At 73.3% G+C, this 230,686-nt stretch carries 176 protein-coding genes (1 of these 176 running past the window's edge); 110 read left to right on the top strand and 66 right to left on the bottom strand.

All coding sequences use genetic code 11. The features are described 5' to 3' along the window. From ACWEVP_RS01835 to ACWEVP_RS01795, 9 genes are all read left to right on the top strand, one after another. Nucleotides 1-9,516, top strand: partial view of a non-ribosomal peptide synthase/polyketide synthase gene (locus ACWEVP_RS01835; protein WP_452060728.1) — the end only. The gene continues 10,530 nt to the left of window position 1, outside the view; only the last 9,516 of its 20,046 coding nucleotides appear in the window; its start codon lies off the left edge, out of view; the stop codon is at nucleotides 9,514-9,516. Next, nucleotides 9,513-13,496, top strand: a complete 3,984-nt coding sequence (locus ACWEVP_RS01830) for a non-ribosomal peptide synthetase (RefSeq protein ID WP_452060727.1) — start codon at nucleotides 9,513-9,515, stop codon at nucleotides 13,494-13,496. Before ACWEVP_RS01835 ends, ACWEVP_RS01830 begins: the two co-directional genes overlap by 4 nt. An 11-nt stretch (nucleotides 13,497-13,507) precedes the next feature. Continuing rightward, the gene (locus tag ACWEVP_RS01825) at nucleotides 13,508-14,431 is read left to right on the top strand and encodes a GHMP family kinase ATP-binding protein (RefSeq protein WP_452060726.1); all 924 of its coding nucleotides are present in this window, start codon (nucleotides 13,508-13,510) and stop codon (nucleotides 14,429-14,431) included. A 5-nt stretch (nucleotides 14,432-14,436) separates the two neighbouring features. After that, on the top strand, nucleotides 14,437-15,459 hold the full coding sequence (locus tag ACWEVP_RS01820) for a pyridoxal-phosphate dependent enzyme (RefSeq protein ID WP_452060725.1): 1,023 nt from the start codon (nucleotides 14,437-14,439) through the stop codon (nucleotides 15,457-15,459). Then, nucleotides 15,456-16,646: an ATP-grasp domain-containing protein gene (locus ACWEVP_RS01815; protein ID WP_452060724.1), complete on the top strand. Its 1,191-nt coding sequence runs from the start codon at nucleotides 15,456-15,458 to the stop codon at nucleotides 16,644-16,646. Before ACWEVP_RS01820 ends, ACWEVP_RS01815 begins: the two co-directional genes overlap by 4 nt. A 106-nt stretch (nucleotides 16,647-16,752) precedes the next feature. Further along, nucleotides 16,753-18,219, top strand: a complete 1,467-nt coding sequence (locus ACWEVP_RS01810; RefSeq protein WP_452060723.1) for an argininosuccinate lyase — start codon at nucleotides 16,753-16,755, stop codon at nucleotides 18,217-18,219. Nucleotides 18,220-18,236: 17 nt separating this feature from the next. Then, a complete protein-coding gene (locus tag ACWEVP_RS01805; protein ID WP_452060722.1) occupies nucleotides 18,237-19,352 on the top strand; it encodes a GntG family PLP-dependent aldolase in 1,116 nt (371 codons plus the stop codon). 53 nt (nucleotides 19,353-19,405) lie between these two features. After that, nucleotides 19,406-19,840 carry a VOC family protein gene (locus tag ACWEVP_RS01800; protein ID WP_452060721.1) on the top strand — a complete coding sequence of 145 codons (435 nt, stop codon included), beginning with the start codon at nucleotides 19,406-19,408 and terminating at the stop codon, nucleotides 19,838-19,840. A gap of 134 nt (nucleotides 19,841-19,974) precedes the next feature. Beyond that, a complete protein-coding gene (locus ACWEVP_RS01795) occupies nucleotides 19,975-21,015 on the top strand; it encodes a glycoside hydrolase family 43 protein (RefSeq protein ID WP_452060720.1) in 1,041 nt (346 codons plus the stop codon). Nucleotides 21,016-21,055: 40 nt separating this feature from the next. Here ACWEVP_RS01795 and ACWEVP_RS01790 read toward each other — a convergent pair whose 3' ends face one another. Genes ACWEVP_RS01790 through ACWEVP_RS01780 form a run of 3 tightly spaced genes read right to left on the bottom strand, consistent with a single transcriptional unit; the run spans nucleotide 21,056 to nucleotide 24,359 of the window. Then, nucleotides 21,056-21,811, bottom strand: coding sequence for an SDR family NAD(P)-dependent oxidoreductase (locus ACWEVP_RS01790; RefSeq protein ID WP_452060719.1), 756 nt, complete (start codon nucleotides 21,809-21,811; stop codon nucleotides 21,056-21,058). A gap of 11 nt (nucleotides 21,812-21,822) precedes the next feature. After that, nucleotides 21,823-22,815, bottom strand: coding sequence for an LLM class flavin-dependent oxidoreductase (locus tag ACWEVP_RS01785; protein ID WP_452060718.1), 993 nt, complete (start codon nucleotides 22,813-22,815; stop codon nucleotides 21,823-21,825). After that, nucleotides 22,812-24,359 (bottom strand): acyl-CoA synthetase, encoded by a 1,548-nt coding sequence (locus tag ACWEVP_RS01780; RefSeq protein ID WP_452060717.1) that lies wholly within the window; start codon nucleotides 24,357-24,359, stop codon nucleotides 22,812-22,814. Before ACWEVP_RS01780 ends, ACWEVP_RS01785 begins: the two co-directional genes overlap by 4 nt. Before the next feature lie 116 nt (nucleotides 24,360-24,475). On the opposite strand from ACWEVP_RS01780, the gene ACWEVP_RS01775 reads away from it, so the two are divergent. Then, nucleotides 24,476-25,084, top strand: a complete 609-nt coding sequence (locus ACWEVP_RS01775) for a TetR/AcrR family transcriptional regulator (RefSeq protein WP_452060716.1) — start codon at nucleotides 24,476-24,478, stop codon at nucleotides 25,082-25,084. A gap of 354 nt (nucleotides 25,085-25,438) precedes the next feature. Here ACWEVP_RS01775 and ACWEVP_RS01770 read toward each other — a convergent pair whose 3' ends face one another. From ACWEVP_RS01770 to ACWEVP_RS01750, 5 genes are all read right to left on the bottom strand, one after another. Beyond that, nucleotides 25,439-27,511: a hypothetical protein gene (locus ACWEVP_RS01770; protein ID WP_452060715.1), complete on the bottom strand. Its 2,073-nt coding sequence runs from the start codon at nucleotides 27,509-27,511 to the stop codon at nucleotides 25,439-25,441. A gap of 310 nt (nucleotides 27,512-27,821) precedes the next feature. Then, on the bottom strand, nucleotides 27,822-28,991 hold the full coding sequence (locus tag ACWEVP_RS01765; RefSeq protein WP_452060714.1) for an NADH:flavin oxidoreductase: 1,170 nt from the start codon (nucleotides 28,989-28,991) through the stop codon (nucleotides 27,822-27,824). Next, on the bottom strand, nucleotides 28,988-29,575 hold the full coding sequence (locus tag ACWEVP_RS01760; protein ID WP_452060713.1) for a TetR/AcrR family transcriptional regulator: 588 nt from the start codon (nucleotides 29,573-29,575) through the stop codon (nucleotides 28,988-28,990). The genes ACWEVP_RS01765 and ACWEVP_RS01760 overlap by 4 nt, the downstream gene beginning before the upstream one ends. Before the next feature lie 47 nt (nucleotides 29,576-29,622). Then, entirely contained in the window at nucleotides 29,623-30,252 is a 630-nt protein-coding gene (locus ACWEVP_RS01755; protein ID WP_452060712.1) for a 3-oxoacid CoA-transferase subunit B, read from the bottom strand. A 1-nt stretch (nucleotide 30,253) separates the two neighbouring features. Then, nucleotides 30,254-31,024, bottom strand: coding sequence for a CoA transferase subunit A (locus ACWEVP_RS01750; protein ID WP_452060711.1), 771 nt, complete (start codon nucleotides 31,022-31,024; stop codon nucleotides 30,254-30,256). 105 nt (nucleotides 31,025-31,129) lie between these two features. On the opposite strand from ACWEVP_RS01750, the gene ACWEVP_RS01745 reads away from it, so the two are divergent. The 6 genes from ACWEVP_RS01745 to ACWEVP_RS01720 all read left to right on the top strand — a co-directional run bounded on the left by ACWEVP_RS01745 (nucleotide 31,130) and on the right by ACWEVP_RS01720 (nucleotide 39,218). Continuing rightward, nucleotides 31,130-31,897, top strand: coding sequence for an IclR family transcriptional regulator (locus ACWEVP_RS01745; protein ID WP_452060710.1), 768 nt, complete (start codon nucleotides 31,130-31,132; stop codon nucleotides 31,895-31,897). Nucleotides 31,898-32,151: 254 nt separating this feature from the next. Next, nucleotides 32,152-32,673: a MarR family winged helix-turn-helix transcriptional regulator gene (locus ACWEVP_RS01740; RefSeq protein ID WP_452060709.1), complete on the top strand. Its 522-nt coding sequence runs from the start codon at nucleotides 32,152-32,154 to the stop codon at nucleotides 32,671-32,673. Between the two features lie 70 nt (nucleotides 32,674-32,743). Next, nucleotides 32,744-33,943, top strand: a complete 1,200-nt coding sequence (locus tag ACWEVP_RS01735) for a cupin domain-containing protein (RefSeq protein WP_452060708.1) — start codon at nucleotides 32,744-32,746, stop codon at nucleotides 33,941-33,943. Continuing rightward, entirely contained in the window at nucleotides 33,910-34,740 is an 831-nt protein-coding gene (locus ACWEVP_RS01730) for a hypothetical protein (RefSeq protein ID WP_452060707.1), read from the top strand. The genes ACWEVP_RS01735 and ACWEVP_RS01730 overlap by 34 nt, the downstream gene beginning before the upstream one ends. Then, nucleotides 34,737-35,903, top strand: coding sequence for a fumarylacetoacetase (gene fahA, locus ACWEVP_RS01725; RefSeq protein WP_452060706.1), 1,167 nt, complete (start codon nucleotides 34,737-34,739; stop codon nucleotides 35,901-35,903). Before ACWEVP_RS01730 ends, fahA begins: the two co-directional genes overlap by 4 nt. Nucleotides 35,904-36,425: 522 nt before the next feature. Further along, entirely contained in the window at nucleotides 36,426-39,218 is a 2,793-nt protein-coding gene (locus ACWEVP_RS01720; RefSeq protein ID WP_452060705.1) for an AAA family ATPase, read from the top strand. Here the strand turns inward: ACWEVP_RS01720 and ACWEVP_RS01715 are convergent. Next, nucleotides 39,191-40,441, bottom strand: a complete 1,251-nt coding sequence (locus ACWEVP_RS01715; RefSeq protein ID WP_452060704.1) for a cation:proton antiporter — start codon at nucleotides 40,439-40,441, stop codon at nucleotides 39,191-39,193. The genes ACWEVP_RS01720 and ACWEVP_RS01715 overlap by 28 nt on opposite strands. 298 nt (nucleotides 40,442-40,739) lie before the next feature. Between ACWEVP_RS01715 and ACWEVP_RS01710 the strand changes: the two genes are divergently transcribed. The 6 genes from ACWEVP_RS01710 (at nucleotide 40,740) to ACWEVP_RS01685 (ending at nucleotide 72,203) form a co-directional block, all read left to right on the top strand. Next, nucleotides 40,740-41,981: an NAD(P)/FAD-dependent oxidoreductase gene (locus tag ACWEVP_RS01710; RefSeq protein ID WP_452060703.1), complete on the top strand. Its 1,242-nt coding sequence runs from the start codon at nucleotides 40,740-40,742 to the stop codon at nucleotides 41,979-41,981. A 4-nt stretch (nucleotides 41,982-41,985) separates the two neighbouring features. After that, on the top strand, nucleotides 41,986-52,377 hold the full coding sequence (locus tag ACWEVP_RS01705; RefSeq protein ID WP_452061306.1) for an SDR family NAD(P)-dependent oxidoreductase: 10,392 nt from the start codon (nucleotides 41,986-41,988) through the stop codon (nucleotides 52,375-52,377). A gap of 12 nt (nucleotides 52,378-52,389) precedes the next feature. After that, nucleotides 52,390-62,469 (top strand): SDR family NAD(P)-dependent oxidoreductase, encoded by a 10,080-nt coding sequence (locus ACWEVP_RS01700; RefSeq protein WP_452060702.1) that lies wholly within the window; start codon nucleotides 52,390-52,392, stop codon nucleotides 62,467-62,469. Next, a complete protein-coding gene (locus ACWEVP_RS01695) occupies nucleotides 62,462-69,874 on the top strand; it encodes a type I polyketide synthase (RefSeq protein WP_452060701.1) in 7,413 nt (2,470 codons plus the stop codon). The genes ACWEVP_RS01700 and ACWEVP_RS01695 overlap by 8 nt, the downstream gene beginning before the upstream one ends. Continuing rightward, the gene (locus tag ACWEVP_RS01690) at nucleotides 69,864-70,640 is read left to right on the top strand and encodes a thioesterase II family protein (protein ID WP_452060700.1); all 777 of its coding nucleotides are present in this window, start codon (nucleotides 69,864-69,866) and stop codon (nucleotides 70,638-70,640) included. The genes ACWEVP_RS01695 and ACWEVP_RS01690 overlap by 11 nt, the downstream gene beginning before the upstream one ends. Before the next feature lie 78 nt (nucleotides 70,641-70,718). After that, nucleotides 70,719-72,203, top strand: a complete 1,485-nt coding sequence (locus ACWEVP_RS01685) for an MFS transporter (protein WP_452060699.1) — start codon at nucleotides 70,719-70,721, stop codon at nucleotides 72,201-72,203. An 83-nt stretch (nucleotides 72,204-72,286) separates the two neighbouring features. Here ACWEVP_RS01685 and ACWEVP_RS01680 read toward each other — a convergent pair whose 3' ends face one another. From ACWEVP_RS01680 to ACWEVP_RS01670, 3 genes are all read right to left on the bottom strand, one after another. Next, the gene (locus tag ACWEVP_RS01680; protein ID WP_452060698.1) at nucleotides 72,287-72,868 is read right to left on the bottom strand and encodes a TetR/AcrR family transcriptional regulator; all 582 of its coding nucleotides are present in this window, start codon (nucleotides 72,866-72,868) and stop codon (nucleotides 72,287-72,289) included. A gap of 91 nt (nucleotides 72,869-72,959) precedes the next feature. Continuing rightward, nucleotides 72,960-73,793, bottom strand: coding sequence for an LLM class flavin-dependent oxidoreductase (locus tag ACWEVP_RS01675; protein ID WP_452060697.1), 834 nt, complete (start codon nucleotides 73,791-73,793; stop codon nucleotides 72,960-72,962). A gap of 65 nt (nucleotides 73,794-73,858) precedes the next feature. Beyond that, the gene (locus ACWEVP_RS01670) at nucleotides 73,859-75,418 is read right to left on the bottom strand and encodes an FAD-dependent oxidoreductase (RefSeq protein WP_452060696.1); all 1,560 of its coding nucleotides are present in this window, start codon (nucleotides 75,416-75,418) and stop codon (nucleotides 73,859-73,861) included. A 264-nt stretch (nucleotides 75,419-75,682) separates the two neighbouring features. On the opposite strand from ACWEVP_RS01670, the gene ACWEVP_RS01665 reads away from it, so the two are divergent. The 21 genes from ACWEVP_RS01665 (at nucleotide 75,683) to ACWEVP_RS01565 (ending at nucleotide 108,185) form a co-directional block, all read left to right on the top strand. Next, nucleotides 75,683-77,329, top strand: a complete 1,647-nt coding sequence (locus ACWEVP_RS01665) for a beta-ketoacyl reductase (RefSeq protein ID WP_452060695.1) — start codon at nucleotides 75,683-75,685, stop codon at nucleotides 77,327-77,329. A 30-nt stretch (nucleotides 77,330-77,359) separates the two neighbouring features. Next, nucleotides 77,360-78,166 carry an SDR family NAD(P)-dependent oxidoreductase gene (locus ACWEVP_RS01660; RefSeq protein WP_452060694.1) on the top strand — a complete coding sequence of 269 codons (807 nt, stop codon included), beginning with the start codon at nucleotides 77,360-77,362 and terminating at the stop codon, nucleotides 78,164-78,166. 70 nt (nucleotides 78,167-78,236) lie between these two features. Further along, the gene (locus ACWEVP_RS01655; protein WP_452060693.1) at nucleotides 78,237-85,937 is read left to right on the top strand and encodes a type I polyketide synthase; all 7,701 of its coding nucleotides are present in this window, start codon (nucleotides 78,237-78,239) and stop codon (nucleotides 85,935-85,937) included. Between the two features lie 148 nt (nucleotides 85,938-86,085). Beyond that, on the top strand, nucleotides 86,086-86,223 hold the full coding sequence (locus tag ACWEVP_RS01650; RefSeq protein ID WP_452061316.1) for a hypothetical protein: 138 nt from the start codon (nucleotides 86,086-86,088) through the stop codon (nucleotides 86,221-86,223). Then, nucleotides 86,220-88,430 carry an ABC transporter permease subunit gene (locus ACWEVP_RS01645; RefSeq protein WP_452061305.1) on the top strand — a complete coding sequence of 737 codons (2,211 nt, stop codon included), beginning with the start codon at nucleotides 86,220-86,222 and terminating at the stop codon, nucleotides 88,428-88,430. Before ACWEVP_RS01650 ends, ACWEVP_RS01645 begins: the two co-directional genes overlap by 4 nt. A 19-nt stretch (nucleotides 88,431-88,449) precedes the next feature. Beyond that, on the top strand, nucleotides 88,450-89,409 hold the full coding sequence (locus ACWEVP_RS01640) for a glycine betaine ABC transporter substrate-binding protein (protein WP_452060692.1): 960 nt from the start codon (nucleotides 88,450-88,452) through the stop codon (nucleotides 89,407-89,409). An 84-nt stretch (nucleotides 89,410-89,493) separates the two neighbouring features. After that, the gene (locus ACWEVP_RS01635) at nucleotides 89,494-89,979 is read left to right on the top strand and encodes a YbaB/EbfC family nucleoid-associated protein (protein WP_452060691.1); all 486 of its coding nucleotides are present in this window, start codon (nucleotides 89,494-89,496) and stop codon (nucleotides 89,977-89,979) included. Nucleotides 89,980-90,002: 23 nt separating this feature from the next. Then, on the top strand, nucleotides 90,003-90,341 hold the full coding sequence (locus tag ACWEVP_RS01630; protein ID WP_364455377.1) for a hypothetical protein: 339 nt from the start codon (nucleotides 90,003-90,005) through the stop codon (nucleotides 90,339-90,341). Then, nucleotides 90,338-91,477 carry a hypothetical protein gene (locus ACWEVP_RS01625; RefSeq protein WP_452060690.1) on the top strand — a complete coding sequence of 380 codons (1,140 nt, stop codon included), beginning with the start codon at nucleotides 90,338-90,340 and terminating at the stop codon, nucleotides 91,475-91,477. Before ACWEVP_RS01630 ends, ACWEVP_RS01625 begins: the two co-directional genes overlap by 4 nt. Before the next feature lie 29 nt (nucleotides 91,478-91,506). After that, nucleotides 91,507-92,112 carry a hypothetical protein gene (locus ACWEVP_RS01620; protein WP_452060689.1) on the top strand — a complete coding sequence of 202 codons (606 nt, stop codon included), beginning with the start codon at nucleotides 91,507-91,509 and terminating at the stop codon, nucleotides 92,110-92,112. Nucleotides 92,113-92,178: 66 nt separating this feature from the next. Then, nucleotides 92,179-93,351, top strand: a complete 1,173-nt coding sequence (locus ACWEVP_RS01615; protein ID WP_452061304.1) for an ROK family transcriptional regulator — start codon at nucleotides 92,179-92,181, stop codon at nucleotides 93,349-93,351. A 221-nt stretch (nucleotides 93,352-93,572) separates the two neighbouring features. Next, nucleotides 93,573-94,730 (top strand): ROK family protein, encoded by a 1,158-nt coding sequence (locus ACWEVP_RS01610; protein ID WP_452060688.1) that lies wholly within the window; start codon nucleotides 93,573-93,575, stop codon nucleotides 94,728-94,730. Further along, entirely contained in the window at nucleotides 94,727-96,226 is a 1,500-nt protein-coding gene (locus ACWEVP_RS01605) for a sugar ABC transporter ATP-binding protein (RefSeq protein WP_452060687.1), read from the top strand. Before ACWEVP_RS01610 ends, ACWEVP_RS01605 begins: the two co-directional genes overlap by 4 nt. Further along, nucleotides 96,223-97,227 (top strand): ABC transporter permease, encoded by a 1,005-nt coding sequence (locus ACWEVP_RS01600; protein WP_452060686.1) that lies wholly within the window; start codon nucleotides 96,223-96,225, stop codon nucleotides 97,225-97,227. Before ACWEVP_RS01605 ends, ACWEVP_RS01600 begins: the two co-directional genes overlap by 4 nt. Nucleotides 97,228-97,245: 18 nt before the next feature. Next, nucleotides 97,246-98,301 (top strand): substrate-binding domain-containing protein, encoded by a 1,056-nt coding sequence (locus tag ACWEVP_RS01595; RefSeq protein WP_452060685.1) that lies wholly within the window; start codon nucleotides 97,246-97,248, stop codon nucleotides 98,299-98,301. A 28-nt stretch (nucleotides 98,302-98,329) separates the two neighbouring features. Continuing rightward, nucleotides 98,330-99,478, top strand: a complete 1,149-nt coding sequence (locus ACWEVP_RS01590) for a Gfo/Idh/MocA family protein (RefSeq protein ID WP_452060684.1) — start codon at nucleotides 98,330-98,332, stop codon at nucleotides 99,476-99,478. Further along, complete coding sequence (locus ACWEVP_RS01585) at nucleotides 99,475-100,479, top strand: sugar phosphate isomerase/epimerase family protein (protein WP_125315981.1); 1,005 nt, start codon at nucleotides 99,475-99,477, stop codon at nucleotides 100,477-100,479. Before ACWEVP_RS01590 ends, ACWEVP_RS01585 begins: the two co-directional genes overlap by 4 nt. Before the next feature lie 9 nt (nucleotides 100,480-100,488). Continuing rightward, the gene (locus ACWEVP_RS01580) at nucleotides 100,489-101,343 is read left to right on the top strand and encodes a TIM barrel protein (protein WP_452060683.1); all 855 of its coding nucleotides are present in this window, start codon (nucleotides 100,489-100,491) and stop codon (nucleotides 101,341-101,343) included. Between the two features lie 18 nt (nucleotides 101,344-101,361). Next, on the top strand, nucleotides 101,362-102,339 hold the full coding sequence (locus ACWEVP_RS01575) for a multicopper oxidase domain-containing protein (RefSeq protein WP_452060682.1): 978 nt from the start codon (nucleotides 101,362-101,364) through the stop codon (nucleotides 102,337-102,339). Nucleotides 102,340-102,350: 11 nt separating this feature from the next. After that, complete coding sequence (locus ACWEVP_RS01570; RefSeq protein ID WP_452060681.1) at nucleotides 102,351-106,298, top strand: ThuA domain-containing protein; 3,948 nt, start codon at nucleotides 102,351-102,353, stop codon at nucleotides 106,296-106,298. A 57-nt stretch (nucleotides 106,299-106,355) separates the two neighbouring features. Next, the gene (locus tag ACWEVP_RS01565; protein ID WP_452060680.1) at nucleotides 106,356-108,185 is read left to right on the top strand and encodes an OmpL47-type beta-barrel domain-containing protein; all 1,830 of its coding nucleotides are present in this window, start codon (nucleotides 106,356-106,358) and stop codon (nucleotides 108,183-108,185) included. Here ACWEVP_RS01565 and ACWEVP_RS01560 read toward each other — a convergent pair. Then, nucleotides 108,169-108,738 (bottom strand): TetR/AcrR family transcriptional regulator, encoded by a 570-nt coding sequence (locus tag ACWEVP_RS01560; protein ID WP_452060679.1) that lies wholly within the window; start codon nucleotides 108,736-108,738, stop codon nucleotides 108,169-108,171. The genes ACWEVP_RS01565 and ACWEVP_RS01560 overlap by 17 nt on opposite strands. A gap of 77 nt (nucleotides 108,739-108,815) precedes the next feature. On the opposite strand from ACWEVP_RS01560, the gene ACWEVP_RS01555 reads away from it, so the two are divergent. After that, the gene (locus ACWEVP_RS01555; protein ID WP_452060678.1) at nucleotides 108,816-109,727 is read left to right on the top strand and encodes an NADP-dependent oxidoreductase; all 912 of its coding nucleotides are present in this window, start codon (nucleotides 108,816-108,818) and stop codon (nucleotides 109,725-109,727) included. 3 nt (nucleotides 109,728-109,730) lie between these two features. On the opposite strand, the gene ACWEVP_RS01550 is transcribed toward ACWEVP_RS01555, so the two are convergent. Next, a complete protein-coding gene (locus tag ACWEVP_RS01550; protein WP_452060677.1) occupies nucleotides 109,731-111,272 on the bottom strand; it encodes a hypothetical protein in 1,542 nt (513 codons plus the stop codon). A gap of 2 nt (nucleotides 111,273-111,274) precedes the next feature. Then, entirely contained in the window at nucleotides 111,275-113,248 is a 1,974-nt protein-coding gene (locus ACWEVP_RS01545; RefSeq protein WP_452060676.1) for a hypothetical protein, read from the bottom strand. 311 nt (nucleotides 113,249-113,559) lie between these two features. On the opposite strand from ACWEVP_RS01545, the gene ACWEVP_RS01540 reads away from it, so the two are divergent. After that, entirely contained in the window at nucleotides 113,560-114,420 is an 861-nt protein-coding gene (locus ACWEVP_RS01540) for a helix-turn-helix transcriptional regulator (protein WP_452060675.1), read from the top strand. Between the two features lie 7 nt (nucleotides 114,421-114,427). On the opposite strand, the gene ACWEVP_RS01535 is transcribed toward ACWEVP_RS01540, so the two are convergent. The 12 genes from ACWEVP_RS01535 to ACWEVP_RS01480 form a co-directional block, all read right to left on the bottom strand. Then, nucleotides 114,428-115,198 carry a prepilin peptidase gene (locus tag ACWEVP_RS01535; RefSeq protein WP_452060674.1) on the bottom strand — a complete coding sequence of 257 codons (771 nt, stop codon included), beginning with the start codon at nucleotides 115,196-115,198 and terminating at the stop codon, nucleotides 114,428-114,430. Continuing rightward, nucleotides 115,195-117,201: a hypothetical protein gene (locus ACWEVP_RS01530; RefSeq protein WP_452060673.1), complete on the bottom strand. Its 2,007-nt coding sequence runs from the start codon at nucleotides 117,199-117,201 to the stop codon at nucleotides 115,195-115,197. Before ACWEVP_RS01530 ends, ACWEVP_RS01535 begins: the two co-directional genes overlap by 4 nt. Then, complete coding sequence (locus tag ACWEVP_RS01525; protein WP_452060672.1) at nucleotides 117,198-117,821, bottom strand: prepilin-type N-terminal cleavage/methylation domain-containing protein; 624 nt, start codon at nucleotides 117,819-117,821, stop codon at nucleotides 117,198-117,200. Before ACWEVP_RS01525 ends, ACWEVP_RS01530 begins: the two co-directional genes overlap by 4 nt. Beyond that, the gene (locus tag ACWEVP_RS01520) at nucleotides 117,815-118,255 is read right to left on the bottom strand and encodes a type IV pilus modification PilV family protein (RefSeq protein ID WP_452060671.1); all 441 of its coding nucleotides are present in this window, start codon (nucleotides 118,253-118,255) and stop codon (nucleotides 117,815-117,817) included. Before ACWEVP_RS01520 ends, ACWEVP_RS01525 begins: the two co-directional genes overlap by 7 nt. Beyond that, a complete protein-coding gene (locus ACWEVP_RS01515) occupies nucleotides 118,255-119,460 on the bottom strand; it encodes a type II secretion system F family protein (protein ID WP_452060670.1) in 1,206 nt (401 codons plus the stop codon). Before ACWEVP_RS01515 ends, ACWEVP_RS01520 begins: the two co-directional genes overlap by 1 nt. Further along, nucleotides 119,457-120,986, bottom strand: a complete 1,530-nt coding sequence (locus ACWEVP_RS01510; protein WP_452060669.1) for a GspE/PulE family protein — start codon at nucleotides 120,984-120,986, stop codon at nucleotides 119,457-119,459. The genes ACWEVP_RS01515 and ACWEVP_RS01510 overlap by 4 nt, the downstream gene beginning before the upstream one ends. Beyond that, the gene (locus tag ACWEVP_RS01505; protein ID WP_452060668.1) at nucleotides 120,983-122,071 is read right to left on the bottom strand and encodes a type IV pilus twitching motility protein PilT; all 1,089 of its coding nucleotides are present in this window, start codon (nucleotides 122,069-122,071) and stop codon (nucleotides 120,983-120,985) included. The genes ACWEVP_RS01510 and ACWEVP_RS01505 overlap by 4 nt, the downstream gene beginning before the upstream one ends. A gap of 54 nt (nucleotides 122,072-122,125) precedes the next feature. Beyond that, nucleotides 122,126-122,464 (bottom strand): competence type IV pilus major pilin ComGC, encoded by a 339-nt coding sequence (locus tag ACWEVP_RS01500; RefSeq protein WP_452060667.1) that lies wholly within the window; start codon nucleotides 122,462-122,464, stop codon nucleotides 122,126-122,128. Between the two features lie 97 nt (nucleotides 122,465-122,561). After that, nucleotides 122,562-122,978: a hypothetical protein gene (locus ACWEVP_RS01495; RefSeq protein WP_452060666.1), complete on the bottom strand. Its 417-nt coding sequence runs from the start codon at nucleotides 122,976-122,978 to the stop codon at nucleotides 122,562-122,564. Further along, a complete protein-coding gene (locus ACWEVP_RS01490) occupies nucleotides 122,975-123,457 on the bottom strand; it encodes a hypothetical protein (RefSeq protein ID WP_452060665.1) in 483 nt (160 codons plus the stop codon). The genes ACWEVP_RS01495 and ACWEVP_RS01490 overlap by 4 nt, the downstream gene beginning before the upstream one ends. Then, on the bottom strand, nucleotides 123,454-123,897 hold the full coding sequence (locus ACWEVP_RS01485; RefSeq protein WP_452060664.1) for a hypothetical protein: 444 nt from the start codon (nucleotides 123,895-123,897) through the stop codon (nucleotides 123,454-123,456). The genes ACWEVP_RS01490 and ACWEVP_RS01485 overlap by 4 nt, the downstream gene beginning before the upstream one ends. 9 nt (nucleotides 123,898-123,906) lie before the next feature. Then, complete coding sequence (locus ACWEVP_RS01480) at nucleotides 123,907-124,356, bottom strand: hypothetical protein (RefSeq protein ID WP_452060663.1); 450 nt, start codon at nucleotides 124,354-124,356, stop codon at nucleotides 123,907-123,909. Nucleotides 124,357-124,703: 347 nt separating this feature from the next. Between ACWEVP_RS01480 and ACWEVP_RS01475 the strand changes: the two genes are divergently transcribed. After that, on the top strand, nucleotides 124,704-125,285 hold the full coding sequence (locus tag ACWEVP_RS01475; RefSeq protein ID WP_452060662.1) for an RNA polymerase sigma factor: 582 nt from the start codon (nucleotides 124,704-124,706) through the stop codon (nucleotides 125,283-125,285). A gap of 34 nt (nucleotides 125,286-125,319) precedes the next feature. Next, entirely contained in the window at nucleotides 125,320-126,048 is a 729-nt protein-coding gene (locus tag ACWEVP_RS01470; protein WP_452060661.1) for a hypothetical protein, read from the top strand. A 513-nt stretch (nucleotides 126,049-126,561) separates the two neighbouring features. Here ACWEVP_RS01470 and ACWEVP_RS01465 read toward each other — a convergent pair. After that, nucleotides 126,562-127,305 carry an ATP-binding protein gene (locus ACWEVP_RS01465; protein ID WP_452060660.1) on the bottom strand — a complete coding sequence of 248 codons (744 nt, stop codon included), beginning with the start codon at nucleotides 127,303-127,305 and terminating at the stop codon, nucleotides 126,562-126,564. A gap of 255 nt (nucleotides 127,306-127,560) precedes the next feature. Between ACWEVP_RS01465 and ACWEVP_RS01460 the strand changes: the two genes are divergently transcribed. The 3 genes from ACWEVP_RS01460 (at nucleotide 127,561) to ACWEVP_RS01450 (ending at nucleotide 130,389) form a co-directional block, all read left to right on the top strand. Continuing rightward, nucleotides 127,561-128,538: an Acg family FMN-binding oxidoreductase gene (locus ACWEVP_RS01460; RefSeq protein WP_452060659.1), complete on the top strand. Its 978-nt coding sequence runs from the start codon at nucleotides 127,561-127,563 to the stop codon at nucleotides 128,536-128,538. Between the two features lie 123 nt (nucleotides 128,539-128,661). After that, nucleotides 128,662-129,147, top strand: a complete 486-nt coding sequence (locus ACWEVP_RS01455; protein ID WP_452060658.1) for a DUF6292 family protein — start codon at nucleotides 128,662-128,664, stop codon at nucleotides 129,145-129,147. A gap of 285 nt (nucleotides 129,148-129,432) precedes the next feature. Next, nucleotides 129,433-130,389 carry an anti-sigma factor RsbA family regulatory protein gene (locus ACWEVP_RS01450; protein ID WP_452060657.1) on the top strand — a complete coding sequence of 319 codons (957 nt, stop codon included), beginning with the start codon at nucleotides 129,433-129,435 and terminating at the stop codon, nucleotides 130,387-130,389. 16 nt (nucleotides 130,390-130,405) lie between these two features. Here the strand turns inward: ACWEVP_RS01450 and ACWEVP_RS01445 are convergent, their stop codons facing one another. After that, nucleotides 130,406-130,918, bottom strand: coding sequence for a helix-turn-helix domain-containing protein (locus ACWEVP_RS01445; RefSeq protein WP_452060656.1), 513 nt, complete (start codon nucleotides 130,916-130,918; stop codon nucleotides 130,406-130,408). A 165-nt stretch (nucleotides 130,919-131,083) separates the two neighbouring features. Here ACWEVP_RS01445 and ACWEVP_RS01440 point away from each other — a divergent pair, with 165 nt between their 5' ends. From ACWEVP_RS01440 to ACWEVP_RS01315, 26 genes are all read left to right on the top strand, one after another. After that, entirely contained in the window at nucleotides 131,084-132,103 is a 1,020-nt protein-coding gene (locus tag ACWEVP_RS01440; RefSeq protein ID WP_452060655.1) for an NADH-quinone oxidoreductase subunit B family protein, read from the top strand. Next, nucleotides 132,100-132,540: a NifU family protein gene (locus ACWEVP_RS01435; RefSeq protein WP_452060654.1), complete on the top strand. Its 441-nt coding sequence runs from the start codon at nucleotides 132,100-132,102 to the stop codon at nucleotides 132,538-132,540. The genes ACWEVP_RS01440 and ACWEVP_RS01435 overlap by 4 nt, the downstream gene beginning before the upstream one ends. Beyond that, nucleotides 132,537-133,145 (top strand): DUF5947 family protein, encoded by a 609-nt coding sequence (locus tag ACWEVP_RS01430; RefSeq protein ID WP_452060653.1) that lies wholly within the window; start codon nucleotides 132,537-132,539, stop codon nucleotides 133,143-133,145. Before ACWEVP_RS01435 ends, ACWEVP_RS01430 begins: the two co-directional genes overlap by 4 nt. Before the next feature lie 157 nt (nucleotides 133,146-133,302). Then, nucleotides 133,303-136,116, top strand: coding sequence for an AAA family ATPase (locus ACWEVP_RS01425; protein WP_452060652.1), 2,814 nt, complete (start codon nucleotides 133,303-133,305; stop codon nucleotides 136,114-136,116). 27 nt (nucleotides 136,117-136,143) lie between these two features. After that, on the top strand, nucleotides 136,144-136,896 hold the full coding sequence (locus tag ACWEVP_RS01420) for a hypothetical protein (RefSeq protein ID WP_452060651.1): 753 nt from the start codon (nucleotides 136,144-136,146) through the stop codon (nucleotides 136,894-136,896). A gap of 59 nt (nucleotides 136,897-136,955) precedes the next feature. Then, nucleotides 136,956-138,152 (top strand): hypothetical protein, encoded by a 1,197-nt coding sequence (locus ACWEVP_RS01415; RefSeq protein WP_452060650.1) that lies wholly within the window; start codon nucleotides 136,956-136,958, stop codon nucleotides 138,150-138,152. 8 nt (nucleotides 138,153-138,160) lie between these two features. Then, nucleotides 138,161-138,622: a hypothetical protein gene (locus ACWEVP_RS01410; RefSeq protein WP_452060649.1), complete on the top strand. Its 462-nt coding sequence runs from the start codon at nucleotides 138,161-138,163 to the stop codon at nucleotides 138,620-138,622. Nucleotides 138,623-138,634: 12 nt separating this feature from the next. Next, nucleotides 138,635-138,847, top strand: coding sequence for a hypothetical protein (locus ACWEVP_RS01405; protein ID WP_452060648.1), 213 nt, complete (start codon nucleotides 138,635-138,637; stop codon nucleotides 138,845-138,847). Beyond that, nucleotides 138,844-141,489 carry a hypothetical protein gene (locus ACWEVP_RS01400; RefSeq protein WP_452060647.1) on the top strand — a complete coding sequence of 882 codons (2,646 nt, stop codon included), beginning with the start codon at nucleotides 138,844-138,846 and terminating at the stop codon, nucleotides 141,487-141,489. Before ACWEVP_RS01405 ends, ACWEVP_RS01400 begins: the two co-directional genes overlap by 4 nt. After that, nucleotides 141,486-143,219: a hypothetical protein gene (locus tag ACWEVP_RS01395; RefSeq protein ID WP_452060646.1), complete on the top strand. Its 1,734-nt coding sequence runs from the start codon at nucleotides 141,486-141,488 to the stop codon at nucleotides 143,217-143,219. Before ACWEVP_RS01400 ends, ACWEVP_RS01395 begins: the two co-directional genes overlap by 4 nt. Continuing rightward, the gene (locus ACWEVP_RS01390) at nucleotides 143,216-143,707 is read left to right on the top strand and encodes a hypothetical protein (protein ID WP_452060645.1); all 492 of its coding nucleotides are present in this window, start codon (nucleotides 143,216-143,218) and stop codon (nucleotides 143,705-143,707) included. The genes ACWEVP_RS01395 and ACWEVP_RS01390 overlap by 4 nt, the downstream gene beginning before the upstream one ends. 11 nt (nucleotides 143,708-143,718) lie before the next feature. Beyond that, nucleotides 143,719-144,267, top strand: coding sequence for a hypothetical protein (locus ACWEVP_RS01385; protein WP_452060644.1), 549 nt, complete (start codon nucleotides 143,719-143,721; stop codon nucleotides 144,265-144,267). A gap of 45 nt (nucleotides 144,268-144,312) precedes the next feature. Continuing rightward, a complete protein-coding gene (locus ACWEVP_RS01380; protein WP_452060643.1) occupies nucleotides 144,313-146,352 on the top strand; it encodes a hypothetical protein in 2,040 nt (679 codons plus the stop codon). Continuing rightward, nucleotides 146,352-146,717 (top strand): hypothetical protein, encoded by a 366-nt coding sequence (locus ACWEVP_RS01375; protein WP_452060642.1) that lies wholly within the window; start codon nucleotides 146,352-146,354, stop codon nucleotides 146,715-146,717. The genes ACWEVP_RS01380 and ACWEVP_RS01375 overlap by 1 nt, the downstream gene beginning before the upstream one ends. A 10-nt stretch (nucleotides 146,718-146,727) precedes the next feature. After that, entirely contained in the window at nucleotides 146,728-147,270 is a 543-nt protein-coding gene (locus ACWEVP_RS01370) for a hypothetical protein (RefSeq protein ID WP_452060641.1), read from the top strand. Continuing rightward, a complete protein-coding gene (locus tag ACWEVP_RS01365; protein ID WP_452060640.1) occupies nucleotides 147,267-148,736 on the top strand; it encodes a hypothetical protein in 1,470 nt (489 codons plus the stop codon). Before ACWEVP_RS01370 ends, ACWEVP_RS01365 begins: the two co-directional genes overlap by 4 nt. A 3-nt stretch (nucleotides 148,737-148,739) precedes the next feature. Further along, nucleotides 148,740-151,004, top strand: coding sequence for a hypothetical protein (locus ACWEVP_RS01360; protein WP_452060639.1), 2,265 nt, complete (start codon nucleotides 148,740-148,742; stop codon nucleotides 151,002-151,004). Beyond that, the gene (locus tag ACWEVP_RS01355) at nucleotides 151,001-151,756 is read left to right on the top strand and encodes a hypothetical protein (protein ID WP_452060638.1); all 756 of its coding nucleotides are present in this window, start codon (nucleotides 151,001-151,003) and stop codon (nucleotides 151,754-151,756) included. Before ACWEVP_RS01360 ends, ACWEVP_RS01355 begins: the two co-directional genes overlap by 4 nt. Before the next feature lies 1 nt (nucleotide 151,757). Beyond that, on the top strand, nucleotides 151,758-152,477 hold the full coding sequence (locus ACWEVP_RS01350; RefSeq protein WP_452060637.1) for a hypothetical protein: 720 nt from the start codon (nucleotides 151,758-151,760) through the stop codon (nucleotides 152,475-152,477). Beyond that, a complete protein-coding gene (locus ACWEVP_RS01345) occupies nucleotides 152,474-153,412 on the top strand; it encodes an ATP-grasp domain-containing protein (RefSeq protein ID WP_452060636.1) in 939 nt (312 codons plus the stop codon). Before ACWEVP_RS01350 ends, ACWEVP_RS01345 begins: the two co-directional genes overlap by 4 nt. Beyond that, entirely contained in the window at nucleotides 153,409-154,122 is a 714-nt protein-coding gene (locus tag ACWEVP_RS01340; protein WP_452060635.1) for a hypothetical protein, read from the top strand. The genes ACWEVP_RS01345 and ACWEVP_RS01340 overlap by 4 nt, the downstream gene beginning before the upstream one ends. A gap of 15 nt (nucleotides 154,123-154,137) precedes the next feature. Continuing rightward, nucleotides 154,138-155,658: a right-handed parallel beta-helix repeat-containing protein gene (locus ACWEVP_RS01335; RefSeq protein ID WP_452060634.1), complete on the top strand. Its 1,521-nt coding sequence runs from the start codon at nucleotides 154,138-154,140 to the stop codon at nucleotides 155,656-155,658. Nucleotides 155,659-155,688: 30 nt separating this feature from the next. Continuing rightward, a complete protein-coding gene (locus tag ACWEVP_RS01330) occupies nucleotides 155,689-156,630 on the top strand; it encodes a glycoside hydrolase family 25 protein (RefSeq protein ID WP_452060633.1) in 942 nt (313 codons plus the stop codon). A 26-nt stretch (nucleotides 156,631-156,656) separates the two neighbouring features. Beyond that, the gene (locus ACWEVP_RS01325; RefSeq protein ID WP_452060632.1) at nucleotides 156,657-157,001 is read left to right on the top strand and encodes a DUF3253 domain-containing protein; all 345 of its coding nucleotides are present in this window, start codon (nucleotides 156,657-156,659) and stop codon (nucleotides 156,999-157,001) included. Between the two features lie 9 nt (nucleotides 157,002-157,010). After that, a complete protein-coding gene (locus ACWEVP_RS01320; protein ID WP_452060631.1) occupies nucleotides 157,011-157,991 on the top strand; it encodes an ArsR family transcriptional regulator in 981 nt (326 codons plus the stop codon). Between the two features lie 188 nt (nucleotides 157,992-158,179). Beyond that, nucleotides 158,180-158,686, top strand: coding sequence for a hypothetical protein (locus tag ACWEVP_RS01315; protein ID WP_452060630.1), 507 nt, complete (start codon nucleotides 158,180-158,182; stop codon nucleotides 158,684-158,686). 7 nt (nucleotides 158,687-158,693) lie between these two features. Here ACWEVP_RS01315 and ACWEVP_RS01310 read toward each other — a convergent pair whose 3' ends face one another. Further along, nucleotides 158,694-159,875 carry an FAD-dependent monooxygenase gene (locus tag ACWEVP_RS01310; RefSeq protein ID WP_452060629.1) on the bottom strand — a complete coding sequence of 394 codons (1,182 nt, stop codon included), beginning with the start codon at nucleotides 159,873-159,875 and terminating at the stop codon, nucleotides 158,694-158,696. 111 nt (nucleotides 159,876-159,986) lie between these two features. Between ACWEVP_RS01310 and ACWEVP_RS01305 the strand changes: the two genes are divergently transcribed. From ACWEVP_RS01305 to ACWEVP_RS01290, 4 genes are all read left to right on the top strand, one after another. Then, nucleotides 159,987-160,475 (top strand): MarR family winged helix-turn-helix transcriptional regulator, encoded by a 489-nt coding sequence (locus tag ACWEVP_RS01305; RefSeq protein ID WP_452060628.1) that lies wholly within the window; start codon nucleotides 159,987-159,989, stop codon nucleotides 160,473-160,475. A gap of 252 nt (nucleotides 160,476-160,727) precedes the next feature. Next, nucleotides 160,728-160,973 carry an ATP F0F1 synthase subunit C gene (locus tag ACWEVP_RS01300; RefSeq protein ID WP_452060627.1) on the top strand — a complete coding sequence of 82 codons (246 nt, stop codon included), beginning with the start codon at nucleotides 160,728-160,730 and terminating at the stop codon, nucleotides 160,971-160,973. A gap of 158 nt (nucleotides 160,974-161,131) precedes the next feature. Further along, on the top strand, nucleotides 161,132-161,770 hold the full coding sequence (locus tag ACWEVP_RS01295) for an HD domain-containing protein (protein WP_452060626.1): 639 nt from the start codon (nucleotides 161,132-161,134) through the stop codon (nucleotides 161,768-161,770). Nucleotide 161,771: 1 nt separating this feature from the next. Further along, nucleotides 161,772-162,683, top strand: a complete 912-nt coding sequence (locus ACWEVP_RS01290; protein WP_452060625.1) for an NADP-dependent oxidoreductase — start codon at nucleotides 161,772-161,774, stop codon at nucleotides 162,681-162,683. 54 nt (nucleotides 162,684-162,737) lie between these two features. Here ACWEVP_RS01290 and ACWEVP_RS01285 read toward each other — a convergent pair whose 3' ends face one another. Genes ACWEVP_RS01285 through ACWEVP_RS01275 form a run of 3 tightly spaced genes read right to left on the bottom strand, consistent with a single transcriptional unit; the run spans nucleotide 162,738 to nucleotide 165,821 of the window. Then, nucleotides 162,738-164,174 (bottom strand): alpha/beta hydrolase, encoded by a 1,437-nt coding sequence (locus ACWEVP_RS01285; protein WP_452060624.1) that lies wholly within the window; start codon nucleotides 164,172-164,174, stop codon nucleotides 162,738-162,740. Between the two features lie 27 nt (nucleotides 164,175-164,201). Next, complete coding sequence (locus tag ACWEVP_RS01280; protein WP_452060623.1) at nucleotides 164,202-164,921, bottom strand: ABC transporter permease; 720 nt, start codon at nucleotides 164,919-164,921, stop codon at nucleotides 164,202-164,204. A 15-nt stretch (nucleotides 164,922-164,936) separates the two neighbouring features. Beyond that, a complete protein-coding gene (locus tag ACWEVP_RS01275) occupies nucleotides 164,937-165,821 on the bottom strand; it encodes an ABC transporter ATP-binding protein (protein WP_452060622.1) in 885 nt (294 codons plus the stop codon). Nucleotides 165,822-165,929: 108 nt separating this feature from the next. On the opposite strand from ACWEVP_RS01275, the gene ACWEVP_RS01270 reads away from it, so the two are divergent. After that, nucleotides 165,930-167,075, top strand: coding sequence for a sensor histidine kinase (locus ACWEVP_RS01270; protein ID WP_452060621.1), 1,146 nt, complete (start codon nucleotides 165,930-165,932; stop codon nucleotides 167,073-167,075). Further along, nucleotides 167,072-167,674 carry a response regulator gene (locus ACWEVP_RS01265; protein ID WP_452060620.1) on the top strand — a complete coding sequence of 201 codons (603 nt, stop codon included), beginning with the start codon at nucleotides 167,072-167,074 and terminating at the stop codon, nucleotides 167,672-167,674. The genes ACWEVP_RS01270 and ACWEVP_RS01265 overlap by 4 nt, the downstream gene beginning before the upstream one ends. Here the strand turns inward: ACWEVP_RS01265 and ACWEVP_RS01260 are convergent. Continuing rightward, on the bottom strand, nucleotides 167,671-168,579 hold the full coding sequence (locus ACWEVP_RS01260) for an SDR family NAD(P)-dependent oxidoreductase (protein ID WP_452060619.1): 909 nt from the start codon (nucleotides 168,577-168,579) through the stop codon (nucleotides 167,671-167,673). The two genes, ACWEVP_RS01265 and ACWEVP_RS01260, sit on opposite strands and share 4 nt — an antisense overlap. Nucleotides 168,580-168,708: 129 nt before the next feature. Between ACWEVP_RS01260 and ACWEVP_RS01255 the strand changes: the two genes are divergently transcribed. From ACWEVP_RS01255 to ACWEVP_RS01235, 5 genes are all read left to right on the top strand, one after another. After that, nucleotides 168,709-169,374: a TetR family transcriptional regulator gene (locus ACWEVP_RS01255; RefSeq protein ID WP_452060618.1), complete on the top strand. Its 666-nt coding sequence runs from the start codon at nucleotides 168,709-168,711 to the stop codon at nucleotides 169,372-169,374. 85 nt (nucleotides 169,375-169,459) lie between these two features. Further along, entirely contained in the window at nucleotides 169,460-169,621 is a 162-nt protein-coding gene (locus ACWEVP_RS01250; RefSeq protein ID WP_452060617.1) for a CopG family transcriptional regulator, read from the top strand. Beyond that, complete coding sequence (locus ACWEVP_RS01245; protein ID WP_452060616.1) at nucleotides 169,618-169,962, top strand: VOC family protein; 345 nt, start codon at nucleotides 169,618-169,620, stop codon at nucleotides 169,960-169,962. Before ACWEVP_RS01250 ends, ACWEVP_RS01245 begins: the two co-directional genes overlap by 4 nt. Further along, nucleotides 169,959-171,182, top strand: coding sequence for an MFS transporter (locus ACWEVP_RS01240; RefSeq protein ID WP_452060615.1), 1,224 nt, complete (start codon nucleotides 169,959-169,961; stop codon nucleotides 171,180-171,182). Before ACWEVP_RS01245 ends, ACWEVP_RS01240 begins: the two co-directional genes overlap by 4 nt. 61 nt (nucleotides 171,183-171,243) lie before the next feature. Then, nucleotides 171,244-172,032 carry a hypothetical protein gene (locus ACWEVP_RS01235; protein ID WP_452060614.1) on the top strand — a complete coding sequence of 263 codons (789 nt, stop codon included), beginning with the start codon at nucleotides 171,244-171,246 and terminating at the stop codon, nucleotides 172,030-172,032. A gap of 12 nt (nucleotides 172,033-172,044) precedes the next feature. Here the strand turns inward: ACWEVP_RS01235 and ACWEVP_RS01230 are convergent, their stop codons facing one another. Next, the gene (locus tag ACWEVP_RS01230) at nucleotides 172,045-172,950 is read right to left on the bottom strand and encodes a LysR family transcriptional regulator (protein WP_452060613.1); all 906 of its coding nucleotides are present in this window, start codon (nucleotides 172,948-172,950) and stop codon (nucleotides 172,045-172,047) included. A 42-nt stretch (nucleotides 172,951-172,992) separates the two neighbouring features. Here ACWEVP_RS01230 and ACWEVP_RS01225 point away from each other — a divergent pair, with 42 nt between their 5' ends. Together ACWEVP_RS01225 and ACWEVP_RS01220 are read left to right on the top strand one after the other, a co-directional pair. Further along, the gene (locus tag ACWEVP_RS01225; RefSeq protein ID WP_452060612.1) at nucleotides 172,993-173,115 is read left to right on the top strand and encodes a hypothetical protein; all 123 of its coding nucleotides are present in this window, start codon (nucleotides 172,993-172,995) and stop codon (nucleotides 173,113-173,115) included. Further along, on the top strand, nucleotides 173,112-173,942 hold the full coding sequence (locus ACWEVP_RS01220; protein WP_452060611.1) for an SDR family NAD(P)-dependent oxidoreductase: 831 nt from the start codon (nucleotides 173,112-173,114) through the stop codon (nucleotides 173,940-173,942). Before ACWEVP_RS01225 ends, ACWEVP_RS01220 begins: the two co-directional genes overlap by 4 nt. A 4-nt stretch (nucleotides 173,943-173,946) precedes the next feature. Here the strand turns inward: ACWEVP_RS01220 and ACWEVP_RS01215 are convergent, their stop codons facing one another. Continuing rightward, nucleotides 173,947-174,843 carry an aldo/keto reductase gene (locus ACWEVP_RS01215; RefSeq protein ID WP_452060610.1) on the bottom strand — a complete coding sequence of 299 codons (897 nt, stop codon included), beginning with the start codon at nucleotides 174,841-174,843 and terminating at the stop codon, nucleotides 173,947-173,949. An 84-nt stretch (nucleotides 174,844-174,927) separates the two neighbouring features. On the opposite strand from ACWEVP_RS01215, the gene ACWEVP_RS01210 reads away from it, so the two are divergent. From ACWEVP_RS01210 to ACWEVP_RS01190, 5 genes are all read left to right on the top strand, one after another. Continuing rightward, complete coding sequence (locus ACWEVP_RS01210) at nucleotides 174,928-175,494, top strand: TetR/AcrR family transcriptional regulator (RefSeq protein ID WP_452060609.1); 567 nt, start codon at nucleotides 174,928-174,930, stop codon at nucleotides 175,492-175,494. Nucleotides 175,495-175,514: 20 nt separating this feature from the next. Then, entirely contained in the window at nucleotides 175,515-176,054 is a 540-nt protein-coding gene (locus ACWEVP_RS01205) for a Chromate resistance protein ChrB (protein WP_452060608.1), read from the top strand. A 6-nt stretch (nucleotides 176,055-176,060) separates the two neighbouring features. Beyond that, a complete protein-coding gene (locus ACWEVP_RS01200; protein WP_452060607.1) occupies nucleotides 176,061-177,197 on the top strand; it encodes an MFS transporter in 1,137 nt (378 codons plus the stop codon). A 177-nt stretch (nucleotides 177,198-177,374) separates the two neighbouring features. Continuing rightward, complete coding sequence (locus tag ACWEVP_RS01195; RefSeq protein ID WP_452060606.1) at nucleotides 177,375-177,551, top strand: hypothetical protein; 177 nt, start codon at nucleotides 177,375-177,377, stop codon at nucleotides 177,549-177,551. Between the two features lie 26 nt (nucleotides 177,552-177,577). After that, nucleotides 177,578-179,413 carry an HEXXH motif domain-containing protein gene (locus ACWEVP_RS01190; RefSeq protein WP_452060605.1) on the top strand — a complete coding sequence of 612 codons (1,836 nt, stop codon included), beginning with the start codon at nucleotides 177,578-177,580 and terminating at the stop codon, nucleotides 179,411-179,413. A 9-nt stretch (nucleotides 179,414-179,422) separates the two neighbouring features. Here ACWEVP_RS01190 and fxsT read toward each other — a convergent pair whose 3' ends face one another. From fxsT to ACWEVP_RS01170, 4 genes are all read right to left on the bottom strand, one after another. After that, nucleotides 179,423-183,613, bottom strand: coding sequence for an FxSxx-COOH system tetratricopeptide repeat protein (gene fxsT, locus ACWEVP_RS01185; RefSeq protein ID WP_452060604.1), 4,191 nt, complete (start codon nucleotides 183,611-183,613; stop codon nucleotides 179,423-179,425). 4 nt (nucleotides 183,614-183,617) lie between these two features. Then, nucleotides 183,618-184,634, bottom strand: a complete 1,017-nt coding sequence (locus tag ACWEVP_RS01180) for an AAA family ATPase (RefSeq protein WP_452060603.1) — start codon at nucleotides 184,632-184,634, stop codon at nucleotides 183,618-183,620. Next, on the bottom strand, nucleotides 184,631-186,112 hold the full coding sequence (locus ACWEVP_RS01175; protein ID WP_452060602.1) for a VMAP-C domain-containing protein: 1,482 nt from the start codon (nucleotides 186,110-186,112) through the stop codon (nucleotides 184,631-184,633). The genes ACWEVP_RS01180 and ACWEVP_RS01175 overlap by 4 nt, the downstream gene beginning before the upstream one ends. A gap of 165 nt (nucleotides 186,113-186,277) precedes the next feature. Beyond that, the gene (locus ACWEVP_RS01170; RefSeq protein ID WP_452060601.1) at nucleotides 186,278-187,159 is read right to left on the bottom strand and encodes a TIR domain-containing protein; all 882 of its coding nucleotides are present in this window, start codon (nucleotides 187,157-187,159) and stop codon (nucleotides 186,278-186,280) included. Nucleotides 187,160-187,378: 219 nt separating this feature from the next. Here ACWEVP_RS01170 and ACWEVP_RS01165 point away from each other — a divergent pair, with 219 nt between their 5' ends. Further along, nucleotides 187,379-189,385 (top strand): TIR domain-containing protein, encoded by a 2,007-nt coding sequence (locus tag ACWEVP_RS01165; protein ID WP_452060600.1) that lies wholly within the window; start codon nucleotides 187,379-187,381, stop codon nucleotides 189,383-189,385. Nucleotides 189,386-189,413: 28 nt separating this feature from the next. On the opposite strand, the gene ACWEVP_RS01160 is transcribed toward ACWEVP_RS01165, so the two are convergent. The 5 genes from ACWEVP_RS01160 to ACWEVP_RS01140 form a co-directional block, all read right to left on the bottom strand. Beyond that, on the bottom strand, nucleotides 189,414-189,713 hold the full coding sequence (locus ACWEVP_RS01160; RefSeq protein WP_452060599.1) for a hypothetical protein: 300 nt from the start codon (nucleotides 189,711-189,713) through the stop codon (nucleotides 189,414-189,416). Nucleotides 189,714-189,951: 238 nt separating this feature from the next. Next, a complete protein-coding gene (locus ACWEVP_RS01155) occupies nucleotides 189,952-190,224 on the bottom strand; it encodes a toll/interleukin-1 receptor domain-containing protein (protein ID WP_452060598.1) in 273 nt (90 codons plus the stop codon). 68 nt (nucleotides 190,225-190,292) lie between these two features. Then, complete coding sequence (locus tag ACWEVP_RS01150) at nucleotides 190,293-192,764, bottom strand: tetratricopeptide repeat protein (protein ID WP_452060597.1); 2,472 nt, start codon at nucleotides 192,762-192,764, stop codon at nucleotides 190,293-190,295. A 109-nt stretch (nucleotides 192,765-192,873) separates the two neighbouring features. Continuing rightward, the gene (gene katG / locus ACWEVP_RS01145) at nucleotides 192,874-195,132 is read right to left on the bottom strand and encodes a catalase/peroxidase HPI (RefSeq protein WP_452060596.1); all 2,259 of its coding nucleotides are present in this window, start codon (nucleotides 195,130-195,132) and stop codon (nucleotides 192,874-192,876) included. Between the two features lie 23 nt (nucleotides 195,133-195,155). Continuing rightward, nucleotides 195,156-195,581, bottom strand: coding sequence for a Fur family transcriptional regulator (locus ACWEVP_RS01140; protein WP_364521905.1), 426 nt, complete (start codon nucleotides 195,579-195,581; stop codon nucleotides 195,156-195,158). Between the two features lie 277 nt (nucleotides 195,582-195,858). Here ACWEVP_RS01140 and ACWEVP_RS01135 point away from each other — a divergent pair, with 277 nt between their 5' ends. The 3 genes from ACWEVP_RS01135 to ACWEVP_RS01125 all read left to right on the top strand — a co-directional run bounded on the left by ACWEVP_RS01135 (nucleotide 195,859) and on the right by ACWEVP_RS01125 (nucleotide 198,074). After that, nucleotides 195,859-196,329 (top strand): hypothetical protein, encoded by a 471-nt coding sequence (locus tag ACWEVP_RS01135; RefSeq protein WP_452060595.1) that lies wholly within the window; start codon nucleotides 195,859-195,861, stop codon nucleotides 196,327-196,329. 14 nt (nucleotides 196,330-196,343) lie between these two features. Next, a complete protein-coding gene (locus tag ACWEVP_RS01130; RefSeq protein WP_452060594.1) occupies nucleotides 196,344-196,961 on the top strand; it encodes a hypothetical protein in 618 nt (205 codons plus the stop codon). 90 nt (nucleotides 196,962-197,051) lie between these two features. Beyond that, nucleotides 197,052-198,074 (top strand): LLM class flavin-dependent oxidoreductase, encoded by a 1,023-nt coding sequence (locus ACWEVP_RS01125; protein ID WP_452060593.1) that lies wholly within the window; start codon nucleotides 197,052-197,054, stop codon nucleotides 198,072-198,074. A gap of 43 nt (nucleotides 198,075-198,117) precedes the next feature. Here ACWEVP_RS01125 and ACWEVP_RS01120 read toward each other — a convergent pair whose 3' ends face one another. Then, the gene (locus ACWEVP_RS01120; protein WP_452060592.1) at nucleotides 198,118-198,879 is read right to left on the bottom strand and encodes a polysaccharide lyase family 7 protein; all 762 of its coding nucleotides are present in this window, start codon (nucleotides 198,877-198,879) and stop codon (nucleotides 198,118-198,120) included. 251 nt (nucleotides 198,880-199,130) lie between these two features. Between ACWEVP_RS01120 and ACWEVP_RS01115 the strand changes: the two genes are divergently transcribed. Beyond that, complete coding sequence (locus ACWEVP_RS01115) at nucleotides 199,131-199,922, top strand: S1 family peptidase (protein ID WP_452060591.1); 792 nt, start codon at nucleotides 199,131-199,133, stop codon at nucleotides 199,920-199,922. A gap of 21 nt (nucleotides 199,923-199,943) precedes the next feature. On the opposite strand, the gene ACWEVP_RS01110 is transcribed toward ACWEVP_RS01115, so the two are convergent. Further along, nucleotides 199,944-201,347: an alpha/beta hydrolase gene (locus ACWEVP_RS01110; protein ID WP_452060590.1), complete on the bottom strand. Its 1,404-nt coding sequence runs from the start codon at nucleotides 201,345-201,347 to the stop codon at nucleotides 199,944-199,946. 149 nt (nucleotides 201,348-201,496) lie between these two features. Between ACWEVP_RS01110 and ACWEVP_RS01105 the strand changes: the two genes are divergently transcribed. Beyond that, nucleotides 201,497-203,761: a glycoside hydrolase family 3 N-terminal domain-containing protein gene (locus ACWEVP_RS01105; RefSeq protein ID WP_452060589.1), complete on the top strand. Its 2,265-nt coding sequence runs from the start codon at nucleotides 201,497-201,499 to the stop codon at nucleotides 203,759-203,761. On the opposite strand, the gene ACWEVP_RS01100 is transcribed toward ACWEVP_RS01105, so the two are convergent. Then, the gene (locus ACWEVP_RS01100) at nucleotides 203,748-204,713 is read right to left on the bottom strand and encodes an Lrp/AsnC family transcriptional regulator (RefSeq protein WP_452060588.1); all 966 of its coding nucleotides are present in this window, start codon (nucleotides 204,711-204,713) and stop codon (nucleotides 203,748-203,750) included. The two genes, ACWEVP_RS01105 and ACWEVP_RS01100, sit on opposite strands and share 14 nt — an antisense overlap. Nucleotides 204,714-204,793: 80 nt before the next feature. Between ACWEVP_RS01100 and ACWEVP_RS01095 the strand changes: the two genes are divergently transcribed. Beyond that, entirely contained in the window at nucleotides 204,794-206,041 is a 1,248-nt protein-coding gene (locus tag ACWEVP_RS01095; protein WP_452060587.1) for an amidohydrolase family protein, read from the top strand. Here the strand turns inward: ACWEVP_RS01095 and ACWEVP_RS01090 are convergent. Beyond that, nucleotides 206,028-206,645 carry a class I SAM-dependent methyltransferase gene (locus tag ACWEVP_RS01090; protein ID WP_452060586.1) on the bottom strand — a complete coding sequence of 206 codons (618 nt, stop codon included), beginning with the start codon at nucleotides 206,643-206,645 and terminating at the stop codon, nucleotides 206,028-206,030. The two genes, ACWEVP_RS01095 and ACWEVP_RS01090, sit on opposite strands and share 14 nt — an antisense overlap. Before the next feature lie 37 nt (nucleotides 206,646-206,682). On the opposite strand from ACWEVP_RS01090, the gene ACWEVP_RS01085 reads away from it, so the two are divergent. After that, entirely contained in the window at nucleotides 206,683-207,111 is a 429-nt protein-coding gene (locus ACWEVP_RS01085) for a MerR family transcriptional regulator (protein ID WP_452060585.1), read from the top strand. A gap of 131 nt (nucleotides 207,112-207,242) precedes the next feature. Here the strand turns inward: ACWEVP_RS01085 and mftD are convergent, their stop codons facing one another. Genes mftD through mftA form a run of 7 tightly spaced genes read right to left on the bottom strand, consistent with a single transcriptional unit; the run spans nucleotide 207,243 to nucleotide 212,842 of the window. After that, nucleotides 207,243-208,433, bottom strand: coding sequence for a pre-mycofactocin synthase MftD (gene mftD, locus ACWEVP_RS01080; RefSeq protein WP_452060584.1), 1,191 nt, complete (start codon nucleotides 208,431-208,433; stop codon nucleotides 207,243-207,245). Further along, nucleotides 208,430-209,851, bottom strand: coding sequence for a mycofactocin biosynthesis glycosyltransferase MftF (gene mftF / locus ACWEVP_RS01075; protein WP_452060583.1), 1,422 nt, complete (start codon nucleotides 209,849-209,851; stop codon nucleotides 208,430-208,432). The genes mftD and mftF overlap by 4 nt, the downstream gene beginning before the upstream one ends. Next, nucleotides 209,848-210,621, bottom strand: coding sequence for a mycofactocin-coupled SDR family oxidoreductase (locus ACWEVP_RS01070; protein WP_452060582.1), 774 nt, complete (start codon nucleotides 210,619-210,621; stop codon nucleotides 209,848-209,850). Before ACWEVP_RS01070 ends, mftF begins: the two co-directional genes overlap by 4 nt. Continuing rightward, entirely contained in the window at nucleotides 210,618-211,328 is a 711-nt protein-coding gene (gene mftE, locus ACWEVP_RS01065; RefSeq protein ID WP_452060581.1) for a mycofactocin biosynthesis peptidyl-dipeptidase MftE, read from the bottom strand. Before mftE ends, ACWEVP_RS01070 begins: the two co-directional genes overlap by 4 nt. Next, nucleotides 211,292-212,461, bottom strand: coding sequence for a mycofactocin radical SAM maturase (mftC, locus tag ACWEVP_RS01060; RefSeq protein ID WP_452060580.1), 1,170 nt, complete (start codon nucleotides 212,459-212,461; stop codon nucleotides 211,292-211,294). Before mftC ends, mftE begins: the two co-directional genes overlap by 37 nt. After that, a complete protein-coding gene (gene mftB / locus ACWEVP_RS01055) occupies nucleotides 212,461-212,754 on the bottom strand; it encodes a mycofactocin biosynthesis chaperone MftB (protein WP_452060579.1) in 294 nt (97 codons plus the stop codon). Before mftB ends, mftC begins: the two co-directional genes overlap by 1 nt. Further along, a complete protein-coding gene (mftA, locus tag ACWEVP_RS01050) occupies nucleotides 212,744-212,842 on the bottom strand; it encodes a mycofactocin precursor MftA (protein ID WP_452060578.1) in 99 nt (32 codons plus the stop codon). Before mftA ends, mftB begins: the two co-directional genes overlap by 11 nt. A 106-nt stretch (nucleotides 212,843-212,948) precedes the next feature. On the opposite strand from mftA, the gene mftR reads away from it, so the two are divergent. The 3 genes from mftR to ACWEVP_RS01035 all read left to right on the top strand — a co-directional run bounded on the left by mftR (nucleotide 212,949) and on the right by ACWEVP_RS01035 (nucleotide 214,912). After that, the gene (gene mftR / locus ACWEVP_RS01045) at nucleotides 212,949-213,590 is read left to right on the top strand and encodes a mycofactocin system transcriptional regulator (RefSeq protein WP_452060577.1); all 642 of its coding nucleotides are present in this window, start codon (nucleotides 212,949-212,951) and stop codon (nucleotides 213,588-213,590) included. Nucleotides 213,591-213,665: 75 nt separating this feature from the next. Further along, entirely contained in the window at nucleotides 213,666-214,013 is a 348-nt protein-coding gene (locus ACWEVP_RS01040; RefSeq protein WP_452060576.1) for a GntR family transcriptional regulator, read from the top strand. Then, nucleotides 214,010-214,912 (top strand): DUF1648 domain-containing protein, encoded by a 903-nt coding sequence (locus ACWEVP_RS01035; RefSeq protein WP_452060575.1) that lies wholly within the window; start codon nucleotides 214,010-214,012, stop codon nucleotides 214,910-214,912. The genes ACWEVP_RS01040 and ACWEVP_RS01035 overlap by 4 nt, the downstream gene beginning before the upstream one ends. A 3-nt stretch (nucleotides 214,913-214,915) precedes the next feature. Here the strand turns inward: ACWEVP_RS01035 and ACWEVP_RS01030 are convergent, their stop codons facing one another. Further along, on the bottom strand, nucleotides 214,916-215,353 hold the full coding sequence (locus tag ACWEVP_RS01030; protein ID WP_452060574.1) for an SRPBCC family protein: 438 nt from the start codon (nucleotides 215,351-215,353) through the stop codon (nucleotides 214,916-214,918). 58 nt (nucleotides 215,354-215,411) lie between these two features. On the opposite strand from ACWEVP_RS01030, the gene ACWEVP_RS01025 reads away from it, so the two are divergent. After that, nucleotides 215,412-216,014, top strand: coding sequence for a TetR/AcrR family transcriptional regulator (locus ACWEVP_RS01025; protein ID WP_452060573.1), 603 nt, complete (start codon nucleotides 215,412-215,414; stop codon nucleotides 216,012-216,014). A 22-nt stretch (nucleotides 216,015-216,036) separates the two neighbouring features. Here the strand turns inward: ACWEVP_RS01025 and ACWEVP_RS01020 are convergent, their stop codons facing one another. Then, nucleotides 216,037-216,696, bottom strand: a complete 660-nt coding sequence (locus tag ACWEVP_RS01020; RefSeq protein ID WP_452060572.1) for a DUF4190 domain-containing protein — start codon at nucleotides 216,694-216,696, stop codon at nucleotides 216,037-216,039. A gap of 188 nt (nucleotides 216,697-216,884) precedes the next feature. Here ACWEVP_RS01020 and ACWEVP_RS01015 point away from each other — a divergent pair, with 188 nt between their 5' ends. Both ACWEVP_RS01015 and ACWEVP_RS01010 read left to right on the top strand, forming a co-directional pair. Continuing rightward, the gene (locus tag ACWEVP_RS01015) at nucleotides 216,885-218,513 is read left to right on the top strand and encodes a GMC family oxidoreductase (protein ID WP_452060571.1); all 1,629 of its coding nucleotides are present in this window, start codon (nucleotides 216,885-216,887) and stop codon (nucleotides 218,511-218,513) included. After that, nucleotides 218,510-220,084 (top strand): succinic semialdehyde dehydrogenase, encoded by a 1,575-nt coding sequence (locus ACWEVP_RS01010; RefSeq protein WP_452060570.1) that lies wholly within the window; start codon nucleotides 218,510-218,512, stop codon nucleotides 220,082-220,084. The genes ACWEVP_RS01015 and ACWEVP_RS01010 overlap by 4 nt, the downstream gene beginning before the upstream one ends. A 1-nt stretch (nucleotide 220,085) precedes the next feature. Here ACWEVP_RS01010 and ACWEVP_RS01005 read toward each other — a convergent pair whose 3' ends face one another. The 5 genes from ACWEVP_RS01005 to ACWEVP_RS00985 are packed head-to-tail and all read right to left on the bottom strand — an operon-like array spanning nucleotide 220,086 to nucleotide 225,723. Beyond that, nucleotides 220,086-220,856, bottom strand: coding sequence for an isocitrate lyase/PEP mutase family protein (locus tag ACWEVP_RS01005; RefSeq protein WP_452060569.1), 771 nt, complete (start codon nucleotides 220,854-220,856; stop codon nucleotides 220,086-220,088). Between the two features lie 35 nt (nucleotides 220,857-220,891). Next, nucleotides 220,892-222,340, bottom strand: a complete 1,449-nt coding sequence (locus ACWEVP_RS01000; RefSeq protein WP_452060568.1) for a phospholipase D-like domain-containing protein — start codon at nucleotides 222,338-222,340, stop codon at nucleotides 220,892-220,894. 37 nt (nucleotides 222,341-222,377) lie between these two features. Further along, the gene (eno, locus tag ACWEVP_RS00995; RefSeq protein WP_452060567.1) at nucleotides 222,378-223,661 is read right to left on the bottom strand and encodes a phosphopyruvate hydratase; all 1,284 of its coding nucleotides are present in this window, start codon (nucleotides 223,659-223,661) and stop codon (nucleotides 222,378-222,380) included. After that, nucleotides 223,658-225,205, bottom strand: a complete 1,548-nt coding sequence (locus ACWEVP_RS00990; RefSeq protein WP_452060566.1) for an MFS transporter — start codon at nucleotides 225,203-225,205, stop codon at nucleotides 223,658-223,660. The genes eno and ACWEVP_RS00990 overlap by 4 nt, the downstream gene beginning before the upstream one ends. Continuing rightward, nucleotides 225,202-225,723 carry a class I SAM-dependent methyltransferase gene (locus ACWEVP_RS00985; RefSeq protein ID WP_452060565.1) on the bottom strand — a complete coding sequence of 174 codons (522 nt, stop codon included), beginning with the start codon at nucleotides 225,721-225,723 and terminating at the stop codon, nucleotides 225,202-225,204. The genes ACWEVP_RS00990 and ACWEVP_RS00985 overlap by 4 nt, the downstream gene beginning before the upstream one ends. 65 nt (nucleotides 225,724-225,788) lie before the next feature. Here ACWEVP_RS00985 and ACWEVP_RS00980 point away from each other — a divergent pair, with 65 nt between their 5' ends. Next, nucleotides 225,789-226,373 carry a helix-turn-helix domain-containing protein gene (locus ACWEVP_RS00980; protein ID WP_452060564.1) on the top strand — a complete coding sequence of 195 codons (585 nt, stop codon included), beginning with the start codon at nucleotides 225,789-225,791 and terminating at the stop codon, nucleotides 226,371-226,373. A 34-nt stretch (nucleotides 226,374-226,407) separates the two neighbouring features. Next, entirely contained in the window at nucleotides 226,408-227,544 is a 1,137-nt protein-coding gene (locus ACWEVP_RS00975; protein ID WP_452060563.1) for an alpha/beta hydrolase family protein, read from the top strand. Between the two features lie 66 nt (nucleotides 227,545-227,610). On the opposite strand, the gene ACWEVP_RS00970 is transcribed toward ACWEVP_RS00975, so the two are convergent. Genes ACWEVP_RS00970 through ACWEVP_RS00960 form a run of 3 tightly spaced genes read right to left on the bottom strand, consistent with a single transcriptional unit; the run spans nucleotide 227,611 to nucleotide 230,634 of the window. Beyond that, on the bottom strand, nucleotides 227,611-228,075 hold the full coding sequence (locus ACWEVP_RS00970; RefSeq protein WP_452060562.1) for a MarR family winged helix-turn-helix transcriptional regulator: 465 nt from the start codon (nucleotides 228,073-228,075) through the stop codon (nucleotides 227,611-227,613). 31 nt (nucleotides 228,076-228,106) lie between these two features. After that, nucleotides 228,107-229,672, bottom strand: coding sequence for an amidase (locus tag ACWEVP_RS00965; protein ID WP_452060561.1), 1,566 nt, complete (start codon nucleotides 229,670-229,672; stop codon nucleotides 228,107-228,109). Nucleotides 229,673-229,695: 23 nt separating this feature from the next. After that, a complete protein-coding gene (locus ACWEVP_RS00960; protein WP_452060560.1) occupies nucleotides 229,696-230,634 on the bottom strand; it encodes a LysR family transcriptional regulator in 939 nt (312 codons plus the stop codon). Nucleotides 230,635-230,686 lie beyond the last annotated feature (52 nt).

Here is a 230,686-nt window from a genome sequence, read left to right as displayed (position 1 = left end):
ACCGCGAACGGCAAGCTCGACCGCCGCGCGCTGCCCGCGCCCGACTTCGCGGCGGGCTCGCGGCGCCGGCCGAGGACGGTCACCGAAAACGTCCTCTGTGGACTGTTCGCCGAGGTGCTCGGGCTGCCCGAGGTCGGACTGGACGACGGCTTCTTCGACCTGGGCGGGCATTCGCTGCTGGCCGCCCGGCTGATCGGCCGCGTGCGGGCGGTGCTCGGCGTCGAGCTGGGCATCCGGGACCTCTTCCGCACGCCGGCCGTCGCCGGGCTCGCGGAGGTGCTCGGCGACGCGGCCCCGGCGCGGCCGCCGGTGACCCGCCGGGAGCGGCCGGACCGGCTGCCGCTGTCGTTCGCCCAGCAGCGGCTGTGGTTCGTCGACCAGGCCGAAGAGGCCAACGCGGGCTACGACGTCCCGCGGGCCCTGCGCCTGCGTGGCCCGCTCGACGTGCCCGCGTTGCAAGCGGCGCTGGCCGACGTCGTCGAGCGGCACGAGCCGCTGCGGACGGTGTTCCCGTCCCACGACGGCGAGCCGTGGCAGGAGATCCTGACCACCTCCGAGGTACCGTGGACGGTGGTGGAGTCCACTGAGGACGCACTGCCGGACGTCCTCGCGGAGGCCGCCGCGCACCTGTTCGACCTGCGCACCGAACTGCCGATCCGGGCGCACCTGGTCCGGGTCGCCGCCGAAGACCACGTGCTGCTGCTGGTGCTGCACCACATCGCGTCCGACGGCTGGTCCGCTGCACCGCTGTGGCGCGACCTGACCACCGCCTACACGGCCCGCCTCGACGGGCACGCACCGGACTGGGCACCGCTGCCGGTGCAGTACGCGGACTACACGCTGTGGCAACGCGAAGTCCTCGACGAGCCGGAGCTCGCCGTCCAGCTGGCGTTCTGGCGCGACACCCTCGCCGGCGCACCGGAGGAACTCGTCCTGCCCGCCGACCGGGTCCGCCCGGCCGTCGCGAGCCACCGCGGCGGTTCCGTGGAGTTCGCGCTCGGCGCGGACGTCCACGCGGCGCTGGCCGGCCTGGCCCGGGGCAGCGGCGCGACGCTGTTCATGGCGCTGCAGGCCGGGTTCGCGGCCCTGCTGTCCCGCCTCGGTGCCGGCGACGACGTGCCGCTCGGTACCGCGGTCGCGGGCCGCGGGGACACCGCGTTGGACGACCTCGCCGGATTCTTCGTCAACACCCTGGTCCTGCGCACGGACGTGTCCGGGCAGCCGACGTTCCGGCAGCTCCTGGCCCGCGTCCGGAACGCGGGGCTGGCCGCGCTGGCGCACGCCGACGTCCCGTTCGAGCGGGTCGTCGAAGAGCTGAACCCGGCGCGGTCGGCCGCCCGGCACCCGCTGTTCCAGGTGATGCTGGTGCTGCAGAACAACGCGACCGCGCAGGCCGGCCTGCCCGGGCTGGTCACCGAGGGGATCACGGTCCGCCGGGACGTCGCCAAGTTCGACCTCACCGCGGGCATCGAAGAGAACCACGCTCCCGACGGCACCCCGGCCGGCCTGACCGGGCAGCTGGAGTACGCGACCGACCTGTTCGACGCGGCCACGGCCGCGGCCATCGCGGAGCGGTTCGCCCGGTTCCTCACCGCGGCCGTCGCCACGCCGGACGTGTCCGTCGCGGACCTCGACGTGCTCGGTGCCGGCGAACGGGCCGAACTGCTGGCGTTCGGCTCGACCCCGGTCACCGCGCCGGCGATGCGGCTGCACGAGCTGGTCGAACGGCAGGCGGCCTGGGCGCCGGACGCGACCGCGCTGATCTTCGAAGGCGCGTCGCTCACCTATGCCCAGCTCGACACCGAGGCCAACCGGCTGGCGCGGCACCTGGTGGCCGAGGGCGTCCGGCCCGGCGACCTGGTCGGTGTCCACATCGGACGCTCGCCGCGGCTGGCCGTCGCGCTGCTCGCCGTCCTCAAGGCCGGGGCGGCCTACACCGTGCTGGACACGGACTTCCCGGCCGAGCGCCTGGTGTCCGCGCTGCGGCGGACGTCGGCCGCGGTCGTCCTGACCGACGGGGGCGAGCTGCCCTGGCCGCGGATCGACGTCGTGGCCGACGCGGCCGCGATCGCGGTCCGCGACGGCGGTGCCCTCGGCGTGCCCGGCGGCCCGGACGACCTCGCCGTCGTCATGTTCACCTCCGGCTCGACCGGCGTCCCGAAGGCGGTCGCGGCCCCGCACCGCGCGGTCGTCGGCACGCTGACCGGTCAGGACTACGCCGGGTTCGGCCCGGACGACGTCTGGCTGCAGTGCGCGCCGGTGTCGTGGGACGCGTTCGGCACGCAGCTGCTCGGCCCGCTGCTTTCGGGCGGCACGGTCGTGCTCCAGCCCGGTCAGCGGCCCGAGCCGGCGCTGATCGAGGACCTGGTCGTGGCGCACGGCGTCACGGTCCTGGACGTCTCGGCGAGCCTGTTCAACTTCCTGGTGGACGAGCACCCGGCGGTGTTCGCGACGGTCCGCCGCGCGATGACCGGCGGCGAGGCGGCCTCGCCCGCGCACCTGGCGAAGGTGCTGCGGGAGTACCCGCACGTCGCGGTGGTCAACGGCTACGGCCCGGCCGAGACGATGGGCTTCAGCACGGTCCACGAGGTCACGGCGGTGGACGGGCCGGTGCCGATCGGACGGCCGCTCGCCGGCAAGCAGGCGTACGTCCTCGACGCGCGGCTGCGGCCGGTGCCGGCCGGGGTCGTCGGCGAGCTGTACCTGTCCGGGGTCGGCACGGCGCTGGGGTACCTGGGGGCACCGGGGACCACGGCCGAGCGGTTCGTCGCCTCGCCGTTCGCGGCGGGGGAGCGCATGTACCGCACGGGCGACCTCGCGCGGTGGACCGCCTCCGGTCTCCTGGAGTACGCCGGCCGGGCGGACGACCAGGTCAAGATCCGCGGGTTCCGCGTCGAGCCGGGCGAGGTCCAGGCCGTGCTGGCCGGGCACGACGGCGTCACACAGGCCGCGGTGGTGGTCCGGGACGGGCTGCTGGTGGCCTACGTCGTGGGGACGGCCGATCCCGCGGTGCTGGCGGAGTACGCCGCGGCGCGGTTGCCGGAGTACCTGGTGCCGTCGGCGATCGTGCCCTTGGCGGAGCTGCCGCGGACCGCGAACGGCAAGCTGGACCGGGCGGCGCTGCCCGCGCCGCGGCGGGGGGTGGCCGGGCACGTGGCCCCGCGCACGCCGGTCGAGGTCGCGCTCGCCGGGATCTGGGCGGACGTGCTCGGGATCCCGGCGCCCGGGGTGGAGGACAACTTCTTCGCTCTCGGCGGGCATTCGCTGCTGGCGGCGAAGGTGACCGGCCGGATGCGCACGGAGTTCGGCGTGCGGCTGGGAGTGCGGGCGCTGTTCGAGGCCCCGACGATCGCCGCGCTGGCCCGGCTCGTGCCGGAAGCATCCACAGTGGACTTCGAGCCGATCCCGGTCCGCTCGCGCGGAACGCGGACGCCGCTTTCGCCGGTGCAGCGGGGATTGTGGTTCGCCGAGCGGCTCACGCCGGGTTCGGCGGAGTACGTGGTACCGCTGGCGCTGCGCATCGGGGGAGACCTCGAGGTGGCGGCTCTGGCGGGTGCGTTGTCGGCGGTGGTGGCGCGGCACGAGGTGCTGCGCAGCCGGTTCGTCGAGGTGGACGGGGAGCCGGTCCAGGTGGTGGACCCGGTGCGGCCGGTGCCGCTGCCGGTCACCGACGTGTCCGATGCCGAGGCGTTCGTCCGCGCCCAGCTGGACATCCCGCTCGACCTCGAACACGGCCCCGTCCTCCGCGCCGCACTGGCCCGCGTGTCGGAGCGTGACCACGTGCTGGTGCTGGTCATGCACCACATCGTCGCCGATGGATGGTCCATGGGGGTCCTGGCGCGGGAGCTTCGCGACCACTACGCCGGGGTGAAGCCCGCCACCCTGCCGGTGCAGTTCGGCGACGTCGCCGCCTGGCAAGCCGCCGCCGACGACCAGGCCGGGCTCGACTTCTGGCGCCGGGCCCTCGACGGCATGCCCCACGTCGCCGAGCTGCCCGCCGACCGGCCGCGGCCGCTCACCCGGGACATCGCCGGCGCCAAGACGCCGGTGCACGTGCCCGCGGAAGTCGTCGAACGCCTGCAGCGGCTGGGTGCCGAGCACGGCGCGAGCCTCTTCATGACCGTCCTCGCCGGCTTCGAAGTCCTGATCGGCCGCTACACCGCGATGCGGGACTTCGCGATCGGCACCCCCGTGTCCGGCCGCGGCCACCCGCAGACCGAGCCGCTGATCGGCCACTTCGTCAACACCCTGCCGCTGCGCGCGGATCTCACCGGCGACCCGGCGTTCACGGAACTGCTCACCAGGGTCCGCGCCGGCACCCTGGCCGCGTTCGACCACGACGACGTCCCCTTCGACCGGATCGTCGAGCTGCTGCGCCCGCAGCGCGACCTCACCCGCACGCCGCTGGTGCAGATCGTCTTCGCCCTGCAGAACAACGAGGAGGCCGGCTGGGCGCTGCCGGACCTGACCGTCGAGAAGCTCGCCGTCGACACCCGGGTCAGCAAGTTCGACCTCGAACTCGCCCTCGCCCAGGACCCCGACGGCGCCCTGACCGGCATCTTCGAGTACCCGACCGCCCTGTTCGACGCCACCACCATCGAGCGGCTCGCCGCCCACTTCACGACCCTGCTCGAACGGATCGCCGACGCGCCGGACACCCCGGTCGGCGAGCTGGACCTGCTCACCGACACCGAGCGGGACCACCTCGTGCACGGCGTCAACGACACGAAGGTCGCCTACGACGAGGACGTCTGCCTCCACCACCTCATCACCGAGCAAGCGAAGAAGACCCCCGACGCGATCGCGGTCGAGTACCTCGACGACCACATCGACTACGCCGAGCTGGAACGCCGGGCCGGTGTCCTCGCCGCTCGCCTGGCCGAGCACGGCGTCGGCCCGGACGTCCCGGTCGGCCTGCGGATGGACCGCTCGATCGACCTGATCGTCGGCCTGGTCGCCATCCTCAAGGCCGGCGGCGCGTTCGTCCCGATCGAGACCGACGCGCCCGAACCACGGCTGCTCGGCATCCTCGGCGACGCCTGCGCGCCGGTCTGCCTGGTCAACGAAGGGGCGCCGACCCCGCACAGCGGCGAGGTCACCTTCCTCCCGGTGTCCGGTTCGGACGGCCCGGCGCCGGAGTGGACGGACACGACCCACCCCGACAACCTCGTCTCGATCTACTACACCTCCGGCTCCACCGGCAAACCGAAGGGCGTCGCGAGCACCCACCGCGGGTGGGTCAACCGGCTGCGCTGGCACCAGGACACCTACCGGCTCCAGCCGGGCGAGGGCGTCCTGCAGAAGACGACCCTCGTCTTCGACGACGCGGCCGTGGAATGCCTGTGGCCGCTGATCGTCGGCGGCCGCGTCGCGCTGATCCCGCCGGGCCTGCACCGCGACCCGGCCGCGATCCTCGAAGGCGCGATCAAGCACCGCGTGGTCAACCTGCAGTTCGTGCCGAGCATGCTGACGCTGTTCCTGGAGCAGCTGACCCCGGCCGACCGGGCGGCGCTCGAGCCGCTGCGCAACGTCATCACGAGTGGCGAGGCGCTCCAGCCGGAACTGCTGAAGCTGTTCTTCGACCGCCTGGGCGAGCACGCGACCCTGCACAACCAGTGGGGCGCCACCGAGGTCTCGATCGACTCGACCATGCGCGAATGCCTCCGGTCCGATCTGGACGGTGCCGGCTCGGTGAGCGTCGGCTCGCCGATCGCCAACAACCGGATCCACGTTCTCGACGAGCACCTGCGGCCGGTCCCGGTCGGCGTCCCCGGCGACCTGTTCATCGGCGGCGTCGGCCTCGCCCGCGGCTACCTCGGCGACCCGGCCAAGACGGCCGCGGCGTTCCTGCCGAGCCCGTTCGACCCGGGGGAGCGGCTCTACCGCACCGGCGACCGCGGCCTGCGCACCCCCGACGGCGCGCTGACCTTCCTCGGCCGCCAGGACTCGCAGGTCAAGATCCGCGGCATCCGCGTCGAACCCGGCGAGGTCGAGCAGGTCCTCCTGGAACTGCCCGGCGTCCGGGAAGCCGCGGTCACGGTGTGGCAGCCGGTTCCGGGGGACAAGCGGCTCGCCGGGTACGTCACCCCGCAGGCCGGCGTCACGCTCACCGACGGCGAGATCCGTGCGCAGTTGCGCGAGCGGCTGCCCGTCTACCTCGTGCCGACGGCGCTGAGCGTGCTGCCCGAGTTCCCGACCACCACCAGCGGCAAGATCGACCGCAGGGCGCTGCCGGCGCCCACCGCGGCCGGGGCCGAGTACCGCGCGCCGGAAGGCCGGGTCGCGGAACTGGTCGCCGAAGTGCTGCAGCACGTCCTCGGCGTCGAACGGGTCGGCGCCGACGACAACTTCTTCGACCTGGGCGGGCACTCCCTGCTCGGTGTGCGGGTGGTCGCCGAGCTGCGCAAGCGGCTGTCGGCGGACATCCCGATCCGGCTGATCTTCGACTCGCCCACGGTCGCGGAACTCGCCGAGGCCGTGGCCCGCGCCACCAGGCGCGAGTTCGAGGCCATCCCGAAGCGGCCGGACGGTCCCGCGCCGCTGGCCGGGGTCCAGGTCGGCATGTGGCTGGCCGACCGGATGGCGCCGGCCGGCGCGGAGTACCTGGTGCCGAACGCGGTCCGCCTCCGCGGGCCTCTCGACGTCGACGCCCTCGCCGCCGCCCTGACGAAGCTGGTCGAGCGGCACGAGATCCTGCGCACCCGGTTCGTCGAGATCGACGGTGAGCCGAAGCAGGTCGTCGACCCGGCCGGCCCGGTGCCGCTGCCGGTCACCGAGATCGGCGAGATCGAGCCGTTCCTGGCGTTGCGGGGCATCGACCTCGCCACCGGGCCGGTCTTCGCCGCCGCGCTCGGCAAGCTCGCCGAGGACGACCACGTCCTCGTCCTCTCGGCGCACCACATCGTCCTGGACGGCTGGTCCGAGGGCATTCTCGCCGAGGAGCTGCGCGATCTGTACGCCGGTGCCGACCTGCCGTCTCCGCCGGTGCAGTACGCCGACGTCGCGGCCTGGTCCCAGCCGAGCGAAGCGGACGTCGAGTTCTGGCGGACGCAGCTGGCCGGCGTCCCGCAGGTGGTCCAGCTGCCCACCGACCGGCCGCGGCCGCCGGTGCGTGACCCGCGGGGCGCGCGGTATGAGTTCAGCGTGCCCGCGGACTTGGCGGCCCGGCTGGGCGAGGTGGGTGCGCAAGCACGGGCGAGCCTGTTCATGACCCTGCTCGCCGGGTTCCAGGTGCTCGTCGCCCGGCACACCGGGCTGCGGGAGTTCGCGATCGGCAGCCCGGTCGCCGGCCGCGACCACCCGGACACCGAGCGGCTGATCGGCCAGTTCGTCAACACCCTGGCCCTGCGCGCGGACCTGACCGGCTCGCCGGGCTTCACCGAGCTCCTGGAGCGGGTCCGCGAGACGGCGCTGAACTCCTTCAGCCACCAGGAAGTCCCGTTCGACCGGGTCGTCGCCGAGCTGCGGCCCGACCGCGACCCGAGCCGGAACCCCCTGGTGCAGCTCATGTTCGCGCTGCAGACGGTGGCGCAAGGCGGCTGGGAGTTCGCCGGCCTGGACTGCGAACCGGTCGGGGTCGAGACCGGCGCGGCGAAGTTCGACCTCGCCATGGTGCTGCGCGAGCAGGCCGACGGCACGGTCGGCGGCGTGCTGGAGTACCCGGTCGCGCTGTTCGACGAGGACACGATCGCCGCGTTCGCCGAGCGCTACCTCCGGCTGCTCGACGGCTTCGCGGCCGACCCGCGGCGGCCGGTCGACCGCGTCCCGATGCTCGACGCGGCCGAGCTCGCGCCCCTGGACGGGGGCGCCCCGGGCGGCACGTTCGCGGGGCTGATCGAAGCCCAGGCGCGGCGGACCCCGGACGCGCCGGCCGTCGTGGCCGGGCCGGATTCGCTCACCTACGCCGAACTGGACGCGGCGGCCAACCGCGTGGCCCGGCACCTGCGACTGCGGGGTGCGGGCCCGGAGAAGGTGGTCGCGCTGCTGCTGCCGCGCTCGGCCGACCTGGTCGTGGCGCAGCTCGCGGTGGTCAAGACCGGCGCCGCGTTCCTGCCGATCGACCCGGGCTACCCCGAGGAACGCATCCGGTACATGCTCGACGACGCCGACCCGGTGCTCGCCCTGCGGGAACTGCCGCTGTCCACAATGGACGACAGTCCGCTGGTCGTCGGGGTACGGCCCGAGAACGCGGCGTACGTCATCTACACGTCGGGCTCGACGGGCCGGCCGAAGGGCGTCGTGGTCAGCCACGCCGGTCTCGCCACCCTGGTGGAGAACACCGTCGCGGCCTACCGGGTCGGCCCGGGCGACCGGGTGCTGCAGTACGTGTCGCCGAGTTTCGACGCGTCGATCCTCGAGCTGTGCGCAGCGCTGATGACCGGCGCCGCGCTGGTCGTCACCCCGCCCGGCCCGCTGCTGGGCGACCAGCTGCGGGACGTGCTCGCCGAGGGCCGGGTGACGCACGCGCTGATCCCGCCGGCGGCCCTGGCCACGGTCGAGGACCCGGACCTGCCGGACTTCCGGACGGTCGTCGTCGGCGGCGACGTCTGCCCGCCGGAGCTGGTCGCGAAGTGGGCGCCGGGCCGCCGGATGCTCAACATGTACGGCCCGACCGAGGCCACGGTCGTCTCGACGGTGTCCGAGCCCCTCGAAGTGGGCGGAAGGGTGACCATCGGCCAGGCGCTGCGGCACACGCGGGCCTACGTCCTGGACGACCGGCTCCAGCCGGTGCCGCCGGGCGTCGCGGGCGAGCTGTACGTGGCGAGCCCGGGCTTGGCCCGTGGGTACCTCGGCCGGCCGGGGCTCACCGCGAGCCGGTTCGTGGCGAACCCGGCCGGCGGGCGGATGTACCGCACCGGCGACCTCGTCCGCCGCACCCGGGCGGGGGACCTGGAGTTCCTCGGCCGGACCGACGACCAGGTCAAGATCCGCGGCTTCCGCATCGAACTCGGCGAAGTCGAGGCCGCGCTGCGGGCGCACCCGGCGCTCACCGCGGCGGTCGTGCTGGCCAAGCCCGACCCGGCCGGGCAGAAGCGCCTGGTCGCCTACGTCGCCGGCGACGTCACGGCGGCCGGGTTGCGGACGTTCCTCGGGCAACGCCTGCCGGAACACCTGGTGCCGAGCGCGTTCGTCGTGCTCGACGCGCTGCCGGTCAACGCCAGCGGCAAGCTCGACCGGGCCGCGCTGCCCGAACCGGCCGAGGAGACCGCGGACTACATCGCCCCGGGCAGCCCGGAAGAGCAGCTGATCGCCGACATCTGGGCCGAGGTCCTGGACGTGCCCCGCGTCGGGCTCGGCGACGACTTCTTCGCCCTCGGCGGGCATTCCGTGCTCGCCGCCAAGGTTCGCATGCGGCTGCAGGCCGCGTTCGGGGTGGACCTGTCCCTGCCCGTGCTGTTCCAGACCACCACGGTCGCCGCGCTCGCCGCCGTGGTCCACACCGAGATCGAGGCCGAGCTCGCCGGCATGTCCGAGCAGGAGCTCCTCGACTCCCTTTCCGAGGAGGCCAGCGCATGACCACGTTCGACATCCGCCCCGCCGGCGACACAGCCGACGCCGAGCGCGCCGCGCGGCTGCGGGCCGCGGTGCTCGCGAAGCGGTTGCGCGGCCGGGCCGCCACACCGGCCCGGGCGTTCGGCCGGGCCGGCCGCGGCGGCCCGCTGCCGCTGTCGGCCGGGCAGCAGCGCCTGTGGTTCCTCGACCGGCTCGACCCGGACAGCGCCGAGTACGCCGTCCCGCTCCTGCTGCGGCTCGAGGGCACGCTCGACGTCGACGCGCTCCGGCGGTCGCTCGACGCCCTGGTGGCGCGGCACGAGATCCTGCGCACGACCTACACCGCGGCGGACAACCGGCCACGCCAGGTGATCGGGGCCCCGGCCCCGGTCGACCTGCCGGTGGTCGAGGGCGACCCGGAAGCGGTGCTCGCGGAGTACGTCGGGCGCCCCTTCGACCTCGCCACCGGCCCGGTCTTCCGCGCGCTGCTGGTCCGCGAGGCACCGGAGCGGCACGTCCTGGCGCTGAACGTCCACCACATCGCCTGCGACGGCTGGTCCCTGCCGATCCTGATGGACGACCTCCGCAAGCTCTACACCGGCACCGAGCTGCCCCCGATCGAACTGTCCTATGCGGACTTCGCCGTCTGGGAGCAGTCCCGGGTGGACGCCCACACGGACGATCTCGCGTACTGGAAGGAGCGGCTCGCCGGGCTGGAAACCCTGGAGCTGCCCGCCGACCGGCCGCGCCCGGCCCAGCGCGACCACCACGGCGCTTCCGTCCGCTTCACCATCCCCGGCGATGCCGCCTCCGCCGTGATCGAGCAGGGCAAGGCCGTCGGCGCGACGCCGTTCATGACGCTGCTGGCCGCCGCGTACGTCGTGCTCGGGCGGCACACCGGCCGCACGGACATCGCCGTCGGCACCCCGGTCGCCGGTCGCGGCCGGGCCGAGCTGGAGCACATGGTCGGGTTCTTCGTGAACACCGTCGTCGCCCGCGGCGACCTCTCCGGCGACCCGGACTTCGCCACCCTCGCCGACCGCGTCCGCGCGGCCCGGCTGGCCGACCAGGCCCACGAGGACCTGCCCTTCGAACGCCTGGTCAAGGAGCTGGCGCCGGAGCGCGACCTCGCGCACACCCCGGTCGTCCAGGTCATGTTCGCCGTCTACGACTCCTCGTCCGGCTCACCGGACCTGGGAGACTTGCGCGTGTCGCCGGTCGACCTGCCCTCGACGACGGCGAAGTTCGACCTGATGATCTCCTTCGTCCGCCAGGCCGACGGGTCCGTCGAGGGCGTGCTGGAGTACGCGACCGCGTTGTTCGACGAGGTCCGGATGGCGCGGATGGGCGAGCACTTCGTCCGGCTGTGCACCGAGCTGGCCGCCAGGCCCGGCGTCCGGCTGTCCGAAGTGGACGTTCTCGGCGCGGACGAGCGGAAGCTGCTGCTGGAGACCTGGAACGCCACCGCGGAGCCCTACCTGCGTGGCACGCTGCACGGCCGGATCGCCGCGCAGGCGATGTCGACCCCGGACGCGATCGCCGTCCGGTGTGGACGGACCGAGCTGACCTACGCCGAGCTCGAGGACCGCGCCACCCGGCTGGCCCAGCGGCTGCGCGCGCACGGCGTCGGCGTCGAAACCCCGGTCGGCGTGCTCTGCGAACGCGGCCCGCTGCTGCTGCCGGTGCTGCTGGCCGTCCTCAAGACCGGCGGCCACTACATCCCCCTGGATCCCGCGTACCCGCAGGACCGCAAGGAGTACATGCTCCGCCAGGCCGGCGCCCGCGTCCTCGTCACGACCCGCCGCTACGCCGGCGAAAACCTCGGCGACGTCGTGGTCCTCGCCGACGAGCCGGTCGCGGTCGACCCGGTGCCGTGGCGCGACCCGGTCGTCGACCCGGAGAACCTCGCCTACATCATCTACACCTCCGGCTCCACCGGCCGTCCCAAGGGCGTGATGATCAGCCACCGCGGCGTGCTGCACTACCTGGACTGGTGCCGCCAGGCCTACCGCGCCGACGAGGGCGACGGCGCCCCGGTGCACTCCTCGCTCGCCTTCGACCTCACCGTCACCGGGCTGTTCCTGCCGCTGTTGTGCGGCACGACGGTGACGCTGGTGCCGGAGGACGAGCACCCGGTCGCCGGGCTCGCCGACGTCCTGTCGAGCGGACGGCGGTTCAGCTTCGTCAAGCTGACCCCGGCTCACCTCGAACCGCTGCGCCGGTGCCTGGCACCGGAAGCGGCGGCCGCGGCCGCGCACCTGGTCGTCGGCGGTGAGCAGCTGACGGCCGAAGCGCTGGAATTCTGGCGGGAGCACGCCCCGGACGTGGTGGTGGCCAACGAATACGGTCACACCGAGACGTCCGTGGCCAACGTGATCAACCTGCTGCCCGCCGCCGACTGCGTCACCACGCCGATCCCGGTCGGCCGGCCGATCTGGAACACCGAGGTCTACCTCCTCGACGAGCACCTGCGGCCGGTTCCCGCCGGCGTCACCGGCGAGCTGTACGCGGGCGGCGCCGGAGTCGCGCGCGGCTTCGCCGGCAACCCCGGCCTGACCGCGGCGAAGTACGTGCCGAACCCGTTCGGGCCCGGCCGGCTCTACCGCAGCGGCGACCTGGCCCGCTACCTGCCGGACGGGCGCCTGGAGTTCGTCGGCCGCACCGACCACCAGGTCAAGGTCCGCGGCTACCGCATCGAACTGGGCGAGATCGAGGCCGCGCTCGTCGGCGGTCCCGGCGTCACCGAGGCGGTCGCCGTGGTCCGCGACGGCGCGCTCGCCGGGTACGTTGCGCCGTCCACTGTGGACGCCGAAGCGCTGCGGGCGCACCTGTCCGAGCGCCTGCCGGAGTACATGGTCCCGGGCACACTGACCACTTTGGACACGCTGCCGCTCACCTCGAACGGCAAGGTCGACCGCGTCGCGCTGCCCGTGCCGGACGCGGCTCCGGTGCCCACGCCCGGTGTCCTGCCGCGTGACGAGCTGGAACTGGCGCTGGCCAAGCTGTGGGAGGACCTGCTCGGCCGCCGCGTCGGCGTCACGGACGGCTTCTTCGACGTCGGCGGCCACTCGCTGCTGGCCGTCGTGCTGGTCGACCGGATCAAGGCCGAGCTGGGCGCGACCGTCGGGCTGGCCGAGGTGTTCCGCGCGCCGACCATCCGGGCGCTGGCCGACCTCGTCCGCGCCGGGGACCACGGCGGGGGACTGGTCGTGCCGCTGTCACCGGGCCGCGCGGGCGTCGCGCCGCTGTTCCTGCTGCCGCCGACCGCCGGGAGCCCGTTCCCGTACCTGCGGCTGGTGGCCGAGCTGGACCCGGCGCTGCCGGTGTTCGGCCTGCAGGCGCCCGGGTTCGCGCCCGGCGAGGAGCCGGTCCACACGATCGAGGAGCTGGCCGCGGCGTTCGTCGCCGACCTGCTGCCGGTGGCGGGGGATCGCCCGATCCGCCTCGCGGGCTGGTCGCAGGGCGGCTCGGTGGCCTTCGAAATGGCCGCGCAGCTGGAAAAAGCCGGCCGGGCCGTCGAGCACCTGTGCATCATCGACGCGACCGTCCTCGGCGTCGACGACTACGGCAACCCGCTGCCCGAAGTCGACACCAGCGACCCCCTGGCCTGGTTCGGCGAGGCCGTGCTGAAACTGGCGCCGGGGGCCGCCGACACCCTCGACGAGATGCTCGCCGAAGCCCGGGACCGCGGGATGGTCTCCGAAGTCGCGGGCAACGCCGTCGTCGAGCAGATGGCGCGGGTCTACCTGGCGGGCAAGGACGCCGTCGAGGCCTACCGCTGCCGGGCGGTCGTCGACACCGGCATCCACCTCATCACCTCCACCGGCACCCACCCGGTGAAGGGCCGCCCGGAGGTGCGGCCGGAGAGCTGGCGCGCCCGCACGCGCGGCGAGCTCACGGTGACGCCGGTGCCGGGCCACCACTGGGACATGGTCGAACCGCCGCACGTGGCGGAGCTGGCCCGGGCCGTGCTGGCCGGGCTCGCCGTGACCGCCGACGAGTGAAGGAGAACGCCATGACCGAAGACCTCGCGGTCGCCGCACCGGCGCCGGCCACCGTCACCGACCCGCGCGCGGGGAGCTTCCGCGTCGACGCCCACCACGGCGAGATCCTGCAAGGGGTCTTCGTCGCCGACGGGCGCCTGCGCCGCGGCCTGGTCACGTTGCCGTGCCCGCTCTACAGCACCCGCGCCACCTTCCTGCCCACCGAGGAAACCGGCACGACCGTGCGGCCCGCGTGGCGCGGCAAAGCCCGCCGCGCCGCCGACCTCACCCTGGCCCGGCTCGGTCACCCGGTGCCGGGCGGGCTGCTCGACCTCACCAGCGACATCCCGCTGTGCCGGGGCTTCGGCTCGTCGACGGCGGACGTGACGTCGGCGATCGGCGCGGTGCTCGCCGCGACCGGCCGCGACCTCCCGGCGGCCGAGGTCGGCGCGCTGGCCGTCGAGGCCGAAACCGCGTCCGACTCGCTGATGTACGGCGGCCGCGCGGTGGTCTTCGCCCACCGCGAAGGCGAGCCGATCGAGGACCTGGGCGAGCTGATGCCGTTGTCCGTGCTGGGGTTCGGCACCAGCCCGGGTGGGCGCGGCGTCGACACCCTGGAGCTGACGCCCGCGCGCTACACGTCGTGGGAGATCGAGGCGTTCCGCCCGCTGCGCGGCCTGCTGCGCCGCGCCGTGGCCGACGGCGACGCGGGCCTGCTCGGCCGCGTAGCCACCGCCAGCACCCTGCTCAACCAGCGCCACCTGCCCGTGCCGGGGCTGGACGGCATCCTCGCCGTCGCCCGGGCCGCCGGGGCCGCCGGCGTGCAGGTCGCCCACAGCGGCGACGTCGCCGGCCTGCTCTTCGACGCGACCGACCCCGAAACCCCGGCGCGGCTGGACTTCGCCGCGGCCCGGCTCGACGTGACCGAGACCTGGCAGTTCGAAACCGAGAGGTGAGCCCGATGACCCTTGCCGCACCCGTCAGCCGGTCCGTCGTGGAGGCGACCGAGCTGCCCCGGATCATCCGCATCCGGCCCAACTTCCACGTCGCCGCCTTCGGCCTGATGAAGCTGCTGCCCGCCCGGTTCATGCTCGACCGCGCCGAGGAACGCGGGGAAGTCGGCCCGGGCACGACCGTGCTCGAGACGTCGTCGGGCACGTTCGGCCTCGGCCTCGCGATGGTCTGCCGGCTGCGCGGCTACCCGCTCACGATCGTCGGCGACCCGGCGATCGACGCGCCGCTGAAACGACGGCTCGAGCACCTCGGCGCCCGCGTCGAGATCTGCCCGAAGCCCAGCCCGGTCGGCGGGTACCAGCGCGCGCGGCTGGACCGGCTCGACCAGCTGCGCGCCGAGTACCCGAACCACTGGGTACCGGGCCAGTACAGCAATCCGGACAACCCGCGGTCGTACGCGCTGGTGGCCGAGCAGCTCGCCGAAACCATCGGCGTCCCGGACTGCCTGGTCGGCGCGGTCGGCTCCGGTGGGTCGACGTCCGGCACCAGTTCGTTCCTGCGCATGCTCGTCCCGGAGATGACGCTGATCGGCGTCGACACCCAGCGCAGCGCCATCTTCGGCCAGCCGGACGGCCCGCGCGTGCTGCGCGGGCTCGGCAACAGCCTGGTGCCGCCGAACGTCGAGCACTCGAGCTACGACCAGGTGCACTGGATCGGCGCGGCCGAGGCCTTCGCCGCGACCCGCGACCTCTACGCGCGGCACTGCCTGTTCATGGGCCCGACCAGTGGCGCGTCGTTCAAGGTCGCCGACTGGTTCTCCCGCCGCCACCCGGACGCCACGGTCGTCGCGCTGCTGCCGGACGAGGGCTACCGCTACCAGGACACGGTCTACTCCGACGAGTGGCTGCGCGCGCAGGGGCTGGCGCACGCGGGGGCGGCCGAGCCGTACGAAGTCGTCGCGCCGGCCGAGCCCGGCGGGTCGTGGACGTGGCTGAACTGGGGCCGCCGTTCGCTGGCCGACGCGTCATGACGCGCACGCTGCTGCTCGTCGAGAGCAACACGACCGGCACCGGGCGGCTGTTCGCGCGCCAGGCCCGTTCGCTGGGGTACGAGCCGGTGCTGGCCGCGGCCGATCCTTCGCGCTACCCGTATGCGGCCGAGGACGGCGTGCGCGTGGTCCGGTGTGACACGGCGGACGCGTGCGCGGTCCTGGCCGAAGACCTCGGCGAGCCCGCCGGGGTCACCTCCAGCTCCGAGTACTTCATCCCGGTGGCGGCGCGGATCGCGGCGAAGCTGGGCCTGCCCGGACCCGATCCGGTCGCCGTCGCGGACTGCCGGAGCAAGGCGCACCAGCGTTCGGTGCTCGGGGCGCCCTGCACCGTGGCCACGTCGGTGTCGGAGGCCGTCGCGGCGGCGGTGGAGTTTCCGGTGGTGCTGAAGCCGGCCGAGGGGTCGGGCAGCGTCGGCGTGCTGCGGTGCGAGACGCCCGAAGCGGTGGCCACCCAGGCGGCGGCGCTGCTTTCGGTGACGCACAACGAACGCGGGCTGCCGGTGCCGGCGCAGGTGCTGGTGGAGCCGTACGCGAGCGGGCCGGAGTACTCGGTCGAGCTGTTCGGCGACGTCGTGGTCGCGGTGGTGCGCAAGCACCTGGGCCCGGCGCCGTACTTCGTCGAAGTGGGCCACGACGTGCCGGCCGCGCTGCCCGCTCCCGACGAGACGGCGCTGATCGACACGGCCCGTTCGGCGGTGACCGCGCTGGGGCTGGGCTTCGGCGCGGCGCACGTCGAGATCCGGCTGACGCCGTCCGGGCCGCGGTTGATGGAGGTCAACCCGCGCCCGGCCGGCGGGATGATCCCCGAGCTGGTCCGCGCGGCGACCGGCGTGGACCTGGTCACGGCGCAGGTTTCCGCGGTGCTGGGGCTTTCCCCGGACCTGCGCGCCTCCCGGCGGGCCTGTGCGTCGCTGCGCTTCCTCACCGCCACCGCCACGTCGGTGCTTTCGGCCGGGGACGCGGTGGCGAAGGCGTCGGCGGTGCCGGGAGTGGCCGAGGCACGGCTGTCCCGCCCGGACGGCACGCTCGTCCGGCCCGCCCGGGACTACCGCGACCGGGCGGGGTACGTCCTCGCCGTTTCGGACCGCCCCCGCGGCGCCCGCGCGGCCGCGGCGGCGGGGCTCGACCGGCTGCGCGCCGCCCTGATCCCGGAAGGAGCCCGATGAGCCTGCGGTTCCTCGTCACCACGGTGGCCCAGACCGAGCGCGCTCGCGAACACCGCGAAGAAGAACGTCCCGAACCCCACCCGGAGACCCCGGAAGGAGCACCCCGATGACCATCGCCCCAGGCGGAACCGGCCGGCTCACCAGCCCCATCTCCGCCGCGGCCCGAGAAATCCTCTTCGACCGCGACACCGCACCCGCACCCGATCCCGTCGCCGCCGAGCTCGGGCTGATCAGCCAGGTCGACCGCGCCCACGTCGTCATGCTCGCCGAACGCGGCATCGTCGAGCCGGGTCCCGCGGCCGGACTCCTGCGCGGCATCGAAAGCCTGCGCGCCCAGCGGTTCGCGCCGCTGCACGACCTTCCCGCACCGCGCGGCCGGTACCTCGCCTACGAGTCCCACCTCATCGACACCCTCGGATCCGAGGTCGGTGGCATCCTCCACAGTGGACGCTCGCGCAACGACCTCAACGCGACCGTCGTCCGGCTGCGGCTGCGCGAACCGCACGAACGCCTGCTCGCCGAATCCGGCGCCCTCGGCCGCGCCCTGCTCGACCGGGCCCGGCGCTGGGCCGGCGTCACCATGCCGGCCTACACCCACCACCAGCCCGCCGTGCCGATCACCTACGGCCACTACCTGGCCGGGGTGGCGAGCGCGCTCGTCCGGGACGTCGAAAGCCTCTGGCAGGCCGGCGCCGAGATCGACCAGAACCCGCTCGGCGCGGGCGCGGTCGGTGGCACCTCGCTGCCGGTCGACCAGCACCGCACCACCGCGCTGCTCGGCTTCGCCACGCCGATCCCGAACTCGCTGCACGCCGTCGCGTCGCGGGATCTCGTGCTGCGCCAGCTTTCCGCGGCGACCGTGCTCGGCGTCCTGCTCTGCCGCGTCGCCCACGACTTCCAGGCGTGGACGAGCGCCGAGGCCGGGCTGCTGCGGCTGGCCGACGACGTCGTCGGGTCGAGCTCCATGATGCCGCAGAAGCGCAACCCGTTCCTCCTGGAACACGTCCAGGGCCGGGCGCTCGCCCCGCTCGGCGCGTTCACCGCGTCGGTGAGCGCGATGGCCACCGCGCGGTTCACCAACGCCATCGCTGTCGGCACCGAAGCCGTCGCCCCGGCGTGGTCGGCCCTCGAAGCGGCGACCGACGCCGTCGTCCTGCTGCGGCTGGTGGTCGAGGGTGCCGAGCCGGTGCCGGAGCGGATGTACGAACGCGCGGTCGACGGGCAGACCGCGGCCACCCACCTCGCCGAACGGCTCGTCGACGCCGGCGTCCCGTTCCGGCAGGCCCACCACGACGTCGGCGCCATCGCGAAGGAGGCACTGGCCGAGGGGCTCCCGCTGCACGAAGTCGCCCGGGCCCGCCTCGGCGGGCAGCTCGAGCACGCGCTCGACCCGGCCGACGTCGCCCAGCACGCGGCGCACGGCGGCGGCCCGGCGCGGGCGTCCGTGCTCGCCGCCGTCACCGAAGCCGAGACGGCGTTCGCCCGGATCCGCGCCGCGGCCGAGGACCGGCGCTGGCGCTGGAGCCAGGCCGAGGTCGGCCTCGACGACGCCGTCCAAACCCTCATCCGCTGACCGCCAAGGAGCCTCCGATGACCACCTTCGCCGACGACCTCGCCACCCTCCGCCCGGAAACCGCGTCCACCCAGGACACTTACGTCGAGCTGCGCAGCGACACGTTCACCCTGCCCACGCCGACCATGCTGGAAGCCGCCGCGCGCGCCCCGCTCGGCGACGACGTCTACGGCGAGGACCCCACCGTGGACCGCCTGGAGCAGCTGGCCGCCGAGCTGCTCGGCAAGCAGGCCGGCTGCCTGATGCCGAGTGGCACCATGGCCAACCTGACCGCGCTGCTCGCGCACTGCCCGCGCGGCGGCAAGGCGATCGTCGGGCACGAGTCCGACGTGTACGTCTACGAGGCGGGCGGCGCGTCGCTGTGCGGCGGCATCGTCTACGACCCGCTGCCGAACCTGACCGACGGCACGATCGACCCGGCGGCGATCGCCGAGGCGTGCGCGGTGGACCGCAGCGACCCGCAGATCGCGCCGCCGGCGGTGCTCAGCCTGGAGACGCCGCAGAACCGGTGCGGCGGGCTGCCGCTGCAGCTGGACTACCTCAGCGAGGTGTCGCGGCTGATCCGCTCGCACGGCATCGCCCTGCACCTCGACGGCGCCCGGCTGTTCAACGCGGCCGTCGCGCTCGGCGTCAGCGCGGCCGAGGTGGCCAAGCACGCGGACACCGTGCAGATCTGCCTGTCGAAGGGCCTGTGCGCGCCGATCGGCTCGGTGCTGGTGGGCGACCGCGTGACGATCGCGGCGGCCCGGCGGATGCGCAAGATGCTCGGCGGCGGCATGCGCCAGGCGGGCATGATCGCGGCGTGCGGCATCGTGGCGCTGACCGACATGACCGAGCGCCTGGCCGACGACCACGCCCGCGCGGCGCGGCTGGCGCGCGGCCTGTCGCGCATTCCGGGCGTCCGGCTGGACCCGGGGCCGCCGTTGACGAACATGGTGTTCTTCAAGGTCCGCGACGACCGCTACACGACCCGCACCCTGATCGAGGCGGCGCGCCGCCGCGGGATCCGGGTGGAGGAGCTCGGCACCGACCGCATCCGCGCGGTGACGCACGCGGGCATCGACGACGACGCGGTCGACCGCGCGATCTCGGTGTTCGGCGACCTCCTGGGCCACGACGCGATGGTCCGCTGAGGGGCCCGGCGGCCCGGGACCGCGGCGGGACCCGGGCCGTCTAGGGTGAACGGATGGGGACGATCAGGCAGGTCCAGATCACGTTCGACTGCGCGGAGCCCGAGCGGGTGGCCCGGTTCTGGTGCGAGGTGCTGGGATACGAGGTCCCGCCGGCGCCGTCGGGGTTCGCGTCCTGGGCGGAGTTCGACGCGTCGCTGCCCGCCGATCGCCAGGGGGCGGCGTTCGCCTGCGCCGACCCGTCCGGGGTGGGGCCGCGCTTGTTCTTCCAGCGGGTGCCGGAGGGCAAGGTCGTGAAGAACCGGGTCCACCTGGACGTCCGGGTCGGCACGGGGTTGCGGGGCCAGGAGCGGCTGTCGGCGCTGGAGGCCGAGCGCGACCGGTTGATCGCGCTCGGGGCGAGCCACTTCCAGACGCTGTACGCCGACGAGTTCAACGAGTCGTGCATCGTGATGCAGGACGTCGAGGGCAACGAGTTCTGCCTCGACTGATCACCGGTTCAGACCAATTTCGGCCGGACTGGATCGAGCAAGTACCGGCGGCCCTACCCATTCCTCTCGATCACCGGTGATCCTGCCCGAGGGTTCCCGCTCTCCGGGACCGCACTCGACCGAGGGGTGGGGTCATGAAACTCGCCGCCGCGTTCCTGCTCTTCCTGACGATGATCCTCGCCGGTCCGCCGTCCGCGGAAGCCGGCCAGACCTCGCTCCGAGCCGCCGATCCCAGCGTGCTCCGGGTCGGCTCCACCTACGTCTCCGTGCAGTCGACCGGCGGCGGGATCGCCGTGCGGCAAGCCTCCTCGCCCGACGGTCTCGCCGGCGCCGGCGCGCGGCAGATCTGGTCGGACACCCGGGGGCGCGGGGAGGTCTGGGCGCCGGAGATCGTCACCGACGGCGGCCGCTTCTACGTGTACTTCACCGCCGGTACCGGGGCCGCGCACCGGATGTACGTCATCAGCTCGGCCGTCGCCGACAGCGGGTACACCGCCGAGACCCAGCTCGCGCTGCCCGACGGCAAGTGGGCCATCGACGGCACCCTGTTCACGTTCAACGGCCAGCGCTGGTTCGTCTGGTCCGGCTGGGCCGGGGACACCAACGTCGAGCAGAACCTCTACATCGCCCGGATGAGCAGCCCCACCACCCCGACCGGCGCGCGGTACATCATCTCGCAGCCGCGGGAAAGCTGGGAGCGGGTCGTCGGCAATCCCTACATCAACGAGGCACCCGAGGCGATCAAGGACCCCAACGGCCAGCTGCACATCGTCTACTCCGCCAACGGCAGCTGGAGCGACCAGTACTGCATCGCCGAACTCCGGCTGCGCGCCGGCGGCGACCCGACGTACGTGTGGGACTGGTACAAGTCCAACGGCTGCCTCTTCGGCTCGAACCGCGCCACGATGATGGCCGGCTGGGACCCGACGCTGTACGTCGACGGCCCCGGCCACAACACCTTCGTCCTGCTGAACGGCGACATCGCCACCAGCCCGCCCGCCGGACCGCGGTTCCCGCTGATGTTCCACGCCGTCCCGAAGGGGACGCCGTACTCGTGGGCGAACCGGTACTGGTACACCGGCTCGTTCTGCTGGTGGGGATCGACGACCTACAGCCGGGCCAACGTGCCGGGCGCGAACACCGACACCGGGTTCGGCATCAAGTTCTTCGAATGAGGGAGCCGGCGGGCCGGGGCATGGCCCGCCGGCCGGTTCCTCACACCAGCGACGCCGTCAGGCCGCCGTCGAGGACGTAGTGGCTGCCGGTGACCCAGCTCGCGCGGTCGGACGCCAGGAACGCCGCCACCTCCGCGATGTCCTGCGGGGTGCCCAGCCGGCCCTGCTTCGCCGCCACGAGGTCGCCGAACGGGACCTGCGTCGCCGCCTCGAAGTCGGGGACCAGGCGCTCGACCATGGCCGTGTCGGCGAAGCCCGGGCACACCGCGTTGACGCGGATCCCGGCCGGGCGCATCTCGACCGCCGCGACGCGGGTCAGCTGGATGACCGCGGCCTTGGTCGCGCAGTACGACCCGAGCAGCGGGCTGCCGCCGATGCCCGCGATCGACGCGATGTTGACGATGTTGCCCTTCGACTCCACCAGGTGCGGGGTCGCCGCCTTCATCGCCACGAACGTGCCGCGCACGTTGACCGCGAAGATCTTGTCGAAGCTCTCGGTCGACTGCTGCAGCAGCGGCGACGACACCTCGATGCCGGCGTTGTTGACCAGGACGTCGAGCCCGCCGAGGAGGTCGACCGCCTGCTGGATGGCCGCCTGGACCTGGCCTTCGTCGGTGACGTCGCAGTTGGCGACCCCGGCGGCGCCGATCTCGTCGGCCGCCTGCTTGGCCGCGTCGGCGTTCATATCGCTGACCACGACCCGGGCGCCGCGTTCGGTGAACAGCGCCGCGATCGCCTTGCCGATGCCCGCGCCGGAGCCGGTGACGAAGACGCGCTTTCCCTCGAGTTCGGACATGCTGGTTCCTCTCACATCGCTTCGATCTTGGGCAGGATCTCTTCCTTGAGACGCTTCATGTCGTCGAGCGTCTTGGCAACCGGGACGTCCTGGAACGGCGGCCACAGGAACGGCATCGTCAGCCCGGCTTCGCGGTACCGCTTGAGCTGGTCGGTGATCTGCCCTTCCGACCCGACCAGCAGGTTCGTGCCCTTGCCCATCGGCGACTGGTCCATGTCCTGGTCGGTGATGACGAACCAGATCATGCTGGAGATCTCCAGGTCGTCGACCGAGCGCGGGGTGTCGAGGGCCTCCAGCTCGCGCTGGATCTCGGTGCGCCACCGCTTGATGTCGTCGGGGGAGTCCTGGATGCCGATCCAGCCGGACAGGCCGTACTTCGCGATGCGCGCGGCCGAGCGCTTGGCGTCCTTGAGACCGCTGAAGAAGATCGGCGGGTGCGGCTTCTGCACCGGCTTCGCGCCGAACCCGCTGCGCTGGAAGTCGGCGAACTCGCCGTGGTACTCGAACAGGTCGTTGGTCCAGATGCCCTGCATGATCTCCAGGGTTTCGCGGACGTGCTTGTGCCGCTTGGGGAAGATGTGCGACGCGCTCGCGGCGGCGAACTCCTCGGGCATCCAGCCGGAGCCGACCGCGACGTTCAGCCGGCCACCCGACAGGTGGTCGATGGTGGCCAGCTCCGCGGCGAGCACGCCGGGGGAGCGGTAGGGCGTGTCGATGATGCTCATCCCGATCCGCACCTTCGACGTCTTGGCCGCGAGCCACGGGATGAGCGGCATGCCCTGCAGGAACTCGCCCCGCGAGCTGACCGGCAGACCCTTGGGGAAGCCCTCGATCATGCCGAAGGCGTACTGCATCTCCTCGGTGTCCGACGTCTCCGGCACGATGATCCGGTCGAGCGTCCAAACGGAGTCGAAGTCGAGGTCCTCGGCCAGGGCAGTCAGGTCCTCGAGTTCGCGCACGGTCACCTTGTCGCGGAAGTTCGGCAGGTACAGGGCGAGTTTCATCGTGTTCCTTCCAGCTGGGTGGTGAGGGTCGTGCGGATGTCGGCCTTCAGGACCTTGCCGACGGTGCTGCGCGGGAGCTCGGGCCAGACTTCGATCTGCTTGGGCGCCTTGACGCTGCCGATGCGGTCCTTGACGAACGCGATCAGCTCGCCGGTGTCCAGCTCGGCGCCGGGTCTCAGCTGGACGACCGCGGTGACGCGTTCGCCCCACTTGTCGTCGGGCAGGCCGATCACGGCGCAGTCGCGGACGGCGTCGTGGGCCAGCACGGCCTGTTCGACCTCGGCGGAGTAGACGTTGAACCCGCCGGTGATGACCATGTCCTTGGCGCGGTCGACGATGTGGAGGAAGCCTTCGCCGTCGAGGAACCCGATGTCGCCGGTGTGGTGCCAGCCGTGCGCGGACGCCTCCGCCGTGGCCTCGGGGTCGCGGTAGTAGCCCGCCATCACCAGCGAGCCGCGCACGCAGATCTCGCCGCGTTCCCCTTGCGGCAAGAGGTTTCCGTCGTCGTCGAGGATCGCCACCGTGACCAGCGGCGACGGGCGGCCGGCCGAGGCCAGCCGTCCCGTGTGGACGGTGCCGTCGGCGTGCCGGTGCTCGGCGGGCGACATCGTCGAGATCATCATCGGGGCCTCGGACTGGCCGAACAGCTGCGCCATCGGCCCGATGCGGTCGAGGGCTTCGGTGAGCCGGGTGACCGACATCGGCGCCGCGCCGTACCAGAAGCACTGCAGCGACGAGAGGTCCGTGGTGTCCAGGGCGTCGTGGCCGAGCACCAGGTAGATGAGCGTCGGTGGCAGGAACGTGTGGGTGACGCGGTGGCGTTCGATGAGCTCCAGGAACCGGCCGACGTCGGGCTTGGGCATGATCACGACCTCGCCGCCGCGGGCGAGGACCGGGAAGCACAGGACGCCGGCGGCGTGGGTCAGCGGGGCGAGCGCCAGGTACACCGGGCGCCCCTCGAAGGGGTAGCTCATCAGCGTGATCGCCGACATGACCTCGAGGTTGCGGTCGGTGAGCATGACGCCCTTGGGGCGCCCGGTCGTGCCGCCGGTGCCGACGAGGGCGACGACGTCGCCGGGCTGGGCGGCCGCGGCGGGCGGATCGTCGCGCGCGGCGCCGAGCCAGTCGTCGAAGCCCGGGGCGAAGTCGTCGCCCGCGCCGAGGCGGACGAGCGTCGTCAGCTTCGGCAGCCGCGGGGCGATCTTGCGCACCAGGTCTTCGAAGGCGGGCTGGAAGACCAGCGTGGTGCAGTCGAAGAGGTCCAGCAGCTCGGCGTTCTCGCCGGCGGCGTTGCGCGGGTTGATCGGGCACCACACCGCGCCCGCCCGGGAGATGCCGAAGACGCAGGTGAACGCCGTCGCGTCGTTGGCCGAGAGGATGCCGACCTTGTCCCCGGGGGCGACCCCCGACCGGCGCAAAGCACGGGCGACGGCTTCGGCGAGCTCGACCACCTCGCCGTAGGAGCGGGAGACCCCGTCGAGGGTGAGGCAGGGCGCCCCGGGGTCCAGGGAGGCGCCTTTTTCCAGGTAGAAGAACAGAGACATCGTCGTCCCCTCCGAACTCCGCCGGCGGCTGGTGACGACCTTGGCCGCCGTTTGGACGAATGTCAAGATTTTCTTGGACGATTGGTCAGAGAAGTGCTCGATGGTATGTTCGGCCGGTGTCCAGCGCACCCGCCGTGAGGCGAGCCGACAAGTTCGAGGACCGCCGCCGGGAACTGGCCGACGCGGCGTTGCTCGCACTGGCCGACCTCGGCTACGCCCGCACGAGCCTGCGCACGATCGCCGAGCACACGAAGTTTTCGCACGGCCTGCTGCACTACTACTTCGCCGACAAGGTCGAGCTGATCACCTACTGCGTGCGCCGCTACAAGGAGGCGTGCGTGCAGCGGTACGAGGGCGGCGTCGGGTCCGCCGACACGCCGGCGGCCCTCGCCGCGGCGTGCGCCGACGGGCTGGCGGCGGCACTCGAAGAAGCCCCGCTGATGCACCGCCTCTGGTACGACCTGCGCACGCAGTCGATGTTCGAGGAGGCGTTCCGCGCCGACGTGGCGGAGATCGACGAAGGCCTGCAGGACATGATCTGGCGCAATGTCTCGGCATACGCCGAACTGGCCGGTGCCGAGCCGAACTGCTCGCCTTCGGAGGCGTACGCGCTGTTCGACGGCTTGTTCCAGCAAGCCCTGCTGCGCCACCTTTCGGCGACGGCCGGGGCACTGGACGACTTCCGCGCGGGTATCCGCGAGCTGTTCCCGCGGCTGGTCGGCTGAGCCGGAGGCCGGCAGACCGACCGCGTGGCGGGATTCCTGCCGGTGGCGGTGACGGGCGGATGCCGGATGGCCCGCGCACCGGCTGGGGCGGTAGCGGAGGTCGAGTCAACTGCGCGCTCGGCCGCCTCCGTTCCCTGACGCTCGCCGTCGGCGCGATCACCGCCATGCTCTGGATTTCGGTAACGCGGCCAGCTTCAGCGCCTGGGCCAGGGCCAGGCAGACCTTCACGTGACAGCTGTGACTGACCTGCACTGCAGCTCCCCGAAGATGAGCGTGTGCACACGGATGGGCGGGTGTAGGTTCCTGCGCCATTGCCGTCGTGCGTCTCGGCGACGTGGATCGAGCCGGCCGAGGTCACGGTTGTTCCCCAGTCGAAGTGGACGGCGACGTCGAGCCGGTGAATCGGTCGCGCAGACCCTGCAGACCACCGAAGACGGCACCGCCGACAGGATGCAGGCCCAGTCCCCACAGGACCGCGATCAGGAGTTGTCCCGGCGTGCCCCAGGCTGGTTCGGGCAGGTAGAGGATTTGCAGGCCCAGGAGCACCGCGACGACCGTGAGCATCAAAGTGACGACCGCGCCCATGGCTCTCTGACGGCGCCGGATCTTCTTGGCGGGCCACGCGGGTCCGAGAACCGCGGGAACCGGGGGCGGCACCGTCGGCGGTGCGGCAGGGGCGAGGGCAACCACGGCCGTCCTCCCGCTGTCCGGCTGGACGCCGCGCCCGTCGACAGCGGCGGAGTAGGCGGTTCTTGCTTGGTCGTAGTGCTCGGTCGCCTTCGCGATGTTGTCGCTCGCAAGAGCGGTTTGAGCTTCGGCGAGCGAAGAGACGACCGGTTCGAAAGCCGCCGCCAGCGTCGGGTTTGTTTGGAGGGCGGAGAGCTTGCCGCTGACTTCTTTACTCAGACCGGCCGTTACCAGCAGTAGATAGTCACGCGTCGCGCCGCGCAGCCCGTCGTCTTCGAGTGCACTCATCGTCCGCATCTGGAGCGCCCGCCAGTCGGCCTCGTTGATCCCGACTGGCGGGTTGGCCTCGACCAGGTGCTTCAGCTTGTCGCTGGCGACGACGCGATGAGCGGCCTCGAGTTCATCCTGCGCGCGGACGAAGTTGCCTCTCTCGGCTGCTTTCCGGGCGGCTTGGGTGTGCGTCTCAGCTGCGGCGGGAGTGGCACCGGGTTCGAGTTTGATCGCTTCGATCCGGGCTGCCACGAATTTTCTGGAACCCTCATCGAGGGCGGCCTTGGCGTCGTTGCACAAGGAAGCGAGCTTGGAGTCGTCGAGCGACGCGCGTAGGTAGGTTTCCACCGTATCCAGTTCGGCTGGATGTGTTCCGGCATCTTCCGATTTTCGATGAGCGGAAAGGTATCGCGGCAGGATCCTGATCTTCGCCGCCGCTCCGTCGAGCTGTTCGTTCTTCGGGAGTATCCCCACGGCCATCTTCCGCGACAGATCTCCGACTTGAGAACGGACGACGCCGACGACGCCCTTCTCGGAGTCGCGCAGTGGTTCGAACTGGTCCAGAAGTGCGTCGGGGTCTTCGCTCAGTAGCTGTAACTGCAATCGCTGACCGAGTGCCTGTTTGCTGGTCATGAAGTAGCGCACGAACCCGGAAAGCGCCACGCCGATGGCGATCAGTGCTGCTGCGAGCCACCATGGGCGGGCGACCGTGAACGAGATCGGTACGACGGCGTCGTCGCCCGCCGTGGTGACGACGCCGAGCTGAGCGCTGTACTTTGCCGGTGAAGCTACCTCGGTCACTCGGACGATGACTTCCTGCCGCTGTCCACCCTGGATGACGAGGTCTTCGGGGTTCCCGAGCACTTCGAGAGACGAGTACTGCGTCTGCGCCCCGTCCGTGTCGTTCACCAGGGAAAGCAGGGCCGGATGGCTGAGGGTGACCGGATAGCCACTGGTTTCGTGCAGTTGGAGGTGCAGGTCGACGGTGGCGGGGCGGAATCCCCACGGCATCGTCGCCGCGGCTGGGGAGATTCGCTCGATAACGAGACTGGGTGTCGCGGGCTTGGTGATCTTGATTTCGGCCAAACCTATCGCTGTCCCGCCTGACGAGAACAGCAGAGTTCCGGCTCGCTCACCCGGGAGGACGACGTTTTCGACGGAGATCCGGAGCGGAACCGCCTTGCCTCCACCGGGCATTGTGACCACCTGATCGGTGACCGGGTTGGTGATTCTCGTGTCGGCGGTGGACACGGTCGTGGTCATGGTCAACGGACCTGGATCCGCAGAAGCGAGGAAAACGGTCCGGCTCGCCTCGGTGCCACCCCGCGGGATCTCGATCAGGACGGTCGAAGTCGGCTTTCCGTCCGGGGTGTCGCGGATCTCCACGCCCGATGCCGCGTGCGCGGGTATCGGCGCCAGGAGGAGCGCGACCCAGCCGATAACAGGAGGAAGAAGAAATACTCTTCTCATGGGTGGCCTCCTTGGCAGTGGTCACTGCCGGAGTCGTCCCGCAGTCAAAATCGACTACAAAGAAGAGGAACCAGTGTCGATACCGCCATCGGAACGTTACCTGGGGGAGTCTTTGCCAGATCGAATTGCGGGCAGCCGATCTCTCCTTGTCCGCTGGTGTTCCTGGTCGTCGGGAGTGGGGCGGTCTTTGCTCACACTCACCTCGGATCTCGATCTGGTGGTGGGTTCTCCGACGACCTCGTCGTAATCGCCTTCGACGCACGTTGGGCAACGTTTGTCGTGCTGCTCGCGGCGATGCGTCCCCGAGCCCTCACGGTTCGGTGAGCACGCACCGCGTCCCGTGGTAGATGGTCGGCATGCAGCGGTTGCAGTGGATGCACAGGCCCCGGGCGTCCGCGTCCGCCTGCATGCGGTGCACCAGGTCGGGTTCGCGCAGCAACGCCCGGGCCATGGCGACGAACGCGAACCCCTCCGCCATCGCCAGGTTCATCGTCTCGACCGTCGTGATCCCGCCGAGCAGGATCAGGGGCAGGTCCAGCGCGGCGCGGAACCGGCGGGCCCGGTCGAGCAGGTACGCCTCGCGGAACGGGTACTCGCGCAGGAAGAACCGGCCGCCGAGGCGCAGGCCCAGCCGGGCAGGCTGGGGGAACGCCGCCGCGAAGTCGCGGACCGGGGCGTCGCCGGTGAACAGGTACATCGGGTTGAGCAGTGAACTCCCCGCGGTCAGCTCCAGCGCGTCGACCGTGCCGTCGGCCTCCAGCCACCGGGCCACCTCGATGCTTTCGGCCGGCCGGAAGCCGCCGCGGACACCGTCGTCCATGTTCAGCTTGGCGGTGATCGCCAGGCGGTCGCCGACCGCGGCCCGCACCGCCCGGGCGATCGCCAGTGCCAGGCGTGCGCGGTTGGCGAGGCTGCCGCCGTAGGAGTCGGTGCGGTGGTTGAGGCGTGGGCTGAGGAACGCGCTCACGAGGTAGTTGTGTCCGAAGTGGATTTCCACCGCGTCGAAGCCGGACTCGAGGGCGGTGCGGGCCGCGGTCGCGTGGGCTTCGACGACGCGGTCGAGGTCCGCGGGGGTGGGCGCGCGCGTCGGGCGCATCCCGAGCGGGCTGAACCGGCGGGTCGGCGACAGCGCGGGCAGCCGGTTCGACGCCGCGTTCGCCACCGGCCCCGCGTGCCCGATCTGAGCGCAGGCCGCCGCCCCTTCGGCGTGGATCGCGTCGGTGAAGCGGCGCAGCCCGGGCACGGCTTCGGGCCGCATCCAGATCTGGTGGCGGTCCGTGCGGCCGTCCGGCGACACCGCGCAGTAGGCCAGCGTGGTCATCCCGACGCCGCCGCGGGCCGGCCGGAGGTGGTACTCGATCAGCTCGTCGGTGACGAGCGCGTCCGGCGTGCGGCCTTCGAAGGTGGCGGCCTTGATGACGCGGTTGCGCAGCTCGACCGGGCCCAGCCGGGCCGGGGCGAACACGTCGGGCGCGCTCACGGCGCGTCCAGCCCGGCGACGACGAACGACCGCACCGCGGCGAGCGGGAGCCCCGGCGGCCGGGGGGCCTTCGCGGCGGGTGTCCCGAAGACCTGCAGCAGCAGCTGGAACGCGAGGGTCCACCGGGCGGCCGCCTGCTCGGCGGTCAGGTCCGGCCGGGCCGCGCGCAGCAGCTCCACCCACGGGTCGAGGCCGAACCAGGGTGACCGCCAGTGCATGCGTTGCCCGGAAAGGAGAACCCGGGCGAGCAGGTGCAGCCGGAGGTGGCCGACCGGGTCGGCCGCGAGCCCGGCCAGCGGCTCCAGCACGGCGTCGGCCAGGTCCGCCGCGGCGGGTACCCAGCCCTCCCGCCGACGGCGCTCGACGTCGCCGAGCACGTCCCGCCAGACGGGCGCCAGCCGGTCCTCCAGCATCGCCGCGACCAGCGCGTCCTTCGAGCCGAAGTGATAGTGGACGGCGGCCGGGTTGAGCCCGGCCGCCGTGCAGATCGACCGGACGGACACCCGGTCGTAGCCGGCGTCCAGCAGCAGCCGTTCGGCCGTGGCCAGCAGCCGGTCCCGCGTCGAGTCGAGCGTTTCCGCCATCCGCCGAGTACACCACTGTGCGGGCCGGCGTTCAAGCAGTGATTCAATCAGTGATTGAGCGGCGCCCCGGTCTTCGCCCGGACCTCGTCGAACTCGACGTCGGGAGCGAGCTCGACCAGCTGGAGCCCGGCCGGCGTGACGTCGAGGACGCACAGGTCCGTGATGATCCGCTGGACGACGCGGCGGCCGGTGTAGGGCAGCGTGCACTCGCCGAGGATCTTGGGCGAGCCGTCGCGGGCGACGTGCTCCATCAGGACGATGACCTTCTTCGCGCCGTGGACCAGGTCCATCGCGCCGCCCATGCCCTTGACCATCTTGCCGGGGATCATCCAGTTCGCGAGGTCGCCGGCGGCGGAGACCTGCATCGCGCCGAGGACGGCGGCGTCGATCTTGCCGCCGCGGATCATCCCGAACGAGGTCGCCGAGTCGAAGAACGACGCGCCCCTGCGGACGGTGACGGTCTCCTTGCCCGCGTTGATCAGGTCGGCGTCGACCTCGTCCTCGGCCGGGTAGGGGCCGACGCCGAGGATGCCGTTCTCCGACTGCAGGACGAGCTCGACGTCGTCGGGGACGTAGTTGGGCACCAGGGTCGGCAGGCCGATCCCGAGGTTGACGTAGTCGCCGTCGCGCAGCTCCGCGGCGGCGCGGGCGGCCATCCGGTGGCGGGTCCAGGCCATCTCAGACGCCCTCCTCGGCGATGCGCACGGTGCGCTTTTCGATCGGCTTGTCCGCGGCCTGCGCGGGGGTCAGCGCCACCACGCGGTGGACGAACGCGCCGGGCAGGTGGACGTCGTTCGGGTTCAGCTCGCCGGGCTCGACCAGTTCCTCCACCTCGGCGACGGTGACCCGGCCGGCCATCGCGGCCAGCGGGTTGAAGTTGCGGGCGGCGTCCTTGAAGACGAGGTTGCCGTGCCGGTCGCCGCGCCAGGCGCGGACCAGGCCGAAGTCGGCGACGATCGCCCGCTCGAGGACGTACTCGTGGTCGTCGAACGTCTGCTTCTGCTTCGCCGGGCTCGCCTTGGCGACGGTGCCGTCGGCGGCGTACCGCCACGGCAGGCCGCCGTCGGCGACCTGGGTGCCGACGCCGGTGGCGGTGAAGAACGCGGGGATGCCGGAGCCGCCGGCCCGCAGCCGCTCGGCGAGCGTGCCCTGCGGCGTCAGCTCGACCTCCAGCTCGCCGGCCAGGTACTGGCGCGCGAACTCCTTGTTCTCCCCGACGTAGGAGGCGACCACGCGCCGGAGGCGGCCCGCGCCGAGCAGGATCCCGAGGCCCCAGCCGTCGACACCGGCGTTGTTCGACACGACCTCGAGGTCCGTGGTCCCGGCCTCGAAGAGCGCTTGGACGAGCACGGCGGGGACCCCGCACATCCCGAACCCGCCGACGGCGAGGGTGGCGCCGTCGGGGATGTCGGCGACGGCTTCCCCGGCGGAAGCGAACACTTTGTCCATGCCGGCCATCAGACGACGGTGGCTCGGTCGCGGTCAATCAGTGAACGCGTTGCACCTGCGGATTGTTCGTCTGGTGGTCTGCTTCGATAAGGTAGTGTTCACTGAGTGGACGCACCTGCGGATCTGGTCGGGCGGACCCACCGGGCGCTGCGCGCCGTCGCGGCGCACGAGCCCGGTGGCGCGACGACGACCGCCGTCGCGCGGGACGCCGGGCTGCCGCGGCCGACCGTGCACCGGTTGCTGACGTCGCTGCAGGGCGTGGGGATGGTCGAGCGGTCGCCCGGCACCGATCGGTGGGTGCTGGGGCCCGAGCTGTACTTCCTCGGGGTGGCCGCGGCCCGGCGGTACGACGTCACCGAGGCCGCGCTGCCGGTCGTTCGGCGGTTGGCGGTGGCCACCGGCGAGAGCGCGTTCTTTTCCGCTCGGCGCGGGGAAGAGACGATCTGCCTGATTCGTGAGGACGGCGCGTTCCCGATTCGCAGCCATGTCCTTTTCGAGGGGGCCCGGTTTCCGCTGGGGGTTGTTTCGGCCGGGATGGTCGTGCTGGCTCATCTGCCGGACCGGGAGATCGACGAGTACCTGGCCCGGGTCGATCCGGCGGCGGAGTACGGGCCGCAGCACGAGGCCGGGGAGATCCGCCGGCACATCGCCTTGACCCGCCGGCGGGGGTACTCGGTGAATCCGGGGCTCGTCGTGGAAGGGAGCTGGGGGCTGGCTGCCGCGGTCTTCGATCAGGCCGGTTCGCCCCGGTGGGCGTTGACCTTGACCGGCGTGGAGCACCGATTCGGGGCGGACCGGGTTCCGCAGCTGGGTGCCTTGTTGTTGCGGGAGGCTCATGCTCTTTCGGAGACTTTGGCTCGTAGCCGGTCGTGAGTGGTTTGTGCTCCGCAACCCCGAAGCTGTCATTGTGACTACGGCCGGCAGCGCCGGGTCAAGGCGGGAAAGCGTGCCTTGACCCGGCGCGGCCGGCCGTGTTCTGGCTTCGGATCGGGGTTGCGGGGGGCCTGGGCTCCTCTGGGTGCGGGGTTTCGAGGGCCCTCGCGGTTCAGCTGGGTGGCGTTCGGCGGTTTCCGTGCCGCGCTCGTGAAACTAGTTTCGAGTTTTACTAGTTGCTAGGCTGCGGGGCTATGGATGTGGAGCTGGACTTCTGGTCGTTCGTCGAGCTGGCCAACCGCCGGCTCGCTACGGAGTACGGCTTCCGGCACCAGCTGGCCACCGAGGTGCTGCTGACCCTGAACCGGGCGTCGGACCTCGTCACCTATGACCTCGAGGCCGCCGTGCACCGGCCGCGGGGGCGGTCGTGGTCGGGGTTCCGGCTGCTGTTCGTGGTCTGGCTGGCCGGGCCGCTGGACCCGTCGGCCGCCGCCCGGTTGACCGGGATGAGCCGGGCCGCCGTGTCGAACCTGGTCAAGACGCTGGTCGGGGACGGCCTGCTCGATCGCGCCCCCGACGAGCGCGACGGCCGGTCGGTCCGGCTTTCGCTGACCGACGCCGGCCACCGCGAGATGGTCTCGGTGTTCCGCGAGCACAACGAGCGCGAGTTCGGCTGGACGGACGCCCTCACCGAGGAAGAACAGCGGATCCTGGTGATGCTGCTGGGCAAGCTGATCACCAGCCGTACCGCGGCCGACACCCGCAGCCGGCGCTGAGCGGCCCTGCGGCGGCGTTGAAGGTAGTAAAAGTCTGAACTATATTGAGCGGAACGGTCAGGAGGCGACCATGGCGTACTACCGCCGAGCGGGGACCATCCCGCCGAAGCGGCACACCCAGCACCGCACGCCCGAAGGCGGGCTCTACCACGAGGAGCTGATGGGCGAGGAGGGCTTCTCGTCGGACTCCTCGCTGCTCTACCACCGCGGCGTGCCCTCGGCGATCGTCGACGCGACCCCGTGGGAGCTGCCGGACCAGTCGCTCACCGAAAACCGCCCGCTGGTCCCGCGCCACCTGAAGCTGCACGAACTGTTCCCGGGCAACGACTACAAGAGCGCCGACGTCGTCACCGGGCGGCGGCTCGTCCTCGGCAACGGGGACGTCCGGATCTCCTACGTCGTCGCGGGCGAGGCCTCTCCGCTCTACCGCAACGCCGTCGGCGACGAATGCGTCTACGTCGAGGCCGGCGAGGCACGCGTCGAGACCGTGTTCGGCCTGCTGGAAGCCCGGCAAGGCGACTACGTCATCCTGCCGCGCGCGACGACCCACCGCTGGGTTCCCACCGGCGACGAGCCCCTGCGCGCCTACGTTGTCGAGGCGAACTCGCACATCACCCCGCCGAAGCGGTACCTGTCCCGCTTCGGGCAGCTGCTGGAGCACGCGCCCTACTGCGAGCGCGACCTGCACGGGCCCGAGGAGCCGCTGCTCGCCGAGGGCGAGGACGTCGAAGTACTGGTCAAGCACCGCGGCTCGCGCGGCATCACCGGCACCCGGTACGTCTACCCGGCGCACCCGTTCGACGTCGTCGGCTGGGACGGGTTCCTCTACCCCTACACGTTCAACATCGCCGACTTCGAACCCATCACCGGGCGCGTGCACCAGCCGCCGCCCGTGCACCAGGTGTTCGAGGGCCACAACTTCGTCATCTGCAACTTCGTGCCGCGCAAGGTCGACTACCACCCCCTGGCCGTGCCGGTGCCGTACTACCACTCCAATGTGGACTCCGACGAGGTCATGTTCTACTGCGGCGGGAACTACGAGGCCCGCAAGGGATCCGGGATCGGCCAGGGCTCGATCAGCCTGCACCCCGGCGGGCACAGCCACGGCCCGCAGCCCGGCGCCGTCGAGCGGTCGCTCGGCGCGGAGTTCTTCGACGAGCTGGCCGTCATGGTCGACACGTTCCGCCCGCTCGAACTCGGCGAGGGCGGTCTGGCGAGCGAAGACCCCGGCTACGCGTGGACCTGGTCCGGACGGGGGCCGGTCGCGTGATCCCCGAGCTCTTCGCCGGGCTGTGCGATGACGCCGCGGTGTTCCCGCCCGGCCTGGCGCCCCTGCCGGACGCGGTCGCCGCGCACGACGAGTACACGAACGCCTGGTACGCCGGCCTCGTCGGCCCGCTGGTGCTCGCCGCTCCGGCGCTCGACGCGCTGGGCGACCTGCTCCGGCCGCGCTCGGCCCCGCTGCCGGTCGCGGTGACGCTGCCCGGTGGTCCCGCCCAGCTGGCCGGGGTGCTCGCCGCCGTGCCGGACCTGCCGGTGGACCTGCGGGCGCTGGAAGTCGCGGTGCCGGACGGGATGGGACCGGACGAGGTCCTCGACGCCGTCGCGGGCGCGACCGCCCCGGTGTACGTCGAGATCCCGCGCGACGACCGGCGCGTCCCGCTGCTGCAGGCCCTCGCCGGGACCGGGCACCGGGCCAAGTTCCGGACCGGGGGCGTCCGCGCCGACCTGTACCCGTCCGAGGCCGAGCTGGCCGCCGCGATCTGCGCCGCCGTCGACGCCGGCGTCCCGTTCAAGGCGACCGCGGGGTTGCACCACGCGCTGCGCAACACCGATCCCGCAACCGGGTTCGAGCAGCACGGCTTCCTCAACCTGCTGCTCGCGGCCGGCGACCCCGACCACGCCGAGGCGCACCTGGCCGAGCGGGACGGCGCCGTCGTCGCGGGGCTGGTCCGGGACCTCGACGACGGCGTCCGGACGCGGTTCACGTCGTTCGGCACCTGCAGCATCAGCGACCCCCTGACCGAGCTGGCCGGCCTCGGCCTGCTGCCCCGAGGAGAGGCATGACCACGATCGACATCCCCGCCGGTTCCCCGTTCGGCACCGCGAACCTGCCCTACGGCGTGTTCTCGGTCGGCGGCGACGCCCCGCGCGTGGGCGTCCGCGTCGGGGACTCGGTGCTCGACCTGGCCCGCGCCCTGGGCGACGACGTCTTCGCCGCGCCGGCGCTGAACCCGTTCATGGCGCAGGGCTACGACCGCTGGGTGGCCGTCCGCGAGCGGATCACCGCGCTCGTCGCGGGCGAGGTCCCGGACGACGCCGTGCACGCGGTCGCCGACGTCACCCTGCACCTGCCGATCGAGGTCGCGGACTACGTCGACTTCTACGCGTCCGAGCACCACGCGTCGAACGTCGGGCGGCTGTTCCGGCCGGACGCGGAACCGTTGCTGCCCAACTGGAAGCACCTGCCGGTCGGCTACCACGGGCGGTCCGGCACCGTGCTGGTCTCGGGCACGGACATCGTCCGCCCGAGCGGCCAGCGCAAGGGCGACCCGGCGCCGGTGTTCGGCCCGAGCACCCGCCTGGACATCGAGGCGGAACTGGGGTTCGTCGTCGGCACGGGCACACCGTTGAACACCCCGATCGCCCCGGACGACTTCCCGCGGCACGTGTTCGGGGCGGTGCTGCTCAACGACTGGTCCGCCCGCGACATCCAGGCGTGGGAGTACGTGCCGCTGGGCCCGAACCTGGGCAAGAGCTTCGCGACGTCGATCTCGGCGTGGGTGGTCCCGGTCCTCGCGCTGGAGGCCGCGCGGACCCCGCTGCCCGGCCAGGACCCGGAACCGCTGCCGTACCTTCGGGAAAGCCGCCCGTGGGGGTTGGACATCGAGCTGTCGGTCGAGTGGAACGGCCAGGAGGTCAGCCGGCCGCCGTACCGCGAGATGTACTGGTCGCCCGCCCAGATGCTGGCCCACCTGACGGTCAACGGCGCGTCCGCCCGCACCGGCGACCTCTACGGCTCGGGCACGATTTCGGGCCCGGAGAAGCACCAGCGCGGCGCGTTCCTGGAGCTGAGCTGGGGCGGCCGGGAGCCGGTGACGGTCAACGGCGAGCAGCGCAGCTTCCTGGAGGACGGCGACGAGGTGGTGATCACGGCGACGGCCCCGGGCGCGAACGGCGAGCGCATCGCGTTCGGCGAGGTCCGCGGCCGCGTCCTCCCCGCGGGCTGAGCGGTGCCGGTGCCCGGTCCGGCAAACGCCGTTCCGGGCACCGGCAATTCGGCGTCGCCGCCGTTCCCGGCTATTTCCCGGTGAATTCGGCGCCGTTCTTCGACATTAACCCGGAACAAGGTTGACCAACTTCGCCGGTGTCCGGTCAGTTGATCACGGTCCGCGAGGTGGTGGGACCGGCACACGGTGCCGCCGTTTTGCGTTAAGATCGGTCTCGAGGGGATCCGACGCAGGGAGTGTCCTTGCGAGTACAGGGGGTGGAGCCACTCGACGCCGGGCGCGGGACCGTGCCCGGGGGCATTCCGGTCGGCGCCGGGCCCGCGACGGGCGACCGGCGTCCGAACGGGAATTGCGCGCGAAAGCGGATTCATACCGATGTTTGACGCAGGTCAACGGCTTTGACCGGGCCTTCGAGCCCGTGCTACGGTGAAATCTTGTCCGTCAGCGTCGACGCGCACATTCCGAATTCTTCTGGATTCTCCGATCATCCGGGGATCATTGTGCGAGCCGGGGGGACATCGCATGCGGAACACTGTGGAGGACGGCGTCCTCGGCCAGTTGGGGGAATTGTTCGACCAGGCCCGCCGGGGCCGGGGCTCCGTGGCCGTGGTGTCCGGGCACGCGGGGCTCGGCCGCAGCGCCGTCCTCGCGGCGCACGCCGAGCAGGTCACCCGCCGGGGCGGCCTGGTACTGCGGGCGACGGCGAGCGTGGCCGAGCGGCCGCTGCGCCTGGGTGTGGTGGGACAGTTGCTGCAAAGCTGTCCCGCGGGCCAGGCCGGGCTGGAGCGGCTCTTCCACGCCCTCGACGAAGGCGTGGAGACGGCACCGGGACTCGACCGCGGTCGCGGCGCGCAGGGCGACTCGGTCTGGGCCGAGGCGATGCGCGGCATGTGGACCGCACTGCTGGCGCTGTCGGAATCGAGCCCGGTCACGATCCTGGTCGACGACCTCGGCTACGCCGACGACGCGTCGACGGACTGCCTGCTGCACTTCGCCCGGCGGCTGCCGGGGAACCGCGTTTCCCTGGTGCTGAGCGAACTCGAGCACCCGCACGCCGGCCGCGGCGCCGTGCACGCCGAACTGGCGCGCCTGCCGCACTTCCACGCGCTGCGCCTGGCGCCGCTGTCGCTCGCCGACACCGAACGGCTGCTGGCCCGGCGCGACGACGCGGCCACGGCGCGGGCCTGGGCCGCCGATCACCACGAGGCGACCGGCGGGAACCCGAAGCTCCTCATGAGCCTGCTCCGCGACCGCGGCGAGGCCGACCGGCCCGGCTCGCCGCCGACGGCGGGGGCGGCGTTCGAGGCCGCCGTCACGGGCTTGATCGACTCCTACGGCCGGGAAGCGCGCGGGGTCGCCCGCGGGTTCGCGCTGCTGGGGGACTGCGCGTCGCCGCGGCTGCTCGGGCAGCTGCTCGGCATCGACACCGCGTCGGTCGCCCAGCTGGTCGCCGTCCTCACCGAAACGGGGCTGCTGAGCGGAAACCGCTTCCGCCACCCGGCCGCCGCGGCGGCCGTCCGGCACGGCATGTCGCCGGGCGACCGGTCGGCGCTGCACCGGTCCGCGGCCGAGCTGCTCCACGGCGACGGCGTACCGGCGACGACGGTGGCGGGTCACCTGCTCGCGGCGCCGCCGGTGCGGGAGCCGTGGGTGGTCCCGGTGCTCGAGGAAGCCGCGGACGAGGCACTCGCCGACGACCGGCTGCCGATCGCGACCGAAGCGCTCAAGCTCGCCCTGCGCCTCTGCGAAGACGAAGACCGGCGTGCGGTGATCACCATGAAGCTGGCGCTGGCCAAGTGGCGCGCCGACCCGGTGCTGGCCGCGCGGTACTACCCGGCGCTGGTGGACGCGCTGCGCCGCGGCACGCTGCGGGGCCGCCACGCCGCGGCGCTGATCCGCTCCCTGCTGTGGTACGGCCGCTTCGACGACGCCGTGGCCGCGCTCGACCAGCTCGCCGCCGACCGGAACGACGCCGAGACGTCCGCCGAACTGCGGCTGACGCACCTGCGCCTGAGCCACACCTACCCGGCGCTGACCGGGCACACCCGGCAGCTCGCGGAGGAGAACACCGAGCACTCGCCGTCGACCACGGTGGTGAAGACCAACGCCAACACCCTGCTCGCGGCGGTGCTGCGGCAGGAGGCGCCGGACGACGACGGCCGCCGCGCCGAGCAGCTGCTGGCCGGCACGGCGATGAGCGACGCGAACCTCGACACCCTCCAGGCGGCGCTGCTGGCCCTGATCTACGGGGATCACACCGAGGCGGCGGCGTCGTGGTGCGAGCGGCTGCTCGCCGACGCCGGGGCCCGCCAGGTCCCGAGCTGGCGCGCGGTCTTCGCCGCGATCCGGGCCGAGGTCGACCTGCGCCGCGGCGACCTGCCGGGCGCGGAGTACCACGCGCGGGCGGCGCTGACGTTCATCCGGCCGCGCGGCTGGGGCGCCGCCGTCGGGGCCCCCGTGGGCGCGCTGCTGCGGGCCCTCACCGCGTCCGGCCGGTACGAAGAGGGCGCGAAACTGCTGGAGCAGGACATCCTGACCGCCACGTTCCAGACCCGGTACGGCCTGCACCTGCTCGCCGCGCGCGGCCACCTCTCGCTCGCCACCGGGCACACCGCGGCGGCACTGGCGGACTTCCGCCACTGCGGCGAGCTGATGCGGGAGTGGGGGATCGACCTGGCGAGCGTCGTGCCGTGGCGCACGGACGCGGCGGAAGCCCACCTGCGCCGGGGCGAACCCGGCGCGGCGCGCGAGCTCGCTACCGAACAGCTGCACCGGCACACCGTCGACGGCTCACGGGCCCGCGGGCTCGCCCTCCGCATCCTCGCCGAGACCGAGCCCGACGCCGGCGTCCGGCGGTGCTTGCTCACCGACGCCGTCGAGCTGTTCGACGCGTGCGGCGACCGCTACGAGCTCGCGCGGGCGCTGGTCGCCTCCGGCCGCGAGTTCCTCGCGGCCGGTGACCGCGACGAGGCCGGGGCCGCGGCCGTCCGCGCGCACGACCTGGCTTGCGAGATCAAGGCCGAGCCCGTGCTCGCCGAGCTCGGCGCGGCGGGCCTGGATGCCTTGCTGCCGCCGGAATCCGGCAGCAAGGGCGGCCCGCGCGTCGCGGAGAGCATCAGCGCGCTGAGCGACGCCGAGCGCAAGGTCGCCAGCCTGGCCGCCCGGGGGCGGACGAACCGGGACATCGCCGCCGAGCTGTTCATCACGGTCAGCACCGTCGAGCAGCACCTCACCCGCGCCTACCGGAAACTGCGGGTGAACCGGCGGATGGACCTGCCGGCGGACCTTCAGTTCGACGTCGTCGGCAGTGAGTGACGCGGTTCCACGACGGGGTCGTGGTCCTCGCGGCCGGCCAGCAGGCGCAGCAGCGGCCCGGACATCGCGGTGGTGACGACCGCCATCACGACCATCAGCGAGTAGAGGTCGCGGTCGAGCACGCCGATCTGGAGGCCGACGCCGAGCGCGATCAGCTCGGTCAGCCCGCGGGTGTTCATCAGCGTGGCGAGGACCGCCGAACGGCGCGTCGACAGGCCCTGGGTCCTGGCGCCGGTGAAGGTGCCGGCGAACTTGCCGGTGACGGCGACCGCGATGATCGCGGCGAGTTCGAGCCACCCGCCGGCGCCGACGTGCGAGAGGTCGACGTTCAGCCCGGCGACGATGAAGTAGACCGGCAGCAGCAGCGCGGTGGTGGCCTGGGCGCGGTGCAGGAGGTCTTCGCGGACCTTCGCCGTGCCGCGCCGGGGCATCGCCAGCCCGAACAGGAACGCGCCGAAGACGTAGTGGAGCCCGGCGAGCTGGGTCATCGCGGCGGAGACCAGCAGGCCGGCCAGGACGATCGCGTAGTGGCCGTAGTTCGGGTGCGCGCCGGCCCGCCGGGTCAGCAGCCGGCGCAGCGCGGGGCGGACGCCGAAGAACAGCAAGCCGCCGAACGGGAGCACCAGCAGCACCAGCCAGTGGGGCGCGCCCGTGCCACCGGCGAGCGCCTGCACGGCGGCCAGCATCGTCCAGGCCGCCAGGTCGCACACCGCCGCGGCCGACAGCGCGATCGTGCCGAGCAGCGTCCGGTTCATCCCCCGGTCGGTCAGGATCCGCGCCAGCACGGGAAAAGCGGTGATCGACAGGGCCACGCCGATGAACAGGACGAAGCCCAGCCGGTCACCGGGGTGGTGGCGGCCGGCGAGCACGAGCGCGAGGCCGCACCCGAGCACCAGTGGCAGGAGCAGGGCGCCGAGCGCGGTCGCGACGGCGACCCGGCCCGACCCCCGCAACCGCTCGTGGTCGAACTCGAGGCCGACCGCGAACATGAACAGCACCAGCCCGACGGAGGCGAGCCCGGTCAGGTGCGGGCGGATGCCCACCGGGAAGAGCGTGTTCGCGACCGCGCCGTGGAACAGGCTGGGCCCGGCCAGGATCCCGGCGACGATCTCGCCGATGACCGCGGGCTGCCCCAGCACCCGCGCCAGCCGGCCGGCGAGCCGCGCGAGCACGACGATCAGCGCGAGGTCGCAGAGCAGGATCGCCACCTGTGCTTCGGTCATCGCACCGTCCCCCGTGTCCCGTGGACCCCGCCGACAGCCAACCGCCGTCCGCGCGCGGCGGGCACCCCTAAGGCGGTCCGGCCGGACCCTTAACCCGGGCGCTACGGGTTGCCGCGGCGGCGGGTAAGGGTTGTCACCCCGGGCGCGGATCGCAAAACTCGGTGACGCGCCGGCCGCCGGGAGAACTCCTCCGCCACCTCGCGCCGACCGGTTCGCCCGTTCCGCACTTTCACCGCTTTCCTGCCGGAAAACCGTGTGCGCACGCCGTTCCTCGCCACCGTCGAAGGGATTTCACGCAATGCAGAACGACTACGACGTCATCGTGATCGGCGGTGGGCCCGCCGGATCCACCGCGGCCGGTCTGCTGGCGAAATGGGGCCGGCGGGTCCTGGTGCTGGAGAAGGAGAAGTTCCCGCGCTACCACATCGGGGAGTCGCTGGTGCCGGGGTGCGTCCCGGTGCTGGCCGAGCTCGGCGCGATCGACCTGATCGAAGCCGCCGGCGCCACCAAGAAGTTCGGGCTTTCCCTGCTGTGGGGCGACGACCCCCAGCCGTGGTCGGTCGACTTCGACGAAATCTGCCCGCACCCCTACGCCTACGAGGTCAAGCGCGCCGAGTTCGACAACCTGCTGCTGAGCAACACCCGCCGCCTCGGGGCGACGGTCGTGGAAGAGGCGTCGGTCCGCGAGCTGGTGTTCGAGGACGAGCGGTGCGTGGGCGCCCGGTACAGCGTCGGCCGCGCGGACGAGACCACCGAGGTCCGCGCCTCGTTCGTGATCGACGCCTCCGGTCAGACGAAGCTGCTGGCCCGCCACCTCGACGCGGTCGACTGGCACGACGACCTCAAGAACCTGGCCACCTGGACGTACTTCCAGGGCGGCACGCGCTACGAAGGCAGGCAGGCCGGCAACATCCTGGTGGAGAACCGCCCGCCGGGCTGGCTCTGGATGATCCCCTTCAGCGACGGCACCTGCAGCGTGGGCTTCGTCGCGCCGACCGAGGAGTACGCGGCCACCGGCCTCACCCCGCCGGAGGTGCTGCGGCAGCGGATCGCCGAGTCCGCGGAGGTCAAGCGCCTGCTGGCGGGCGCGGTCGAGGTCGCCGCCCCGCGCACGACCAAGGACTGGTCCTACACGGCGGCCCGGATGAGCGCGCCCGGCGTGCTGACCGCCGGCGACGCGGCGGCGTTCATCGACCCGTTGTTCTCGACCGGCGTGATGCTGGCGATGAAGGGCGCCTCGACGGCCGCCCGCACGGTCCACGCGGTGCTCGGCGCGCCGGAGCGCGAAGAGGAGCTGCGGGGCGCCTACGAGAAGTCGTACAAGGACTTCCTCGAGGTCGTGCTCTCGTTCGTCCGGTTCTTCTACGACCCGAGCAAGAAGGTCGTGGAGTACTTCGAGCGGGCCCGCGCGCTCGTCGACCCGGCCGAGGCGCTGGCCGCCCGCGAGGACTTCATCGTGCTCATCTCGGGGCTCTACGGCATGGCGCCGGTGATGGAGTCCGAAGTGGACGAACCGCAGCCGGTGCCGGCGCCGGCCTGACCGGCTGCCCTCCCGCTACCCGCACGGCGACGACCGGGGACTTTCGATGGCGAACGAAGAAAAACTGCGTGAATACCTCAAGCGCGTCACCGCCGACCTGCGGCAGGCCCGCGGACGGCTCGCGGAGATCGAGGGCGCCGCGGAGGACCCGGTCGTCGTCGTGGGGATGTCGTGCCGGTACCCGGGCGGGGTCTCTTCGCCGGGGGAGCTGTGGGATCTGGTCGCCGCCGGCCGGGACGCGATCTCCGCGTTCCCGGCCGACCGCGGCTGGGACCTCGACGGGCTCTACGACAGCGATCCCGAGCGGACGGGGAAGTGCTATGTGCGTTCGGGTGGCTTTCTCGACGGGGTCGCCGACTTCGACGCCGAGTTCTTCGGCATCTCCCCGCGGGAAGCGCTGGCGATGGATCCGCAGCAGCGCCTCGCCCTGGAAACCACGTGGGAAGCGCTCGAAGACGCCGGGATCGACCCCGGCCTGATCCGGGGCAGCCGGACCGGGGTGTTCCTGGGCCGCAGCTACGAGAACTACGCGACCCGGCTGGCGGAGCCGCCCGCGGACCTCGAGGGCTACCTGCTGACCGGGAACACCGCGAGCGTCCTGTCCGGGCGCGTCTCCTACACCTTCGGCTTCGAAGGGCCCGCGGTCACGGTCGACACGGCGTGCTCGTCGTCGCTGGTGGCGTTGCACCTGGCCGTGCAGTCGCTGCGCCGGCGCGAATGCGACCTGGCGGTGGCCGGCGGCGTGGTGGTGATGTCGGACCCGGCGATGTTCGTCGAGTTCTCCCGGCAGCGGGGCCTGGCGGCGGACGGCCGCTGCAAGGCCTTCGCCGCGGCGGCCGACGGGTTCGGTGCCGCCGAGGGCGCCGGGCTGGTGCTCGTCGAGCGGTTGTCCGACGCCGAGCGCAACGGGCACCCCGTACTGGCCGTCGTGCGCGGCTCGGCGGTGAATTCCGACGGCGCGTCGAACGGTTTGACCGCGCCGAACGGTCCCTCGCAGCAACGGGTGATCCAGGCGGCACTGGCCGACGCGCGCCTGCTGCCGTCCGATGTGGACGTCCTGGAGGCGCACGGGACGGGGACCGCGCTGGGCGACCCGATCGAGGCGCGGGCGGCGATCGCGGCCTACGGCGAGGGTCGCGAACACCCGCTCCTGCTCGGTTCGGTGAAGTCGAACATCGGGCACACGCAGGCCGCCGCGGGCATCGCCGGCGTGCTCAAGATGATCCTGGCGATGCGGCACGGGGTGCTGCCGCGGACCCTGCACGTCGACGAGCCGACGCCGCACGTCGACTGGGCGTCGGGCGCCCTCTCGCTGCTGACCGAGCCGGTGGCCTGGCCCGGGCACGGACGGCCGCGCCGCGCGGCGGTGTCGTCGTTCGGGATCAGCGGGACCAACGCCCACGTCGTGCTGGAACAGCCGCCCGCGACCGCCGATGTCCCGGCCGGCCCGGCGGTGGTGCCGCCGGTGGTGCCGTGGGTCGTGTCCGCGGCGAGCGAAAGCGCCTTGCGCGCCCAGGCCGCCCGGCTGGCGCGGGTCGCGGACGCGCACCCCGTCGAAGACGTCGGCTACTCGCTCGCGACCACGCGTGCCGCGTTGCCGTTCCGCGCGGTCGCGCTGGGCGGCGACCCCGCCGCCGCGCTGGCCGCCTTCGCCGCCGGCGCGCCGTCGGGAGTGCGCACCGGCCGGGCCCGGCCGGGCCGCCGCACCGCGGTGCTGTTCAGCGGCCAGGGCAGCCAGCGGCCGGGCATGGGCCGCGAGCTGTACGCGGCCTACCCGGTGTTCGCGAGCGCCCTCGACGAGGTCTGCGCCGCGTTCGGGGACCGGCTGCCGCGTCCGCTGCGGGAGGTCATGTTCGGCGAGGACGCCGAACTGCTGCGGCAGACGGTGTTCACCCAGGCCGCGCTCTTCGCCTTCGAAGTCGCGGTGTACCGGCTGCTCACGACCTTCGGGGTGACACCCGAGCTGCTCGCCGGGCACTCGGTCGGCGAGATCGCCGCGGCCCACGTCGCCGGCGTCCTGTCGCTGGAAGACGCGTGCACGCTCGTGGCCGCCCGCGGGAACCTCATGCAGGCGCTGCCGCCGGGCGGGTCGATGGCCGCGGTCGAGGCCACCGAAGAGGTCGTGCGGGAGGCGCTTTCCCCGGGGATCGAGATCGCCGCCGTCAACGGGCCGGCGGCGGTCGTCGTCGCCGGCCGCCAGTCCATTGTGGACGCTTTCGTCGAGGACTTCCGCGCCCGCGGCGCCCGCGCGCAGCGGCTGCGCGTCGGCCACGCGTTCCACTCGGCGCTGGTGGAGCCGGTGCTCGACGCCTTCCGGGCCGTCGTCTCCGGCTTGGCGCTGCACGAACCCGAGCTGCCCGTGGTCTCCACCGTGACCGGTGTCCCGGCCGCGGCCGGGGAGCTGACGGACCCGGAGTACTGGGTGCGGCAGGTGCGCGAGCCGGTGCGGTTCGCCGACGCGGTGCGGAGCCTGGACTCGGCCGGGGCGAACGTCTTCGTCGAAGCCGGTCCCGACGCGACCTTGACGGCGATGGCGGCCGAGTGCCTCGACGCGCCGGTGCTCGCGGCCACCTCGCGCAAGGGCAAGCCCGAAGCCGAAACCTTCACGGCCGCGCTCGCGGTGCTGCACGGCGCCGGCGTAAACATCGCCTGGGCCGCCGCGTTCGCCGGGTCCGCGGCGCGCCGGATCGCCCTGCCCACCTACGCGTTCCAGCGGACCCGGTACTGGCTCGAGGCCGGCCACCGGACCGGTGACGTCGCGTTCGCGGGCCTCGGTGCGGCCGGCCACCCGCTGCTCGGCGCGGTCGTGGCCGTGGCGGGCTCCGGCGGGGTCGTGCTCAGCGGCAGGCTGGCCACCACCGGCCGGCCGTGGCTGGCCCAGCACGCCGTGGCCGGCACGGTGATCCTGCCCGGCACGGCCTTCGTCGAGCTGGCGGTGCGGGCGGGGGAGGAGGTCGGCTGCGGCCGCGTCGAAGAGCTGACGCTCGCCGCCCCGCTGGTCGTCCCGGACCGCGACGGCGTGGCCGTCCAGGTGGTCGTCGACCCGCCGTCGGCCGACGGCCGCCGCGCGCTGAGCGTGCACTCCCGCGACGGCGACACCTGGGTCCGGCACGCGACCGGGTTCCTCGCCGAGGACGCCGCCGCGGAGCCGGAAGACCTGGTCGCCTGGCCACCTCCCGGCGCGGTCGCCGAGGACGTCTCCGACGCCTACGAACGGCTTTCGGCGCGCGGCTACGACTACGGCCCGGTGTTCCGCGGCCTGCGGGCGCTCTGGCGCCGGGACGACCGGATCTTCGCCGAGGTCGCGCTCCCGGAGGACGCGGACGCCGGTGCCTACGGCCTGCACCCCGCGCTGCTCGACGCCGCCCTGCACCCCTTGGTCCTCGACGAGGGCCACGAGGTACTCCTGCCCTTCGCGTGGCACGACGTCACCCTGCACGCGGTCGGGGCGACGGCGCTGCGCGTGGTGCTGACGAAGACCGCCGGCGACGCGGTTGCGGTGTCGGTCGCCGATCCGGCGGGCCGCCCGGTCGCGTCCGTGCGCTCCCTGCGGCTGCGCCCGCTCACGCCCGGCACGCCGGCCGCCGGCAACGATCTCTTCGCCGTGGACTGGCGACCGGTCCCGGACCCCGCCCCGCTCGACACGGCGACGCTCGGCGCCGGCGGCCCGACCGCGCTCGCCGGCCCCGTGCCGGAAGTCGTCTTCGCCCCCGTGGAGACGTCCGGTGACGACCGCCCGGCCGCGGCGCACACCGCGGTGCGGCGGGTGCTCGGGCTCGTGCGGGAGTGGCTCGCCGACGCGCGGTTCGAGCGCTCCCGGCTCGTCGTCGTCACGTCCGGGGCGACCGGGCCCGGCGACGGCGCCGTCGATCCCGCCGCCGCCGCGGTGTGGGGGCTGGTGCGCTCGGCGCGGTCGGAGCACCCCGGCCGGTTCGGGCTGCTCGACACCGACGGCAGCCTCCCGCCGTGGGCGTCGCTGCCGGCGGGGGAACCCGAGGCCGCCGTCCGCGACGGCCGGTGCCACGTGCCGCGGCTCGTGCCCTTCGGCGCCGACCGCACCTTCGCGTGGGACCCCGCCGGAACCGTGCTGCTCACCGGCGGCACGGGCGGGCTCGGCGCGGTCGTCGCGCGGCACCTGGTGACCGCGCACGGCGTGCGCCGGCTGGTCCTGGCGAGCCGCCGCGGCGCCGCGGGCGACGACGGCCTCGCCGGTGAGCTGACCGCGCTGGGCGCGGAGGTGTCGGTCGAGGCCTGCGACGTCACCGACCGCGCCGCGCTCGAGGCGCTCGTCGGCCGCGTCACGGCCGCCGGCCGCCTGAGCGCCGTGGTGCACCTGGCGGCCGTGCTCGACGACGCCACCGTCGGCTCGCTCACGCCGGAGGCGCTGGAGCGCGTGCTGGCGCCGAAGGTGGACGCCGCCTGGCACCTGCACGAGCTGACCCGCGACCTCGGCCTGGCGGCGTTCGTCCTGTTCTCCTCCGCGGCCGGCGTGCTCGGCGCGCCGGGCCAGGGCGCCTACGCCGCGGCCAACTCCTTCCTCGACGCCCTCGCCCGCCTCCGGCGTGCCGAGGGGTTGCCGGCGCACGCGCTGGCCTGGGGCCTCTGGCCGGCCGAGGGCCTGGCGGGCGGGCTGCGTGACGAAGACGTCGAACGGCTGGCCCGTGCGGGCATCGCACCGCTCGCGCCCGGGCGCGGTCCCGCGCTCCTCGACGCCGCGCTCGGCGCCGCCCGTGCGGACCTCGTCCCCGCCCGGTTCGCCCAGGACCGGCTGCGCGCCGACGTCCCCGCGCTGTTCCGCGCGCTGGTGCGGCCGCGGCCCCCGCGGGCCGCGGCCGGGGCGGCCGGCCCGGCGCTCCCGCTCGCCGACCGTCTCGCCGGGGTGTCCGCCGAGGACCGGCTCGCCGTCGTCACCGAGCTGGTCCGGACCGAGGTCGCCACCGTGCTCGGCCACCCGAGCGCGGCCGCGATCGCGCCGGACGCCGTCTTCAGCGGGCTCGGCTTCGATTCGCTGACCGCCGTCGAACTGCGCAACCGGCTCGCCGCCGGCACCGGTCTGCGGCTGCCCAGCACGCTCGTCTTCGACCACCCCACGCCCGCGGCGGTGGCCCGGTACCTGGCCGGCGAGCTCGCCGGCGAGCGCGTCCCGGTGGCGCCGGCCCGGGTGGCCGGCCCGGCCGAGGACGACCCGGTCGTGGTCGTCGGCATGGCTTGCCGGTACCCCGGCGGGGTCCGCACGCCGGACGAGCTCTGGGACCTGGTGGCCGGCGGCCGCGACGCGATCGGGGAGTTCCCGGCCGACCGCGGCTGGCCGCTCGCCGAACTGCACGACCCCGACCCCGCCCACCCGGGCACCAGCTACGTCCGGGAGGGCGGGTTCCTCCTCGACGCCGCCGAATTCGACGCGGAGTTCTTCGGGATGAGCCCGCGCGAGGCGCTCACCACCGACCCGCAGCAGCGGCTGCTGCTGGAGGTCGCCTGGGAGGCGTTCGAGCAGGCCGGCATCGACCCGGCGGCCCTGCGCGGCAGCGACACCGGCGTGTTCGCCGGGATCATGTACCAGGACTACGGCGCCCGGCTGCACCAGGCGCGCGGCGTGCCCGGCGAGTACGAGGGCTACCTGGTCAACGGCAGCGCGGGCAGCATCGCCTCCGGCCGGATCGCCTACACCTTCGGCTTCGAAGGCCCGGCGGTGACCGTCGACACGGCGTGCTCGTCGTCGCTGGTCGCGCTGCACCTCGCGGCCCGCTCGCTGCGCGCGGGCGAGTGCGGTCTCGCGCTCGTGGGCGGGGCCACGGTGCTGGCCAGCCCCGCGGTGTTCGTCGAGTTCTCGCGCCAGCGCGGGCTGGCCGCCGACGGCCGGTGCAAGCCGTTCGCGGCCGCGGCCGACGGCACGGGCTGGGCCGAAGGCGCCGGGCTGCTCCTGCTGGAGCGGCAGTCGGCCGCGGAACGCAACGGCCACCGCGTCCTGGCGGTGGTGCGGGGCAGCGCGGTCAACCAGGACGGGGCGTCGAACGGGTTGACCGCGCCGAACGGGCCGGCGCAGCAGCGGGTGATCCGGGCGGCGCTGGCGGATGCCGGGCTGGCGCCGTCCGATGTGGACGTCGTGGAGGCGCACGGCACGGGCACGACCCTCGGCGACCCGATCGAGGCGCAGGCCGTGCTGGCCACCTACGGCCAGGACCGAGAAACCCCGCTGTGGCTGGGCTCGCTCAAGTCGAACGTCGGGCACACGCAGGCGGCCGCGGGCGTCGGCGGCGTCATCAAGATGATCATGGCGATGCGGCACGGCCGGCTGCCGAAGACCTTGCACGTGGACGAGCCCACCCCGCACGTCGACTGGTCCGCGGGCGCGGTCTCCCTGCTCACCGAGCCGGTGGACTGGGCGGACCGGGCGCACCCGCGCCGGGCCGGGGTCTCGTCGTTCGGGGTCAGCGGCACCAACGCGCACGTGGTGCTGGAACAGCCGCCGTCCCGGGTCGAACCGGTGGCGGACGCGCCGGCCGGACCGCTGCCGCTGGTGCTGTCGGCCAAGACCGGCGCCGCGCTGCGGGCGCAGGCGAACCGGCTGCGGGAATGGGTGCGCCGACGCCCGGAGCTGACGACGGCGGAGCTCGCGCGTTCACTCGCCACTACCCGGTCCGCCCTGGCCGAACGAGCCGTCGTGGTCGGCGCCGGCCGGGACGAGGTGCTCGCCGGGCTCGCGGCCCTGGGCGAGGGCCGCCCCGCGGGCACCGTCCGCCGCGGCACCGCCGGCCCCGGCCGCACCGCGTTCCTCTTCACCGGCCAGGGTTCCCAGCGGCCCGGCATGGGCCGGCACCTGCGCGAAACCGTCCCCGGCTTCGCCGCGGCGTTCGACGAGGTCTGCGCGCACCTCGACGGGCCGCTCGGCCGGCCGCTGGCCGGCGTCGTCTTCGACGGCGACGGCGCGCTGGACCGGACGATGTTCACCCAGGCCGCGCTGTTCGCCCTCGAGGTCGCGCTCTTCCGGGCGCTCGAGCGCGCCGGCGTCCGGCCCGACCTGCTCCTCGGCCACTCGATCGGCGAGGTCGCGGCGGCCCACGTGGCCGGCGTGCTCACCCTGGCCGACGCGTGCGCGTTGGTCGCCGCGCGCGGCCGCCTGATGCAGGCGCTGCCCGAGGGCGGCGCGATGATCGCCGTGCGGGCGGAACCGGGCGAGGTGCGCGCGGAACTGGGCGAGCGGGTGTCGGTCGCGGCGGTCAACGGGCCGGATTCGGTCGTGCTGTCCGGCGAGACGGCCGCGGTGGAGGACGCCGCCGCCCGCTGGCTCGCCCGCGGCCGGAAGGTCAAGCGGCTCACCACCTCGCACGCGTTCCACTCGCCGCTGATGGAGCCGATGCTGGCCGAGTTCGGCGAAGTCCTCGCCGGCCTCACCTTCCACGAGCCGCGGATCCCGGTCGTGGCGAACCTGACCGGGCAGGTCGCCGAACCGGGGCTGCTGACCGACCCGGGCTACTGGGTGCGGCAGGTCCGCGGCGCGGTCCGCTTCGCCGAGGGTGTCACCGCGCTCGCCGGCGCGGGGGTCACGCGGTACCTGGAACTGGGGCCGGACGGCGTGCTGACGGCGATGGTGCGCGACTGCCTCGGCGAGGCCGGACCCGCCGCCGCCGTGCCGCTCCTGCGCCGCGGCCGTCCCGACGACGAAGCGTTCTTCACCGCGCTCGGCGAGCTGTACGTCGCCGGCGCCGAACCGGCGTGGGCCGGGCTGCTGCCCGCCGCCCGGCGGGTCGACCTGCCCACCTACGCCTTCCAGCGGTCCCGGTTTTGGCTGGACGCGCCCCGCGCGAGCGGCGACGTGACCGGCGCCGGGCTGAGCTCGCCGGGACACCCGCTGCTCGGCGCGGTCGTCGAAGTCGGGGACTCGGGCTCGGTCGTGCTGACCGGACGGCTCGCGCCGGACTCGGCGCCGTGGCTCACCGAGCACGCCCTCGGCGGCGTGCCCGTCGTGCCGGGCGCGGTGTTCCTCGAACTGGCCGCCCGGGCCGCCGAGGAGACCGGCTGCGGGCTCGTCGAGGAGCTGACCGTCGAGACCCCGCTGGTGCTGCCCGACGCCGACGTCGCCGTCCAGCTGGTCGTCGACCGCCCGGACGCGGCCGGCCGCCGGCCGGTGGCCGTGTACGCGAGGGACGGGCAGGACGACTGGACCCGGTACGCGACCGGCGTGCTCACCGCCGGGGCCGTCCCGGCGGCGGACGCCCTCTCGTGGCCGCCGCCCGGCGCGGAACCCGTGGCACTGGACGGGTTCTACGAGCGGCTGGCCGCGGGTGGCGTCGGCTACGGGCCCGCGTTCCGCGGGCTGCGCCGGGCCTGGCGCCGGGGCGGCGAGGTGCTGGCCGAAGTCGCGTTGCCCGCCGGGGTCGACGCCGCCGGGTACGCGGTGCACCCGGCCTTGCTCGACGCCGCCTTGCACACCGTCGCGCTCACCGGCCGTCCGGAGACGGTCCTGCCCTTCTCGTGGTCCGGGGTTTCGGTGGCCGCCACCGGGACGACCGCGGTGCGCGTCCGGCTGCGCCCGCGTGGCGCGGACGACGTCACCCTCGACGTCACCGACGAAACCGGCCGGCCGGTGGTTTCGGTGGGAGCGCTGGCCTTGCGGCCGGTCGACCCGGCCCGGCTGCGGGCGGGCCGGCGCGACGATCTGTACACAGTGGACTGGACAGCCGGCCGCGCGGCGGCCTCGGTGCCCGCCGACGCTCCCGAAGTCGCGTCGGCGGCGGAGCTGGCCGAGCTCACCGACGTGCCCCCGGTGGTCGTCCACCGGTGCCGCACCGGTGCCGGTGACGTGCCGGCCGCGGTGCGCACGGCCACGAACGCGGTGCTCGACCTCCTGCGGGCGTGGCTGGCCGACGAGCGGTGCGCGACCGCGAACCTGGTGGTGGTGACCGAAGGCGCCGTCGCGACCGCGCCCGGCGAGCCGGTGCCGGACCTCGCCGCGGCCGCCGTCTGGGGCCTGGTCCGGACGGCGCAGACGGAAAGCCCGGGCCGGTTCGCGCTGGCCGACGTCGAACCCGGGGCGGGCGCGGTGCCGTTCGCGGCGGACGAGCCGCAGCTGGCGGTCCGGTCGGGGGCCGTGCGGTTCCCGCGGCTCGTGCGGGCCAAGGCACCCGACGCCGAGGTGTCGCCGGCGGACCCCGCGGGCACGGTCGTCGTCACCGGTGCCGGCGGGGGACTGGGCACCCGCGTCGTCCGGCACCTCGCGACCACGCGCGGCGTCCGGCACCTGCTGCTGATCGGCCGGCGCGGCGCGATCGACCCCGGGCTGCTCGCGGACCTCGCGCAGCTGGGCGTCTCGGTGCGCGTCGCGGCGTGCGACGTCGCCGACCGGGCGGCCCTCGCCCGGGTTCTCGGCGCCGTGCCCGCCGAACACCCGGTGCGCGAAGTGGTGCACCTGGCGGGCGTGCTCGACGACGGCGTCCTGCCGGCGCTGACCCCGGACCGGCTGGACCGGGTGCTCGCCCCGAAGGCCGACGGCGCCTGGCACCTGCACGAGCTGACCCGCGACCTCGGCCTGACCGCGTTCGTCCTGTTCTCCTCCGCGTCCGGGGTGCTGGGCACGGCCGGGCAGGCGAACTACGCGGCCGCCAACACGTTCCTCGACGCGCTCGCCGCGCACCGGCGGGCCGGAGGGCTGCCCGCGACGTCGCTCGCGTGGGGGCTCTGGGACGAGGGCATGGGCAGCTCGCCCGGTTCGCGCCGGGTCGCCGTGCCCGGGTTCTCGGCCGAGGAGGGGCTGGACCTCTTCGACGCGGCCGTGCGGCTGGACCGGTCCCTCGTCGTGGCCGCCCGGCTGGACCTGACGGCCCGCGAGGACGTCCCGCCGCTGCTGCGCGGGCTGGTGCGGGCGCGGCCCGCCACCGGTCCGTCGCCGACGGACACCGCGGCACGGCTGGCCGAGGCCGCGCCCGCCGAGCGCGCCGCGCTCCTGTCCACGGTGGTGCGGGCGGAGGTCGCGGCGGTGCTCGGGCACGGCGGGCCGGACGCGGTCGCCATGGACCGCGCGTTCACCGACCTCGGCTTCGATTCGCTCACCGCGCTGGAGTTCCGCAACCGGCTCGCCGGCGCCACCGGCCTGCGGCTGCCGGCGGCGCTGATCTTCGACCACCCGACACCCGCCGACGTCGTCGCCTTCGCCGCGACCGAGCTGGCCGGCGCCGCGCCGGACGCCTCGCCCGGGCTGTTCGGTGAGCTGGACCGGCTCGGCGCGGAGCTGGCCGCGGGCGAGCTCGACGAGCTCACCCGCGAACTGCTCGCCGACCGGCTTTCCGGCCTGCTCGCCCGCCTGGCGCCCGCGGGCGGGCAGCCGGGCGCGTCGGTCGCCGAACAGCTGGGCGCGGCCAGCGACGACGAGATCTTCAGCTTCATCGACAACGAGCTGTAGAAGGGGAGACCTGTGTCCAACGAAGCCAAGCTGCGCGACTACCTCAGGCGGGTCACCGCGGACCTGCACGAGGCCCGCGAACGCTTGCGCGAGCACGAGGTCCGGGCCGCGGACCCGATCGCGGTCGTGGGCATGGCCTGCCGGTTCCCCGGCGGCGTCGCGTCCCCCGGCGAGCTGTGGGAGCTGGTGGCCGAGGGCCGGGACGCGATCTCCGGGTTCCCCACCGACCGCGGCTGGGACGCGGCCGGCCTGTACGACCCCGATCCGGACCACCCCGGCACCAGTACCACCCGTGAAGGCGGGTTCCTGCACGACGCGGCGGAGTTCGACGCGGGCTTCTTCGGGGTGTCGCCGCGGGAGGCGCTGGCGATGGATCCGCAGCAGCGGCTGCTGCTGGAGACGTCGTGGGAGGCGTTCGAGGACGCGGGCATCGACCCGGGCTCGGTGCGCGGCGGCCGGGTCGGGGTGTTCACCGGGATCATGTACCACGACTACGGATCCCGGCTGCAGCACCGCGGCAGCCCCGAGTTCGAGGGGTACCTCGGCGAGGGCAGCGCGGGCAGCATCGCTTCCGGCCGCGTCGCCTACGTGCTGGGCCTCGAAGGACCGGCGGTCACGGTCGACACAGCCTGTTCGTCGTCATTGGTCGCGTTGCACCTGGCCGTCCAGTCGCTGCGCCGCGGCGAGTGCGAGCTCGCGCTGGCGGGCGGGGCCACGGTGATGGCGACCCCGGCGACGTTCGTCGAGTTCTCGCGCCAGCGCGGGCTTTCCCCGGACGGGCGCTGCAAAGCCTTCGGCGAGGCCGCGGACGGCACCGGCTGGGGCGAGGGCGCGGGCGTCCTGCTCGTCGAACGGCTGTCGGACGCGCGGCGCCACGGGCACCGGGTGCTGGCGGTGGTGCGGGGCACGGCGGTCAACTCCGACGGCGCGTCGAACGGGCTCACGGCGCCGAACGGGCCCGCGCAGCAACGGGTGATCCGGGCCGCGCTGGCCGACGCCCGGCTGGTGCCGTCCGATGTGGACGTCGTCGAGGCGCACGGGACGGGCACCGTGCTCGGTGACCCGATCGAGGCGGACGCCCTGCAGGCGACCTACGGGGCCGGGCGGCCGGCGGACGCGCCGCTGTGGCTGGGCTCGGTGAAGTCGAACCTCGGGCACACGCAGGCCGCGGCGGGCGTCGCGGGCGTGCTCAAGATGGTCATGGCGATGCGGCACGGCGTCGTGCCGAAGACGCTGCACGCCGAGCCGCTCACGTCCCATGTGGACTGGTCGGCGGGTGGCGTGCGCCCGGTGCGGGAACCGGTGGCGTGGCCCGCTTCCGGGCGGCCGCGCCGGGCCGGGGTCTCCTCGTTCGGGATCAGCGGCACGAACGCGCACGTCGTCCTGGAGCAGGCGCCGTCGCCCGAACCCGCGCCGGAACCGCCGGCCGTGCCGGTGGTGCCGTGGGTGCTGTCGGCGCGGTCGGAAGCCGCGCTGCGCGCGCAGGCGGCCCGGCTGTCCGAAGTGGACGAGCACCCGGTCGACGTCGGCTGGTCGCTGCTGACCGGGCGGGCGCTGCTGCCCTACCGCGCCGTCGTGCTGGCGACCGGCCGCCCGGGCGCGGAGGCCGGGCTCGCGGCGCTGGCCGCCGGCGAGCCCGCGCCGAACGTCGTGACCGGACGGGCCACCGGGCCGCGGGAGCCGGCGTTCGTCTTCTCCGGCCAGGGCAGCCAGCGGCCGGGCATGGGGCGCGAGCTGGCCGGGAGCTTCCCGGAGTTCGCCGCCGCGCTCGACGAGGTCTGCGCCGCTTTCGCGGGGCACCTGCCGCGGCCCCTGCGCGAGGTGATGTTCGCGCCCGAAGCGGGCGTGCTCGACGAAACCCGGTACGCCCAGCCGGCGTTGTTCGCCCTGGAGGTCGCGCTTTACCGCTTCGCGGTGTCGGCCGGCCTGGCCCCGAAGGTGCTCGCCGGGCATTCGATCGGCGAGATCGCCGCCGCGCACGTCGCGGGTGTGCTGACCCTGGCCGATGCCTGCGCGCTGGTCGCCGCGCGCGGCGCGCTCATGCAGGACCTGCCGCCGGGCGGCGCGATGCTCGCCGTGGCGGCCCCCGAGCACGAGGTCGCCGGGTTCCTCGGCGACCGGATCGGGCTCGCCGCGGTCAACGGGCCCGAAGCCGTGGTGCTCTCCGGTGACGAGTCCACCGTGGACGAGGTGGCCGCGGAGTTCCGGGCCCGCGGCACCCGGGTCCACCGCCTGCGGGTGAGCCACGCCTTCCACTCGCCGCTGGTGGAGCCGATGCTCGAGCCCTTCCGCGCGGTGGTGCGCAGCCTGCGGCTGAGGGAACCGGAGCTGCCGATCGTGTCGTCGGTGACCGGTCGCCCGGTCGCGCCGGGCGAGCTCACCGACCCGGAGTACTGGGTGCGGCACGTGCGCGAGCCGGTGCGGTTCGCCGACGCCGTCGGCGCGCTGCGGGCCGCGGGCGCGACGGCGTTCGTCGAAGTCGGCCCCGGCTCGGTGCTGGCCGGCATGGTGCGCGGCTGCCTCGGCGCGGACGCGGCCGAGCCGGTCGTGCCGCTGCTGCGCGCCGGCCGGCCGGAGCCCGGGGCCGCGCTCGCCGCGATCGGCGCGGCGCTCGTCTCCGGCGTCGCGACCGACCTGCGCCCGCTGCTGCCCGCCGGCCGCCGGGTCGACCTGCCGACGTACGCGTTCCAGCGCGAGCGGTTCTGGCTCGACGTGCCCGACGGCGTCGCCGCGGGCTTCGGCGCGGCCGGGCATCCGCTGCTGGGCGCCGTGCTCGGCGTGGCGGGGTCGGACCGGTTCGTGCTGACCGGCAGCCTGTCCGGCGCGACGGCGCCGTGGCTGACCGAGCACGCCCTGTCGGGCACGGTCGTGCTGCCCGGCACGGCGTTCGTGGAGCTGGCCCTGCGCGCCGGGCTGGAGGCCGGGTGCGCGCTGGTGGAGGAGCTGACCCTCGAAGCGCCGCTGGTCCTGCCCGAAGCCGGCGCCGTCGACGTCCAGGTCGTGGTGGACCCACCGGACGACCGCGGCCGCCGGGCGGTGGCCGTCCACGCCCGCGACGGCGAGACGTGGATCCGGCACGCCGCCGGAACCCTGGCCCCGGAGGGAGAACCGGCAGGCGGCGACGGCGAGTGGCCGCCCGCCGGAGCCCGCGTCGAAGACGTGCCGGGCCTCTACGACCGGCTGGCCGGGCTGGGCTTCGGCTACGGACCGGTGTTCCGCGGGCTGCGCGGGCTGTGGCGCCGGGGCGGCGAGCTGTACGCCGAGGTCGCGCTGCCCGCCGACGCGGGGCCGGGGTACCTCCTGCACCCCGCGTTGCTCGACGCGGTGCTGCACGCACTGGCCGCCGACGGTGGCGAGCGGCCCTTGCTGCCGTTCTCCTGGCACGGGGTCGCGGTGCACGCGCCCGGTGCGACGGCGGTCCGCGCGCGGGTGACCCGCGACGGGGACGCGGTCTCGCTGCTGCTCACCGGCGAGGACGGCCACGCGGTCGCTTCGGTGCGGTCGCTGGTGCTGCGGCCGGTGGACCCGGCGCGGCTGCGCCCGCGTGGGATCGCCGACGCGCTGTTCGCACTGGACTGGGTCCCGGTCACGCCGCCGGAGGCCGCCCCGGGCCGGTGCGTGCTCGCCGGCCCGGGGTCCCTCGCGCACGACGGGACGCTCGAGGAGTTCGCCGACCTGGCGGCGCTCGCGCTGGACCCCGGCCCGGAGCCGGCGTTCGTGCTGGCGCCGATCGCCGGGGCCGGCGGCGATCCGGCGGACGCGGCCCGCCGGATGACGGCCGAGGTGCTGCGCCTGCTGCGCGCGTGGCTCGGGCTGGACCGGTTCGCGACCTCGCGGCTGGTGGTGGTCACGTCCGGAGCGTCGCGCGAGGACCCCGCGGCGGCGGCGGTGTGGGGGCTGGTCCGGTCCGCGCAGGCCGAGCACCCGGACCGGTTCGTGCTCGCCGACCTCGAAGAGGCGGGTGACCTGCCGGCGATGCTCGCCGCACTGGGGACGGCGGAGCCTCAGCTGGCGGTGCGCGCCGGGGTGGTGGAGGTGGCCCGGTTGGCCCGCCTCGACCCGGAGGCGGCGAGTGTGGGAGCTGCTGGGGCACCGGGCCGTCACGACGCGCCGCCCGGTGTGGCGGTGGGGCAGGCCAAGGCCGGTGTGGTGGTGGGGCAGGCCCAGGCCCCTGTGGTGCCGCGTCAACGAGGGCCTGAACCCCTTCCGGGCCGCACGGCCGCCTGGGACTCCGACGGCACCGTCCTGATCACCGGCGGCACCGGTGGCCTCGGCGCGCTGGTCGCGCGGCACCTGGTGCGCCGCCACGGGGTCCGGCGCCTCCTGCTGCTCAGCCGGCGCGGCCCGGCCGCCGCCGGCGCGGCCGCGCTCGTGACCGAGCTGACCGAGCTGGGCGCCGAGGTTTCGGTAGCCGCGTGCGACGTCGCCGACCGGGCCGCCCTCGCGGACGTGCTCGCCGGCATCCCCGCCGCGCACCCGCTGCGGGCGGTCGTGCACGCCGCCGGGCTGGTCGACGACGCCACCGTCACCAGCCTCACCCCCGACCGCCTGGACCGGGTGTTCGCGCCCAAGGCCGCCGCGGCCTGGCACCTGCACGAGCTGACCCGCGGGCTCGACCTGCGCGCGTTCGTGCTGTTCTCCTCCGTTTCCGGGGTGCTCGGGTCGGGCGGCCAGGCCAACTACGCCGCCGCCAACGCGTTCCTGGACGGCCTGGCCCGGCACCGCCGCGCGGCCGGCCTACCCGCCGTCTCCCTCGCCTGGGGGCCGTGGGAGACCGGGATGGCCGCCCGCCTCGGGGACCGGCAGGCGAGCCGGGTGGCCGGTGCCGCGCTGCCGCTGTCCGAAGCCGACGGGCTCGCGTTGTTCGACGCCGCGCTCGGCGGCCCGGCCGTCGTGCCCGTCCCGGTCCGGCTGGTCACCGCCGGCGGCCACGACGACGTGCCCGCGGTGCTGCGCGGCCTCGTCCGCGCGCGGCCGCGTCCGACCGCGGCTTCGGCGTTCGCCGGCCGGCTCGCCGCCGTCGACGGGCCCGGCCGTGAGCGGCTGCTCGCCGACCTCGTCCTGGCCGAGACCGCGGCCGTGCTCGGTCACGCGGGCCCGGCGGCGGTCGACCCCGCCGTCCCGTTCGGGGAGCAGGGGATCGACTCGCTGACCGCGCTGGAGCTGCGCACCCGGCTCGCCGCGGCGACCGGGCTGAAGCTGCCCGCCGCGGTCGTGTTCGACCACCCCGATCCGCGGGCCCTGGTCCGCTTCCTGCTGGCCGAGCTCACCGGGCAGGGCGAGGCACCGCCCGTCCCGGCCGTCCGCGCGGTCGCCGACGAGCCGATCGCGATCGTCGGCATGGCCTGCCGCTACCCGGGCGGCGTCTCGTCGCCGGAGGACCTGTGGGACCTGGTCGCCGCCGGCCGCGACGCGATCGGCGCGTTCCCCGGTGACCGCGGCTGGGACCTCGGCGCGCTGTACGACCCCGACCCGGAGCACGCCGGCACGAGCTACGTCCGCGAAGGCGGCTTTCTCTACGACGCGGCGGAATTCGACGCGGGCTTCTTCGGGATCTCGCCCCGCGAGGCACTGGCGATGGACCCCCAGCAGCGGCTGCTGCTGGAGACGTCGTGGCTCGCGCTGGAGCACGCCGGGATCGACCCGGCCGCGGTCCGGGGCAGCGCGGCCGGGGTGTTCACCGGCCTGATGTACCACGACTACGCCAGTGGTGCCGCCACCGTGCCGGACGAGGTCCGCGGCCTGCTCGCCACCGGCAACTCGGGCAGCGCGGCCTCGGGCCGGCTGTCCTACACCTTCGGGTTCGAGGGGCCCGCGGTCACGGTCGACACGGCGTGCTCGTCGTCGCTGGTGGCGCTGCACCTCGCGGCGCAGTCGCTGCGCCGCGGCGAATGCGACCTGGCGCTCGCGGGCGGGGTCACGGTGATGGCGACCCCGGCGACGTTCCTCGAATTCTCGCGCCAGCGCGGGCTGGCCCCGGACGGGCGCTGCAAGGCGTTCGCCGCGTCGGCCGACGGCACCGGCTGGGGCGAGGGCGCCGGGATGCTCGTCGTGGAACGGCTTTCCGACGCCCGGCGCAACGGCCACCCCGTGCTGGCGGTGGTGCGGGGCAGCGCGGTCAACCAGGACGGGGCCTCGAACGGCCTGACCGCGCCGAACGGGCCCGCGCAGCAGCGGGTGATCCGGGCGGCGCTGGCGGACGCGGGGCTGGTGCCGTCCGATGTGGACGTCGTGGAGGCGCACGGTACCGGGACGACCCTCGGCGACCCGATCGAGGCGGGCGCGGTGCTCTCGGCCTACGGCCAGGACCGCGAGACGCCGCTGTGGCTGGGTTCGGTGAAGTCGAACCTCGGGCACACCCAGGCCGCGGCCGGGGTGGCCGGCGTGATCAAGGTCGTCATGGCGATGCGGCACGGCGTGCTGCCCAAGACGCTGCACGTGGACGAGCCGACCCCGCACGTGGACTGGGCGGCCGGTGCGGTTTCGCTGCTCACGGAGCCGGTCGGCTGGCCCCGGGCGGACCGGCCGCGCCGGGCGGGTGTCTCGTCGTTCGGGGTCAGCGGCACGAACGCCCACGTCGTGCTCGAAGAGGGCCCTCCGGTCGAGAGCGCCGGCGCGGCGCCGGACGGGCCGCTGCCGTGGCTGGTTTCGGCGCACGACCCGCAGGCCTTGCGGGCCCAGGCCGGCCGGCTGCACCGCCGGCTGGCCGACGCGGACTTCGCCCCCGCCGACGTCGGGTTCTCCCTGGTGCCGCGGGCGGGGCTGGCGCACCGGGCCGTGGTGCTCGGCCGCGATGGCCGGGAACTGCTGGCCGGCCTCGCGCAGCTGCGCGACGGCGGACCGGTGGCGGCCGAAGGCGAGGCGCCGCGGACCCCGCCCGAGGTCGTGTTCGTCTTCCCCGGCCAGGGTGCGCAGTGGCCGGCCATGGCGCGCGGGCTGCTGGCCGACTCGCCGGTGTTCCGGGAGCGCCTGCAGGCGTGCGCGGCGGCGCTGGCCCCGCACGTCGGCTGGTCGCTGCTCGACGTCCTGGCCGACGCCGACGAGGAGGCGCTCGGCCGCGTCGACGTCGTGCAGCCGGCGTTGTTCGCGGTGATGGTGTCGCTGGCGGAGCTGTGGCGGTCCTTCGGCGTCGAACCGACGGCGGTCGCCGGGCATTCGCAGGGGGAGATCGCGGCGGCGGTGGTGTCCGGCGCACTGTCCCTCGAGGACGGCGCGAAGGTGGTCGCGTTGCGCAGCAAGGCGATCCGGCGGATCGCCGGCCGCGGCGCGATGGCCTCGATCCCGCTCCCGGCCGCCGAGGTCCGGGCGCGGCTGTCCGGCGCCGTCGAGCTCGCCGTCCACAATGGACCGTCGGCGACGGTGGTCGCCGGACCGGTGGGGGAGGTCGAGGACCTGATCGAGCGGTGCGAGCGGGACGGCTTCCGGGCGAAGCGCGTCCCGGTCGACTACGCGTCGCACTCGTTCGCCGTGGCGGAGATCGAGGAGGCGATCACCACGGCGCTGGCGGGCATCACGCCGCGGCCGGCGCGGATCGCGTTCCACTCGACGGTGACCGGCGGGCCGATCGACACGACCGGGCTGGACGCGGGCTACTGGTACGCGAACCTGCGCCGGCCGGTGCTGTTCGAGGAGGTGGTCCGCGGGCTCGCCGGCCGGGCGTTCGTCGAGATCAGCCCGCACCCGGTGCTGACGGCGGCGGTCCAGGACACGCTCGGCTCCGACGGCGTGGTGACGGGAACCCTGCGCCGCGACGACGGCGGTCTGCGGCGGTTCCTCACCTCGCTGGCCACGGCGCACACGGGCGGGGTCCGGGTCGACTGGACGCCGCTGTGGCCCGCGGCGCGCCGGGTCGAGCTGCCCGGGTACGCGTTCCAGCGCCGGTCGTACTGGCTGGCGGCGGCCGAGCCCGCGGCCGACCCGGCGGAGGACGGCTTCTGGGCGGCGGTCGAGGCCGGCGACGCGACCGGGCTGGCGGCGACGCTGGGCGTGCCGGGCGAAGAGCTGGGCGCGCTGCTGCCGGCGCTGGCGGGGTGGCACCGGGGACGGCGCGAGGCCGCGGAGACGGATTCGTGGCGGTACCGGGTGCGGTGGCGGCGAGTGCCGCTGGGTACCGAAGCGGCCAGGGGGCGCTGGGTGGCCGTGGTGCCGCCGGGGGAGTTCCCCCGGGCAGCGGAACCGGTCTTCGACGGCTTGGACGTGGTCCCGGTGGTGGCCGAACCGGGGGCGAGCCGCGGTGAGCTGGCCGGCTTGCTCGCCGGCGCCCTCGCCGGTGGGCCGGTCGACGGCGTCCTGTGCTTCCCCGGCGGTCCCGCCGAGACGGCGGTCGCGACCACCGTCTCGGCCTTGCACGCCCTCACCGACGTCGGCGGCCCGGCCCGGCTGTGGTGCGTGACCCGGGGCGCGGTGGCGACCGGGCCCGCGGACCCGCCGCCCGATCCGGCGCAGGCCGCCGTCTGGGGCGCCGGGCGGGTCGCCGCGCTGGAACACCCGGCCCACTGGGGTGGGCTCATCGACCTGCCCGCGGGCTCCGGCCGCGGCGACGAGGCAACCGCGCCCGCGGCGAACCAGGCCGGCACCCCCGCCGACACGGGCGGCACCGCGGGCCGGCTCGCCGCCGGCGGGTTTGCTGCCGGGGCGGTGGCCGGGTCTGAGGGGCAGCTTGTCGCCGATGGGTTTGCTGCCGGGGCGGTGGCCGGGTCTGAGGACGAGCTTGTCGCCGGCGGGGCGGCGGCCGGTCCCGAGGATCAGCTCGTCGCCCGCGGGTTCGCCGCCGCGCTGGCGGCCGGTCCCGAGGACCAGCTCGCCGTCCGCGCCACCGGGCTCCACGTGCGCCGGCTGGTCCGGGCCCTGCCCGGCGGGGACACCTGGCAGCCCGGCGGCACCGCCCTCGTCACCGGTGGCCTCGGCCCCCTCGGCGCCGCCACCGCGCGGTGGCTCGCCCGGCGGGGCTGCGACCACGTCGTCGTCACCGGCACCGGTCCCGGCCGGGCCGCCGAACTCGACAGCGACCTCTCCGCCCTCGGCGCCAAAGCCACCTTCCTGCACTGGGACGCCGCCGGGCCCGGTGCGGCCGCCGGGCTCGCGGCCGCGCTGCCCGGGGTGCGGTTCTCCGTCGTCGTGCACGCCGACGCCGGGTTCGCGACGACGCCGCTCGCCGACCTCGACGCCGGCCGGATCGCCGACGTGCTGCGGCCGGTGACCCGGGCCGCGGCCACCCTCGCCGAGGTCGCCCGGACCCACGAAGCCGCCGATTTCCTGCTCTACCGCGGCATCTCCGGCGTCTGGGGCAGTGCGGGCGGCGGCGTCCACGCGGCGGCCGACGCGTACCTCGAGGCCTTCGCCGCACGTGAAGGACTTCCCGCGGCCACCGTCGCGTGGGGACCCTGGGACGTGGCCGGCGACCTCGCCGGAACGACCCGGCGGCACGGCCTGCCCGCCGTGGACCCGGACCGTGCGCTGTCCGCGCTGCGCCGGCCCGCCGACGGGCCGCAGATCGTCGCCGCCGTCGACTGGACGCGGCTCGCCGCCGCGCTCACGGCGACGCGGCCCGCGCCGCTGCTCGACGACCTCCCCGAGGCGAAGACGGCCCCCGAGGCGGAACCGGCCGGGGACCTCGCGACGCTGCCGCCCGAGGACCGGCGCGCCGCGCTCGACCGCCTCGTCCGCGGGACCGCGGCCGCCGTGCTGGGGCACGGGGCGGCCGGCAGCGTCGGCGCCCGGCGCGCGTTCAAGGAGCTGGGCTTCGACTCGGTGACCGCCGTCGAGCTGCGCAACCGGCTGAGCGCGGCGACCGGGCTGGCCCTGCCGCCGACGCTCGTCTTCGACCACCCGACGGCCGAAGCGCTCGCCGCGCACCTCTTCGCGGAGCTCGACGGGGAAGCGGCCGTGGAACCGCCGGCCGAGCTCGTCGCCCGGCTGGAGGCGGCGCTGCCCCACGCGGAACTCGACGAGGCGGAGCGGGCCGCTCTCGCCGCGCGGCTCGGCGCGGCACTGGAGTCCCTCACCGGGCCGGGGGACGCGCACGGTCTGGCGACCGCCTCGGCCGACGAGGTGCTCGCCTTCATCGACAGGGAGTTCGGAAACGATGGCTGACGAGCAGAAGCTGGTCGACTACCTCAAGCGCGTCACCGCGGACCTGCACGCGACGCGCGAACGGCTGCGGGAGAGCGAACGCCGGGCGAGCGAGCCGATCGCGATCATCGGCATGGGCTGCCGGTTCCCGGGCGGTGTGACGTCCCCGGACGAGCTCGGCGACCTGGTGGCCGCCGGCGGCGACGCGATCTCGGGCTTCCCGGCGGGCCGCGGCTGGGAAGGCACCTACCGGTACGCCGCGGACGCCGGCCTGCCGGGCACGATCTCCACGCGCGAAGGCGGGTTCCTGCACGACGCGGCGGACTTCGACGCGGGCTTCTTCGGGGTGTCGCCGCGGGAGGCGCTGGCGATGGATCCGCAGCAGCGGCTGCTGCTGGAGACGTCGTGGGAGGCGTTCGAGGACGCGGGCATCGACCCGGCGTCCGTCCGCGGCGAAGCGACCGGCGTCTTCGTCGGCACCAACGCGCAGGACTACGTCGTCGGCCTCGCCGGCGCGACCGACGAAGCACTGGAGGGGCACCTGCTCACCGGCAACGCCGCCAGCGTCCTGTCCGGGCGGATCGCCTACTCGCTCGGGCTGGAGGGGCCGGCCGCGACCGTCGACACGGCCTGCTCGTCGTCGCTGGTCGCGCTGCACCTCGCCGCCCAGGCCCTGCGCGGCGGCGAATGCGCGCTCGCCCTCGCCGGCGGCGCGACGGTCATGGCCACGCTCCTGCAGCTGCGGGGCTTCAGCCGGCAGCGCGCGCTCGCCGCGGACGGCCGGTGCAAGGCGTTCTCGGCCGCCGCGGACGGTATGGGCATGGCCGAAGGCGCCGGGGTGCTGCTGCTCGAACGGCTTTCCGACGCCGAGCGCCACGGCCGCCGGATCCTGGCGGTCGTCCGCGGCAGCGCGGTCAACCAGGACGGCGCCTCCAACGGGCTGACCGCCCCCAACGGGCCGGCGCAGCAGCGGGTGATCCGGGCGGCGCTGGCGAAGGCCGGGCTGGCACCGTCCGATGTGGACGCCGTGGAGGCGCACGGCACCGGCACCGGGCTGGGCGACCCGATCGAGGCGCAGGCCCTGCTGGCGACCTACGGCAAGCACCGCGACCGGCCGCTGTGGCTCGGGTCGGTGAAGTCGAACATCGGGCACACCCAGGCGGCCGCGGGTGTCGCCGGCGTGATCAAGGTGGTGCAGGCCCTGCGGCGGGAAGAACTGCCGCCGACCCTGCACGTGGCCGAGCCGACCCGGCAGGTCGACTGGTCGGCGGGCGCGGTCTCGCTGCTCGCGGAGCCGGTCCCGTGGCCGGCGGGCGGCCGGCCGCGGCGCGCCGGCGTTTCGTCGTTCGGGATGAGTGGCACGAACGCGCACGTCATCGTCGAAGAGGCGCCTGCCGCGCCCGAGCCCGGTGGCCGGCCGACGCCGGAATCGGTGCCGTGGCCGCTGTCCGCCCGCGGCGCGCGGGCGCTGGCCGGCCAGGCGGCCCGCCTCCGGGCGCGGCTGGCCGGACAGCCCGGGTTCGACGTCGCCGACGTCGGGCTGTCGCTGGCCACCACGAGGACCGCGTTCGAGCACCGGGTCGTGCTGACCGGCGGCCGCGAAGAGCTGCTGGCCGGCCTCGCCGCGCTCGCCGGCGGTGAGGAGGCCGGCGTCGGCGGGATCGCCGGCGAGGACGACGGCCCGGTCGTGTTCGTCTTCCCCGGGCAGGGCACGCAGTGGGACGGGATGGCCAGGGAGCTGTTCGTCCGCTCGGACGTCTTCCGGGCACGGCTGACCGAGTGCGCCCGCGCCCTCGAACCCCACACCGGCTGGTCCCTGCTGGACGTCGTGCAGGGGGTGGACGGCGCCCCGGGACTCGACCGGGTCGACGTCGTGCAGCCGGTGTCGTTCGCCGTGATGGTGTCGCTGGCGGCGCTGTGGCGCTCCTACGGCGTGCGGCCGGCCGCGGTGGCCGGTCATTCGCAGGGCGAGATCGCGGCGGCGGTCGTTTCGGGTGCGCTGTCGCTCGAGGACGGTGCGAAGGTGGTTTCCCTGCGCAGCAAGGCGATCCGCCGGATCGCGGGCCGCGGCGGCATGCTCGCGGTCGGGCTGCCCGAAGCGCGGCTGCGCGAACTGCTGCCCGAGGGCCTGGTCGTGGCGGCGGTCAACGGGCCGTCGGCCGCCGTGGTCTCCGGTGACGTCGAGGCGGTGCACGCCTTCGCGGACCGGCTGACCGCGGACGGCGTCCGCGCCAAGGTCGTGCCGGTCGACTACGCGTCGCACTCCCCGCACGTCGAACAGCTCCGCGCGGAGATCGGCACCGCGCTCGCCGGGATCGCGCCGCGGCCCGCCGAGGTGCCGTTCTGGTCGACCGTCACCGGCGGCCCGCTCGACACGACCGCGCTCGACGGCGGCTACTGGTTCGAGAACCTGCGCCGCCCGGTGCGGTTCGCCGAGGTGGTCGCCGCGCTCGGCGAGGCGGGACACCGCGCGTTCGTCGAAGTCAGCTCGCACCCGGTGCTGACCCCGGGCATCCAGGACATCGCGGGCGACGCCGTGGTGACCGGCACCCTGCGGCGCGACGACGGCGGTCTCGAACGGTTCTGGGCGTCGCTGGCGGAGCTGCACGTCGCCGGCGTGCCGGTGGACTTCACCCCGGCGTTCCCGGGCGCCCGGCCGGTGCCGCTGCCGACCTACGCCTTCGACCGGACGCGGTACTGGCGCGGTGGTGCCCCGGCCCGCGAGCGCGCCCTCGCCGACGACTGGCGCTACCGCGTGACCTGGCGGCGGCTGCCGGACGAGCCCGCCGAGCCCGCCGGGCGCTGGCTCGTCGTCGGCTCGCCGTCGGACCTGCCCGCGACGGCCGGGTTCGGCCACGCCGAGCTGGGCTGGGTCGCGCCGGGCACCGACCGGGCGGACCTCGCGCGGCGGCTGCGGTCCGCCGCCGGCGGGACGCCCGCCGGCGTGCTCGCCCTGCCGGTGGGCGAGGACGCGGCGCTGGCGACCGCCGTCCTCGTCCAGGCGCTCGGCGACGCGGGCGTCGAAGCTCCGCTGTGGTGCCTGACCCGCGCGGCGGTGGCCGCCGTCCCCGGCGACGTCGTCGTGCCCGGCCAGGCCGCCGTCTGGGGCCTCGGCCGGAGCCTGGCGCTGGAGCACCCCGAGCGGTGGGGCGGCCTCGTGGACCTCCCGGCCGACCCCGGCGAAGCGGACTGGACGCGGGTGCGCGCCGTGCTCGGCGGTGCCGGACGGGAAGACCAGGTCGCGGTCCGCGCGGCGGGCCTGCACGCGCGCCGGCTGGTCCGGGCGCCGCTCGCCGTGTCCGGACCGCCGTGGCGGCCGGAGGGCACGGTGCTGGTCACCGGCGGGACCGGCGCGGCGGGCGCCCAGGTCGCCCGCTGGCTCGCCCGGGGCGGGGCCGAGCACCTCGTGCTGACCGGACGGCGTGGCGAGGCCGCGCCGGGTGCGCCCGAACTCGCGGCCGAACTGACCGCGCTCGGCGCCCGGGTGACGGTCGCCGCGTGCGACGTCGGCGACCGCGAGGCGCTGGCGGCCCTGCTCGCCGGCCTCGACGGCCCCCCGCTGCGCGCCGTCTTCCACGCCGCGGGCGTGGTCGAGGACGGCGTCGCGGACTCGCTCACCGCGCGGCGGCTGGCCGCCGTCGCGCACCCGAAGTCCCGGGCCGCGGCGCACCTGCACGAGCTGACGCGCGAGTGCGACCTCACCGCGTTCGTCCTGTTCTCCTCCTTCGCGGGCACCTTCGGCGGCGCCGGGCAGAGCGCCTACGCGGCCGCGAACGCCGAGCTCGACGCCCTCGCCGAACTCCGTCACGTGCAAGGCCTGCCGGCGACGTCGGTGGCGTGGGGCTTCTGGGGCGGCGCCGGGCTGGCGGCCGGCAACGCGGCCGCCGACGAGCGCCTGCGCCGCGGCGGCGTCCTCCCGATGGCGCCGGAGGACGCGGTCCGGGCGCTCGCGCGGGAGCTGACGGCGGGCGACCCGGCGGTCGTGCTGGCCGACGTCGACTGGAAGCGGTTCGGGCCCGCGTTCACCGCGGCGCGCCCCGGCCCGCTGCTGGCCGACCTGCCGGACGTCCTCGGCGACGAGCCGGCCGCCGCCGAGGGCGACGTCACGGCGGACCTGGCCGCCCTGCCGGAAGCCGCCCGGCGGGACCGGCTCGCCGGGATCGTCCGCGCCGCGGCCGCCCGGGTGCTCGGCCACGACGGCGCGGCCGCCGTCGAGCCGTCGCGGCCGTTCAAGGACCTGGGGTTCGACTCGCTGACCGCGCTCGAGCTGCGCAACCGCCTCGGGGCCGTGACCGGGCTGCGGCTGCCCGCGACGCTCGTCTTCGACCACCCGACCCCGGCGGCGCTCACCGCCTTCCTGGCGGCCGAGCTCGGGGACGGCACCGAGCCCGCCCCGGCGGACACCGCAGGCCGCCCGGCGGACGAGCCGATCGCGATCGTCGGCACGGCCTGCCGGCTGCCCGGCGGGGTCCGCGGCGCGGCCGACCTGTGGCGGCTGGTGGCCGGCGAGGTCGACGCGATCGGGCCGTTCCCCGAGGACCGGGGCTGGGACCTCGAACGCCTCTACGACCCGGACGGCACCCGGCCCGGATCGGTCTACGTCCGCGAAGGCGGGTTCGTGGCCGACGCGGCGGACTTCGACGCCGGCTTCTTCGGGATCTCGCCGCGGGAAGCGCTCGCGATGGACCCGCAGCAACGGATCCTGCTGGAGACCGCCTGGGAGTCCTTCGAGGACGGCGGGATCGACCCCGCCGCGCTGCGCGGCAGCCGGACCGGGGTGTTCGTCGGCTCCAACATGCAGGACTACGGTGCCGGCCTCGCCGCCGCGGCCGCCGAGGACCTCGCCGGGCACCTGTTGACGGGCAACGCGTCGAGCGTGCTGTCCGGCCGCGTGGCCTACACGTTCGGCTTCGAAGGCCCGGCGGTCACCGTCGACACGGCCTGCTCGTCCTCGCTGGTGGCGCTGCACCTGGCGGTGCAGTCGCTGCGGCGGGGCGAGACCGACCTGGCGCTCGCCGGCGGGGTGACCGTGATGGCGTCCCCGGTCGCGTTCGTCGAATTCGCCCGCCAGCGCGGGCTCGCGCCGGACGCCCGCTGCAAGGCTTTCGGCGACGGCGCCGACGGCACCGGCTGGGGCGAGGGAGCCGGGCTCCTGGTGGTGGAGCGGCTCTCGGACGCGCGGCGCCACGGGCACCGCGTGCTGGCCGTCGTCCGCGGCAGCGCCGTGAACTCCGACGGCGCGTCGAACGGCCTGACCGCCCCGAACGGACCTTCGCAGCAGCGGGTGATCCGGGCGGCGCTGGCCGACGCCGGGCTGGCACCGTCCGATGTGGACGTCGTGGAGGCGCACGGCACCGGGACCGCGCTGGGCGACCCGATCGAGGCGCAGGCGCTGCTCGCGACCTACGGCCGGGACCGGGAGACCCCGCTGTGGCTGGGGTCGGTGAAGTCGAACATCGGGCACACCCAGGCGGCCGCGGGCGTGGCGGGCGTGCTCAAGGTGGTCGAGGCGATGCGGCACGGCGTCGTGCCCCGGACGCTGCACGCCGGCACGCCGTCGTCCCATGTGGACTGGAGCTCCGGCGCGGTGCGGGTGGCGGCGGAAGCGACGCCGTGGGATACCCACGACCGGCCGCGGCGCGCGGCGGTGTCGTCCTTCGGCATCAGCGGCACCAACGCCCACGTCGTCCTGGAAGCCGCCGCCGAAACCGGGCCGGAGCCCGAGCCGGGCGCGCGGTCGGTGCCGGTGGTGCCCTGGGTGCTGTCGGCGGCCGGGGAGGCCGCGTTGCGCGCCCAGGCGATCCGCCTGGCCGAGTTCGCCGGAGCCGGCGACGCGCCGCCGGTGGCCGACATCGGGTTCTCGCTGGCCACCACGCGGTCGGCTTTGCCGCACCGGGCGACCGTGCTGGGCAGGGACCGGGACGAGCTGCTGGCCGGGCTGCGGGCACTGGCCGACGGGGCGACCCCGGCGTTCGTCGTGACCGGGAAAGCACGGGAGGGCAGGCGGATCGCCTTCCTCTACACCGGTCAGGGCAGCCAGCGCGCGCGGATGGGCAGCGAGCTGGCCGCCGCGTACCCGGTGTTCGCCGAGGCGCTGGCGGAGGTGCTCGCCGAGTTCGAAACCCGGCTGCCGCGGTCGCTGCGCGAGGTCCTCTTCGCGCCGCCGGACGACCCCGACGCCGTGCTGCTGGACGAAACCGAGTACACCCAGCCCGCCCTGTTCGCCTTCGAGGTCGCGCTGACGCGGCTGCTGGCCTCCTTCGGCGTCGTGCCCGGGCACGTGGTCGGCCATTCGGTGGGGGAGATCGTCGCGGCGCACGTCGCCGGGGTGCTCGACCTGCCGGACGCGTGCGCGCTCGTCGCCGCCCGCGCCCGCCTGATGCAGAGCCTGCCGCGCGGCGGCGCGATGGCTGCGATCGGCGCCGAAGAGAGCGTGGTGCGCGCCGAACTGACCTCGCGGACGGACATCGCCGCGGTCAACGGGCCCGCCGCCGTGGTCGTCTCCGGCGCGGAGTCCGAAGTGGACGACCTGGTCGCGGGGTTCCGCGCCCGCGGCGTCCGGGCCCGCAGGCTGCGGGTGAGCCACGCGTTCCACTCGTCACTGGTGGAGCCGGTGCTCGACGAATTCCGCACGGTGGTCGGCGGGCTGACGTTCGCCGAACCGCGGCTGCCGGTCGTGTCGAACCTGACCGGCGCGGCGGCCGGCCCGGGCGAGCTCACCGACCCGGAGTACTGGGTGCGCCACGTGCGGGAGCCGGTGCGGTTCGCCGCGGGCCTGCGCGCGCTGGAGGCGGCCGGGGCCGACGCGTACCTGGAGGTCGGGCCGGACGCCACGCTGACCGCGATGGCGAGGGACACCCTGGCCGGTCCCGCGGTCCTGGTTTCGGCGGCCCGGAAGTCCTGGCCCGAGCCGGAAGCCCTGCTGGCGGCCCTCGGGTCGCTCCACGCGGCCGGGGTGGGCGTCGCGTGGAGCGAGCAGTTCGCCGGGACGGGTGCGCGGGCCGTCCGCTTGCCCGGGTACGCCTTCCAGCGCACGCGCTTCTGGCCGGCCGCGCGGCAGGAGGCCGTCGTCGCGCCGGAGGCGCCCGCCGCGCCCGCCCCGACGCTGCTCGGCGAACTCGCGGCGGCCGCGCCGGAGGAGCACGACCGGCTCCTCGCGGAGTTCGTGCGCGCGCAGGTGGCCGAAGTGCTGCGGCTGCCCGGGCCCGTCGACGAGACGGCGGAGTTCCTCGAGCTGGGCTTCGACTCGCTGACCGCGATCGAGCTGCGCGACCGGCTGGCCGGGGCGCTCGGCCTGGACCTGCCGCCGACGCTGGTGTTCGACCAGCCGGCCCCCGGGCTGCTCACCGGTTACCTGAGCGCCGAACTGAAGTACTCGCAGCCGGCCGCGGCGGCCGGGGAAGGCAAGGTGTCCCATGAAGGCTGACCGGCAGCGCTGGCTCCGCCGGTTCCACCCGCGCGACGACGCCGGTGTGGTGCTGCTCTGCTTCCCGCACGCCGGGGGAGCGGCGAGCGCCTACTACGCGTTGTCGGCGCAGGCGCCGCCCGGCGTCGACGTGCGTGTCGTCCAGTACCCCGGCCGGCAGGAGCGCCGGACCGAACCCTGCGTGGAGAGCATCACCGGCCTGGCCGCCGGTGCCGTCGGCGCGCTGGCGCCCGACGGCCGTCCGGTCGCCGTTTTCGGCCACAGCATGGGAGCGCTGGTGGCGTTCGAAGCGGCGCGGGCACTCGAAGCCGGCGGCGCGGACGTGCGCGGGGTGTTCGTCTCCGCGCGCAGCGCGCCGTGCCTGCGGCGCCGGGACAAGGCGCTCGACGAGTGGCCCGAAGACGTCGTGCTCGCCGAACTGGCCGCGCTCGGCGGCGAGAAGGGCGCGCGGCTCGCCAGTGAGGAGATCGTCCGGATGATGCTGCCGTCGCTGCGGGCGGACTACCGGGCGCTGCGCGGGTACCGTCCGGCGGACGACGTCCGCACGGCGAGCCCGATCACCGCGTTCGTCGGCGACGCCGACCCGACCACGCCCGTCGCCGACGCCGAAAGCTGGCGCGGGCACACGGAATCCGCGTTCGCGCTGCACGTCTTCGACGGCGGGCACTTCTACCTCGACGACCGGCTCGGGAAGGTCCTCGCGCGGGTCGGCGCGGATCTGGCCCGGCCGCCGTTGACCGGTCAGGACGCCTGGACTAACGTTTAGGACACGTGACCTGATTCGCGCGGATCAGCGCTGGTCGAGGACATGCCGGTCCGAAAGTCTGCAGCAGGGGGTTGCTCGATGACCACTACGCCACGGTCCACCGATGCGGCGGCGGGCGTGTCGCCGCCGGACGCGCCCGAGGAGCCGCGCAACCTCGGGCTGGCGCTGATCGTGATCGCCGCGGCGACGTTGCTGATCATGCTGGACGCCAGCATCGTGAACGTCGCGTTGCCGACGATCCAGGCCAGCCTCGGTTTCTCGACCGAGCACCTGGAGTGGGTCGTCACCGCCTATTCGGTGGCGTTCGGCGGGTTGCTGCTCCTCGGCGGCCGCACCGGCGACCTGTTCGGCAGGCGCCGGATGTTCATGGTCGGCATCGCGGTGTTCACGCTGGCGTCGTTCGCCGGCGGCTTCGCGATGAACCAGCCGTGGCTGATCGCCGCCCGCGCGGTGCAGGGCGTCGGCGCGGCGATCGCGGCGCCGACCGCGCTGTCCCTGATCGCCACCACGTTCCCCGAAGGCGCGCGGCGCAACAAGGCGATGGGCGTGTACGCGATCGTCTCCAGCGGCGGCGCGGTGCTCGGGTTCATCCTCGGCGGCGTGCTGACCGACATCGCCACCTGGCGGTCGGTCCTGTTCGTCGTCGTCCCGATCGGGATCCTGGTCCTGCTGGCGGCGCCCAAGGTGCTGCCGGAGTCGAGCCACCGCGCGGGCAAGCTCGACCTGCCCGGCGCGGTCACCGTGACCGCGGGCATGGCGTTGCTGGTCTACGGGCTCATCCAGGCGTCGGCGACGTCGTGGTCGAGCACCTCGACGTGGGTGCCGCTCGCCGTCGCGGTCGTGCTGCTGGCGGCCTTCGTGGTGATCGAGTCCAAAGTGGCCGCTCCGCTGCTGCCGTTGCGCGTGCTGGCCGGGCACAACCGTTCGGCCGCTTACGCGATCACGCTCGCGGTCGGTGTCGGCCTGTTCGGCGTGACGTTCTTCCTCACCCTGTTCCTGCAGAAGATCCTCGGGTTCGGGGCGATCGGCGCGGGCCTGGCGTTCCTGCCGATCGCGGTCGCGATCGGGTTCATGGCCTCGACCATGGGCAGGCTGGCCGCGAAGATCGGCATCCGGATCGGTGTGATCACCGGTCCGCTGGTCGCCGGGATCGGCGCGCTGGGGCTGTGGCTGACGACGTCGGCGGACGGCAGCTACGGGTGGGTCGTCGGGCCGATGATCCTGCTGGGCTGCGGGATCGGCATCGCGATCGTGCCGCTGACGCTGACCGCGATCACTTCGGTGCAGCCGATGGAGGCGGGCATCGCGTCCGCGCTGGTGAGCGTGAGCCAGCAGGTCGGCGGCGCGATCGGGCTGGCCGTGCTCGGCACCGTCGCGATCACGACCACGCGCGGCCGGATCGGGGGCGACACGTCCGCACACCACGTCGCCGAAGCCACGGTCGCCGGGTACCAGAACGCTTTCCTCGTGGCGGGGTGCGTGCTCATCGCCGCATTCCTGCTCGGGCTCGTCGCGGTCAAGGCCAAACCGAAGCCGAAGACCCCGGCCGGCGCGGCTTCCTGATCCGGGGAGGTGCGCGGGTGACCGGGGCGGCCGCCCCGCCGGTGATCCCGGCGCGGGTGGCGGCCCCGGTCTTCCGCGTTTTCCTAGCCGAGCGGGCAGAGCAGGGTGATCTCGTCCTGCACGACGGCGAAGGGCCGTTCGGTGACGGCCTGCCGGGTCGCGGCACCGATCAGGTACGACGTCAGCATGCGGGCCCGCAATTCGGCGTTTTCCACTCCGACGGCGCCGAGCAGCTCGTGGAATATCCCGGTGATGTCCCGGGTCATCGAGTCGGTGGCCCCGAGCCGCCCGGTGCGCACGGAATGCAGCCAGTATTCGTGCCAGAGAACAATGGTGCCGGGCGCGGCGTGGAATATCTTCAGGTATTCGTCGACGGCCGACCAGAAACGGTCCAGCACATCGGTGTGCCGCGCGACGGCCCGCCGGATGGCGCACCCGAAAGCGGCGATGTGCGCGGCCATCGCCTGGTCGATGAGCTCGTCCATGTCGGAGAAGTAGTAGTGGATGGCGCTTTTGGTGAGCGGGCTGGCCGCGGCGACGGCGCGCACGGTACACCCGGAGAGCCCGTTCTCGACGAGGACGAGTTTGGCCGCTTCGACGATTTTCGCCCGCTTCTCCTCCTGGTTGGGGGAGAATTCTCGATTTTCGGCGCGGCCACTCTGCATGGTGTCCAGGATAGCGTATTTTCCGGGACGGACATCTCCCGGAGAATCATGCGGGCGAAAGAAGATTTCCGAAGTGGACGCCGCGGGCGGCTCAGCCCGCCGCCTCGGCGATGCGGTCCACCTGGTCCACGTCGGTCGTCCAGCAGTACACGACCACCTCGTCCGCGCCCATGTCCGCGTAGCCGGCCACCGCGTCCCGAAGGCGCTCGGGGGTGGTCAGCACGTCCTCCAGCACTTTTTCCGCGTACGGGCCCAAGCTCCGGTAGTACGCCGCGATCGCGGAAAGCCCGCGCTCCACCCGCTCGGGCGGCCCCAGCACCGCGTTCACCTGGGCAACCAACCGGGGCGCGCCCGGGCGCTCGGCGGCCTGCCACGTCTTCTCGACCGCGCGGAACAACTGGTCCGTCAGCTCCGCGGGTGACACGCTGATGAACCCGTCGCCCCAGCGGGCCACCCGGGAGATCGCCCGCGGGCTGAACCCGCCGAACAGCAGCTCGGGGCCGCCGGCCCGGGCCGGAGCCGGGCCGATCGCCGCTCCGGGCGCCCACGTTTCCCGCAGCCGGGCCAGCTGGTCGTCGAGGCGGCGGCCGCGGCGGTGGTAGTCCTGGCCGGTGGCCGTGAAGTCGTCCGGGCGCGGGCCGATCCCGATGCCGAGGCTGAAACGGCCGCCCGACATCCGGTCCAGCGTCGCGGCCTGCTTCGCGAGCAGCACGGTTTCCCGGGTCGGTGCCAGCAACACGGTGGTCTGCAAGCGGATCCGGCTCGTGGCCCCGGCGACGGCCGCCAGCGCGACCAGCGGCTCGGGGTTGTCGTACACGACCCGGTCGCCCAGCCCGACCGACGCGAACGGGCCGGTGTCGGCCCGGCGGGCCCAGTCGAGCAGGACGTCGGGGTCCTGCAGGGGAAGGCCGAGGCCGATCTTCATGAAAGCCACCTCTCCGGGGAAAACCACCGCTGTCCGGGCCAGATTACCGTTACCGGCAACGGAAGTCAGCCGGGCAGCCGGACCGATTGCGAGTGCCGGAAGAAGTCGGTCGGGTCCCAGCGCGCCTTGACCCGCTGCAGCCGAGGGTAGTTCGCTCCGAAGTACAAAGTGGACCACGGGACGCCGGAGCGGTTCAGCGCCGGGTCGACGATGTCGGGGTCGGGGTTGTTGATGTTGGTGCCGTCGACGACGTCGCCGGGCACGGGGTAGCCGCCGGTTCCGGCGAAGGTGTCGGCGTAGAGGTCGCGCAGCCACGCGAGGTTCACCTCGTCGTCGGCCGCCCGGGTCCAGAACGTCTCGAACTCCGCGTACAGCACCGAATCCCGGTGCGGCATCGCGGTTTCGGCGCTGCCGACCGCGTTCAGCCTGCCGCCCATGCTCATCAGCTGGAACACCCCGAGCGGGTTCGGGTAGTCGTCGCGCTGGAGGTTGCGGTAGACCGCGCCCAGCTGCTCGTCGGTGAAGCCGCGCCGCATCCACGCGCTTTTCACGGCGCTGCGCAGCGTCGGGTCGTAGAGCAGCGTGCCGCCGCCGACGAACTTCGTCGACGCCAGCCAGGGCACTTCCCGCGGCGGCGCGGCCATCGTGATCCCGGTGCCCGCGACGACGGCCGCGCCGAACCCGTCGAGCAGGTCCCGCGCACCGGGCACCGTCGCGTCGACCTGGGTCAGCGTGCCGACGCCCATGCCGGACTTCGGCCGGGCGAACAGGATGCTCGCGAGCGCGGTCCCGGGATCGTCCGGTGCGCTGTTGTCTTCGTGCCACTTCGAGAAGTTCCGGATCAGCGTGTGGAACTTGTCCTCGTCGAGCGCCTGCCACGGCACCCCGGCCGGGCCGACGAGCACCGACGACGGCGGCCGCGGGAGCAGGTGAGCCGGATCGGTGCCCTCGGCGTCCGGGCTGCGGAACCAGAACCGGGTGACGACGCCGAACGTGCCGCCGCCGCCCCCGGTGACCGCCCACCACAGGTCGTGGTCCGGGTCCCGCGGGTCGCGCGACGCGATCACGGTCCGCACCCGGCGGTCGGCGTCGACGACGACCACCTCGACCGCTTCCAGGTGGTCGACGACCGAGCCGTGCTTGCGGGTGAGCAGGCCGAACCCGCCGCCGCTGGTGTGGCCGGCGATGCCGACGGTCAGGCAGATGCCGCCGGGGATCGTCACGCCCCAGGTGCGGTAGAGCGTCTCGTAGATGCGGCCCAGCTGGGTGCCCGCGCCGATGCAGAACGCCCGCCGGGCCGGGTCGTAGTGCACCTGGTTCAGGTTCGACACGTCGAGCAGGATCTGGGTCTGCGGCCCGGTGACGAAGTCGGCGTAGCAGTGCCCGCCGCTGCGGACCGCCAGCCGCTTCCCGCTCGCCACGGCTTCCCGGACGACGGCGGCGACCTGTTCGGTAGATGCGGCCAGCCGGACGGACTCGGGGGTGCCGACCCAGCGCTGGTTGTAGCCCACCACGAGTTCGGCGTACCGGGTGTCGCCGGGCCGGACGACCGCGGGTGCCGGCAGCCGGGTCTCCTCCCGCAGCTGGTCCGGAGCGAGGGTTCCCCGCCCGTCGCGGTGCGTCATGGTGCGTCCTCCCCAGGCAGTGTGCGACCGCGCGATCGCCGCGCTGTGCCGCAGGATATTGAGCCGTCCGGTCCCGCAGGTACCCCTAGACCCCCTGTTCGGCCCCTAACCGGCGGGGTAAGGGCTTGACGGGCGCGCGCGTTAAGGGTTGACCCGGCCGCGCGCCCGCTCCGAGACTCCGTCCGACACACCTTGCCCGCCGCGCCTTTCGCGCGGCCGGGGCGATCCGCATGGGGGCGATCTGTTGTGAGGTCCGGTGATCCGATGACGTGGCGCTACCACGTCGAGTGGCGGCCGCTGCCGGCGGCGGAGGCGACGCCGGCCGGCCGGTGGCTGGTCCTCGAGCCCGGGACCGCCGGCTGGGCGGCCGGATGGGCGGCGGCGCTCGGCGCGGCCGGGGCGCGGGTGGTGCGCGTGCCCGCCGGCGCCGGCCGCGCGGAGCTGGCCGAACTGTTTTTCGGCACCGCAGGGGATTCCGGCTTCGAAGGGGTCGTCTCCCTGCTCGCCGCGCACAGCGGCCCGGACCCCCGTGAGCCCGCGGTCCCGGCCGGTGTCGCGGCGACCTTGACGCTCGTGCAGGCGATGGCCGACACCGGCGTGACCGCGCCGCTCTGGTGCCTGACGCGCGGCGCGGTGTCGACCGGCGCCGCCGATCCGGTGCGCGAGCCCGGGCAGGCGGCGGTGTGGGGCCTCGGGTTCGTGGCCGGGCTGGAGCAGCCGGAGCTGTGGGGCGGGCTCGTCGACGTCCCCGCGGCCGCCGGCCCCGCTGAGCTCGCCCGGCTGTGGGCGGTCCTGGCCGGCGCCGAAGACCAGGTGGCGATCCGGCCCGGAGGCGTCTTCGGCCGCCGGGTGGCGCGCGCGCCCGGGATCGCGGCCGGTGGCTCGTGGCGCCCGGCCGGTACCGCGCTCGTCGCGGGCGGGCAAGGCGCGCTCGGCCGGCACGTCGCCGGCTGGCTGGCCGAATCCGGGTGCGAGCACGTCGTGCTCGCCTCGCGCGACGCCGTGGCGGGCGAGTTCGAAGCGGGCCTCGCGGCGCTGGGGACCAAGGTCGACGTCGAACGGTGCGACCTGGCCGACCGGGACTCGGTGGCCGCGCTGGCCGAGCGGCTGCGGGCGGCGGGCACCCGGCCGCGGGTGGTGTTCCACTGCGCGGGCGCGGCGGAGATGACCGGCGTGCGGGACCAGACGGTCGGCGCGTTCGCCGCCACCGGTGCCGCGAAGACCGCCGGCGCCGCGCACCTGGCCGAGTTCTTCGGCCCCGGCTCGGAAAACTTCGTCATGTTCGCGTGTTTCCCCGGTGTGTGGGGCAGTTACGGCCGCGCCGCGAGCGTGGCGGCCGACGCCCACCTCGACGCCTTCGCCCGGTACCTGCGGAGCACGGGCGTGCCGGCCACCACCGTGGCGTGGGGCGCGTGGGCGGCGGGCGGGACCCTGGCCGACCCGAAGGTGGTGGAGCAGCTGCGCCGCGGCGGGGTGCGTCCGCTCCCGCCGCGGGCCGCGCTGGACACACTGGCGGCGCAGCTCGCCGCCGGCGTCACCGCGGAGCTGGTGATCGACCTGGACTGGCCGACCTTCGCCGCGGTGTTCACGGCCCGCCGGCCCAGCCCGCTGCTCGACGCGATCGCGCGGGAGCCGGTCCGGCCGGTCGCCGAACTGCCCGAGGCGGACCGCCGTCAGGCCCTCGCCGACCTGACGCGCATCGAGGTCGCGGCGGTGCTCGGGCTGAGCCGCCCCGACCTGGTCGCCCTGACCGAACCGCTGGCCGCGCAGGGACTCGACGCCGAACGGGCGGAAGTGTTGCGGGAACGGCTTTCCCGGCGCGCCGCGGCCGAGTTCCCCGCGGACGCGGTGGCCGGGACGGACACGCCTGCCGAGCTGGCCGCCCGGTTGACGGCGCTGCTCGGCGACTGACGAGTTCCGATCCACCCGAGGGGAGATCCAGTGCAGGTTTCGGGAATCGCGGCGGTGGTCACCGGTGGCGCGTCGGGACTGGGGGCGGCGACCGCCGCGCACCTGGCCGAGCGGGGCGCCCGGGTGTTCGCGCTCGACTTGCCCGCGGCGCTCGCGAAGGCGTCGCTGCCCGCCGGGGTGACCGGCGTCGAAGCCGACGTCACGAGCGCCGAACAGGTTGGCGCGGCGCTGGCGGAAGCCGCGGGTGCCGGTGCGCCGTTGCGGCTCGTCGTCAGCTGCGCGGGGGTCGACACACCGGGCCGCGTGCTCGGCGCCGACGGCCCGCACGACCTCGCCGGGTTCCGCCGGGTCGTCGAGGTCAACCTGGTCGGCACCTTCAACGTCCTGCGGCTGGGCGCGGACCTGATCGCGCGCACCGAGCCGCTCGCCGACGACCAGCGCGGCCTGATCGTCAACACCGCGTCGCTGTTCGCCTTCGAAGGCCAGGCCGGGCACGCCGCCTACGCCGCTTCCAAGGGCGGCGTCGTGTCCATGACGCTGCCCGCCGCGCGCGACCTGGCGCGGTACGGGATCCGGGTGGTCACCATCGCGCCGGGGATCTTCGAGACGCCGCTGGTGGCCACGCTCACCGAAGAGCTGAAAGCGGCCGGTCTGGCCGAGCAGTTCGTCTCGGGGCTGGCCGGCGGGCCGCCGTGGCCGCGCCGCTACGGGCGCCCGGCGGAGTTCGCCGCGTTCGTCGAGATGATCGCCGAACACGACTACCTGAACGCCGAGGTCGTCCGCTTCGACGCGGGCCTGCGCGTCGCCTACGGCAGCCCGTCGCCGTCCGCCGGGTGAGCCCCGGCCTCCCGCTCGACTTTCCCGGCGGTCCTCGAAGGTGACCGCCCGTTCCCGGAAGGGGTCTCCGGTGTCCGCGCAAGGTACCGCTCAGGAAGCAATCCCCGCCGTCGTCGGCCTCTCCGCCGTACCGGCGGGCGCCGCGGACCCGGTCTGGCGCCGGCTCGCGCCGTGGGCGCCGCCGGCGGGGGACCCGCGCGAGCCCGGGACGTTCGACCGGGAGCTGTTCGGGCTTTCCGGTCCGCGGGCCGGAGCCTTGACGCCGGAACAGCGGGCGTCGCTGGAGCTGGCCTGGGACGCGTGGGTCGACGCCGGGGCGCCGGCCGGCCGGGTCTCCGTCACGATCGACGCCGGCTGGGACGACCGGGGCCGGGTGCTGGTCCGCACCGCGCTGGCGGCGGTCGTGCCCGAGCTGGCCCCGGCGGCGGTCACCATCGCGCCCGGGGCCGGGGTGCCGGTTCCGGCCGACGGGGAAGTCGTGCTGTACGGCTCGGCGGACACGGGGTTCGCCGTGCTCAAGCGGCCGGCCGCCGGGGACCGCGTGCGCTGCCTGCTGCGTGACGGCGAAGTCGTCGCCCCGCCCGCCGTCCCGGCCGGGGAGGCGGTGCCCGGCCCGGTGCCGCTGGTGCTGTCGGCGGCCGGCCCGGCCGCGCTGCGGGAGAGCGCCGCCCGGCTGCGGACCCACCTCGAGGGCCGGTCCCTCGGCGACGTCGGCTGGACGCTGGCCACCCGGCCGAGGCTGGCGCACCGGGCGGTCCTGCTGCCCGGGTACCGCGCGGACGCCGCCGGACTGGCCGACGCCCTGGCCGGCGGTTCCGCGGTGCGGCACCTGGTCACCGGGCACGCCGGCGAGGGCGGCGACGTCGTCTTCGTCTTCCCCGGGCAGGGGCCGCAGTGGGTGGGCATGGCCGAAGAGCTCCTGGCCACCTCGCCGGTGTTCGCGCGGGCGATCGACGACTGCGCCGAAGCCCTCGCCCCGTTCACCGGCTGGTCGCTGACGGACTTCCTCCGCGGCGCGCCGGGTTCGCCGTCGCCGGAGCGGGTCGACGTGATCCAGCCCGCCCTGTTCGCGGTGATGGTCGCGCTGGCCGCGCTCTGGCGCGCGCACGGCGTGCACCCGGTCGCGGTCGTCGGGCACAGCCTCGGGGAAATCGCCGCCGCGCACGTCGCCGGCGCCCTTTCGCTGTCCGACGCCGCCCGCGTCGTCGCGGTCTGGAGCCGGCTGCAGGCCGAGCTCACCGGCCGCGGGGACATGGCCTCCCTGCCGCTGTCCGAAGAGGACACCGCGGCCGCGCTGGCGGGTTACGCCGGCCGGGTCACCCTCGCCGCGGTCAACGGCCCCCGCCAGGTCGTCGTGTCCGGCGACTCCGCCGCGGTCGCCGAACTGCTGGCCGACCTCGCCGGGCGGGGTGTCCGCGGCAAGCTGCTCCCGGTCGGCCTGGCGGCGCACTCCGCGCACATCGACGAAATCACGCCGCGCCTGGCGGAAGCGCTCGCGCCGCTGCGGCCGCGGCCGGCGGAGATCCCCCTGTACTCGACGGTGACCGGCCGCCCGCTCGGCACGCGGCTGACCGACGCCGGGTACTGGTGCGCCAACCTGCGGCAGCCGGTCCGGTTCGCCGAGGCGGTGACGGCGCTCGCCGGAGCGGGCGCCGGGTTCTTCGTCGAGGTGAGCCCGAACCCGGTGCTGACCATGGGGATGCAGCAGACGTTCGACGAAGCCGCGCCCGCCGCCACGGCGGTGGGCACGCTGCGGCGCGGCAAGGGTGGCCTCCGGCAGTTCTTCGCCGCGGCCGCGGAGCTGCACGTCCGGGGCGTCGACGTCGACTGGGCCGCGCCCTCCCGCGGCGGCCGGCGGGTGGACCTGCCCGGGTACGCCTACCAGCGCGTCGCCGTCCCGGCCGGCCCGGCCCCCGGGCCGTACGCCCTGACCTGGCGGCCCGCTCCGGCCGCGGCACCGGCGAAGCCGGCGGGCCGCTGGCTGGTCGTGCACCCCGCCGGCGTGGACGCCGACGCGGCCGGCCGGCTCGCGGCCGCTCTCGAGCCGGCGGCCGTCCGGGTGGCCGACTGGCCCGGAACGGCGGCGGAAACCGGCGTGGCGGGCGTCGTTTCGCTGCTGCCCCTGTCCGCTGTGGACGATCTGCGGGCCGCCTTCCCCGGCGCGCGGCTGTGGGCGGTCACCCGTTCGGTGGCCGCCGCCCCGGACGACGCGGCCGGGGCGGCGGGCCGCGCGGTGGGCTGCGAGGTCGTCGACGTCGACCGCGTCGACGCCGCCACCGCGGCCGCCGTCGCGACGCTGGTCGCCGCCGGTTCGCCGGGCGCCGTGCGCGGGGGCGCCGCGCTCGTCGAAGAGTGGCACCCGGTCCCCGCGGGGCCCTGGCCGTTGTCCGGCTGGGATCCCACCGCCGACGGGCCGTTCGAGGTGCGCGACCCGGCGGGGGCCCCGGTCGCCGTCGTCGTTCCCGCGCCGGCGGCCGGCACCGTCCTGGCGTCCGTGACGGCCGCCGTGGCGGCGGTGCCCGCCGACCTCCCGCTGGTGTTCCTCGCCGCGCCGGGCGCGGCCGGGGAACCGGGACTCACCGCGGCCGCGGCCCAGGCGCGCTCGCTGACCGCCGTGGCCGCGGACCTGCGGGCCCGCGGCCGGACGGCGACCGTGCTCTCGGCACCGGCCGAGCGCCTCCCGGAAGTGCTGCCGGCCGCGCTGGGGGAGCACCCCTTCGTCGCCGTCCCGCTCGATCCCGGCCGCTTCGCACCGGCGGCCGAGGCCGGGACCACCGCGTCCCCGGTGGCCGGGCTGTCCGGCCCGGAGCGGCGCCGCCGCCTGGAAGAGCTGGTCCGCGAGGTCGCCGCGTCGGTGCTCGGGCACGACTCGGCGGGCGCGGTGCCGCCCGGGAAATCCTTCCAGGACCTCGGTTTCGACTCGCTCACCGCCGTCGGGCTGCGCAACCGCCTGGTCGCCGAGACCGGCATCCCCATGCCCGCCACCGTCGTCTTCGACCACCCGACGCCGGCGGCGCTGGCCGCGTTCCTCGACGGCGGCGACGATCCCGCGGCCGAGCCGGACGGCCCGGCCGCGGCGGCCGACGAGCCGATCGCGATCGTGGCGATGGCGTGCCGGTTCCCCGGCGGTGTCCGGACACCCGAGCAGCTGTGGGACCTCGTCCGCGCGGACGGGGACGCGATCGGGGAGTTCCCCGGCGACCGCGGCTGGGACGTCGCCGGGCTGTACGACCCCGAACCCGCCGTGCCCGGCCGGTTCTACCAGCGCGAAGGCGGGTTCCTGACCGACGCGGGCGCCGCCGACCCGGCGTTCTTCGGGATCGGCCCGCGTGAAGCGCTGGCGATGGATCCCCAGCAGCGGGTGCTGCTGGAGGTCGCGTGGGAAACCTGGGAGCGGGCCGGGATCGTGCCCTCGTCGGTGCGCGGCAGCCGGACCGGGGTGTTCGTCGGGGCGATGACGCAGGACTACGGCCCGCGCCAGCACGCAGCGCCGGCGGAGCTGGAGGGGTACCTGCTCACCGGGAACACCGGCAGCGTCGCGTCCGGCCGGATCGCCTACACGTTCGGCCTGGAAGGCCCGGCGGTGACGGTCGACACCGCGTGCTCGTCGTCGCTGGTGGCCACGCACCTGGCGGTCCGGGCCCTGCGCGCGGGCGACTGCGAGCTCGCGCTCGCCGGCGGCGTCACGGTGATGGCGAACCCGGGCATCTTCGTCGAGTTCAGCCGCAAGCGCGGGCTCGCGCCGGACGGCCGCTGCAAGCCGTTCTCCGCCGCCGCCGACGGGTTCGGCCTCGGCGAGGGCGCCGGGTTGCTCCTGCTGGAACGGCTCTCCGACGCGCGCCGCAACGGGCACCGCGTGCTCGCCGTGATCCGGGGCTCGGCGGTCAACTCCGACGGCGCGTCCAACGGCCTCACCGCGCCCAGCGGGCCGGCCCAGCAGCGGGTGATCCGCCACGCGCTCGCCGACGCCGGACTGTCCACATCGGACGTCGACGTCGTCGAGGCGCACGGCACCGGCACCCCGCTCGGCGACCCGATCGAGGCGCAGGCGCTGCTGGCGACCTACGGGCGGGGCCGTCCCGCGAGCGACCCCGTGCTGCTGGGCTCGGTCAAGGCCAACATCGGGCACGCGCAAGCCGCGGCCGGGGTGGCCGGGGTCATCAAGACCGTGCTGGCGATGCGGGCCGGCCGGCTGCCGCGCACGCTGCACGCCACCGAACCGACCCCGCACGTCGACTGGTCCGCCGGCGGGCTGGCGCTGCTCACCGGCGAGCGGGCGTGGCCGGACCGGGACCGGCCGCGCCGCGCCGCGGTTTCCTCCTTCGGCGTCAGCGGGACGAACGCGCACCTGGTCCTCGAAGCCGCCGAAGAGGTGGCGGAGCCCGCGCCGGCCGCGCCGGCGGACACCGTGCCCTGGCTGGTGTCCGCCAAGACGGCCGACGCGCTGGCCGCCCAGGCGAGCCGGCTGCTTCCCCTGCTGGACGCCGTTCCCGCGCCGCGGCCGGCCGACGTCGCCGCCGCGCTCGCCACCGGCCGCGAGACCTTCGACCACCGGGCCGTCGTCCTCGCCGCGGACCCGGCGGACTTCCGCCGGGGCCTGACCGCGCTCGCCGAGGGGACCGACACCGCCGGCCTGGTCCGCGGGGTCGCCGTCGAAGGGCGGACCGTGTTCGTCTTCCCCGGCCAGGGTTCGCAGTGGCTGGGCATGGCCGTCGACCTCGCCGAGCGGTCGGCGGTGTTCGCGCGCAGCATGGCCGGCTGCGCGGACGCGCTGGCGCCGCACGTCGGCTGGGAGCTGTGGGACGTCATCAGCGGTGTTCCCGGCGCCCCGTCGCTGGAGCGGGTCGACGTCGTCCAGCCCGCCCTGTTCGCGGTGATGGTTTCGCTCGCGGCCGTCTGGCGCGCCCACGGCGTCGAACCGGACGTGGTGGTCGGGCACAGCCAGGGCGAGATCGCGGCCGCGTGCGTGGCCGGTGCGCTGTCGCTGGCCGACGCCGCGCGGATCGTCGCGGTGCGCAGCGCGGCGCTGGCGGCCCTGGCCGGGCTCGGCGGGATGGTCGCGGTCGAGGCGCCGGTGGACGAGGTGCGCGCGAGCGTCGCCGGCATCGACGGGCTGGACGTGGCGGCGGTCAACGGCCCTCGCTCGGCCGTCGTCTCGGGCGTCGTCGAAGCGCTCGACGCCTGGTTCGCCGAGCAGGTCGCGGCCGGGGTCCGCGTCCGCCGGATCGCGGTGGACTACGCGTCGCACTCCGCCCAGGTGGCGGCGATCGAGGACCGGCTCGTCGCCGAGCTGGCCGGCGTCCGGCCGCGGGCGGGCGAGGTCCCGATGCTCTCGACCGTGACCGGGGACCTGGTCGGCGCGGACGAACTCGACGCCGCCTACTGGTACCGGAACCTGCGCGAGCCCGTCGCCTTCGCGCCCGCGATCGCGGCGCTGGCCGAACGCGGGCACCGCTTCTTCGTCGAAGTGAGCCCGCACCCGGTGCTCACCGGTGGGATCGGCGACGTGCTGGCGGCCACCGCCCCCGACGCGGTCGTCTTCGGCACCCTGCGCCGCCGTCACGACGGCCCGGCCACGTTGCTCGCCGCGCTCGCCCGCGCCCACGTGCACGGGCTGTCCCCGGACTGGGCGAGCGTCGCCGGGTTCGGCGGCGGACGCGGCGTCGACCTCCCGACCTACCCGTTCCGGCGGGAGCACTACTGGCACGTGCCGTCCGCGGTCGCGCGGGCGGACGCGGCCGGGGACGCGTTCTGGGCGGCGGTCGAAGACGGGGACGCCGAGGTGCTCGGCCGGGTGCTCGACCTGCCCGCCGAGGGCACGGGGCCGGCGCTGGCCGGGCTGCGCCGGTGGCGGGAGCAGTGGCGGGCCGAACCGGTGGTCGACGGCTGGTGCTACGCCGTCGACTGGCGGCCGGTGCCGGTGCCCGTGGGGTCCCGGCTGGCCGGCCGCTGGCTGGTGCTCGGCGCCGAGCTGGCCAAGGACCTGGTGACGGCGCTGGCCGGGCTGGGCGCGGACGTCGTCGAAACCGATCTCGGCGCGCTGGCCGGCGAGGTGGGCCGGCCGGTGACGGGTGTGCTGTCGTTGCTGGCGCTGGACGAAGAACCGCTGCCCGGCGAACCGGGCGTGCCCGCCGGGTACGCCGCGACGCTCGCCGCGATCCAGGGGCTGGGCCGTGCGGGCATCGACGCGCCGCTGTGGTGCGTGACCCGGGGCGCGGTCCGGACCGGGGACGGCGACCGGCCGCCGGCGCCCGCGCAGGCGCTCACCTGGGGGCTCGGCCGCGTGGTCGCCCTGGAACACCCCGAACGGTGGGGCGGGCTGGCCGACCTGCCCGCCGACGGCGAGGCCCCGGCGACCGCCCTGGCCGCCGTGCTCGGCGGTCTCGGCGGCGAAGACCAGGTCGCGCTGCGCGGCGCGACGGTCTTCGCGCGGCGGCTGCGGCGCGCGCCGGCCCGCCGGACCGGGCGCACCTGGCGGCCGGAGGGCACGGTCCTGGTCACCGGCGGCACCGGGGCGATCGGCGGACACGTCGCGCGCTGGCTCGCCGGCAACGGCGCCGCGCACCTGGTCCTGGCCAGCAGGCGCGGCCCGGCCGCGCCGGGCGCGGCGGAGCTGACCGCCGACCTGCGGGCACTCGGCGCCGAGGTGACGCTGGCCGCGTGCGACGTTTCCGACCGGGACCAGCTCGCCGGGCTGCTGGCCGCCCACCCGGTCGGCGCGGTCTTCCACACCGCCGCCGACCTCGACGACGGGCTCGTCGACTCGCTCACCCCGGCCCAGGCGGGCCGGGCCCTGCGCGCCAAGGCGGTCTCGGCGCTGCACCTCGGTGAGCTGACGCGGGATCGCGAGCTGTCCGCGTTCGTGCTGTTCTCGTCGATCTCGGCCGTCTTCGGCATCCCGGGGCAGGGCAACTACGCGCCCGGCAACGCCTTCCTCGACGCCTTCGCCGAGCAACGCCACGCCGAAGGACTGCCGGCGACGTCGATCGCGTGGGGCGCTTGGGCTGGTGGGGGACTGGCCGAGGGCGACGTCGGCGACCTGCTCGACCGGCACGGCGTGCCGGAAATGGCGCCGTCCGTCGCGCTCGCCGCGCTCCAGCGGGTGCTCGACGCCGGGAAGCCGGCGGTGACCGTGGCCGACATCCGGTGGGACCGCTTCAACCTCGCCTTCACCGCCGCCCGGCCGAGCCCGTTCGTCCGGGACCTGCCGGAGGTCGCGGAGCTGGCCGAACGCGGCGCGACCGGCGCGGCACCGGCCGGCCCGGCCCCGCTGGCGGCCCGGCTGGCCGGCCTCGACCGGGCCGCGGCGGCCCGCGAGCTGACCGAGCTCGTCCGGACCCAGGCCGCGGTGGTCCTGGGCCACCCGTCGCCGGAGGCCGTCGAAGAGCACCGCGCGTTCCGCGAGCTCGGGTTCGACTCGGTGTCCGGGGTCGAGCTCCGCAACCGCCTCAACGCCGCGACCGGCCTGCGCCTGCCCGCGACCGTCGTCTTCGACCATCCGACGACGACCGCGCTGGCGGAGTACCTCGGCGGCGAGCTGCTGACCGGCGACGACGGCACGACCGGGACCGCGGCGCTGGACCGGGTGGAAGAGCTGCTCGACGGCCTGCCCGCCGAGGACCCGGGGCGCACCCGGCTCGTGGTGCGCCTCGAACGGCTCCTGGCCAGGGCCCGGGGAACGGAGGTCGCCGGCGAACCGGCCGAGGACCTGGCCGGCGCGTCGGACGACGAGCTGTTCGACCTCATCGACCAGGAGTTCGGCGCGGCGTGAGCGGGCACTGCCCGGCCGGCCCGTCGCCCGGACGGTGGACAAGAACCCCGTGGGCGTGCTGGGCTGACAACCGGGCGGTTATTCACCGACGTCGAGGAGGGCGGCACTGAGCCTGTGGGAGTACCTCCGCGAAAACTGGATCGACGTCGTGAACGACGCGATCCTCCACGTGGATCTCACGCTCGCCGCGGTGGCGCTGGCCGTGCTCGCCGGCATGACGCTGGGCCTGCTCACCTACCGGCGTGGCTCGGCGAACTCGCGACCACGACCACCGCCGCGTTCCTGACCGTCCCCTCGATCGCGCTGCTGGGCATCCTGATCGGCCCGTTCGGGCTCGGGCTCACCAACGTCCTGTGCGCGCTGGTGCTCTACGCGCTCCTGCCGATCACCCGCAACACCATCGTCGGGCTGCGGGGCGTCGACCCGGCTGTCGTGGACGCCGCCCGCGGCATGGGCATGACGAAGGCGGCGGTCCTGTGGCGGGTGCGGCTGCCGCTGGCCTGGCCGGTGGTCCTCTCCGGCATCCGCGTCTCGACGCAGATCACCATCGGGATCGCGGCGATCGGCGCCTACGTCAAGGGACCCGGCCTCGGCAACGAGATCTTCGACGGCCTCGGCCGGTTCGGCTCGGTCAACTCCCTGAACCAGGTGCTGACCGGGACGCTCGGGATCGTGCTGCTGGCGCTGCTGTTCGACCTGGCGTTCGTGGTGCTCGGCAAGCTGACGACGTGGCGGCGTCCGCGAGCCCTCGTCGAAACGGCGGAGCAAGCGAACGGCACCGCGGGCGAGACGATCGAGCTGCGGAATCTGAGCAAGCATTACGCGGGACAGCCGGCGCCCGCGGTCGAGGACCTCACCCTGCGGATCCCCGCCGGCGAGATCGTCGTGCTGACCGGCCCGTCCGGGTGCGGCAAGACGACGACCATGCGGATGATCAACCGGCTCGTCGAACCCACCTCGGGCGTCGTCACCGTCGGCGGTACCGACGTCTCGGCGCTCGACCTCGACGAGCACCGGCGCCACACCGGGTACGTCATCCAGCAGGTCGGGCTCTTCCCGCACCTGCGGGTGGCCGCCAACATCGGCGTCGTGCCGCGGGTGCTCGGCTGGCCGCGGCGGCGGATCGCCGGCCGCGTGCGCGAGCTGCTCGACGTCGTCGGGCTGACCCGGGACCACGGCGACCGGTACCCGCGCGAGCTTTCCGGCGGCCAGCAGCAACGCGTCGGCGTCGCGCGGGCGATGGCCGCCGACCCGCCGGTCCTGCTGATGGACGAGCCGTTCGGCTCCACCGACCCGATCACCCGGGCACGGTTGCAGGACGAATTCCTGCGCCTGCAACGGGAAGCGCGCAAGACGATCGTGTTCGTCACGCACGACTTCGACGAGGCGCTCAAGCTCGGCGACCGGATCGCCGTGCTGCGCCCGCGTTCGGTCCTCGCGCAGTACGACACGCCCCAGGCGATCCTCGCCGCGCCGGCCGACGGCTACGTCGCGTCCTTCGCCGGTTCGAAGCGGAACCTGAAGCGGCTGGCGCTGATCCCGGCGGCGGAGGCCGGCCTCGGGCCGCCGGCGGACGGGCTGCCGTCGATCCCGCCTGAGGGCACCCTGCGGGACGCGCTGGACACGATGGTGCGCACCGGAAGCACCGCGGTCGCGGTGGACGGGCGGACGCTCGACCTTCCGCGGCTGCTCGCTGCCCTCCAGCCCGCCGTCGACACCCCGCCGGCGGTTGTAGCGGACGCCCCGCCGAAGACGGTCCCGGAACGGCCGTCTCGGCGCCGGCCCGGGCTGCTGGTCCGCCCGGTCCTGCTCGCCCTCGCGCTGCTGGCGCTGTTCCTGGTCGTGCGCGCGTACCCGCTCGACTCGATCGAACAGCGCTACCTCAACGCCGGCGAGATCTTCGCCGAGCTCGGCGCGCACCTGCTGCTGACGCTGATCTCGACGGTCTGCACCATCGCCATCGCCCTGCCGCTCGGCGTCCTGCTCACCCGCGCGGGCGCCCGGTGGGCCCGTCCGATCGGCCTCGGGCTGGGCAACCTCGGCCAGGCGATCCCGTCGATCGGGCTCGTCGTGCTGCTCGCGCTCTGGATCGGCACGGGCACCGCGACGGCGGTGGCGGCGCTGGTCGTCTACGCGACCTTGCCGGTGCTGCGCAACACGATGGTCGGGCTCGACGGCGTCGACCCGGCGCTCGTGGACGCCGCCCGCGGCATGGGCATGACGAAGACGGCGATCCTGTGGCGGATCGAACTGCCCCTCGCCGTCCCGGTGATCCTCGCCGGGATCCGGACGGCGCTGGTGCTCACGGTCGCGAGCGCGTCGCTGGCGACGTTCATCGACGGCGGCGGCCTCGGCGGCGGGCTCGTCGCCGGGATCGGGCTGTACCGCCCGATCCTGAGCCTGACCTTCGGCATCGTCGTCGCCGCGCTGGCGCTCTTCGCCGACTGGCTGGGCCTGGTCGCCGAGGAGGTCCTGCACCCGCGCGGAACCTAGAACCCCAGGAGGACAACGCATGCGACGCACGACAGCCGTCGTTCTCGCCTTCGTCACGGCGCTCGCCGCCGGGTGCACGATCGGCAAGGACCAGCCCGGCGCCGGGGTGGGCGAGGGGTCCATCAAGAAGATCGACGCGCTGAGCGGCGCGCAGATCCGGGTCAGCTCCAAGGAGTTCGACGAGCAGCTGCTGCTCGGCCAGATCGCCCTCGTCGCGTTGCAGGCGGCCGGGGCGAGCCCGCAGGACAAGACCAACATCACCGGGTCGAGCAACGTGCGTCAGGCCCTCACCAGCGGCGCGGTCGACCTGTACTGGGAGTACACCGGCACCGCGTGGATCAGCTACCTCCGCGAAACGAAACCGATCGCCGACGCGCAGGCGCAGTACGACGCGGTCAAGCGGGCCGACGCCGCCAACGGCGTCACGTGGTGGGCCCGTTCGCCGGCCAACGACACCTACGCGATCGCGGGCAACCCGGCCGTGGTGGACCGGACCGGCGTGAAGACGCTGTCGGACTACGCGGCCTTGGTGAAGCGGGATCCGGCCTCGGCGTCGACCTGCATGGGCCCGGAGTTCAAGAGCCGTGACGACGGCTTTCCCGGGCTGGCCGCGGCATACGGGTTCACGCTGCCCGAGCCGCAGGTCCACCTCCTCAACGACGCCGTCGTCTACCCGAGCGTCGGCAAGGGCGACACGTGCGGCTTCGGCTCGGTCGCGTCCACCGACGGGCGGGTCGCCGGCCAGAAGCTGGCCGTGCTGGAGGACGACAGGCACTTCTTCCCGACCTACAACCCGGCGATCTCGATCGCCGCGGGCGTGGCGCGGAAGTACCCGCAGCTGGAGCAGGTGTTCACGCCGATCGCGGCGAAGCTCGACACCGCGACGCTCACGGACCTCAACAAGAAGGTGAGTGTGGACGGTCAGAAGCCGGCGACGGTGGCCCGCGACTGGCTCAAGGCGGCGGGCTTCATCGGCTGATCTTCGCATTCCGCCGAAATGCCGCGGGAACGCGCCGGATCTGTCATGCTCCGGCCAAGCCCCCGTAGCGCGAAGGAAGTGACGATGTCGGCCGAGATGGACCAGCTGATCGCCCAGTTCGAGACCTTCCAGGCCAAGGTGCGCCAGGCCGAGGCCCGGTTCGCCGAGGTCGGGGACATGCAGGAGCGTGTCGCGCAGGTCTCGACGTCGGTGACCTCGCCGGACGGCACCGTGACCGTCACCGCCGGGGCCGGCGGCACCGTCACCGACCTGCGGCTCACCGCCGGGGCGATGCACCTGGAAGCGGGCCAGCTCGCCCAGCGGATCATGGCCACCCTCCGCCAGGCCGTGGCCGGGGCCGCGCAGCAGCAGGCCGGCATCGTCGACGAGGCGTTCGGTGACCAGCTCGGCTTCGACGTCTCCGGACAGGTCCGGCAGGCGCAGGCCGAAGCGTTCGGAACCGCGGCGCCCGAGCCCGCGTCGGAGCCGCAGGCGCCGCGGCCGCGGCGCCGTCCCGATCCCGGGGACGACGACGACTTCGACCAAGGCCCGATCCTCCGCCGCTCCTGATCCGACCGAGGGAACTCTCCGCGATGCCAGACGGAATCCAGACCAACATCGACGCGATCTCCGGATACGCGCGCCAGCTGCCCTTCTACGAGCAGGAAGCGGACAAGTTCGGGGCCAAGATCGACGCCGCCGACGTGACCGACACGGCCTGGGGCGTCGTCGGGATCTGGGCGAAGCAGGGTTACACCGAGCGCCTCGGCGAACTGCGGTCGCTGCTGGGCGAGCTGAAGGACGGCGTCGACGGGCTCACCACCAAGATGACCAAGGCCGCCGAGATGTACCGCGGCACCGAAGAAGCGGGCGTGATCGCCTTCGGCCGGTACGAGGCGGAGATCGACGCGATCGGGGGCCAGGGCAAGTGACCGAGCCGAAGAAGAGCATCGCGGACGCCCTCGACGTCCAGCCCTACGACGAGAGCATGAGCGCGAACCTCGACCGCGCGGCGGAGGCCACCCCGATCGTCGGCACCGTCTACAAGTCCGGCAAGTCGATCGCCGAGCACGCCCAGCAGGCCGCCGAAGCGGACGGCGCGGGCGAGCTGGCCTCGGCGGGCAAGGCGCTGGTCGCCGACGGCGCGGGGTTCGTCGCCGGCGCCGCGACCGACATGGTCACCTTCGCGATGGACCCGATCGGCTGGCTGGTCGGCCACGGGCTGAACATGCTGCTCGAGCTGGTCCAGCCGCTGCAGGACGCGCTGCACGCCGTCACCGGCGACGGGCCGGCCATCGGGCACGCGTCGGAGAACTTCGCCACGATCGCGCACGGCTTCGTCGCGCTCGCCGAAGACTTCGAGAAGACCGGCGACACGGCGCTGGCCGAGTGGGTCGACGAAGCGGGCAAGGCGGCCAAGGAGGCGCTCGGCGACTTCTCCTCGGGCATCCGCGGCGTCGGCTCGGCGGCCGGGTCGGTCGCCGAGGTGCTGCAGATGTGGTCGATGGTCATGCAGGTCATCGAAGAGGTGATCAAGGCGATCATCACCGAGCTGGTGTCCTGGCTCATCACCATCTGGCTGCCGGCGCTGGCCGCGTCGGTGATCAGCTTCGGCAGCTCGGTCGCCGCCGCGATGACGGCGTCCATCGCCAAGGCCGCGAGCGTCCTGCAGAAGGTCACCCGGTACCTGGGCAAGTTCGGCAAGCTGCTCGACACGTTCATCGAGTTCCTCGCGAAGTACTCGACGAAGGTCGTGGAGATGACCCGGAAGTTCCGGCTCGGCCGGTACGCCGGGGAGTCGCGGTTCGGGCTGGACACGCTGGAGAACACGGCCGGGGTGGCGTTCACCCCCGGGAACCGGATGCTCAGCACGATGTTCGGCACCTCGGTCGGGGCGAGCCCGCTGGTCGCCGGCGCGAGCGTGAAGGCCGGGATCGCCGCGGGCAAGACGGCGTTCGGCGAAGGCAAGGAAGCCGTTACTCCCGAGGAGGACGAGCCGTGGTTCGACAAGAGCGAGATCGGCGGGGACCAGAGCCCGGAGGAGACCCGGCGGAACTTGGACATCTAGCGCGCAAGGCCGTCGAGTTCGGGGACCGCATGGAGGCCGCCGCCGAGGCCGCGCAGGTGCGCCCGAGGTTCCGCGAGCGGGTGGAGGCGCTGATGCGCGACCGCTGGCGCGAGCCGGTGATCGTCTTGCGCCTGGGCGACGCGGACCTGCGGTACGCCGTGCCCGGCCGCCGTCCGGATGGGACGGTCGAGGGCGAAGGCCTGGTACGGCAGGGTTTCCTGACCGTCGCGCGCGGGATCGGCGCGGCGGTGGGGTTCGTCGCGTACCTGGCGAGCTCGGCGGGCAGTGGCGGCGGCAAGGGCGAACGCGAGGTCCAGGTGACCGGCCCGGCCGGCGCCCAGGTCCTCGAACCGCTCGACCTGCTGCGGCTCGCGAAGGGCCCATGGCTGGTGTGCTCGCCGTCGTCGGTCGCGTTCGTGGACACCGGCTCGACGTACCTCGACCCGGCCGACGCGCCCGAGCCGCAGGTGGTGTGGGAGGCGCGGGGGAGCGCGGCGCCGGAGATCGGCTTCCGCAAGCGGACGCTGACCTGGCCGGACGGTTCGCGGTTCAAGTTCCCGCTCCAGGGGCGGACCGAGGAGCGGCACCTGCGGCAGTTCCACCAGTACCCGGACGAGGTGCACTGGCCGGAGTGAGCCGGTGGTGCTCGGGGACGCACTACGCTGAGCCGAATGAGCGCGGTATCCACCCCGGAGCAGTCGATGGTCGAGACCCGGCACCAGACCCGGTTGCTCACCCTGCTGCGGGACGAGGGCCCGATGTCGCGGGTCGAGCTGGGGGAGCGGCTCGAGCTGCCGCGGGCCCGGGTCGGCGCGGAGGTGACGCGGCTCGGGGAAGTCGGGCTCGTCGAGACCGCCGGTCCGTCGGCCAGCCGCGGCGGGCGGCGGTCCACGCTCGTCCGGCTGGCCGGCGACCTGCGGGTGCTCGCGGTCGACGTCGGCGCGACCTCGGTCGGGCTGGCCGTCACCGACGCTTCGTGCGAGGTGCTCGCGCACACCGTCGAGGACTGCGACGTCCGGCAGGGGCCGCACCCGGTGCTGCGGCGGGTCGCCGAGCTCGCGGCGAAGGTCCGCGACCAGGCGCCCGGCCGGCTGGTCGCCGCCGGGATCGGCCTGCCGGGCCCGGTCAGCTTCGCCGAAGGAATGGCCGTCGCGCCGCCGATCATGCCCGGCTGGGACCGGTTCAACGTGCGCGACCACCTCGGCGGGTTGTGGGGCTGCCCGGTCGCGGTGGACAACGACGTCAACGCGATGGCGCTCGGGGAGCGGCACGCCGGGGTCGCGCGGTCGACCGACGACCTGATGTTCGTCAAGATCGGCACCGGGATCGGCTGCGGGATCGTGCTCGGCGGCAAGGTGTACCGCGGGGTCGCGGGCACGGCGGGCGACATCGGGCACATCCGCCTCGACGACTACGGCCCGACCTGCGCGTGCGGCGAGGTCGGCTGCCTGGAGGCCTACTTCGGCGGCGCGGCGCTGGCCCGCGACGGGCTGGCGCTGGCCCGCAGCGGCCGCTCGGCGCACCTCGCCGAGGTGGCGGCGGACGGCGGCGCGGTCACGGCCCGCGACGTCGGCCGGGCGGCGGCGGCGGGTGACTTCGGCGCGGTCAACCTGATCCGCGACGGCGGCCGCCGGCTCGGCCAGGTGATCGCCTCGCTGGTGTGCTTCATCAACCCGGGGATGGTGGTGATCGGCGGCGGGGTGGCCCAGCTCGGGCACCAGCTGCTGGCCGAGGTGCGGAGCGCGGTGTACCGCCGCTCGCTCCCGCTGGCGACGGGGAACCTGCCGATCGTGCTGTCCGAGCTGGGTGAGACGGCGGGTGTCATCGGCGCGGCCTGGTCGGCCACCGACCGGGCGTTCACGCTCAGCAGCTGAGGCCGCGGCTCACTGGGGGTCGCCGGACAACCTCGGCCAGTAACGTCAGGATCGGACAGACTTTTGCATCGTTCGATCGAAAGTCTGTCCGGTTTCGCACGTCTATCCGGGTGAAAACCGGGCAATCCGCGACGTCATCACCTTGACGAGTGATGCGCGCCACCCTACTTTCGCTGCCTGAGCGACAAAGTCCGTCGATCAGCGACACAAGTGGGGGCACCGTGGCCGACACCAGGCGAGCCAACCTCGCCACGGTCTTGCGAGCCCTGCGCACCGGCCCCCTCTCGCGCACGCAGCTGGCGGCTCGCTGCGGGATCCCGAAGTCGGCTCTGCCCGGCCTGCTCGCCGACCTCGCCGCGCGCGGGCTGGTCCGGCCCGCCGGGGTGCGGCCCGGCAACGGACGGCCGAGCCGGCTGGTCGAACTGCACGGCGAAGACGCCTACGCGCTGGCGTTGAGCATCGAAGCCGACCGGTTGTCCGCGGTCGTCACCGACCTCACCGGCCGCACGCTGGCCGAAAGAGCCGAGAACGTCGACGTCGCCGCCCTCGGGCTGCCGCGGTGCATGGACGAACTCGCCCACCTCGCCCATCAGGTGCTGCCCGGTACCCCGGTCGGGGTCGCCGTCTCGGTGCCCGGGCTGGTCGACTCGGCCGCCGCCGTGCTGCGGCTCGCCCCGGCCCTGCGCTGGCGCGACGCCGAGATCGCCGGCCTGATGGCCGCCCGGCTGGGCCTGCCCGCCGAGGCCGTCGCCGTCGACAACGACGCCAACCTCGGCGCGCTCGCCGAGGCCGTCGACGGGGCCGGGAGCGAGCTGTTCTACCTCAGCGGCGGCACCGCCGTCGGCGGGGGACTCGTCTCCGGCGGCGCCGTCCTGCGCGGCGCGCGCGGCTTCGCGGGCGAGGTCGGGCACATCGCCGTCGACCCCTCCGGCGAACGCTGCTCCTGCGGCCGGACCGGCTGCCTGCAGACGAAGGCGAACCTGGCCGCGGTCCTGCGCGCGGCGGCCGCGCCCGGCGACCCGCTGCACGACCCCGGCCTCGGCGTCGGCGGCCGCGTCGCCCTGCTGACGCAGCGCGTCCGGCTCGGCGACCAGCGCGCGGCCACGGCGGTCCACGAACTCGGCGTCGCCCTCGGCGTCGCACTGTCCACTGTGGTCGACGTCCTCGACCCGGACGTCGTCGTGCTCGGCGGCTACTTCGCCGAGCTCGGGGACTGGCTGGTGGAACCGGTCCGCGTCGAGCTCGCCGCCCGGCCGCTGGGCCACGCCCGGATCGTGCCGTCCCGGCTCGGCCTGGGCGCTCCGCTGCGGGGCGCCGCGCACCTGGCCGCCGAACGGCTGTTCGCGAACCCGACGCTCGTCGAGGAGGCCACGGTATGACCCTGCTGTCCGTCCGCGGGATCGTGAAGACCTTCCCCGGCGTCCGCGCGCTCGACGGCGTCGACCTCGACGTCGAACCGGGCGAGGTGCACTGCCTGCTCGGGCAGAACGGCGCCGGCAAGTCGACGCTCATCAAGGTCCTCGCCGGCGCGCACCAGCCCGACACCGGCGAGCTCACCTGGCAGGGCGAACCCGTCACGCTCGGCTCGCCGGTCGACGCCCTGCGCCTGGGCATCGCCACCATGTACCAGGAACTCGACCTGGTGCCCGGCCTTTCGGTGGCCGACAACATCTTCCTCGGCCACGAACGCGCCCGCTTCGGCTTCACGCGCATCTCGCAGGCCCGCGACGAGGCCGCCCGCCTGATGGCCCGGCTCGGCCACCCCGGCATCCGGCCCTCGACCGAGGTCGGCAAGCTGTCCGCCGCCGGGCAGCAGCTCGTCTCGATGGCCCGCGCGCTCGCCCACGACGCCCGCCTGCTCGTGATGGACGAGCCGACCGCCGCTCTCGCCGGCGAGGAAGTCGACAACCTCTTCCGGATCGTCGGCGAGCTGACCGCGGCCGGCGTCGCGGTCGTCTACATCTCCCACCGGCTCGAGGAGCTGCGCCGGATCGGGCACCGGGTGACGGTGCTCAAGGACGGCCGGACCGTCGGCACCGGCCTCGACGCCCGCGCGACGCCGACCGCCGACCTGGTCGCGCTGATGGCCGGCCGCAAGGTGGAGACGGTCTTCGGGCCGCGTCACGACGGCCACGCCCGGCCGGAGACGGCCCTCGAAGTCGAGCACCTCTCCCGGCCGGGCGAGTTCGAGGACGTGAGCTTCACCGTCCACGCGGGTGAGGTCGTCGGCATCGCCGGACTCGTCGGTTCGGGCCGCAGCGAGCTGCTCGAGACGATCTTCGGCGCGCGCAAGGCCGACTCCGGAACCATCACCGTGCAGGGGAAACCGCTCGGCACCGGCAACGTCCGGGCCGCCGTCAAGGCCGGGATCGGGCTCGCGCCCGAGGAACGCAAGAGCCAGGGCCTGCTGCTGGACCTGCCGGTGGTGCACAACGTGACGCTGGCGAGCCTCGGCCGCTACGCCAAGCTCGGCTTCACCGAGCGCGCGAAGGAACTCGACGACGCCGGTGCGAGCCTGCGCCGCCTCGACCTGCGGCCCGCCGACCCGCGGCGGATCGTGCGCACGCTGTCCGGCGGCAACCAGCAGAAGGCCGTGCTCGCGCGGTGGCTGGTCCGCGGGTGCCGGGTGCTGCTGCTCGACGAGCCGACGCGCGGCGTCGACGTCGGTGCCCGCGCCGAGCTGTACCGGCTGATCGACGAGCTGGCCGCGACCGGCGTGGCGATCGTGCTGGTGTCCAGTGAGATCCCCGAGGTGCTCGGGCTGTCCGACCGGGTGCTGGTGCTGCGCGAGGGCCGCGTCCTCGCCGACCGGCGCTCGGCCGGGCTGACCGAGGCCGAGGTGCTCGACGTGATTCTCGAGGGGAGCGCGGCATGACCGAAACGCAAGCACCGCCACAGGAAGCGCTTCCCGCCGAACGGAAGCGGCGGTTCTCCTTCTCCGCCGACCCGCGGCTGCTCGGCCTGGCCGGCGTGCTCGTCGTGCTGTGCCTGGTCGGCCAGTTCACCCGGCCCGAGCTGTTCTTCACCGAAAGCAACATCTCGACGATCCTGCGGCTGGCCGCCGCGATCGGGGTGGTCAGCGTCGGGATGACGTTCGTGATCATCAGCGGCGGCATCGACCTGTCCGTCGGCTCGATGGTCGGTCTCGCCGGCGTCTGGCTCACGACGCTGGCCACGCAGTCGTACGGGCCGTGGGTGATGGTCCTCTGTGGACTCGCCGTCGGCCTCGGCTGCGGGCTGATCAACGGCGTCCTCGTGGCCTACGGCAAGGTCGTGCCCTTCATCGCGACGCTCGCGATGTACGTGTCGGCACGCGGGCTCGCCGAGCGGATCAGCGGCCGGCGCACCCAGGTCGTGGCCGACCAGGACTTCCTGGCCTTCTTCCGCGGCGGTTTCCTCGGCATCCCGACGCTGATCTGGCTGTTCGCGCTGGTGTTCGCGGTCGGCTGGGTCGTGCTCAACCGCACGACGTTCGGCCGCCGGACCTACGCGGTCGGCGGCAACGCCGAGGCGTCCCGGCTGGCGGGTATCAACGTCAAGCGGCACCTCGCGCTCGTCTACGGCGTGGCCGGGCTGTGCTGCGGGATCGCCGCGCTCATGGTCGTCGCGCGGACGACGGCGGGCGCGTCGACCAACGGCATGTTCTACGAGCTCGACGCGATCGCGGCTGTGGTCATCGGCGGCACGCTGCTGACCGGCGGCCGCGGCTCGCTCATCGGCACGCTCATCGGCGTGCTGATCTTCACGGTGCTGTCGAACATCTTCACGCTCAACAACCTGGACACCGACATCCAGAACATCGCCAAGGGCGTGATCATCGTGCTCGCCGTGCTCTTGCAGTTCCGGGCCAGGAAAGCCAGGACCGGTAGTCAGTAACCACCGATGGAGGCCGTCATGACCGAACAACCCTTCCTCGGCCGCCGGGGATTCCTGCTGGGCGGGGCCGCCGTCGGCGCGGGTGCGCTGCTGGCCGGCTGCACGTCGAACACGCCCGCGAACTCGGAGTCGAACGCGCCGGTCGCCAACGCGGGCTCCAACGCCCAGCCCGGCAAGCCGGTCACCATCGGCTTCTCCGCGCCCGCGGCCGACCACGGCTGGATCGCGGCGATCACCAAGAACGCCAAGGCGCAGGCGCAGAAGTTCAGCGAGGTGAAGTTCGACGCCACCGAGGGCACCAACGACGTCAACCAGCAGATCTCCCAGGTGGAGACGCTGATCAACGCCAAGGTCGACGTGCTGGTGATCCTGCCGTTCGACGGCAAGGCGCTCACCGCGGTCGGCCAGCAGGCGATGGACGCGGGCATCCCGGTGATCAACCTCGACCGCGTCTTCGACACGCCCCTGGCCTATAGAACCTGGATCGGCGGCGACAACTATCGGATGGGCGTCAACGCGGGCAACTACATCGCCGCGGAGCTCAAGAAGAAGAACGTCGCGAACCCGGTCATCGGCGAGGTCGCCGGGATCGACTCGCTGCCGCTGACCCAGGAACGCAGCAAGGGCTTCAAGGACGCGCTGGGGCGGGCCGGGTTCCAGGTCGGGCCGCGCGTGTCGGCGCAGTTCACCTCGGAGTCGGGCGAGCAGCAGACGGCGAACCTGCTGCAGGGCGCGCCCAAGCTGGACGCGCTGTGGAACCACGACGACGACCAGGGCATCGGCGTCAACGCCGCGATCGACACCGCGGGCCGCAAGGAGTTCATCATGGTCGGCGGCGCCGGCTCGAAGAACATGATGAACCTGATCAAGGCCGACTCCTCGCCGATCAAGGCGACCGTGCTCTACAGCCCGTCGATGGCCTCGACGGCGGTGGCCCTCGCGCGCCTGCTCGGGCAGCAGAAGGGGATCGGCGACCTGGCCGAGCACGACATCCCGGCCGAGATCACCACGTACTCGGCCGTGGTCACGAAGGAGAACGTCGACCAGTACCTCGACGTCGGCTTCGACTCCTGACCGTTTTCCCAGCAAACCAAGGAGGGGTATGAGCCCGGCACGGGAAACCATCGGGATCGGCATGGTCGGCCACGCGTTCATGGGTGCGGTGCATTCGCACGCCTGGCGCAGCGTCCACCGGTTCTTCGATCCACCGCTGGTGCCGCGACTCGCCGTCCTCGGCGGCCGGGACGAGGCCCGGGCCAAGGCCGCCGCGGCGAAGTTCGGCTGGGAGGACGTCGAAACCGACTGGCGGAAGCTCGTCGCGCGGGACGACGTCGGCCTGGTCGACGTCTGCACCCCGGGGGACAGCCATGCGGAGATCGCGATCGCCGCGCTGGAGGCCGGCAAGCACGTGCTGTGCGAGAAACCCCTGGCCAACTCGGTCGCGGAAGCCGAGGCGATGGCCGAGGCGGCGCGGCGGGCCCGGGACCGCGGGGTCCGGGCCATGGTCGCGTTCAACTACCGCCGGGTGCCCGCGCTCGCGCACGCCAGGAAACTCGTGGCGAGCGGGGCACTCGGCGAGATCCGGCACATCCGGTCGGTGTACCTGCAGGACTGGCTGTCGGACCCGCGGGCGCCGATGACCTGGCGGCTGCGCAAGGAGTCCGCCGGGTCGGGCGCGCTCGGCGATCTGGGCGCGCACATCGTCGACGCGGCCCAGTTCGTCACCGGAGACCTGATCACCGGCGTCTCGGCCTTGACGAACACCTTCGTCAAGCAGCGGCCGTCCGAAACCGGCGGCACGGACGACGTGACGGTCGACGACACCGCGTTGTTCCTGGCCCGGCTGTCCGGGGGAGCCGTGGCGACCTTCGAAGCGACGCGGTTCGCGCTCGGCCGCAAGAACGCCATGCGGCTGGAGATCAACGGCTCGAAAGCCAGCTTGGCGTTCGACTTCGAGTCGATGAACGAGCTCCAGTGGTACGAGGGCGGCGGGACCGAAGCCGGGTTCCGCCGGATCCTCGTCACCGAGCCCGACCACCCGTACGTCGGCGTGTGGTGGCCGCCGGGGCACCTGCTCGGCTACGAGCACACGTTCACGCACGAGGTCGCCGACCTGCTGGACGCCATCGGCGCGGGCACCGACCCCGCACCGAGCTTCGACGACGGCCTGCGCGTCCAGCGCGTGCTGGACGCCGTCGAGAAGAGCGCGGCCGCGCAGGCGGCCTGGACCGCGGTGGAGGAACCGAAATGAGCCGTCCCGTCACGTTGTTCACCGGCCAGTGGGCGGACCTGCCGTTCACCGAGGTCTGCAAGCTGGCCGCCGACTGGGGGTACGACGGCCTGGAAATCGCTTGCTCGGGCGACCACTTCGAAGTGGACCGCGCGCTGTCCGAAGAGGACTACGTGCCCGCGCGGCTGGCGTTGCTCGCCGAGCACGGGCTCAAGGTGTGGGCGATCTCGAACCACCTCGTCGGGCAGGCCGTCTGCGACGACCCGATCGACGCCCGGCACCGCGCGATCCTCCCGTCCCGCATCTGGGGCGACGGCGAACCGGAAGGCGTCCGGCAGCGGGCGGCGGCCGAAATGGCCGACACCGCGCGGGCGGCGGCGAAGCTCGGCGTGGACACCGTCATCGGCTTCACGGGGTCGAAGATCTGGAAGTACGTGGCGATGTTTCCGCCGGTCACGCGCGATGACATCGATGACGGTTACGCGGACTTCGCCCGCCGGTGGAACCCGATCCTGGACGTCTTCGACGAGGTCGGCGTCCGGTTCGCGCACGAGGTCCACCCGTCGGAGATCGCCTACGACTACTGGACGACCAAGCGCGCGCTCGAAGCCGTCGACCACCGGCCGGCGTTCGGGCTGAACTGGGACCCGTCGCACTTCGTGTGGCAGGACCTCGACCCGGTCGGGTTCATCCTCGACTTCGCCGACCGGATTTACCACGTCGACTGCAAGGACACGAGAAAGCGCTTCGACGGCCGCAACGGACGGCTCGGCTCGCACCTGGCCTGGGCGGATCCGCGGCGGGGCTGGGACTTCGTGTCCGTCGGCCACGGCGACGTGCCCTGGGAGGACTGCTTCCGGGCGCTGAACTCGATCGGCTACACCGGCCCGATCTCGGTGGAGTGGGAAGACGCCGGGATGGACCGGCTCCGGGGCGCGGCGGAGGCGGTGAAGTACCTGCGCGAGCACCTGTTCGACCAGCCGTCGGCGGCTTTCGACGCGGCTTTCAGCAACCAGAGATGAGGGAGTTCCATGTGCGGTGACCTGCCAGAAGACTACTCCCGACGCAAGTTCCTGAACGTGGCGACAGCGGCCCTCACCGTGGGGGCCGCGGCCATCGCGTTGCCCGGCACCGCGGCCGCCTCCCCGGCTCGCCGCCGCGTGCCGCTCGACAAGATCAGCATCCAGCTCTACTCCCTGCGGTCCCTGCTGCAGAACGACCCCGAAGGCACGCTGTCCGCGCTGGCGGACATCGGCTACCGGAAGGTCGAGCTGGCCGGGACGTACGGCCGCAGCGCCACCGAGTTCCGCGCCATCCTCGACCGGTGCCACCTCGAGGCCTCCTCGACGCACGTCGGCATCGACGGTGACCTGAACCAGGCGATCGCCGACGCGAAGGTCCTCGGCAACCGCTCCGTCGTGGTGCCCTACGCGAACTTCGGCACCATCGCCGAGTGGGAAGCCTTCGCGGGCCGGATGAACACCGCCGCGGTCGCGTTCAATAAGGCCGGGCTGAAGCTCGGCTACCACAACCACGACCACGAGTTCGCCCCGATCGGCGGCGTCGTGCCCTACGACGTGCTCACCGCGAAGACGGACAAGCGGCTCGTGCACCTGGAGATCGACCTGTTCTGGGCGGTGAACGGCGGCGCGGACCCGGTCGAGCTGTTCCGCCGCAACTACCCGCGCGTGAGGCAGTACCACGTGAAGGACCGGACCGCGGACGGGCAGATGGTCGACCCGGGCACGGGTGTCATCGACTTCCCGCGCATCTTCGCCGCGTCCTGCCACACCATCGGCGAGTACATCGTCGAGCACGACCAGCCGGCCGACCCGCTCAACACCGCGAAGGTCGGCTTCGAGTACCTCCGCACCGTGCGTTTCTGAGACCCCGGGGGATTTCGCATGCGAGTGTCACGTCGGTCGATGCTGGCCGGAACCGCCGCGGGCGTCCTCGTGCCCGCGGTCGGGATGGCCGACTCGGCCTACGCGGCGGGCCTGACCCGCCAGATCACGATCTACGCCGAAGCCCTGCCCGGCGGCCTCTACGGCTACGGCCTCGAGCCGGGCAAGGCCACGATCCCGGGGCCGCTGCTGGAGATCTACGAGGGCGACACCCTCGAGATCGAACTGGTCAACCGGACCGACCAGCGGCTGTCGATCCACCCGCACGGCGTCAACTACGACACCGGCTCCGACGGCGCCCCGCTCAACGCGTCGTTCAACAAGCCGGGCGAAACCCGCACCTACACCTGGAAGACACGCGCCCGCTACGACACCGGCAGCGGGTTCTGGATGCCGGGCAACGCCGGCTACTGGCACTACCACGACCACGCGATGGGCACCGACCACGGCACCGCGGGGCTCGCGCGCGGCCTCTACGGCGGGCTCATCGTGCGCAAGCGCGGCGACCTGCTGCCGAGCAGGCAGTACACCGTCGTGTTCAACGAGATGATGATCAACCACAAGATGGCGCCCGACACGCCGATCCTCGAGGCGCGGCTCGGCGAGCGCGTCGAATGGGTGTGCATCGGGTACGGCAGCCTGCCGCACACGTTCCACCTCCACGCCCACCGCTGGGCCGACACCCGCACCGGGATGCTCAGCAGCGCCGCTGACAACGCTGCCATCGTCGACAACAAGAACCTCGACCCCGGTAGCTCGTTCGGCTTCCAGGTGATCGCCGGCGAGGGCGTCGGGCCGGGGGCGTGGATGTACCACTGCCACGTCCAGACCCACTCCGACGGCGGGATGGTGGGCCTGTTCCTGGTCCGCAACCCCGACGGCAGCCTCCCCGAGGGAGCGCAGGAAGCGATCGACCGGTTCAAGCTGCATGACCACTCCGGGCACGACATGAGCCCCGATGGACGGACGCACGCATGAGGACGGGAGCTATGAGAAAACGGTGGTTCGGAAAGCGCGGGGCGCTCGTGCTCGCCATCGGCTCGGTCCTCGCGGCCGGGGCCCCGCTGATCACGATGCCGGTGGCGCAGGCCGCGCCCGCCGCGGTGAACGTGCCCGTCAACGTGCTGGTCTTCCACGGCGCGGCGGCGGATCAGAAGGACCCGGTGCTGCGCGGGGCCGACGCGATCGCGCGGCTGGGCACGGACAACGGCATCACGGTGACGGCGTCCTCGGACCCCGCCGTGTTCACCAACGCCAACCTCGCGAAGTACCGCGGGGTCGTCTACCTGTCCGCGCAGGGCGTCACGCTCAGCCGTGAGCAGGAAGGCGCGCTGCAGGCGTACATGAAGGCGGGTGGTGGTTTCCTCGGCATCTCCGACGCCGCCCGCGCGCAGGACTCGTCCCAGTGGTTCACCGGCCTGATCGGGGCTCGCCCGGTCGGCGCGCGCCCGACGCCCGAAGCGGTGGCGTCGGTGACCGCGAGCGCGGAGAACCCGCCGAACGAAACCAAGGAGAAGCTGGCCGACAACAACGAAAACACGAAGTGGCTGACGTTCGCCAACACCGGCTGGGCGGCCTACAAGATGGCCACGCCGGTCGCGGTCAGCAGCTACTCGCTGGTGTCGGCCAACGACTTCCCCGGCCGCGACCCGAAGAACTGGACCCTGCAGGGGTCCGCCGACGGGAGCACCTGGGTCGACCTGGACACGCGCACCAACGAGGTGTTCGGAGAACGGTTCCAGACCCGGACGTTCACCTTCACCAACACGACGGTGTACCCGAACTACCGGCTGAACATCACCGCGAACTCGGGTGAGCCGCTCATCCAGCTCGCCGACCTCAAGCTGTTCAAGGACACCTCGACGACCCCGCCGCCGCCCGAGCCGGCGCCGCAGCAGGCCGTCGTCGACGTCCTCGACGCGCAGCACCCGGCCACCGCCGGGCTGCCGCAGAACTGGACGCGCACCGACCGGTGGCTCAACTGGGAGACCAATCCGGTCGGCACCGTCCACACCGTCGCGCAGGTCGAAGAGAAGGGCTACAACCCGGGGGTCGGCGCGAACGGCGCGTTCCACCCGATCTCGTGGTGCCGCGACTACGACGGCGGCCGCTCCTTCTACACCGGCATGGGCCGCACCGAGGGCTCCTACGGTGAGGACCAGTTCCGCAAGCACCTGCTCGGCGCGCTGCGCTGGACGACCGGCATGGTGCGCGGCGACTGCCAGGCCGGCATCGCCGCGAACTACAAGGTCGAGCGGCTGACCGGCAAGAACGCGGCCGGGCAGCTCGACCAGATCGGCGAGCCGCACGGGCTGACCATCGCCCCGGACGGCAAGGTGTTCTACATCGGCAAGGCCGCCTGCCCGACCGGCCCGGTCGTCAGCTGGGACGACCCGAACGTCGGCCTCGGCTGCGGCACGATCCACCAGTGGGACCCGGTCACCAAGAAGCCCAAGCTGCTGACGACGTTGCGCGTGATGGGCAACCGGGGCAGCGGCGACGAGCTGGTCAAGAACGAAGAGGGCCTGCTCGGGCTGACGCTGGACCCGAAGTTCGCCGAGAACGGCTACATGTACGCCTACTGGATGCCGCACGAGTCGATCGACCGCGACAAGCGGATCGGCAAGCGGACGGTCTCGCGGTTCACCTACAACCTCACCGCGCAGACCCTCGACCAGGCCACGCGCAAGGACCTGCTGTCCTGGGACGTGCAGATCCACAGCTGCTGCCACGCCGGCGGCGGCATGGCGTTCGACAAGGACGGCAACCTCTACATCGGCTCCGGGGACAACAACTCCTCGGGCGGCTCGAACGGCTACTCCGGCAACAACTGGACGCTGGACTACAAGGGCATCTCCTTCCAGGACGCGCGCCGCACGGCGGGCAACACCAACGACCTGGACGGCAAGATCCTGCGCATCCACCCGGAGCCGAACGGGACCTACACCATCCCGCAGGGCAACCTGTTCCCGAACGGGCCGGCGGACAAGACGCGCCCGGAGATCTACGTGATGGGCGTCCGCAACATCTCGCGGCTGCAGATCGACCCGGTGCACAACTGGATGACCGCGGGCTGGGTCGGCCCCGACGCGTCCTCGCCGAGCCCGGAGCTGGGCCCGGCGAAGTACGAGACGGCGACCATCATCACCGAGGCGGGCAACCACGGCTGGCCGTACTGCATGGGCAACCGGCAGCCCTACCGCGACCGCAGCAGCACCAACGCCGCCGAGCTGACCGGCTGGTACGACTGCGACAACCCGGTGAACACCTCGCCGCGCAACACCGGCCTGGTGAACCTGCCGCCGATCAAGGACAACATGATCTGGTACTCGCCCGACGGCGGTGGCCCGGTCTTCCCGAAGCGGCCGGGCTCGTCCATCCCGACGTACGTCGCGGCGGACGCCACCTACACCCAGCCGTACCTGCGGGGCGGCGGCCAGGCGGTCATGTCCGGGCCGACGTACCACCGTTCGCTGGTCAACACGAACAGCGGCGTCGCGTGGCCGGCGTACTGGGACAACAAGTGGTTCATCGGCGACGAGTCGAACGCGCAGAACCGGGTCGCGGTGACCGTCGACCCGGCGGGCGTGCCGACGCACCAGCCGCCGGTGTTCGCCGAGACGTTCCGGCAGATCATCCCGGGCGGCTCGGGGGACACGCGGGTGCAGAGCTGGATGGACGCCAAGTTCGGGCCGGACGGCGCGCTGTACGTGCTCGACTACGGCAACGGGTTCTTCTCCCTGGACGCCAACCAGAAGCTGCTGAAGATCAGCTACACGGGTGGCGCGGCGACTCCCGCCCCGGCGGCGGCGTCGACGATGGTGCAGAACAAGGCGCTGACGGCGGCGTTCACCGGGTCGAAGTCCGGTGGTGTGTCCTACCGCTGGGAGTTCGGCGACGGCTCGGTGTCCACCCAGGCCGACCCGCGGCACACCTACCCGCGGACCGGGATCTACACCGCCAAGCTGACCGTGACCTACGCGGACGGCGAAGCGGTGACCACCCGGACCTCGGTGAACGTCGGCTGCGTGGTGGCCGACCCGAGCCCGGTGGTGACGCTGGGCGACACCATCACGAAGGTGGTCAACCGCAACGCCGGCGGTGGCTGCACGGTGGACGACTTCCTCGACGACGAAGGCGTGTGGACCACCCACGCGGCGTTCGTCAACCACGTCGAGCAGGCCACCGAGACGCTGTCCGACCTCGGGGTGCTGAACGACTCCGAGGTGGCCGAGCTGAACGCGGCGGCCGAAGCGTCGCCGATCGGGAAGGCGGGCACGACGGGCTACGAGGCGCTGTTCGACGGCACGGCGGCGTCGCTACGGGCCTGGGAGCAGGCACCGTCGGGACAGTTCACGTTGCAGCCCGACGGGTCGATCCGCTCGGCCGGCGGGCTGGGCATGCTCTGGTACGCCCAGCGGCAGTTCGGGAACTTCTCCGTGAAGGTGCAGTTCAAGGACATCGCCCCGGACGGGTTCCGGGCCAACAGCGGCGTGTTCGTCCGGTTCCCGGATCCGCGGACGCCACTGGACCAGCGGCCGCCGGGCAGCTGCGGCACGGTCGGGTCGGCACGGGACTCGCAGGCCTGGGTGGCCATCTACTGCGGCCACGAGATCCAGATCTACGACGGCGACACCGGTGAGCCGCAGAAGACCGGGTCGGTCTACAACTTCGACCCGCGCCCGCTCGACCAGGCGGGTGCGCGGCCGAAGGGAACGTGGAACGAGTACGAGATCAAGGTCGTCGGGCAGCACTACACGATGATCCGCAACGGCGTGGTGATCAACGAGTTCGACAACACGCCCGGCCAGCAGTCGTCGCGCGCGGGTGACCCGCCGACCGACCTGCGGCAGTTCGTCAGCGGGTTCATCGGGCTGCAGAACCACAGCGACAACGACCTGATCGAGTTCCGCAACATCCGGGTGCGGCAGCTGTAGCGCGAAGGGGGCCGGGCGCGCGTCCGGCCCCCTTCCCTCCCAGGAAGGTTTCCCGCGATGTCCCCACGACCGATGGCCGTGCTGCTGGCCGTCCTGCTGGCGGTGCTCGGCCTGGCCGGCCCGGCGGCGGCGCTGGCGGCGCCGGTCCAGACGCTGACCTGGACCGGGAACAACAGCACCACCGCCTACGCGTCCGCGCCCACCGGAGCCCTGCCCGGTGAGACCACCATCGTCTTCGAGAACAGCGAAGCCACCGGCAACACGACGGGGATGTCGCACACCCTCACGTTCGACACCTCGACGCCGGGCTACAACCACGACGTCTCGCTCAACATCCTGGCCAACCCGTTCGACCCGCAGAACGGGCGGCACGAAGCGACCGTGACCCTCACACCGGGCAAGTACCGGTACTTCTGCACGATCCCCGGCCACACGGCGATGGTGGGGGAGTTCGTCGTCTCCGACGGCGGCGGGGACACCACCGCGCCGACGGTGACGGCCGCGGTGGCGGGCGAGCAGGATCCGTCCGGCGACTACATCGAGTCGGCGACGGTCACGCTGTCGGCCACCGACGCGGGCTCCGGCGTGGCGTCGGTCGAGTACCAGCTCGACGGCGGCACGTGGACCGCCTACTCGGCGCCGGTCGTGGTTTCCGCCGTGGGGATGCACATGCTGCACTACCGGGCGACCGACATCGCCGGGAACACGTCCCCGGAGGGGATGGCGCACTTCACCGTCGTCGAGGGGCAAGGGGACACGTCGCCGCCCACGGTGACCGCGTCCCTCTCCGGTGACCGTGACTCGGCGGGCAACTACCTCGACGCCGCCACGGTCACGTTGACGGCGACCGACGCGGACTCCGCCGTCGCATCGGTGGAGTACCAGCTCGACGGCGGTGCGTGGACCCCGTATTCGGCACCGGTCGCGGTGACCGGGGCGGGCGCGCACATGGTCCACTTCCGGGCGACCGATGCCGCCGGCAACACGTCCCCGGAGGGCATGTCGAGCTTCACGGTGGTCAAACGCGACACGACGGCGCCGACCGTGTCGGCGTCCGTGGCCGGGACCCAGGACGCGGACGGCAACTACGTCGGCAGGGCGACGGTCACGGTGACGGCTGCCGACACCGGTTCGGGTGTCGCCGCCGTGGAGTACGAAGTGGATGGTGGAGCGTGGACGGCGTACTCCGCGCCGGTCCAGGTCTCCGCGGCGGGGGCGCACACGGTGGCCTACCGGGCCCGGGACGTCGCCGGCAACGCGTCCGCGGAGGGCAGCGTGGCGTTCACCGTGGTCGCGGGCGGGGACACGACCGCACCGGTGATCTCCATGGCGGTGACCGGCGACCAGGACGGCAACTGGGACTTCGTCGGCAAGGCGACCGTGACGCTGACCGCCGTCGACACCGAGTCCGGTGTCGCGTCGATCGAGTACGAAGTGGACGGTGGGGCGTGGACGCGGTACACCGCGCCGGTGGTGCTGACCGCGCTGGGCGAGCACACCGTGCGGGCCCGGGCCACGGACGTCGCCGGGAACGTCTCGGCGGAGGCGCCGGGGACGTTCACGGTGGTCGCGGCCCCGCCGCCACCGGACGCCTGCCCGGTTTCCGACACCCGCGAGACCGTGGTGATCGGGGAGATCGACAGCCAGGTCGTGAACATCGACACCGGCAACGGCTGCACGATCAACGACATCATCGACGAGAACGCGGAGTACGCGTCGCACGACCGGTTCGTCAAGCACGTGAAAGCGGTGACCCAGGAGCTGGTCGGCAACGGAGTGCTCTCCTCGGGCGACCGCAACCGCATCGTGACGGCGGCGATCGAGTCGGACATCGGCGGCGCGCCGACCGCCGGCGCCCGGGCCGGTGACGTCAGGAAGCTGCTGTAGCGGCCCGCACTTCCCGGAGGGCGTCTCGTGCGGCCTCGCCGAAGGCGGTTTCTTCGGCGGGGTCGCACCACCGTTCGTAGGCGAGCGCCATGACGAGCGCGCCGAGCTGGGCGGCCACGCGGGCGGTTGGGTCGGGCACCCCACGGCGTCCGAGGGCTTCGGCCATCGCCGCGGTGAGCCCGAGCCCCTTCAGCGCTTCGCGTTCCCGCAGTTCGGGGTTGGCGGCGATGACGGCCCGGCGCCGGGTGCCGAACTCGCGGCGCCCGGGGGTGAAGGCTTCCCGGCCGACGGTGTCGAGGGCGTGGGCCACGGCTTCGAGCGGGGTGGCGGTGGCGGGCGCGTCGGCGATGCCGCCGGCGAGGAGCTCGGCCATCGTGTCGCCGCCGAAGAGGACTTCGCGCTTGTCCGGGAAGTGCCGGAAGAAGGTGCTCTTCGTCAGCCCCGCGCGTTCGGCGATCTCGATCACGGTGGTGTTTTCGTAGCCGCGTTCCTCGAACAGGTCGAGCGCGGCGTCGACGAGCCGCTCCGGGGCGTGGGGTTGCCAGCGGGCCATGCCCCGAGTGTACGGGACATGGTCCCGTCACTGCGTGTACGGTGATGGGACCAAGTCCCGTCAAGCGGAGGTGGCTCATGAGCCGTGCGGTGGTTTACGAAGAGTTCGGCGGTCCCGAAATCCTGGAGGTGCGCGAGGTGCCGGAGCCGCACGCGGGACCGGGCGAGATCCGCGTCCGCGTGGCGGCGGCCGGCCTGAACCCGATGGACTGGGGCCTGGCGACGCACCCGGATCTGGCGGCGCGGTTCGGCGTCACGGTGCCCGCGGGGTTCGGCTACGACCTGGCCGGGGTGGTCGACGAGGTGGGCCACGGCGCGACGGGTTTCTCGGTGGGCCAGCGCGTGTTCGGCGGCGTGATGGCCGCGGCGGCGGCGGACTTCGCGGTGGTGCGGACACCGGCGGAGACGCTCTGGCCGACGCCCGACGGCATCACGGACCTGGTGGCGGCGACGGTGCCGGTGGCCGGCCTGACCGCTTCGGCGGCGTTGTCGGCGATCGGCCTGAGCCGGGGTGACACGATCTTGATCGGCGGCGCGGCGGGCGGGGTGGGGGTGTTCGCGGTCCAGCTGGCGCGCCTGGCGGGGGCGCGGGTGATCGGAACGGCTTCCCGGGGCACGTTCGAGTTCCTGCGCGGCCTGGGCGCGGAGCCGGTGGAGTACGGCCCCGGCCTGGCGGACCGGGTCCGGAAGTCGGGAGTCACGGCGGCGACGGACTTGTTCGGCACGGAGACGGCCTCGGCGGCGTTGTCGCTGGGGGTGCCGCCGTCCCGGATCTCGACGGTCGCAGCGGGTCCGAACCCGCCGGGCGGAGTCCGCGCGACCGGCGGCATCGACGCGGGACCGGCCGAGCTGAAGCGGCTCACGGACGCGATCGCGACAGGGGAGATCGTGGTACCGATCGCGGCGACGTTCCCGCTCGAGCGGGTGCGCGAGGCGGTGGAGCTGCAGGCGGGGCGCCACGTCCACGGCAAGGTGGTGCTCACCCTGTGACGGTCACGAGTACGTCCAGTGGCCGAGCCACGACTCGCGCCACGCCACCGTCAACTCGCTCACCCCGTCCACACCGGACCGGTCCACCTGGGCCTTCCACGCCTCCTCCAGCGACGCGCACAGCTTGGCCGCCGGCAGCTCCACCCCGCCCCCCGTGAACTGCTTCAAGACCGACTTCGGCACCGCCAGTTTCGCCTTGCCCCGGACCACCGACTGCTCCGTCGCCCGGCAGATCAGGTACTCGACCGTGGCGAGCTCGTCCGCCGACGCCACCTGGGCCAGCGCCCGGTACAGGCACTCCAGCGGTGCCGCCAGCCCGCGGTGCTGGCGGGCGATCTCCCACGACACCCACACCGCCATGCTCTCCGGCATCTGGTACGGCCGGTACGGCAGCGCCGGGCCCGCGAACGTCTGGTAGTCCGCCGTCGGGTCCGCGAGCGACGCCCTCGTCTCCTCCGGGTCCGGGGGCAGCCCGAGCCGCTTGAACAGCTCGCGCAGCAGCTTGTGCGGCCGGGCCGGGGTCGACGATTCCCCGAGCAGCTTCGTCAGGATGCGGTTGAGCCGGTCGGCGGCCACGCCCTGCACCGACAGCTGCAGGTGGACGAACGCCACGTCCGACAGCGTCGTTCCCGCGCAGCCGACCACCCCCACCCGCGGGTACCGTTGCAGGAACGAGGCGATCGCGTGCGTGGAGCCGATCCGCGCCGGCCCGACGAACGTCACCGGCAGGCACGTGCCGATCCGCTGGCGGGACCGCAGGTCGCCCTTGTACAGCGGGGAAAACTCGCCGTCGGCGTGGTAGACCTCGAACCAGTTGCCCTGCCGGTGCCCCGGCCGCGTGTCCGCCAGCCAGAAGCTGTACCCGTGCTTCTCGCACAGCTCCCGGAACCGGTCGGCCAGCTCGAACCGCGCGGCCGCGGACACGTCCCGCAGCGCGATCGCGAACCGGACCGCCAGCGACGAGCAGGGCGGCGCCACCTCCTTGCGGGTGCGCAGGTCGTGGTTGCGGGTCTTCACGATCGTCGGCAGCTGGGCCGGGCACTGCAGCGACAGCAGCGGCGCGTCGATCAGCGCCGACGCCGCGTCGGAGATCTCCCGCACCAGGTCGCGGACCGCCAGCCCGTGCCACTCGCACACCTCGCGCGCGCCCGGGTCGATCGCGATCAGGCCTTCGAAGGTCTGGGCGGACTCGTAGATGAACGTCGGGTTGGGCGAGGTCGTCTGGCGGAAGACCCAGCCGCCCGCGTTCTCCTCCGGGCGTTCCGCGGGCCGCCTGCCGTCGTTGTGCTCCACGGCTTCGGTGCCGTCCAGGGGTTTGCGAGTGTGGGTGCCGATCACGACGCCGGTGCCGTTCGTGGCCGAGCACAGCGTCTCGAGGAAGACCCCGCTGTCGGCGTCCGCGGACACGAGGTCGAGCAGGTAGCCGTGGCGGGCCAGCGCGTGGTGCACCTCGAAGTCCACTTTGGTCACCGGCTGCCGCGCGATCTCGAAGCCGGCCCGCGCGAGGTCGGCCACGTTCCGCACGGAAACGCGCTGGCTGCGCACGTTCACCACCCCCCGGACGAGTCGAACCGGACGTCGGCTTCCAGCGGCTTGCGGCGGTCCCACGCGCCGGTGCCCGCCCACCGCGGCGCCCCGATGCGGGACAACGGGATCGCCGACTCGCGCCACGAAGCCTGGCCGAACAGGACCAGCGCGGCGAGCACCGGCAGCGCCACCGCGACGGTCAGCGTGGTCTGCACGACTTCGCCGCGGCTCTGCGTCGCCACGGCCGCGGCGAACGCGGCGACGGCCGCGATGCTCAGCTGGACGAGCGCCTGGGGCAGCGTCCCCAGGTAGCCGAGCACGGTCCGGCGCGGTGGCAGCGACAGGCGGCTGTAGAGGAAACCGGGCAACAGCAGCAGCATCGTGATCACGGACTGGCCGTCGCCGACGTGGCCGAGCGCCTCGGTGGCGGCCCGGCCGTACGGCCAGGGGCTGCCCACGAGCATCCAGCCGAGCACGAACGAAACCGCCGCGACGGCCAGCGCGTAGAACGTCACGTTGAGCGGGCCGGACTTCGTGGAGTCCCGGAGCACGAGCGTCGCGCGCACCCGGACGTGGTCGCCGCGCGGGTCGCGGCCGCCGGAGCGGCGCCAGTACGCGCGCGCCTCGTTGTCGGCGATCCCGGTGACCAGCACGAGGTCCTGCCCGAACTCCCGCTCGGTCAGCTCGCGCGCGGCCTCGCGCAGGTTCGCGGCGGTGAACTCCGGGTGCCGCCGCAGCGAGTTGTCCAGCTCGCCGGTGTCGATGCGGACCGCTTCGCCCGTCGTGGCCGCGGCGGCGAGCCGGTGGCAGGCGGGCAGGCTGCGCGGGGACAGCTCGACGCCGGACTGGCCGGCCTCCCACTTGCGGCGGCGCAGCAGGTCGGCCAGCCGGCGCAGCACGGTCTGCGCCTGCAGTTCGAGGATCTTGTGCCGCGCGCCGTCGGCTTCCTGCAGCGGGGCGGCGTCCTGCCGTTCGGCCAGCGAGACCAGGTCTTCGGCCAGCACGTCGACCTGGTGCTGGTCGGCGTCGGTGGACAGGTACATCCGCGAGATCTCCGCCTCCGGTGCCGTACCGGCCACCAGGTGGTAGGACTTCAGCGTCGCCGGGATCGTCGTCTCGTAGCTCACGACGTAGCCGCGCCTGCTGGAGGCGAGCCGCCGCCACTGCTCCTGCGCCACGGACCGCCGGGCGTCGACGTGCAGCGGGGTTTCGTAGCTGAGCCGGTGCTCCTCGACCGAGTCGTCGAGCGCCACCACCAGCATGTAGTCCCGGACCGCGACGTTGAGCAGGTAGGCGTACTCGACCAGCAGCTCGGAACAGCCCTCGAGGATGTCCAGCGCCAGCTCCCGGCACTGGCGCCCGTACCCGGGGACCGTGCCGCCGGCCGGGGCCAGGGTGAACTCCTCCTCCGGGTGGTTCCGCTCGGTGAGCAGCGTCAGCAGCGCCTGCTGGATGAGCCAGCGGGGTTCGTGCACCTGGAACAGGAAGGTGTTCAGCTCGTGCTTGGCGGTCTGCGCGTTTTCGTCGCCGGCCAGGATTCCGCGCAGCAGCCGGTAGAGCCCGGCGGCGACCAGCCGGGACGCCTCGTGCTGCGTCAGCCGCGGCAGTTTCTGGCCGGAGCTGTCGAAGACGTCGACGGGGGAGACGTCCCGGCGTGGCAGCCGCGCGAGCGGCACCCACAGGGACCGCTGCCGCACCGGCCGGGAGGAGGCGCGCTCGCCGTGTTCGCGGCCGATGAGGTCCTGCAGCTGCGCGGTCGCCTGCCGCTGGCCTTCGTCGAGCAGCTTGAGGCTGACGTCGACCTCGGTGCTGCGCCGGGCGGTCCCGTGCTCGACGACGGTGAGCCGCTCGGTCAGCCGGCGCACGTGGTTGAGCCGCAACGAGGTGTCGAGCAGGGCCAGCCCGACGGCGGCACCCTGCCGCGACAGGCGGGGCGGGGCGCCGGGAATGGGAATGGTCTCGATGGCGTGCCGGAGACTGTCGATGCCGTCCACTCCTGTGAGAGTAGGAGGAACCGCCCCCGGATACGAGAGAACGCGGAATTCCCTCCCGGCCTGCCGCTTCGACGGGGCCGGCCCTGCCCGCCCGGCGCACCGCCGGGGCGCCGCGCAGGCCGCCCGGTCCGAGTCCCGCACGCCCGGCACGACCCGGGCGCCCGCGCCGGCGAGCTCCCGCGCGGTGACCGGCCCCAGGCCGCGCCCGGCGCCGGTGACCACCACCGTCCGCCCGTCGGGTCCGGCAGCCCGCTCAGCCACTGACTCGCAGACCCTGGCCGAACGCGGCCCGGCCGTCGACGATGGGGACCATGGACCGGAACTTCGACCTCGCGGCGCTGGGGGCGTTCCTGCGCACCCGGCGCGCGGCGCTGCGACCGGCGGACGTCGGGCTGCGGCAGGGGCACCGCCGGCGCACGCCGGGCCTGCGGCGCGAGGAGGTCGCGGAGCTGTGCGCGATGTCGGCCGACTACTTCGCCCGGCTCGAACGCGGCACCGGACCGCGGCCGTCGGAGCCGATGGTCGCGGCGATCGCCCGCGGCCTGCGGCTGACCCCGGCCGAGCGCGATCACCTGTTCCTGCTGGCCGGCTACCGCGCCGCCCGGCGCGACCTGCGGTCCCGGCACGTCGGCCCCGGGCTGATGCGGATCATGGACGGCCTGGCGGGCGCCACCGCCCAGGTGATGGGACCGCTGGGCGAGACGCTGCTGCAGACGCCGTCCGCGGTGGCGCTGCTCGGCGACGAGACCCGCCACACCGGGAACGCCCGCAGCGCCGCGTACCGCTGGTTCACCGACCCCGCCGCGCGCGAGCGGTACGACCCCGCGGAGCACGAGAAGAACGGCCGGATCACCGTCGCGCAGCTGCGCGGGGCGGTGACCCGCGACGGACCCGGCTCGCCGGCGGCGGAGCTGGCCGAAGTCCTGCGGCGCGCCAGCGACGAGTTCGCCGGGCTGTGGGACCGCCACGAAGTGGGTCTGCGGTGGAGTGAGACCAAGCGGTTCGCACACCCCCGGGTGGGCCGGCTCGACCTCTACTGCCAGGTGCTGCTGGAGCCGGACGAAGGCCAGTCGCTGCTCGTTTTCACCGCCGAGCCGGGGACGGAAAGCCAGGAGAAGCTCGCGCTGCTCGCGGTGCTCGGCACGGAGAGCTTCGCCGCGGATGGACCGTGACCTTCACTCAGGCCAGCCCGGTCAACCGCAGGTACGCCCGCGCGAGCGGAGCGGCCGCGAACAGGGCGACGAGCGCACCCGCGAGCATGAACGGGCCGAACGGCAACGCGGTCTTGCGGCCGCCGCCCCCGGCCAGCACCGCGACGCCCGCCAGCGCGCCCAGCAGGAACCCGCCGAAGGCGCCGAACACCAGTGCCTCCCACGACACGTACGCCAGCACACCGCCGATCAGCCCGGCCAGGCGGACGTCACCGAAACCCATGCCCGCCGGGTACACCACTGTCAGCAGCAGGTAGAACCCGAACAGCGCGGCGCCGCCCAGGAACGCGCGGACGACCGCCTCCCAGTCGCCCTGCCACCAGGCCGACGCCGTCAGCAGCAGCGCGAGCACGGGGTAGGACGGCAGCACGAGCGCGTTCGGCAGCCGCCGCGTGTCGACGTCGATCAGGGCCAGCGCGATCCCGATCGCCCCGAAGTAGAGGTACGCGGGCAGGTCCGGCAGCGCGATCCGGGCCGCCAGCAGGACGAACACCGCGGCCGTGCCGAGTTCGACCAGCGGGTAGCGGACGCTGATCCGGTCGCCGCAGCCGGCGCAGCGGCCGCGCAGGACGAGCCAGCCCAGCACCGGGACGTTGTGCCGCGCCCGGATCCCCTGCCCGCAGCCCGGGCACCGCGACGGCGGGCGCACCACCGACTCGCCGCGCGGCACCCGGTGCACGACCACGTTGAGGAACGAACCGACCACCAGGCCCAGCACGCCCGCGACGGCGGCGATCACCGGGCACCCGACCAGCTCAGCACCGACACCTGCCGCGACCCGGGCACCGGCCGGGCCGGATCACCGTCCACATAGGCCACCCGGGCCCGCGCGGCCGCCGTCCCGCCCGGCGCGCAGGTGCCCGCGCCGGGGCAGACGTACGCGCTGAGGTAGACGCTGAACACGAACCCGGGGGAGTCGTCGGGCACCTCGATGACCGGGCCCGTGAACGTCACGCTGCCGGTCAGCTTCACCTGCAGCGACCGCGCGACGACGCCGAACCGGAAGATCGGCTCGGTGGCGTTGTTGAGCGTGACGTCCAGGACCGCTTTCGGGGCGTACGTGGTGCCCTGGACGTAGAACCGGTTGCCCGAGTTGTTCACCGAAGTCACCAGGGCACAGGCGGAACTGCTCGTGTACACCAGCTGCGTGCAGCCGCTTTCGGCGCGCAGCGCGGGCGGGGTGTAGTTCAGGTCCAGCTGCAGCGCGTCCACGGACTCGGTGCCGTCGTGCTTCACGGTCACGGAGTAGGTCGCCTGGGCTCCGGTGAAGGTTCCGTTGTAGACGGCCTGGGTCAGCTGGCCGGTCAGGTCGAACTCCTCGGTGCCGACCGAGCCGTCGGCGGGGGTGGCCAGGGGGAACGAAAGCGGCGAGCCGCCGGCCGGGGTGAACTGGATCGTCCGCGTGTCGTTCTTGGCGCCGCGATCGTTGCTGTGCACCACCCGCAGCTTGGCGGACTTGAGGATCGTCCCGGCCGGCGGCGCCGTCGCCGGGGCGAAGCCGGTGGCCGCCAGGGTCGCGGAACCGCCGTTCTTCGCGGTGGTGGTCCAGGTCGCGCCCTTGCCGTCCACAGTGGACACCAGCGGGACGGTCGCGTCGGCGAAGTCCCCCGGCGTGACGGCGGTGGGCGGGACGGTCGCCGTGACCGGCGCTTCCGCGCCGGAGGTCAGCCCGTACAGCGCCACCGGTGGCTTCGTCCCGCTGTAGGTCCCGCAGATCTCCGCCTGCCCGGCCTTCACCGCCAGCCGGCTGTCGCCGCCGAAGACGAACTGGACGCCCTGTGCCTTCGCGTCCTCGATCGGGTTGTCGCACGCGCCCGGGATCGCCGCCGGCACCGACGGCGCGGCCACGACCCGGCCGCTGCCGTCGACCGGCGTGCCCGCGACGAGGTAGCCGTTGTCGATCGTCCACACGTCGTCGCCGCCGGGCAGCGAGGGCGGCCGGACCGCCGCGCCGTTGTGGAAGTCGAAGTAGTACGCGCCGGGCTTGAACCACCAGGTGCTGTCCTTGCACTTGCTGCTGCTCGACATCATCGCCGACAGCCCGGCCGCGTCGTCGTAGTAGCCGGGCTCGAAGGCGACCACCGAACCACTGCGCGTGCACGCGGGAAGATCGCGGTGGGGCGGCACCGACGTCAGCGCCGGCGCGTAGCCGGGGTCGTCGCCGAGGCTCGACCCGCCGTAGGAGCACGCGGGCGCGGGCGTGCTGCGGATCGTCCCGGTGCAACCGCCGCGGGCGTAGACCGCCGTGTTGGTGTCGAGGGAGCCGTTGACGACGTTGATGGTCGAGTTCGAGTACACGACCCCGTGCACCCGGAACGAGGACCCGGTCGGCTGCTGGATGGTCACGCCGTCCTCGCCACCCCTGCCGAGCGTCAGGATCGCGTTGCCCGGCCGGTTGCACGTGCTCAGCGACGGGCACTGGATCAGCACCTTCGCCGGGTCGGCGGTGCACGACACGGCCGCGGAACCGGTGCCGGTGAACGACGGCAGCGTCAGCGTGTCGGACGCGCCGAAGCAGTGCTGGCCGGCCGCGCCGGTGAAACCGCTGTTGCGGATCTCGTTGATCGCGGCCTGCAGCGCGCCGTCGGCCGTGTACGCCGACGACGCCTGGTCGCGCAGGTTGACCGTCGTGCGGACGCTGGTCTCGGCGAACGACAGCACCGCGGCCAGCACCACGGCGACCACCGTGACCAGCACGAGCACCAGCGGCAGCGCCGCGCCGCTGTCGTCGTGGGGTTTCATGACTGCCTCCGCTGGCCGAAGAGGGTGACGGGGTAGGGGTCGGCGCGGTCCGAGGCCGCGGTGAAGACGAGCTTCACCCAGAGCGGCACGTCGGCGGCGGTGCACGTGCTGGAGCACGTCACCGCGGCGCTGCCGGGCCGGACGTGGTGGGCGACGACGGAGTCGGCCACCGGCGCGGAACCGAGGCAGCGCAGGCGGTGCAGCTCGGTGCCGGTGAGGTAGTAGGCGACGACCGCGGTGCGGCGCGTCGCGGCCGGGGCGCTCGTGTCCCAGTCGTCGGAAAGCAGGCGCAGCAGCGAAACCGGGGTCGCGGCCGTGCCGCACACCTGCCCGCCGGCGTCGTAGGCGGCGTCGAGCTGGACCGACGGCGTGAACGGCACGGTGCCGCCGGCGATCTCGCCCGAGTAGTCGCGCAGGCCCGTCGCGGCGACGTCCTGGGCGAAGAACGCGGCGCTCTGCTGGGCGTCGTGCGACAGCTCCAGCCGCGCGGAGGTGGCGTCGCTGGTGCGGATGGACGTGACGACCGCGGTGGCGGCCGGTGCCACGACCACCCCGAGCAGCACGACCACGATCAGCAGCTCGACCAGGGTGAACCCGGCGTCGGGGCGGCGGCTCAGCACAGCGGTTCCTTGAGCCCGCAGCCGCGCCGCACGACGACGACGAGCTGTTCGCTCGCGCGCCCGTCGGTGCTGGCGACCCGCACGGTCACCTGCTGCAGCCCGCTGTCGGCGCCGCAGGTGCTCGCCCAGGCGCCGCCGGACCAGTACCGCACGGACGCCACCGAGCTGGTGAAGCCCGCGGGCGCCGTGTACCCCGCCGGAGACGCGTAGCTGGCCGGCGAAGCGCACAGTACGTACCCCCCGGCCATCGCCTTGGTCACGACGGCTTCGCCGAAGTCGCGGGCGGCGGTGCCCGCGGTCGCCTGCTTGCGGTGGACGTCGGACATCAGCACGCCGACGCCGATGCCGCCGACGATCGCCACCACCGCGATCCCCATGATCGCGACCGCGATCAGCAGTTCCAGCAGGCTCTCGCCCCGGTCGTCGGCGCTCATCAGACGTGCACCTGGTTGAAGATGCCGTACATCGCCGACACCAGGGCGACGGCGACGAAGCCGACGAGGAGCCCCATCACCACGATGACCGCCGGCTCGAACAACGCCGTGAGCTTCTTCAGCCGGTAGTCGAGCTCGCCTTCGTAGTACTGGGCGGTGATTTCGAGCTGGGTGTCGAGCGTGCCGGTGTCCTCGCCGACGCGGATCATCTGCGCGGCCGTCACCGGCAGCAGCCCGGACCCGGCCAGCGGCCGGGCGAGGCCCTCGCCTTCGAGCACGGCCTCGCCGACCCGGGCCAGCCCCCGCAGGAACACGCGGTTGCGCAGGGAATCCGTCGCCACCCGCAGCGCTTCGGGCAGCGGCACGCCGGCGCCGACCATCGACGACAGGATCCGGCAGAACCGCTCGACCAGCGCGTGCCGCACGGTCGGCCCGATCGCGGGCAGGCTCAGCACCGCCCGGTCGCGGGCGTACCGGCCGGCGGGCGTGCGCACCGCGGCCAGGTACAGCACCCCCAGGACGAGCCCGCCCGCCAGCAGCGCCCACCACCAGTCGCCGAGGAAGTCGGTGACGGCCAGCAGCATCCGCGTGGGCAGCGGCAGGGTCGCGTGCAGGCTCGCGAAGAACACCTTGAACCGCGGCAGCACGAACGTGGCGAGCACGACGACCGTCACGACCGACATCAGCGCGATCATCGCCGGGTAGATCAGCGCGGCCTTGATCCGGCGCCGGGCTTCGAGGTCCCGTTCGAGGTAGTTCGCGAGCTGGTCGAGGACGACGTCGAGCTGGCCGCTGAGCTCGGCCGAGCGCAGGATCTCCCGGTAGAACTCGGGGAAGATCTTCGGGTGGCGGTCGACGCAGTCCGACAGCCGTTCCCCGCCGCGCAGCCCCTGCTCGACCTGCCGCAGCATCCGCGTCACGGTCGAGTTCGAGGCCTCGTCGCCGAGGAGCCGCACGGCGTCGATCAGCGGCAGCCCGGCCCGGACGAACGCCCCGAGCTGGCGCGAGAGGTGCATGACGACCTCGCGCTTGACCCGCGGCGCCGTCAGCTCCAGCTGCAGCAGGCTCTTCTTCTGCGTGATCTCGATGTCCCGCAGCTCCCGCTCGTACAGCGCGAGGACAGCGGAATCGGCGTCGGCGGCCTTCTGGACGCCGCGGGTGCGCGTGCCGTCCGGGCCGGTGGCGACGTAGGCGTACCGGTTCATCGTGCCCCTCCGGTGAGGTAGATCGACCGCAGCACCTCGGCCGGGGTCGTGACGCCCTCGGCGATCAGCCGCAGGGCCTCGTCCTGCAGCGTCCGCATGCCCTCCTTGCGGGCCAGCTCGTGGACCTCGTGGTGCGGCGCGTTGCCGAGCACGAGCGAGCGGATCCCCTCGCCGACCGGCATCAGCTCGTAGACGCCGGTGCGGTCGAGGAACCCGGTGTGCGCGCAGAAGTTGCAGCCGGCGCCGCGGACGAAGCCACCGTCCGGCCCGTCCGCGCCCATGGAGTCCAGGAAGGACAGTTCCTCGGCCGAGGGCTGGTAGTACTCGCGGCAGCGCAGGCAGATCCGGCGGACCAGCCGCTGCGCGAGCACCGCCGTGATCGAGGAGGCGACCAGGAAGTTCTCGATCCCCATGTCCAGCAACCGGTGCAGCGCCGACGCGGCGTCGGTGGCGTGCAGCGACGAGAGCACGAAGTGCCCGGTCAGCGCCGACTGCACGGCGATGCGCGCGGTGTCGGCGTCGCGGACCTCGCCGACCAGGATGACGTCCGGGTCCTGCCGCAGGATCGACTTGAGCCCGTCGGCGAAGGTGACGCCGGTCTGCTCGTTGATCTGGATCTGGTTGATCGAGGACATGGTGTACTCCACCGGGTCCTCGATGGTCATGATGTTGCGCTCGGCGCTGTCGAGCTCGCCCAGCGAGCCGTAGAGCGTGGTCGTCTTGCCGCTGCCGGTCGGCCCGGCGCAGATGACCATGCCGTAGGGGGACCGCAGCACCGCCGAGTACCGCGCCGCCATGTCTTCGGGCATGCCCAGCTGCGGCAGCCGGAACAGCGGGCGGCTCTTGTCGAGCAGCCGCAGCACGACCTTCTCGCCGCCGACGACCGGCGTGGTCGCCACCCGGATGTCCACCGGACGGCTTTCGACGTCCATGCTGATCTGCCCGTCCTGCGGGCGGCGGCGCTCGACGATGTTCATCCCGGCGAGGATCTTGATCCGGCTGACCACGGCCGGCCCCATCGAGCCGGGCAGGTCGAGGACGTCGTGCAGCACGCCGTCGATGCGGTAGCGCACCCGCACGCGCTCGTCCTGGGGCTCGACGTGGACGTCGGACGCGCGGTCGCGCAGCGCCTGGGTGATCATCAGCGAGACGACGTGCACGACCGGCGCGTCGTCGTTCGCGGTCGCCGGGGCGTCGGCGCGCACGGCGTCGCGGCGCACGGAATCGCGGGCCTCGAACGCCTTGACCTGCTGGTCGATCCCGGTGAGCGCGCGGTAGGTGCGGGCGATGGTGGCGAGGATGTCGGCCCGGGCGGCGACGGCGACGGTCACCGGGCGGCCGAGGGCCTCCTGCAGCGCCGGCGCGGCCGCCGGGTCGGCCACCGCGACGAGCACGGTGTCTTCGCGCACGGCCAGGGGAATGGCGCAGAGCTCGCGGGCCTTCGCCTCGCCGAGCAGGTCGGCGGCGGCGCGGTCCGGGGTCACCGTGCGCAGGTCGACGGTGCGGGGCTGGGTGCGGAGTCTCATGCCGGCACGCTCCGCGGCCGGGGACGCGGGTCGATGTCGTGCGGGTGGAGGCTGCGGGCGGCGGCGTCGGCGGGCGTGACGAGCCCGGCGGCGACGAGTGCCGAGAGGGATTGCTCGAGCGTCACCATGCCTTCGCGCTGCCCGGTCACCAGGACGTTGCGCAGCTGGTGCGGCTTGCCCTCCTTGACGAGGTTGCGCACGGCGGTGTTCGCGACGAGCACCTCGAAGGCGGCGACGAGCCCGCCGCCGACCCGCGGCAGCAGCCGCTGGTACACGATGCCGGTGAGCGCCGCGGCCAGCTGGACGCGGACCTGCTCCTGCTGGCCGGCCGGGAAGACGTCGACCATCCGCGCCAGTGACTGCGCGGTGTCGTTGGTGTGCAGGGTGGCGAAGACGAGGTGCCCGGTCTCGGCGATGGTGAGCGCGAACCGGATGGATTCGAGATCGCGCATCTCGCCGACGAGCAGGACGTCGGGGTCTTCCCGCAGCGCGCTGCGCAGCGCCGCGGGGAAGGATTCGGTGTCGGTGCCGACCTCGCGCTGGTTCACCGCGGAGCGGCGGTGTTCGTGGACGTACTCGATCGGGTCTTCGACGGTGAGGATGTGGCAGGCGCGCTCGCGGTTGATCCGGTCGATGACGGCGGCGAGCGTCGTGGACTTGCCGGACCCGGTCGGCCCGGTGACGAGCACCAGGCCCTGGTGCCGCCGCGCGAAGTCGGTGAGGACCGGCGGCAGGCCCAGCTCGGTCATGTCCGGGATGCGGCGCGGGATCATCCGCAGCGCGACGACGGTGTCCCCGCGCTGGGTGAAGGCGTTGCCGCGGACGCGCGCGTGGTCGCGCCAGCTGAAGGAGAAGTCGAATTCGTGCGCCGCGCGCCAGGCGCGGGCCTGGTCGTCGGAGAGCAGCTCGGCGAGCAGGGCGTCGGTGTCCTCGCCGGTGAGGACGGCGTGGCCGGGAACCGCGGAGAGGTCGCCGTGCACGCGCAGCTGGGGCGGCAGGCCGGCGGTGAGCAGCAGGTCGGTGCCGCGCGCCTGCCACAGCGCTTCGAGCAGGCCGTCGACGCGGCTGCCGGTCAGGGTGGACATGGGTGCCTCCGAAGGGTTCCGCGGGGTGGGTCACCCCACCCCGCGGCGGGCGGATCAGTGGGTGCAGGCGCCGTTCGCGTGGACGAGACCGGCGGCATCGATCGTGATCGTGTAGCCGTTGGTGGCCGACGGCTCGTCCTTCAGGTAGCCGGCGTCCTTCAGGGCCTTGGGTGTGGCGGCGTAGGCGCCGGTTTTGGCGTAGAGGGCCTCGTTGGCGGTCTCGACGCTCTTCCAGTCGGCGTTGCACGCGGCGGCCTTGCCGTCGCCGTTGAACGCCGAGACGGCGAACACGACCACACCGGCGAGCACGCCGAGGATCACGACGACGATGAGCAGTTCGATGAGGGTGAAGCCGTCCTGGTTCGCCCGGGCGGCGCGGAGTCTCTGCAACATGGGAGTTCCTTCGGGTTGTCGGGTTTCGGTCGGGTCGAGGCGGTGGTGCGCGCCGTCCGGCGGGCCGCGGTCGGAGTGGTCGGACATGGGAGCCTCGTCAGGGGCAGCCGGTCGCGGCGGTCGTGGCCTGGCCGCGCCACTTGTTGTTAAGGCCGCGCACCGTGATCACAGCGGGCTTGTACGGCAGGTCGTAGCCGGTCAGGCCGGTCGCGGTCGTGGTGGTGAGTACCTGGCCGTTGCCACCGGCAGAATTGGTCGCGTAGACCTCGTAGTTCAGCGCGCCCGTGATCGCGGCCCAGCTGATGTTCACCGACTTGTTGCTGCCGTTGCACTTCACCGTGGTGACCGAGAAGGAGCCCGGCGCCGCGAGCTGCAACGCCTTGGCGCCTGCGTCTCCGGTCCCGCTCTTGAGCCAGGCGGCCTCGGCCCGCGCGTCGCCGACCGCGATCAGGCCGGTGATCGCCAGCGCCCACGCCGCCGCCACCAGGCCCGTGGCGAACACGATGCGGCTCATGCGCTCGCCACCGTCACCACGACCGGGATCGAGAACGCCGCGCCCTGGCAGCCGTCGTCCGAACCGGGTGCCATGGCGACCGCTTCGGACAGCGTGATGGTCGCGTTGCCGCCCGCGGCGATCGGCGTGCCCGGCGCCTGGTCCACCCGCCAGGACACGCCGGTCGTCGTGCAGGTGCCGATACCGCCGGAACCGGTCGGCGCACCGGTTCCGGCGGCCACCCTGGTGACCATCACCGGGTAGGGATTGGGGTTGGTCACCAGGAGCTTCGCCGTGCCCGTGCCGCCCGGGTAGAGCAGGCCGGTCGTGATCGCCGACGCGTCCACCGTGCCCGTCGCCGGGGCCGTGGCCGTGCCGGCCTTCGCCGTGGCCGAGCCCGAACCGGAGCTCGTCCAGGCCGCGACGGCGATCCCGCCGCCCAGCGTCGCGCCGACCACCGCGGTGACGACGACCGCGCGGCGCAGGGTGGGGCTGTTCATGGCTTGACCGCCGTTCCTGTGTACGTCAGGGGAAAAGTGAGGCCGCGGCACGCGTCGGGCGCGCCGGCGAGCAGGTGGGTGGTGAGCGCGACGTCGGCGGTGCCGTTCCCGGCGACCGTGACCGGCGCGGCGAGCGCGTCGACCCGCACCGACGACGCCGGGCAGCCCGGCACGGGCCGCCCGCCGCCGTCGACGGGCCTGCCGACCGTCGTGGTGACGGTCTGCACGAGGATCGGGAAGTTCTCGGCGTTCCCGAGCCGGATCCACCGCGTCCCGGTGGCGCCGGGGGCGAGGGCGGTGGCCCGGCCGGGCACGTCGGTGATGGCGAACTGCTTGATGCCGTTGCCGTTCGCGGCCGGCGCCGGTGCCGACGGGCCCACGACGAGCCACGTGCAGACCACCAGCGCGCCGGCCGGAAGGGCGAACCGCCACCTGGACATCTGCCGCGATCAGGCGTTCGACGAGAGGGTGGCGGTCAGCGGCAGCGTGAACGTCTGGCTCTTGCACGCGTCGGTGGCGGAGCCGCTCATCGTGGCGGTGAGGGTGTAGACCGCGCTCCCCTTGGGCGCGATGGTGCCGGTGGGGTTGGTGACCGCGGCGCTCGTCACGGTGCCCGCCGCGCAGCCGCCCTCGGTCACGTTGGAGGAGCCGGCGCTGATGCTGTTCACCACGACCGGGTAGTCGTTCTGGTTGTCGATGGTGACGGTGAAGGTCTTGACCGCGCCCGGGTAGAGCGTGGCGCCGGCGGCGGGGGAGATCACCGAGTTGGCCGAGGTGGTCGAGGTGACCGAGCCCGAGCCCGCGCCGGTGCTGGTCCAGGCGGCGTAGGCGACGCCGGCCACGACGACGACGCCGGCGGCGCCCAGGACGACCGCGGACCGCTTGCTGATCTTGCGCATGGGAAAGCTCCTTGGCTGTTACGTCGGGAGGGGTGCCGGGGCGGGGAGCACCGGCTGGTCCGAGGAGGACCGTCACGAAGAGTGTGCGGATTCCGAGACGTTCGTCACTCCGGGCGACCGGCCTGAGTAGTCCCCGGGCGACCGGCCCGATCGGAAGGGACCGATGTCACTTGATCGCGGGGGTGCCGACGTGGTACGCGCGCGGGCGATCGATATCCAGCGGTGGTGCTACGGGTCGAAGTGATCCGATGCGGCGTTGTGACCAGAGGCCGGCGGGGCGGGCTTTCGCGGGCCCGGCGGATGGCTCATGATGGCCGGGACGAATGCGGTGGGGCAGACCGCTAAGGATGCGTGTGGAGCTGAAGTCGGTCCCTTGCCGCGCGGCGGAGGACGCCGATCTGTCGACGGCCCTCGAGCGGGCGCAGCGAGGTGACGAGGACGCCTTCCGGGTGCTGTACCGGGCGGTGCACCCCGGGCTGTGCCGGTACCTGCGGGTGCTGGTGGGTCAGGACGCCGAGGACGTCGCCTCGGAGGCGTGGTTGCACATCACCCGCGACCTGGCGTCGTTCCGGGGCGACCCGGACGGCTTCCGGGCGTGGACGGCCACGATCGGGCGGCACCGGGCGCTGGACCACCTGCGCCACCGGCGCCGCCGGCCGGTCTCCGACGCGCCGGCCGAGTGGTTCCCCGATCGCCCCGCGCCCGACGACACCGCCGCCGCGGCGATCGAGGCGACGACCACCGACGCGGCGCTCGCGCTGATCGCGACGCTGCCGCGTGACCAGGCCGAAGCCGTGGTGCTGCGGGCCGTCGTCGGGCTCGACGCCAAGGCCGCCGCGGCGGTGCTCGGGAAGCGCCCCGGAGCCGTGCGCACCGCCGCCCACCGGGGACTTCGCACGCTCGCCGACCGCCTCGGCGGCCAGGTGTGACACTTTCGGGCCGCGCGGCGCTGAGGGAAGTGTGATGAGCAAGCACGAAGGGCGCCGGATCGACCGGCACACCGCCGAGCAGCTGCTGCGGGGTGCGCCGGACGACACCTCGGACGCGCTGGCCGGCCTGCTCGCCGCCGCGGCCGCCCCACCGCGCGACGGCGAGCTGGGTGGGGAGCCCGCGGCCGTGACGGCGTTCCTCGAGGCGGCTCGTCACGACCGAGCCCCTCGACCCCGGAGCCCCTCGATGAGCAAGAGCAGGCTGCGCCCGGTGCAGGTCGCGGCCGTCGCGGCGGCGGTCTTCGCCGTCGGCGGTGTCGCCGCGGCCGCCACCGGCGTACTGCCGTTGCCGGGCGGCGGCGCGACCCCGGCCCCGGCGGCGTCCGAGCACGCCCGCCCGGCCGCCGGCCCGTCGCCCGCGGCGACCTCGGCCCACCCGGGCGAGGGCACTCCGGCGGCGAGCCCGGCGTCACCGTCCCCGTCGCCGGCGGGGCTGTGCCACGCCTACGAAGCCGGCAGCAAGGACGAGCACGGCAAGGCGCTGGACAGCCCCGCGTTCACGGCGCTGATCACGGCCGCGGGAGGCCGGACCAACGTCGACGCCTACTGCGCGGCCCTGCTCGAGCAGGAGTCCCCGGGCCGTGGGCACACGACCGGCCCGGGCAATGCGGACAACGGCAAGGGCCACGCGGCCGCCACGCACCCGAACGGCCCGCCGGCCACGCACCCGGCAGGCCCGCCGGCGGGCCGTCCCGGCCACTGAGCCGGCGGGAGCACGGACCAGCGGCGATCCCACCACCCCCATTCCGGGATCGCCGCTCCCGGACGGGCGGCGGCCGACCACCCCCAATGTTCCCGGTCGCCGCCCGTTCAAGTACGGGGCAGGGCCGTGCGACGGCCCTACCCGGTGGTGCGAGATCTCGTCGGGGCGTCTCCGGTGGATGCCCCGACCACTCCGCACGGACCGGCCTCGGTGCGTCGCGGACAGCTCCCGTCGCGGGCGCAAGGTGGCGTAAGTCCATCCGGGCAGTCCGGCCGCGGTGCCCGCCACCCGTTCCGGGGTTTCCTGGTCCGGTCGTGAGCGGTGGCCGGCTCGGCCCGCGCCCACCCGGAGACCCGGGAGGTGGCCCCTGCGGTTCCCGCCGTCCGGCTCGGGCCGACGACCGGGCCCGGCACCCCCGCCCTGCTCGACTGCCGTGCCGGCCTGCCGGCCGTCCGGACCGGCCACCCGGCGAACGCCGTAACAGTGTCCAGTGTGGACGTCCGTTGTGGACTGTCAGTCCGGAGCGGGACGGCCGACCCGGAGCACCGCCCAAACGACCTTCCCGCCGGACCACCGGCGGCTGCTGCCCCAGGCCTGCGCGGCGTGGGCGACGATCCGCAGGCCGAGCCCCGGATCCCGCGGGTCGGGCCGCTCGAGCACGGTGGCGGGGGCCGGATCCTCGTCGGCGACCGCCACGGAAAGCAGCTCGCGGCGCAGGTCCAGCCGGATTTCGGGGACCGACGCCGTGTGTTGGACCGCGTTGCGGACCAGCTCCGCGGCGATCAGGGTGCCGTCGTAGATCAGCTGCGGGACCGCCCAGTCGATGCACCGCCGCCGGACGAACTCGCGCGCGAGGTCCTCCGCGTCGCCGGTGCGCGGGACGGTCCGGCGGGCCTGACGGCGCACGGGATGGCGCAACGCCCCTTCGGCCGTGTCGGCGTCCGGGCTCACCAAGACGAAGCGGCCGGTGCCGAACCGGTGGAAGAGCCGCAGGTGGTCCGGGCGGCGGGTCACCAGCGCGAACGGGACGCCGGGCCAGTCGCTGATGCGGGAGGCGACGAGCGGGAACACCGTCGCGGGCGAGGCCGCGCCGATGGCCAGGCCGTTGACGTCGGCGATCATGCCGCGCGGCGCTTCGGCGGCGACCTTGAGCAGGCCGTCGCGCAGGACCGCGTACCCGGCCAGGTCGAGCTGTCCGCTGGCCGTGACCAAGGTGCTGGTGGCGTGGGGTCGTGCTGTCAGTTCGATGCCGACCACGTTAGTCCGCGGGCCGGGTTCCGCAACGGCCCGCGGCGGACGCGGTGATTTTCACCCAGGTGGCCGACCGTGGTGGACGTTTCACAAAAGTGTTATCCGGTAAGGGAATCCGCACAGGCGATCGGCACGTGCGGCTGCGCGCCCGCCGGGCTCGGAGGGTCTTTGGTCCCTCCGGACGGGGACGGGCGACCGTCGCCGCCGCGAGCGCGGCGGGTGATGCTGGGGTGGTCCGCCCTTCGCGAACCGGAGCCCGTGATGAACCGACCGCTGCCCGACGTGTTCGACCAGGCGCTCGCCTCGGCCGTGCGCGCGCCTTCGCCGCACAACACCCAGCCCTGGCGGTTCGTGCTCGCGCGCGACCACGCCGAGGTGTGGCTGGATCGCGAGCGGGTGCTCACCGTCGCCGACCCGCACGGGCGGGAGGCCCGGCTCGCCTGCGGCGCGGCCGCGTTCAACCTGCAGATCTGCCTGCGCGCCAACGGGCTCGCCGCGTCCGTGCGGCTGCTGCCGGACCCCGCCGAGCCCGACCTGGTCGCGGTGATCCGGCTCGACGGCAACGAAAAGGCGAGCGCCGTCGAACGCCGGCTCGCCGAAGCCGTGTTCCGCCGGCACACCAACCGCCGTCCGCTGCTGGACAAGGAGGTGCCGTCCGCGGTGCGCGCCGCCCTCAAGTCGGCGGCGCTGAGCGAGGGCGGGCAGGTCGAGTACCTCGACGCCTCCGGCCGGTACACCCCGGTGGCTTCGCTGGTCCGGCAAGCCGAAGCCCTGCAGGCGGACGACCACGCCTTCGCGGCGGAAGCCGCGTTCTGGACCCACCGCCCGGCCGACAGCCCCGACGGCGTGCCCGAGATCGCGTCCGGACCGCCGCCGGACACCCCCGGCGTCGTGGCACTGCGGGCGTCGCACGAAAACCCCCGGCTGCCCGAGCGCGCGTACGAGCGGGAACCGCTGCTGGGTGCGGTGCTGACCCGGGACCGGGGGCCGCACGCGGAGGTCCGCGCCGGCATGGTGATGCAGCGGGTGCTGCTCACCGCGACCGCCGAGGGACTGGCGACGTCGTTCCTGTCGCAGCCGTTCGAGACCCCGCGCACGCGCGAGTCGCTCGACCGGCTCTTCGCCGGGCTCGGGCAGCCGCACACGTTGCTGCGCATCGGGTACGGCTACCCGGCGCGGCTGACCGCGCGCCGCGCCGTCGAGGACGTGCTGACCCGCCGCGACGTTCCGACGCGCTGACCGCGGCGGCGAAACCCCGGCGTAGGGACGAAAGGCCCTACGGTCAGGGCCGAACGGCGGCAGCAGGCGACCGCGGCGCCCTCGTACTCTCGGCTTCCGCGGGGGCCCGGTCCGGAGTGACCGGTGGACGTCCCGGACCGACGGAAGGTGATTCCCCTGCTGACCGGTATCGACCGTGACCACGGCCTGCGCAGCGGGCTGACCGGCTACCTCGCCGCGGTGAGCGCCGCGGTGGGGGTGGGCGCGGAGTCCTGCACCGTGGACCTCGACGACCCCGCTTCGGCGTACATCGCCCTCGACGTGCGGGTGCCCAGCCACCACGGGCGGGACACCGCCCTGCTGTGGGACGAACGCCACGGCTGGGCCTTCGCCGCGGAAACCCACTCCGGCGAGGACCTCCTGGTGCTCGCTTATCTGGGCGGTGAACTGGTGCCCGCGCCCGCCCGCGTCCGCGGCTTCGTCGCGGCGGTCCGCGCCGCCGGTGGCGCGTCCGGCGTGCCGGTTCCGCCGGACCTGCGCGGCGACCGGGGTGCCCTCGTGGAGCGGCTGCGGCGGCACCGCCTCGGCGCATGGCAGGCGGCGACCCCATTCCGGTTCCGGGCGGGCTGATTTCCGCCGACCGGGCCGGCTGCGGGGAAATTGTTTTCGATCGGCCTCCCCGCGTGCCGCGACAATCGTGTGGACACTTGTGTCCGGCGGACACATCTGGCCCGATCCGCCCAGGTGAGAACCACCTTGATGCCGGAATGGCACCTGCTCCGATCGGGTGCATTCAATTCGACGGGCAATAGCCGGATCGACCGTCCGCGAGTACGCTCCCAGCGATCCGCGAAGTTCCCGGGGGAAAAGGCGATCTTCTTCCACAAGCGGCGAAGCACGTTCTCAGGAGGCCCGGTGCCCAAGACGACCTCGGCAGCCGGTTCCGCACCGGCGGCAGCCGGTTTCCGGCACCAGGGCTGTGTCTACGGCAGCGACGCCGAGTTCCTCGCGACGGCCGTCCCGTTCGCGCGGGACGGCCTGCGGCTCGACGAGCCGGTGCTGGTCGCCACGACGACGGCCAACCTGCGGCTGCTGCGGGCCGAGCTGGGTGCCGACGCCGACCGGATCGCCGTCGCCGAGCCCGCCTATTTCGGCCGGCGGCCGGCCCACGTGGCCGAAGCCCTGCGCCGCTACTGGACGCGGCACCGCTCGACCGCGCCGACCGGCGCCGTCCGCGTCGTCGCCGAACCCGAGCGGAGCGGGGGTTCCGGTGCCGGGGCCGAGTGGCCGCACGTCGAGGCCGGCTTCAACGTGGCGCTGGCGGGCACCCGGATCTGGCTGATCTGCCCCTACGACACCAGGACGGTCGACCCCGCCGTGGTCGAGGACGCGCGGCGCACCCACCCGGAATGCGTGGTGCGCGGCGAGGTCCGGCCGTCCTCGCGGTTCGCGGCGTCCGGCAACCCGGGCGGAACCGGCGCCGACGCGCCGCCGGGCGCCGCCGACCTCTTCCGCTTCGAGGGCGACCTGGTCGCCGTCCGGCGGCACGTGCTGGACCGGGCGAGCGCGCTCCTGCGCTCGGCGGAGGCCGCGACGATGTTCGGCATCGCCGTGGGCGAAGCGATCGTCTACCTGGTCGAGCACGGGATCGACCGGGCGGCCGTGTGGGTGCGGCCGGCGGCCGGCCGGGTGGTGTGCACGCTGCACAGCGACCGGCCGGTCGACGGCCCCGCCTTCTACGGGCTGCGGCCCGCGGCCCGCCCCGGCGCCAGCCTGTGGATGACCGACCAGATCTGCGAGTGGCTCGACGTCAGCTCCGACGCCGCCGGCTGCACCATCGAGCTGGCGATGCCGGACTCGCCCGCCGCCTGAGGACACATCCGTCCGCTCAGCGCAGCCGGATCGCGCCGAACTGGTCCTCGATCCGGCGCAGGTCGCGCAGCCGCGGCTCGGTCTGCCCGCCGAGCCACCGGGTCATCGTCTTCGCCGACACGCCCAGCCGCTCGGCCGCGGTCTCCTTCGTGATCCCGTTGTCGCGCAACGCGTCGGCCAGCCAGTCGGCGAAGCTGGCGGCCGGCCCGGCCGGCGGCGCGGCGGCCGGGGCGGGCGCTCCGGCACGCGCCGGGACCACGTCGAACTCGACCCGCCCGGGGTACTTCCGGCAGGCGACCTCGAGCGCGCCCGCCGGACCGGCCGCGTCGAGCAAGGCACGCAAGATCGTATTGCCCACTTCGCGTTCTTCGGCCTCGGCGAGCGGCGCGTCCGCGAGGGACCGCTGAACGAATTCGCGGATTCCCGGAACGGAGGAGGGGCGGGCCGGAAAGATCTTGGTGACGATTTCCACCGGCACGACCTCGATCGATTCGCCCCGCGCCCGCCCGGCTGAGTCCCGCACGATCATTGCTCCTTCCGGTGGATGTCGAGTGTAGTCGCCGCGGCCGTTTCCGAGTGCGTCCGAACGGGGAGCGCGGTTTTGTCCCCGGCGCGCCGACAGGCCTGTCCGGGCGGTCTTGCCGCTGCCGCGGGACAGGTCTACGGTGAGCGTCCTCCGGAAAGGTGCCCAGTGATGACCAGGTCCACGCAGGCCGGCGACGGCCCGGCGGACGGCTCCGGAAATGGGCGGCCGAGCGTGCACATTCTGTGGATGAATGGCGGGCTGAGCTGTGACGGGGAATCGGTCGCGTTGACCGCTGCCACCCAGCCGAGTATCGAGGAGATCGTTCTCGGCGGCCTTCCCGGCCTGCCGGAAGTCGAGATGCACTGGCCGTTCCTCGATTTCCGGAGCGGGCCCGACGGCGGTGCGGACAGCTTCATCGCGTGGTGGCACCGGGCGGCCCGCGGCGAGCTCGACCCGTTCATCCTCGTCGTGGAAGGCTCGATCGCCGACGAGACCACCAAAGCCGAGGGCTACTGGTCCGGGTTCGGCACCGATCCGGAGACCGGCCAGCCGGTCACGGCTTCGGAGTGGCTCGACCGGCTGGCGCCCCGGGCGTTCGCGGTCCTGGCGGTCGGCACCTGCGCGAGCTACGGCGGCGTGCACGCGATGGCGGGCAACCCGACCGGCGCCATGGGCGTGCCGGAGTACCTCGGCCGCGACTGGCGGTCGCGGACCGGCCTGCCGATCGTGTGCGTGCCGGGCTGCCCGGCCCAGCCGGACAACCTCTCCGAGACGATCCTGCACCTGCTGTTCCAGGTGTCCGGGCGGGCGCCGGAGATCGACGTGGACGAGGCGCTGCGGCCGAAGTGGCTGTTCGGCAGCACCGTGCACGAAGGCTGCGACCGCGCGGGGTACTACGAGCAGGACGAGTTCGCCGACCGGCACGGCACGCCGCAGTGCCTGGTCAAGCTCGGCTGCTGGGGCCAGGTGGTCAAGTGCAACGTGCCCAAGCGCGGCTGGATCAACGGCGTGGGCGGCTGCCCGAACGTCGGCGGCATCTGCATCGGCTGCACCATGCCGGGGTTCCCGGACAAGTTCATGCCGTTCATGGAGGACCCGGCCGGCGCCGGGATCCCCTCGGTGACCAGCAGTGTGTCGGGCACGGCGATCCGCATCCTGCGCGAGATCCGGACGGCGGGCGATCGATGACCGCGGCCCGGCTGGAGACACTGCTGGGCGCGCTGCTGGCCGGGGAGCACCGGCGCACCACCGAGGAGCTCGTCCGCGAGCTGACCGACCTGTACGGGGACGGCCTGACGCGGGTCGTGGCGCTCCTGCGCGAACACGCCCCGCACCTGCTCGGACCGCTCGCCGCGGACGCCGCCGTCGCGGACCTGCTGGTGCTGCACGACCTCCACCCGCTCGACGCCCCGGCCCGGATCCGGCGCGCGCTGGAGCCGACGGGCGGCGAGTACGCCGGGATGGCCGCGGGCACGGTCCGGGTGCGCTTCGAAGACGGCTGCCCGGCCACGTCGAGGGCGGCGATCGAGGCCGCGGTCCGGGCCGCCGCCCCGGACGTCGCCCGCGTCGAGCTCGTCCGGCTGTACCGGATCGGCATGGGGCCGCCCGAGGGGAGAGCCTCATGAGTGTCCACACCGGACTCGAGCGGACGGCGCCCGGAACCCGGTTCGCGTCGCCGGAACGGTGTGACCTGTGCGGGACGCCGGTGGCCGCGCGCCACGGTCACGTGGCCGACACCGGCCGCCGCGGGCTGCTGTGCTCGTGCCGGGCGTGCTTCCTGCTGGTCACCCGGCGCGCGGGCGGGCAGGAGCGGTACCGCGCGGTGCCCGACCGCTACCTGCGGGCCCCCCACCCGGCCGCGCACCTCGACTGGTGCGGCCTCGGGATCCCGGCGCGGTTCGCGTTCTTCGTGCGCCGGGGCACGCGCGTGACGGCGTTCCGCCCGGGCCCGGCGGGCGTGACCGAGGTGGTCCTGCCACCGGGCACTCCCGGCGGCCACCCGCTGCTGACGGTGGCCGAACCGGACCTCGAAGCCGTCGTGGTCCGGGGTACCGAGGGCGGCACGGACTGCTTTCTCGTCCCGGTCGACGCCTGCTACCGCCTGGCCGGCGCGGTCCGCCGGTACTGGACCGGCCCGGACGGCGGCCCCGAGGTGCGGCTGCGCGTCGGCGAGCTGTTCCTGGAGATCGAACGGCTGGCCCGGGAGCCCCTGCCCGGCACCATCGCGTAGCTCCCGGACCACCCTGCGTACCCACCCCGCGGACTGTCGACGGATTGTCGACGGCCCGTGCGAGCGTCGCCGGATCGTCCGGGCGGCCGCGAGGGGACCTCCCTGCCGGGCCCGGCGACGTGGCCGGACGCCACGGGAGCCGAGGTGGGGGTGTGCGGTGGGGAGAACGGATGCCGGGCGGGTGTGGCGGCGGAGACCGGGGGACGACCACCCGGCTCCCTTCGCCGGCCGGCGGTGGGAGAGCGGCCTGCTCGGCCGGGCGGTGGCCGGTCACGGGTCCGCGAGGGTGGTCGTCGGGGAGCCGGGGATCGGGAAGACCGCCCTGCTGGAGCACCTGGCCGACCGCTCGCCGCACCGGGTCGTGTGGGTGCGCGGGAGCCGTGCCGAAGCCGAACTGGCCTACGGCGCCGCGGGGCAGCTGCTCGCCCCCTTCACCGGCTACTTCGGCCGGGTGCCCGCGGCGCAGCGGCGCGCGCTGGAGGTCGCGCTCGCCCTCGACGACGGCCCGGCCGCCGGGGAGCTCGCCGTGTGCGCCGGCGCGCTCGGGGTACTGGGCGCCGCGTCGGCGCGTGAGCCGGTGCTGGTGCTGGTGGACGACCTGCAGTGGATCGACGCGGAGTCCCGGCGGGTGCTCGAGTTCCTCGGGCGCCGGCTGGACCGCGAGCGGATCGCGCTCGTCATGGCCCTGCGCGACGAGCCGGGCGTGGCGGCCGAGCCGCCGGACCTGCCCGCCGTCCGGCTGGCCGGGTTCGACCGCGCCGACGGCCGACGGCTGGCCCGCGCCCACGGGTTCCTCGCCCCGGACCACGACGTGGACGCGATCGTCGACGTGGCGGGCGGGAACCCCCTGGCCGTCGTCGAAACGCTGCGGCGGCTGGCGACGACGGACCGGGCGGCCGACCTCGCGGTCGAGGTCGGCGCGTCGGCGCTGCCGGCGTGGCGGGGCGTGCTCGCCCGGCTGCCCGAGCCGGCCCGCCGGGCGCTGGCCGTGCTCGCCGTCGCCGGCCCGGCCGAACCCGCCACCGTCGAAGCCGCGCTGGCCGAACTGGGGCTTTCTGTGCGCGACGTCGTGCCCGGCGAACGGCTGGGCCTGGTCACCGCGGCCGAGGGCGGCCGGCTGCGGCTGCGGTACCCGCTGCTCGGCCCGGTGCTGCTGGCCGACGCGCCGGAGCAGGCCAGAAAGGCGCTCTACGCGGCGCTTTCCGCGCACGCCCGCCGGGACCAGCGGATCTGGTACCAGTCGTTCGCGGTGACCGGCCCGGCGGACGAGCTCGCCGCCCGCTTGGCCGCGCTGGCCAGGGGCACCGCCGATCCCGTCGCCGCGGTCCGGTTCCTGCGGCGCGCGGCCGACCTGACCGCCGACCCGCGCCGGCGGGCGCTGCGCCTGCTCGCGGCCGCGGCCGGGGCGCTGCGGGCCGGCCGCGGCGAGCAAGCGGCGTCGTGGTGCCGCGAGGCCGTGTCCCTGCGCGACGATCCCGCGTTCCTCGCCGCGGCCGCCGGGCGGAGCGCACGGGGGCTGAGCCTGGCGGGCCGGCACCGCCAGGCGTTCGACGAACTGGCCGGGGCGGCGGGGTGGCTCGCCCGCCGGGATCCCGAGCGCGCGGCGGACCTGCTCTGCGACGCGACCGGGCCCGCCTTGGCGCTGGGGGAGGCGCGCCTGGCGTGCGTGGCCGTCACCGAAGCCGAGTCGCTGGCCGGCGTCCCCCTTCCCGTGCGGGCGCGCCCGGCGGCCGCGGCGGCCCGCGTGATGCACGGCCTGCCGGCCGGCGAGCTCCCGCCGCCGGAGTCGGTCGGCGATCCGGCCGCGCTGGTCTGGCTGGCGCTGGCGCACCTGTGGTCGGAACGGCCCGACCCGGCCCGGACGGCGATCAACGCCGCGCTCTGCCGGTTGCGCCGCGGCCACGCGCCCGCCCTGCTCGCCGTCGCGCTGGCCGTCCGCGGCGATCTCGGCTTCCGCACCGGCGGCTGGGCGGCCGCGGCCGCCGACGCCGCCGAGTCCGTCGCCGTCGCGGGCCGGACCCCGCCGAACGGCGTGATCGCCTTCGGATTGCTGACCCTCGCCCGCTTGGAGGCGGCGCGCGGCAGGCCGGACCGGTGCGCGGAACTGCTGGCGCGCAGCCGCAAGGAGGCCGGCCCGCTCGGTGTGGACCTGCGCCTGCTGCTGGAGCCGGCCGTGCGGGGGCTGGCCGCCCTGACCGCGGGGGAACCGGGCGCGGCGCTGGAACCGCTGGAGTCGGCGTGGGCGCACGCCGAAGCCGGGGGTGTCGGCAACCCGGCCGTGGTGCCGTTCGCGGCCGACCTCGCCGAAGCCCATGTCCGGTCGGGCGATCCCGCACGCGCGCGGGAAGTCCTCGCCTGGCTGGAAGAACGGGCGGCGGGCGCGGGGCTGCGAGGCCAGCTGGCGGGTGCGTGGCGGTGCCGGGGCCTGCTGGCCACCGACGCGGACGAGGCGGCGGCCGCCTTCGCGACGGCCCGGGACGCCGGTGACGTCCGGACCGCCCCGTTCGACCACGCCAGAACCCTGCTCTGCGAAGGAGAAGTGCTCCGGCGGCTGCGCCGGCCCGCGGCCGCGCGGCCGGCGCTGCGCCAGGCGGCGGAGGTGTTCGAGGGCCTCGGCGCCGAGGTCTGGGCCGAGCGCGCGGCCGCCGAGCTGTCCGCCGCCGGCGACCACCCCGGCGCGAAACCCGGGCTGGTCGCCACGGACGTCCTGACCCCGCAGCAGCTGCGCATCGCGAGTCTCGTCGCGGCCGGGCACAACAACGGCGAAACGGCCGAAATGCTGTTCCTGTCCCGGAAAACCGTGGAGGCCCACCTGACGCAGGTCTACCGCAAGCTCGGCGTCCACTCCCGCACGCAGCTCGCCAACGCGCTGAACGCGTGGGGTGACGGTGGGCTCCCGGCCGGGCGCGCGCCGCAGTCGAGGGAGTCACCCGATGCCGCCGAGGGTCCGCGACGGGCAGAGTTCGGGTGACACCGAGGAAAGCGCGGGGGTGAGGACATGGACGTCGCCAGTGAGACGGTGGTGCGGCTCGCCGATCCGGTGACACGGGCGTCGGTGCTGACCGCCGACGCGCTGCTCGCGATCGCCGTGGTGGCTTACGAATTCGACCCGGCACTGGTGACCGAGCCGGTGACGGCGGTGTTCGACCGCTTCGACCTCGCCGTGCCGCTCGACGCCCGTGCCTCGGCGATGGCCCAGTTCCGGCGCACCGGCGAGCCGGTGCCGTGGGAGGTCGCCGCGTCCTGGGACACCGGGCAGGTCCCGCCCCTCGCCGCCGACGCGGTGTGGGCGGGTGCGGTCGTGGTGCGCACGGCGGTCCTGGACGGGACCGTCGTGGCCGTCACCGCCGAACAGTCCGGTGTGGACAGTCCGGTCGCGCTCGACGCGACCGTGCGGATGAGCCCGCCGGAAGAAGACCCCGCGCCGGTGCCGGTGCCGCTGCCTGTCCTCGTGGCCTTCCTCGCCGCCGGCGAGGCCCCGTCCCCCCGGGAACTGCTGCGGGCGACGACGGCGGCCCGGCTCGGCGCGGGCCGGTACCCGGTCGCCGACCTCCCGGCCGGCGTTCCGGTCCGCCGGTTCGAGCGCCTCGTCTGCTGGGTGGTGCCCGAATCGGCGTTCGACGACCCCGGCTGGCCGGGAGCGGCGGACGACGCGACGCCGCAGCAGCGGCGGGCGGACCGGCTGCGCGCCGCGCGGAGCTGGCTCGCCGGCCAGGGCGTCGCCGTCATCACCACATCGGAGCCCACATGACCACCAAGTCCCGCGCCAAGCGCGCATCGACCACGTCGCGACCCAGTACGGAGATCGGTATGGCCACGCTCGTGCAACCGGCATTCCCCTTTGTCGACGTCATCATCGACACCAGCGCGCTGGTCCCGGCCGCGCAACGCTCGCCCGGCGTGGTCGCCGTGGTGGGCAACGCCGACGGTGCCGGCGCGCCCGCGTCGACGCCGCTGGTGGTCACCGGCCACGACGACGCGATCGCCCTGTTCGGCAAGGCGGGCGCGGCGACCCCGCTGAGCCGCAGCCTCGACCTGGTGCTCGCCCAGGATCCCCGGCCCACCAAGATCTACGGCGTCCGCACGCCGGCCGCCGGGAACTACGCGGCCGCGCTCGCCGGTCTCGAAGCCGCGGACGACGTCACGTTCGTCTGCCTCGCCGGCGAGACGACGGTGGGCGCGGCCACCAGCGGCGGCACCCCGGCGACCGGGCTGCGCGCCCTGGCCGAGCACGTGGAAACCATGTCGGCGGCGGGGAACCGGCGGATGGCCGTCGCGATGATCGACCCGGCGATCGCCCGCACCGCGACCTATGTGGACACCGTGCTGGCGGCGAACTCCTACGGTGCGCTGAAGAGCGCCACCGGCCGGATGATCCTCGTCGCCGCGCGGGGCGCGACCACCGACCAGGCGGCGAACCCGAACCCGGTGGCCGACGCGGCCGCCGCCGTGATGGGCGCGATCGCGGGCCAGGCCCCGGCCACCAGCGTCGTGCTCAAGCAGGTGCGCGGCTTCACCGTGCCGGTCACCCAGCAGTACGTGCCGGCCGAGGTCACCGGGCTCGCGAGCCAGGGCGTGATCCCGCTGATCGACCCGGCGCTGGTGCCCGGCACCGGGCTGTTCCTGGCCGACGGCGGCACGTTCTCGACCGACCCCGCCCGCAACTACGTCGACATCTGCCGGGTGCTCGACGACATCGAGTTCCGGCTGCGGGCCGGGCTGATCGGCACGGTGGGGGACGCGCGGATCACCAAGGCCGGCCTCACCGCCGTGCGGGTCCGGGTGGAGGGCATCCTCGGCCCGCTGCAGCTCGGCGCGGTGATCGACGACTTCTCCGTCACCATCCCGCTGCTGCCGATCCTCGCGCTGCCGGAAAGCGCCCGCAGCGCCGCCGAGCAGGCCCAGGTGGTCGCCGCCCGCCAAACCCGGCAGGTGTCCGTCCTCATCAGCGTCACGTACGGGCCCGCGGTGCACCGGCTCAACGTGACCCTCGCCCCCCAGTTCTAGGAGCCACGATGTCGAGTCCCGAAACCAGCTGGAACACCCGCCTCGCCGTGCACTACACCGACGACAAGGGTGCCGACCACGAGATCTCGCCGATCCAGTCGTTCACGCCGACGTTCGCCACGACGGCGGAGCCGTTGCACAGCATCGAACGCACGCACGTCGGCGTGGTGACCCAGCCGTACGCGCTGACCTTTTCCATGACGGTCAACGCGATCGGCCCGGCCACCGCGCAGCTGACCGCGCTGGCGCTGAACGCGACCGAGTTCAGCATCTCCATGCAGGAGCGCTCCGGCGACGACTGGTCGTTCTCCACCATCGTGCTCAGCCGGTGCGTGATCACGAGCGCGTCGCCGACGGCGGCCACCGTGCTCGGCGCGCCGCAGGCGACGTTCTCCGGCTTCTCCATGCACGTCGACGCGACCGACGCCGGCGGCGTCAAGACGTCCGGCCCGCTGCAGGCATCGCTCTAGAGGGGGTTTTCCGTGGCCGACGACCTGGAAGCGGCCGGCGCGCTGCTGCCGCCCGCCGGGGACTGGTGGGACGAGACGGGCGCGCACGCCACCGTGCGCTCCGGCGGGCTGGTCCTGGAGTTCCCGGTCGAGGTCGAGGTCCGGCTCGTCTCGCCGGAGCGGCCCGGCTCGCTGGCCGACACCACCATCCACCGGCTGACCGCGGCATTGGAGGGACTGGCATGACGACCGTGCGCATCCCGGTCCGGATCCGGCTCGACGTCGATCCGGCCCGGTCTCCGGAGGCGCTGGCCGAGCTGGTGCGCGACGCGACCGAGCGGGCCACCTGCCGCGCGGCCGAGCGGGCCCGCGGGGTGCCCGCGGTCCGCGACGCGTCCTGGGACGGCGGCCCGCCCGCGACGACGGTCCGCTTCACCGGTGACCCGCTGCCGCCGCCGCTGGCTACCGGGCTGGCCGTCGCCACCCGCAGTGGTCTGCACGCCGCCGCCACCCGCGTGCAGGCCACGACCGCGGCCCGCCCGGCCGCGAAAACGCCGGCGCGCGCCCCGAAAAAGCTGCGGCTCCGGGACTTCGCCGACGAAGCCGACATCTGGAGCGCGGTGGTGGCCTTCTACGGTGGCGCGCCGCCGGGGGAGCTGCTCGTCATCGCCCGCCTGAACGGCACTCCACGGCAGTGGGCCGTGGACTTCAGCGGCCCGGCCCGCTCGCCCGTGGTGCGGGCCCGCGGTCCCTTCACCGCGTTCACCCGCGACGGGAGCGGCGAGCGCCCGGCAGGCGGCCTCGTCGCGGACGGACTGCGGTTCTGGCGCCGGTTCACCACCGAAGCGCAGTGGCACGCCGTGCTGGCCGAGCTGATCCTGGAAGACCTCGCGGGACTGCGGAAGTCCGTGCCCGCCCGCCGGCTGGCCGACCGGGCCCGGGCCGCGGCCGGGAAGTTTCCGTTCACCGGGGCCGGCGCGTGGTACGAGTTCCTCGACGGGCAGACCCGCGTCGGCTGGTACCGCGGACCGGCGGGACTGACGACCGGAACGCTGCCGGTCGCGGTGCTCACCGAGGACGTGCGGGCCGGGGAGTACGGCAAGGACTGCGCGCCGCTGGACCTGACCTCGGACGGCGAAGCGACCCTCGGCAAGCCCTACCTCGGCGAGCCCCACCTGGACCAGTGGCCGGCCGACCGCGACCACTTCGCCGGGCTGATGGGCGAAATCGCCGCCCGGCTCGAGCTGCCCGAAGCCGGCGGCTACGTCGGCGCGTTCGTCCTCGTCGCCACGCAGGAGGTCGGCAGGCAGAGCGAGCGGCTCGGCTTCCTCGGGGGCGGCACCCGGGGCCGGCAGGCGGACCTGCGCCGGCTGGCCGAGGTGTCGGTGCTCCTCACCAACCTCGCCGCGGCGTACGTCGACGCGATGTACGCCGGCGACCGCGCGCAGACCCTGCCGTGCCCGGTGGCCGGCCACAGTGGACAGTGGGCGCTGCACTTCCACCAGCTGTTCTTCCGCGTGCGGCGGGACGCCGTCGGTCAGCTGTTCGCGTCGGCCTGCCAGGACGTCCTGCTCGAGGTGCTGGAGCAGAGCCTGGCCGAGCTGGACCGCAGGCTCGACCGCACGAACTTCCCCCAGTACATGCGGTTCACCCGCGCGCTGCTGGTGATCGTCCTCTCGCCCAGCGTCGAGCTGGAGGAGCTGCGCCGCCGGATCGGGGCCGCGAAGGCACGCGACCGCAACCCCGCGCTCGCCTGGCGCGCCCCGAACCTCGTGCACACCGGCTGGCGCCAGGCGAGCGCCGACGTCGTGGCCGCCATCCGCGAGGCCGCGCCGGACGGCCGGCCCGCGGGCACCGTGGTCGTCCTCGACGGCAAGTACTGGGCCAAGGACGCGCGGGACCGCTGGTGGAACGAGGACCAGCTGGCGCTGGCGATCGGAACCGCCCGCGAAGAGGCGTTCCGCATCGACCCCTTCCTGGAGAAGATCAAGGACCTGTCGGACGTCGTGACCCGCCTCAAAGACGCGCAGCGCCGCGACGACGCGCGCAGCGAGCAGCAGGGGGACGCCGTCACCGAAGCCGTGGACGCCGAATTTTCGGCCGTGCTCAGGGAAGTCCGGCAGGAGAACCTCGACCGGACGGCGCGGGTGCGCCGGGACCGCTCGATCGCGCTCGGCCTGGCGAGCTTCACCGAGGACCGCACCGACGAGATCGGCGCCCGGCTGACCGGCATCCACCGGCTGGCCGACCAGCGTCTGCGCCCGATGTTCGCCTACCAGGCCGTGTACGTCGACGCCCTGCACGCCCTCGCGGACGCCGAACTGGGGAAGGCCGAGCTGACGGAGTTCTTCAACGTCTGGGGCATCGCGTTCCTGGCGCTGTTCTGCCCGCCCGCGGCGTTCCTGATCGGCGCCGGCCAGGCGATCGGCGCCCTGGCGACCGCGTACGAGCACCGCGGGATCCAGAAGGCGCTGCTCGACGGCGACGAGATCATCACCCGGGCGCAGGCGGAGGCCGAACTGTGGGCGGCCTGGATCGGTGCCGCGTTCGCGTTCCTCCCGCTGGTGAAACCGGTCGGCCGCGGGCTCTCCGGCGCCGCGCGGCTGGCGCTGCCGGGTGCCGGGCGGCGCGCCGCGGCCATCGCCGCGATCCGGCTCGCCAAGAAGGAGGCGGCGCACGTGTTCGCGCTGGTGACCACCGAAGAACTGGTGAGCGCCTTCCTTCGGGAGGCGGTCAAGGGGTACGTGCTGAACCTCGTGCTGTCCTCGGCCATCGACCGGTTCATCGACGCCGTCGTGCGCGAGGACCCGCACGGCGAGGTCTCGCGCGAGCAGCTGCGCGCGGTCATGGCCGAGGCGGCCCGTGCCGCCGGGCAGGACGCGCCATGACGACGAGAACCGGGCCGCACCCGGTCCCCGCCGTCCTGCGTGACCACCCGCGGCTGCGGGAAGGCCTCGCGGAGGTCCGGAGCCGGACCCGGTTGCCGGAGGAACGCCTGCGGGAGCTCTGGGACGAGTCGGTGGGCTCGTCGCTGGACGTCCTCGGGATCGGGTACGTCGAAGACTTCGAGGCGGCGATGGCGAGCGTGGGGCGGCTGCGCGAGCGGGTGCACGAAATCTACGAACGGCTCTTCGCGGGCCCGGCGACCGAGGCGGACCTGCAGGAGCTGCGCGGTCTCGAAGCGGCGCTGGCCGAGGACGTCCTCGCACTGGCGGATCCGCAGCGCTGGGCCCGCGACCGGCCCGGCCTGCCGGACAAGCGGCGGTCGCCGGGCGCGGCCCCGCCGGCCCCGGCCGCGCGGCGGGGCACCCGGGTGCGCGCGCTGGACGTGGAACGGCGGGCCGCGTTCGAGCGCGCCAAGCTCTTGGCGCCCGAGCGGCTGGACGCCGCGCTGCGCGAAGAACCCCGGGCGGAGGCGGCGCTCCGGCGCGCGCTGGCGGACAAGGGGATGGACGCGGAGTCGATCGGCCACGTCGTCGACGCCCTCGACGAGATCCGCGACCCCGGGCTGGACTTCGCGTTCGGCGCCGGCCCGGGCCGGTCGCAGGCCACGACCGCCCGGGTGCACGCCGCGTACCGTGAACTCCCGGTCCCGCAACGGGATCTGGTGAACCGGGCCAACGTCCTCGACCCGGACTTCCTGCGCCTCGCGGTGCTGCGGGAGAGCGAAGGCGAGCTCGTCCGGCTCGTCGACCGGTTCTGCGCCGAGCACGGCATCACCGGGCAGCAGCGGACCGACCTCGAAGCCGCCCTGCGCCGCCTCAACGAGGTGCACCGGGAATCGTTGCACGACACCGGACCCGGCGAGACCGGCAGTGTCCAGGCCCGGACGCGGGCGGCGGTCCTGGACCGCGCGGCGACCGCGATCGGGCTGCCGACGCAGGAGGAGATCACCCGGCGGCTGGGCCGCAGCTCGGCCGTCGTCGAGCTGGCCGCGCGCAGCCCGGGGCACCTGGCCGAACTCGCCGAGAAGTGGCTGCGGTACGCCGTGGAGAAACGGGCGGAGGGCAAGCCGGTCGCGACCCTGGAGCGGTACGCGCGGGCGCTGGCCCGGTCGCACGTGCGAGGTCTGCTCGGCGAGCTCACCGCCGCGTTCCAGCTCGCCGACGACGCCTGGGTGATCAAGGTGCCCGACCTGGGCGTCACGGTCGGCGGGACCGACTTCGCCGCGGTGGACCTGCGGACCGGCGAGGTCTGGTTCGGCGACAACAAGGCGTTGTCCGCCCGCGGCCTCGGCGAGGTCAGCAGCCTCCTCGACAACATCGTCGACAACATGGCCGCCGACGTCGCCGAGTTCGGGAGCTGGCTCCAGCGCGACGAAGTCCCGCTGCCGCCGAAGCTGGCCGACGCGATCCAGCGCGCCCGGGACGCGTCGGCCGAAGTGAGCGCCTACACCGCGCGGCTGCGGCCGGAGGACATCACCACCGACGCCGTGCAGCGCCGGATCACCAAGATCCTCGCCCGCAAGGGAGTCGGGCGGGTCGTCACCAACGCCGGTGGCGAGCTGGCCTGGCTGACCGGCGCGGCGCGGAAGTACCTCGCCTTCAAGAACCTCGAAGAGCCCGGTCCCTACCCACCGGAGCGCCGCATCGAACTGCCCGAAGGGAGTGCCCCGTGAGCGGCTACGAACCCGGCCTGCACACGCCGAGCGCCATCCTGTCCGACGGGATCGTGCCGGTTCCGCTCTGGGCCGTCACCCAGCTGTCCATCGCCTCGACCTACTTCGTGCCCCAGATCGGCGGCAGCCGGCGCCGGGTCGCGGTCGTCACCCACGACGACACGCTGTCCTTCAGCGCCGTGCTGCTCGGCCCGTCGCGGTTCGCGTGGAAGGTCGCGCTGGAGAACCTGGCCGAGTCGGGCCGGCAGGGCACCGCGCTGTCACGGCTGACGAAGAACGCCGTCGGCGGGCTGGTGCTGATCACGGCGGCCACGATCCGCACCGACCTCGCCGTCCAGTCGCTCACCTTCACCCAGGCGTCGGGCCGGCGCGACGCGATCGACGTGTCCATGCAGCTGATCCACCTGCCCCGGCCGGGCAGCCTCGCCAAGCTGCTCGAGGTCGCGTCCGTCGGGGTGGGCGCGCTGACCGACGCGCTGCCGATCTGAGGATGGCGACGATGACCTTTCCCGCACTGCCCGGCCTGATCGGCCGGCCGCCGTTCGACGTGCCACCGCTGCCGGGCCCCGACGTGCCGGCGAGCGGCCCCGCCGCGCCCCGCGTGCTCAAGCAGGAGCTCACCGCCGGCCTGCCGGTCCGGGTGGACCTCGACGGCGCGCGCGCCCTGGTGCTCGCCGTCCCGCTCGGCGCCGCCCGGAGCGTCCTGGCCGCCGACCCCCAGTCCGTCGTCTTCGACACCCGCGTGCCCGTCGATCCGGCGGCCACCCGGGATCCCGGCGCCGCCTGGCCCCGGCTGACCCTGCTGTCCGACGGGGTGATCGGCGAGACGGTCCCCGTGGTGGCCGGCGTGCCGGTCGCGCTGCGGCTCGGCGCGGTGGCCGTCGTCGAGGTGACCGTCGACCTGCTGGTCGTCACGATCGGCACGCTGCGCAGCCCCGGGCAGTTCGCCAGCAGGCTCGCGCTGCGCTGGCGGGACCTCGGGCCCGCGCCCGACACCGGCCCGCCGCGCCCGGCCGGCGACCCCGGCATCCCCGCGCTGAACGCCTGAGCACGCCCGAGAAAGCCCGAGAAAGCCCGAGAAAGGAGGTCACCGATGAGCCTCGGCACCCTGATCGCGACCGCGGAAGGGCCCGACGTCACGCCGGGCACGGTGCCCGCCTGGGCGGTCGTGTTCTTCGAGGAGGAGTCCGGGACCGCGCTGGCCACGATCGGCAGCGAGACCTACGCCGGTTCGGTTTCCGCCGTCCTGCCCGCCGATCTCACCGGCGGCGCGTACGAGGTCGTGTTCGAGGGCATGACCGACGCGGACTACGAGAAGATCCACGTCCGCGGCGGGCGGCACCTGGCCGCGTCCCTTTACCTGTGGTGGAAGGATTCCCCGACCGGCCTGGCCGGCGACCTGGCCCGCTTCACCGGGCTCGACCACCCGCTCGGGGCGATCACCCCGGACCCGCCGCCGCTGAGCCTCGTCGCGGTCCTGCGCGTGGACCGGCTGTGGCGGCGCTCGGGCGCGCGCCGCTTCGAGGTGGTGGTGAGCGCGCGCGAGCTGGTGACGGCTCAGCTGTCGGGCACCGACGTCGTGCCCGTACCCCAGCCCGGCCTGCGGGACGCCGTGCGGGCGATCACCGAGCGGGCCGGCGTGCGGCTGGTCCAGGAGTACGGCCTCGCGGACTTCCAGCCGCCGCCGGGGGTGCTCGCCCCGGTGAAGATCCCCGTCCAGCACGGGACCTGCCTGCAGGCGCTGACGGCCGTGCTGGAGGACCAGGCGCGCAAGCTGCTGCGGCTCTACGGCCAGCCGCTCGCCCTGGTCCGCAACGGCGTCCTGCACGTCGGGGTGTGGGCGGGCGCCACGGGACCGCGGCTGCCGGTCGAACGCCGCCTCGACGACGACAGCGGCCTGCTGGCGATCGAGCGCGGGTCCGCCCGCGCACGGGAGCAGGCGGCGGGGGACCGGCCGGACGCGCCGCAGTCCCGGCTGACGGTGTCGGTGACCGCGCTCGGGCGGCCGGACCTGAAGCCGGGGGACACGCTCGTCGTCGAGCTGCCGCCGGAGGACTTCCCGCAGGTCGAGCCGCCGAGCCTCGGCGCGACCCTGCTCGGCTCGCTGAACACGCGGCCCTTCGGCGACCTCGCCCCGGATCCGACGCCGGTGCGCTGCCGGGTCACCGAGGTCACCCACCGGATTTCGCGGGAAGAGGGCTTCCTGACCGTCGCGAAGGCGTTCGTGCTGGCCGACGGCGACGACGGGTGGGACCTCGGCGGCCTCACCCCGGCACCGGAAGCCCGGGCCGTCCCGCCGATCGGCGAGCCGCCCGCGGACCCGGCGCAGGCCTTCGCCGTCAGCCTCCGCAGCGCGACGGCCAGCCTCACCGCCGGAGTCGCGCAGCGGGCGCGCTCGCACGTCGGCCTCGTCCACGACCACGTCGCCGCCGGCGCCACCGAAACCCGGCACACCAGCGACTTCTGGGTGTCCCGGGATCCGGGCGACGGCTCGGGCAGCGCCGCGCAGCGGGCCGCGGTCAGCCGGGACCAGCCCGCCGAGGCGCACCGGGTGCCGTACGCGACCCCGTTCGCCTGGGGGAACTTCGGCCTGGTGCTGCCGCGCTACCCGGCCACCCGGGTCCTGCTGGTCGACGGCGCGGGCGGGCCGGGGGAGTACGTGGACGTGGGGGCGCTGTGGGCGGTGAACGCGGGCCCGGCCGCGGAAGCGGGCGACTACTGGCTGGCGCTGCCGGCGAACGCCGCGGCCACCGAGCACCTGCCGCGCGACGGCGGCCCACCGTCCGAAGTGGACCAGCAGCCGCCCGACGGCCCCGCGGCGCACGACCTGATCGACGCCGTGGGCAACCGGGTGATCGAGACGGCGCGGTTCGTGCTGCGCGTCGTCGACGACCCCGGCAACCTGACGAACGTCCCGGACCGGCCGGACCCGGCGGCGGGCGGTCCGGCGGGCAGCGTGGTGATCGAGACCAAGCCCGCCTCCGGCACCCCCGCGCGGATCACGCTTCGCGCCGACGGGAGCGTGACGATCACCGGCTCGTCGATCACGTTCGACGCGGGGGACGGGCAGATCGACTTCAAGGCCAGGGACGTCCGGGTCGCGCTCGCCGGCGGAAAGATGGACGTGAGCTGATGGCCTTCCCCGTCACCATCGCCGGCGAGTTCACGTGCTCCCACGCGGGTGTCCGCACGCCGGCCACGACCGAAGCGAAGCTGACCGTCGGCAAGCAGGCCGTGCTGCTCTTCTCCGACGCCGCCACACCCGCGGCCTACGTCGGGTGCTCGTTTCCGCAGGGCGGCCCGCCGAAGCCGTGCCAGACGACCTCTCCCGCCGCCGCGCCCAACCCGGGATCGGCCCGGAAGCTCACCGTCGACGGGCATCCCGTGCTGCTCGACGCGCTGCACGCGGCCACCGAAAACCCGCCGTCCACCCCGCCGCCGGACCCCGCGAACACCGTCACGGTCGCCGCGGGCCAGGACAAGCTCACCGCTTCGTGAAGGAACGACCATGACCACTGCACTCCCGCCGCCCCCGGGCGACGACTCCGCCGTCCGGCGCCGCCAGCTGCTCGGGTTCGGCCCGCGCGCCGACCTGGCCGACCCCGGGGACACCGCCCGCGACCTGGTGCTGCGCACCACGGCGACCGGCGTCGACCTCGACCTGGTCGAGGGCGTCGACGCACTCTGCCAGGACCTCGCGATCGGGCTCACCACGCTGCGCGGCAGCGACCCGTTCAACGTGCGGTTCGGCTTCCTCGGCCTGACGCCGCTGGTGCGCCAGACCTCACCGGTGCTCGCGCGGGAAGGGCTGCGCAGCGCCGTGATCGAGATGGTCGCCGCCGACCCGCGGGTGCGGCGCGTGGTCGACCTGACCACGCCGACGCCGACCGAAGGCCGCGCCTCGCGGTCGTTCGACATCTCCGTCTCGTTCGAGGCGATCACCGGCGACCCGGCGACGCTGGCCACCGGCGGCCTCGCCACCGGCGCCGAGTGGGGCGCCCTCGACACCCCCGGCGTCGCGGCGTCCGGGACCACCGGGAGGACGCCATGAGCTCCGACAGCAGCATCGACCTGACCGACGTCCTCGCCGTCGACGACTCCGTCACGCGCTCCACCGGCAGTGGCAGCTTCGGCGTGACGACGGCGGGGTTCCTGCCCAAGCCGTTCACCCGCCTGCTGGCCGAGAAGATCGCTCTCGCGCAGCAGCTGATCGACCCGGCCGTGGACCTGTCGAGCGGCAGCGTCCTGCGCAAGCTCCTGGAGGTCACCGCCCTCGAGGACGCGCGCACCTGGGCGGCGCTGGCGGCGGAGTACGACGACAGCTTCGTCAGCACCGCCCGCGGCCGCGCGCTGTCCGAACTCGGCGCCGAACTCGGCATCACCCGGCCGTTCCTCACCGCGACCGGTTCGGTCACGCTGACGCTGGCGGAGGCGTTGCCCGCGAGCGTGCCGAACCTGGTGCTGCCGCGCGGTTCCCGGCTGGCGACCCCGGGTGGGCACCGCGTCGCGCTCGCCGCGGCGGTCGAGTTCACCGCCGGCGTGACGTCGGCGTCCGTACCGGTGACGAGCTTCGACCCGGGCCCCGTCGGCAACCTCGACCCGGCCGCCACCGACGCCGGCGGCGGCCACCCGCAGCGGATCGACCGGTGGGAGATCGCCGACGCGAAGCTCGCCGCGATGATCGCCGCCGACGTGGCGGCCGGCTTCCTCGACACGGCCGCGTCGATCGGGCAGGGCCTGGTGCGCGTGCAGCACACGCAGGCGCTGACCGGAGGAAACGCGCAGTTCGACGACGACCGCTACCGCGCGCTGCTGCTCAACGCGCCCCGGTCGGTGTGGACGGCGGACTCCATCGCGGCGACCGTGGCGCTGGTGCCCGGCGTGCGGCAGGTCCTGGTGCGGGACGGGTGGGGCGGGCTCGACCTGTCCCAGTCGATCTTCGGCCAGTTCAACTTCATGGAACGGCTCTTCGCGGCGGACCGGGACATGTCGTCGCCGTTCTTCGTCACCGTGCTCGTCGCGCCGACCGAGGCCGCGGTCTGGGAGGGTGCTTCGGGGCTGCACGCGGCGGTCGAGCAGGCGATCCGCGACGTCCGCCCGGTCGGGATCTTCCCCGACGTCGTGCGGGCCGAGCAGGTGTTCTTCACCATCGACGCCGACGTCGTGACCTCGGGGGTGCCGCTGCCGTCCGGCTCGGTCGCCGTCCGCAACCTCAGCCCGGGCGCGCTCGCGCTCAAGCAGCGGCTGGCGGCCCGGCTGCGCGGCGTCGTCGACGGGCTGTCCCTCGCCGAACCCGTGCGGGCGGCCGCGCTGTCGGCGGCGATGATGGCCGAACCCGGCGTCGTCGACGTCACCGGGCTGCAGCTCGTGCGGTTCCCCTATTCGGTCGACTCCGTGGGGTCCGGCGGGGAGAGCGACACCTCGCCCGACGTGCTCGACGTCGACGAGAACCTGATCATCGGCGCCGACCAGATCGCGGTGTTCGTCTCCTCGCCCGGCCGGCTGACGGTGCGGTGAGCCATGACGAACCCCGTGACCACTTCCGTGCTCGACCCGGCCGGCCTCGGCGCCGGCGTGCTCGCCGCGGCCGCGGCCGAGCTGATCGGCCCGCTGGCCCCGGCCGCCACCCCGAAACCGCTGACCCTGCGCGCTTCGGGACCGCCGGGGCAGGTCGAGGCCGTCGTCGACATCGCCACCCGGCAGGCACTGGTGCTGTGCACCGTGCTGTCCGATGTGGACTCTTCAGGGTTGACCGTCCTGCCCGCGCTGAAGTCCGGCAACGGCGCGCCGCAGACGTTGCCGGTACTGACGTTCGCGCCGCACACGGCGGCCGGCACCGCGCTGGTGGCCGCGATCCCGCCGCCGGGCAAGGGCGGCGTCGTCGCGCCGTTTTCCGTGCTGGCGCGCGGGATCCGCGGCGGTGAGACCGGCACCGGGCTCAGTACCGCGCAGCTGCTCGCCGCCGTGCGGTTCGACCTGGTCCAGGGCACGCTCGGGCGGCTGCTCACCGTGCTGCTCGACGAGAAGGGCCGGATCCGGCGCACCGCCCGGCAGATCCGCGCGATGCGGACGCTGGCCGCGGCGAGCGGCAACGCGCTCGACCGGATCGGCGCCGACCTCGCCTGCCCGCGGTTCTCCGACGAGCTGTTCTGGGACGCGGAGGACCAGACCCCCGCCACCCGGCCGCTCCAGCCGGAGGGCACCCGCGAGGACGACGCGTCCTACCGCGCCCGGCTGCGGGTCCTGCGCGGCCTGCGGCTGCCCAGCACGCCGTGGATCGATTCCGCGCTGGGCGGCGGGTTCCTCGCCGACGTCGGCGTGCCCGCCGCGGTGACCGTCGACGAGGCGGCCGACCCGCAGCTGATCGCGCTGAGGCTGGTCGCCCCCGGCGCGCCGGGCAAGATCCCGCAGCTGCTCAACGCGATCCGGCGGGTGCACATGATCTGGCCGGCCGGCAGCACCGAAGGCGACGACGCGCACGGAGACCGCCTGCTGCCCCCGGCCGAGGCGGCGCGCGTGGACCTCCAGCGCGCCGCGCTCGCCACCTGGCAGGTGCAGCCCTTCCAGCCGGTGGCGCCCGCCGTGGCCGAAGCGCTGACCACGCTCGACCGCCGCTGCGTCCAGCTGGGGGCCCGGCCGTGGCCGCGAGTCCTCAAAGGACAGGACAACGCCGGCGGCTCGCGGTTCGAGCTGGGGTTCGGCGCGTTGTTCGCCGCGCCCGTCGCCGCTCAGCTCGACGCGGCGGTCACCGCGGCCACGCAGCTGAAGGACCCGAACCTGGTCCCGGTGCCGCGGGCGGCGGACCCGGCGGGCGCGTGGCTGCTCAAGGCGTGCGGGATGCGGACGGTCGAGCTCGGCGCCGATGGCACGGTGTTCACCAGCACCGCGCCGATGGGCCCGCTGGTCGTGGACATCGACCCCGACTCCGACGGGGACGTCCCGCTGACGCTGACCGCGCGGCTGGTTTCGCCCACCGACCCCGACCACGACGTGCCGGTGGTCCACGTGATCACCGCGCTCGCGGGTGCGCAGCTGACCCCGGCCGCGAACCCCGCCGCGGTGCTGGCGAGCGCGCGGGCGACGGCCACGGTGCCCGGCCTGGACGCCGCGCTGGACAGCCGGAGCGTGCCGAAGGTGACCGACGTCGCCGCCTTCCGCCGTCAGCTGGGCACGCTCTCGCCCCGCGACTACGTGCTCTTCGACCTCGGCGCCACCCGCACGGCGGCCGTGATCGCGAACTCGACCCTGCTGAGCCCGCTGTTCACCACGGCCGCCGCGGCGGGCGCGAGCAGCGTCGTCGCGCTGGCCACCGGCGCCGGGACGCTCGCGCTGGTGTTCGGGGTCGCGGGACTGCCGCTGGCGGGCAGCAACCTGGCCGGCGAGCACACCCTGATCCACCGCTGGCAGGTCCGCGGGCTCGGGCAGCAGCACGCCACCCTGTCGTCGAGGCGGGGCGCCGTCGTCACGATCCCGCTCTTCAACGAAGGCATCAGCGTCGTGTCCTGTGTGGTCGGTCAGCGCTCCGGCAGGAACAACCCCTACACGTGGCGGCCGGCACTGCCCGACGGTGCGCTCCTGACGCTGCGGCAGTACGAGCACCTGCTCAACATCGTCGAGCTCGTGACGCCGGTCGGCGTCCGGGCCGACACGTTCGAAATCCGGCGGCGGCACGTGGACGTGGACGGCTCCGGCGCGTTCACCGGCCTCAACATCGCCGCCGCCCGGGCCTACCGGCACTACCGCCTGGCGCCGTCCGCGCGGGCAGGACAAGGAGAAACCCCATGAGCGACGAGGAACAGCTCGTCTACGGCGTCCCGGCGCACACGATCGTCGACGCCCTGCGCGGCGCCGGCGTCGCGGAGGACGACGTCGTCGCGGTGCTCGGCCGCGCCATCGCCCGGCAGTCCGGCCCGGGCCTCACCACGACGGTGACGCCGCCGTTCGTGTTCCAGACCAACGTGCCCCAGCAGGCGCCCCAGTGCGAGCTGCACTTCGAACCGACGTTCACCCACCCCGACTTCATCGACGGCGTGACCGTGGTGCAGGCCGGGGAGACCCCGACCGAGATCGGCTTCAACCACCGGTTCCACGCGATCGAAGACGACCTGGCCGGCATCGCCGACGCCCTCCGGACGGTCAGCAACTGCATGAAGGAGCTGCGGCTGGAGCTGTTCGGGGTGGTCCAGGAGCTGCAGGTGAAGATCACCGCGATCGACCACCGGATCGACCCCCTCAAGGACAAGGCCGAGACCAAGGAGACGAAGGAAAAGGAGAAGGAGAAGGACGACAAGGAGAGCAAGGAGAAGGAAGGCAAGGACGGCAAGGAGAAAGAGGGCAAGGAGAGCAAGGACAAGGACGACAAGGAGCGCGGCAAGGACGGCCGCAAGGAGTTCGTCGACCTCGCCGGCACCGCCGCCCCCGGCACCCCGCCGCCCGCGCCGGACCAGGTCGAAGGCGACGAGCGCACCTTCATCTCCCTCGAAGACCGCCCCGAGGTGGGCCGGGACGCGCTGGCCGGCGACGGCGAGGACAGCTGAAATGCTGCTCATCCTCGCGCACGCCCACGACCGCTCCGCGCGGGCTTTGGCGCGGCGGTGGGGCGGCGGGGCGCTCCTGCTCACCCCCGGCGCGCTGCCCGAGACTCGGTGGCACCTCGAAGTGGACCGCGACGGCCGCGTCCGCACCGGACTGGCGACCGCCGACGGGACGCCGATCCCGGTCACGGGGGTGGTCAACCGGCTGGGGGTGATCACCGCCGCGGACGTGCCCGGCGTGCACTCGCGGGACCGGGCGTACGCCGGGGCCGAGCTGACCGCGTTCCTGCTGGCCTGGCTCGACGCCTGTCCCGTCCCGGTGCTCAACCCGCCCGACCCGCGCAGCCTCAACGGGCCGCCGTGGTTCCCCGAGCAGTGGGCCGAGGTGGCGGCGTCGGCCGGCCTGCGCGTCGAGGCCCCCGGCCGCCGCGTCGGGCTCCCGGCCGCGCCGCTCGCCGCCGTACCGGACTGGGACGGTGCCGTGCGCGCCCACGTGGTCGGGGACGTCTGCGTCGGCGACGTCCACCCCGCGCTGGGGCGGCGGCTGTGCGAGCTCGGGCGCCTGGCGCGCACGCCGCTGCTCACGGCGACCGTGTCCGGCCGCGGGCCGCACGCCCGGGTGCGCGACATCTCGGCGTGGCCCGACCTGGCCGACCCGGCGGTGGCCGACGCCGTCCTGGCCGCGCTGGGCGCGGTTCCCGACGTCGTGGCGGTGGCCGGATGACGATCCTGCTGTGGGGCCTGCTCGCGGACGACCCGATGGCCGCCGTGCACGCGCGGTTGCGGGAGCTGGGCGCCCCCGTCCGCTTCCTGGACCAGCGGCGCGTGCTCGACACGACCGTGCGGATCTCGGCCGGGCGCACCCGGGTGACCGTCGCGGGGGAGGAGTTCGACCTCGACGCCGTCCGGGCCGCCTACGTGCGCCCGCACGACAGCACGCGGCTGCCCGCCGTGCGCACGCGGCCCGCGGCCGGCCCGGAATGGCGGCACGCGGCGGAGGTCGACCAGGTGCTCAACGCCTGGACCGACCGCACCCCGGCCTACGTCCTGAACCGGCCGGAAGCGGGGGCGAGCAACGGCTCCAAGCCCTACCAGCTGCGGATCGTCGCGGCCGCGGGCTTCCTCGTGCCGCCGACCGTCGTCACCAACGACCCGGCCCGCGTCGAGGCGTTCCTGGCCGAGCACGGGGCCGTCATCGTCAAGTCCACCAGCGGGATCCGCAGCCGCGTGCGCCGCGTCGGGCCCGCCGACACCGCCCGGCTGCCGGACGTGCGGACCTGCCCGACCCAGTTCCAGCGCCACGTGCCGGGCACCGACGTGCGGGTGCACGTCGTGGGCACCGAGGTGTTCGCCGTCGAGGTGGACAGCGACGCCGACGACTACCGGTACGCGCGGGCGCAGGGCCTGCGCGCCCCGGTGCTGACCGGGATCGACCTGCCGGACGCCGTCTCGGCCCGCTGCCGTGACCTGGCGAAGCGGCTCGGGCTCCCGGTGGCCGGCATCGACCTGCGCCGGACCCCGGACGGCGAGTGGTACTGCTTCGAGGTCAACCCCTCGCCCGGGTTCACCTACTACGAATCGAAAACCGGCCAGCCGATCGCGGCGGCCATCGCCGGGCTGCTGGCCGCGGCGGCATTGTGCAAGGAGCGTCCGGCATGACCACGATGGACACCGTCGAGGAGATCCGGTTCGGTGGCGCGCGGGCCTTCTCGGCCGAGCTGTTCACCCCGGCGGAGGTGGCGGAGATCGCCGCCGCCGTGGACGCGGTGCCGGCCGGGCTGCGGCACGGGGACGGCCCCGGCGGCCTGATCACGATCGGCGAGCCGTTCTACCGCAACCGCGAGCGCCCCGGTTACTACACCGCGTGCGCCCGTGCGGAGAACCACTTGCTGTACCGGCACTTCCGGCTCGTCCACGAGCGGGTGGCCGCCTTCTTCGAGCACCGGTACGCGCTGCCGGTGGTGTACGCCGAGGAGCTGGCCGTCCCCGGGTTCCACGTGTTCGGCTTCCCGGCGCCCGGCGCGTATGAAGGCGGCGGCTGGCACGTCGACGCGCTCGAGACGCAGGTGCCCTCGCTCGTGGCCCGGCGGCCCGGGATCACCGCGGTGGTCAACTTCACCGTGCCGGTCGTGCTGCCCGACGGCGGGAGCGGGCTGGACCTGGAGGCCGACGCGCCGGGCGCCCCGCCCGCCCGGCGGGGCGGCGGCGAGGCGGTCACGGTGCCCTACCGCGCCGGCACGGTGGTGTTCACCGAAACCGAGCTGTGGCACCGGATCTCCGCGTCCCGGTGCCGCACACCCGGCCAGCGCCGCGTGACCTACCAGGGCCACGGGGTGCGCCTCGACGGCCGCTGGATCTTCTTCTGGTGAAGGAAGGTGTTCCCCATGAACCGAACGCGACGGCGGGCGCTGCTGGTGACCGCGGCGATCGCCACCCTTTCGCTCGGGACCGCGGTCGTCGTGTCGGCGGCCGCGGTGCCCAGGGCGGGCTCCGGCGCCGGCGGCTGCTTCGACCCCGCGGCCTTCGGTGCCGTGCCCGACGACGGCGTGGACGACCGGGCGCCGGTGCAGGCCGCCATCGACGCGGCGGGCACGGCGGGCGGCGGTACGGTCTGCCTCGGCAGCGGGCGCTGGCGGGTGTCCCGCGCGCCGGCCGGGTCCTACGACCGGTTCGCCGCGTTGTCCACCCACAGCGCGCACGTGACGATCACCGGCGGCGGGCCGGGCACGGTGCTGGAACTGGTGGGGGACCAGCAGGCCGCGGCGGTCGCGGTGGTGTCGCTCGACCCGGGGGCGAGCGACGTCACGGTGCAACGGCTGGCGATCGACACCTCGGCGGCGACCGGCACCGACGAGCAGACGCACGCGATCGCCATCGGCTCCGGGGTCTGCTCGACCGCGAACGGGACCTGTTCGCTGCCGGTCGCGGACGTGACGGTGCGGGACGTCGTCTTCGCCCACCCCGCGACCCCCGGCTCCCGCAAGGGCGACTGCGTCCGGGTGCTCGGCAACACCCCGGCCACGGCGGTCGAGCGCGTGACGATCATCGGCGGGTCGTTCGTCAGCTGCGCGCGCTCCGGCATCGGCGTGCAGCGCAACGTGTTCTCGCTGGCGGTGCTGGGCAACCACTTCGGCGAGCAGATCGGCGACACCGCCTTCGACGGCGAGGCCACCGGCGGCGACTGGGACGACGGCCTGCGGCTGGAGGGCAACTCCTTCGCCGATTCGACGGTCAACTTCAGCGCGTCGCTGACCTCCTACCGGCACGCGACGATCACCGGGAACACCTTCGGCGGCAAGGGACTTTCGCTCTACCGCACGCAGGACGTCGTCGTCGCGGACAACACGTTCGAGGTGACGGCGATCAGCGGGGTCGGCGTCGTGGACGCGCAGAACGTGGCCACCGGGGACAAGATCGCCGGCAACATCATCCGGCGGCACGGGGTGTCCGGCTCCGGCATCCGGATCACCCCGCACAGCGGCGGGATCCCGGCGCAGGTGACGGTCACCGGGAACACGATCGTCCTGGACGGCGACGCGGACGGCATCTACGGCGACTCGGTGCACGAGATCGGCGTCCGGGACAACGACATCACGTTCACCGGAGCCGCGCCCGACGGTTCGGGGATCGCGCTGCAGGGCATCAGCGGGCCGATCGAAGACGCGACCGTCACCGGCAACACGGTGACCGGCCCGGGCCCGTACTTCGCGGCGGTCCGCCTCGACTCGCGACCGGGGCCGTTCGGCGGGGTCACGGTCGCGCTGAACTCCTCGCGCGGTGCCGCCCGGTCGCTGCAGTGCTCGCAACGGGCACCGGGCGGCTTCCCGCCGTCGATCGTCTCGACCGGCAACCGGTGGAACGTCGCACCGACCTGTCCGGTCGCCCCGCTGACGCCGGGGCAATGACCGGCTCGTGCCGCGAAAGGAGTGCCGACCATGGCCAGGGGAGCCGACGTCCATCCGTTCTACCAGCGCGGCTTGCGCTGGGACCAGGTCAGCGACCTCGCGTTCGTGTGGGTCAAGGTCTCCGACGGGGGAGCGCCCTACACGCGCGCGGAAGGGGGTGTGGTCTACCGGCCGGACACGCACGTGGCGGGGGCGAAGTCGCGCGGGATCCCGGTCGGCGGCTACCACTACGCCCAGCTGACTCTCGGCCCGCAGGCCCAGGCCGACCTGCTGCTGGCCGAGGTCCGGAGGCTCGGCGCGACCGGCGTCGCGCCGTTGCTGGACCTCGAGGCGCCGTTCCGCCCGGACAGCGCGGCCCGGGAGTTCGGGACGGCCTTCTGCCGCCGGGTCGCGGCCGCGGGCATCCGGCCGGCCGTCTACATGAGCGCGTCGTTCGCCGCCGCGCTGCGGCCGGACCAGTGGGACGTCCCCGACCTGGTGATCGTGATCGCCCGCTACGGCGCCCGGCCGGAGGCGCCGGGTGCCGGGCGTTACCCGGGCCGGTACGACGTCCACCAGTACACCAGCAGCGGCAGCCTGCCCGGCTCGGCGGGCGCGGTCGACTTCGACGAGTCCTACACCGGAAACCACCTCGACCCGGAGGGTGACATGCCATTCAGCAACGACGACTTCGTCCGCTTGATGTGGGGCAACACGTTCGACAGCGCGGGCAACCGCAACTACGCCCAGTTCATCAAGGACATGGACGCGAAGATCACGGCGCTGGGCTCTTCGCTGAACGCGGTGACGAAGCTGATCACCGACAGCCCCGCCAACCCGGTCGACCCCGACCGGCTCGCGACGGCGCTCGAAGGGAAGCTGGTCGCCGAGCTGGTCCCGGCGGTCACCGAGGCGGTGACGCGGGCCGCGGGCGCGGAGACCGCCGACGAGGTCCGGCGCATGCTCGTCGGGCGCCTCGGTTCCCCGGCGTGATCCGGTGACCGGTGCGATGCTGGGGTATGCCTGATCGGCCGGCACCGCGGCGTGAACTGGAGCGCGTCCGCGACGGCGGTGGTCCCGGCGCGGACCACGCCCGCGCGGCGCTGGCGGCGGCGTCCCCGCCCGACCGGCTCCGCGCCGCGATCCTGGCACTGGCGGCGGCGAGGGGACCGGGGAGCAGCACGTGCCCGTCGGACGCCGCTAGGGCGATCGCCGACGACTGGCGTCCGCTGCTGCCCCGGGCCCGCGAGCTCGCCCGTGAACTGGCGAAGTCGGGCGCGGTCCGGCTCACCCAGCGCGGCCGGCCCCTCGACCCGGGTGGCGACTGGTCCGGACCGATCCGCATTTCGGTGGTCCCGGCGTAAAATCGGACCGTGATCGAGCTGGTGCTGGGGACGCTCGACCTGGCGAAGGTGCGGTTCGCGCGGTCGCCGATGGAGGAGCTGCGCAACAGCGTCTACGTCTTGGCGGGCCGCCGCGGCGCGGACCTGCACCGCCCGTGGGTGACGACGGCGCGGTCCCGGCTGGCCGGCCTCGACGTCACCGTGCTCGTCACCCTGCTTTCGCTCGACCACGGCTTCCCGGGCTTCCTCAACCCGTCGACCGAACCCGGCGAGACCTTCGCCGACCAGCTCGAGCGCGTGCGCGCCACCGACGACGCCGGTGTCCGGTGCTACTTCGACGAAGGCTGGGCGCCCGGCGAGGTCCCGGCGGTCCTGCGCCCGCTGCACGAGGACCCCGCGCGCGAACTCGGCCCGTTCTGCGACCTGCTCGCCGCGTACTGGCACGCGGCGATCGAGCCGGTCTGGCCGCGGCTGTGCGCGCTGCACGAAGCCGACTTCGCCCACCGCTCCGCCACGCTGACCCGCGGCGGCTTGGCCCGGCTGTTCGACGACCTCCACCCGCGGATCGAGTACGCCGGCGACGTGCTCCGCGTCCTGCTGCCCCACCACGACGTCCGGCACACGGTGAACGGCGTCGGCGTGCTGCTGAAGCCGAGCGCGTTCATCTGGCCCCGCCTCAGCGTCTGCGACGGCCACGACCAGGTTTCGATCGGCTACCCCGCCCGCGGCGTCGGCCGGCTCTGGGAGGAGGCACCGGTCGTGCCGGCCCCGCTGGCCGAGCTGGTCGGCCGCAGCCGGGCCGCGCTGCTCGCCCTGCTCGACCTGCCCCGGTCGACGACGGAACTGGCACGGCACCTCGGCGTCACGCCCGCGACGGTGAGCGAGCACCTCGCGGTGCTGAGGGTGAACCACCTGGTGCGGTCCCGCCGCAGCGGCCGGGTGGTGCTGTACGAGCGCACCGCCCGCGGAGCGGGGTTGCTGCACGACGATGCGGGCCGGCCTGCGCGATGACCATTCGGGGCTGCCTTCGCGGTTGCGGGGCTCGCGGCGGGGGTAGCGCGCGGTTCGGGTGGTGCCGTCGGCGTCGCGCTCGTCCCACCCCGGGCCCGCGGTACGACGATTCGGGGCTGCCCTAATCCTCGCGCCGCGCGCACCCGTCCGCCCACCATGGGCTGGTGGCGAGGGCGGGAGGGCCGAGGATGCGCAGGACCGAGGTGGCGGACGCGGTGGTGCGGATCATCGCGCGGGACGGGCTCGCGGCCGTGACCGCGCCCGCCGTCGCCGCCGAGGCGCGGCGTCCGGTGGAGTGGGCGGTGCGCCACGCCGCCGCCGAAGAACTCCTGCTGCGCCTGGCCCTCACCAACACCGTCGACGCCGTCGACCGCCGGATCGCCGCCGCCCGGCACGAGCCCGGCCTGCTCGGCGCGCTGGCCGGGCAGCCGGTGCCGGACCTGGCCGCGCACCGGCCGTGGCTGGGCCTGCTCGTCCGCTCGGCCGCGGGGCCGGATCTCGCCGACCCGGTGCGCTTGCGCTTCGGCGCCCTCCACCGCGATCTCCGCACGCGCGCCGCCGCCACCGATCCGGTACCCGGCACCGAAACGCGCGCCGCCTCCGCGCTGGCCGACGGCCTCACCGCGCACGTGCTGATCGGGGCGTGCACCACCCGGGAAGCGGCCGAAACCCTCGCCGGCTACCTGCGTCGATGAGGCCCCGTCAGTGAAAGTCCGGCAGCGTCAGGGCCGAATGCTCGGGGCGCGGGCTCCCCGACGGCGACTTCGCCAGCTGCCGGAGGGCGGCGTTGCGGCGTTCGAGGTCGGCCGCCGTCGCGGGGAACAGCGTGGACTTGCCTTCGGACACCCTGGCCTGGTTGCGTTCGACGAAGTCCCGCGACCGGCTCTCGTAGGCCGCGAAAGCCGCGGTGTGGTCCGGGATGGTGGCCAGGGCGTGGCCGAGCACGTACGCGCCCACCAGCGCCAGGCTGGTGCCCTGCCCGGTGAGGAACGACGGCGCGTGGGCGGCGTCGCCGACGAGCGCGACCCGGCCGTCGCTCCACCGTGGCAGGTGGATCTGGCTGACGACGTCGAAGAAGAGGTCGTCGGCTTCGCGCATCGCCGCGACCAGGCGCGCGGTTTCCCAGCCCTCGCCCGCGAACGTCGCGGCGACCAGTTCGCGCTGCGCCTCGGGGTCGCGGAACGCCTCGATCGGCGGGTCCTGCCGCGCGAACACCAGGAAACCGTGGACTGCTTCGCCGTCGAGGACCGAGTAGAGCGCCGCACCCTTGCCCGGCGTGCTCCACGCGACGCCTTCGCGGTGCAGGCCGAAGACGTTGGGCATGGTGAACCCGGCGAAGCTGTAGCCGAGGTAGTGGTGGAACTGCTTTTCGTCGCCGAAGACCAGCCCGCGGGTCTGCGAGTGCAGGCCGTCGGCGCCGAAGACGAGGTCGTAGGTCTCCTGCCGGCCGCTCCGGAAGGTGACGTCGACGCCGCCGGCGTGCTGCGCCAGGGTTTCGACGCTGTCGCCGAACCGGATGTCGGTGTCGTCGCGGACCAGGTCGTACAACGTCCGGGTCAGGTCGCCGCGGCGGACCTCGACGTCTTCGCCGTCGGTGCCGCCGATGACCGCGTTGGGCTGCAGCGCCGCGATCTCGCTGCCGTCGGTGTCGAGGAAGACCAGCCTGCGGGTGGCGATGTGCAGGTCGCGCAGGCGGGGCAGGATCCCCATCCGCCGGGCGGCGTCCAGCGCCGTCCCGCGGACGTCGATGGGGTAGCCGCCGTCGCGGAGGACGGGTGCCTTTTCGACGAGAGTGACCGCGAAGCCGGACCGCCGCAGCCAGTGGGCGAGGGCGGGACCGGCGATGCTCGCGCCGGAGATCAGGACCGATCGTGTGGTGTTCATGACAACCCCCGATAGCTAAGTTAGGTATCTATGTCGCGGGTGCGACAATGCCGCGAGGACGTTGCGGCATGAGGCAACTATATACCTAAGTTAGCTATCTAAGGGAGTGTGATGGCCGACACCGACGCCGGCGACGGGACCGACCTGCGCTCCGTGCTGCCCCGGCTCATGCAGCTGGGCACCGTGCTCAACCGCAGCGGCCTGGGGGAGCGGGCGATGAAGCGGGCGGGCGCCGACCTCGACCGGCCCGGCCTGTCGATCATCCTGGCTCTGCACATGGGCGGGAAGCCGCTGCGTGTCGGCGAGATCGCCGACCGGATGCAGGTCGCCGGGCCGCACGTCACGCGCCACCTGCACGTGCTGGAGCGGCGCCGCCTGGTGCGCGGCCTCGCCGACCCGGACGACCGCCGGGCCCGGTTGGTCGAGCTGACCCCGGACGGCGCGGAGCTGGCCGACCGGTACGTGACCACGCTGCTCGGCTGGTTCGGCGAAGCGTTGGCGGAGTGGTCGCCGAAGGATCGCCAGACGTTCTACGACTTGCTGCTGCGGTTCACCGACGACTTGGCGGCGTTCCTGTCGGCGACGGCCGAAGAGGATTGAGCGAGGCTTCTTCGCTGTGGGCGAACCTGCGTAACGTATTCCGTGCACGGGTGGCACAGGTGTTTTTCTGATATCCTTGCCGTGTTCGAACCAAGGGTTCCGATGAATTCCCGCCCCGTCGATTCTTCTGTCCGGCGAGTGCCCTCAACCTGACCCGGCTGCCGTTTCCGGCGCCTTCGCTTGTTCGGTGCGACACCAGAAGCCGCTGCTCCACGCGAGCGTGCGCGTGGACCGAAGTGAAGGGGAATGTCCATGAACGACGCTGTTCTGGCGCAAACCGTCAACATCAATCCCGGCCTCGCCGCCATCGGCTACGGACTGGGCGCGATCGGCCCGGGAATCGGCGTCGGCTTGATTTTCGCGGCCGTAATCAACAGTACCGCACGGCAGCCGGAAATGCGAGGGAAACTGCAGACGATCGGGTATTCGACGTTCGTGCTGAGCGAAGTGCTCGCGTTGATCGGCGTGGTCGTGTACTTCATCGCGTCCACCAAGTGAGCCGGGCCGCCGCCCGCGCGCGGCAACCCCGCGTGCGGGCGGGCGGCCGGGGTCAAGCGTGACGCGAGTTACGTTACATAAGTTGACTGTAATGAAACTGGGGCCTACCTTCGGGTGTGCGGCGAGAGCGCGTCACCCGAGGAGGAAAGGCAACGGTCATGGCAGAAGTCATCGCGGGAGTGGAGGTCCCCGCCACGGCGGCGGTCGCCGAAGCGGCGCGGCTCGTCCGGGACACCACCGGCCCGCTCCTGTACCACCACTCCCGGCGGGTCTACTTCTTCGCCCGCCTCCACGCCGAACGGCTCGGCGCCGACCCCGATCCCGAGCTGCTCTACCTGGCCGCCCTGTTCCACGACACCGGTCTGGCGACGCCGTTCTCCGACGTGGAACAGCGCTTCGAGGTCGACGGGGCCGACCACGGGCGCCGGTTCCTGCTGGAGCACGGCTTCTCCGCCGCGGCCGCGGAAACCGTGTGGACGGCGATCGCGCTGCACACCACGCCCGGCATCCCCGGCCGCATGGGCCCGGAGATCGCCGCGACGCACTTCGGCGTGCTCACCGACGTCGTCGGGTTCGGTCTCGGTGAACTGGACGCGGACCGGGTGGCGGAGGTCGTCGCCGCGCACCCGCGCGGTGACTTCAAGAACGAGTTCCTGACCGCTTACTTCGAGGGGCAGAAGGACCGCCCGGACACGACGAACGGCACGGTCAACGCCGATGTCCTCGAGCACTTCCTCCCCGGTTTCCGGCGCACGACGACCGTCGAGCGCGTCCTCGGTTCCGCTTGGGAGAGCTGACATGCGAGCCATTACCGCGAGCGATCGTGAAGCGGGTGCCGGCGGGCTCGCCCTCGCCGAGCTGCCCTACCCGCACGCCGCCGAAAACGACGTCGTCGTGCGGGTGCACGCCGCCGGCTTCACGCCCGGCGAGCTGACCTGGCCGGCCACGTGGACCGACCGCGCCGGCCACGACCGCGCGCCCAGCGTGCCCGGGCACGAGCTGTCCGGCGTCGTCGCCGAGCTGGGCTACGGGACGACCGGCCTGACCGTCGGCCAGCGCGTGTTCGGGTTCGCCGACTGGGCGCGCGACGGCTCCTTGGCCGAGTACACGGCCGTGGAGGCGCGCAACCTCGCGCCGCTGCCGGCCGACCTCGACCACGCCGTCGCCGCCGCGCTGCCGATCTCGGGACTGACCGCGTGGCAGGGACTGTTCGACCACGCCGGGCTCACCGCGGGCCAGACGGTGCTGGTGCACGGCGCCGCCGGCGGCGTGGGATCGCTCGCCGTCCAGCTCGCCGCGGAGGCCGGCGCCCGGGTGGTCGGCACCGGCCGGCCCCGCGACCGCGACCTCGTGCTCGGCCTGGGTGCCGACGCCTTCGCGGACCTGGCGTCCGGCGAGTGGGAGCAGCCCGCCGACGTGGTGTTGGACGTCTTCGGCGGCGACGTCCTCGCGCGGTCGGCGGCGCTGGTCCGCCCCGGCGGCACCCTCGTGACGATCGCCGAGCCGCCCACGGTGTGGCCGGAGCACGGGCGCGCGGTGTTCTTCGTGGTCGAGCCCGACCGGGTGCGGCTGGCGGAGCTGGCCCAGCGGGTGCGGGACGGCCGGTTGAAGCCCCTCGTCGGCGACGTGCGCCCGCTCGCCGAGGCGCCGGAGGCGTTCGCGCGGCGCCGGCGCGTGCCGGGCAAGACGATCATCCGCGTGGCGGACTGACGGCGGGGCGGTGCGGCGAGCCCCCGTGCCCGCCGCACCGCCCCGTCCCCCTGGTCAGGCGGTTTCCGCCGCACAGGCCAGATCGTGCGCCGGGCGCTGCCCGGTCACCAGGAACCCCGTCACCGCGGTGTTCCCGCACCGGTTGGGCCCGAACAGGTAGGCCCCGTGCCCGCCCTGGTCGATCGTCACCATCCGCGCGCGGTCGGCGAACGCCGCGCGCAGCTCGCGCGCGCCCGCCAGCGGCGTCCCCGGGTCACGCTCGTTCTGCACCAGCAGCACGTTCGACGGCCCGCGGCCGGTGATCCGCACCTTCGGCTCCACCGGCGCCGACGGCCAGAACGCGCACGCCGCGATGTTCGCGGTGGCCGCGCCGATGAGCGGGTAGCGGATCCGGTCGATCGCGACGTCCAGCTGGTAGCCCGCCACCGATCGCGGCCACGCCGTGTCCCCGCAGAGCACGGCGAACCGCGCCGCGAAGAGGTTCTGCACCGACGTCGACACGGACGGCGGCTTCGGCGCCCGGCCCGCGACCAGGCCCTGCCAGTCCTCGGCCAGCGGCTTCAGGTCGGTCGAGTAGAGCCCTTGGAACGTCAGGCCCCGGAAGATCGATCCCGTGACGCCCTCGACCGGCGCCTTGTCCAGCCGCGCCGCCAGTTCGTGGTACTTCGCCGTCACCTGCGCCGGCGTCGTGCCGAGGCCGTACTCCGGGTGGGCCGCGGCGAACTCGGCGAAGTCCGGGAAGCGGTCCTCCATGCCCCGGCCGAAGCGGCGCATCGCGTCGATGTCGTACCCGCCCGGCCCGAGGTTGCTGTCCAGCACGAACCGGTCGCTGTGCTCCGGGAACATCGTCGTGTACACCGCGCCCAGGTACGTGCCGTAGGACGCGCCCAGGTAGGACACCACGGGCTCGCCGAGCGCCTGGCGGATGCGGTCCATGTCCCGCGCGGTGTTCGCCGTCGTGACGTACGGCAGCATCGACGCCGTCGGAGCGGCCGCGCACTCCTTCGCCTCCGCCTTCGCGACCGCGGCCTGCTTCACGACGTCGGCCGGGCCGTTCGCGTACGGCAGGTTGCCGATCGCCAGCTGCTCGTCGGTCAGGTCGCAGGTCACCGGGGTGCTGTGCCCGACGCCGCGCGGGTCGAAGCCGATGATGTCGTAGGCGTCGAGAACGTCCTGCGGCAGCTTCACGAGCTTCAGCAGCTGCGGGTAGTCCAGGCCCTCACCGCCGGGCCCGCCCGGGTTCGTCAGCAGCACACCGCGCCGCTTCTCCGGGTGCTTGCTCGGCAGGCGCGACACCGCGACGTCGATCTTCCGGCCGTCCGGGTTCCGGTAGTCCAGCGGGACTTCCAGCGTCGTGCACTCCAGGTCCGGCGTCGGGAACGCCCCGGCCGGGCACGGGCCCCAGGCCGGGCCCCCGGGTGCGGCGGAGGCCGCCGGTACCACCGCCGTGCCGAACACGGCGACGGCGGCGACGAGCAGGATCTTGCGCATCGGTGGTCCTTTCTCGGTTGTGCCGCGTCAGCGGCGCGGTTCCCAGCGGAAGAGCCGGGCGGCCAGCGCGACGGCGATGACGACCCAGGCCAGCGTCGGTCCGAACAGGACCAGCGAGTCGGTGAGCGGCTTGCCGCCGTTCCAGGCGTTCAGCACCAGCTCGGTCGCCGACCCGCCGGGCAGCAGGCGCTTGAGCAGCGTCAGCTCGCCGGTGCCGGTCACGCCGACCCAGCCGGCCACGGCGATCACGCCGAGGCTGACCGGCAGCGTCGTGACCTGGGCGTGCTCGGGCGAGTTGGTCAGCCCGGCCGTCGCCAGGCCGAGCGCGAGCATCATCGCCACGGTCGCGACGACGGCCGCCACCAGCAGCACGGGATCCGCCGGCGACCCGGCGACCGCGGCCAGCGCGCCGAGGATGACGGCGATCTGGGCCACCGACAGCACGGTGATCGGCAGCAGCAGCCCGCCCAGGATCCCGGCGTCGCGCGCCGCGGTGGAGCGCAGCCGCTTGAGGAACAGGTTCTGGCGGCGCGACGCCAGTGTCGTCACCGACGTCGTGTAGAGCCCGATGCCCGCCACGAAGAACAGGGCCAGTGTCGCGATGTAGCCGAGACTGCCGACTTGCGCGAACAGGTCGTGCTTGGCGACGAAGAACGCGCTGAGCGCCGCCGGCAGCACGAGTGCGGTGACCAGCACCAGGCGGTTGCGGAAGATCTGGATCAGCTCTCCGCGAGCGATCGTCCACATGGGAGTGTCCTCTTCTCAGGAGTTTTCGATGGCGCGGAAGACGTCGTCGAGCCGGGTCGGCCCGGCGCGCAGGTCGTGCAGCTCCACGGCGTGGTCCTGCGCCCAGCCGAGCAGCGTGTGCAGGTCCTTCTGCAGGCCGAAGGTCTCGACGAGGAAGTGGCCGTCGGCCTGGCGGGTGGCGTGCAGCGGCGGCGCGGGCGCGCGCGGCGGCAGGCCGAAGTGGATGGTCGCGGGCAGGGTCCGCGTCAGCTCGGCGACGGTCCCTTCCCGGTGGAAGGCGCCCTGGTGCATCAGCCCGATGCGGTCGGCGCGCTGCTGGGCCTCTTCGAGGTAGTGCGTGGTGAGCACGACGGTGGCGCCGTCCTCGCGCAGCCGGTCGACCGCGTCCCACAGCGCGTCCCGCGACTGGATGTCGAGGCCGGTGGTCGGCTCGTCGAGGAAGACCAGCTCGGGCGTGCCGAACACGGCGGTGGCGAAGTCCAGCCGTCGCTTCTCGCCGCCGGAAAGCTGCCCGACCTTGGTGGTGGCCTTCGGGCTGAGGCCGACCACGCCGAGCACGCGCCCGGCGTCGTCGGCGCGTTCGGTGAGCCGCCCGATCAGCCGGACGGTCTCGCGCACGGTCAGATCCGGCGAGAACCCGCTCTCCTGCAGCATGATCCCCATCCGCGGCCGGACGGCGGCGCGGTCGCGCGGGTCCTTCCCGAACACGCGCACGGCCCCCGACGTCGGCGCGCGGTGGCCTTCGACGGTTTCCAGGGTCGAGGTCTTGCCGGCGCCGTTGGTGCCGAGCAGCGCGTACAGCTCGCCGCGTTCCACTTGGAACGAGAGGTCCTGCACGGCGGTGAAGCCGCCGTAGGTGAGGGTCAGGCGGTCGACGTCGATGACGGGTGTCGTGGACATGCTCCGATTCCAGCGGGACCGGCCCGCGCCCGGCAGTGTGCCGGCGTCACTCCGACATGTGACGCGGTGTCACTGGTGCGGCCCGGCGGGGCCGATACGCTCGGACCCGTGGAGGTACCGGCGATCGCGCGCAGGAGTTCCTGGACCGGCGGGGCGGTCCAGGAACGGCTGCGCCGGCTCAACCTGATCACGACGGTCCCGCCGCTCGCGATCGTGGGCGTGCTGCTGCTCCTGCTGACCGCCCGGACCTGGTGGCACGTCGTCATCCAGGTCGTCGGGCTGGTCGCGGCGCTGGCGACCGCCGAACGCTGGACGGCGGGGGACTACCTGCGCGTCGCACGGCCGGCCTTCGCCGTCGCCGCGGTGGTCTGGCTGGCCGGGGCGCTGACCGACGACCCGTCCGCGTTCTTCGGCGTGTCCGTGGTGGGCTCGTTCCTCATCCCGCCGCTGCCGCGCCGCCGGCTCGCGGCGCTGGCCGGGTTCACCGCGCTGGTCGCCGTCCTGGGTGCGGCGAACGTGCTGGTGCACGACGACCGCGTCGGCCCCCGGCTGGTCCAGTTCGCCGCCATCCCCGCGGTCGCGGTGCTGGTCTCGACCGGGTTCATGTTCGTCAGCCAGCGGTTCTTCGACCTGATCGCCGAGCTGGAGCAGTCGCGCGAGCGGGAGGCGGAGCTGGCCGTGACGCGGGAACGCGTGCGGTTCGCCGGCGACCTGCACGACATCCAGGGGCACACCCTGCACGTGGTGAAGCTGAAGGTCGCGCTGGCCGAGAAGCTGCTGGACAGCGACGTCGAGCGGGCGCGCGCGGAGCTGGGGGAGGTGCGCAGCCTGGTCGGCGACACGATCGTCCAGACCAAGGAGCTCGCCCACGCCCAGCGGCGGCTGAACCTGTCGGCCGAGCTGGAGAACGCGAAGAACCTGTTCGAAGCGGCGGGCATCCACGTCCGCGTCGAACGGGAGTCCGAAGTGGACGCCCGCGCGGGCGAGCTGCTCGGGCAGGTCCTGCGCGAGACGACGACCAACATCCTGCGCCACGCCCAGGCGCGTCAGGTGCGGATCACCCTGTCGCGCTCGGGCATCGCGATCCTGAACGACGGCGTGGCCGAGGACGGCGAGCCCGAGCTGAGCGGGCTTTCGGCGTTGCGCCACCGCCTGGCCGAGCACAGCGGCGAGCTGCAGGTGTCGCGCACGGACGGCCGCTTCCGGACGGCGGCGGCGTTCCCCGCGTGGCGGACCCGGGAGGACGGCCGATGACCACCGTGGTGCTCGCCGACGACGAAGCCCTGCTCCGCAAGGCACTGGCGGCGCTGCTGCCGCTCGAGGGCGAGATCACCGTGCTCGCCGAGGCCGAGGACGGCGAGCAGGCGGTGGCCGCCACCCTGCGGCACCGCCCGGACGTGCTCGTCATCGACCTCGAAATGCCCACTGTGGACGGTCTGGGCGCGGTGGCCGAGATCCGGCGCGCCCGGCCGGAGCAGGTGATCCTGATGCTGACCCGGCACGCCCGGCCGGGCGTGCTGCGGAAGGCGCTGAAGCTGGGTGTGCAGGGGTTCGTCAGCAAGGCGGCGGAGCCGGCGCACATCACGTCGGTGATCCGGGCGCTGCACGCGGGCAAGCGCTGGATCGACCCGGACGTCTCGGCGCTGGCGGTCGTGGACGACTGCCCGCTGACCGACCGCGAGGTCGACGTCCTGCGCGCGACGCGGGAGGGGTTTTCGGTGGCGGAGATCGCGGGCCGGCTGCACCTGGCCGAGGGCACGGTCCGGAACTACCTGTCCAACGCGATGCAGAAGACCCAGACCCGCACCCGCCACGAAGCCGCCCGCTACGCCCGCGAACACGACTGGCTCTAGCCGACCGGGAACTTGACCCCGGTCAGTTCTTCGGAAACCGTCCACAGGCGACGCTGGATCCCGGCGTCGTACGACTGCGGCGTGGAGGCCACCACCCGCGGGCGCCCGCGGTAGCCGCCCGGGCCGGCCGGGCCGTAGTACTGGCCGCCGAGGGCCGCCGGGTCCGTCGCCGCGCGCAGGATCGGGAGCGCGCCGGCCTCCGAGCTCTGCGTGAACAGCGGGGCCACCAGCGGGAAGAGGGCGCGGGCGACGGCGGGGGAGTTGCGCATCAGCTCCGTGCGGGCCACCCCGGGGTGGGCGGCGAGCGACGCCGTCGTGCCGTGCGCGGCGAGCCGGCGCTGCAGCTCGTAGGCGAACATGAGGTTGGCCAGCTTGGCCTGCCCGTAGGCCGCGACGCGGTCGTAGGAGTTCTCCCACTGCAGGTCGTCGAAGTGGATCGCCGCGCGGATCCGGTGGGCGATGCTGGCGACCGTCACCACGCGCGAGCCCTCGACCGGCAGCAGCAGGTCCAGCAGCAGGCCGGTGAACGCGAAGTGCCCGAGGTGGTTGGTGCCGAACTGCAGCTCGAAGCCGTCGCGGGTGCTCTGGCGCGGCGGGTACATCACGCCGGCGTTGTTGATCAGCAGGTCGATCTTCGGCAGCGAGCCGTGCAGGTCGGCCGCGGCCGCGCGGACGGACTCCAGGGAGGAGAGGTCCAGTTCCTGCACGGTGACGTCGGCGGTGGAGCCGAGCCGGGCGGCGGCCTGCTTGCCCTTCTCGACGTCGCGCACGGCCAGCACCACCGTCGCGCCCTTCTCGGCCAGCGTCTTCGCGGTGTCGAACCCGAGCCCGGTGTTGGCGCCGGTGATGACGGCGACCCGGCCCTGCTGGCTCGGCACGTCGCGGGCGGTCCAGTTCTCGGCCATGGTGGTTCCCTTCGTGGCGGCCCTTGCGGACCGGCGGTCTGTTATGTCCTCGACGCTAAGGAACCGTCGGTCTGTTGTCAAGAGACTGCCGGTCTTCAATTTCGCGCGCCGGGCGTTACGCTGGGTGGCATGACGTTCCAGCGAGCCCGCAGTGCCGAGCAGCGGGAGGAGCGGCGCCGGACGATCCTCGACACGGCGCTGGCGATGCTCGACGAGATGCCGGTGGCCGACGTGAGCCTCAACGAGCTCAGCCGCCGGGTGGGCTTGGCGAAGTCGAACGTGTTGCGCTACTTCGAATCCCGCGAAGCCGTCCTGCTCGAACTGCTCGACCGGGCGCTGCGCGACTGGCTGGCCGAAGTGGCGGGCGAACTCGCCGAGGGCGTCGACCGGGAGCTGCCCGCGGGGGAGCGGGGTGAGCGGTTCTCCGCCGTGGTCGCCCACTCGCTGGCCCGGCGCACGGTGCTGTGCGACCTCATCGGCGCGCAGGCGGGTGTCCTGGAGCGCAACGTGTCGACCGGCGCGGTCGTGCGTTTCAAGCGCTCCGCCCTCGCCGGGCTGGACGCGATGGCCGAGCTGATGCGCGGGTACGTCCCGGAGGTCGGCGACCAGGCGGGGCCGATCTGCATGCTGGCGATGATCCTGACCGGCGGGCTGTGGACGCACTGCCGTCCGTCGCCGAGCGCCCTCGCGGCGTACGAGGCGGACCCGGCGTTGCGGGCGCTCCACCTGGATCTGGCGCCGGCGCTGGCGCACGGGTTGACGTTGCTGATCGCCGGAGCGATGGCGACCGCTTGAGCCGGCCGCTGCCGCCGGGACCGTCTCGATGACGTTCCCGTGCCGATGTGTGGGAGCTCATATGTTCATTTGCTAGCATGTGGGCATGCCAGCCGACGCCAAGCGGCAGTTCAGCGTCTACCTGCCGCCCGATCTCATCCGGCGGGTGAAGCACGCCTCCGTCGACGCCGACGAGTCCCTCTCCGCCTACGTCGAACGCGTCCTCGAAGACCACCTGAGCCGAACCCGACCCGAGGAGCGCCCATGATGCGCGTGCTGCCCATCCGCTACACCTCGGACGTCGAAGCCGTGACGCGCTTCTACGCCACCCTCGGCCTGGAACGCGGTCCCGTCTCCCGGCCCGGCGGCTGGGTCGAGCTCCCCGCCGGCGGCGGCACCCTGGCCGTCCACAAAGGACAGGACGTCGGCCGCTGCGAGCTCGCTTTCGAAACCGACGAACCGCTCGAAGACGTCCGGGAACGCCTGCGAGCCGCCGGGTACGAACCAGGACCCGTGATCGACGAGGGCTATGGCCGGTCCCTCCGCGTCCAGGACCCCGACGGCGTCCCCGTGCAGATCAACGCCTACGACCGAGACCTCTACACGTGACCCTGGCCGGGCCGCGGTCCCTCGCCGCCGGGATCGTCGCGCTCGAGTTCGCCGCCGCCGTCACCAGCTTCGTCGCCGCCACGCTGCTGCCCCTCGTCGCCCACGACCTGAACGCCGGGAACCGGCTCGGCCTGCTCATCGCCGGCTCGACCCTCGGGTTGTTCGTCGCCCTGCCGCTGGCGAGCCGGGTGCTGGCGAAGCTGGGCACGCGCGGCACCCTGGCCGCCGGGATGCTCGCCTACGTCGGCGGGCTCGTGCTGGCGGCCACTTCGGGCACCGCCTGGACGTTCGCGCTGGGCCAGCTCGCCACCGGGCTGGCCAGTGGGCTGCTCGCGGTGTTCGGCGTGAGTTCCGCGATCCGCGGTCTCGACGACCGGCTGCGCGTCAAGGTGGTCGCGGCGTCGTCGGCGATGTGGATCCTGCCCGCCCTCGCCGGCCCCGCCGCGACGCTCGGCCTCGCGCACCTCGTCGGCTGGCGCTGGACGCTGCTGCTGCCCGTTCCGTTCGTCCTCTTCGGACGGTCGCTCGTCGTGCGGGCCGCCGGTGACGAGCCGGAGACCTCCCCGCGCCCGCTCGGCCGGACCTTGCTGGTGCCCCTCGGCGCGGCCGGTGTCGTGGTGAGCGAGGGGTGGTGGCCGGCCGCGCTCGCCGGTGCGGCCGTCGCCGTGGCGGGGATGGTCGCGATCCTGCCGGCGGGCACCGCGCGGCTGCGACGGGGGACGCCCGCCGCGCTCGCCGCGATGGTGCTGTTCGCGGTCGGCTACTTCGGCGCCGACAGCCTGATCACCGTGCTGCTGACGACGGGCTTCCACATCGGCCTCGGCCCGGCGGCGATCGTCCTGAGCGCCGCGCCGCTCGCCTGGGCGGTGACGAGCCTCCTGGCCCGGCGGCACTTCCCGGCGACGGGTTTGGGCCTGACCGCGCTCGGTACGGCCGTCCTCGCGATCGGCGGCCCGTTCCCGGTGGTGCTCGCCGCGTGGACGCTGGCCGGGATCGGCGTCGGGCTGGCCTACCCCGCCCTCTACCTCCGGGCGAGCACCGCCGGGACGAGCGGGCTCACCGCGACGGAGCTGGCCACCGCGGTCATCACCGCCGAGTGCGTCGGGCAGCTGCTCGGCCGCGCCGTCGGCGGCGCGCTGAGTTCCGCGGGCGGGTTGTCCGCCTCCTACGCGGTGTTCGCGGTCGCGCTGGCCGCCGCGGCCGCGGTCAGCCGGAGGTGACCGGCCGGGCCGCACCCTCTTCCCTGGTGCCGGGCGAGCCACGGGGGTACAACCTATAAGCATGGCCGGGCACGCCGCGGTGGAGCGGGACGTACTGGTGCGGTACCTCGACGCGTGGACGGCGAAGGCACTGCGGTCCCAGCGCGGCGGCACGTACGTCGAGTGCGGCGCCTTCGCGGCCGACGCGGTCCGGGTGTTCGGCGAGTTCGCCGACCGGCTCGACGGGCACCACCTGGAGCTGGTGGTCGTCGGTTCGCCCGCGCCGTCCGGGGCGCCGGCGGGGCTTGCCGTGCGGGAGGTTCCCGCGCTCGGCGAGCCGGCGCCGGCGGGACCGGTGCTGACCCATTTGGACGGTCCGGAAGCGTGGCCGCTGTTCGCTTCGATGGCCCGGGGCAAGGGGCACGAGGTGGTGGTGACGGCGCCGGTCCCGGCGGAGGACCACCGGGTCTCGCCGGGGTGCGCGGTCGAACTGGTCGCCGAAGACGGTGCGGCGCGCCTGCTGCTCTTCGCGACGGCGGACGTCAAGCACCTGGCGATGTTCAAGAGCGAGCTGTGGGCGGTCGACGAGTTCGCGGGCATCCGCTACCGCGACCCGCGCGACCCGGAGCGGACGCTGGTCGACATTTCCCTGACGCCGCAGCTGCTGCCGCTGCGCCGGGCGCTGGCGGCGGAGCTGGGCCGGCGGGGGCGGTGTTCGGTGGCGGAGCTGCAGCGGTTCACGTTGCTGGAGACGATCTACCGCCCGGAAGACGCGATCGGGGCACTCGGCTCGGCGGTGACCGCGGGGGAGGTGGTGCGGGAGCCGGAGAAGGGGCGGCTGACCCCGCGAGTCGTGGTGGGGCTTCCGTAGCGGCCCGGCCCGTCACTCGTCGACAGCGGCGTCGCGCAGCGCCGCGGCGACGCGGGCGGCCGAGTCGGGCAGCGGCCGCGGCAGGTGCGCGAGCAGGACGCGCCGCTGTTCTCCGGGCCCGCCGCGCACGGCCAGCACGCGCACCCCGGGCGGCGCCACAGCGCCGAGCGAGCCCGGCACGGTCGTGATCCCGCAGCCGGCCGCCACCAGCCGCAGCTTCGCCAGCCAGTCGCGGGCCGTGTGGGCGATCTCGGGCCGTTCGTCCAGGCCGGGCCACACGCCCAGCACGCGGTCGTCGCCCGAGCCGGCGATCCAGCGCTGGCCCCGCAGGTCGGCGACGTCGATGTAGTCCCGGCGCGCGAGCGGGTGGGCCGCGGGCACGGCCACGCGCAGGCTGCGCTCGGCGAGCACCCGCACGGCCAGCGCGGGCGTTTCGGTGTCCGGCGGGCGGAACGGCGGCGCCGAGGCGACCAGCGCGAGGTCGAGGGTGCCGGCGCGCAGGGCGCGGACCAGTGCCGGCGTCCCGCCTTCCCGGCTGAGCACGGTGATGGCCGGATGCGTCCGGCGCAGGGCCGCCAGTGCCCGGGGCACCAGGTCGGTGCCGGCGGTCGGGAACCAGCCCAGCCGGACGGTGCCCTGCTCGCCGGGCAGCCCGGCCAGCTCGCGCGCGGTGGCGTCGAGCGCGTCGATCACCCCGGCGGCCCGGCGCACGACGATCTGCCCGGCCGAGGTGAGCCGCACGCCGTCGTGGCGCCGCTCCAGCAACGGCGTACCCGCGGCGCGTTCCAGCGACGCGATCTGCCGCGAGACCGCGGACTGGGTGTAGCCGAGCGCGGCGGCCGCGGCGGTGAGCGTGCCCCGCTCGGCCACCTCGCGGAAGACCCGCAGGGCGGTCAGGGACGCGTCGGAGAAAGCCATGACTTTCATGCATACCAGGTCTGCGGTTCTTTCGCTTTCCGCATGGCCTCGGCCGACCTAGCTTGGAGTCGTGAACTTGATCCGAACCTCCTTCGGATCGGCGGCCGCTACTCCGTCGACCGCAACGAGACCATGACCGTCCTGCTCGCCGAAGGAATCGCATGACCCCGAAGATCGCTCTCGTCACCGGTGCCACGCAGGGCCTCGGCCTCGCGCTCGTCGAAGGTCTCGCGGCCCGGCTGTCCACTGCGGACACCGTCTACCTGACCGGCCGCGACGCCGGGCGCGTCGCCCAGGCCGTCGAAGCCATGCCCGCGGGCGGTGCCGAAGTCCGCGGCGAGGTCCTCGACGTCGCCGACCCCGCGGCGCCCGGCCGCCTCGCCGCGAAACTGGCCGAGCGGCACGGTGGGGTCGACGTCGTCATCGGCAACGCCGTCATGCGCGTCGGCCCGGACGACGACCCCCGCGCGATCGTCCACGACTACGCCGAAGTCAACAACTTCGGTACCACCCGCCTGCTCCGCGCCTTCGCGCCGCTGCTGCGCGACGGTGGCCGGTTCCTCGTCGTCGCCAGCTCGTTCGGCACGCTGCGGCACCTGGCGCCCGCCCTGCACGACCGGTTCGCCGCATTGTCCTCTTTGGACGAGGTGGACAAGCAGGTGGCGGCCTGGCGCGACGCGGTGGCGGACGGCAGCGCCCGCGCGGGCGACTGGCCGGGCTTCGTCAACATCCCGTCCAAGATCGGCCAGGTCGCGGCCGTGCGCACGCTCGCCGGTCAGCGCCGCGACGACGACCTGGCGCGGGGGATCCTGCTGGCCGCCGTCTGCCCCGGGATGATGAACACCCCGACGTCCGCGCTGTGGTGGGACGTCAGCACCGCACCGAGTCCCGCGCAAGCGGCGGACGCCCTGCTGGAGCTCGTGTTCCGGCCGGTCGACCCGGCGCAGTACGGCGAGCTGGTCCGCGACGGGGCCGTCCTGCCCTGGCGCTGAAGCCTCAGCCGAGCGAGGCGTCCATCGACCGCGTCGGGACGGCGTCCAGCGCGGCGAGGGTGTCCGCGTCCAGCGCGAGGTCGCCGACGGCGATGTTGGCCTCGAGGTGGTCGGCGCTGGCCGTGCCGGGAATGAGGTGGATGTTCGGCGCGTGGTGCAGCAGCCACGCCAGGCCGATCTGCGCCGGCGTGCGGCCGAGGTCCCGTGCGGCCGCTCGGACCGCGGGCTCGTCGGTCACCTTCGGCAGGCCGGGGAAGGCGCCACCGAGCGGGAAGAACGGCACCCACGCGATGTCCTCGGCGACGCAGAGCCCGACCATGTCCTCGTCGTCGCGCCCGACCAGGCTGTAGGCGTTCTGGACGCACGCGATGCCGGCCGGGAGCGCCCGGCGCAGGGTGTCGGGAGTGACGCTGCTGAGCCCGATCGCGCCGATCTTGCCCTCGTCGCGCAGGGCCGTCATGACGGCGAGCTGGTCGTCGAGGTCGACCACCTGGTCGCCCTCGGCGAGCAAGCCGGGCCGCCGGTCCGCGCGGCGCAGGTTCACCAGCGGAATCCGGTCGAGCCCAAGCGACCGGAGGTTGTCCTCGACGCTCGCGCGCAGCTGTTCGGGGCGCTGCGCGAGGCGCAGCGGGACCGGGGCACCGGGGTCGGGGTCGGCGCCGACCTTGCTGACGACCAGGACGTCGTCGCCCGGCCGGACGGCCTTGCGGATGACTTCGTTGACGAAGCCGTTGCCGTAGAACTCGGCGGTGTCGACGTGGTCGACGCCCAGGTCGAACGCGCGCCGCAGGAGTGCGACGGCCTGGTCGGGGTCGGCGTGGAGGCGCTCGAGCTGCATCGCGCCGTAGCCGACGCGGGAGACGGTGCGGCCGGCGAGCCCGGCCTTGGTCGTGGAAGGCATGCGTGATCCTGTCCTCGTGCGATGATGGTGAAGCGGAGGAACCTCCGCTAAACCGACCGTAGCACAACCGGAGGTGCCTCCGCTTTGTCTTCGCCCGACCCTGACCGGCCGGTGCGCTCCGACGCGCGCCGCAACCGGGAGAAACTCGTCGCGGTTGCGCGGGCCGCGTTCGCCGACGGCACCGTCGCGCTGGAGGCGATCGCCCGCGAGGCCGGCGTCGGGATCGGCACGCTCTACCGCCACTTCCCGACCCGCGAGGCGCTCGTCGAAGCCGTCTACGCGGCCGAGCTGGACGACGTCACCGCGAGCGCCCCGGCGTTGCTCGCGGAGCTGCCGCCCGAGCCGGCGCTGCGCGCGTGGATGGACCGGTACGCGGCGTTCATCGAGACCAAACGCGGGATGGGCGACGTCCTGCGCGCGAGCCTGGCGTCCGGCCGGATCACCACGCCGGTGACGCGGCGGCGCATCACCGGGGCGATCGGCACGATCCTCGCCGCCGGGGCGCGGGACGGGGTGTTCCGGGCCGGGGTCGACCCCGAAGACGTCACGCTGATGGTGCTCGGCGTGTTCCTGTCGACGTCGGCCGACCAGGACGCGGAGCGGGTCGGCCGGCTGCTCGACCTGATCGTCGACGCGCTCCGGCCGCAGTAACACGTGCTACATTTCTCGGTGTGACGAACGCTCGCTGGTCGGTGCTCGTGGTGCGGGTCCCCGCCGAGCCGAGCCGCCACCGCGTCGCCGTGTGGCGCGAGCTGCGGCGGGCCGGAGCGCTGTCGCTGGGGCAGGGCGTCTGGGCCGTGCCGGACGCGCCGGTGTTCGCCGACGGCGTCGCGCGCGTGACCGAGCTGGCCGGGCGCGGCGACGGCGAAGTGCTGGTGCTGGACGCCGCGGGCCGGTCGGAGCCGGACGGCGCCCGGCTGGAAGCGTTGTTCACGGCCGAGCGCGCCGAAGAGTGGGCGGAGTTCCTGGCCGACTGCGGCAAGTTCGACGCCGAGATCGACAAGGAGATCCGCGTCGGCAAGTTCACGATGGCCGAGCTCGAAGAGGAGGAGCAGAGCCTGGAACGCCTGCGGCGCTGGCACCGGGACATCAAGGCCCGCGACGTCTTCGGCGCTCCGGCCGCGGCCGACGCCGGCGAGCGGCTGGCGCACTGCGCCGACCGGCTGGCCGAGTACACGGACCGGGTTTTCCGTGCCCTGCACCAGATGTGACGCCGGATGACCAGACAGCTGGCCCCGGTGTACGCGGCGGGGTTCGTCACGGCGTTCGGTGCCCACAGCATCGCCGCCGGGCTGGGTGGCTACACCGAAGCCGAACACGCGTCGCTGCTGACGCTGGGCCTGCTGCTGGCGGTCTACGACGGCGCCGAAGTCGTGCTGAAGCCGGTCTTCGGCGCGCTGGCCGACCGCGTCGGCCCGCGTCCGGTGCTGCTGGGCGGGTTGGTGGCGTTCGCCGTGGCATCGGCGGCGTTCGTGCTCGCGGGCGACCCGGCGCTGGTCGGCCTGGCCCGGTTCGGCCAGGGTGCGGCGGCGGCCGCGTTCTCCCCGGCCGCGGGAGCGCTGGTGGCCCGGTTGACGCCGAAAACGGGCCACGGCCGCGCGTTCGGCGGCTACGGCGCGTGGAAGGGCCTGGGCTACACGCTGGGTCCGGTCCTGGGCGGCGTCTTGATCACTTTCGGGGGCTACGCGCTGCTGTTCGCGACGCTCGGCGGGCTGGCACTGACGGTCGCCGGCTGGGCGACGGCGGTCGTCCCGGCCGCGCCGCCGTTGCCCCGCACCCGCCAGACGGTCCTGGATCTGGCCCGCCGCTTGACGAGCGCCGGTTTCCTGCGCCCGACGGCAACCTTGGCGGCGGCAACGGCGGCGGTGGCGGTAGGTGTGGGCTTCCTCCCGGTGGCCGGTGCGGACCTGGGGGCACTGGCGACGGGAGCGGTGGTGTCGGTGCTGGCGGCGACGGGAGCGCTGGTACAGCCCTGGGCGGGCCGAGCCCACGACGCGAACCGCATCGGCGCGGCCCCGGGCATGGCGGCGGGACTGGCGGCCGCGGCGGCAGGCCTGACGGCGGCGGCTGTGGTACCGGGAATCACCGGACTGCTGCTGGCTGCGGTGGCAATCGGAGCGGGAACGGGCTTGGCAACCCCGATCGCGTTCGCCCACCTGGCGGCATCGACCCCGAAGGAGAGGTTGGGCCAGACGATGGGAGCGGCCGAGGTAGGCCGCGAACTGGGCGACGCGGGAGGCCCGGTGTCGGCCGGAGCCTTGGCGGCGGCCGGATCGCTCGGTCTCGGTCTCGGTGGGCTGGCGGCCGCGTTGGCGGTTTTTGCCGTGGCCGGGGGAGTCACCGCGCGCCGGTAAAGCGCACCGCAGTCCCGATTGAAGCTGACGGACAAGGGGAACCGGCGGCCTTCCGAGAACGCACAGTATTCGGACCGGCGGGATTGATCCGCCATGCGGACGGTCACAAAACCGGTTTGTTGTTGCATGATGATTACTCCCCCCGACCGCGGGGCTCGTCGTGAGGGAGGACCTGACATGGCACAGGCGCGAGGCGAAGTCACCACCAGGATGGTCGATCTGTCCGCCGTTTCCCTGGCGGATCTGCGCCTGAGCGACGACCCAGCGCTCCACGACTCGCTCCGCCTGCTCGCCGGGCGGGCCGAGTGCAGCCGTACCGGCGTTCTCCAGAACCAGGCGCCGGACGCGCGTTGAGCGGGGGTTAGGGAACTCGCGACCTGATGCTGGACACCCACCGGGTGTCATTGACCAACCTCGACGCGATGGCCGCGGGCCGTAGTGACGCGGCCGTCGTGGCGCAACTCGGGCAGGCCGATCGCAGCCGGCGGCTGACGCTGCTGCGCGCGGTCCTCGATGCCGCAGTCAAGCTGAAGCCCGCGATGTCCCCGTTGCCGCCGCTCGACGACGCGTGGACATTGCTGATCGAGGCGCAGCAACGCGATCCAGCCGCGACCGATCGCGTCCTCGCACACTCGCAGACAGGACTGTGGGCGGCGAATGTCCTGCAGCGGCTGACGAGAGGCGGATCCGACGACCCGCCGCTGTGGACCGATCTCGGCGGCCTCCACCGGCTGGCCACCGCCGCGGCGATACGAGCCGGACACGACTTCCGGTCCCGGGTACCGGTGTGGCGCGGCCTGCTGATGCTGCCGACGCTCGGTCTCGCGGACGTCCGCAGCCGCCGGGACTGGGATTTCGCTCAGGTGCACGCCGAACGCGGGCACGTCCTTGTTCGGGGTCCGTTCGGCAGCGTGCAGCTGCCCGAAGACTATGCGGCCGAAGGCCCGGGCTGGTTTCCCCTACGTTCACTGCCCATCGGCGACGGCGAGGTGTTCCTCGACGACATCGATCCGTACCGCGAGTTCGATGGACCGCTTCCGCCGCAGCGGCTCGAGCCCGGTGAAGTTGCGCAGTGGTCGGAAATCCTGAACGCCACTTGGCAGCTGCTGACCGAGCATCACCCGGCGATCGCGGCGGAGCTCGCCGAGGGGCTCACGACGTTGGTGCCGAGGGCGGCGGTCGACCGCTTCACTCCCTACAGCGCCTCGCACAACGACGTCTTCGGCTCCTTGGTGCTGTCGCGGCCGCCGGACGCGACGACGTTCGCCGCCACCCTCGTGCACGAGTTCCAGCACAGCAAGCTGGGCGTGCTGCTGGTGCTGGTCGACCTGCTCGATCCGGCCGGGGACAACGACTCCGCCCGGCTGTACGCCCCCTGGCGCGACGACCCGCGCCCCGCGGCCGGACTCCTGCACGGCGCATATTCGTTCCTCGGCGTGACCGCGTTCTACCGCGGGCACTACCCGGTGGCGGAGGGGCTGGCGGCCCGGGCCGCGCAGTTCGAATTCGCCTACCGGCGTGAGCAGACGGCACACGCCGTAAGCACGTTGCTCTCCGACGCGGTGCCGTCGGCGCTGGGGCGCCGGTTTCTCGCCACGGCGCAGGAGAGGTTGCGTGAATGGGGGGCCGAGCCACTGCCGGCCGACATCACGCACGCGGCCGGGCGGGCGAACCTCGACCACCGCCTGTCCTGGCGGCTGCGGCACCTGCGGGTCGCGGACCGGATCGTGGCGGAGCTGACTGAGGCCTGGCTGCGGAACCGGCCCTGCCCGGTCGTCCCGGCCGCCCCGCCGAACCTGGTGCCGGCAACGGGTTCTGCCGAGCACGCGCGGCTGACCCTCACCCGGACGTGGCTGACCGACCCGAACCTGTACGACGTCTACCGCACCGAGCCGGAACTCGCGATGGCCGAAATCGCGGGGATGTCCGCCGCGGACCTGGCACTCGTGGACGGCGACACGGCGACCGCGGCCGACCGCTACCGGCATCAGCTGACGATCACGCCTGATTCGCCCACAGCCTGGTCCGGACTCGCGCTGGCCACTCGCCATCCGGCGCTGCTGAGCCGCCCGGAACTGGTCGCGGCGGTGCACCGCGAAGTCCGGCGGCAGCGCGGGGTGGCGCCGAACCCGGACCGGCTGGCGCGCTGGCTCGGGCTGATCGTGCGAAAGCACAAAGCCTCCGGCGGGTTTCCGGCCGGAGGCTTCGTGCGGTGACTCGTGGGATCAGATCTGCATCGGGTCGATGTCGCAATTGGCGCGGTGGTTGAACTGAGCGTCCGCGGTCGCCGGGTGCTGCGAACCGAGAACCTGACCCAGCCGCTTGACGGCGTTCAGCTGGAGGCTGTCCGCCTCCTCGCCACGGCCGAGCCCTCGCAGGTCTAGCGCCTGGTTGACCAGCAGGGCCAGCGTCGACGGGTGGTCGTCACCGAGTACTCGCTTGGAGCGTTCGAGCGTCGCCACGTCGAGCGCGTACGCGGCTTCGTAGTCACCCGATTCGGCGAGGTCGCTCGCGTGGTTCGTCGCGCATACCAAGGTGAACGGATGGTCCTCGCCCAGCGCCTCGGTCATGTCGGCCAACGCGCGTTCGCCCAGTTCCCGCGCCTGCTCGACCGAACCGAGCAGACGCAGCGTGACCGCGAGGTTGGTCGCGGCGGCCACGCTGAACGGGTGCTTCTCGCCCCAGCTCGCTTCGTAGAGACTCTTGACGTGATCGCCCAGGCGCCGGGCTTCGGCGAGATTGCCATCCTGGCGATGCTCGATCGACAGGTCCATGGTCGCGGACATCGCGTCGGGGTGCGATTCCCCGTACTTGGTGACCAGCCCGTCGGTGGCCTCCATGGCCAGCGTGAGCGCCTTCTTGTCGCGGTGCAGACCCGCCTTGCGGTACGCGATCGCGAGATTCTTGATGGCCGACAGGGTCATCGGGTGCCGGCCGCCGAGCTGCGCCCGCATGCGGCGGACGGTGTCCTCCTGCTCGGTCCGCGCCTGCAGGTAGTCGCCCGTTTCGCGCAGGTCGACCGACCAGTTGTCCAGCGTCAGCAGCGTATGCCGGTGATCCGGGCCCAGGACGGTCTGCTTGCGCTGCGCCGTCCGCTCGTCCAGATCGCGCGCCCCGGCGAAGTCGCCGACCAACCGCAGGCTGAGCGCGTAATTGTTGGCCGCGGCGAGGGTGTCCGGGTCTTCGTCGCCGAACCGGTCCAGTGCGCTGAGATAAGCGAACTCGTTCATCTGGCGAGCTCGTTCGAAATCGCCCTTCGCCCGCAGGTCGGAAGCGACGCCGTGCATCGTGAGCAGCGTTTCTTCGTGCGTTTCGCCGAGCGTTTCCTGCATCAGCGCGAGTGTCCGCTCCGCGACGACGCGGCCTTCCTCGAACCGGCCGAGCGCCCGGAGCATGCGGCCCCACCAGCGTGAAACGACGAGCGTGTCGGCGTGTTTCTCGCCGAGCTTTTCGTTCCAGAACTGCGCGTAGTCCTGAGCCATCTCGAGAGCGCCCGCGGGGTCGCCGAAAGCGAAGAGGTAGTTGACCGCGTTGATCGCCATCCGGCGCACCCAGCGGTCGGTGCAGTTGCGGGCGTCCACGGCGCGGATGTGCGGCAGCATTTCCGCGTAGCGCGACCAGTAGTCGACCGAGTCAGGCTGCTTGGGGTCACGGTTGGCGAGCAGCAGGTGCGCGGTGTGGCGCACCCGCTCCTGGTCTTCCGGCCCGAGTTTGTTGCGCAGCACCAGCTGTACGAGCCGGTGCAGCTGGAGTGTGTCGCTGCGGTGGTCGATCTTGGCGAGGCTGTAGCGGTTGATCTCGCGGATCGCGCGGCTCAGCTGGATGGGGTCGCCGAGGGTCTGCTCGAGCGCTTCCGACGTCGGGACGTTGCGGACACCGCTGAACATCGCGCGGGGAATCGGCTCCGGGGAGAAGAACGCGCAAACTTCGAGCAGTTCCAGCGCGCCAGGGTTCTCCTCGCGCAGCCGGTCCAGCGAAACGTTCCACGCCGCTTCGACGGCGACGTCGTAGTCCGCGGGCGGGCGCGACTGGAGCAGTTCCGTGCGCTTGTTCTCGAACAGTTCCAGGTACTCGTCGGTCGCCATGCCGGTCTCGGCGCGCCACGCCGCGGCCTGCTCGACCGCCAGGGGCAGGTCGCCCAGCACGGTGGCCAGCCGGTCGGCGTCCTCGTCGGCGAGGTCGTGGTTGCGGCGCTGGAGCAGTTCGCGGCTTTCCGACCGGCGGAAGACGTCGACTTCGACCGCCTGGGAGACCTCGGACCACTGCGGGTTCCGGGAGGTCACGAGGATATGGCCCTCACCGCGCCGCGGCCAGAACTTGCGGACGTCCTCGGGCCGGTCGGCGTTGTCGAACACCAGCAGCCAGCGACGGTACGGTTCGCCGCTGCCGAGTGCCTCGAGCACGGCGGGCACAGCGGTGTCGACGGACTGCTCCACCGGAAGATCGAGCCGCTTCGCCAGTTTCACCAGCGACGCCTGGATTTCCGACTGGTTCTCCGAGGGGATCCACCAGATCAGATCGTATTCTTCGGCGTGGCGGTAGACATACTCCACCGCGATCTGGGATTTGCCGATGCCGCCCATCCCGTGCAGCGCGCCGGGCAGTACGGCTGTACGGGTTGATTTGGAAAGTTCACCGTGCAATGCCCGCAGGATGTCCCCGCGCCCGATGAAGTTGACATTACGCAGCGGAACGCCGCCCCAGACGGCTGGCTGCTGGCCGGAGTGGCGGACCTCGGCGCCCGGCTCCGATCTCGTGGTAGTCACTGAGATCCCTCGAGGGTTGATCGGTTCAGCTTGCGGGTCGGACCCTACCGGATGTTGGCCTGAAGGTGCCCCTAGGCCTTCCGACGTCCTAGTCGCGCGTGCGCCGCCATCGTTACGGGACCCCCTAAACCGTTCCAAGGCATCACCCAATCGGTTAGCTCGACGTGTATAAGGCCCCGACAGTGCTCTTAGAACGTCACGTTGGACAGTCAACAACGGTTCAGTGTGCGACGTAACCACCGGTAGAGTGGCGTCGTCGGGCGCCTCGAGAGCATTGCGCAGATTCGCGACCGCGGGCTCCTGCGGACCGAGGACGTCCTGGACCACTCGCTGGACCCGCGCGGTGTCCGCGCGCGACACCAGTGCGAGCAGCCGGCGGCGCAGTCCCGGCGCGAAGTCGTACTCGACCGGGCTTTCCCCGTCCGCCGGTACGCGGTGCAGCAATCGGCCGAGCTGGATTTCGGCCAGGTGCGCGGGGCGTGCCTGGGGCATCAAGGTACCGTGCACCGCTTGCATGACGCGCAAGGTAAGCGGCGCCGCCGCGAGCAGCCCGGCCAGCCGGATGGCGGGCGAGGTGCCCGTGGCGAGGAACTGGTCGAGCCGTTCGGTGGGCGACGGCGGTTCTTCGGTCTGTTCCGCGTCGTCCGCAAGGTTTTCCTCCGCCGGGGGAACCAGCACCGGGAGCCGCACGGCGGGCGTACCGGAGATCAGTTCGGCCCAGCGGCGCACGTGCCGGGGTTCCAGTTCCAGCACCGGGATCGGGTTCGCGGAGCCGGGGCGGACGCCGCGCAAAGTCCGCGACACCACGCTTACGCCGGTCCAGCTCCAGCGTTCGGCAGGCAAGAGGTGGAACAGGCTGACCTGACACGTCCTGGCCCACAACGACAGCAGATCGAACATCGACCCGCTGCGCCAAGCGGAGCCGACGCAGTCGCTGAGCACGACGACGACGCGCCGCCCGGTCGGGTCGGCCAGCTGTGCCGGTTCGCAGCCGGCTCCCGGTGCGGTTTCCACAAAACGCACGACCGGCTCGTCGGTATCCACCGAAACCGTCTTGACGTCGGAAAACGCTCCCTGCCTTTCCAGCAGGGCGCGAAAAGCGCGGGAAGTGCGTTGCCAGAACACCATCGAGGAACCGCGATCGACGACCAGGACGATCTCGAACGGGTGGCCTTGCGAGGCCCTGTGCACCGGCAGCCACACCTTCGTCTCGGCCGCGGCGACCGCCGTTTCTTCTTCATCCAATTCGGTCCTGTGCTTCAGGCGGACGAGGCGGTTCAACGGCCGTAGCGCTTTCGCCAGGCCTTGGGGCAGGCTCGGTGGCACCGTGCGGACCGGACGCGCCGCCGCGGGCTTGCGCGCTCGCGGCGGGACCGGGATCGGTTCGAGGAGACGGGGAGGCAGTTCCGGGTGATCGCCCGGCCGGGCCGGGTCCGGGCGGCCCGGCGGCAGGTGGTCGACGCGGGACTCCGCCGCCGGCGCCGGCTCGGGTTCCGGTTCCGGCGGGGGTGGTGGCGGCGGAGGAACGGGACGTGGAGCCGCGCGCGCGGGCGATTCGCTCGCCGCGATTCGGGCGGCGAGCCAGACCGCGTCGGCGATCTCGTCCGCGTTGAGCGCCTCGGTGGCGAGGCGGTCGACCGGGTCGGGCATCGGCTCAGTCCGTTCCCAGGACGTTGAGCCGTCGCCACAAGGTGCCGCGCAGCACCTCCCAGTTCGCGTCGTGCTGGTGCGCGCCCGACGTCGTCAAGTGCAGGGCGTTGAGCAGCTGGTCGTTGGCGAGACCGCCTTCCTGCCCGCTGTTGGCGAGAAATTCGTGGATCAGATCGTCACTGCGGGCCGGCACGTCGCGGAAGTGCGCCGCGACCATGCTCACGAGCTGCTCGAAACCGGGCTGCGGCATGTCGAGCCGCAGGCAGCGGCGCAGGAAAGCGGGCGGGAAGTCCCGTTCGCCGTTGCTCGTCACCACGACGACGGGGAACGCGCGGCATTGCACGTGCCCGTCACGCACGACCGCCCGGCCGCCGCGATCGTGCGTGAAGACGGTGACCTCGGGCTGGGTGGCGGCGATCCGAGCCAGCGGCTGGATGTCGAAGTCGCCGTCCTCGAACACCGCCAGCAGGTCGTTGGGCAGGTCGATGTCCGACTTGTCCAGCTCGTCGATCAGGAGCACCCGCGGCCGGTCGTAGGGCAGGAGCGCGGTGCCGAGCGGGCCCAGGCGGACGAACCCGCCGATGTCCGCGCCCTCCTCGGTCGCGGCGGCCTGGACCCGGCCGATGGCGTCGTAGGTGTACATCCCGTCGCGGGAGATCGTTCGGCTGCTGATCGGCCAGCGCAGCACCGGGCCGAGGCCCAGTTCTCGCGCGATCTTGTAGGCCAGGCTGGATTTTCCGGTGCCGGGGTTGCCGGTGATCAGCAGCGGGCGCCGCAGGTACAGCGCTGCGTTCACGGTCAGCACCTCTTCGAGCATCGCGTCGCGCGCGGACGCCACGGCCGGCACGCCGAGCCGGCGGACGAACTCGGCGTCGGACGCCGTCGGGACCGGCAGCGCCGGCCCGCCGTCGAACGTCCGCCAGCTGGGCGGTGCGGGTAGCTCGGGGGCGTCCTTGCCTGCGGGCGGCGGCAGCCCGTGACCGTGGTAGACGCACCAGGGCGGGATCTCGGCACCGCTCATCGTGCGGGCACCTCCTCGATCGGGGCTGCGGGGGGATCCTGCGGCTCGACGGGCCTGTCCGGGTCGTCCCACAGCAGCGAAACCCGGCTCCCGACGTGAGAGTCGGGACGGGTGGCCTGGCGGGCCCGGCTGCGCAGGAGGCGTAGGTGTTCGACGAGCTCGGGCAGGAAGTCGCGAAGGGATTTGATTTCCGCTTCGAACGCTGATCGGGCGGCCTCGGTGCGGTGCCAGATCATCACCGGAATGCCGGTCCGGACCCCGACGAGCACTTCGCCGGGGTCCGCGCTGTCCGGCACCGACCGCAGGACCAGCGACAGGACTTTCTTCTGCGCTGCCAGTTTCGCGTCGAGCGCGGTCAGGTGCCGCCGTTTCGAGCCGTCGCTCCAGAGCCAGTGCTCTTCCGGCGTGGTCAGGCCGGCGGGCACCTTCTTGAGCAGGTCCCAGCGCCGTCGCCATTCCCGGTGCCAGCGCGGCGCCCGCGCGCGGTCGAGGCTGCGTACGACCACCTGGTAGTGCAGGCCGAGCGGGCGCGGCAGCGAGCTGCCCGCTTCCAGATCCCACTGGTCGACGGGTAGGTTCAGCAGCGAATAGGGGAGCAGGAACTCGATCCGGATCGCCGTTGCGTTCTGCGCCCAGCCGGTTTCGGCTTCGGCGACCAGCGCGGCGACGTGCGCGCGGACGGCGTCGAGATCGCCGGTGAACGGCTCGCTCCGCCGCGGCCGCCACCCGGTCGGGTCGTTGTGCCGCCAGTGCACGACGACGTACAGCCCGGTGTCGAGCAGGTCCGGCTCGATGCGTACGACGAGGAAGGCGACGACCTCTTCGGGCGTGGCGGGTTCGGTGGCCCGCGCCAGCCGGACTGCGTTGATCTGCTCGGTGACGCCCAGCCGCGCGGCTTGCCGGTCGTTCCAGCCACGCAACGCTTCGGCGCGCTCGTCGTCGGCGGAGGCGGCGAGGTACTCGACGAACAGCAGCAGGGGCGGGACGCCGTCGGGCTGTGCGTTCATCCGTTCCAGCGTGGCGAGCGCGTCTGCCGGCCGGTGATCGGCCGAGGTCAGCTCGGCCGCGGGCCCGGCGGCCGCCCGCACGAGCTCGGCAAGCCGGCTGCTCGGGTTTTCGCCCAGCAGGTGCAGCAGCTCCTGTCGGTCGTATTCGGTGACCAGGTCTAGTGCGGCCATGTCCTCGACGGCGGACCGTGCCCGCTGCACCGGAATGGAGCCGGGCTCCATCTGTTCGATGGCATCGACGAAGGCGGCGAGCGCCCGCGGGTGCTGCCGCCGGCAGGCCTGCACGATGCCGATCAGGTTGGCCCGGGTGGTGGGTAACTCCTCGACGACTAGCGGCATGCCGAGGTGGTCGGCCAGCAGTTCCAGGCAGAGGCGCCGGCTCCCGGGATCGCGCAGGGTCGGGATCTGCTCCAGGCAGTCGATGAGGAACCCCAGGGAACTGGGGTAGTCAGAGCCGTTCCACGACGTCACCCCGCCCCTCCCTCGCCCTCCGGAGTTAAGGGGATATCCCAGCATGACCCACTTGGACAACCGCTGAGCTGCTATCTCAACCGGACGGCCTATTGGGGGCGCCCGGACGCGCCGGGGGCAGCCGGACGGGAATCGATGACGGTGTTCGGTCCTGACCTTACGTTTTCAGACCGCGAACCCGGTGTCGACGTGGACGTGCACACGGGTGAACGCGCCCAGATCGTCCCAGGTGTTGAGTTCGAATGCGCGGCATTCCCCTTGCACGAGATCGTCGACGGCGCCACGGGCCGAACCGATGATCCTGTTTCCCGCGTAGAAGGTGGCCTTGAGGATCAGTGTCAGTACTGCCTCGTGATGGTTCGTCACCTCCCCGTGGACGATCAACGGTGATCTTTTTTCGGGATTGACGTCGAAGCTGCCGATTTCGATCGACCACTTGCCGGGGTTGCTGGTGAACTCCAGTTCGCTGGAGGCGGGAAGTGGAGACAGGGCCGTTGTGGTCTCCGGTCGTGGCGATGTCGGTGCTGTAGTCGGTGGGGTGAGGTCACCAGCCGTGATCCAGTCCGAACCGCTGAGGTCGACTTCGCAGCCGATCGAACGCAGTCGTTGGGCGAGCTTGTTGCGGCTCTCGGCGGAATTGTCGAGCCGGACCCGGTATCGGCCGTCCAGATCGGTGAACCTGCGAACCCTCCCGAACTCGACCACGACCGTGTGCTCCGGAAATCGGCCGAATGCCATGCCGGCCTCGAAGAGAACGTTCGGTCGTGCCTGCCCGGTGGGCTGGGCGTCTGGGTCGGCTGCATCGTCGGCGTGTTCCGGTTTCAAGTACGTGACGTCGTCCGGAGTGAGCAGTACGATGATCGCCCGTCGGGGGCCGATCGCCTTGTCCAGTGCATCGCTGATCAGTGGCGCGCCACCAGTGGCCTCGGCGAGTGCGTCCGACCACTCAATCGGGTGCAACCCGATCGAGCGGAGGAACGAGTAGAACTGTCGCCGGGCGTTCCGGTCACGCCCGTGAATCACGCAGACTCGCCGTTCGAGGCTCATGGCCGGGGATGATGTCATACGGTTGCTGACTCGATGGATACAGTCCCCGTCTCGTATTCGACAGGTATTCGACAGTCTTCGCCGGTCTGTCCGTCGGCGAGTAGTGTGCGTCGAACGCGTCACGACGGTCGGGCTCGACGGGTGAGTGGCGGCTGTCCGACGGGCACGCAGAAGGGTATCGGCTTGGCTGGGGACGCGGCGAGGTTCACGGAGGTCGCGGTGGTCTCCTGCGACATTCTCGGTCATTCGGCCGCGAACGGAAGCGATCAGATCCGCCGCGTGGACGCGATCAACGCGATCGTGGCCGCGGCGATCTGCCGGCTGGCTCCCGGTCGGATCATTTGGTCTTCGGGTGGCGACGGCGGCCACGTCATCTTTTTCGGCGATGATTGGCAGCAGGACGCAGTACGGCTTATGAGACGACTCTACCGCTGGTCACGCGCCGAAGGGGTTGTCCTTCGCGTTACGGGCCACGTCGGCGAGGTGACCACGTCGGCCGGGGCCGACGGGCGCACGCAGGCCGTCGGGCCCGGCATCAACTTTGCTGGGTGGCTGATCCGTAAGGCCACTGGAAGCGGCATCGTCGTGTCCGACTCGTTCCGCCGGGGTGTCGGTTCCTCGCCGGTCGCTGCCGAAGTCACTTTCCACGGTGAACGACTCCAGGTGGATCGTAGTTCCACACGGCAACTTCTCCACCTGATGTCGTTGGACGGTGTCCGTTCGGAATGGGCCGGCCCGGAACCTGACGACTACGAGTCGCTGAATGTGAGCCTCGATGAGGGTAATGGTTGGGAGGCGCTCTACTTCGCGAAGCGCATATCCCAGATCAACGCCAAGGATCCCGGCATCGACAGGGCGCTCGAACGGATCTCGCGCATCTTGAAGTCGGGAACGACGGGCAACGGCAGCTTCCTCGAGCCGCTTCGATCGGACGAACTCACGGAGATGCTGAAGCTGGGCCATTTGGTCGAGCGGACACCCGGTGACGTGATATGCCGAGTGGACGATCCCGGTGACTCCCTCTTCGTGATCCTGCACGGCGAGGTCGGGGTCTACAACCTGGAGGGCAAGGGGTTCGGTGGGAGCGCAGAACCCAAACACACCCACCACGCGGGCGAAGTGGTCGGTGAGCTGGCGACGGCATTGAAGCGCAATCGCACGGCGGACCTGGTCGCGATGACCGACGTCGCCTTGCTCTCCTTCATCGGTGAAGAGGTGAGCGAGAAGCTGAAGAGCGTCGACACACCGGCCGGTCGGGAAGCGGCACTGCAGTGGGACTTGTTCCTCCGTAGCCGAGTTCTGGAGCACACCGTTCAGGTCGCGCCCTACCTGCTTGGACCCAGCAGGCAGGGGCCGCTCGGTCTGCCTGACGCGCGGCGCCACTCCAGGGTCAGCGCCGAGGAAACATGGGAGCAGACCGTGCGTGACCTGGTGAAGCACGCAGAATTGATCACCGTGGACGATGGGGAGCTCAGTCTCGAGATCGACCAGGTGACGCGGAAAGTAGGCCAGAAGAGCGCGGATGAGGGACTGTTCGTTCTCGTGTCCGGAAGAGTCCGGTCGCCGTCGCCGGCGGGAGCGGTCCTCTTCGAGACGCAATGCCCGCTGCTGTGGGTCAACTTGCCCAAACTCTTCGTCGAGGAGCCGCGCACGTACACTCGAGTCAAAGAACCGGTCAAGGTGTTGTGGATAAGCGCGAGTGGAATCGGCCAGCTGTCCCTCGAGCAGCGAACGGAGTTGCAGCGTTCTCTCCAGAACACGGTAGGTGGCGTCCCGTCCGAATACGAGTACGACGTGTATCTGTGCCACTCGAGCGAGGACAAGGCTGTGGTCATCCGGATCAAGGACCGGCTGTGGCGGGAGTACGGCATCCGGTCCTGGTACGACGACGTGGAGCTCAGACCGGGGGACGTGACACGCAAGAAGATCGAGAAAGGGCTACGCGCGAGTCGGTTCCTGCTGCTCTGCGCGAGCGCAAGCCTCAAATCCTCGGAGTGGGCGAACCGTGAGATCGACTCGGTGCTGCACCTCGATGTCAAGCGGCGCGACGGTGCGGCCAAGGTGCTCGTGCTCAAGCTGTACGAGCACGAAACCAACGACGAGGCCATTCCCGTGGTCCTCAGAGGAATCAAACGTCAGCATCTTGAGCGTGTCGGCGACTTCGAACGACTCGCCGCGCACATTCTGGCAGCGGGGCGGCGAGGCAGGGGAGAAGACAGCTCGTGAGTTGGCTCGACGTATCCCGTCCTCCGGACTAGTAAGTCACTTCTTCGCACTGAAGCTCGAGAATCCAGTTGTGGACCTTCTCGGCGACTGCGAGAACGTGAGGCTCGACGCTTCCGGGAAACCGTACCGCTGACTCTTCGAGGCCGTCCCTGGAATCCTCCGCGATGGCGACAGCTACTTCAACCCGCCCGTCGTGCCGGTTCGCTGCGACCAAGGCGTGAGCCAGGATTATCTTCGCGCTCAGAGTCAGTGGGTGGTCCGGACCGTGCGTGGCGTACTTCTCCTCGAGATTGCCGGACTTGTCCTTCCGGAGGAAGCCGTCGTGCAAGTCCCACATGGTTTAGCTGCGGCCGTGGAAACGCTTGTTGGTCGGCAACGGACGCGGGTACCACTCCGGTCTCGGGAGGGCCGGTGCATCGCCGAACCGCCGGTCGTCTGCGGCCTTGATCCGCGCCACTTTCGCCGCGATGAGCTCGGCTGTGCGCTGACCTCGTACTGCTCTCGGGAGATCAGCCTCGCGCTCTTGAGTTGGGACGGGCGTAGAGCGCTGGGCCGGACCCGCCAGGTCACCGGCATGACCCGCCCCGTGTTCCGTTGCCGAGCCGGTATGCGTGGTTCAAAGTCGTGAGCAGCTCGAAGCGGCAGGTGGCGCTTTCGTGGAACTTCGGGCCGATGAGAGGAATCAGCATGCGTGAACGGAGTAACGCGTCCTGAAGGTGGGGCGCCAAAGTGTCTCCGACAGGGACGTCCGCGTCATCTTTGAACACCGTTATGCCCAGACGACGCTTTTCCATGTACAGTGCGTCGGCCCAGTTGTAGCAGGGGAAGACATCGAACACCGGCAGAACACTACGACAGCCAATGTCTCGCAGCACCCCCTCCGAACCGGTACGCCGCGGAACCGGGCTTACTGGAGGGCGGCCAGCTCGGCGGCGATCCACTCGGCCTCGGGGGAACCAAGTTCCCGATAGAGGTCTTCGGCGATTCGCCACCAACGGCGCGCAGCGCCGGCCTCGCCGGCCTCGATGCCGAGCGTGCCGAGCCGGTGAGCGGCGCGCGCTTCTTCGTACCGGCTGCTGCACTTCCGGCTGAAATCGATCGCCTGACGTAGGGCGATTTCGGCCAGGGCTGCCTCACTGGCGCGGTGGTATGCAAGTCCGAGCACGTTGTACGCCTGCGCGATGTCGAGATCTTGGCCGAGGCCGAGCGCTGTATCGACTGCCTCGTCGGCACAGCGCACAGCGACTTCGAATCGGCCGGCGTCCACGTGGACCCTCGCCATGCTCCGGAGGGTGATTCCGGTGTTTCGTTTCGCCCCGCTCAGCTCGTAATGCGCGAGCGCGCGGCTCAGGTTGCTGATCGCCTCGTCGTACCTTCCCTGGCGTCGGAACACTGCCGCCTGGTTCGCCAAGGCGTTGCTGAGGCCGTGTTGGTCGTCTTCGGCGGAGAAGAGGAGGCCCGCTCGCTGGTAGTGGTTCAGTGCTTCTTCCAGCCGGCCGTCGGCAACGAGGGCCATGCCCAGGTTGTTGCGCGTCAAGGCTTCGCCACGGCGGTTTCCGGAGCGCAGGCACGCAGCCAGGGCGCTGGTGTGCGTGTCCACCCACGCATCGAGTTGCTTGGTGAGGTAGAAGTAGCCGCGCAGGATGAAGGCAAGCTGCCACCGCCGTCCGTCAAATAGGGGGTCGTCGATCCGGCACAGGGCGACCAGATTGTCCAGTTCACGGTCGAACCACGCTCGGCCGGCGGCAGCGCCTTCGATGGGGAGTGCGCGACTCGGGTCCCCGTCCAGCGGGATGCGGAACCTGTGCGGCGTCAGAGCCCGGTCGGCGTGCTCGGAGGTGTGGAGGTAGTGGTCGAACAGTCGCTCGAGGTTGCCGCGGCGCTCCTCAGGACTTTGAACTGCGACTTCCCCGGCGTATACGCGCAGCAGGTCGTGCATCGAGTATCGTCCGGAACCGAGATCGGTGACCAGGTTCGACTCCGTCAGGGTCTTCATCGCATCGTGCACCTCGAGGCTTGATCGCCGAGTCGCCGCGAGCACGGCGCGTGTGTCGAAGGTGTGGCCGGGATGGACTCCGAGCACCCGGAACGTGCCGGCGCCGGGCTCGTCGAGCCCTTGGTACGACCACGCGAAGACGGTCCGCACCGCCGAGTAAGGATCACCGGAGTCCAGTGCGCTGAGCCGGGTCCGTTCGTCCGTCAGGTTCTCGACGAGAGCTCGCAAGAGGAGTTCCGGCCGGCTCGCCGCCGGCTCGGCCGCGATCCGGAGGGCCAGCGGAAGGTTCGCGCACAGTGCTGCCAGCGACCTGGCCGCGTCTGGCTCGGCGTCCACCCGGTTTCCGATGATTGTGCGCAGTAGGCTCACCGCGTCATCGGAAGTCAGGGGTGAGAGGGGAACGCGTCGGACGGCGTGGTGCACAGCGAGCCCACCAAGGCGGTGCCTGCTGGTGATCAGGACGGCGGAAGCCCCTCCGCCGGGCAGCAGCGGTCTCACCTGCTCGACACTGCGCGCATTGTCGAGCACCACGAGAACCTTTCGCCGGTTCAGCAGGCTGCGGTACCGCGCCGCGCGATCTTCGACATGCCCGATCAGTTCCGGGCGTTCGACACCCAGCGAACGGAGAAGGTGAGCGAGCGCCTCAGCCGCCGACAGCGGAGACTCGGTCCCGTACCCGTGCAAGTCGAGGTAAACCTCCCCGTCGGGGAAGTGCTCCGCGGAGACGTGGCTCCAGTGGACGGCGATCGCTGTTTTCCCCACTCCGGCGGCGCCGGAGACGACCGCGACCCTGGCTCCTCCCAGTTCGGCTTCGGTGACCAGGGTGTTCAGTTGAACCAATTCTTGCTCTCGGCCGATGAGGCGGCCACAGCCGGCGGGGATCTGTCGGGGCACGAGGAGGCCGTCAGCTTGTGAAGCGTCCGGCACGAAGTCCATCACCCGCTCGGCGAGCAGGCGGAGGTCCGCGGCGAAGTGCCGGTGCCTGACCTGCATGGTCTGGTGGTGGACCAGGCGACGGATATCCACCGGAAGAAGCTTTGCATCGGGCAGGGCGGCGCCGTCGAGCAACACGGGCACAATGGGAATGCCACGGATCAGGGCGCGACGAATTTCGTAGCGAACCCAGTCGTGCTCACGAGCTATGGTCAGTCCCGATCCTGTCGGACCGGCGTTCAGCCAGGCTGGGCCGATGAGCACGAGCAGCAGCCGTGCCGACTCCAGGGCCGTGCGCAGGAGACGCGGGTAATCGTCCCCGGGAGCGAGCGACTGGTTGTCGAGGAACACCCGGTCCTTGCCCAGCCGCTCGGCGAGGAACTCGTAGGTGGCGGCTGCGCCGAACGCTGTGTCGGCATTGCGGTAGTTGATAAAGACGTCGAATCCCACCGGCAGCCTCCTGGCAGAGCGTTTCTCCTTTTCTCTCTACCCGAAGTTACCGTTCGGCGAAACGAACGGGCCCGGCCGAAGATCGGCCGGGCCCGTCAGCAGAAAAGGATCAGACCAGGTCGAACCGGTCCAGTTCCATGACCTTCGTCCACGCCGCCACGAAGTCCGACACGAACTTCTCGCGTGCGTCGTCGCTGGCGTACACCTCGGCCAACGCCCGCAGCTGGGAGTTCGCGCCGAAGACCAGGTCGACCGCCGTGGCCGTCCACTTCAGCTTTTCCGTTGTCACGTCCAGGATCTCGTACACGTTCTCCTCGGACTCCGACGCCTTCCACTTCGTGCCCGGGGCGAGCAGGTTGGCGAAGAAGTCGTTGGTCAGCACGCCCGGCCGGTCGGTCAGGACGCCGTGGCCGCCGTCGGAGAGGGCTCGCATCCCGCCGACCAGGACCGTCATCTCCGGGGCCGTCAGGTTCAGCATGTACGCGCGGTCGACCAGGAGCGTCTCCGGCTGGAGCTTCTCGCCCGCCCGCAGGTAGTTGCGGAACCCGTCGGCGCGGGGCTCCAGCACCTTGAACGAGTCGACGTCCGTCTGCTCCTGCGTGGCGTCCGTGCGGCCCGGGTGGAACGGCACCGTGGTCTCGACGCCGGCGTCGCGCGCCGCCTTCTCGACCGCCGCCGAGCCCGCCAGCACGATCAGGTCGGCCAGCGAAATCCGCGCGCCGCCCGCCTCGTTGAACTCGCGCTGGATGCCCTCCAAGGCGGAGAGCACCGGCTCGACGCCCTCGTTGACCGCCCAGCTGCGCTGCGGCTCCAGGCGGATGCGGGCGCCGTTCGCGCCGCCGCGCTTGTCGGTGGAGCGGAAGGTCGCCGCCGACGCCCACGCGGTCGAAACCAGCTGCGAGACCGAAAGACCGGACTCCAGCACCTTCGCCTTCAGCGCGGTGATGTCGGCGTCACCGACGAGCTCGCCTTCGACGGCGGGCACCGGGTCCTGCCACAGCTGCGGCTCGGCCACCCACGGGCCCAGGTAGCGGCTGACCGGGCCCATGTCGCGGTGCAGCAGCTTGTACCAGGCCTTGGCGAACGCCAGCGCGAACTCGTCCGGGTTCTCCAGGAACCGGCGCGAGATCGGGCCGTACACCGGGTCGAAGCGCAGCGACAGGTCCGTCGTCAGCATCGTCGGCTTGTGCTTCTTGTTCGGGTCGAACGGGTCCGGGATGATCTCCGGCGCGTCCTTGGCGACGTACTGCTTGCCGCCACCCGGGCTCGTCGTGAGCTCCCACTCGTAGCCGAAGAGGATCTCGAAGAAGCGGTTGCTCCACTCGGTCGGCTTGTCGGTCCAGGTCACCTCGAGGCCACTGGTGATCTGGTCCGGGCCCTTGCCGCTGCCGAGCGTGTTCAGCCAGCCGAGGCCCTGGGCCTCCAGCGGCGCGCCCTCCGGCTCGGGGCCGACGTGGTCGTCGGCGACGCCGGCGCCGTGGGTCTTGCCGAAGGTGTGGCCGCCGGCGATGAGGGCGACGGTCTCCTCGTCGTTCATCGCCATCCGGGCGAAGGTCTCGCGGATGAAGTGCGCCGCCGCCTCGAAGTCCGCGCTGCCGCGGGGACCCTCGGGGTTGACGTAGATGAGGCCCATCTCGGTGGCGCCGAGCTCGGGCACCATCTCGGTGTCGCTGGCGTAACGCTCGTCGCCCAGCCAGTCGTCCTCCGGGCCCCAGAAGATCTCTTCCGGCTCCCAGGTGTCGACGCGGCCGAAGCCGAAGCCGAAGGTCTTGAAGCCCATCGACTCCAGGGCCACGTTGCCGGCCAGCACCAGCAGGTCGGCCCACGAGATCTTCTGGCCGTACTTCTGCTTGACCGGCCACAGCAGGCGGCGCGCCTTGTCGAGGTTGGCGTTGTCCGGCCAGCTGTTCAGCGGGGCGAAGCGCTGCCCGCCGTCACCGGCGCCGCCGCGGCCGTCGTGGATGCGGTAGGTGCCCGCGGCGTGCCAGCTCATCCGGATCATCAGGCCGCCGTAGTGGCCGAAGTCCGCCGGCCACCAGTCCTGCGAGGTGGTCAGGACCTCGGTGATGTCCCGCTTGAGGGCGTCGACGTCGAGCTTCGCGAACTCCTTGGCGTAGGCGAAGTTCTCGCCCAGCGGGTTGCTCTTCGACGAGTGCGCGTGCAGCACCGTCAGGTCGAGCTGGTTGGGCCACCAGTCCTTGTTGGTGCGCGGACGGCCACCCGTCTTCGACGTCGGCGAGCCGATCGCCGGGTTCTCGCTCTCGCTGCCGTGCGAGGTCACCGAGTCGTGCGCGACCGGGCAGCCGGCTGCCGCCTTCTGGTCCACACCCTGTGCGCTCGAGGGGGTGTTGTCCTGGGTGTTGCTCATCTACTTCCTTCCGGAGCCGGCGATCATTCGGGAGTTCGGGCGGCCGCGCAGTCGGGGCAGGTGCCCCAGTACACGACCTCCGCCTGGTCGATCACGAAACCGTGGTCGTCCGAGGCGGTCAGGCACGGGGTGTGGCCGACGGCGCAGTCGACGTCCGCGATCGCACCGCAGGTGCGGCACACGACGTGGTGGTGGTTGTCCCCGACCCGGGACTCGTACCGGGCGGTCGCGCCCGCGGGTTGGATGCGCCGCACCAGGCCGGTGTCGGTGAGCGCCCGCAGGACGTCGTAGATCGTCTGGTGCGACACCGTCGGGTGCTCGGCCCGCACCAGCTCGATCACCGTCTCGGTGTCCACGTGCGGGTGGTCCCGCAACGCGGTGAGCACGGCCAGCCTCGGCCGCGTCACCCGCAACGAGACCGCTCGCAGCTGCGCCTCGAAGTCGGTCATCACGTCGGCCACCCTAGGGGCCTTCTCTGGAATGAGTCAAGTTATGACGGGATGAATTTTCATGATCGTGTCACCCAGGGTGACGTGATCGACGGGGACCGTCACCGGGACGGGGTACTGTACCGCGAGCCCGAGTGGTCCGCACGGCGGCTCCGGGTCCCGCGAGGGAATGGGGCAGACCCCGATGCCCCGATGGGCAACACGCGCGCATATCCGCCGGAACCGTCGTACTTTCGAGGTGGAAGATCTTTTTCGATTTCCTGGAAAGGGAAACACAATGGCGGGCAAATGGACCAGAACAGCCATCACGACGGCGGCCGCGGCGGCGAGCGTGGGCCTGCTCGGTGCCGTTCCGGCGGTGGCCGCGACGACCACCCGGCACTGCGTGCTGAACTCCGAAACCGGCGTGCAGAAATGCAGCACGGGCACCACCCGCGCGGCGCTGGAGACGCAGGAAGCCGGCCAGGTCGTGCAGGGCACGTTCTTCGACGGCCCCGACTACACCGGGAACTCTCTGACCATCACCGGACCCGAACTGTGCAAGAAGGACGGCTGGGTCAACTGGCAGTTCGACCTGGGCGACGACTGGAAGAACAAGATCTCGTCCGTGCAGCCGTGGGGCGACTGCTGGGTCTGGCTCTACCCGGAGCCGAACCTCGGCGGGGACCGGGACGGCCCGTTCAAGGAGAACACCGGCAACGTCGGGTCCTTCATGGACAACCGCACGCAGTCCATCGGGTTCAGCTGAGCGAAGGAGTGACCATGACGACCAAGCGAAACGCGTGGACGGCGGCGGGCCTGGGCCTGCTGACCGCCGCCGGCCTCGTGCTCACGGCGCCCGGCGCGTCGGCCGACGGCGGGCCGACCGCCCGGGAGCTGCTCGACAAGTGCGACAACGGCACCGATTCCTGCGTGTTCCACCCGGCCGGCCCGCCGGAGGAGCACACCGGGGCCGGCCACCAGGTCGGCGAGGCGGCCTACAACTGCACCGGCGATCTGCAGCGCAGCACGGTGAACTGGTCCGACACGACGGGGGAGTCGAACAGCTTCGGCGTTTCCCTTTCGGCCGAATACGGTTTCTCGGAAGTGTTCAAGGTGTCGATCGAAACGTCCTACCAGCACACGTGGGAGTCTTCGCACACCGAAGGGCAGGCGACCAACGTCGACGTCCGGCCCGGCGAAAAGGGCTGGGTGGAACGCGCGCCGAAGATGCAGAAGGTGCACGGCACCTACGAAATGCATTTCCCGGACAAGTTCTACGACCACTACATCTGGTACCAGGACTTCGACGCGGACGGTCCCGTGCCCGGCTCGACCGGGGACATCACGCAGCACACCGCGCCGATGACCGACCAGGAGAAGGCCGAGCACTGCGGCTGAGCGCCCCGGCTGCCGCCGCGCTCGGGGTGCGGCGGCGGCCGGCCCGCTCACACCGGGAATCATCCGCGCCGCCCGGACGCTGAACAGGGTGTGAAAAAGATCGGCTTCCTCTCGTTCGGCCACTGGTCGCCGAGCCCGCACTCCGAGACGCGCTCCGCCGCCGACTTCCTGCACCAGTCGATCGACCTGGCGGTCGCGGCCGAGGAGCTCGGGGTCGACGGCGCGTACTTCCGCGTGCACCACTTCGCGCGGCAGGCGGCGAGCCCGTTCCCGCTGCTGTCGGCGATCGGCGCGCGCACGTCGAAGATCGAGATCGGCACGGGCGTGATCGACATGCGCTACGAGAACCCGCTGTACATGGTCGAGGACGCGGGCGCGGCCGACCTGATCTCCGGGGGCAGGCTCCAGCTCGGCATCAGCCGGGGATCCCCCGAGCAGGTCGTCGACGGCTGGCGCTACTTCGGGTACGCCCCGGCCGACGGCGAGACCGACGCCGACATGGCCCGGCAGCACACCGAGGTGTTCCTCAAGCTGCTCGACGGCGAGGGCTTCGCGCAGCCGAACCCGCGGCCGATGTTCGCCAACCCGCCCGGCCTGCTGCGGCTCGAGCCGCACTCCGCGGGGCTGCGCGACCGCATCTGGTGGGGCTCCGGCTCGAACGCGACGAGCGTCTGGGCCGCCAAGCTGGGCATGAACCTGCAGAGCTCGACGCTCAAGGACGACGAGACGGGCGAGCCGCTGCACGTCCAGCAGCGCAAGCAGATCGAGGCCTACCGCGAGGCGTGGAAGGAGGCCGGCCACGAGCGCGAGCCGCGCGTGTCGGTCAGCCGCAGCATCTTCGCCCTGACGAACGACACGGACCGCGCGTACTTCGGCCGCGACCGCGGCTCGCGCGACCAGGTCGGCATGATCGACGAAAACACCCGGGCGATCTTCGGCCGGTCGTACGCCGCCGAGCCGGACGAGCTGGTGCGGGAGCTGAAGGAGGACGAGGCGATCCAGGCCGCGGACACCCTGCTGCTGACCATCCCGAACCAGCTGGGCGTCGACTACAACGCGCACGTGCTGGAGAGCATCCTCACCCACGTCGCCCCGGAGCTCGGCTGGCGGTGACGGTGAACCGGTCCGGTGGTGGCGGCCACCGGACCGGACGGCGTCAGCCGTGGGAAACGGTCAACCCGTAGAACGCGACCCGCGCGCCGTTCGTCGTGCTGTTCGACGAGGACTGGTTGTACGAGCCCGCCTTGAAGTACTGCTTGTACGCCTTGAACGACGACGGGATCGAGTAGTGCGTGGTGCTGCCGTTGACCGTCAGGTCGATCGTGTTCCCGCCGGAGATCCCGATCGTGTAGGTCCACGTCTTGCCGATCGACACGTGGCCCACTGTGTGCGGCGTCTGGCCGCCGTCGGGGGAGTTCTCGGTGCCCAGCACGATGTCGCCGTTCGAGTGGTAGTACAGCTCCAGCAACGGTTTCGTCGACGAGCCGCCGGTGCCGAGGTGGACCTGGCCGACGCACACGTTCTTCGTCACCGACACCACGCGCAGGGTCGCGCTCAGCTTGTGCGACCCGCTCAGCGACCAGTTCGCCGCCGACCCGTCGCGGTTCATCTCGCGCAGCTCCGACCGCGCGTAGTTCGAATTCGGGGTGGTGACGCCCTTTTCCGGCGCCCAGAAGGTCATCGCGCCGTCGCGGGTGTCGGTGTAGAAGTAGCTGTCCTGGAAGCCGTTCGGGCCCTGGAGCCGGGACGAGGAGATCGTGGTCGGCGAGCCGGGGGAGCCGACCGGCTCCTGCAGCTGCCAGATCCCCAGGTCGAAGTTGCCGCCCGGGGCCACGGCCGGGTCGGCCGCCGACGCGGGTGAGGCGGTGGCGACCAGCGCCGGCACCGCCAGCAGGACGAGCAGGGAACGCACGCGCATCGAGTGTCCTCTCATGACGATAAATGGTCTGGACAACCCGGCGGCGTGAGAAAAACGGTAGGAGCCCGTTGGTGTCCTGTCAAGGATTGACCCGGGAGCTACCGTGTCTCGTGATTCCCCGCCACTCAAGTCGGACAAAAACCAACCATCGTCGCCGATGTGTCAGGAAGCGACTTTCGTAGCTAACCGTGACCACGGCCCGTCTGGTCTGCTCCCGGGTACCACTTCCAGGTCCCCGAAGGGAGATGTTCATGCAGGTAGACGGACGTTCCGTGGTCCGGCGAGCCGCACTGGTCCTCGCCACGGCAGCAGCCTTCGCCGTCGTCGCCGCGCCCGGTGCGTCGGCCGGTGACCCGCGGATCGTGGGCGGTACGCCGACCACGATCGAGGAGTTCCCGGCCACCGTGATCTTCAACGTCAACGGCGCGCAGCACTGCGCCGGCACCCTGGTCGCGAAGAACAAGGTGCTCACCGCCGCGCACTGCACCGACGGCGTCGAGGCGGCGCAGATGGAGATCATCGGCGGGCAGACGAAGTTCAGCGACACCTCCGGCACGAAGGCCGGCGTCAGCGACGTCTGGCAGAACCCGGGCTTCGACATGAGCGGGATGCAGCACGACAACGCCGTGCTGACGCTGGACAAGGACCTGCCGTACGAGCCGGCCACCCTGGTGCAGTCCGCGGACGACGCGGCCTACCAGGCGGGCAAGGACGTCACCGTGGTCGGCTGGGGCACCACTTCCGAAGGCGGGGCCGTCTCCGACACGCTGCTGAAGGTGTCGGTTCCGGTCGTGGACAACGACACGTGCGCCGAGAAGTACAGCACCGGCGGGGCGAAGTACGACAAGGCCTCGATGTTCTGCGCGGGCGTCCCGGAAGGCGGCAAGGACTCCTGCCAGGGCGATTCGGGCGGCCCGGCCTACGTCGACGGCAAGCTCGCCGGGATCGTCTCGTGGGGCGAAGGCTGTGCCCGCAAGGACTTCCCCGGTGTGTACACCAACGTCGGCAACGACTACTCGGTGATCAGCTCGCACCTCGGCTGAGCCGGACCGGGCGGCGGTGGTTCAGGCCGGGCAGCTGAAGTCGTGGTGGGGTGTCTTCAGCGTCAGCAGGTACTGGTCCACCGCCGCCAAGGTGCACCCGGTGCGCCGGTAGGCCCCGTGCCCCGAACCTTCGTAGGTGAGCAGCGTGGTGTTCGCCGGCGCCTGCCGGTGTGCGTTCACGGCCCAGGCGTACGGCGTCGTCGGGTCGTAGCGGCTGCTGAGCAGCAGGATCCGCGGCGCTTTCGAGATGTTCAGCCGGTGCGGCGGGTTCGCGGGCGGACCGGGCACGCCGAGACAGGCGATCGCTTCGTCGTGGCCGATCGTGCTGCCGCGCATGATCGGCGACCGGCGCAGCTCTTCGGCGTACATCGCCGAATACCGCGCGAACGACGGCATCCGCAGGTCGAAGTCCTGGCAGACGACGGCCAGGCGGACCGAGTCGTAGTTGGGCTCGAACCGCGCCCGGACCGGCGCGCCGCCGTCCGCGGTTTCGGCGATCACCCGCCCCACGTCGTCCCAGTCCGGGACCCGCATGTCCTCGTACACCCGGTCGCGCAGCCAGTTGTGCGGGAACGGCAGCGCGTCCGCGGCGACCTGCGCCCGCCGCCAGGTCGCCAGGACGTCGCGGCCGTGCAGCGCGCAGGTCTCCGTCCGCTCGCACCAGGCGGTGAACTGCTCGAACACCTCGTCCACCGCGGCGGCGCGATCACCCACGAAATGCGCGAGATCGACGCTGTGGTCGATGATCCCGTCCAGCACCATCGCGCGGACGTGGCCGCCGTACCGCTCGGCATACTCCTGGCCCAGCAGCGTGCCGTAGGACGCGCCGTGGAAGCTGATCCGGTCCTCGCCCAGCGCGCGGCGGACGGCGTCCAGGTCGCGGGCGTTGGTGGCGGTGTCGGCGTGGTCGAAGACGGGCAGGTTCCGGGCGCGGCAGTCCGCGACCACCTGCCGGTGGTAGGCGCGCAGCGCCGCGAACTCCGCCGGGTCGCCGGGCTCGTCGCCGGGCGCGGGGCCCCGCTCGGCGCAGCGGATGTACCCGCTGTCGCCGGTTCCGCGCAGGTCGAAGCCCACGATGTCGAACCGGGCCCGCAACTGCGGCCCGAAGTACCCGGCGGACAGCGGGATCTGCGCGCCGGACGTGCCGGGGCCACCGGCATCGGCCAGCAGGACGCCGAGGCGGCGGGCGGGGTCGGTGGCGCGGTGCCGGGCCACGGCGAGCGCGATCGACGGGCCCCGCGGATGATCCCAGTCCAGCGGCACCCGGAGCGTGCCGCATTCGCCGTCGGGGACATCCGGGATGTCCGGGTCGTCCGGGCAGGTCGTCCACGCGATCGGGGACGGCGACCACGTCGCGTCCGCGAGTGCGGGAGTCGCGCCGGTCAGCAGGAAAGCGCTTGCCAGGACAGCTCCGAACGCCCGCACGGCGCCCCCTCCACGTGTCGGCCCGCAGCCGACCGTAGGCCGCTTTGCCCGCGACCACAAGCGTTTCCGGGCGGGAAAAACCAACCGGCCGGGCGAGTCGATCGTGCTTATGCTGACGGCCTTCGTTCTCTCGCGAAAGGGTCCCCGCCATGGAACAGCCCGAGAGCCACGCAGCCACTTCGCCCGCCGACGGAGTCAACCGGCGCAGTCTGCTCGCCGGCGTCGGCGGTCTCCTCGCCGCCGGGGGAGTCGCTTCGGCGCTCGCTCCGCCCGCGGCCGCGGACCCCGTCGCCCGGCCCGAACGGAACCCGCGGGTCGAGGACCTGCTCGGGAAGATGACCCTCGCCGAGAAGCTGGGGCAGCTGCAGCTGGTCGGCACCGAGGACCTCGCGCGGACGGCGCTCGCGACCGGGCAGCTGGGCGGGGTCTTCTCCGTCGTGGGCGCCGCGAAGCTCAACGCGCTGCAGAAGATCGCCCTCGAACGGACCCGGCTGCGGATCCCGCTGATCTTCGGCTTGGACGTGATCCACGGCTACACCACGAACTTCCCGATCCCGCTGGCCCAGGGCGCGAGCTTCGACCCCGGCGTGCCGGCCGCGGACGCGACCGTGTCGGCGAAGGAAGCCCGGCGCAGCGGCATCCACTGGACGTACGCGCCGATGATGGACGTCACCCACGAGCCGCGCTGGGGGCGCATCGCCGAGGGCAACGGCGAAGACCCCTACCTCGTTTCCCGCATGGCCGCGGCGAAGGTCCGCGGCTACCAGGGCGACGACTACGCCTCGCCCGACCGCCTTGCCGCCTGCGCCAAGCACTTCGTCGCCTACGGCGGCGCGGAAGGCGGCCGCGACTACAACACCGTCGACGTTTCCCTGCAGCGGCTGCACAACCTCTACCTGCCGCCGTTCAAGGCCAGCGTCGAAGCCGGCGTGGCGACCGTGATGGCCAGTTTCAACACCATCAGCGGCGTCCCGGCGCACGGCAACGGCTACGTCCTGCACGACGTCCTCAAGGGCGCCTACGGCTTCCGCGGGTTCGTGGTCAGCGACTACACCGGCATCGAAGAGCTGATCAACCACGGCCTCGCCGGCGACGGCGCGGACGCCGCGGCGGCGGCGCTGCCCGCCGGCGTCGACATGGAAATGGTCAGCACCAACTACGTGAAGTTCGGCGAGCAGCTGCTGGCCCAGCGCCGGATCACCCGCGACCAGCTCAACGACGCCGTCCGCCGGATCCTGCTGGTCAAGGTCGAGCTGGGCCTCTTCGAACGGCCCTACGTCGACGAAGCCGGCGAGGTCAAGGCACCGTCGCCGGCCGCGCTGGCCGCGTCGCGGCAGGCCGCCGGGCGGTGCATGGTGCTGCTCAAGAACGACGGGCCGGTGCTGCCGCTGGCGAAGTCCGTGGGCTCGGTGGCCGTCGTCGGCCCGCTCGGCGCGGCGACCTACGACCTCAACGGCACCTGGGCGGGCCTGGGCACCGGCGCGGGCACGACCCCGCCGGTGACCGTCGTGGACGGGATCAAGGCCGCCGCACCCGGCGCGAAGGTCACCTACACCGCCGGCTGCACCGTCGACGGACCCGACACCGGCGGGTTCGCCGCCGCGCAGCAGGCCGCCCGCGCGGCCGACGTCACCGTCGTCGTGGTCGGCGAAACCGCCGCGATGAGCGGTGAAGCGGCCGCGCGCAGCAGCATCGACCTGCCCGGCGTGCAACAGCAGCTCGTCGCCGCCATCAAGGAGACCGGCAAGCCGTTCGTCGTGGTGCTGGTCAACGGCCGGCCGCTGACGATCCCCTACCTCCACGACAACGCGCCGGCGATCCTCGAGGCGTGGGCGCCGGGCGTGCAAGGCGGCCACGCGGTCGCGGACGTCCTGTTCGGCGCGGTCAACCCGGGCGGCAAGCTGCCGGTGAGCTTCCCGCGCGCGGTCGGGCAGATCCCGATCTACTACAACCACGAGAACACGGGCCGCCCGGCCGATCCGGCCAACAAGTACACGTCGAAGTACCTCGACCTGGAGACCGGCCCGCTCTACGAGTTCGGCTTCGGCCTGTCCTACACGACCTTCCGGGTCGACGGCCTGCGCCTGTCGGGCACCCGGCTCCCGATCCGCGGCGGCCGCCTCCAGGTGACCGCGACGGTGACCAACACCGGCTCCCGCGCGGGCGACGAGGTCGTTCAGCTGTACTTGCGCGACCCCGTCGCGAGCATCGTGCAGCCGGTCCGGCGGCTGCGCGGGTTCGAGCGCGTGACGCTGGCCGCGGGCGCGTCGCGGACCGTGTCGTTCACGCTCACCCCGGACGACGTCGGCTTCTACGACAACGCCGCGAAGTTCCGGGTGGAGCCGGGCGAGATCGAGGTCTACGTCGGCACCAGCTCGGCGGCCACGCTCACCGCGAGCTTCACCGTGGGGTGACGGCCACGCCCGCGCGCTTCACGGTTTCGGTGATCGGCGCCGTCTCCACCGCGGTCAGCCCGGGCAGGCTCGCGACCGGCCCGGTCAGGTAGCGGTGCAGGTCGCGGTTTCCGGTGCAGTTGACCGCGGCGTAGAGGTTCGTCGGGCCGGTGGTGGCGGCCGCGAACGACACCTCGGGGTGACCGGCCAGCGCCCGGCCGGCCTCGGTCAGACCGGCCGGGCCGACGCCGATCCACAGCATCGCGAGCTTGGTCCGGCCGAGCAGCCGGGGATCGTGGTCGACGTCGAAGTAGAGCACGCCGTGGCGGCGCAGCTCGGTCAGCCGCCGCTGGGCGGTCGAGACCGAGCACCCGGCCGCCCGGGCCAGCTCCGGGTACCCGGCCCGGCCGTCCCGGGCGAGCACGGCCGTCAGCGCGCGGTCGATCGCGGTGAGCGGGCCGCCGCCGGTGCCGGCGGGGATCCGCAGCGCGGCGACCTGGGCGTCGTCCAGCGGACCGGTCTTCGTGACGACGCTGAACTCGCCGCCGTAGAAGGTGTGCAGGAGGCAGTGCGCGCTGATCCCCGTCACCCGCGGCGTGTTCGGCAGCGCCCGCAGCAGGCTCGGCCCGGCCTCGGTACCGGCGCGGGCGACGCACATGATCTCCGTGCCGCCGGAGGCGACGTGGACCCACGACGTTTCGGCGTGCCGGGCGAGTGCCCGCGCGAGCGACCCCGTGCGGTCCGGGGCGCAGCGGACGCGCACGAGCCACTCCTCGTCGCCGACGGCTTCGGGCCGGACCTGGCCGACGACCCGAAGCCCGGCCTCGGCGCGCAGCCGGCTGTAGCGGCGGTGCACGGTCTGCGGGGAGACGCCCAGTACTTCGGCGACGCGCTGGAACGGCGCCCGGCCGTCGACCATCAGCGCGTGGAGGATCTTCCGGTCCACGACGTCGAAGTCATCGGAATCGGTCACCAGAGAGCCGCCACAGGAGGATCTTCCCATTCCCCGCCCGGGAGTGGTCCACCGAGCGGTGTGCGCCCGATCGTGGAGCCATGACGCATTCCCTGATCATCCGCAGGGCGCGGGTCCTCACGATGGCACGCGGCCACGACGCCCCGGAACGCGCCGACATCCTGGTCGAAGCCGGCCGGATCGCCGCGATCGGCCCGGATCTCGAAACCACCGCGCCGGAGCTCGACGGGGCGGGCTGCCTCGCGGTGCCCGGCTTCGCCGACACCCACCGGCACATGTGGCAGGCGGCCCTGCGCGGCAGCGCGCCGCACCACACGCTGGCCGAGTACTTCGCCACCGTTCTCGAACGCGTCGGCCCGGCCCTGACGCCCGACGATCTCTACCTCGGCAACCTGCTCTCCGCCTACGCGGCGCTGGACGCGGGCATCACGACCGTGCGCGACATCTCCAACATCCAGGACAGCCCGGCCGCGACCGACGCACTCGTCCAGGCGCTCGAGGACAGCGGCATCCGCGCGGTTTTCGCCTACGGCACCAGCTTTCCCCGCGCGAAGAGCCACGGCGCCGCGCTCGGCGACGACGTCCGCCGGGTCCGGGCCGAGCTCCTCCCGGACGACGACGCACTGGTCACCCTCGCGCTGGTCACCGAGCCCGGGGACGAAGACGCCGAACGCCACAACGCCCGCCTGGCCGAGGACCTCGGGCTCCGCACGGCCCGGCACGTCGTCCAGCGCCGCCACGGCGAACAGCCGATCTCCCGGCTGCGCGCGCTCGGCGTGCTGCGGGCGGGCACCACGTTCATCCACGGCACCGGCCTCGACGACGGCGAGCTGCGCCTGATCGCCGACAGCGGTGGCTCGCTGTCGATCGCGCCGGCGGTCGAACTCGTGATGGGCCACGGGCACCCGCCGTTCGCCGCCGCCGCACGCGCCGGGGTTCCGGTGAGCCTCAGCACCGACGTCGAAGTCACCGTGGCCGCGGACATGTTCACCCAGATGCGGGCCGCCTACCAGGTGGCGCGCCACGACCAGCACGCCGCGGGCGGCCCGGCGACGACCGTGCGGGACGTGCTGCGCGCCGCCACCGACGGCGGGACGCTCGCCACGGGCCGGCCTGCCGACGTCGTGCTGCTGCGGGCCGACGGCGTCGGCGTCGCGCCGGTGTTCGACCCCTACAGCACGGTGACGCAGCAGATGGACCGCGCGCACGTCGACACGGTCCTGGTCGCGGGCCGGGTCGTGAAGCGCCACGGCCGGCTGCTCGCCGACGTCTCCGAGCCGTTGGCGGCCGCCGAGCGCCTGCGCGAGCGCCTGGTCAGCGCGGGTTGACGCCGAGGACGCAGGCGACCGGCGGATCGAGGTCGAGCGTCTCCACCCGCAGTTCGGTGAACCCCGCCGCGGTGAGCAGGTCCCGCAGCTCCCGGGCAGCCCGCGCCGTGGTGCCCCGGCCGGCGCCGGGACACCGCGGCTGGGACGCGAGTGCGATCCGGCCGCCCGGGCGCAGCAGGCGCCGCAGTTCGCGGAGCCGTTCCGGCGGGTCGGGCCAGAAACCCGCGTTGTTGACGGCGAGGACGGCGTCGAGCGGTTCGCCGAACGACGGCAGCCGGTCGACCGGCGCGTGCACCAGCTCGACCCGGTCCGCCGCCGTCCGGGTGCGCCGGGCCGCCCGCGCCACCATGACCGCCGAGTGGTCGGCGCCGTAGACGCGGCCCCGGGTCGCGCGGGCGGCCAGCTCGCCGAGCGCGATCCCGGGGCCGAAGCCGATTTCGAGCACCCGGTCCGCCGGCCCGACGTCCAGGAGGGAGACCACCCAGACGTTGCGCCGCCGGTTGGAGCTCCGGTGCGCCATCACCCACCCGGCCACCCGCCCGCCGAGGCCGCGCGGGTGGTGGAACTGCCGGATCATCCGCTGCTTGAGACCTGTCTTCGCCATGCCGCGAGTGAAGGGCTTCAAGTACGCTCGAAGTCAAATGGCCGAGGAGCAGCTGACGATCGGCGAGCTGGCCCGCCGCACCGGCGTGGCCACCTCGGCCCTGCGCTACTGGGAGGACCAGGGCGTGCTCACCGCGCCCGAGCGGGTCGCCGGCCAGCGGCGCTATCCGCTGTCGGCCGTCGCGCAGGTGGGAGAAATCCTGATCCTGCGCGATGTGGGGTTCACCGTCCGCGAACTCAAGACGCTGATCGCCCTGCGGACGTCGGCCGCGCCGGCCTGGCGCGAACTGCAGCAGCGCAAGCTCGCCGAACTGGACGCCCGGATCGCCCGCGCCCAGGCCGCCCGCACGGCGATCGCGCACGGCCTGGACTGCCCGCACGAGGACGTCCACGACTGCCCGAACTTCCGCCGCGGCGTCGCGGCCCGCCTGGCCGGGGCGACGCTGGAAGAAGCCCACTCACACTGAGCTCGTGGTCCCGGCGCCCAGCGCACGGGCGAACGACTCCGGGATCCGGACGTCGTCGCGGGTCAGACTGCCCGAACTTCCGCCGCGGCGTCGCGGCCCGCCTGGCCGGGGCGACGCTGGAAGAAGCCCACTCACACTGAGCTCGTGGTCCCGGCGCCCAGCGCACGGGCGAACGACTCCGGGATCCGGACGTCGTCGCGGGTCAGGTCGTGGACGCTGCGGTGGCCGAGCGCCAGCAGCGTCGAGTCGATGCCGTTGCGCAACACGTCGAGGACGTTTTCCACACCGGCTTGGCCGTTCGCCGCCAGGCCCCACAGGTACGCGCGGCCGATGAGGACCGCCGTGGCGCCGAGGGCGAGCGCCTTGACGACGTCGCTGCCGCGGCGGATGCCGCCGTCCAGCAGGACTTCCACTTGGTCGCCGACGGCGTCGGCGATCGCGGGGAGCGCCCGGATCGTGGCCGGGGTGCCGTCGAGGTTGTTGCCGCCGTGGTTGGACACGGAGATGGCGCTGACCCCGGCGTCGACGGCGCGCCGGGCCTCGTCGACCCGGATGACGCCCTTGAGCAGGAACGGCCCGTCCCACTGCGAGCGCAGCCAGGCCACGTCGTCCCACGACGGCGGGGGCGTCTGCATCCACTGGCCGTAGGCGCCGAAGAAGGTCGGGACCGGGGTGCCCGGCTCGGCCATGTTGGGGACGCCGAGGTCGGGCAGCCGGCGGGTGCGCGCGTAGTCCAGCAGCCAGCGCGGGCGGGCCAGGCCTTCGGGGGCGAAGCGCAGGAGCTCGCGGAAGGTGAGTTTCTCCGGGATGTGCGGGCTGCCCCAGTCGCGGCTGTGGGAGAACGACCAGTCGAGCGTCAGGATGAGCCCCGCGGCCCCGGCGCGCCGCGCGCGGTCGAGCCTGCCGAGGATGTCGTCGCGGCCGCCGGTCCAGTAGACCTGGAAGAACGTGGCCGGGTTGGCGGCCACGACGTCCTCGATCGGCTTGCTCGCGAAGGAACTCAGGCCGATCGCGGTGCCGCGGGCGGCGGCCGCGCGGGCGACGGCGACTTCGCCGTCCGGGTGGACGGCCTGCACGCCGGTGGGGGAGATGACCACCGGCAGCGCGATTTCGCGGCCGAGGACGGTGGTGGCGAGCGCGCGCTCGCCGGACTGCCCGGCGGTGCGCGGCGCGAAGGTCAGCTCGTCGAACGCGTCGAGGTTGTCCTTGAGCGTCAGCCCCTTTTCGGAGCCGGCGATCAGGGCCGCGTAGACGGACGCGGGCAGGCGTTTCTTCGCGCGCCGCTGCGCTTCGGCGATCGATTCGAACCAGGCGTTGCTCATGCGGGGCCTCGCTTTTCCTTGCTGTCGACGCGCAACGGGCGCCAGGCGATCTCGGGCAGCACCGGCGCGGCGGTCCGGTGGGTCAGGCAGCCGGCCCAGACGCCGGCGCCGTAGGCGATGTCGTCGGCGAGGGCGGCGGCGGTGTAGCGGACGGGGCCCAGGCCGGGCCGGTCGGCGAACCACCGGGTCAGCGGCGGCCCGAGCAGCAGTGACGCGACCGCGGCACGCCGTCCCCACCCGCGGGGGACCAGCAGCGCGGCGAGGACGGGCGCGGCGAACTGCGTCCCGTAGCGGCCGGCGCCGAGCCAGGTCTGGTGGACGGCGGTGCCCATCGCGCGGACGACGCCTTCGGCGGGGATGTCGTTCTCGCGCAACGTCTTGAGCATGCTCAGGACCGCACCGCCGAAGCCGCCGGCCGCGAGCAGGGGCCGCCGGGCGAGCAGCGCGGCGACCGTCGAGGCCGGCCACGGGTGCAGCACGAGCGGCGCGAGGGCGCCGGGGTGGCGCCGGGCGAGCGGGGCGGCGGACGTGCCGTACCGCGCCCGGCGGCCGAGCAGTTCCCGCCAGGTGCCGGGTTCGTGGTGGCCGACGTGGACCCCGGGGGCGTACCGGACGCGGTGGCCGGCGGTGTGCAGCCGCCAGCCGAGGTCGACGTCTTCGCCGACGCGGAGCGCGGGGTCGAACCCGCCGATCCCGGTGAGCGCGGCCCGGCGGGCGACCAGCGCGGCGGTGGGGACGTAGGCGGTCCGGGTCCGGGGCGCGACGCGCGCGGGCCGGTCACCGAGGTCGAGGCTGCCGGCGGCCTTCGTGTACCGGCCGGCCGCGGTGTCCTCCGCCAGCGCGCGGACGCGGGGGGCGATCGCGGCGAGCAGGGGGTCGGCGAAGTGGGCCGCGAGCCGGTCGGCCCAGTCGCCCGGCGCGGCGCAGTCACTGTCCACAAAGGCCACCAGCTCGGTTCCGGCGTGCTCCAGCGCGGTGTTCCGGGCGGCGCCGGGGCCGCCGTTTCCGGTGCGCCGGACGAGTTCCGCTCCGTGCGCGGCGGCGGTCCTCGCGATGGCTTCGGGGTCTGGCGAGCCGTCGTCGACGACGAGCACGGGGTGGCGGCCGTCGAGGGAGGCCAGACAGCGGGCGAGGGAGCCGGGCCGGCCGAAAACGGGGACGACGAAGGTGAGATCGGCGGTGCCGGCGGGTTCGGGCGGCACGGGGTGGGCGAACCCGGCGTCGGTGAGCCGCCGCGCGAGCGCGCCGGCGGCGGGGGAGGCGACGGGCCCGTCGGCGAGTTCCCGCCAGGCTTTCCGGCCGGCCGGGGTGAGCCGCAGGACACGGGCGGGCGAGCCGCCGAACCAGAGGTCGTCGCGCAGCTGCTTGGTGTCCGGGTCGAGGACGACCCGGAAGCCGGCGGGCAGGGGAGCGGTCACAGCGCCAGGCCTCCGTCCACCGGTACCACCGCACCGGTCGTCGCGCCGCTTTCCGGATCGGCCAGGAACGTCAGCACCCGCGCGATCTCGGCCGGCTCCAGCAATCTCGCCACCGGCTGCTGGGCGGCGAAGTCCGGTGCTCCCGCCAGGCCGTACAGCCGGGCGCTCTCGGCGAGGATCGGCGTGTCGGTCGAGCCGGGGCTGACCGCGTTGGCGGTGACGCCCGTGCCGCCCAGCTCGGCACCCAGCGCGCGCACCAGTCCCGCCACCCCCGCCTTCGCCGCGCAGTAGGCGGCCAGCATCGGCAGACCCCGCGTCGCGGCGGCGGAGGCGACCGCCAGGAACCGGCCCGACCTCGGCGCCGGGCGGCGCAGCAGGGCCGGGATCGCCGCTCGCGCGAGGTTGAGCACCCCGCGCAGGTCCACGTCGAGCACCGCGTCTTCCTGCTCCGGCGGTACTTCCCACTGCGGAAGGCCGCCGGCGATGACTCCCGCGGCGGCGATCGCCACGTCGAGACCGCCCCAGCGCCGCTCGGCATCGGCCACTGCGGCGGCCAGTGCCCCGGGATCCCGGACGTCGGCCACGAACGCCGCCACGCCCGGCTTCGCGGCGAGGGCCGCCAGGTCCGCCTCGGTCCCCAGCGCGTACGGCAGCGCGGGATCGTCGGCGGCGACGTCGACCGCGAGCACGGCGTACCCCCGCTCCGCCAGCTGCCGCACGGTCGCGGCCCCGATTCCCCGTGCCGCGCCGGTGACGAGCGCGGTCCTCATGCCCATCCGTCCACATAGGACACGAGTTGTGCGGTCAGCTCGTCCAGCAACGCCCGGCCCTCCGCCGCGGTCGCGGTGGTCGGGTCGCCGAGCACGCCGGTCGGGCTCACCGCGCGGACCCCGCCGTCTCGCAGCAGGGGCAGGACCTCCCCGAGGGGACGCCGATCGCCCGCGACCGCCCGGTCCATCCGGACGCCGCCGGGCCGCACCGCCAGCTGCAGCGCGGTTTCCGGGCGTCCGGCGTGCGGGTCGCCGTCCCAGTGCGGCTGGAACACCCCGACCGCGCGCGACTCTGCCCGCAGCCGCGCGACGGCCCGGGCGACCGGTGCCGCGTTCCCGCCGTGCGCGGAGACGAACAGCAGCCGCGAGAACGTCTCCGCCGCCGACCGGCCCAGTTCCAGCAGGAGCAGTTCGGTCGCCTCCTGGCCGATCGAGAGCGTCCCGGCGAACCCGGCGTGCTCGCCGCTGGACCCGAAGGCCACGGCCGGTGCCACCAGGACGTCCGGGCGCTCTTCCGCCAGCCGGTCGCACAGCGCGAGCGCGATGTCGGTGTCGGTCGAGAGCGGCAGGTGCGGGCCGTGCTGCTCGGTCGCGCCGACCGGCACGGCGAGGATCGCACCCGCCGCCCGCGCGGCGACGTCCGGCCAGGGGAGGTCCGCGAGCCGCACGGTCAGCGCCGGAACCCGGATAGGGGGTTCTCGTCGCACGCGCGCTCCGGCGGGCGGCGCATCCCGATGGTGACCGGCACCGGCTCGCGCGTCCGGTGGGAGTGGTCGAGCGAGGGCTTCGGGACGCTCGTGACGCCGGCCAGGGCGAGTTCGCCGTGGCCACGGACGCATTCCGGGTCGGGGCCGTCGAGGGGCAGGCCGGTGAAGAACTTCGCGGCCATGCAGCCGCCGCGGCAGGCGTCGAACGCCGAACACGACGCGCAGGCACCCCCGCTCTGCGGCGAACGCAGCGACGTGAACAGTTCCGATTCCCGCCAGACGGACGTGAAGCCGCCGTCGCCGCGGACGTTGCCGGCCAGGAACGTGTCGTGGATGGCGAACGGGCAGGCGTAGACGTCGCCGACCGGGTCGACCAGGCACACGACCCGACCGGCGCCGCACAGGTTCAGTCCGGGCAGGCCGCCGTCGCCGTAGCCGGCGAGGTGGAAGAACGAGTCCCCGGTGAGGACGCGCTCGCCGTGGGCCACGAGCCAGTCGTAGAGCTCCCGTTGCTGCCCGGCGGTCGGGTGCAGCTCGTCCCAGGTGTCGGCGCCGCGGCCGGACGGGCGCAGCCGGGTGATCCGCAGCTGGGCTCGGTAGCGGTCGGCGATCGCCTTGAACCCATCCAGCTGCCCGACGTTGTGGCGGGTCGTCACCACGGAGATCTTGAAGTCCTCGAAGCCCGCGTCGGAAAGGTGTTCCATGGCCCGGATCGCGGTGGCGTAGGAGCCGGGGCCGCGGACGTGGTCGTTGACCTCGGCGGTGGCGCCGTCCAGGGAGATCTGCACGTCGACGTAGTCGCTCGCGGCCAGGCGGCGGGCCACCTCGGGGGTGATCTTGACGCCGTTGGTGGAGAACTTGACGCCGACGTGGTGCTCGGTGGCGTAGTCGACGAGCTCCCAGAAGTCCGGGCGGACGGTGGGTTCGCCGCCGCCGATGTTGACGTAGAAGACCTGCATGCGCTCGAACTCGTCGATCAGCGCCGTGCACTCCGCCGTGGACAGTTCGCGCGGGTCCCGCCGCCCGGAGGAGGACAGGCAGTGCACGCAGGAGAGGTTGCAGGCGTAGGTCAGTTCCCAGGTGAGGCAGATGGGGGCGGCGAGCCCGTACTGGAATTCGTCCACAAGGGACATCAGCGCCTCCTCGGCTGGATCATCTGCGAGCCGGCGAGCGCGGCGAGCGCCGCGCGGTACCGCGGCAGCTCGCCGGGCCCGACGCCGGCTTCGGCGCACGCGGCCCTGGCGTCCGGGTGCGTGGCGAGGCCGCGGACGACGGCCAGGAGCGTCGGGCTCTTCAGGAAGGAAAGCCGGCGGGTGCCGAAGTGGTACAGCAGGGCGCCGAACCGCTCGGGCCGGATGGCGACCCGGTGGTCCAGCCGCCACGCGGCGTCGAGGTCGAAACCCGCCGGCGTGTCCTCAGTAGACACCGCACATGCCGTCGATGGAGACCTCTTCGACCAGCAGTTCCTCGGTGAGGGGCTCGTCGGTTTCGGGAGTGGTCCGGTCCTCGTTCATCCTGGCTCCTTCGGCAGAGATGATTTTCGGCACTCAGTGACGAATAGTGGGGAGAGTAATGTCACCGCGTGTCGATAATCAAGGCTCACGACGGAACGGCACCCGGATGACCGATGACGTGCTCGCCCGCCCCGCGAACCGCCGCGGCCGCCCGCCGGGCACGAGCGCCCGCGAACTCGAGCTCGCCGCGCTGCGCTTGTTCGGCGAGCAGGGCTTCCACGAGACGACGGTCGACCAGATCGCCGCGGCGGCGGGGGTCAGCAGGCGGACGTTCTTCCGCTACTACGACGCGAAGGCCGACGTCCTCTGGAACGAGTTCGACACCGAGGTCCAGACGATCAGGTCGTTGCTCGCGGAGACGCCGGCGGACCTGCCGGTGCTGGACGCGGTGCGCCGGGCGGTGCTGGCGGCCAACCACTACCGCGCGGCCGACGTCCCGGAACTGCGCCGCCGGATGACGCTGCTGAGCACGGTGCCGGAGCTGGCCGCGAGCGCGGCGGTCCACTACGACGCGTGGGAGCGGGCGATCAGCGCGTTCGTCGCCCGCCGCTCGGGTCAGCCGGAGGAGTCGCTGTACCCGCTGGTGGTGGGGCGAGCGGTCCTGGCGGCCTGCCGCGCGGCGTACGACCGCTGGTCGGCCCGCGCGGACGCGGACTTGACGGTGTACCTGGACGCGGCGTTGCGCGCCCTGGCGGCGGGGCTGACCGACGACGTGCTGGGGGCGGAGCCGGACCCGGTGGCGGAGTAGCGGTCGGCAGGTACTGTCCGGCCGAAGTCCGCCTGCTTGGCAGCCGTGCTGGGTTGTTCTAGTATCTGTAGAACAATGCTGGTTCGACTGGACGACCGTGACACCGCGCCGCTGCACGAAAAGATCGCCGCGGGGTTGCGGCGCGCTCTCGCGGCCGGGGAGGTCGCCGTCGGGGAGCGGCTGCCCGCCGCGCGCGAGCTGGGAGCTGCCCTCGGCGTCAACATGCACACCGTGCTGCGCGCCTACGCCCGGCTCGCCGACGAAGGCCTGGTCGCCATGCGGCGCGGGCGCGGGGTGACCGTGCTGGCCGCGGGGCCGGACCGGGCGGAACTGCACCACCGGATCCGCGCGCTGGTCGACGAGGCGCGGCGGCTCGGGATCGAGCACGAGGAGCTGGTCGCCATGATCGAGGAGGCCCGATGAGGTCCGCTGTCCTGCGGTACGGGATACCGGCCGTGGTCCTGCTCGGCATCGTCGTGCCGGCGCTCGTCCTCGCGCCGCGGCTGCCCGACCCGATCGCCGTGCACTGGTCGTGGACCGGTGTCCCCAACGGCCACGCCCCGTGGTGGGCGGTGACCGCGGGCGCGGCCGCGTTCTGGTGCGCGGCGTGGGCGGCCGTGGCCCGGACGACGTCGGCGGCACCTGGTGTCTACGGCCTCGGCGGCATCCTGGTGGCCGCGCATTCGGCGGGGCTGTGGGCGAACGCCGGTGTGCCGTCGTGGGCGCAGGCCCGGCCGGTGAACTGGGCGGTCGCGTCCGGCATCCTCGGCGTCGGCTTGGTGGCGATCGCGGCCGGCTGGGTCCTGGCGCCCGCGAAACCGGCCGAGGCGGCTGCGTCGGGCCCGCCGCCGTCGGCCGGTCTCGGGGCGAACGAGCAAGCGGTCTGGTCGGGAACCGCGCACAACCGCGCCCTGATCGCCGTCGCGCCGCTCGCGGCCGCCCTCGCCGCGGTGCTGGGGAGCTCGCACGTGTGGCTCGCCGGGCTGCTGGTCGCGGTGGTGGCGCTGGTGTTTTCGTCGGTGCGGGTGCTCGTCGGGCCGGCCGGGGTCCGCGTGCGGATCGGGGTGCTCGGCCGGCCGCGCCGGTCGCTGACGTACGACGAGATCGCCGAAGCGCGTGCCGAGCGGATCGTGCCGCTGGCCTACGGCGGCTGGGGCTGGCGGCGGCGGCCCGGCCGGTCCGCGGTCGTGATCCGGGCCGGCGACGGCTTGGTGCTGCGCCTGCGTTCCGGGGGCGCGTTCGTCGTCACCGTCGACGGGGCGCACACGGCCGCGGGGCTGGTCAACGACTACGTCGCCCGGCACCGCTCGCCGGCCGCCTGAGCGCTACCAGCCGCGGTCGGCCAGGACGTCCGGCAGGCCGTCGGAGAGCATCCGGCGCCGCACCCGGTGCAGCAGGCGGGCCATGAAGAACCCGCCGACACCGCGGAACCCCGTGTGCCGGTAGGTGAGGCGGGTGCCGCCGGGGGTCTCGTCGAGGTGGAACGTCACGGTGCTCGGCGCGTCGGACTCCTGGTTGCGCCAGCTGAAGCTCAGCAGCTCGGGCGCGTCGGCGGCGAGGACCTCGCACCGGACGACGCCGTCCCAGCCGGGCACCGGCCGCCCGACGAACCGGAACCGCGTGCCGACCTCGGGCGCGAACCCCTCGGGACGGCCGCCCCGGCCGGTCGACGTCCACCGCGGGACGAGGGCCGGATCGGTGAGGGCGCGCCAGACGCGGGACCGGGGCTGCGGGTAGTCGCGGACGATCTCGAACTCGCTCATGGGTTCTCTCCGTTCGTTACAGTCACTGTAAATAGTACTCCTGCTGTAGCCTGAGCCGGTGACGGAGACGCTGCGGGACCGGCGCAAGCGCGAGCTGCGAAGCCGGCTGTCGGACACCGCGACCCGGATGTTCCTGGAGCGGGGGTTCGACGCGGTCCGCGTCGCGGATGTCGCGCGGGCGTGCGGTGTCACGGAGAAGACGGTCTTCAACCACTTCGGCAGCAAGGAAGCGCTGCTGGCCGACCGCTGGGACACGCAGCTGGAGGCCCTGCGCGCGCGGCTCGCGGACGCGCCGCCCGTGGACGCGGCGCTCGAGGTGCTGGGGGAGGAGCTGGACTTCCTGGTGGCCGCGGCGCGCCGGCACGGCTGGGCGGAGATCCGGCGGTTCGGCGAGCTGGTCCGGACGACCCCGGCACTGGTGGCGCACCACCGCGAGGCGCGTGACCGGTTGACGGAGGCGGTGGCGGCGGAACTGGCGGCGCGCGCGGGCGTGCCGCCGAGCGACCCGGTCCCGCACGTCACGGCGGCGGCGGTGGCCGGGCTGTGGACGGTGTACGCGCTCGGCCTCGAGCGGCATCAGGCGAAGGGAGCGAGCCGGGCGGCTCGCGAGGTCCGCGCCGACCTGGCGCGCGCGGCCGAGGCGCTCCGCCGGGGGCTGTGACCGGCCAGGGGCGCGGAAGCCGTCAGTGGCGGAGCGGTCCCGTGAACTGCTGCTCCGAAGTCACCTGCCAGGTGCACACCGCGGCCCGCTTGCCCGCCGCCCATGCCTTGCCGTCCGGGTAGAACACCCCCACCGAGGCCGCGACCGGTGGCGCGTACCCCGGCCCGAACACCGCCGCCCGCTGGGCCTCGCACCCCGGCTTCGCCTGCGTCTCCAGCGTGTCCTCGCCCGGGTACTCGCCCTCCAGGTACCCCTTCAGCGGCACCGTCGCGAACGCTTCGCCGTCGTGCGGCGCCGTGCACGGGACCTTCGTCGCGTCCAGGCTGTACGCCGGCGGGCTCGTGTAGCACTCGCCCGGCCGCAACGCCACGATCGCCGGTGTCGAGCCCAGCAGCTCCGCGCGCTTGACCACCGCGATCACCCCGACCGTCAGCCCGCCCAGCCACAGCAGGCTGAGCACGATCCCGGCGATCGCCATGCCGCGGCCGCGCTGGTCGGTGCGGCCGATCTGCACCAGCGCGACGACGCCGAAGATCAAGCCCAGTACCAGCGAAAACCCGCAGAGGCCGAGAATCCCCATGACCAGCGACACGACCGCGAAGGTGTTGCGCCCCGGCGGCTTGGGCGGTCCCGGTGCCACCGCCATCCACTGCGGTGGGTTCAGCGGGTGCTGCTCGGACATCGGCCCCCCTCGTCCGGGCGCCGCCGGACGGACGCCCGGCCCGAGCATAGTGGCGGATCGTGACCCGATGTCACACTTGGCCGCTTGTCGCTCGACGGGGTGACCGTTGCGCTCCGAGGCGGCGACGCTATACCGTGAGCAAACTAGAACAGGTTATAGTTTGTGGCGGGCGGGACCGAGGAGCGGACATGGCGAACAGGGCGCCGCGCGGCGACGAAGCCGATTACGTCGTCGTCGGGTCGGGGAGCTCGGGGGCGGCGATCGCGGGCCGGCTGGCCCAGTCCGGGGCCAGCGTGATCGTCCTCGAAGCCGGGAAGACCGACGAACGGCTGCTGATCAAGAAACCGGGCCTGGTCGGCCCGATGCACGCCGTGCCGCAACTCAAGAAGCCCTTCGACTGGGGCTTCTACGGCGTTCCGCAGAAACACGTTCTCGATCGCCGGATGCCGGTGCCGCGCGGCAAGGTCGTCGGCGGCTCCAGCTCCATCAACGGCATGGTCTACGTCCGCGGCAACCGCGCCAACTTCGACTCCTGGGCCGCCGAGGGCAACACGGGCTGGGACGCCGACAGCGTCAACGCCGCCTACAAGCGGATGGAGGACTTCGAAGACGGCGAGAACGCGTTCCGCGGCGCCGGCGGCCCGATCCGGGTCACCCGCGCCAAGAACCCCCAGGAGGGCTCGCTGCAGTTCGTCGACGCCACCGCCGACGCGCTCGGGTGCGAGATCCTCGACGACTACAACGCCGAATCCCAGGAGGGCGTCAGCCGGATGCAGCAGAACGCTGCCGACGGCCTCCGCTACAGCGCCTCCCGCGGCTACCTCCACCACCTCGCCCCGCCGACGCTGCAGCTGCAGTCCGGGGTGCTCGTCAAGAAGGTCCTCTTCGACAACGGCCGCGCGACCGGCGTCGAGGTCGCCGACGGCCGAGGGAGCCGCGTCGTCCGCGCCGGCAGGGAGGTCATCCTCTCGGCCGGGTTCGCCGGCTCCGCGCAGCTGCTCATGCTGTCCGGGATCGGCCACGCCGAGCACCTCAAGGAACACGGCATCGACGTGCTCGCCGACCTGCCCGTCGGCGACAACATGCACGACCACATGTTCCACGCGCTGACGTTCCACGTGTCCTCCAGCAAGAACAAGGGCTCCGCGCCGTACTTCGCCCGCGGCCTCGCCCGCGAACTGCTGAAGCCCGGCACGACGTTCCTGGCCAACTCGGTCTTCGAGGCGGTCGCGTTCCTCAAGACCTCCCAGGCCGGCGCCGTCCCGGACCTGCAGCTGCACCTCCTGCCGTGGGCGTACGTCTCGCCCAACCAGGACGCGCCGATCCGCCACGACGTCGACAAGCGCCCGGCGCTCACGGTGCTGTCGACGCTGATCTACCCGAAGAGCCGCGGCACGCTGCGCCTGGCCTCGGCCGATCCCACGGCCGCGCCGCTGATCGACTTCCAGTACCTCTCCGACCCGGCCGACCTCGAAGTGCTCGCCGAAGGCTCGGAGATGGTCCGCGAGATCTTCGCGTCGAAGGCGTTCAAGGGCGCGGTCAAGGAGGAGATCCACCCGGGTACGAACCTGCGCGGCCAGGAACTGCGGGACGCGATCCTCAACCGCGCGACGTCGGTCTACCACGGCGTCGGCACCTGCCGGATGGGCGTCGACGAGCTCGCCGTCGTCGGCCCCGACCTCAAGGTGCGCGGCGTCGACGGACTGCGGGTCTGCGACGCCTCGATCATGCCGTCCATCACCGGCGGCAACACCAACGCGCCCGCCATCATGATCGGCGAAATGGGCGCGCAACTCGTTCTCGGGAGCGCCTCGTGACCGTGACCCCGCTGCAGCTGACCCGCCCGGCGTCGGTGACCGACGAGTTCCTGCGGCAGCTGGTCGCCCGGGTCCCGGGGTCGGCCGGCGAGACCTGGAAACTGACCGAGGTCTACACCGGCGAGCCGCTGGTCGACCTGCCGCAGTCGACGCCCGCGGACATCGAGCAGGCGTTCGCCACCGCCCGTGCGGCGCAACGGAAGTGGGCCGCCACCCCGCTCAAGCAGCGGCTCGCGGTCTTCAAGCGGGCGCACGCGCTGTTCGTCGACCGCGCGCGGGACGTCGCCGACCTCATCCAGGTCGAGAGCGGCAAGAACCGGCGGATGGCGATCGAAGAGACCTGCGACCCCGCGATGGTGATGAGCCACTACCTGCGGCGGGCGGCCAAGCTGCTCGCGCCGGTGAAGCGCGGCGGGCCGGTGCCGCTGCTGACGACCTCGACCGAGGTCCGGCAGCCCAAGGGGGTCGTCGGGATCATCGCGCCGTGGAACTTCCCGTTCGCCACCGGCATCTCCGACGCGATCCCGGCGCTGATGGCCGGCAACGCGGTCGTCCTGAAGCCGGACAACAAGACCGCGCTCTCACCGCTCTACGGCATCCGGATGCTGGAGGAAGCCGGTCTGCCCGAAGGGCTGTTCCAGGTCGTCTGCGGCGAAGGCCCGGACGTCGGACCGACGCTCATCGACCAGGCCGACTACGTGATGTTCACCGGCTCCACGGCCACCGGCCGGGTGATCGGCGAACGGGCCGGGCGCAACCTCATCGGCTGCTGCCTGGAGCTCGGCGGCAAGAACCCGATGATCGTGCTCGAGGACGCCGACATCGCCGAAGCGGTGCGGGGCGCGATCTTCGGCGCGTTCGGCAACACCGGCCAGATCTGCATGCACATCGAGCGGATCTACCTGCCGGAGTCCCGCTACGCCGAGTTCAAGGACGCGTTCGTGAAAGCCACGAGCGCACTGGACGTCCGCGCGGCCTACGACTTCGGGCCCGACATGGGTTCGCTCGTCTCGCCCGACCACCTGCGCCGGGTCAAGGAGCACGTCGACGACGCCGTCGCGAAGGGCGCGACCGTCCTGTGCGGCGGCAAGCCGCGCCCCGACCTCGGGCCGGCGTTCTTCGAGCCGACGATCCTCGAAGGTGTCACCAAGGACATGCTCTGCGGTGTCACCGAAACCTTCGGCCCGGTGATCGCGCTGCACCGCTACGGCACGGTCGACGAAGCCGTCGAGCTGGCCAACGACACCGACTACGGCCTCAACGCCTCGGTGTGGAGCCGTGACGTCGGGGCCGCGCGCGCCGTGGCCGCCCGGCTGGAATCGGGCAACGTCAACATCAACGACATCCTCGCGACGGCGTTCGCCGCCAAGGGGACGCCCTCCGGCGGCGTGAAGAGCTCCGGGGTCGGCGCCCGGCACGGCGACCAGGGCCTGCTCAAGTACACCGACGGGCAGAACCTGGCCGTGCTGAAGAAGCAGGTCATGGGCCCGCGGCCCGGACAGGGCTACGAGAAGTACGTCGAAAGCATGCTGTCCGGGCTCAAGCTCATGCGGAAGCTGCGGATCCGCTAGGTCAGTTCAGCTTTCGGGTGTCGGCGGGCAGGCCGCCGCCGGCGTAGACGTCTTCGGCGAGCTTGGCCAGCGCGGTCAGGGCGACGTTCTGGCTCCACGGCCCGTAGGACACGCGCGAGACGCCGAGTTCCTGCGCGCGCTTCAGCGGGATCGAGCCGGGGATGCCGATGAGGTTGACCTTGCGTTCGCCCAACTCTTCAACGAGCCGCGAGACCTGGTTCTCGTCGAGCTTGCCGGGCACGAAGAAGTTGGACGCGCCCGCGTCGAGGTAGGCGCGGCCGCGGGTGATCGCCTCTTCCAGCGCAGTCTCGGGGTCGGTCTTGAGGAAGGCGTCGGTGCGGGCGTTGAGCACGAAGTCGACGCCGGCCGCCTCCGCGGCCGCGACGGCGGCTTCAACGGCCTTGACGGCCTCGCCCAGCGGCTTCATCTGGTCCTCGAGGTTGGCGCCGACCGCGCCGACCTCGATCGCCCGGGCGATGGTGCCGCCGGGATCGCCGTAGCCGGCTTCGAGGTCGGCGGTGACGGGCAGGTCGCCCGCCGTCCGCACGATCAGCGCGACCTCGGCGATCATCTCGTCCCGCGGGATCTTCTCGCCGTCCGGGTAGCCGCGCGAGGCCGCGATGCCGTGGCTGGGTGTCGCGAGGGCCTGCGTGCCGGGCGTCTCGGCGACGACCTTGGCGGTGATGGCGTCCCAGACGTTGACGACGAGCAGCAGCTCGGGCGCGGCGTGCAGCTCCTGCAGCCGGGTGGCCTTCTCGGCGGTGGAAGTCATGCCGCCCAATCTAGAGCGGCTCGGCGATCTCCGCTTCAGCCGTCGACGAGCAGTCCACGCAGTGGTCCCTGCAGCCGGCCCGCCCGCCGGGAGACGCCGGGGAGCAGCACCAGCCGGTGCGTGCGGTGCTCGCCCCGGCGCTCCCGCTCCGCCTGCTCCTGCGCCAGCGGCCGCCAGAGGTGGTCGACGACGTCCGCCGGGTCGCCGTCCACCTCCGCCACGTCCCGGCCGAGGTGCTCGGCCCACAGGCGCAGCCGCGTCGCGCGGACGACGTCGCGGTCGTCGGTCGCGATGTTGACCTCGGTGTCGTTGAACAGCGAGTGCTCGTTGAGGTTCGCGGACCCGACGGTCAGCCACTCGTCGTCGACGATGCCGAGCTTCGCGTGCACGTAGACCGGCGCGGCCGACTCGCCGTCGTGCGCGCTGATCGTCGTCGCGAGCAGGCGGCGGTTCCCGTCGTCGGCGTCGAGCAGCCGGCCCAGCTGGCCGCGGGTGGTGTCGGAGCCGTTGCTCGGCTTGCGCGGCAGCAGCAGGACGACGCGGAAGCGGTCGTCCGGCGGGTTTCTCAGCTTGTCGAGCAGCACCTCGGCGATCTCCGGCGACCACAGGAACTGGTTCTCCAGGTAGACCAGCCGCCGCGCGGACCGCAGGGCGCGCAGGTAGCCGTCGAGGATCGTGAACTCGCCCTTCGGGGCGAAGTCGTACGTCGAATTCGGGATCGTGCGCAGCAGCTGGGCACGGGTTCCGCCCACCGGACCCGGCACCTTCGGCGGCGGCAGGTATTCGGCCGCGACCTCCGTCCACCGCCGCACGAAGTGGTCCGCGACGTCGGCGACGACCGGCCCTTCGAGCCGGGAGGCCAGGTCGTGCCAGCCGATCGGCCGCGGCGGGTGGTCCGGGCTGTCGTGCCGGTCGCCCTCCAGCGCCGTGAAGTCGACGCCGCCGACGAACGCGACCTCGTCGTCCACGACCACGATCTTTTCGTGGTGGCAGTGCATGGTCCGTTCGCGGGAGTCCAGCACGCACTGCACGGCCGAGCCGTCGGTGAACTTCCGCTGCTCGCTCCGGGCGAGGCCGCGCGTCGGCTGGAACGCGGGCACCGGCGGCCCGGCCCACAGCAGCACGCGCACCCCGACACCCCGGTCGGCGGTCTCGGCGAGCAGCTCCCGCAGGGTGAGGGCGCCGGGCCCGCGCGTCAGCCGGAAGTCCGCGCTCGCGTGCCAGTTCGCGATGTGCACGTGGGACTTCGCGCCCCGGATGGCGGCTTCGACGGCCGGCAGCGTCTCCTCGCCGTCGATCAGCACCTCGACGCGGTTGCCCTCGCGCACCGCGGCCCGGCCGCCGAGGCGGTCGCCGCCCGGCTCGAGCACGTCCCGCCACCCGAGCCGGCGCAACCGCCGCCGGTGGTGGGCGCACAGGACGTGCTCGAGCCCGTCGCCGATCCGTTCATCCACCTTGTCCACGAAAGAGTGAAAAGTGCTCACCCGTCCTATGTGACTACAGATCGGCCCGGTTCGCCGATCAGCGGCTGCCGCGCAGCGTGGCCCGGCCGGCGTAGCGCGCCTCCGCGCCCAGCTCCTCCTCGATGCGGATGAGCTGGTTGTACTTCGCGGTGCGGTCGGACCGCGACAGCGAGCCCGTCTTGATCTGGCCGCAGCCGGTCGCGACGGCGAGGTCGGCGATCGTGGTGTCCTCGGTTTCCCCGGAGCGGTGGGACATCACCGCCGAGTAGCCGGCCTTGTGCGCGGTGTCGACGGTCAGCAGCGTTTCGGTCAGCGTGCCGATCTGGTTGACCTTGATCAGGATCGAGTTCCCGATCCCGCGGTCGATCCCGTCCTGCAGCAGCTTGACGTTGGTGCAGAAGACGTCATCGCCGACGAGCTGCACCCGGTCGCCGATCCGGTCGGTCAGCTGCTTCCAGCCGGCGTAGTCGTCCTGCGCGAGCCCGTCCTCGATCGAGACGATCGGGAACCGCGTGGTCAGCTCGTCGAGGTAGGCGACGTGCTCCTCGACGCTGCGCTTGACGCCCTCGCCGCGGTAGTCGTAGACGCCGTTGTCGTAGAACTCCGACGCGGCCGGGTCGAGCAGCAGCGCGATGTCCTCGCCGGGGGTGTAGCCGCTCTCCTCGATCGCGCGGACCACGAACTCCAGGGCTTCGTCGGCCGAAGCGAGGTTGGGCGCGAAGCCGCCTTCGTCGCCGACGTTGGTGCCGTGCCCGGCCTTCTTCAGCGACGCGCGCAGGGTGTGGAACACCTCCGAGCCCATCCGCACGGCCTCGGCGAAGGTCTCGGCGCCGACCGGGCCGATCATGAACTCCTGGAAGTCGATCGGGTTGTCGGCGTGCGCGCCGCCGTTGACGATGTTCATCATCGGCATGGGCAGCTGGTGGGCGAAGACCCCGCCGACGTACCGGTACAGCGGCAGCGTGTTCGCCGCCGCGGCCGCCTTCGCGACGGCCAGGGAGATCCCGAGCGTCGCGTTCGCGCCGACGCGGGCCTTGTTCGGCGTCCCGTCCGCGGCGATCAGCGCGGCGTCGACCTGGGACTGGGCTTCGGCGTCGAGCCCGACGACCGCCTCGGCCAGCTCGGTGTTGACCGCGGTCACGGCCTTGCGGACGCCCTTGCCGTGGTAGCGCGCCTTGTCCCCGTCGCGCAGCTCCACGGCCTCCCGCGTGCCGGTCGAGGCACCCGAGGGAACCGCGGCGCGGCCCACCGAGCCGTCCTCCAGCACGACGTCGACCTCGACGGTCGGGTTGCCCCGGCTGTCGAGCACCTCACGACCACGGACACGGGCGATTGCCGTCATTCCATCTCCTCGGAGTCGGTCCCCAGGGCGCCGGCCGGAGCCGTCCCGCGACGCAGGCTAGCAGAGGACCTCTGAATCGATAAGGGGCTCTTCACCAGGGTGAGCACGAGGACGAGCACCAGTACGCCCGCGCCGGCCCACATCGACTGCCGCCATCCGTCCACAAAGGACTCGCGCGCCGCGCCCGCCACCGCCGGACCGGCAGCGACGGCGTTCGCGACGCCCCGCCGCGCGAGCTCGGCCGGCACTCCGGCCAGCCGCGCGTCGACGGCCGCGCGGTAGCCGGCGGTCAGGATCGCGCCGAGCAGCGCGACGCCGAGCGCCGTGCCCAGCTCCCGGGTGACGTCGTTGAGCGCGGACGCCACGCCCTGCTGTTCCCGGGGCAGCGAGCCGGTGATGGCTTCGGTGGCCGGGGTCATCGTCAGGCCCATGCCCAGCCCCATCAGCAGCATCCCGGGCAGGATCGCGAGGTAGCCGCCGTCGACGGACACGAACGCGGCCATCAGCCCCAGGCCGGTCGCGCTCACGACGAGCCCCGCCGCCATCGCCGGGCGGCCGCCGACCCGGGCGGCCACCTTCGGCGCGAGGCCGGCCGCGGCCATCATCAGCAGCGCCGTCGGCATCAGGGCCAGGGTGGCGCGGAACCCGGACCAGCCGAGCACGGCCTGCAGGTAGGGGAAGAGGACCACGAAGATCCCCGCCTGCACGCCGAAGACGGCCAGCAGGGTCCCGGCGCCGCCGCCCAGGCCGCGCCCGCGGAAGAGCCGGACGTCGAGCAGTGGCGCGGGGTGGCGCAGTTCCCACTCCACGAACCCGGCGACGCCGAGGACCCCGGCGGCCAGGCTCAGCAGCGTCACCGGCGCGGTCCACCCGCGATCCGGCCCTTCGTGCAGGACGAAGACCCAGCCGACGACGGCGACCGACGACAGTCCCGCGCCGACGGCGTCGAACCGGTGCCGGTTGTCCGAGCGGGAGTCCGGTACCGACCGCAGGGTCACGACGGCGGCCGCTCCGGCGAGCGCGATCGGCAGCACGAACAGCCACCGCCAGCCGGCGGCGTCGACCAGGACCGCGGACAGGAACATCCCGAGGATCCCGCCCCCGCCGGCGACGCCGGTCCAGACGCCGATCGCCCGGGACCGGTCTTCGGCCGGGAACGTCGAGGTGATGACCGCGAGCGTCACCGGCATGATCATCGCCGCGCTCGCCCCGGCCAGGAGCCGGGCCGCCAGCAGCGTTCCGGCGGACGGGGCCAGGGCCGCCGCGAGGTTCGCGATCCCGAACAGCGTCAACCCGGTGAGCAGCACGGATTTCCGGCCGAGGCGGTCGCCGGCCGCGCCGAGCGGCAGGAGCAGCGCGGCCAGGGTGACGGCGTAGCCGTTGACGATCCAGAGGACGCCGGCCTGCGACGCGCCGAGCTCGACCGCGAGCTGCGGCTGGGCGACGTTCAGCCCGGAAACGGACGCGACCACCGCCATCAGCGCGAGGCAGACGCCGAGCAGGATCGCGCGGCGCCGGCGCCGGTCTTCGACGATCGCGTTCACGCTGCCCTCCTGGCCCGCACGACGACGTCGTGGCCGTGGTCGCCGGCGGTGACGATCTCCCAGCCGGGCAGCAGTGCGGTGATGTCGCCGGCCGAGGCCGACGCTTCGGCGACGTGGTGTCCCCGCGCGTGGCCGACGACGAGCAGCGTGCCGCCGGGGGCGACCCATTCGGCGATGCGCTCGTAGAAGGCGAGCTGCGGCATCGCCGGGTGGGCGTAGTGGGTGGTGACCAGGTCGAACCGCGTGCCGGGTGTCCAGGTCGTCAGGTCGGCCCGGACCCAGGCCACGGTGTTCGCGCCCGCTTGGTTGAGGGCTTCGATCGAGATGTCCACCGCCGTGACGGCCCAGCCGCGGGCGGCGAGCCAGCCGGCTTCGGCGCCCCGGCCGCAGCCGGCGTCGAGAGCGGTGCCCGGCGCGAGGCCGGCGACCTCGCGGACGAGGTGGGGGTTGGGTGCGGTGCCGTGGTCGCGGGCGTGCCGCCAGTGCTGGTCCCAGTAGGGCTGGTCGAAGTCGTTCACGAGGGCACTGTGCTCGCCCCTTCGCCGGATTGGCAAAGCTTCTTGCCGATCGGCAAAATGGTGGCATGGACGACTCGATCGACCGGGCCCTCGACGCCGTCGGGCCGCGGCTCAAGCGCCTCCGGCAGCAGCGGGAAACGACGCTCACGGCGCTGGCCGAGCAGACCGGGATCTCGGCCAGCACGCTGTCGCGGCTCGAGGCGGGCCTGCGCCGTCCGACGCTGGAGCAGCTCCTGCCGCTCGCCCGCGCCTACGGCGTGACGCTGGACGAACTGGTCGACGCGCCGCCGACCGGCGACCCGCGCGTCACCCTCCGGCCGCTGGCCTGCCGGGACGGCTCCACGATCATCCCGCTGACCCGCCGGCCGGGCGGGATCCAGGCGTACAAGTTCGTGCTGCCGGCCGGGGAGGGCGAGCCCGAGCCGCGCACGCACGAGGGGCACGACTGGGTGTACGTGCTGAACGGGACGCTGCGCCTGGTGCTCGGCGAGCACGACCTGGTCCTGCGGCCGGGGGAGGCGGCGGAGTTCGACACGCGCACGCCGCACTGGTTCGGGGCCACGAGCGCGGGTCCGGTCGAGTTCCTCAGCCTGATCGGGCGGCAGGGCGAACGGGCGCACGTCCGCGTGACAAGTAGTCCAGAATCATGATAGTCATTTATCTGGACCAAATGAAGGGGAGCGCATGGCCGTCATCGAGCTGACCACGTTCACCGTCCGGCCCGAGCGGACCTCGGCGATGCTCGCGGCGCGACCGGGGATGCTGGCCGCGTTCCGCGAGGGGCGGCGCGGCTTCGTCTCCGCGAAGCTGGTGCGCCTGGACGCGGAAACGTGGCTGGACGTCGTCGAGTGGATCGACGACACGGCGTGGGACGAGTCGAAGGCCAAGGGCGGCGACGACCCGCGGATCGCGGAGTTCTTCGCCACGATCGACGCGCTGGTGAGCTCGCGCCGCGGCGCGCGTTACGACGATCCGCCGGGCCCGGTGCGCACGGTCGCGTACGGCCCGCACCCGGCGCAGGTGGGGGAGCTCTACGTGCCGGCGGGCGAAGGGCCGTTCCCGGTGGTGGTGCTGCTGCACGGCGGCTACTGGACGGCGATGTTCGACCGCCGCACGGCCACCCCGCCGGCCGACGACCTCCTCGCCCGCGGCTACGCGGTGTGGAACGTGGACTACCGCCGCCTCGGCGACGGCGGCGGCTGGCCGTCGACGTTCGAAGACGTCGCGACGGCGGTCGACGCGGTAGCGGACCTGGACCCGGCCCTCGATCCCGCGCGGGTCGCGGTGATCGGCCACTCGGCGGGCGGCCACCTGGCGGCGTGGGCGGCGCACCGGCCGGTGCTGGCCGCGGGTGCGGTGGGCGCGAACCCGAAGGTGGTGCCGGTGGCGGCGGTCTCGCTGGCCGGGGTGCTGGACCTGGTGGCGGCCGACCGGACGGGGTTCGGCACGGTACTGGCCGAGGGGCAGGCCGCGCGGCCGGCGGGGGCGCCGGAACCGGCGTACCCGGAGTTCTGGCCGTCGGTCGCGGAGGGGGTCGGGGAGGGCGTGGTGAACCTGCTGCTGGGCGGGCACGTGGCCGACGTGCCCGACCGGTACGCGACGACGTCGCCGGCCGAGCTGACCGGCAAGGGGGTGCCGGTGCTGGCGCTGCACGGCGACGCCGACGACGTGGTCCCGCCGGAGTTCAGCCGGACGTACGCCGCACGGGTGGCGGAGGGGGAGTACGTCGAAGTGCCGGGCACGGACCACTTCCAGGTGATCGACCCGGCCCACGAAAGCTGGCACCGGGTGGTCGAGTGGCTGGCCCCGCGGCTGTCGTGAGTGGAGATCCGGGCCGGAACACTGGTTCTCACTCACGACCCGCCGCGGCGGACCCGGGAACGGGGATCAGTCGTTGCCGAGCTGGTTGCGCTGGTGTTCCGTGATGTCCGCCAGCGTGCGCTTGAACCGCTCGTAGTCCTCGCGCCCCAGGCGGTCGGCGTGGCGGCGCTGGATGGCCGCCATGATCTCGTCCGCCGCGCGCATCTGCGCCAGCCCGCGCTCGGTCGGGCAGATCAGCTTCGCCCGCCGGTCACTCGGGTCCGGGCGCCGCTCGACGTACCCCAGCGCGGCCAGTTCGTCGATCAGCGTGCCGATGATCTGCTTGTACTGCCCCGAAAGCCGGGACAGCTCGGTCGCCCGCACACCGCCCGGGTCGAGGTAGGCCAGCACCGCGCCGTGGCGGTGCTTCAGGTCGTCGAACCCCTGCGCCGCCAGCGTCGCGAAGAGCTCGCGCTGCACCGCGAACAGCAGCCGTCCCGAAAGGACACCCAGATCCGGGTCCGTCGCGTTCCGCTCCGCGCGGGTGACCATCGGCCGCTCTCCTCACCGTCGGTCCTCTACCTTAACCAGCGGTGGGCAGGAACGCGGGGGCCCGGCGCGCCGGGGCGGCCCGCTCGAACGCCGCGGCGAACGCGAGCACGCGGGCGTCGGCCCAGCGGCCGGCGAAGAACGACACCCCGATCGGCAGCGGGCCCGCGAAGCCCGCCGGGACCGACACGTTCGGGTAGCCCGCGACGGCCGCCGGGGTCGACGAGCCGAGGACGAACGCGTCGCCCGCCGCGTAGTCCGTCTTCCACGCCGGGCTGTTGGTCGGCGCCACGATCGCGTCCAGGTGCAGCCGGGACAGGGTTTCGTCGATCGACCGCTGCGCCAGCGAAGTCGCCGTCGCCCGCTGCTGCCGGTAGGTCGGATCGCTCGGCGCGGGCGCGGCGGCCGCCTGCTCGAACAGCTCCTGCCCGAACTTCGACAGCTCCACCGGGTCCCGCTGGTTGAACGCGATCAGCTCGTCGAGCGTCGCGGGGTGCCCGGGCCGGTGCTTCAGGTAGGCGTTGAGGTCGCGCTTGAACTCGGTCAGCAGCGCCGGCGTCTCCGCGGCCCCGATCCGGTCCTGGTAGGGCAGATCGACGTCGACGACCGTCGCGCCGCGCGCGGTCAGCGTCCGCACGGCGTCGCCGACGACCCGGTCGACGTCGGCGTCCAGCCCGGCCAGCCGCCAGACGCCGATCCGCGCGCCGCGCAAGGCGTCCGGACGCAGCAGCGCCGCGTAGTCCCGCGGCTGGCCCGCGGGGATCGCCGCCGTCGCCGGGTCGGCCGGGTCGCGGCCCTGCAATACCGACAGCGTGACGGCCGCGTCGACGACGTGACGCGCCATCGGCCCGGCGGTGTCCTGCTCCGCGGAGATCGGCACGACGCCGGTCCGGCTGACCAGCCCGAGCGTCGGCTTCTCGCCGACGACGTCGTTGGCCCCGGCCGGGCAGACGATCGAGCCGTCGGTCTCGGTGCCGATCGCGACCTGCGCCAGCGTGGCCGCGACGGCGGCGCCCGAGCCCGACGACGAGCCGCACGGGTTGCGGTCGAGGACGTACGGGTTGTTCGTCTGCCCGCCGACCGCGGACCACCCCGAAGTCGAATGCGTCGACCGGAAGTTGGCCCACTCCGACAGGTTCGTCTTGCCGAGGATCACGGCGCCACCACGCCGCAGCCGGTCCACGAGCGCCGCGTCGGCGGCCGGCCGGCTGCGCGGCAACGCCCGCGACCCGGCGGTCGCCGGCTGCGCGCGCGTGTCGATGTTGTCCTTGAGCAGCACCGGGATCCCGTCCAGCTGCCCGAGCGTGCGGCCCGCGCGGCGGCGGGCGTCGCTGGCGGCGGCCGCCCGGAGGGCACCCGGGTCGACGGCGACCACCGAACGGACCTTGCCGTCGACGGCTTCGATGCGGTGGAGGTAGGCGGCGGTCAGCCGCACGGCGGTGAGGCCGCCGTGGTCCATCCGCTGCTGCAGTTCGGGGATGGTGGCCGCGTCGAGGTCGAACCCCAGCGCGGGCGCGGCGGTGGCGGGGGCCGGGACCAGGAGGGAACCGGCGAGGGCGGCGAGCACGGCGGCCGAGCGCAGACGATTCACGGCGTCCATGCCACTCCGGAACGGCGCCTCGGTCAACCCTCCGATGGTCGGGCGCCGCGTCCGTCCACAAGGGACTCGATGCCGGGTGGGAGGTTCGCCCGGTCGGCCACGAACCCGACGAGCGCCGCGCGCAGCGCGCGGACGGCCCGGGTCGGCTCGACTTCCTTGCGGTGGGCCAGCTGCACGATCCGCGTCATGCCCGCTTCCGGCGCGAAGCGCGTCATCCGGAACCGCTCGCCCGCCACGGTGCTCGGCACCACCGCGGACCCGACGCCGGCGCGCACCAGCTCCAGCACGGCGTCCATCTCGCCGCCCTCGATGGCGAACGACGGCTCGAACCCGGCCGCGCGGCAGGCGTTGACCGTCGCTTCCCGGACGTCGTAGCCGCGGCGGAACATCACCAGCGGGACGTCGGCCAGCTCGCGGACGTCGAGCCGGGTGCCGCGCACCGGCGCGTCCGCGGGGGAGATGACGACCAGTTCCTCCAGCAGCAACGGCGTCGCCGCCAGGTGCGGGTCGGTCGGCGCGGCCGCCAGCAAGGCCAGGTCCAGCGCGCCTTCGGACAACCGCTGACGCAGGTCGCGCGAGCCGCTTTCCTGCAGTTCCAGCTGGATGCCCGGGTAGCGGCGGCGGAACGCCGACAGCATGGCGGGCAGCAGGCCCGTGCACAGGCTGGGTGTCGCGCCGAGCCGGACGCGGCCGCGGTCGAGTTCGTCGAGCTCCCGGATCGCGAGCCGCGCGCTTTCGGTCTCCGCCAGGATCCGCCGCGCGATCGGCAGCAGCACTTCGCCGGCCTCGGTGAGGGAGACGTTCCCGCGGATGCGGTGGAACAGCGGCGCGCCGAGGTCGTGTTCCAGCGCCCGGACCTGCTGGGACAGCGAGGGCTGGGCGACCCGCATCCGCTCGGCGGCGCGGGTGAAGTGGCGGTCTTCGGCGACGGCGACGAAGTAGGCGAGCTGCTGGAACTGCATAGCCACAGCCTATCGATTGTAGAGCTATCATGTCTTTGACCTCTGGTCGACG

It is taken from the genome of Amycolatopsis sp. NPDC003865, from assembly GCF_053605345.1.
The sequence above is the reverse complement of the archived record's forward strand: the minus strand, read 5'-3'. Positions and strand labels throughout refer to the sequence as shown.

Bases quoted from the DNA above. Each gene is read 5' to 3' on its own strand.
- ACWEVP_RS01490 (WP_452060665.1), bottom strand. From the start codon at position 123,457: ATGAACAGCCCCACCCTGCGCCGCGCGGTCGTCGTCACCGCGGTGGTC.
- ACWEVP_RS01140 (WP_364521905.1), bottom strand. From the start codon at position 195,581: ATGACCGACTTCGAGGCGCAGCTGCGAGCGGTCTCGTTGCGGGTGACG.
- ACWEVP_RS01325 (WP_452060632.1), top strand. From the start codon at position 156,657: ATGCCTGATCGGCCGGCACCGCGGCGTGAACTGGAGCGCGTCCGCGAC.
- ACWEVP_RS01115 (WP_452060591.1), top strand. From the start codon at position 199,131: ATGCAGGTAGACGGACGTTCCGTGGTCCGGCGAGCCGCACTGGTCCTC.
- ACWEVP_RS00975 (WP_452060563.1), top strand. From the start codon at position 226,408: ATGGCCGTCATCGAGCTGACCACGTTCACCGTCCGGCCCGAGCGGACC.
- ACWEVP_RS01375 (WP_452060642.1), top strand. From the start codon at position 146,352: ATGGCCTTCCCCGTCACCATCGCCGGCGAGTTCACGTGCTCCCACGCG.
- ACWEVP_RS01715 (WP_452060704.1), bottom strand. From the start codon at position 40,441: ATGACCGAAGCACAGGTGGCGATCCTGCTCTGCGACCTCGCGCTGATC.
- ACWEVP_RS01280 (WP_452060623.1), bottom strand. From the start codon at position 164,921: ATGTGGACGATCGCTCGCGGAGAGCTGATCCAGATCTTCCGCAACCGC.
- ACWEVP_RS00960 (WP_452060560.1), bottom strand. From the start codon at position 230,634: ATGCAGTTCCAGCAGCTCGCCTACTTCGTCGCCGTCGCCGAAGACCGC.
- ACWEVP_RS01095 (WP_452060587.1), top strand. From the start codon at position 204,794: ATGACGCATTCCCTGATCATCCGCAGGGCGCGGGTCCTCACGATGGCA.
- mftD (WP_452060584.1), bottom strand. From the start codon at position 208,433: ATGAGCAACGCCTGGTTCGAATCGATCGCCGAAGCGCAGCGGCGCGCG.
- ACWEVP_RS01290 (WP_452060625.1), top strand. From the start codon at position 161,772: ATGCGAGCCATTACCGCGAGCGATCGTGAAGCGGGTGCCGGCGGGCTC.
- ACWEVP_RS01245 (WP_452060616.1), top strand. From the start codon at position 169,618: ATGATGCGCGTGCTGCCCATCCGCTACACCTCGGACGTCGAAGCCGTG.
- ACWEVP_RS01305 (WP_452060628.1), top strand. From the start codon at position 159,987: ATGGCCGACACCGACGCCGGCGACGGGACCGACCTGCGCTCCGTGCTG.
- ACWEVP_RS01820 (WP_452060725.1), top strand. From the start codon at position 14,437: ATGACCCTTGCCGCACCCGTCAGCCGGTCCGTCGTGGAGGCGACCGAG.
- ACWEVP_RS01580 (WP_452060683.1), top strand. From the start codon at position 100,489: ATGTGCGGTGACCTGCCAGAAGACTACTCCCGACGCAAGTTCCTGAAC.
- ACWEVP_RS01380 (WP_452060643.1), top strand. From the start codon at position 144,313: ATGAGCCTCGGCACCCTGATCGCGACCGCGGAAGGGCCCGACGTCACG.
- ACWEVP_RS01120 (WP_452060592.1), bottom strand. From the start codon at position 198,879: ATGCGCGTGCGTTCCCTGCTCGTCCTGCTGGCGGTGCCGGCGCTGGTC.
- katG (WP_452060596.1), bottom strand. From the start codon at position 195,132: ATGAGCAACACCCAGGACAACACCCCCTCGAGCGCACAGGGTGTGGAC.
- ACWEVP_RS01030 (WP_452060574.1), bottom strand. From the start codon at position 215,353: ATGAGCGAGTTCGAGATCGTCCGCGACTACCCGCAGCCCCGGTCCCGC.
- ACWEVP_RS01195 (WP_452060606.1), top strand. From the start codon at position 177,375: ATGGCACAGGCGCGAGGCGAAGTCACCACCAGGATGGTCGATCTGTCC.
- ACWEVP_RS01810 (WP_452060723.1), top strand. From the start codon at position 16,753: ATGACCATCGCCCCAGGCGGAACCGGCCGGCTCACCAGCCCCATCTCC.
- ACWEVP_RS01355 (WP_452060638.1), top strand. From the start codon at position 151,001: ATGAGCGACGAGGAACAGCTCGTCTACGGCGTCCCGGCGCACACGATC.
- ACWEVP_RS01595 (WP_452060685.1), top strand. From the start codon at position 97,246: ATGACCGAACAACCCTTCCTCGGCCGCCGGGGATTCCTGCTGGGCGGG.
- ACWEVP_RS01085 (WP_452060585.1), top strand. From the start codon at position 206,683: ATGGCCGAGGAGCAGCTGACGATCGGCGAGCTGGCCCGCCGCACCGGC.
- ACWEVP_RS01735 (WP_452060708.1), top strand. From the start codon at position 32,744: ATGGCGTACTACCGCCGAGCGGGGACCATCCCGCCGAAGCGGCACACC.
- ACWEVP_RS01665 (WP_452060695.1), top strand. From the start codon at position 75,683: ATGACGTGGCGCTACCACGTCGAGTGGCGGCCGCTGCCGGCGGCGGAG.
- ACWEVP_RS00965 (WP_452060561.1), bottom strand. From the start codon at position 229,672: ATGGACGCCGTGAATCGTCTGCGCTCGGCCGCCGTGCTCGCCGCCCTC.
- ACWEVP_RS01190 (WP_452060605.1), top strand. From the start codon at position 177,578: ATGCTGGACACCCACCGGGTGTCATTGACCAACCTCGACGCGATGGCC.
- ACWEVP_RS01415 (WP_452060650.1), top strand. From the start codon at position 136,956: ATGGCCACGCTCGTGCAACCGGCATTCCCCTTTGTCGACGTCATCATC.
- ACWEVP_RS01395 (WP_452060646.1), top strand. From the start codon at position 141,486: ATGACGACGAGAACCGGGCCGCACCCGGTCCCCGCCGTCCTGCGTGAC.
- eno (WP_452060567.1), bottom strand. From the start codon at position 223,661: ATGACGGCAATCGCCCGTGTCCGTGGTCGTGAGGTGCTCGACAGCCGG.
- mftA (WP_452060578.1), bottom strand. From the start codon at position 212,842: ATGAACGAGGACCGGACCACTCCCGAAACCGACGAGCCCCTCACCGAG.
- ACWEVP_RS01695 (WP_452060701.1), top strand. From the start codon at position 62,462: ATGGCTGACGAGCAGAAGCTGGTCGACTACCTCAAGCGCGTCACCGCG.
- ACWEVP_RS01475 (WP_452060662.1), top strand. From the start codon at position 124,704: ATGCGTGTGGAGCTGAAGTCGGTCCCTTGCCGCGCGGCGGAGGACGCC.
- ACWEVP_RS01575 (WP_452060682.1), top strand. From the start codon at position 101,362: ATGCGAGTGTCACGTCGGTCGATGCTGGCCGGAACCGCCGCGGGCGTC.
- ACWEVP_RS01750 (WP_452060711.1), bottom strand. From the start codon at position 31,024: ATGGACAAAGTGTTCGCTTCCGCCGGGGAAGCCGTCGCCGACATCCCC.
- ACWEVP_RS01420 (WP_452060651.1), top strand. From the start codon at position 136,144: ATGGACGTCGCCAGTGAGACGGTGGTGCGGCTCGCCGATCCGGTGACA.
- ACWEVP_RS01570 (WP_452060681.1), top strand. From the start codon at position 102,351: ATGAGAAAACGGTGGTTCGGAAAGCGCGGGGCGCTCGTGCTCGCCATC.
- ACWEVP_RS01285 (WP_452060624.1), bottom strand. From the start codon at position 164,174: ATGCGCAAGATCCTGCTCGTCGCCGCCGTCGCCGTGTTCGGCACGGCG.
- ACWEVP_RS00970 (WP_452060562.1), bottom strand. From the start codon at position 228,075: ATGGTCACCCGCGCGGAGCGGAACGCGACGGACCCGGATCTGGGTGTC.
- ACWEVP_RS01365 (WP_452060640.1), top strand. From the start codon at position 147,267: ATGAGCTCCGACAGCAGCATCGACCTGACCGACGTCCTCGCCGTCGAC.
- ACWEVP_RS01615 (WP_452061304.1), top strand. From the start codon at position 92,179: ATGGTCGAGACCCGGCACCAGACCCGGTTGCTCACCCTGCTGCGGGAC.
- ACWEVP_RS01330 (WP_452060633.1), top strand. From the start codon at position 155,689: ATGGCCAGGGGAGCCGACGTCCATCCGTTCTACCAGCGCGGCTTGCGC.
- ACWEVP_RS01220 (WP_452060611.1), top strand. From the start codon at position 173,112: ATGACCCCGAAGATCGCTCTCGTCACCGGTGCCACGCAGGGCCTCGGC.
- ACWEVP_RS01445 (WP_452060656.1), bottom strand. From the start codon at position 130,918: ATGATCGTGCGGGACTCAGCCGGGCGGGCGCGGGGCGAATCGATCGAG.
- ACWEVP_RS01505 (WP_452060668.1), bottom strand. From the start codon at position 122,071: ATGTCCACCCTGACCGGCAGCCGCGTCGACGGCCTGCTCGAAGCGCTG.
- ACWEVP_RS01310 (WP_452060629.1), bottom strand. From the start codon at position 159,875: ATGAACACCACACGATCGGTCCTGATCTCCGGCGCGAGCATCGCCGGT.
- ACWEVP_RS01640 (WP_452060692.1), top strand. From the start codon at position 88,450: ATGCGACGCACGACAGCCGTCGTTCTCGCCTTCGTCACGGCGCTCGCC.
- ACWEVP_RS01600 (WP_452060686.1), top strand. From the start codon at position 96,223: ATGACCGAAACGCAAGCACCGCCACAGGAAGCGCTTCCCGCCGAACGG.
- ACWEVP_RS01350 (WP_452060637.1), top strand. From the start codon at position 151,758: ATGCTGCTCATCCTCGCGCACGCCCACGACCGCTCCGCGCGGGCTTTG.
- ACWEVP_RS01620 (WP_452060689.1), top strand. From the start codon at position 91,507: ATGGAGGCCGCCGCCGAGGCCGCGCAGGTGCGCCCGAGGTTCCGCGAG.
- ACWEVP_RS01675 (WP_452060697.1), bottom strand. From the start codon at position 73,793: ATGAAGATCGGCCTCGGCCTTCCCCTGCAGGACCCCGACGTCCTGCTC.
- ACWEVP_RS01605 (WP_452060687.1), top strand. From the start codon at position 94,727: ATGACCCTGCTGTCCGTCCGCGGGATCGTGAAGACCTTCCCCGGCGTC.
- ACWEVP_RS01780 (WP_452060717.1), bottom strand. From the start codon at position 24,359: ATGTCTCTGTTCTTCTACCTGGAAAAAGGCGCCTCCCTGGACCCCGGG.
- ACWEVP_RS01250 (WP_452060617.1), top strand. From the start codon at position 169,460: ATGCCAGCCGACGCCAAGCGGCAGTTCAGCGTCTACCTGCCGCCCGAT.
- fxsT (WP_452060604.1), bottom strand. From the start codon at position 183,613: ATGCCCGACCCGGTCGACCGCCTCGCCACCGAGGCGCTCAACGCGGAC.
- ACWEVP_RS01200 (WP_452060607.1), top strand. From the start codon at position 176,061: ATGACCAGACAGCTGGCCCCGGTGTACGCGGCGGGGTTCGTCACGGCG.
- ACWEVP_RS01685 (WP_452060699.1), top strand. From the start codon at position 70,719: ATGACCACTACGCCACGGTCCACCGATGCGGCGGCGGGCGTGTCGCCG.
- ACWEVP_RS01410 (WP_452060649.1), top strand. From the start codon at position 138,161: ATGTCGAGTCCCGAAACCAGCTGGAACACCCGCCTCGCCGTGCACTAC.
- fahA (WP_452060706.1), top strand. From the start codon at position 34,737: ATGACCACGATCGACATCCCCGCCGGTTCCCCGTTCGGCACCGCGAAC.
- ACWEVP_RS01360 (WP_452060639.1), top strand. From the start codon at position 148,740: ATGACGAACCCCGTGACCACTTCCGTGCTCGACCCGGCCGGCCTCGGC.
- ACWEVP_RS01520 (WP_452060671.1), bottom strand. From the start codon at position 118,255: ATGAGCGCCGACGACCGGGGCGAGAGCCTGCTGGAACTGCTGATCGCG.
- ACWEVP_RS01770 (WP_452060715.1), bottom strand. From the start codon at position 27,511: ATGAGAAGAGTATTTCTTCTTCCTCCTGTTATCGGCTGGGTCGCGCTC.
- ACWEVP_RS01825 (WP_452060726.1), top strand. From the start codon at position 13,508: ATGACCGAAGACCTCGCGGTCGCCGCACCGGCGCCGGCCACCGTCACC.
- ACWEVP_RS01740 (WP_452060709.1), top strand. From the start codon at position 32,152: ATGGATGTGGAGCTGGACTTCTGGTCGTTCGTCGAGCTGGCCAACCGC.
- ACWEVP_RS00980 (WP_452060564.1), top strand. From the start codon at position 225,789: ATGGACGACTCGATCGACCGGGCCCTCGACGCCGTCGGGCCGCGGCTC.
- ACWEVP_RS01720 (WP_452060705.1), top strand. From the start codon at position 36,426: ATGCGGAACACTGTGGAGGACGGCGTCCTCGGCCAGTTGGGGGAATTG.
- ACWEVP_RS01790 (WP_452060719.1), bottom strand. From the start codon at position 21,811: ATGTCCGAACTCGAGGGAAAGCGCGTCTTCGTCACCGGCTCCGGCGCG.
- ACWEVP_RS01690 (WP_452060700.1), top strand. From the start codon at position 69,864: ATGAAGGCTGACCGGCAGCGCTGGCTCCGCCGGTTCCACCCGCGCGAC.
- ACWEVP_RS01260 (WP_452060619.1), bottom strand. From the start codon at position 168,579: ATGGCCGAGAACTGGACCGCCCGCGACGTGCCGAGCCAGCAGGGCCGG.
- ACWEVP_RS01020 (WP_452060572.1), bottom strand. From the start codon at position 216,696: ATGTCCGAGCAGCACCCGCTGAACCCACCGCAGTGGATGGCGGTGGCA.
- ACWEVP_RS01670 (WP_452060696.1), bottom strand. From the start codon at position 75,418: ATGACGCACCGCGACGGGCGGGGAACCCTCGCTCCGGACCAGCTGCGG.
- ACWEVP_RS01630 (WP_364455377.1), top strand. From the start codon at position 90,003: ATGCCAGACGGAATCCAGACCAACATCGACGCGATCTCCGGATACGCG.
- ACWEVP_RS01370 (WP_452060641.1), top strand. From the start codon at position 146,728: ATGACCACTGCACTCCCGCCGCCCCCGGGCGACGACTCCGCCGTCCGG.
- ACWEVP_RS01090 (WP_452060586.1), bottom strand. From the start codon at position 206,645: ATGGCGAAGACAGGTCTCAAGCAGCGGATGATCCGGCAGTTCCACCAC.
- ACWEVP_RS01130 (WP_452060594.1), top strand. From the start codon at position 196,344: ATGACGACCAAGCGAAACGCGTGGACGGCGGCGGGCCTGGGCCTGCTG.
- ACWEVP_RS01795 (WP_452060720.1), top strand. From the start codon at position 19,975: ATGAAACTCGCCGCCGCGTTCCTGCTCTTCCTGACGATGATCCTCGCC.
- ACWEVP_RS01585 (WP_125315981.1), top strand. From the start codon at position 99,475: ATGAGCCGTCCCGTCACGTTGTTCACCGGCCAGTGGGCGGACCTGCCG.
- ACWEVP_RS01510 (WP_452060669.1), bottom strand. From the start codon at position 120,986: ATGAGACTCCGCACCCAGCCCCGCACCGTCGACCTGCGCACGGTGACC.
- ACWEVP_RS01345 (WP_452060636.1), top strand. From the start codon at position 152,474: ATGACGATCCTGCTGTGGGGCCTGCTCGCGGACGACCCGATGGCCGCC.
- ACWEVP_RS01295 (WP_452060626.1), top strand. From the start codon at position 161,132: ATGGCAGAAGTCATCGCGGGAGTGGAGGTCCCCGCCACGGCGGCGGTC.
- ACWEVP_RS01785 (WP_452060718.1), bottom strand. From the start codon at position 22,815: ATGAAACTCGCCCTGTACCTGCCGAACTTCCGCGACAAGGTGACCGTG.
- ACWEVP_RS01275 (WP_452060622.1), bottom strand. From the start codon at position 165,821: ATGTCCACGACACCCGTCATCGACGTCGACCGCCTGACCCTCACCTAC.
- ACWEVP_RS01480 (WP_452060663.1), bottom strand. From the start codon at position 124,356: ATGCGCAAGATCAGCAAGCGGTCCGCGGTCGTCCTGGGCGCCGCCGGC.
- ACWEVP_RS01710 (WP_452060703.1), top strand. From the start codon at position 40,740: ATGCAGAACGACTACGACGTCATCGTGATCGGCGGTGGGCCCGCCGGA.
- ACWEVP_RS01255 (WP_452060618.1), top strand. From the start codon at position 168,709: ATGACGTTCCAGCGAGCCCGCAGTGCCGAGCAGCGGGAGGAGCGGCGC.
- ACWEVP_RS01440 (WP_452060655.1), top strand. From the start codon at position 131,084: ATGACCAGGTCCACGCAGGCCGGCGACGGCCCGGCGGACGGCTCCGGA.
- ACWEVP_RS01830 (WP_452060727.1), top strand. From the start codon at position 9,513: ATGACCACGTTCGACATCCGCCCCGCCGGCGACACAGCCGACGCCGAG.
- ACWEVP_RS01005 (WP_452060569.1), bottom strand. From the start codon at position 220,856: ATGACTTCCACCGCCGAGAAGGCCACCCGGCTGCAGGAGCTGCACGCC.
- ACWEVP_RS01760 (WP_452060713.1), bottom strand. From the start codon at position 29,575: ATGGCGGAAACGCTCGACTCGACGCGGGACCGGCTGCTGGCCACGGCC.
- mftR (WP_452060577.1), top strand. From the start codon at position 212,949: ATGACCGATGACGTGCTCGCCCGCCCCGCGAACCGCCGCGGCCGCCCG.
- ACWEVP_RS01680 (WP_452060698.1), bottom strand. From the start codon at position 72,868: ATGCAGAGTGGCCGCGCCGAAAATCGAGAATTCTCCCCCAACCAGGAG.
- ACWEVP_RS01315 (WP_452060630.1), top strand. From the start codon at position 158,180: ATGCGCAGGACCGAGGTGGCGGACGCGGTGGTGCGGATCATCGCGCGG.
- ACWEVP_RS01170 (WP_452060601.1), bottom strand. From the start codon at position 187,159: ATGAGCCTCGAACGGCGAGTCTGCGTGATTCACGGGCGTGACCGGAAC.
- ACWEVP_RS01530 (WP_452060673.1), bottom strand. From the start codon at position 117,201: ATGAAACCCCACGACGACAGCGGCGCGGCGCTGCCGCTGGTGCTCGTG.
- ACWEVP_RS01135 (WP_452060595.1), top strand. From the start codon at position 195,859: ATGGCGGGCAAATGGACCAGAACAGCCATCACGACGGCGGCCGCGGCG.
- ACWEVP_RS01555 (WP_452060678.1), top strand. From the start codon at position 108,816: ATGAGCCGTGCGGTGGTTTACGAAGAGTTCGGCGGTCCCGAAATCCTG.
- ACWEVP_RS01540 (WP_452060675.1), top strand. From the start codon at position 113,560: ATGGACCGGAACTTCGACCTCGCGGCGCTGGGGGCGTTCCTGCGCACC.
- ACWEVP_RS01485 (WP_452060664.1), bottom strand. From the start codon at position 123,897: ATGTCCAGGTGGCGGTTCGCCCTTCCGGCCGGCGCGCTGGTGGTCTGC.
- ACWEVP_RS01460 (WP_452060659.1), top strand. From the start codon at position 127,561: ATGAACCGACCGCTGCCCGACGTGTTCGACCAGGCGCTCGCCTCGGCC.
- ACWEVP_RS01385 (WP_452060644.1), top strand. From the start codon at position 143,719: ATGACCTTTCCCGCACTGCCCGGCCTGATCGGCCGGCCGCCGTTCGAC.
- ACWEVP_RS01180 (WP_452060603.1), bottom strand. From the start codon at position 184,634: ATGAGCGGTGCCGAGATCCCGCCCTGGTGCGTCTACCACGGTCACGGG.
- ACWEVP_RS01495 (WP_452060666.1), bottom strand. From the start codon at position 122,978: ATGAGCCGCATCGTGTTCGCCACGGGCCTGGTGGCGGCGGCGTGGGCG.
- ACWEVP_RS01400 (WP_452060647.1), top strand. From the start codon at position 138,844: ATGACGACCGTGCGCATCCCGGTCCGGATCCGGCTCGACGTCGATCCG.
- ACWEVP_RS01015 (WP_452060571.1), top strand. From the start codon at position 216,885: ATGGCGAACAGGGCGCCGCGCGGCGACGAAGCCGATTACGTCGTCGTC.
- ACWEVP_RS01235 (WP_452060614.1), top strand. From the start codon at position 171,244: ATGGCCGGGCACGCCGCGGTGGAGCGGGACGTACTGGTGCGGTACCTC.
- ACWEVP_RS01565 (WP_452060680.1), top strand. From the start codon at position 106,356: ATGTCCCCACGACCGATGGCCGTGCTGCTGGCCGTCCTGCTGGCGGTG.
- ACWEVP_RS01470 (WP_452060661.1), top strand. From the start codon at position 125,320: ATGAGCAAGCACGAAGGGCGCCGGATCGACCGGCACACCGCCGAGCAG.
- ACWEVP_RS01230 (WP_452060613.1), bottom strand. From the start codon at position 172,950: ATGGCTTTCTCCGACGCGTCCCTGACCGCCCTGCGGGTCTTCCGCGAG.
- ACWEVP_RS01335 (WP_452060634.1), top strand. From the start codon at position 154,138: ATGAACCGAACGCGACGGCGGGCGCTGCTGGTGACCGCGGCGATCGCC.
- ACWEVP_RS01340 (WP_452060635.1), top strand. From the start codon at position 153,409: ATGACCACGATGGACACCGTCGAGGAGATCCGGTTCGGTGGCGCGCGG.
- ACWEVP_RS01215 (WP_452060610.1), bottom strand. From the start codon at position 174,843: ATGCCTTCCACGACCAAGGCCGGGCTCGCCGGCCGCACCGTCTCCCGC.
- ACWEVP_RS01560 (WP_452060679.1), bottom strand. From the start codon at position 108,738: ATGGCCCGCTGGCAACCCCACGCCCCGGAGCGGCTCGTCGACGCCGCG.
- ACWEVP_RS01755 (WP_452060712.1), bottom strand. From the start codon at position 30,252: ATGGCCTGGACCCGCCACCGGATGGCCGCCCGCGCCGCCGCGGAGCTG.
- ACWEVP_RS01035 (WP_452060575.1), top strand. From the start codon at position 214,010: ATGAGGTCCGCTGTCCTGCGGTACGGGATACCGGCCGTGGTCCTGCTC.
- ACWEVP_RS01800 (WP_452060721.1), top strand. From the start codon at position 19,406: ATGGGGACGATCAGGCAGGTCCAGATCACGTTCGACTGCGCGGAGCCC.
- ACWEVP_RS01815 (WP_452060724.1), top strand. From the start codon at position 15,456: ATGACGCGCACGCTGCTGCTCGTCGAGAGCAACACGACCGGCACCGGG.
- ACWEVP_RS01590 (WP_452060684.1), top strand. From the start codon at position 98,330: ATGAGCCCGGCACGGGAAACCATCGGGATCGGCATGGTCGGCCACGCG.
- ACWEVP_RS01105 (WP_452060589.1), top strand. From the start codon at position 201,497: ATGGAACAGCCCGAGAGCCACGCAGCCACTTCGCCCGCCGACGGAGTC.
- ACWEVP_RS01070 (WP_452060582.1), bottom strand. From the start codon at position 210,621: ATGAGGACCGCGCTCGTCACCGGCGCGGCACGGGGAATCGGGGCCGCG.
- ACWEVP_RS01040 (WP_452060576.1), top strand. From the start codon at position 213,666: ATGCTGGTTCGACTGGACGACCGTGACACCGCGCCGCTGCACGAAAAG.
- ACWEVP_RS01430 (WP_452060653.1), top strand. From the start codon at position 132,537: ATGAGTGTCCACACCGGACTCGAGCGGACGGCGCCCGGAACCCGGTTC.
- ACWEVP_RS01225 (WP_452060612.1), top strand. From the start codon at position 172,993: ATGGCCTCGGCCGACCTAGCTTGGAGTCGTGAACTTGATCCGAACCTC.
- mftC (WP_452060580.1), bottom strand. From the start codon at position 212,461: ATGTCCCTTGTGGACGAATTCCAGTACGGGCTCGCCGCCCCCATCTGC.
- ACWEVP_RS01805 (WP_452060722.1), top strand. From the start codon at position 18,237: ATGACCACCTTCGCCGACGACCTCGCCACCCTCCGCCCGGAAACCGCG.
- ACWEVP_RS01265 (WP_452060620.1), top strand. From the start codon at position 167,072: ATGACCACCGTGGTGCTCGCCGACGACGAAGCCCTGCTCCGCAAGGCA.
- ACWEVP_RS01635 (WP_452060691.1), top strand. From the start codon at position 89,494: ATGTCGGCCGAGATGGACCAGCTGATCGCCCAGTTCGAGACCTTCCAG.
- ACWEVP_RS01300 (WP_452060627.1), top strand. From the start codon at position 160,728: ATGAACGACGCTGTTCTGGCGCAAACCGTCAACATCAATCCCGGCCTC.
- ACWEVP_RS01515 (WP_452060670.1), bottom strand. From the start codon at position 119,460: ATGAACCGGTACGCCTACGTCGCCACCGGCCCGGACGGCACGCGCACC.
- ACWEVP_RS01435 (WP_452060654.1), top strand. From the start codon at position 132,100: ATGACCGCGGCCCGGCTGGAGACACTGCTGGGCGCGCTGCTGGCCGGG.
- ACWEVP_RS01500 (WP_452060667.1), bottom strand. From the start codon at position 122,464: ATGTTGCAGAGACTCCGCGCCGCCCGGGCGAACCAGGACGGCTTCACC.